This is a genomic window from Enterobacter cloacae complex sp. 382A5, assembly GCF_050031095.1.
Taxonomy (GTDB): Bacteria; Pseudomonadota; Gammaproteobacteria; order Enterobacterales; family Enterobacteriaceae; genus Enterobacter; species Enterobacter cloacae.
On the sequence record NZ_JBLGVK010000001.1, the window covers coordinates 2294379 to 2525064 of the forward strand.

The window sequence follows — 230686 nt, forward strand, 5'->3', positions numbered from 1 at the left end:
CCGCAGTAAAACCGCTTTGTTAAAACATGCCCGGCTTCGGCCGGGTATTTTATACCGCATTAGTTACAACATACTATGGACTCGTTTATGTAAAACAGGCTGTAGCACCGTGCGGTTTATTGCTTATCAGGTGATAAAATGCAATCTGTTATTAACAAGCTTGCAACCGTGACAGGGATCACGTTTAATAACGCGGCTCTTTCCTTTCCTGAAGCTGACTATGATTGTTCGTCCCAAACAGCACTGGCTACAACTGATTTTCGTCTGGCACGGTTCGGTACTTCCTAAAATCTATACCCGGTTGTTACTTAACTTCCTGCTATCCATCGCCGTTATTCTGATGCTGCCGTGGTATACCTCGCTGGGCATCAAATTTACCGTTGCGCCGTTCAGCATCCTGGGTGTGGCCATCGCTATCTTTCTGGGGTTCAGAAACAACGCCTGTTATTCACGCTACGTTGAGGCTCGCCAGCTGTGGGGGCAACTGATGATAGCGGCACGCTCGTTATTTCGCGAGGTTAAAAACACCTTGCCGGATGATAAACATCTGGGTGAGTTCGTCCGCCTGCAGATCGCCTTTGCCCATTGTCTGCGCATGACCCTGCGTCGTGAAAAGGGGGAAGGGCAACTGGCGCGCTATCTGGCGGCGGAGGATTTACGCAACGTCATGGCCGCCAATTCCCCGGCGAACCGTATTCTGCTTATCATGGGTGAATGGCTGGCCGTCAGACGCCGTAACGGAGACCTCTCCGATATTCTGTTCCACAGCCTGAACAACCGTCTCAACGATATGTCGATTGTCCTGTCAGGCTGCGAGCGCATCGCCACCACGCCCGTGCCATTTGCTTATACGCTTATCCTGCACCGTACGGTCTATCTGTTCTGCATCATGCTGCCGTTCGCGCTGGTCGTTGACCTGCACTACATGACGCCGTTTGTCTCTGCGCTGATTTCGTATACCTTTATTTCGCTGGATACGCTGGCAGAAGAGCTGGAAGATCCGTTTGGTACCGAAGACAACGACCTGCCGCTGGACGCCATCTGCAACATGATGGAACGCGATCTGCTGCAGATGAACGATGAAGAGAACATTCCGGAAAGGCTGATGCCGGATAAGTATTATCAGCTGACCTGACGGGCGTTCCACTCGTCCCGGGTGATTTCCCACAGCTCAGAATCGAGCATACCGCTGACGTACGCTTTCTTTTCCGTTCTGATAAGCCGCATGCCGCTACTGTCTGAAATACGACGGGAGCGGCTATTGGCGGCTGCCTTCGGCGCGCGCAATACGGGTTTGTTCAGCGTGTTAAACCAGTAATCCGTTGCCGCAATGCTGGCTTCGCGCATATATCCCTTTCCCTGAAACTCCGGCGCCAGCCAAAACCCGCGGTTGTTATCTTCCACATCGTACAAACAGATAACCCCCATCAGTTCGTCCGGCGCTTCACGACGGCGGATGCTCCAGAACCAGGCAATCCCTTTCGCCATATCCGGCAGCGCCACGTTGTTGACATAGTTTTCCGCGCCGTTATCCGGGTAGGGCCAGGGCACGGAAGAGACCAGATAGCGGACGATCTCCCAGCGCGGATAGCGCTTTTGTATCTGAACGGCATCTTCGGCAACCAGCGGTTTTAGCAGCAAGCGTTCTGTCGTGAGCGTCGGTATCGTCATCCGCAGATCTCCATATTTAAGCGTTATGATTTTGTTTGCGTTCTGGTATTTTCATCTCTATCACATTCAGTTGAGGCGTGCTGAGTTTATACCCTACCAAAAATAGGCATCATTTCTTCAATGGCGAAATTTTAATGCGCTTGTGGTCTCTTTTCACCGGACGTGTTTTCCAGGATCTCCTGCAGCATGGCAAAGAGATCGAGGAGGCCATTGCTCGTCGTGATACCCGTGTTTTGAATCATTCCACCCCCGAGCTGGAAGGGTATTTTTCTCGCCCCCTCAGCGAGTTGCCGCGTCAAAATCCTTACCCGGTAGCGGCGCTGTTACCTCTTTTTTTAGTGGCGTTTGCGTTAAACCTTCTGCCTTTTCTCAGCGTGTTGCAGGGTTTGTCACCTTTACATCATGCACTGTGTTTTTTCGTACCATCATTAATAATGACAGGCGCGCTCATTGTTATCAGCGTGCTTCTGGCCCGAGGGATGACGTCAGGATTGTTGGGGGTTATGACGGTGTTCATCATTCTGCTGGTCGTGACACTCGCTCAGGGGCTGCATCTGCTGTTTTCTCATGACGGAAGCCTTTGGCCACTGGTCATCGCATCCTCCGCGCTGATACTTTGTCGGAGGGTGATGAACAGCAGCGGCTTTGTGCTGTTTACCCTCTATTGTCGCACTCAGCGTCTTGCCAGAGTGGCTCGTGAAATCCGGTTAAAAAGTCGTTAAAGAGGTAATATGACATTACGAAAAGCGCATCCGCAGGAAGCCGAAATACTCTGGAATATTCGCAATCAGGCGATTCGTCACGGCTGTAAAACCAGTTACGACGCGGACGTCATTGCGCGCTGGACGCCCGATCCGATGCCCGAGCACTACCGGCAAATGGTCATTGAATACCCTTTTTATGTGGTGGAAGATGAAAAGGGCGACATTGCGGCAACCGGCTATCTTGATCTGGAGACCCACTGTCTGGAGGCGATATTCACCTTGCCTGCAGCATCCGGTAAAGGCATGGCGACCCGGATTGTCGAGGCGCTCAAACAGGAGGCCCATAGCCGGGGGATAACCCGCCTGACGCTTGATGCAACGCCTAACGCCCGGTCGTTTTACCAGAAGCTCGGGTTTGTCACGCTGAGCGAAAAGTATCATCACTCGCGCATGGCGGGCGCTGATTTACGCTGTTTTGAAATGGCGATCAACTTGTAATGTGAGGAACGCATGGCTGTCACGGTAAGACCTTTACGCGCAGACGATTACTCCCACTGGCGACCGCTGTGGGACGGGTATACCCATTTTTATGACTGTTTTCTCGATGAATCGGTTACCGCAGCGACATGGGAAAGGGCGCTCTCAGCGCATTCACCGATGTTCTGCCGCGTAGTAGAGAAAGACGAAAAGGTTATCGGTTTCGCGATGTGCATTCTCCACGAAGGCACATGGTCAACGGCCCCGGTTTGCTACCTGGAAGATCTGTTTGTCGATGCCACCGAACGCGGTGCGGGGGCCGGGAAGGCGCTCATTGATGCCCTGATAGCCGAAGGCAAGCGCGAAGGGTGGTCGAAACTGTATTGGGTGACCCGGGAGAACAACCCGGCGCGTAAACTCTATGACAAATACGGCAAAGCTGACGATTACGTACGCTACCGCCTCTCGCTGTAAGCCTGAATCACCTGTGTTTGTATCACACTGTATCTGCGTACCGGATACATACACAGGATTGCAATAAACCCCCTTTCGCACATATCCGCTATACAAACGCGTGTTGTTATATCCCCGTCAACTGTTCTTAACCGGAGATACCAACATGTTCAGCAAAGTCGCGTATTCAACCCTGGCGTTAACCGTTTCTCTTGGCACCGTCATGTCCTGTCAGGCCGAAGTCACCGGCAAAGATGTTGCCGCAGCCTTCGATCACCCTCAGCAAATTAACGCTGGCGATCTGAATATCGGCTATGTCGATATCGGACCAAAAGAGGGACAGCCGGTGATTCTGTTACATGGCTGGCCCTACGATATTCACAGCTATGCCGAAGTCGCACCCGCGCTGGCGGCAAAAGGCTACCGGGTCATTGTGCCTTCGCTGCGCGGCTACGGCACCACGCGCTTCCTGTCAGCAAGCACGCCGCGTAACGGCCAGCCTTCGGCCATGGCGAAAGATATCGTTAACCTGATGGATGCCCTCAACATTAAGCAGGCAGTTTTTGCGGGATACGACTGGGGCGCCCGTACGGCGGACATTGTCGCGGCGCTGTGGCCTGAACGCGTCAAATCCCTTGTTTCGGTAAGTGGCTATCTCATCAGCAGCCAGCAGATTGGTAAACAGCCGCTGCCGCCAAAAGCAGAGCAGCAGTGGTGGTATCAGTTCTATTTCGCAACAGAACGCGGTGCCGAAGGCTATGCCAAAAATACCCATGACTTCGCCCGTCTGATCTGGTCTCAGGCCTCACCAGACTGGAAGTTTTCCGATGCAACCTTTAACGCCAGCGCAAAATCCCTGGATAACCCCGATCACGTCGCGGTTACACTCAGCAACTATCGCTGGCGTTTAGGCCTCGAAAAAGGCGAGCGTAAATACGACAGCTACGAGCAAAAGCTGGCGACATTGCCAAATATCACCGTTCCGACAATCACCATCGAAGGCGGCAACAACGGGGCGCCACATCCTGCGCCGCAAGCCTATGCCGGTAAATTCACCGGTAAATATGAACACCGCACCTTTGGGGCCACCGTGGGGCACAACCCGCCGCAGGAGGATCCGCAGGATTTCGTCAAGGCGGTTATCGACGCGGATAAGCTGTGATATGTGCTATTTTCAATACGTTACCCCTCAGTCAGGAGATCCCGGTGGAGCATATTGATCATATCCTTGTCGTCGATGACGACAGGGATATTCGTGAATTGATTGTCGACTATCTCGTCAAGTCGGGCTATCGCGCGTCTGGCGCGGCAAACGGCAAAGAGATGCGGGCCGTGCTAGATAAACAGCATGTCGATCTGGTGGTGCTGGACGTGATGATGCCAGGCGATGACGGATTAACGCTCTGCCGGGGACTGCGCAGCGGTAAACATAAAGATCTGCCGATCCTGATGCTGACCGCGCGCAACGAAGAGACAGACCGGATCCTGGGGCTGGAAATGGGGGCCGATGACTATGTCGTGAAGCCCTTTGTTGCACGCGAACTGCTGGCACGTATCAAAGCCATTTTGCGCCGTTTTCGTACCATGCCACCCAATCTGCAGGTGACCGAGGCCGGGCGCCTGGTGATGTTCGGCGACTGGCAACTGGACACCGTTGCTCGTCACCTGATCGACAGCGAGGGGATGATTGTGGCACTCAGCGGGGCGGAATACCGTCTTCTGCGCGTGTTCCTTGACCATCCTCAGCGTGTGCTGAGCCGCGATCAGTTGCTTAACCTGACCCAGGGGCGAGATGCTGAACTCTTTGAGCGCTCGATTGATCTTCTGGTCAGTCGGGTTCGTCAGCGACTGAATGAAGATGCCCGCACGCCGGCCTACATCAAGACCGTTCGCAGCGAAGGGTACGTTTTTACCATGCCGGTGATCATCAAAGAGGCCAATGAATGAGGCTCTGGCCACGCTCGTTACTGACGCGACTGCTGATCATCGTGATGCTGGGGCTCCTGCTGGCCAACGCGCTCAGCCTCACGCTGGTCATGCTTGAGCGGATGCGCAGCGCCCGCACGGTGATGCTCGGCAACCTGGAATATGACGTTTCCACCAGTGTGGCCATCCTCGACCGGCTTCCCGCGGGGGAGCGTCCAGCCTGGCTGGAACGACTGGCGCGGGGGAACTATCGCTACATTCTGGGCACCGGTGAACCGGGGCCCGCACCGCATGACAAACGCTCGCAGGATGCCATCCGCACCCTGACAGAGGCGCTGTCGGCAACCTGGCCACTGACGTTTACTGCCGTGCCGGGGCCGGTTTCCCATATTCAGGCCCACCTTACGCTGAGCGATGGTTCGCCGCTAACCATTGACCTTATCCCCCGAATGCCTCCGGTCGCCAGCTGGCTGCCTGTAGTGCTTGTGTTGCAGCTGCTGCTTCTGGCGTTCTGCTCATGGATTGCCGTGCGTCAGGTTATTCGACCCTTTTCTCAGTTTACCCGGGCGGTGGATTCCCTCGACCCGTCAGCAAGCTCGCCAATGACCGAGACAGGGCCAGTCGAGGTGCAACGGGCCGCACACGCCTTTAATGCCATGCAGGCGCGTATCCAGTCTTACCTGCGCGAGCGTGCGCAGATCCTGGCCTCCGTATCGCACGACCTTCAGACTCCGATAACGCGCATGAAGTTGCGCGTCGAAATGGCGGACCAGCCGGAGCTACGGGACAAGTTGCTCAACGACCTGGACAATATGACGCGCCTGGTGCGGGAAGGAATAGCGTATGCCCGGTCATCAGAATCGCTGGAAGAGACCTCGCTCAAGCTGGAGTTGAATGCCTGGATAAACAGCATCGCCAGTGATTACCAGGACATCGGGAAAAACGTGCAGCTTCAGGCAACCGATGCCCGTCTGCCTGTGGTCACGCGTCCGCAGGCGCTACGCCGGGTGATGACCAATCTGCTGGATAATGCGCTGAAATTTGGCGATTACGCCGTCATTACGATTTATTCAGATGCCCATCATGTCACGATCGCCATTCGCGATGGCGGACCGGGGATACCGGACGCCGAACTGGAGGCGGTATTGCAGCCGTTTTATCGGGTGGAAACCTCACGAAACCGCGATACCGGGGGCACCGGATTAGGGCTGGCGATCGCCGCCCAGCTGACTGCGCAGTTAGGCGGGAAATTGCATCTGGCGAACCACGTCGAGGGCGGGTTGGACGTTTCGATTACGCTGCCGCGCGGGTAATTGTACGGTTTTGTATCGGACAGCCCTCATGATACGCGCACAGACAATTCGCGCTGATTTGCACACATCCTGAACATATCGACACGGTGAAATAACCTCACTGCAGCTTCGCAGGGCATCTGTAATGTGAGGTCACTATGTTTCTGATAATCGCTTTTCTGGGCGGGATGATAAGTCTGCTCAGCCCATGCACACTCCCGGTTATTCCACTGCTGTTTGCCGGGTTCCAGGGGCAACGACGGCATATTCTGGCGTTGCTCGCGGGGATGATTGTAATGTTCACCCTCGTGGCACTGGTGGCTACCGCCGCCAGCAGCTGGATCGCCCAGGCGACGATAGCAGGGCGCTGGGTCGCACTGGTTGTACTGGCAATAGCCGCGCTGGCACTCATTTTCCCGACATTCGCCCAGCGTATTGCCGGACCGGCCGTCAGCGCCGGTAATCTCCTCAACACACGCAGCGGGCAGACGCGCGGCATGATCTCTGCCTTTCTGGCCGGGCTGGCCGTCGGGTTGCTCTGGTCACCGTGCGCCGGGCCGATTCTGGGCGCCATCTTCAGCCTGAATATTGCCGGTCATTCCGCCATTGCCACGGGGGCACTGCTGGCCGCTTACGGCAGCGGATGCGCGCTGATGTTGGGGCTGCTGGTTGTCGGTGGTCGCGCGCTGATGGCACCCCTGCGCGCCAGATCGGCATTGATGGAAAGGTTACGCAAGGGGGCGGGCGTGGTGATGTTAGCGACCGTTGCGTTTAACGCCACCGGGATGACATCCGTTCTGAAAGGTGCAAATGGCGTCGCAGACCGCCTGGAAAATTCCCTCCTGAGTCTGGCGAAACCGACGGCGACCCCGGTGAAGCTCCAGCCGGTGGTGATGACCGAGCCCAGCAGCCAGTTGCCCTCCTTAAGCGGCGGAACGGGATGGATAAACGGTGACCCTGTCACGTCTGACTCTCTGCGGGGGAAGGTGGTATTGATTGATTTCTGGACGTGGGACTGCATCAACTGCCAGCATACGCTCCCGCACGTTCGCGACTGGGCCCAAAAGTACCAGGCGCAGGGTCTGGTGGTGATAGGTGTGCATACGCCGGAATACCCGTGGGAAAAACCGCTCGCCTCGGTGCAAAAAGCGGTGACGAAATGGCAGCTCCCGTATCGGGTGGTCACGGATAATAACTATAAGATCTGGAACGCCTTCGGGAATCAGTACTGGCCCGCACACTACTATTTCGATGCCAAAGGACAGCTGCGCTACACCTCCTTTGGCGAAGGCAATTATGACCAGCAGGAAAAAGTCATTCAGCAGTTGCTAAAAGAGGCCCGCTCCTGAGCCGACTTATGGCTGACGTTGCGCAACGATAAACAAGCGTGGAAATGCCAGCAGTATCTGCCCGTTTTCCTGAAGCGGATACTGCTCTTCCAGCAGTTCATGGTAGCGTTGCAGGAACTGCTTCTGCTCGCTTTCATTCAACTCCTGTAACCACGGACGCAGCCCCGTGGCGCTGACCCAGTCAATAATCGCCTGATGCGATCCCATTTTATGGAAATAGGTTGTGCGCCAGATATCCACGTCGCAGCCTGCCTCCGTCAGAATATCGTAATACGCATGGACACCGGGCAGAGGTTCACGGCCTCGATCCGGATAACCTTGTTCAACAGCCACTTCGCGCATCGAGACGTGTGTCGGTTCAAGCCAGTTATCCGGCATCTGGATCGCCAGCACGCCGTTTAGCTTCAGCAGCGAAACCAGATGCGGCAGGAGATCGTAATGGTCAGGGATCCACTGTAGCGAGGCATTCGCATAAATCAGGCTCAGCGGCTGGCCTGGCTTGTACTGCCGGATATCGGCCTCAACAAAGTGGCAATCGGGCAACGCCTGGCGCGCCTCTTCGAGCATCGCCGGTGAGTTATCGACACCGGTGATGTGGGCGGAAGGCCAGCGATGCTTCAACAGCGCGGTGCTGTTTCCCGGTCCGCAGCCTAAGTCAACGATGGTGGACACCTCATCCAGTGGAATTCTGGCGAGCAGTTCAGCAGCAGGGCGCGTGCGTTCGGCACCGTATTGCAGATAAAGCGAAGGGTTCCAGTCGGCCATTTTTGCCTCTCCGTGTTGAATTCATCAGCAAGAATAGCACAGGCAGAGACCCGCACTGGGGCAGGTCTCGACCGACGCAGTGACTACAGAATGCCTTTCAGCGCGATATGGTAAAGCAGCATAATCGTTTTGCCGTCGACAATCCTGCCGGTATCAATACCGCGCAAGGCCTCATCCAGCGGCATTTCCAGCACGTCGATATCTTCTCCCTCTGACTTGATGCCGCCGCCCGCGCTGGCCCGATCCTGCGGGTGATACTCTGCGATATAAAAATAGAGTTTTTCCGTGACGGAGCCTGGACTCATGTAGGCTTCAAACACCTTCTCAACAAGGGAGACACGATATCCGGTCTCTTCTTCCGCTTCCGCTTTGATGCGGCTTTCGGGATCCATGTTATCCAGCAGCCCGGCGGCGGCTTCGATAAGGTCGTCCTCATGACCATTGATAAAGACCGGAAAGCGGAACTGCCGCGTCAGGATCACCGTTCTTTTATCGCGGTTATAGAGCAGTATCGTTGCCCCGTTCCCCCGGTCATACACTTCGCGGCTTTGCCGCTGCCATTCACCGTCGCGTCGCTGCAGCTCGAAGGTATATTTTTTAAGGATGTACCAGTTATCCGACAGCGTTTCATTTTCAATGATGCGTACATCTGCACGTTTCGATTGCACGTTTGCTGCTCCTTACGTAGAGTGATCGTCATAAACAGCATTATCATGCACATTCAAGACAAAACGTGCAACATCAGGAATCCACTATGCTCACCAGTCAGCGAAAACAATTAATCCTCGAGAAGCTTGCCGCTGAAGGCCAGGTCCAGTCTAAAGCGCTCAGTGCACATTTCGCGGTGTCAGAAGACACCATTCGTCGTGATTTGCGTGAGCTGGCGGCAGAAGGGCGTTTACAGCGTGTCCATGGCGGTGCGCTGCCGGCCTCGTCGGCCACTGTGCCGTTTGCCGAGCGTAAATCGGTGAAGATGGACGCGAAAAAAAATGTGGCCCGCAAAGGCGCAAAGCTCATTTCCCCTGGGCAGGTGGTGATTGTCGACGGCGGCACAACTACGTCGGAACTGATCGCGTATTTACCGGCGGATTTACGCATTACCGTGGTCACACACAGCCCGAGCATCGCCCTTGGGCTCGTCGAGCATCCTTCGATTGATGTCATTTTGATCGGCGGGCGTCTGTACAAACACTCCATCGTGACGGTAGGTGCAGCAGCCATTGAGGGCATCGACAATATTCATGCGGATCTGTTCTTCATGGGGGTTACCGGCATCCATCCTGAAGCGGGGCTTACTACCGGCGACTTCGAAGAGGCGTGCATCAAACGTGCATTTTCCGGCAGGGCCGCCGAGACGGTGGTCCTGGCGTCGCCAGAAAAAATTAACACCGCATCATCGTTTGTGATTGGCGAGCTATCGCTAGTCAATACGATTGTCGTGGAAGACGATACCGATCGCGCCTGGATTAACGCGGTCAGGGAGAAGGGCGTCTCCGTGGTGACGACCTCAGATCCGGTTTAATCCCGCGAACTTCAGGCAGGTTCGTGCAATTCGTCAGGCTTGTGGAAGGCTTTGTAAGTTGCATACGAGTATGACTGAACTATGCTCAACATGCAGAGACTCGCCATTCTCTGGGGCAATTGAAAAATAACAATAAGTTGCGTTTCAGGGGGTGGAAATGAATAAGGTCCTGCTCGCATTATTATCCTGCGTGCTTTCGGTCATCTCATTTACTGGCGTCGCCGCCGAGCCACGCCAGGAGCCTACTGAGCAGGAGAGGGCCCGAACCGTTTATATTTTTCATCAACCGATTGTGATGTTGCAGGCCAAATTTGGTCTCACGACGCCTGAAGAACGCGTGTTACGTATTCGTCATACCCTGCGCAATTTCACGCAGCAGGACGTACGTGAACCGCTGAAAATTGTTCCCGTCACCCGTTACAACCAGCAGGGAAGGCTGATTGTCATGAACAATAAGCCCGTATTATTGCTTACGCAGGCGGATCTGGATGAGGGGGACGATTTGACTCTCGACCAGGCCGTTCAGCGCGTGCTGGCGCGGATGGAGGCGCAACGTACGGCGCTTCGCGATCAATATGACACCGGCTGGCTGGCGCTCTCCGCCGGGAAAACGGTCGTCGGGCTGCTGGTTCTGTCTCTTTTCTGGTACGGGGCGTGGCGGTCGTGGCGCTGGGTTCGCAATGTCTGCCGTCGCCGCATTCTTGAAAACCGCAGCGTTATCCCGCAGAGCTGGCGTAAGTTTGTCGGCGCAATCGAGGCTCGTTTGTATGCTTTGCTGATGATTTTACTGGGCATTCTCGGATTGTATCTCTGGCTGAGTTGGGCGTTCAGCTTGTTCCCCTGGACACGCGTCTGGGGTGCATCGTTAGGCGACTGGACCATGCGCGTGCTGCGGGACATTGCGCTGTCGATTGTCTCGGCCATGCCGGGAATTATGATTGTCCTGATCATCTTTGTGATTACCGCCTTTATTCTGAAGCTCCTGAAGGTATTGTTAAATCAGGTGGAAGCAGGGCGCCTGCAGCTGCCGGGCATTCACCCTGAAACCGTGGGAGCTACGCGTAAACTGATTTCTGTCGTGGTGTGGTTATTTGCCCTCTCTGCTGCCTATCCGTTTTTACCGGGAGCGAATTCGCTGGCGTTTAAAGGCATTAGCGTCTTCTTTGGCCTGATGCTTACCCTGGGTTCGGCAGGCGTGATGAACCATGCGATGAGCGGACTGGTACTGATCTACTCACGAGCGTTGAGGAAAGGAGACGTTATACGGGTGGCGGATAACGAAGGGCTGGTCACGGAGATAGGCATGCTGGCGACCAAGATCATCACCCGCGAGAACTATGTTGTGACCGTACCCAATGCGGTGGTGGTGAGCGGAAAAATCACCAATCTGAGCGTACAGAATCCTGACGGCGGCGTGAACCTGACGATTGGCGTGACGATTGGCTATGACACGCCGTGGCGACAGGTTCATGCCATGCTGGAGATGGCGGCGAGACGGTCGAAATGTGTTGACCCTTCGCAGCAGCCCCTGGTACGTCAGCTGGGGCTGATGGACTGGTACATTGCCTATGAGCTGCAGGTAAAATTGCAGCCCGGACAGTCACTTGCCGAAGCCCGCAATGAGCTCCACAGTAACATTCAGGACGTCTTCAACGAGTTCAACGTGCAGATTATGTCGCCAAACTTCGTGATGCAGCCGGAAGGTGCGGTCGTCGTCGCGGAAGAAAACTGGTTCGCAGCACCGGCAGAGAAACCCGCACAAAAGCCATCATGAATCAGTCCGGTGCATGACAGACCGCCTCGATATTATGGCCGTCAGGCGCAATGACAAAGGCGGCATAGTAGTTTTTGCTGTAGGGCCGCAAGCCTGGGACACCGTTATCACGCGCGCCCGCTTGCAGGGCAGCCCGGTAAAAATCATCTACCTGCTGGCGTGTTTCTGCCACAAACGCCAGGTGCAGAGGGGCCGGTTTGTCGCACGTCTGGAACAGGCAAAGTGAAACATTGCCGGAGCTCATTTCAACCCCATATTCGGGTGTGCATTCATCAACGATCTTAATACCAAGCGGCTGCAGCGCCTTGATGAAAAAGGTTTTGCTTCTTTCGTAATCACTGACGCCGAATTTCACATGATCGAACATCTTCCTTCCTCAATAAGATGCAGAAATAAAGAGTATAGATCTAAATGGCGGACCGTTTCCGACCAACAAATGTCCAACGCAGGTAGTCATAAAGCCAGTTGAAGAGCATCGTGTATGGCAGAAAAAACAGTACCAGACCGATCTCGACAAAAAATGCCTCAGTGACTGTTAAATTCAGCATTACCATCGCGACAGGGATTAATGTGATGATAAGTCCTGTTTCAAAGCAGACAGCATGGATTGCACGCACGAGAAATGTTCGTTGAAACGCATATTTTTTCTGCAAGGTGTCAAAGAATTTATTAAACACAAAATTCCATGCCGTGGCGGCAAGTGCAGATATCACAGACAACGAACCCGACTGAAGCACCGACACGTTCATCAGCCACGCAAGTGACAGCGCAATGATGACATTGGCCGTCACTTCGAAAAGAACAGCATGCAAAACGCGTTCTTTAAAACTTTTATCCAGTTCAATTTCCATTTACTTAGTACGGCTTTTTAAAAAAAATGAAGTATATCAGACGTGCTTCAACTTTCTTTAAACGTGAAGGGTAGAATGGCTGTCAGGCCCCGGTTATTCGGGGCCTTGCTCTATGTTCTGAGGAAAAGATGTAAAATCAACCCGATTACCGCACATGCGGCAATTACGTGTGTGACTTTATATTTGGACCGGAATAGTGCGATGGCGGCAGCAAAAGCAATGACCGCCGCTATCCAGTCCATATTGCCGTCAAATCCCTGTGGCCAGAGCACGTGGTAGCCAAAAAAGAGTGCCAGATTCAGGATCACCCCAACCACTGCTGCGGTAATTGCGGTAAGTGGCGCGGTGAAATTAATATTGTTGTGCGTCGTTTCAATAAAAGGACCACCGGCGAGGATAAACAGAAACGATGGCAGAAACGTAAACCAGGTCGCCAGCACGGCCGCAACAGCGCCCGCCAGGAAAAGCTGATCCGGGCCATATGCCATATTCACATAGCCCCCGACAAATCCCACAAATGCCACAACCATGATAAGCGGCCCCGGCGTGGTTTCGCCCAGTGCCAGACCATCAATCATCTGTGTTGGCGTGAGCCACTGATAATGACCAACCGCGCCCTGGTAGATATAAGGCAGTACCGCATAGGCACCCCCAAAGGTCAGCAGCGCCGCCTTGGTAAAGAACCAGCCCATCTGGGTAAACGGGTGCATCCAGCCAAGGCTCAGATAGAGCATCGCCATTGGCGTTGCCCATAAAAAGACACCGGCAATGATAATCAGGGTCAAGCGTGACCATTTGAAAACCGTATGCGGAGCCGCTGGCGTATGGTCATCAATAATGGCAGCACCGTAGGATTTTCGGCTGGCGTCATGGGCGTTACCCTGACCAAAATGGTCGGGGAAAAGGCGCCCACCCACATAGCCCATCATTGCGGCTGACAGGACAATAACGGGAAAAGGGACATTGAGGGCGAAAATGGCGACAAACGCGGCGGCAGCGATTGCCCACTGCGTGCGGTTACGCAGCGCCCGCGAACCGATACGGTGCGCAGCCTGCACAACAATCGCCGTAATTGCCGGTTTTATGCCGTAAAAGAGACCGGCCACGACAGACAAATGGCCATACGCCACGTAAATCCACGACAGGACAATAAGGATAAAAAGGGAAGGGAGCACAAACAGTGTCCCGGCAACCACGCCGCCCCAGGTGCGGTGCATCAGCCAGCCAATATAGGTCGCCAGTTGTTGCGCCTCCGGGCCCGGAAGCACCATGCAGTAATTCAGTGCATGCAAAAAGCGCTGTTCGGATATCCAGCGTCGGTTTTCAACCAGCTCCTGATGCATTATCGAAATCTGCCCGGCCGGCCCGCCAAAGCTGATGAATCCCAGCTTCAGCCAGAATAAAAAGGCCTCACGGAAACTGACATGCGGAGGTGGAACGCCCGGTTCGTCGTAGACCGGAGGCAGATTGCTGTTCATGAGTATCTGAACCTGTTTTTGAATTCTGCTGAGAGAAAGATCCGCTAAGCATATGCCATATTTATGAAAGATGAGTGATGATGGCTGAATCAGCAAATTCGATATATGTTGCATATTGTACGTTTCACAAACTCACCCCTTGTATATCGATATCAGGTTCGATACGGTACAAAAAAATGCTCATCGATAAGGATTATCCATGTATATCGCCGTCCCCCCTGGACAAAAAAGTGTAGCGTGGTCAGAAATGGCGCTTGATCGCGAAGCCCGCAGATTAGTGAATATCGCCAATATAATCTCATCAACACACCTCAAGGATGGCCTGACGCGCCTCAGATTTGTGGAAGAAATCCGCGATCTTATCTCTCAGCAGTTGGCAGCAGCTCGTAGAGTTAAAACGATTGAATCTTATACGCACTCAACAGAGATATTACGTACAGAGACGGCAAACTTACTGGAACAGGACAGATTAATACGCACCAGGGCCGCACAAATTTACGCAAAGATTGAATTTGTGAAGGAGAATAATGAAATTGTCGGATATGTAATCAGCGCTGTTAGTGTAGTGTTATCAGGTTTTGAAATCGTTGGCGGAGTGGCTCTTTTTGGCACTATGACACCTGTAGGGATGCTCGCCGGAGCTACGTTAGTTATGGACGGTCTGAACGGGATTTCCAGGGAAATAAACAATCAGCTTTTAGAAAAGGAAAATTCTAAGGGTGTTTTTGCTGATGGTGCGATCGCGGCGGCTCAGTTTTTAGGATTTCGCGGGAATACAGGGTTAGCTTTATATAATGGTGTCAGTCTGGCCGCGAACATCTATGGTGTGTTTGGGCTAATGAGAAAACCAGATGCATGGCGACTTTTTCACTATGTACCACAAGATTATTACAGAAAAGTCAGTTCAATGAGTCGCCCAATGTTGACGATGAAAATTGTAGGGTATGGACTCAAAGCAAAAATCATTTTTGATCTGTTAGCAACTGAGAAGAACTCTTAGCGGAGTTTCTTTTTAAATTTCCATGCCTTATAGGAAAGAAGCGGTGGCTGGAAAAACCAAATGATGAACAAAGCGATCAACATAGCAACACCTGTGGATATAACATTTTCACTGGACGCTATGGTAAGAACAATGAGGTAAACAGCAGCAAGCAATATGGTCAACAACAATGCTGCGTTAAAACGTCTGGACAAGTCGGATATCACCATATCCAGAGAAAGAGCATCTTTTATTATGTACTTACGCAGCTTCTGCAGGTCCGAGGATGTAAATCCAGAAGCCAGAAGTTTTTCTTCGGTTATCGCCATGTTTTCTCCCTGAGCGGTGATTTCTTCTCGTAAGCAATACTATCAACCATTTAGCCAAGTGGATAGTGATCTGTAGGAAACGCGTAAATGATCTTACAACAGCTATGAATAGGCAGAGGAAATGACGGCCATCCAAAGCTGGATTCTTCAAGATCCTATTTAAATGCGCATAATGTATATTATGTTAAATGCGATAAATCCTTAAATCATATCCTGTGCCTCAGCCTCTGCTCTCACATCATAATCAGTCAATGATGTCGGAAGGCTTTTCAAACTCTGGCGACCAGTACCCTCCACTTCCATGGTACGTTTCTGCCCCCAGGACGAACTGGGTACCGCAAAAGTTGCATGCAAAGTGGTAATCGACGATGTCGCCCCATATCATCTTTTCAGCGCACTCACTGAAGCTGTACTGATTCCAGTCGTCCTTTGTCAGAACTTCTGACAACATCCCTTCGTTGATTGCATTTCTGGCAATACGAATTGCTTTTCGTAACTGATCGGGCGTCCGGATAACGTACTTAACACAGAGTTCACGGCAGTGCTCGCAGCTCATATGGCTGAACCTCTTTCGCATGACGGGCTGATGACGTTTATGTCATTATATTCAAATGATTAAAGCACTATATCGTCGACTAAACCACTGTAACGACCTGGCGGTAAGAATCAGCAAGGCCAATACTGCACAACTGCAACAGTTAAAAGCGGAACTGGCCGAACTGATCGGGACACCCACGGGATGCTATACCATGGGCATTCCAGCTGTTCTCAGTACCCTTGGGGTGATCGTCAGTTTTGGGATACCGCAGCTGTGGTTGGGTTACAAAGTCAGCGCCGCCCTCGGGCTACCTGAAGAAAGCGTATTTATATGGGTGGTTTTGATCGCCCTGCTGTTCTCAGGCATAAATGGCATGACGATGTTTCTGATTGGCAAAGGCCTCATGCGTGCCGTGCAGATGCATCTTACGCTGGCGGTTATAAGCCTTGTGTTAACGACAGTCTATCTGCTGACTGCGCTAAGCGGTGCGAGTGTTCCGGGCGTCAGTCTCATCGCGGCGCTGATAAGCATCTCTATGCTGCTGCTCAGCGGTTACTGCATCCACTCTACTTCTTTCTATAAGATGCTGCTCTTTACCCTGCACAATCGTGCCTGGCGTAAACTTTTGCACCAGACTCGTAAAACGTAAAACCCCGCCATCTCTGGCGGGGTCTGTTTATTGCTTTTTATACCTGCGCAACCAGATAAGCTTATACGCCGCCGGAATGATAAACAGCGACAGCAGCGGCGCGGTGATCATCCCGCCAATCATCGGCGCGGCAATCCGACTCATAACTTCTGACCCCGTGCCGGTTCCCCAGAGTATGGGCAGCAAACCCGCAATGATTACCGCCACCGTCATCGCCTTGGGCCGGACACGCAGAACCGCGCCATGGTACAGCGCGTCATCCAACGCTTGTGCAGTGAACGTCTCCCGCCGCGATAAGGCCGGGTTCGCTTCGATGGCATGGCGCAGATACATCAGCATCACCACGCCAAACTCGGCGGCCACCCCGGCAAGGGCAATAAATCCGGTGCCGGTGGCGACAGACATATGAAAGCCCTGCCAGTACAGGAACCAGATCCCACCGACCAGAGCGAACGGCAGACTCATCAAAATTAATAAGGCTTCATCAACGCGGCGGAATGCCAGATACAGCAGAATGAAAATAATCATTACCGTCATCGGCACCATCAGCTTCAGTTTCTTATTGGCGTGTTCCAGCAGTTCAAACTGACCGGAGAATGACACGCTGGTTCCCGGTCTCAGCTTCACGTTCTGGCTGATGGCCGACTTAAGGTCATTGACCACCGACACCATATCCCTGCCGCGGGCATCAATATAGATCCAGCTGGTTGGTCGGGCATTTTCCGTTTTCAGCATCGTCGGGCCGGAAACGACACGTATGTCCGCCACATCCCCCAGCGTGATTTGCTGCTTCATCGGGGTCAGGATCGGCATCTCTTTCAATGCCTGCGGGCTGTTCCGGTAGTCCTGAGGATAACGGATATTGATCGGGTACCGGGCCACGCCCTCAACCGTTTCCCCTACCGTCTCGCCACCAATGGCGGAGGAGACAAACAGCTGCACATCCCCCACCGTCATACCGTAGCGGGACGCTTTTTCACGATTAATACCCACATCAATGTAACGCCCGCCTTCCAGCCGCTCTGCAAGAGCAGACACCACGCCGGGTACGGTTTTGGCGACCGCTTCAATGCTCTGCGCCGTGGCGTCGATATCCGACAGAACGGTGCCTGACACCTTGATACCAATTGGGCTTTTAATCCCGGTAGAAAGCATGTCGATGCGGTTACGGATCGGCGGCACCCAGAGGTTAGCCAGACCGGGCAGACGGACGGTTTTATCGAGTTCGTCAATAATCTTGTCAATCGTCATCCCGGGTCGCCACTGATCCTCGGGTTTCAGCTGAATGGTGGTTTCCACCATTTCAAGCGGTGCGGGGTCCGTTGCGGTCTCTGCCTTACCGGTCTTGCCAAACACAGACGCCACTTCAGGAACAGTTTTGATGAGCTTGTCTGTGGTCTGCAACAGCGCAGCCGCTTCAGCCGGAGAAACGCCCGGCAGTGTTGATGGCATATACAGCAGATCGCCTTCGTTGATCTTCGGCAGAAACTCACCGCCCATCTGACTCAGCGGCCAGATAACCGTGAAGATCGACAAGGCCGCCACCAGCAGGGTTGTTTTTGGCCAGTGAAGCACCCGCAGCAGCAGCGGATGATAGGCTTTAATCAGCAGCCGGTTCAGCGGGTTACTGCTCTCGGCAGGAATTTTCCCCCGGATCCAGAAGCCCATCAGAATGGGAATGACGATAATGGCCAGCGCGGCTGCGCCTGCCATGGCGTACGTTTTGGTAAAGGCCAGCGGACCAAACAGACGCCCTTCCTGACCTTCGAGGGTAAAAATAGGGATGAACGATAAGGTGATGATCAGCAGGCTAATAAACAGCGCGGGGCCAACTTCAACGGAGGCGTTGGTGATCACCTTCCAGCGGGTCGCGTTATCAATCTGCTCGCCAGGGTGCTGATGATCCCACTCCTCAAGCCGTTTATGTGCGTTTTCAATCATTACGATGGCGGCATCCACCATCGCCCCCACGGCAATGGCGATCCCGCCCAGGGACATAATATTGGCGTTCAGCCCCTGGAAATGCATAACGATAAAAGCAATACACAGGCCTAGCGGCAGAGAGATAATCGCCACCAGCGCAGACCGCACATGCCAGAGAAACAGCGCGCAGACGATGGCCACCACAATAAACTCTTCCAGCAGTTTATAACTCAGGTTATCAATGGCCCGGTCAATCAGCTGGCTGCGATCGTACGTGGTAACAATCTCAACACCTTCCGGCAGGCTGGCCTTCAGCGTCTCCAGTTTATCTTCTACCGCGGTAATCACTTCACGTGCGTTTTTACCCGAACGCAGGATCACCACGCCGCCCGCGACCTCTCCCTGCCCGTTAAGCTCGGCGATCCCGCGCCGCATTTCAGGCCCGGTTTGTACGCGGGCTACATCACGCAGATAAACCGGTACTCCGTTCTCGCCGGTTTTCAGGACGATGTTATTGAAATCATCAATGGTCTGAAGATAGCCGCTGGCCCGGACCATATACTCTGCTTCCGCCATTTCGACCGATGATCCCCCTGCTTCCTGATTAGAGGATCCCAGGGCCTGCTTCACGTCAGCCAGACTGATGCCGTATTGCGCCAGTTTCAGCGGATTGACCTGGATCTGATACTGCTTTACCACCCCGCCGACCGAGGCCACTTCCGCCACGTTCGGGATGGTTTTCAGCTCAAATTTCAGGAACCAGTCCTGCAAGGAACGCAGTTCGGACAGGTCGTGTTTTCCGCTGCGATCCACCAGCGCATATTCAAAGATCCAGCCCACGCCCGTAGCGTCTGGCCCAATTTCCGAACTGACACCAGCAGGCAGCTTCCCCTGAACCTGATTGAGATATTCCAGAACGCGCGAGCGGGCCCAGTAGAGATCGGTCCCGTCTTCAAAAATAACGTACACATAGGAGTCACCAAACTGTGAAAACCCACGCACGGTCTTCGCACCCGGCACCGACAGCATGGTCGTGGTGAGCGGATACGTCACCTGGTTTTCGACAATTTGCGGTGCCTGGCCGGGGTAGCTCGTTTTAATAATCACCTGAACATCAGACAGATCGGGTAAGGCATCCACCGGCGTATTGATAATGGTCCATGTTCCCCAGACGCTAAGAAACAGCGCCCCCATCATCACCAGAAAACGGTTGGCGACAGCGCGCCGGATAATCCATGCAATCATCGTCGTCTCCTCAATGGCCTGAATGACTCTTTTCAGGCTGACGCATACGCTCCAGCGCACCGGTAATATTGGCTTCGGAATCAATCATGAACAGACCGCTAACCACCACCGACTCCCCTTCGTTGAGGCCGGATCCTACGGCGGACTGCTGCTGGGATTCGTGCAGAACGTGGATCTGCTTCGGCACAAACCGCCCTTCCGCATCAACGGTGATGACCCGTTGTTCTTTACCCGTATCGATAACGGCCTGGGAGGGGATCAACAGCATCTCCTGGCTTTGGGTGTTCAGCTTCAGATATGCATTCATGCCCGGCTTAAGCCGTTCGTCTTTGTTGGAAACCTGCAAGCGAACCTGCAGCGTACGGGTGGCAGGATCGACGCTTGGCAAAATGTTCCATTTTTCAACATGAAACGACGTGTCCGGGTACGCCGGGACCGAAATGTCAAACTGCGAGGAGTCTTTCAGCAGATACGCGATGGATTCAGGTATGGCCGCGCTGATCCACACCGGATCCATCCCCTGAATCTGTGCCACAACCTTATCTTTCGAAATATTCATCCCGGTACGCAGGTCAAAGCCGGTGATCACCCCGTCAATGGGGGCTTTGATGGTAAACCGGGTCTGGACCGTGCGGGTCGATCGTAACCTTTGAATATCCGCTTCCGGCATGCCTGCCAGACGAAGCCGTTCAAGCACCCCTTTCAGCTGCGTGGGCGTGCCACCGGTGCCGGACAACAGAAGGAACTCACTCTGCGCTTCCACCCACTCCGGAATGGTGATATCGATGAGCGGCGTGCCTTTCTTCACACGATCGCCTGTCGTCAGGGGATACACTTTCTCCACAAAGCCTTCGGATCGTGCCTGCACAATCACAAACTGATATTCGTTATAGCTGACGTTGGCCGGGATGGTCTGGGCATAATTCAGCGTGCCGCGGGTCACTTTTTGCGTTTTTAATCCCAGGTTCTGAACCTGCGTCGGATCAATACGGATACCGGCACCACTTTTATCGTCATTCTCATCCGCGTATTTCGGTACCAGATCCATATCCATAAACGGCGATTTACCGGGCTTATCGAATTTAACGTCGGGCTTCATCGGGTCATACCAGAAAAGCACCTTTCGTTCCGGCGGGGTATTTTCTGTTTTTTCGGCAGCATAAATATAATGCCACGCCGTCACTGCAATCAGCCCTCCCGCAAGAAGGCTGCCGATTATCATTGCAGCATATTTAACCTTTAACGATGCCATGCCGTGTCTCGCTATTTAATGCTCTTGAGTAAAGAGATATTGCCCTGCTGCACAAAAGAAAATTTCACGCGGTTGCCGACTTTTACAGCCTTAATACTTTCGTCTGCGTCGGTAAAGGTGAAACGCATGGTCATGGCGGGCCAGCCAATTTCCGGGATGGCTTCATGAGCGATCGTTACCTTTTTGTTTGTGAGATCAATGTCCTTTACGATGCCAGTCCCGGAGACAACCTGCTCTGTGGCCCCTTCGCTGGCAGCACTCATCTCTGCATGCTGATGAACCTCGGCCTGCAGGCCGGCAGAAAACATCATGGAGATCGCACCGAATACAACGGCCTTCATTGAATTACGCATATTATTTTCCTGTTGAGTTAATTGCGGTTATTCGACCCAACCGCCGCCCAGTGCGGTGAAGAGATTAATTTCATTAACCTGTCGGGCATAAATAAGGTCGAGAATGTTTTGCTGCGTGGAAAACAGTGCGCGTTCCGCGTCTAATACTTCGATATAACTGACCACACCGCGGGTATATAACCCTCTGGCACGCTGCAGGGTGATGTTTAGCGAATCAAGATACCGCTGTTGCGCAGCAAGTTGCTGGCTGAGGCTGTCCCGCAGCGCGATCGCGTCGGCGACCTGTTTAAAGGCGGACTGAATTTTTTGTTCGTAATTTACAACCGACTGCTGCTGGCGAATTTCGGCCAGCTTCAGGTTGGCTTTATTCCTGCCCGCATTAAAAATGGGAATGTCTATTTTGGGAATAAAATTCCACATGCCGCTGCCGGACGTGAAGAGGCCAGATAATTCCGTGCTGCCCGTTGAAAGCCCGCTGGTCAGGGAGATGGACGGGAAAAAGGCAGCGCGCGCCGCGCCAATATTCGCATCGGTCGCTTTAAGCTGATACTCCGCCTCCATAATATCCGGGCGCTGCAGCAATATTGCCGATGAAAGATGGGGTGGTAGTGTTACCGGCGCAATATCGCTGGCGTTCATTCCGCCGTCGCCAGGTAGCGCGCGATACGTTCCGAGGACCAGCTGCAGGGCATTATTAGCCTGTGCCAGCTCCCCCTCTCTTTTGGCGATTTCTGCCCGGGTGCTTTCGATCTGCCCCCGGGCCTGTTCCAGCGCCAGCACGTTCGTACTGCCCGTCACCAGCTGTTGCTCAACGAAGGCGTAAGACTGCTGATAATTTGACAGCGTATCGCGTGCGATACGCAGCTGTTTGTAGGCCAGCTGCTGGTTGAAATAGCTCTGGGACACATTAGCGACAAGCAAAATATGCACGGCACGACGGGCTTCTTCGCTGGCGAAAAAGTTTTGTCGGTCGGCATCGCTCATGTTCTTTAGCTTGCCAAAAAAGTCGAGTTCGTAGCTAAGCACAAATCCCGCGTCGTACTGCTGTGAGGTGGGTTTGTCACTCTTAAGCCCCCCGCTGTAAGTTATGCCCGAGGAGGCGTTCAGTTGAGGATAACGATCCGCATCCGTCACGTTGAACTGCGCCCGGGCCTCTTCAACCTTCAGCGCGGCCATTTTTATATCGCGGTTGTTCTTCAGGGCCTCTGTAATCAATCCCGCGATTTGCGGATCGACGAAGAAGTTGCGCCAGCCGGTGTCCTGATACATGCCCTCCACGGGCGTCAGGCTGTTACGCGACAGCGAAAACTGCTGGGGTACCGGTGACGTCGGGCGCTGGTATTCAGGGGCCAGCGAGACGCATCCTGTCAGGATAAATACCGTAGTGATGCTTAGTCGTTTTAACAGGAACATAACGGTTCAGATGAATTCCAGAGTATTTTTAGGGCTACTCTACTGAACGCGTCCTGTTTGACGGGTGACAGGATAATGACAATGTTGTCATTTATGGCGTAAGTCATTGTTAACGGTCGCGGGTGCAATAGAATGTGCTGAGCAGCCAGTCGGGGAAGCGTGATGAAAATATTGATTGTTGAAGACGAAATTAAAACCGGTGAGTACCTCAGCAAAGGGCTTACGGAAGCGGGCTTTGTGATGGATCGCGCTGACAACGGCCTGACCGGCTACCATCTCGCCATGACCGCCGATTATGACCTGCTGATTCTGGATATCATGCTTCCTGATGTGAACGGCTGGGATATCATCCGCATGCTCCGCTCTGCCGGAAAGGGAATGCCGGTCCTGTTGCTGTCGGCTCTCGGCACCATTGAACACCGGGTGAAAGGCCTGGAGCTGGGGGCGGATGATTACCTGGTTAAGCCCTTTGCCTTTGCTGAGCTGCTCGCCCGGGTCAGAACGCTGTTACGACGCGGCAATACGGTGATCGCCGAGAGCCAGTTTACGGTGGCAGATCTGAGCATCGACCTCGTATCAAGGAAGGTAAACCGCGCCGGAAACCGCATTCTGCTCACCAGCAAGGAGTTCAGCCTGCTGGAGTTTTTTGTTCGCCATCAGGGTGAAGTGCTGCCCCGCTCGCTGATTGCCGCGCAGGTCTGGGACATGAATTTCGACAGCGACACCAACGCGATTGACGTCGCGGTGAAGCGGTTACGCGCTAAAATCGACAACGATTATGAACCGAAGCTGATCCAGACGGTGCGCGGCGTGGGCTATATGCTGGAGGTTCCGGATGCAGAGTAAGCCCGCCAGACGCCCCTTCTCCCTGGCTCTGCGCCTGACGTTCTTTATCAGCCTCTCCACCATTCTGGCTTTTTTCGCGTTTACCTGGTTTATGCTCCACTCCGTTGAAAAGCACTTTGCCGAGCAGGATATCAGCGATCTGCAACAAATCAGCCGCGCCATGCACCGCATACTGCAGTCACCCGCGGATCCGGATGAAAAGAAAATCAGCAAAATAAAAGAGTCGCTGGCCAGCTATCGCAACGTTGCCGTCCTGCTGCTCGATCCCCGTGGCAATGTGCTCTTAAGCTCACAGGGTGAGGCCATCCGGCCAGCGGTGAATACCGCGGATTTCAGTGCCCATCGCCGCGCGCAGGATGTCTTTCTCTGGACGGTGGAGGATGCAGGCAAGGCGATGCACGCCGGGTCCGACATGAAGATGGAAACATACCGGATTATCGCCTCTTCCGGCACGGCGACATTGCAGGGAAAAGAACAACACTATGTCATGTTGATCGGCCTCTCCATTAATTTTCATCTTCACTACCTTGAGGCGTTGAAAAAGAACCTGATTGCCATCGCGGTGGCGATCAGCCTGCTGATTATTCTGCTCATTCGCATCGCGGTACGTCAGGGACACCTGCCCCTGCGTAACGTCAGCAATGCGATAAAAAATATCACCTCAGAGAATCTGGATGCGAGGCTTGAGCCGTCGCGGGTGCCGGTTGAGCTGGAGCAACTGGTGATCTCGTTTAACCACATGATTGAAAAAATTGAGGATGTCTTTACCCGTCAGGCAAATTTCTCTGCCGATATCGCCCATGAGATCAGAACCCCGATCACCAATCTGGTAACGCAAACGGAAATTGCGTTAAGCCAGAACCGCTCGCCGAAAGAGCTGGAGGATGTGCTGTACTCCAGCCTTGAAGAGTACAACCGGATGACCCGCATGGTCAGCGATATGCTGTTCCTGGCCCAGGCGGATAATAATCAGCTGATCCCTGACCGGGTAACCTTTGATTTGAGCGCGGAGGTGATGAAAGTCTTTGATTTCTTCGAGGCCTGGGCGGAAGAACGCCATATCACGCTGCGTTTTAACGGCACGCCCTGCCTGATAGACGGCGATCCGCAGATGTTCCGGAGAGCCATCAATAACCTGCTCTCCAATGCCCTGCGCTATACGCCGGACGGAGAAACGGTGACCGTGTCGGTAAGCGAAAAAGAAAATGCGTGCGAGCTGATCGTTGCCAACCCCGGCAAGCCGATCCCTGAAGCACATTTGCCCCGGCTGTTCGACCGCTTTTACCGGGTGGATCCGTCCAGACAGCGAAAAGGCGAAGGCAGCGGGATCGGCCTGGCGATTGTGAAATCCATCATCACCGCGCATCACGGCAACGTGCGTGTGGAATCCGATGCCGTGTCGACCCGTTTTATATTATCGGTGCAGCGACTGATGGCACACCGATAGCACCTTCTCTCTGAGCCACCGGTGGCCCGGATCCTGTTCCATCCGCGGGTGCCACATCTGCGATACGGTAATGGTCCGGGTGTTGAACGGCAGTTCAAAGATGTGCACGTTCTCGCTCATCGGTTGATTGAGCAGATACAATGCCGGGACCATCGCAATCAGATCGGACGCCAGCGCCACGGATAAGGCCGTCGGAAAACCGGGCACCACGCTGGCGATTTTGCGTTTCATCCCCCGCGCGGCCAGGGCATCATCAACAAAACCGTGTGATGAGCCATTTGGCGCGGTCACCACATGACCCCAGGCGACATAATCCTCAAGGCTGACTGTTGGCAGCGCCGCCAGTGGATGCCCTTTGCGCACCGCGCCTACAAAGCGGTCCTCAAAGAGCCGCTGCAGACGAATTTCGGGCCCCATGTTGCTCTGCACACCAATTTCCAGGTCAACCAGCCCCTCCCGCAGATAACGCGACGTTTTCTCCGGTTTTGGGGCAAAGCGGATGCAGACATCCGGCGCTGTTTCCGCAACGGCCGCAATCAGCAACGGGCCAAACGCCACCACAAAGCCATCATTGGCTCTGACAGTAAACACCCGTTCAAGATTTTCTGCCCGGAAGGTGTCCGTTGAAGGCTGTAGCACCGCCCTTGCCTCATGCAGCGCATGTCGGGCGCGATCCCGGGTGGCTTCGGCCCACGGAGTCAGCACCATCTGACGCCCGGCCCGCACCAGAATCGGATCGCCGGTGACCTCACGAAGTCTGCTCAGCGTGCGGCTCATGGCTGAGGTGCTCAGGTTAAGACGCCGCGCCGCCCCCGCCACGCTGGCTTCAGCCAGCAGGATGTCGAGTGCGACAAGCAAGTTGAAATCAGGATCGGTCACAAAACCTCCTCATACAGGGCGTTTGATGCAACGTATAAGTGCAAATGCTGCGTCTTCCGCCCTGTATAACCCATTACTATAGTGTCGTCATCAACATTCTTGCCTGGAGATAACACGATGACGCTCTTTTCAAACCAACCCGGCGACGAAGGGTTACCGGGACATGAACGCGCCCGGGTGATGGCTGCAGTGATGACCACCACGTTGATGGGCGTCTTCGATGGCACCATGATCAACATTGCCCTGCCATCAATGGCCAGCGCGATGCAGGTGCCCGCGAATGTCGCAGTCTGGTTCGCCAACGGTTACCTGCTGTCTGCGGCAATGACGTTAGCCATCTTCGCCGCCCTCGCCGCGCGGGTGGGTTACCGCCCGGTGTTTCTGGCAGGACTGGCTACGTTTACCCTGACCTCGCTCGGCTGCGCGCTGGCAACAACGCCGGAAATGCTGATCGGGATGCGTATTTTGCAGGGTATCGGCGGCGCGGCCACGCTGAGTATTGCCCCGGCGATCCTGCGCTCGGTATTCCCGGGACGGCTGCTTGGCCGCATTCTGGGGCTGCACGCCCTGCTTATCGCCGCCAGCACCGCCATTGCACCGGTGCTGGGCGGAACAATACTCGACGTACTGAGCTGGCAATGGCTGTTCGCGATCAACATTATGCCCGGCACCGTTGCCCTGCTGCTGGCCTGGAAAGCGCTGCCGCGGGCGACGGCCTCTGATACGTCCCCGTTTGACGTGCCCGGTGCCCTGTTGTCCGTGATCCTGCTGGGGTCGATGATCATGGCGGCAAACAGCATAGAGAATAGAGCGCACGCCATCAGCACCGTTTGCTGGGCATTTGTCGCTACGGTCAGTCTCATCGCTTTTGTCTGGCATATCCGCCGTGCCCGGAGCCCCATCCTGCCGCCGGTGATATTCAGCAACGGACGGTTTACCCTCGCCGCGCTAACCTCGCTGGCCTCGTTTGTGAGTCAGGGCATTACCTTTATCGCGCTGCCGTTTCTGTTTCAGAGCGTGTACGGCTATAGCCCGGCGATCTCCGCTTTACTGTTCACCCCCTGGCCGATAGGTATCGTACTCATTGCGCCGCACGCGGGCCGTTGGGCAGACACCATCTCCGCCCCGTTGATCTCCACGCTTGGACTGATGATTTTTGTCGTTGGGTTGATTTTGCTGGCGACACTGCCTGCCCGCCCTTCTGCCTGGGATATCTGCCTCAGGAGCCTGGTGTGCGGTATCGGCTTTGGCTGTTTCCAGAGCCCCAATAACCGTGAAATGCTCTCTAACGTTGCCCGGGAGTACGCCAGCTATGCATCCGGGGTATTGTCCATCGTCAGAACGTTCGGCCAGTGTCTCGGTGCCGCCGTGGTGGGAGTTTTGCTGGCTGCGACCGCAAGGGCAGATCATCAAATGCTGGATGACGGTGCCGTTCATATTGCGCTGTGGATCGCGGTGATCGCGTCAACTACGTCAGTATTATTTAGCGTTAGCCGACTGCGTCGCGCGCGACAGGCTACGGCATAAATGCCAGGGCAGCGTCCTGCGACGCTGCCCCCATATTTACTCCAGCGCCAGCAGCGCAAAACTCGCCAGCCAGTGTCCACCGCTGTAGTGGCTGCCGACAACATGCCCGACGCTCGCCGTCAGGTGTTTCGCCACCGCATCACGCAGCGCTTGCTGCGCCGGATGATCCTCCGGCAGCGCACTGGCAATATGCTTCATGCACCAGGCGCGGCTGAGGTTTAATCCGTCCAGATGCGCAATTTTGGGGTCGGTACGGTCGCTCACTTCTGCCGGGTTCATCAGCGCTGAAACAACCCCGATATTCGGCAGAAACGCGTCGAACCAGGCCGGGAAATTCTCCGCGACCTTGCTCATCAGCAGAGCCTCTGTGAGCGCGCCGGACACATACTCATCACCACCCGGTTCATAGTGAGCCGGATACTGGGTATCCGCGAGATAAAACCGCGTCGCCGCCTCCAGAATGGCACTCTCCAGCGCGTTATCTTCCACCGCCCGGGCGTAATCGATCCCCAGCGCGAGGGCAAACGCGGTGTTGTAATGCGTGCCAACCCGGATCGGGTACGTCAGCTTACTGAGGTAATCCACCAGACGGTTGCGAATGTCCTGCGTTAACGGCGCAAGCGTCTGATACCAGCCTGCCGCCTGCGGCAGCGATGACTGTTTCAGCTCCTGGGCCAGTGCCAGTAGCCAGCCGTAGCCATACGGACGCTCGAACGAGGCGCGGAACGGCGCGTTGAAATAAGCCAGCTCCTGCGCCACGTTTTCTGGCGTGAGATGGTCGGCAAACAGCGTGATAATGTCATCCCGGCACGACAGTTCCGGGTAGAGGCGCAGGCAGCGCAGCAGCAGCCAGTAGCCGTGTACCGCCGAGTGCCAGTCAAAACAGCCATAAAAAATGGGATGCAGTTCGCGCGGCGGCAGGACGTCCCCGTCATCATTGAGCAGATGCATAATGTGGTTCGGGTATTCCTGGCGCAGATAGGTCAAAGGCATTCTGGCAAAAGCATCAGCCTGGTGTTGCGTTAATTCCATCACAGCTCCTTAGGTTGCCACGCTTAGCGAAACACGAGGAAATACATTAAGAACACGTTGACCACCAGCAGGGTTAACGCGGTCGGGATCTGGATCTTAATGACCTGATATTTGTCTTTCAGCTCCAGTAACGCGGCGGGAACGATGTTGAAGTTCGCCGCCATCGGCGTCATCAGCGTGCCGCAATAGCCTGCGTACATACCAATCGCCAGCAGCGGTGCCGGATTACCGTGATGCACGTGGATCAGGAACGGTAAGGCGATACCGGCGCTCAGCACCGGGAAGGCCGCAAAGGCGTTACCCATGATCATGGTGAACAGCGCCATGCCGACGCAGTAAATCACCACCAGCATAAAGCGGCTGTCCGGGTTCACAAACAGGCTGACCACCTTCTGCACGGAGTTGCCGGTATTGGCCACCACAAAAACCCCGCCCAGCATGGCCAGCATCTGCGGCAGGATCACCGCCCAGCCAATGGTATCCACCAGGCGGCGAGACTGACGGACGGCATGCAGCGGTGTTCCTTTTGTCAGCCACCAGCCGGTAAGGATGGCCGCCACACAGGCCACGCACAGCGCCGCCAGCGTGAGCTGTTTTTGATCGAGCAGGTAAACCCCGCCAATCGACACCCCTTTCAGGAACAGCGTGCCGATAACCGTCACCACCGGGATCATCAGGGCCGGTAAAAACAGCCAGTTTTTCAGCCGGTTTGACGAGGCAACACGCTCGGGTTCGCTGGCCATTTTGTACTGCCCTTTACCGACCAGCCCAAAGCCTGCCAGCAGGGCAATTACAATCACGGCGCCGCCAATGATCCGGTACGCCAGCGAGCGGCCCAGCTCCTGCACCATCAGGTCACCGAACAGGAAGATCCCACCGAACAGAAACCAGAACAGTGCCGTGGTAAAACGTTTGGGGTTGGCGCGATCGCGCAGGGTCATGACCACCAGCAGCATCACGACAAAGCCAATCAGGTAGTACACGCGGTTAATGGTGAGCAACGTCATCATGGCGCGATCTCCTGCGTTCCCTGCCCGGCTTTCCAGGCCATCACGTCACGGCGGATGCTGGCATCCAGGCGCAACAGACGCGTCATATGAATAATCAATGCCGCAATCGCCGTCGGGATCGCCCAAAGGCCGATATGCAGCGGTTCAATCCCCTGAATACCGTTCTCCTTCAGGAAGGCGTCGATCAACAGCACCGCCCCGAAGGCGATAAAGATATCCTCGCCAAAGAACACCGCGATATTGTCACACGCGGCGGCATGGGCTTTGATTTTGTCGCGAATATGCTGGGGCAGTTCGCCGTACTCGTTCAGCGCCGCCCCTTCGGCCATCGGTGCCAGCAGCGGACGCACCGTCTGGGCATGACCGCCCAGCGACATCAGCCCCAGCGCGGCCGTCCCCTCGCGGGCGACAAAATAGATCATCAGAATACGCGCCGAAGTGGCGCTGGCGATCTTCGCCACCCACGCCTGTGCGCGCTCTTTTAGACCGTAATATTCCAGCAGACCAATAACCGGCAGAATCAGAATGAATGTAGCCAGAGAGCGGCTGTTGACGAACTTCTCGCCGAAGGTTTCCAGCAGCATGCCGAAATCCATCCCAACCAGCAGACCCGTCGTCAGCCCCGCTACCACGACCACCAGTAGCGGGTTGAAGCGCAGGGCAAAACCAATAACCACCACCGGGATCCCGATAAGCGGCAACAGTGTAGAACCGTCCATAAACGTTACCCTATCCAAAGTGAGCGTTGCGCGCCGACGGCTATTTTTTTAATTTGCGGCGAGCGATGTTGTGTTTTCCGTCAGGCTTCGAAAACCTGCGTTAAAAAGCTATATCTGAACCGCAAAAACATGTAAACAATTTATCAATAAAATGTTCTTATTTTATCGATGAGTTTACATTTCCGGGCAACAGCCACACTCCCGTAAGGAACGTTATGACCCTGAAGAAAAGTGCTGCATCAATGAATCACGACGACATTAACGACGGCCGGATCGTCTCCTCCCGCCATCTGGTTTCCGAGCGCTGCGCGGAACTATCGGAGCTGGAGTACGCGCTGATCATGACCAGTAACGCGTTCAATAAATGGATGGTGCGCTGCATGACCGCGGCCGGTGAGCCGGATATGGGGGCCTTTGACGTCTCGCTTTTGCATCATGTGAATCACCGCAATCGCAAGAAGAAGCTGGCCGATATCTGTTTTGTGCTCAACGTGGAAGACACCCACGTGGTGACCTACGCGTTGAAAAAGCTGGTCAAGGCGGGCTACGTCACCAGTGAAAAGGCAGGAAAAGAGCTTTTCTTCTCCACCACGGAGGCGGGAAAAGCACTGTGCATGAAATACCGGGATGTGCGCGAAGCGTGTCTTATCAACATACATGCCGAAAGCGGGATTTCGGGTGCCGCTATCGGTGATACCGCCCAGCTGCTGCGCACCATTTCATCCCTGTATGACACCGCCGCACGGGCGGCGGCATCACTTTGACATCACGGGCGTCTGAAGAGAGTAATACTGCGCCCCGCCAGTTCGTAATCCACGGTCCGGGTGATGACCTCGCCCGTGGCAACTTCCCCCGCCGTGGAGAGTTCCAGCACCCAGCCTCCTTCACCAAACTGCGGGATCTGGAACGACACGGCGCCTTCGAACGGGTTGAACAGCATCAGCACGTCGTGCCAGATCCCCTCCTCCTGGATGAGATCGGGCCGGCTGATGGAGACGCCGATTGTCGAGCCTTCCTCCCATTGCTCAGACTGCTGCGGTCCTCCTCCGGCGTTAAACCAGCGGATCTCAAGACCGTCTCGCCAGCTCTCCCGGCGCAGCAGCGGCTGTTTGGCGCGAAGCGCAATCAGGTGCCGGGTAAACTCACGCAGCGCGACGTCGTTTTCTGACAACCCTTTCCAGTTGATCCACGAGATCTCGCTGTCCTGGCAATAGCCGTTGTTGTTCCCTTTTTGCGTCCGGCCAAACTCATCCCCGGCCAGCAGCATCGGTGTACCGTGGGAGAACAACAGCGTGGTGAGGAAGTTCCGTTTCTGCCGTTCACGGGTGGCAATAATGTCGGGGTTCTCGGTCGGGCCTTCCTCGCCATAGTTATACGCGCGGTTATCGTTATGCCCGTCGTTGTTCTCTTCACCATTATCGGCGTTGTGTTTCTCGTTGTACGACACCAGATCGTTCAGCGTGAAGCCGTCATGCGCGGTAATAAAGTTGACGCTGGCCCACGGGCGACGCCCGCGTAAATCATAGAGATCGCCCGAGCCCAGCAGGCGGGCGGCAAAATCAGTGGGAACGTTATCGCCCCGCCAGTATTCACGAACGGTATCGCGATATTTGTCGTTCCACTCGCCCCAGCCGGGCGGGAATCCGCCCACCTGATAGCCGCCGGGGCCGATATCCCAGGGCTCACCGATGAGCTTGAGTTTTGATAAAACCGGATCCTGGGTCATGGCATCAAAGAAGCCGCCGCGCGGATCGAACCCTTCTGGCTCGCGCCCCAGTATCGTACCCAGATCGAAGCGAAAACCGTCGATATGCATCGATTCCGCCCAGTAGCGCAGCGAATCCATGATCATCTGCAGCACACGCGGGTGTGAGGTGTTCACCGTATTCCCCGTGCCGGTGTCATTGATGTAATAGCGATGCTGATCCGGCAAGGTGCGGTAATAGCTGTAGTTATCGATACCCTTGAACGAGAGCGTCGGGCCAAGCTCGTTGCCCTCTGCCGTGTGGTTATAGACCACATCCAGAATCACCTCGATGCCCGCGTCATGATAGGCGCGGACCATATCGCGAAAACCCTGGATCCCCGCCGGGCCGTAATAACGTGACGCGGGCGCAAAAAAGCCCAGCGTGTTATAGCCCCAGAAATTCTTCAGGCCGCGGTCCAGCAGGTGCTGATCGTCCGGGAACCAGTGAACCGGCAGCAGCTCGACGGCGGTGATACCCAGACTTTTGATGTAATCGACCGAGGCTTTATGCCCCATGCCTTCAAAGGTGCCTCGCAGCTCGGGCGGTATCGCCGGGTTGAGCTGGGTAAAGCCTTTCACATGGCTCTCATAGACCACGGTATGCGGCCAGGGGATCGCTGGCCGCTGATGGTCCTGCCAGTCAAACGCATTCGGATCGATGACCCTGCATTTTGGGGTGAACGGCGCGCTGTCCCGCGTATCAAAGCTCAGATCCAGCGCATCATGACCCAGTTCGTAGCCAAAATGGGCATCATTCCAGTCGATATCGCCCACCAGTTCACGGGCATAGGGATCGATGAGCAGCTTATGCGGGTTAAAGCGATGTCCGTTTTCCGGGTCATAAGGCCCGTAGACGCGATAGCCATACAGCGCGCCGGGCTGGAGGTCGGGCACATAGCCGTGCCAGATCTCGTGGGTATATTCCGGCAGCTCCAGACGGGCGATTTCCGTTTTACCGGAGGGGTCAAACAGACAGAGCTCCACCCGCTCGGCGTGAGCTGAAAAGAGCGCGAAGTTAACCCCTTTCCCGTCATAATTTGCACCCAGCTGCTGGCCATGACCGGCCCGTATGTCAAACGTATTTTCCTTTGCCATTTTCGTTCTCCACGATTATTCGCAGGTAAGCAGAACTAACAAACTTCCTGTTTCAGACGTTAAATCCAGCGTCTCCCGCAGCGCCCGACGTTCACCGGTAAACAGATCCCGGTAGCGTTTCCCGGAAAGCTCTTCGGGGATGACGACCGAAGTGTTGGCCCACAGCGTTTCGTTTGTGGGGGTAGCAAAAACCAGACGCGGTACGGCAACAATCAGCGCCTCCCCGTCCTTTACGCGCGCGTAGACAATCAGGTTGTCCTCGCGCTCACCGCTGACCTTCAGCGGCAGCCAGTCGCCGTACTGGAAGAGCGATAAATAGTGCTGCCGGACGCGTAACAGCGTGGCGGTGACATACTGCTTCACCCTGCCGTTTCGCCACTGCTGTTCGTCGGCAAAGAGCTTTGCGTCGGCGCTGCTCAGGTTTTGCCTCAGCGTGGCGAAATCCGGCTCCAGCCGGTTATCCGGGTCGACCAGGCTAAAATTAAGCGCCTCGCTTCCCTGATAGATATCTGGTACGCCCGGCGCCGTCAGTTTGATCACCGTCTGGCTCAGGCTGTTCATCAGCCCGGCGCGGATAAAGGGTTGCAGGGAGGACGAGAAATCATGCAGAAACAGCGTGTTCTCAGGGGATAGCAAGTGCCGGACGTAATTCAGCACCACGCTCTCATAGCTCTCATTGCTGTCGATCCAGTCGGTACGCTGTTTGGCCTCGCGCAGCGCTTTCTCAATAAACCCGAGGAAACGCGCTTCGAGAGACTTTAGCCCTTCACTATCGTCAGGCGACAACGTTGCAGGCCAGACGCCCGCCAGCGCCTGGTAGATCATCCAGGTATCGGCCGCGTTTGGCGCGGTACCGTCGTTGAGAAAACGCACCCGGGTCTGGTTCATCTGCCGCCAGCGCGCCAGATTTTCACCCCACTGTTCCGGGGCTTCCGTCAGGGTGTAGAGGCGTGCCCGCGCGTCTTCCCCGCGCTTGGTGTCGTGCGTGGAGGTCCCCAGCAGCGCATCGGGCTGACGGGCCAGACGGATGCGCATCTCCTGGTGAAAGCGGGATAACGAGAACGCGCGCGGGGTGGGATCGGCCCCCACTTCGTTCAGGGCGAGTTCGAGGTTATGGCGGAAAAAGAGCGTATCTTCCACCGATTTCGCCATCAGCGGCCCGGTAAGCTGCTGGAAGCGGGTTCTGAACAGCGAGGCTGCATCTCGGCTGCTGGCGTCCAGGTCGCCGGTGAGGATCCTCACCAACAGGCTTAACGCCGGTTCCGGTGCGTCGACGCTGGCGACAACGCGGTTCAACAGCGCGACATCCGGGGCGGTTAACCCGTCGGCGGTGCCGTAGGTGCGGTAGACCGGAAACGCAATCAGCAGTTCGCGCAGCGTGTAGCGTATGTCGTCCTGGGGCACGTCAATGCCGTTGCATCGGGCAAGGTCGGTGGCAATGTTAAGCAGCGTGGTGAATTCACCCTCAAAATTGCGATCGGTCATCAGCCCTTTAGCGTTGCGAAGTTCCGCATGGCGATCGACCGTCACGCCCAGCGTCTCGTCGTGGATTTTTTCCAGCCGTCCGAGGTTATTATCGTCGACCAGCACTTCGGCCAGCGAGGCGATAAACTCATATCCGGTGGTGCCGGATACCGGCCATTCCGCAGGCAGTTGTTCCCCTTTGGCGAGAATTTTTTCCACCGTGATATAACAGTCGGGACCGGTTGCCTGCCGTAACCGCTGCAGGTAACCCAGCGGGTCGGCCAGCCCGTCGATATGGTCAATGCGCAACCCGTCGACAATGCCGGTATGCACGAGCTCGAGGATCAGGCGATGCGTATCCTGAAACACCCCCTCGTCTTCCACTCTGACGCCCACAAGGCCGGTAATTTCAAAAAAGCGCCGCCATGAGAGCTGTTTCGGCGCTTCCCGCCAGGACATCAACCGCCAGCTCTGCGCCTGGTGGATCGCCTCGATGCTTTTCTCCGCAGCCCATGTTCCGGGGTTAAGCGGATAGGCTGTGTCATAGTAGACCAGCGCGGCCTCACCGGTGACACTGTCACGTTTCAGAGCAATTGCCCCCTTCTCCAGCTCGGCCTCAAAGGTGTCGCCAAGGAACGGCAGCGTCAGCGGGCGCGACCAGTCAATATCAAAATAGTGCGCGTAACGGCTTTGCTGACCAAACGCGATAACGTCCCGCCACCAGCGGTTTTCCAGCGAGGTCGACATATGGTTAGGGACGATGTCCAGAATGAGCCCCATTCCCGCCTGCCTGAGTGCCGCCGTCATGCGGTCGAAACCGGCGCGCCCGCCAATGGCAGGATCGATTTCGTTAGGATCGGTAACGTCATAACCGTGGGTTGAACCGGTGGTGGCGGTAAATATCGGTGAGGCATAGAGATGGCTGATCCCGAGGTCTTTAAGGTATGGCACCAGCTCCACCACGCGGTCAAAGGTCATGCCATTGCGGAACTGTATTCGGTATGTGGCACAAGGGATCATGATGCGTCTCCATCTGCAAAACGAACGACAATGCTGTTCGGCGCTAACACCTCAGCGGCCTCCGGCCAGCTAAAGAGCGTTTCGCCTGCCAGCGCAGGAACGTCAACGGGCTTATTACCGATATTCAGCGCCAGCGACAATGTACCCGTCGGGAAAGACCAGCTCACCGCCACCATACCGGGAGCAGTCTTAACGATTTTGCCCTCAACGGTGCCACCAGGGCGAAGTAACGGCACAAGATAGCGATGCCGCAGGACCAGCAGGCTTCGCGTGAAGCGCAGCCAGGATTTACCCTGCGCAGTCGTCACGTTGTGCCAGTCCAGTTTTGAGCGGGCAAAAGTCTGCTCGTCATTCGGATCCGGTACATCGCCATCGTGTCCGCTGTGGCCGGTAAACTCTTTTGCCCGCCCTTCCCGCACGGCTTTCGCCAGATCGCCATGAAAATCCGTAAAGAACAGGAACGGGTTGGTTTCGCCATACTCTTCGCCCATAAACAGCAGCGGGATATGGGGTGACAGCAGCAGCGCGGCGAGCAGAACGCGGGTTTTATCCGCGCCCGCAAGGGTAATAAGCCGTTCGCCCTGGGCGCGGTTGCCGGTTTGATCGTGGTTTTGAATAAAATCGACAAAGAAGGTCGGCGGCTGGGTGTGGCATTCCACCCCGCGTGAGTGTCCGGTCTGCAAAGAGACCTCACCCTGATAGACAAACCCTTCTGCGAGTGCTCTGGCGAATTTTTTTTCCGGTTCGAAGGCAAAATCCTGATAGTAGGCATGCGTTTCGCCGGTGGCAAAGACGTGGGCGGCGTTGTGGAAATCATCATTCCACTCGGCGGTAAACAGCGGCGTGGCTCCCTTCTCATCCCGAGGATGCAGGAAAATCACGTTACGGCTGTCCTCGGTGGTGAGATGGATATGACGATCCGGGAGCGCTTCGCGGATCGTTTCCGCGATCTGCTGAAGAATATGTTTCGACGCCGTATCTTTAATCTGGTCGATGGCATCAAACCGTAAGCCATCCAGACGGTATTCGGTCAGCCAGAACAGGGGCGCGTCAAGAATGTAGTGTCTGACCGGCTCCCGTTCATAGGCGATACCGTTACCCCACGGCGTCATTCTCTGCGCATCAAAAAACGCGGGTGACAGCAAGGGTAAGTAGTTTCCTTCCGGGCCGAAATGGTTGAGTACGATATCCAGCACGACAGAAAGGCCCAGGCCGTGCGCCGCATCGATGAACGCGTGAAAATCCTCCGGCTTGCCATAGGCGGAATGCGGGGCATACAGCAATACGCCGTCATAGCCCCAGCCGCGGCTGCCGCCGAACTGTGAAACCGGCATAACTTCAAGCTGGGTGATGCCGAGTTCAGCCAGATACGGCAGCTTGTCGATAGCCGCCCGGAAGGTGCCCTGCGGTGTAAAGGTGCCAATATGCAGTTCGTAAATCACCGTCTCTTCCCACGGTCGCCCTGCCCAGTCTTGGTTGATGGGCTGATAGCGGCCGGGGTCAATCACCACGGAGGGGCCATTAACGTCCCCTTTCTGCGCCCGCGATGCGGGGTCAGGTACCGCCATGCCATCCTGTAAAACGAACTGATACTCGGTGCCATGCGTCACGCCAGGTACGTCAATCTGGAACCAGCCGTTACCGACCGCCGTCATGGGCAGATCGCGTTCTGCCAGACGTAGCGTAAGTTGTTGTTGTCCCTCAGCCCAGACGCGAAAACGTACAACGTCACCGGAAATAAACTCAGCACCCCACTGCTTTTGAAATGTCCTGAATTCCATTCATTGTCCTCGAATGACCCACATTTTACGCGGAATGAAGTACAAGCTTAGTTCAGGATCGAAAGCACGTTTCAACAGAGCCCCAACGTGCAACCGTCATTTTTCTGTCACTTAAATTCATTACGCTTTCGTCATTTTGACAAGGGTGTTAAGGAAACAATAATGAATTCAATAGCTAAGGCATTACTGGTGGCAGTACCGATGTTGAGCGCAACCGCTACCGCGGCAAATAATGAACTGTGTGAACCAAAAGCCTACGAAATGGCGCTGCGCTACCAGCAGAAGTCGGCTGAAATCATGGCGCTTCAGCTGCAGACGTACCGTTTTGCCACCGGCCGTTTTGACGAGAAAGTGAAAGATCTGAAAACGCCAGAAAATTACGCGGTGGTCATGGATCTGGATGAAACCGTGCTCGACAACACCCCGCTGCTGGTGCGCGACATGGAACAGTGCCATGACTACACCCAATGGGATACCTGGAGCGACTGGGAAAAACAGGGAAAACCCGGCCTGATCCCCGGCGCGAAGGCGTTTCTTGAGCATGTGAATCAAAGCAAGGTGCGTATCTACTATGTCTCTGACCGCATGCAGGAAAATAAAGCAGATACCATCAACACGTTAAAATCCCTTGGTCTGCCGCAGGTCTCGGACGACAGCGTGCTTCTGGATACGGTGAGTAAAGAAGAGCGCCGCCAGAGCATCCTTAAAAAGCAGCAGATCATTATGTTGTTTGGCGACAGCCTGCCGGATTTCGCCGTGCAGTTTAAAAACAAAAAACCGAGTGAGCAGCAGCGCGAGCTGGTTGAGGCAAGCGCAGAGCATTTTGGCAATGACTGGATTGTGCTGCCTAATGCCGCTTATGGCTCATGGTCTAAAGCCACGCCGGACAGCTGGAAGCCGTAACAATCTGCCCGCCGGGCATGGCATTGCCGTTGCCCGGCCAACCCACTGAGCTATCCATCCCATTTATAGGTCCTATCACTTTTGAGCGGGTTCTTAAATTTTGATGCATAAGTAAGATGAGGACTTTCTAAAGGAGATCATCATGCTTACTGTCAAGAAACTTGCCCTCTCTACGCTCATCACCAGTTCACTGCTCTTCTACCCTGCGCTGCACTCCCTGGCAGAGACGCCTCAGCACGTGGTGAAACAACCGGCGGGCGGCTACAGCGTTCAGGTGGGCGACGTGCTGGTTACGTCGTTTACGGACGGCAGCGTCGCGCAGGATCTGCACACGCTATTGCGCCGGACCACAGAGCAAAAAACCGATGCGTTACTGGCGAAAAATTTCCAGGCGAACCCGGTTGAGGTCTCCATTAACGCCTTTCTGATTGCGCTGCCGGGACACAAAATTCTGGTCGATACCGGTTCAGGCCAGCTTTTTGGTCCGGGCAACGGCGGGCGTTTAATCGAGAGCCTGGCAACGCAGGGGATCAAACCGCAGGACATCACGGAAATCTTACTGACGCACGCGCATTCCGATCATTCCGGTGGCCTGATTAAGGACGGTAAGGCGGTATTTACCAACGCCCGCGTGTTCGTGGGGAAACCGGATATCGACTTTTTCTTCAATGAAGAGAATCAGAAAAAAACCGGTTACGATCAGAACTACTTTGACGTGGCACAGAAGACCTTAAAACCGTACCTTGATGCCGGCAAAGTGGTGCCGTTTACCGGTACATCAGCGCTGCTGCCGGGTATTACCGGAACGGTTCACCCCGGCCATACACCGGGCTCGGCCTTCTATACGCTGGAAAGTAAAGGCGAGAAAATTACCTTCGTGGGCGACATTATCCACGTCGCTGCGGTACAGTTCCCGCAGCCTGATGTGACCATCGCCTACGATGAAGATCAGGACGGAGCAGCCCGTGTGCGCAAGCAGGCCTTTGACGACTTTGTCAAAAACAGAGATCTGGTTGCCGCGCCACACCTGCCGTTCCCCGGTATCGGTTATGTCACCAAAGGCGAACGCGCGGGCTATGCCTGGGTTCCGGTTACCTATACCAACCGGGACGCCAGCACAGCTAAATAAACAACGGAAAACAACATGACGCCATTTTCAGACCTGGATATTGACCTGATATTGACGTTGGATGCACTGCTCACCGACCGGAACATCACGCACGCCGCCGCACGTCTGGGGGTCAGCCAGCCCGCGCTGTCAGCCCGTCTTTCGCGCCTGCGTGCCATTTTTGGCGAGCCGTTGTTTATCCCTTCCCCACATGGACGTGGGGTGTTGCCCACACCCCGAGCCGAGGCGCTGAGGCCTCAGGTTGCGGCCGTTCTGCGTGGCATCAGCGCGATGCTTGCCCCCACCGGGTTTAACCCCCGCGAGAGCAATCGCACGTTCGTCATTGCCCTGCATGAAAACCCGGCCCTGATGCTTGGGGCTGAACTGCTGAATCACATCAGACGTGAAGCGCCGGGGATCCGCCTGCGTTTCGCCCTGCCGGAGTGGGTGAACCTGCCCCAGCAGCTGGAAAGCGGAGACGTTGATATTTACATCGGCGTGAGTGCGGGCGCGCACGACGGCTGGGTCAGACGCAAACTGTTTGAAGATGCGTTTGCTACCGCCCAGCGCAAAGGGCATCCTCGCGGTACGGGGCCGCTGGATCTGGCGCAGTATTGCGCCCTCTCTCATCTGGTGGTCTCCTCCCAGGGCGATCCATTTACCGGCTTTGTCGACCAGACGCTGGCCGGGCTGGGATATCAGCGCAACGTGGTGATGTCCACGCAAAGCTATGCCATGGCACCGCCTCTGGTGGCGGGGACTGACCTGATTTGCACCTTACCGGGACGCATGTTGCAGCAGTTCGCCACCACGCTCGATATTTTCCCGCCCCCGCTGCCACTCCAGCCGATCGCCATCAGCATGTTCTGGCATCCTAAAAACAGTCAGGACACGGCGAACGCCTGGCTGCGCGAACAACTGCTGCTGGCCGCCGGGCGTCAACCCTGAGCAACGGTGGTGAGGAATTTTTTTAAGACTTCAGAACGAATGAATCGGTGACAAACCAGCGTCAGCTCGCTCTCCCTGAGCCGATCAATAATGTCGACGTAAACCACATTCCCGACGCTCACCGCCCTTGCTGAGGCGGGCAAGAGCGCAATACCAAATCCCGCCGCGACAAGGCTGATGACGGTGGGCACGTCGGTGGCATTCTGCACCACCTCCGGCTGGAAACCCGCACCGTTACAGGCGTCATTGAAATATTGTTCCAGCCCCATGCCTTGCGGATCGCGCAGCGAGATCCACTTTTCGTCCTTCACGGATGAAAGTGTCAGTGCGGACGACGTGGCCAGGGGGTGTTGGCGAGGCAGCGCCAGCACCGTTTTCTCTGAGGTAAAGGGGCGAGATTGCAGATCGTCAGGTAACGCAGGCAGCGGAGCCCGGATAATCGCCACGTCCAGCTGGTTGGTCTGCACGGCTTCGTAAAGCGTCTGCACGTTCCCGGTCATCAGCGAAATGGCAATTGCGGGCCAGTTCTCGTGCAGCTGGCGCAGCGTTGCAGGCAACTTACCGTCGAACATCGCACTCGATACACATCCCAGATTCAACACCCCCTGTTCGCCACGGGCGGTTTGTCTGGCGTCCAGCACGGCCTGCTCGGTCATCGCAATTGCCAGCCGGGCTTTGACCAGAAACGCGTCTCCGGCAGGCGTCAGGGTTAAGCGACGATGTGCACGGCTAAACAGTGTGACGCCCAGACGCGCCTCCAGCGCTTTAATCTGCTGGCTCAGCGCAGGTTGCGCCATGTTCAGACGCTCCGCGGCGCGGTGCATATGGAGCTCTTCGGCTACCACCAGAAAATTACGCATCAGACGAAATTGCATGACGAAGTCCCGCGAAAATTGATAATAAAATTCTTATCAAGATAGCACCAATGATGCAATTGATGCTATCTGTCGTTCGCCCAACAATGGAGGTCAGCCATTAAGGGAGAAAAACATGCAAAACCCCATCAACGATCTCAGAAGCGCCATCGCGTTGCTGCAACGCCATCCAGGTCACTATATCGAAACCGATCACCCGGTAGATCCCAATGCTGAACTGGCGGGCGTGTACCGCCATATCGGCGCGGGCGGTACCGTAAAACGCCCCACCCGCACGGGCCCGGCCATGATGTTCAATAGCGTGAAGGGCTACCCCGGCTCCCGCATCCTGGTAGGTATGCACGCCAGCCGGGAAAGAGCGGCGCTTCTGCTGGGTTGTGAACCCTCGAAGCTGGCGAAGCACGTTGGTCAGGCGGTGAAAAACCCCGTTGCACCGGTGGTGGTTCCGGCCTCGCAGGCACCGTGCCAGGAACAGGTCTTTTACGCCGACGATCCGGACTTTGACCTGCGTAAGCTGCTTCCGGCCCCGACCAACACGCCGATTGATGCAGGCCCGTTCTTCTGTCTGGGGCTGGTACTGGCAAGCGATCCGGAAGATACCTCGCTGACCGATGTGACCATTCACCGTCTCTGTGTGCAGGAGCGAGATGAACTCTCTATGTTCCTTGCCGCCGGTCGCCATATCGAAGTCTTTCGCAAGAAGGCCGAAGCGGCGGGCAAACCGCTGCCGGTAACCATCAATATGGGACTTGACCCGGCTATCTACATTGGGGCCTGTTTCGAAGCGCCAACCACGCCCTTCGGTTACAACGAGCTTGGCGTCGCCGGGGCATTACGCCAGCAACCGGTGGAACTGGTACAGGGGGTGGCGGTAAAAGAGAAAGCGATCGCGCGGGCGGAAATCATCATCGAGGGCGAACTGCTTCCCGGCGTGCGTGTAAGAGAAGATCAGCACACCAACACCGGCCACGCCATGCCGGAGTTCCCGGGCTACTGCGGCGAGGCGAATCCGTCTCTGCCGGTGATCAAAGTGAAAGCCGTGACGATGCGAAACCACGCGATCCTGCAGACGCTGGTGGGCCCGGGCGAAGAGCACACCACGCTTGCCGGTTTGCCGACCGAGGCCAGCATTCGCAACGCGGTCGAAGAGGCCATTCCCGGCTTTCTGCAAAACGTTTACGCCCACACCGCCGGAGGCGGTAAATTTCTCGGCATTTTACAGGTGAAAAAACGCCAGCCGTCAGACGAAGGACGTCAGGGCCAGGCGGCACTTATCGCCCTGGCCACCTATTCCGAGCTGAAAAACATTATCCTCGTGGATGAAGACGTGGATATCTTCGACAGCGACGACATCCTGTGGGCAATGACCACCCGCATGCAGGGCGATGTGAGCATTACCACGCTTCCGGGGATCCGCGGCCACCAGCTGGATCCGTCGCAGTCGCCGGACTACAGCACCTCGATCCGTGGAAACGGCATTTCCTGCAAGACTATCTTCGACTGCACGGTGCCGTGGGCGCTGAAGGCGCGGTTTGAACGGGCGCCGTTCATGGAGGTTGATCCCACACCGTGGGCGCCGGAGCTGTTCAGCGATAAAAAATAGACCGTCGTCGCCGTTTCTTCGCCCCACCGGGTGAAGAAACGCAAGCTTAAATTGCCGCTTCCCCTGCTTTCTTGTACCCTTTCAGCGTTTACCCCAATCCCCTGAAAATCGAGACACCGGACGCCTATGACTGCACATATTTCCAAAGATCCTTTGCATGGCGTTACGCTGGAGATGATGGTCAACGCCCTGGTGGCGCGATATGGCTGGCGCGAGTTGGGCGATCGAATCAAAATTAACTGTTTCAGAAATGACCCAAGCGTGAAGTCGAGCCTGAAATTCCTGCGCCGTACCCCCTGGGCACGCGCGGAGGTCGAGGCCCTGTATCTTGATTCCCTCAATGATAACGGGACCGCTGAACGCGAGGCGCCCGCCTTTAACCCCTGGGCCAATAGTCGGATAACCAAGAGCTAATACTCAAATGATGCGACATGTAAAACGGACTGGTGCGCTGCTTGGCTGCGCGCTTTTACTTGTTAGTTGCTCCTCAAAACCCCCAAAGTCGCTGGTCACACCGCTCCCGCCCCCAGGCAAACCGACGCAGCAGGCAAACGAGCCGATGCGTGGGATCTGGCTGGCAACTGTCTCCCGTCTCGACTGGCCGCCGGTCGCGTCGGTGAATGGCCGCAGTGCTGACCAGCGTATTGCGATGCAAAAACAGGCGCTGATCGACAAACTCGACAATCTGAAACGCCTGGGAATTAACACGGTGTTTTTCCAGGTAAAACCGGACAGCACGGCGCTCTGGTCGTCCAAAATCCTGCCGTGGTCAGATATGCTTACCGGCAATATTGGCGAGTATCCGGGCTACGATCCGCTGCAGTTTATGCTCGATGAAGCCCACAAGCGTGGGATGAAAGTTCATGCCTGGTTCAACCCCTATCGCGTTTCAACCAATACCAAACCGTCAACCATCGCCGCGCTGAACCGCACCTCATACCAGCAACCGTCCAGCGTCTATGTGCAGCACCCTGAGTGGGTTCGCATCGCAGGCGATCGGTTTGTGCTCGACCCGGGCATCCCGGAGGTGCGTGACTGGATAACCCGGGTGGTGACCGAGGTGGTGGCGAACTACCCGATAGACGGCGTCCAGTTTGATGACTACTTTTATGCCGAATCGCCTCGCTCAACGCTGAATGATGCGCAGACCTACAGACAATACGGCCAGGGGTTTAGCTCCAAAGCCGACTGGCGTCGCCACAATACGCAGCAGCTGATTGTGCAGGTCTCTCGGGCGATCAAACAGACAAAACCGCAGGTTGAATTTGGTGTCAGCCCGGCGGGTGTCTGGCGTAACCGCTCCTTTGACCCGGCAGGATCCGACACCCGTGGCGCGGCGGCGTATGATGAATCCTACGCTGACACCCGTCAGTGGGTGCAACAGGGGCTGCTGGACTACATTGCCCCGCAAATCTACTGGCCTTTCTCCCGCGATGCGGCACGCTATGACGTGCTGACCAAATGGTGGGCCGACGTAGTGAAACCGACCCATACCCGTCTGTACATCGGCATTGCGTTCTATAAAGTGGGCGAGCCGTCGAGAAATGAGCCGGACTGGACGATTCAGGGCGGCGTGCCGGAGCTGAAAAAACAGCTCGATCTCAACGACTCCCTGCCGAACGTGAATGGCACCATCCTGTTCCGCGAAGATTACCTCAACCAGCCGCAGACGCAGCAGGCAGTAAACTACCTGAAAGGACGCTGGGGAAGCTAAGTAACTGTCAGGCAGAAACGCCCTGTTTCTGCCTGTTTTTTTACGGCTTCGGCCCGAACATCGCCTCAAGCTGCTTCGCGTCCGGCATACCGACAACCTGCTGGAGCTCATTCTGATCATTGAGATAATAAATGGCCGGTGTGGCATTCGCCCCCAGACTGTCCATTAACGCCTGGTGTTTTTGCAGTATCGCCACGGTTTCACGCGAGGCGGTGCCTTCCGGTTTAGGCAGTTTTTTCCCGCCGGACAGTTCATACTCCTTCCACGCCGTAACCGGATCTTTTGCATTCAGGATCGCAGATGCGTTACGGCCGCTGTTTGGGTTCAGAAACGCCACCAGCAGCGTATTGAGCTGCACTTTACCCGCCGTCACCCACGGCTGTGCTTCTGACCAGAATGCCTTGCAGTACGGGCAGAACGGGTCGGCGAAGACAAACACTTTGCGTGGCGCGTTATCCGCCCCCTCTTTCAGGGGGTGCGCAGCGTTAAGCTGTTTCCACATTTCGCGTCCCATCGGGGCGTAGATCTCTTTCTGGAAAATACCCTCGCTGAGGTTTTTACCCTTCTCGTCATAGAGATAACCCGAAATAACGTGCTTTCCGTCAGGTGTCAGAAAGAGCGTCACTCCCATGTCCTGATATTGTCCCAGCCAGGCGGGTGCGCCACCGGGTACGTCGATCTTCTTGAGGATCTTAATCTCCTGCTGCTCGCTAAAGGTCTTCACGACATCAGGTATAGCATCCGCAGCCTGCGCCAGCCCTGACGCGGTCAGCAGCGAAAGTAACAGTAATTTTTTCATGTCCCTCTCCGGTTTGTTCGGGGGCCTGAGGCCCCCTTCAGGTTAGCGGTTTTTCAGTGCATCGGTGACCATTTCATCAAACTGTTCGAAAGGCACCCAGCCGGGTAACAGCCCTTCGCCAATCAGCGTGGCCGGTGTCCCCTGAATGCCCAGTTTTTCGGCGATGATCAGGCTGCGTTTTACCGTGACCAGGCTCGTATCATCCGGCGTTGCAACATTCACGCCCGCGCGCTTTTGCGCCTCCTGAATGCTGGCGTCATCGTGATACCCTTTTTTCGCCATCAGGGTTTCGTTGAACTTCATAAACTGCTCAGGATGTGAACGCCAGACGGTTAACGCGTCGCGCGCGGCGGTTAGCGAGCTTTCCGAACGGAACGGCAAAAACTTAAACACCACGGCCACCTGCGGATGTTTCTCAACGATCTTCTCCAGATACGGATCGAATTTTTTGCAGTATGGACAGTTGTAGTCCGTAAACACCACCAGCGTCAGCGTTGGATTTTTGGCACCGATACGCGGCGAATCCGGGTCGTTAAACAAAAAATCGTAGATCAGTTTCTGAGCGCGTTGCTCCTGATCCGGGGTGATCGGGTCCGCCGCCATCACCTGGGCTGACGCGAAAAACAGCAGAAACGTAATAAGGATTTTTTTCATAACAGCGTTAGCCTTTTGCTTTGTTCAGGGTGGTCATCAGGGTGCGTTTGTCCAGCAATGGCGAGAGGATGACGCCCTCCGGCGTTCCTGGGCCATACACCTGGTTAAACGGGATGGCGTAGCGATTGCGTGATTTCAGAAACGCCGCAATCGTCTCCGATGGCTGGCTCCAGTCTCCGCGTAGCGCCACCACATCCGGCTGGCGCAGCGCGGCGATAACCTCCGGCTGATTCAGCACCCGATGCTCATTCACCTTGCAGGTGACACACCAGTCCGCCGAGATATCCACAAACACCCGTTTCCCCTGCGCAAGCGCATCGCTGATTGCCTCTTCACTGAGCGGCTGCCACGGGATCGTCTGTTCGCTATTCTCAGCCGTGGTTACCGGCGTTGCGTTCACTATCCCGCGCAGCTGATATCCCCCGAATACGGCCAGCGCAATCACCACCACCCAGAACAGCGGCGATGATGTCTGACCGCGAAGGGCATAGACCACAATGGCGACCACAATCAGAAGCAGCATGAGGATGTGGCTGAACATCTCGCCCAGGTGCAGACTCAGCAACGTCACCAGCCACAGGCTGGAGGCCAGCATCATCCCCCCCAGAATCACCTTCAGGGTATTCATCCAGCGGCCAGGTTTTGGCAGCAACAAGGCGGTTTTGGGGATCAGCGCCACGAACAGCCACGGCAAGCTCATGCCCACCCCGAGCATCAGGAAGATAAGCCACAGGGAATGCAGCGGTGCGCCCAGCGCAAAGGCCACGGCCGTACCGAGGAACGGCGCAGAACACGGCGTGGCAAGCAGCGTGGCAAACACGCCTTCGCAGAAGCTGCCCGTCAGTCCGGTTCCGCCCGTTGTGGCGAGCCGTCCGGTGGCGGCGGAAGGCAGAAACAGCTCAAACGCACCAAACAGGTTCAGCGCGAAGATAAAGGTCACGGCAACCATCAGCCCAATAAACCACGGGTTCTGGAACTGGATGCCCCAGCCCAGCGACGCGCCGGTGAGTTTCAGAACGGTCACCATCGTGGCCAGCAGCATAAAGGAGGTCAGAATACCCGCACTGGTCGCCAGGAAACGCAGCCGGATTTTCCGCGTGTCCGTACCCGCCTGCAGGACGCTGCTGAGCTTCATGCCCATTACCGGCAATACGCAGGGCATCAGGTTCAGGATCAGCCCGCCCAGCAGAGCAAAGGCCAGCATTTTGAGTGTTCCCGCTGGCGCACTCTGCACCGCGTCTGCGGGGGCTGCGCCTACGGTCAGTTGCGTTTGCTGGGCTTTATCGCCGTTGGTGACGACAAACGACAGCGTTTTCCCCGCAAGCGTCGCGGGTTTATCGCCCCACTCATCGGTGACCGGAACCGCGACCTGAAGCCGGTTCCCGGCGTGCTTAATCACCGGTTCGCCGGGCAGAATGTCACCCTCCAGCGGGTCAAAATAGATCCCGGGATTGACCCATTCGCCTTCCGTCGTGCCCGTCATCATCAGCTTGCCGTCTGATAACCAGGCGCTGAAGTCTGACGACACGCCTGACGCACCGGGTACTGAACGCATCGCGTCTTCGAATGCCGTACGAAAGCCCGCATCCGCTGGCGCGCGGAAATCCAGATGCAGCTTGTAGTCCGTCAACAGACAGACGTTGCTACAGGTTGAGAGCGTAAGCGTGGCGTCGAGCACATCCGCGTCCGTCCCGGCGATCGTGATGGGGATCGTAACGCTATCGTGGTAGCCCTGGGTCGTCAGGCCCGAGATATCAAAGCGGGAAGGAACCGGCCAGTACCAGGTATCCTTAACGCCCTGTGGCCAGCTGATTTTCGGGGCCACGCCGCCCTCGCCCGGCGAACGCCAGTAGGTTTTCCAGCCGGGCTGCAGCTCCACGCTGAGCAGGCCGATGATGCGGTCGTGATCCCGCTCAGCCTGAAAGCGGATGCGGGCGTGATCGTTTTGCGGTGACACCAGCCAGCCCGTATCTGCCGCATGAGCAATACCCATGCAGGACAGCCACAGGAGGACGAGTCCCCTGAAAAGGTTAACCATGTTTTACTCCGTGAATAGTGAAAATTATCGTGTGGTGACGATGCTTTTCATTCACGGAAAACGCAGTTTTTGAGGTGTATTCGGGGAGGCGGTGCCTGGACAGGCTGCTCCCTGGAGAGAAATGTGCGCCGTTGGGTAAATAACTGCAGCAGAGCGAAGAAGATAATAATCGCCGGTAGCGCACCGTCAAAAAACAGCGGCTGGGCGCAAAGCAAAGACTGTGCGCCAAGTTGACACGGCGACGGGCCGGGCTGTTCAGCCTCCTGACCCGGGGCGTCAGCCATCATGAGCGTGTGCACCTGAGGATCCAGCCCCTGTAAAAAATGGTTGAGATAAACCGCACGCTGAACCAGGCAAATTGCCATTGCCAGACACGTGATTATCAGAAGCCATTTACCGAGAAGCTGACGGTTGCGCATAACGTTCCAAAATAACAAGACGCCCCGATCATAAACGATAGTGATGAATCTACAAGTCCCGACAGTGTAAGGTTTTGTCTGCCGGGAACATTACCCCCCTGTCAGCGCGTCATACACATCCCGCAATCGCGTGCGCAGGAACAGCACGGCCTTATGCTTACGCGATAATAATGCCTGCTCGCTAACCCCGGTTTCCCCGGCCAGCAATTTGATGCTGTAGCCTTGTAGCTCCGTCTTCTCAAAGACCTCGCGCTGCGCTGCGGGCAGTTCAGCCAGCGCCTGCCCCAGCTCTTCCCACAGCAGCGTTTTGAGGTACTCCTCTTCCGGGGTATGCGGAACGCCGAACAGGGTTTCAGCGATCTCATCTTCCGGAAAATCGTCATCCTCCTCGCCTGTGAAGCTGAAATAACCGGAGAGCGACACTTCACGCTTTTTCCGCGCCCGGTCGGTCATCTCATTTCGCGCCGCGCGAAACAGCCACGCGGCAACGTTTTCGACCGGCTGTTCCACCTTCATCAGCTGATACGTGATCTCCTGCAAAATATCGTCGGCGTCGTCACGTACCGGCGTTCTTCCGCGAATAAAGGCTCTCAGCCGGGCGCGGCAGGCATTAACCGCCGACATCAGCAAGGATCCGCCCGCCTCCCCGGTTTTCATCTCGCTCACTCTGCGTCCGGCGCTTTTGGCGCGTTGTCTTCACGCTTGTCATCACGGTGGCCGTGCCAGCCACAGTGCCCGCGACCATGGCGACCAAATCCTTCCCGGCGCTGCTGCATGAACGCTTCACGCTGTTCGGGCGTCATGTTCATCCAGCGTTCGTGCATCCGGCGGTGCGCACCAAACATACCCGGACGGAACCCCAGACCACCAAACAGGATCCGGCTCAATATCAAAATGCCAAGCGCCTGCCAGAAGCCAATGGCTTTCACGCCGAGGATCGCCGGGAGTAAGGCGTTCCACAGGGACATCACCAGCAGGCCGAGCACGATAAAAATGACCGCGCCGATGACTAAGCCCTTGCCCATACGGTGGCGACCGAATCCGCGCCCGTGACCTCTGCCGTGCATATCAAACTCTCTCATGGTGTTGACCTCGTTTACAGTAACTGATTATGGCTTGTGATGAGGTAGACGGATGAGGAACAAGAATATTGCTAAAAATTTTTAAAAACATCGTAGTCAATGTGGTTTACGCTTTTCGCGACTGACGAATGGAAACAGCATAAAAATTAAAACCCGTAAGAATGCCGTTCTGTTCGCGCTTTTAAATCAGGTTATTTATTCAGCAGGTTTGATATTGATGCTTTTTAAATGCCCTATTCCTGTTGTTGAGACTATTCCTATAATCATCCAAAAAACCTTCTATTTAACAATAATCTAAAGCGAGGCTTAATTAACTATTTTTAGTTAAAGGTTTGTAATCATTACATCTCTGTCTATTATTCAAAGCGTCATGCCCTGCAGCAGGAAATAGAAACAGACACATTAAAAAGGAGCAATCCGGTAATGATAGGCAGACTGACGAATTATATCCTCTGGTACCACACTGTCTGGGTGTTTATATTTTTATTAGTGGTCGGCGTGGCTGCTGGCGTATTTTTAAATGCCATACTGCATTTTCATGGGGATGACGCATTCCTGACAGGATTAATTTTCTTTTTATTCCCGGCGCTACTGGTATGCCTTCGGCTACATCGGCTATCAGCGAAACATCGCCAAAGATAATGCCCGTCGCACAGGTTGTTAAATCAAAACACTTCGCAAAATTAAGCTGAAACCAACAACTTAGCCGCGTTTATTGCCGGGTGGCGCTACGCTTACCCGGCTTACAATCCACAATAATATCAAGCCTGCACTGGCAAACTAAAACTCGAAATACTCCGCGTGAGCTGCTGGGCCTGCTCTTCCAGCGACGCGGCTGCCGCAGCGGACTGTTGCACCAGCGCGGCGTTCTGTTGGGTCACGCCATCCATCTCCGTCACTGCCTGCCCGACCTGACTAATCCCGCGGCTTTGCTCTTCAGAGGCCACAGAGATCTGCTCCATCAGCGTGTTCACTTTATTGACGGAACTGATAATCGAGTCAATGACCTCCCCTGAGCGCCCCACCAGTTCGGCACCGTTTTTGACGCTGGAAACCGACTGGGCAATCAGGCTTTCGATGTCCTTGGCCGCCACCGCGCTTTTCTGCGCCAGCGTGCGAACTTCGCTGGCTACCACGGCGAAACCACGCCCCTGGGTACCGGCGCGCGCCGCTTCTACCGCCGCGTTGAGCGCCAGAATGTTGGTCTGGAAAGCGATGCTGTTGATCACGCTGGTGATGTCCTCGATGCGCTTCGAGTTTGCGGCGATGGTATTCATCGTTTCAATCACTTCACGCGTGACGGCCTCCCCGGTGTGGGCATTTTTCACCGCGTCCTGCACCAGTTTTCCGGCCTGATAGACGTTATCGGTGTTATTGGCGACGGTCGCGCTCAGTTCTTCCATGCTGGCCGCCGTCTGGGTTAGCGCAGAAGCCTGCTGTTCGGTGCGCGAAGCCAGGTCGATATTCCCGGAGGCAATCTCCTGTGCGGCATGGGTCACGGTATGACTCGCGTCACGCACCTGGGCGATGGTTGCCAGCAGCGCCTGGCGCATCTGCTCCATAGAGCCCATCAGGTGATCAATTTCATTGCCGGAATTCCCCTTCACAGGCACCGGAATATCGAGTTTGCCTGCGGCAATCTGGCTGCAATGTTCACGTGCCAGATTAACCGGTGCCAGAACAAGGCGTTTCATAAGCAGGCTGACGGCGACGATCACCAGCACAAACAGCAGCGCGATAGCAGCGATAATCGCCAGGCCAGAAACAAAGTTACTGCTCGCATCTTCGTTCAGGCTTTTTGCATAGGCCTGATGTACGGCCAGAACCTGGTCGAGGACAATCTCATACTGACGATCGAGGCGCGAGACTTCCGGTATCAGGGCATTGAATTTGGCAATATCGTGCGCGGCGGCAGCATCAATGAGCGGTGCCAGCCCCTGGTTACGGTAATTCTGCCAGGCATCCTGATAAGCGCTTACCAGCGGCGCTTCATCGGTCAGACGGGGAGACGCCATAAAGGCAGCAAAGGCGCGATCGGCTTTGGTCAGTGCCTCTTTTACTGCGGCGAGCTTCGCAGATTCATCCGCTGATGCGCCCGCCTCTACCATCTTCACATACTCCATCACCCGAACGCGTAGCGTGCGGCTATGGTTGATGGGATCAATAATTGACAGCACCACCTGGATCTCTTTGTTCACGTTATCCAGGGAGTTATTACTTTTGATGATGAGGCCAACGCTGGTGAGGGTGCTGGCGATAAAGAAGAAAAGCAGCGAGAAAAAGACAATCAGGGATGATTTTTTTAACGACATGAACCGATACCTCAAAGAAAATTATTCCTTATGGTTATCGGCTAAACCAAAACTTAAATTAATTAAAGTTATTGATGTATCCCGTCGTCCGGCAGGGCTATTCTGCCGCTTTATAGCGCCGCTGCAGGGTGGCATCCAGTTTCCGCTGCACGGGCTCTGGCGTTTCACCGTCGATCAATTTCCCAATCAAATCAAAGCAGTGCCATGCAAGCTGACGGTTATCCTGGCGCACAGTATCCACCGGGATCGTGAGCGAATCGTAAAGATAGTGATCGTCAAAGCTCGCTAACCTGATGTCACTTTGCAACAGATTGTGCTGCCCCATGTAGCGCAGCACCCCTTCCAGCAGGCCGCAGGCGGCGGTGAACAGGGCTTTTGGCGGACGCCCCAGGCGAGCACAGAGTTCGGCGAACATCTCGTAACCGGAACTCGGGTGATAATTTCCGTGAATGATCCACTCCGGGCGCAGCGTAACGTTCGCGTCGCGCAGACCTTGTTTAAACCCTTCAAGGCGGTCGCGCGTGGGGGAAAGCCGTGGCTGCCCACCGAGGAAGTAAAACTCATCGGGGTGCTGGCGGGCAATGTCGGCCACCAGTTTGGCTGTCGGGGTAATGGAATCGGTGATCACCAACGGCAGCGAGCTGTCATTCATGTGGCGGTCAAAGAGCACCACAGGCAGCTGTTCACTCAGTTTCTGGTAATCCGCATCGTTGAGCATGCTGGAGGCAACAATCAGCCCGTCGACCTGACGCGCCACCATGTTGTTGACCACCACGGTCTCCTGCCCCGGATTTTCATCGCTACAGGAGATGAGCAGCTGAACGCCCGCCTCGCGGCACAACGTCTCCAGTTCGTGAGAAAACACGGCAAACCCGTAGTTGGTGATCTCCGGGACCACCAGACCAATGGTGTGGCTGCGGTTATCGCGCAGCGAGCGGGCGTGAATACTGGGCTGGTAGTGATGCTCTTTCGCAATGGCCAGCACGCGCTCACGGGTCTCTTCCGCCACGCGAAGCTCTTTGCTGCGTCCGTTCAGTACCAGGCTGGCGGTGGCTTTTGACACCCCCGCCAGCTCCGCGATGTCTTTAATGGTGACGCGTTTTGTTTTTCTCACAACGACTTAGATCCGGCTGCCAAAACCGCTATTCTACCATGCAGCCGCGCAGCGACCAGTAGCGTAATGTGATGTCGGACGCACCTTCGAATCGCACACGGGCCGGTTGGTCAGGAAAATAGCGACTGCTCATCACCCCTTCGCCGTGGTTGATGAAAATTTCGACGCTGGAGCGGTCGCACAGAACGCGCAGATGGTGAACCTCACCCAGCCAGTAGCGGGTTAACGTCTCACCCGTTTGCAGGCTGGCACGTTCCAGACGCAGGCCATTGCCATCGACCGTGAGGTGCAGCGCACCGGCAAAATCCAGTTTCGCGCAGGCAGCGCTCAGCTCGAACTCAAGGCGCGAGGCATCAAGCTCCGGCGCATCGCAGGCGTTGCCCTGCCAGTGCAGTTCCTCTTCACGCAGCATTTCCAGCTCACGCACCGGAGTCTGCCAGAGCTTGCCGTCGCGGTAGCGCAGCTCTCGCGGACAGGTCATCTGATGGATCCAGCCCTGTGCCCGGGTGGGCTGCAGCATCTCTTCCCCGTCAGGCACGCCCATCCAGCCAATCAGGATCCGCCGGCCATCTTCCGCCAGCGTCGTTTGCGGGGCGTAGAATTCAAAACCGGCATCCAGTTCGTGTAACGCACCGTGCTCAAATGCGCCGCGCTGATAGTCAAACACCCCGCTCATCCAGGCTGCCGGATAGGTGTTGAGATAACGATGCGGCTCACGTGCCAGCCCCTGCGGGCAGCAGATCAGAACGTGCGTCCCGTCGAGGGCAAACAGGTCCGGGCACTCCCACATGTATCCCGCATCCGTGAGTCCGTTGACGCCGTGACCGGCAATTTCTCCGCACGATTCCCACGTGTGCAAATCGGCAGACCTGAACAGCAGAACCTTGCCCCGCTTTTGCACATCCTGCGCGCCCAGCACCATGTACCACTGCCCGTCGTGCTGCCACACTTTCGGGTCGCGCACGTGGCCGGTGTAGCCATCCGGCAGCGCCAGCACCGGCCCCAGTTTTTTAAAGGTCCCGTCCGGTTGTTCCACCGCCAGGCACTGCCAGGCGGTGCGGCTGCCGTCATCGAACTTAACGTTGCCGGTATAGCACAGCGTCAACACTCCGTTGTTGTCCACGGCGCTGCCGGAATAGCAACCGTTGCGGTCGTACTCTTCATCTGGCATCAGCGCCATCGGCTCGTGCTGCCAGTGCAGCAGATCGTCCGAACTCCAGTGCCCCCAGCATTTATATCGGTGATCGCAGTCCAGCGGGTTCCACTGATAAAACAGATGGTAGCGCCCGGCGAACCAGATAAAACCGTTCGGATCGTTCATCAGCCCCGTCACTGGTGCCGGGTGCCACTGCGGGTAGTGGCGGTCGGCACGCGCGCGCGGTTGGCCTTTCATCACGGCCTGCAGCACGGCAGGCCAGCGGTAAGGTAATGTCATTATTCAGAGTCCGTTTTATATTTCAGCAGCAGCGAGACGGTAAACGCTACGCCAAAGGCAATCACCATGCCGATAATATAGTTGAGCAGCGAACTGGCCTGCACGATTGCCATCCCCGGCAGCGCCGTCAGCCCTACCGCCGTCATGTAGACATGCACCGACACCACCCATGCGCCACCCACCGCACCGCCAATCAGCGCGGCCACAAACGGTTTCACGAAACGCAGGTTGATACCAAAGATAGCGGCTTCGGTAATGCCGAGCATGGCCGAGAACGCCGACGGTAAGGTAATGGCTTTGATTTTTGCGTCTTTGGTTTTAAACCACACCGCCAGGCACGCACCACCCTGCGCTACGTTCGCCATGGCCCAGATGGGCAGCAGGAAATTAACGCCAATCGACGGATTCCCCAATAGCCCGGCTTCAATCGCGTGGAAGCTGTGGTGAATGCCGGTAATAACAATCACCGAATAGAGCCCGCCGAACAGCAAACCGGCCAGCCAGCCCGCGTGGGTAATCAGGGTGCTCAGAATAAAGGAGATGCCATCGCCTAACGCGCGTCCCGCCGGGCCGATAATCAACAGCGCGATAAAACCGGAGAGAATGACGGTCAGGAACGGCGTCAGGATCAGGTCTAACGCATCCGGGATGACCTTGCGCAGATTTTTCTCCACAATGCTCATAAACCAGACGGCCAGCAGCACCGGGAACACCGTTCCCTGATAGCCAATCATGGCAATCTCAAGGCCGAAAAAGTTCATGGTGTGGAAGCCGGACGCCACGCCCCAGGCGTTGGTCAGCGCCGGGTGAGTCAGAATACCGCCGAGCGTGGCGCCTAAATAAGGGTTACCGCCAAACTCACGCGCGGCCGTGAAGCCAATCAGAATCGGTAAAATGATAAACGCCGCCGAGCTGCACATATCCAGCATGATGTAGATGGCGTTATCGGCATTCACCCAGCCGTAGGTTTTCACCATCCCTAGCAGGCCCATCAACAAACCGGACGCCACAATGGCAGGAATGATCGGCACAAAAATATTGGAAAGCAGACGGGCAATACGCTGGAACGGATTGAGCTTACGCGCCGCGAGATCTGCCGCTTCTGACTTGCTCGATTCACCGATCCCTGCGGCCTGAATAAAGGCCGCGTAAACCTTATTCACCACGCCAGTGCCAAAAATCACCTGCATCTGGCCCGCGTTACGAAAACAGCCTTTCACCCCCTCGACCTTGCCGATGGCCTGCTGGTCAGCAAGCGCATCGTCGACCAGCACCAGACGAAGGCGCGTTGCGCAGTGCGCGGCACTGGCGATGTTCTCTTTGCCACCGAGCAGCGGAATGAGCGCACGGGAAATATTATCAAAATCCATAGTTACCTCTGCCTGACTTCATTTTTATGATGTTTGATACGCTCCCGCCTGGCGGGAGCGTGAAGGGTTAAAACCAGGTTTCCATCTGGACCCCAAAGTTCCATTCCCCGCCAGCGTTAAAGCCGCTGCTGCCAAAGGCGTCATCGCTGGCGTAGTTATCCAGTTTGCTGCTCCAGTCCATCCAGGTGGCAAACAGGCGCAGTTCAGGACGGCTGAAGAAATCGCCAATTTTGCCCGCCTTTAAGGTCGGTGCGAAGGTCAGCTTGTAGAAACTGCCGTTAACAGCGTTGCGATCTTTGTAGCCTTCCGGGTTCAAATCCATGTACTGATAGCTGCCCTCAAACGCCAGGGCGAAATTCTGCGTAACCTCTTTGATCAGGCGGGTATTGAGCGTAACCCACTCGTAGCTGTCGCCTTTGACGTAGCGGTCTTTACTGCTCTGGGCCAGTACAGCAGGCGCGATATGCCAGCCACCGCCGAGCGGCGTGACACCGTAACTTGCGAAGCGCCAGGTATCGGCTTCTGACAGCAGCGCGCCATCAGAGCCGATGCTTTTAACTTCTGCCCCCAGGCCGTGACCATACAGCAGCGCCGTTTTCGCTGAGCCTTCCCGCAGGCCGTAGAAGCTGTCATTGTGCAGACCCACCAGGGCATGCACGCCGGTGTTCGCCGCATCGGTTTTAATCAGATCGCCATTGCTGTCCTTGCGTTCGTCGTTATCCTTCGCCCGCAGGCCGCTCACCATGAGCTGGAATGGCCCGGCAAAGTGATTCATGCTGAGGATATAGTTCTGAACGTTGTTGTCGATCTGCTCTTCGCTGCCGAAGTTGCGCCCGTAAATCGAGAAGTTGCTGCGCAGCGTATCATTCCACTTCACGTCGTAGACACCGCCGCCGGTACCGGCGAGGAACACGACATCAGAATCCAGCCAGTGAATATCAAAGTTATCGCGGTCAAAGCGTTTACCGGCCCAGAAGGTACTCCCTTTCAGCGCGCCAGTGAAATCAGGCAGATTGCCCAGCTCGGCAAAGGCCTGACGAATGTTAAGATCGCTGGTATCGGCTGACCAGTCGTTATAGGTCTTCTGCCCGTCGGCTAACATGGCCTTAAAGCGCGTGGTCGCCCCACTCTCCAGCGTCTGTTTGTGTTCCACATTTAGCTCAACGTAGGTATCCGCTTCGTTACCCAGACGACCGACCGCGCCCCCGGTTTCCCCGGCAGGTGTCAGATACGGACCGCTTTTGCTGCTGGACGCCGCATCATTCATCAGCAGGCCTGAGCGGGCATATCCGTGAAATTCAAAGCCACTGCTCTGATCGGCTTTCTTTTCCAGCACCGTGGTACGCTGGGCCACCTCCTGGGTGGTGGTCTGCGTTTGCTGCTGGGCGGCAACCAGCTGCTGCGTTTTTTGTTCTGCTGCCGTCGCGCGTTTCTCCGCATTCTGGGCGCGCATTTCCGCATCCTGAAGACGCTGTTCCAGCGCCGCCAGGCGCGATTCAATGCTTGTCATATCGGTCTGGGCAAAAACAGAGGTACTACCGGCCAGCATGCCAATCATCACGGCAAGTCTGCGTTTTTTATACATTTTGTCGCATCCCTAAAAAAAGTGTTTTGATAATGCTAAATTGCTAAACCGGTTTAGGCTGCTGATACTAAACCCGTGAATTTTGGATCGGCAATACTTTTTGCTAAACCGTTTTAGTAAGTGTGATCGAGGCGACAATTCAGGCCGCCGGTCGGCGGCCAGGAAGGAATTACAGGTTGTGACGGTACGGCAGCGCGGTCATTGCCCCTTTGGCCGTCGTGGCCAGTGCACCACAGCGCTGGGCCAGTGCAAGGGTTGTTGCCAGATCCTGGCCTGACGAGGCCAGGCCGAACAGCAACCCTGCGACGAACGCATCGCCTGCGCCGGTGGTGTCAACACACGCTACCGGTGTGGCCGGATAGTGTGTTGTGATGCCCTCATGCCAGGCCATTACCCCCTCTTTACCCAGCGTCACCAGCACCAGGCGGGCCGGACAATGGTGCATCAGCGCCGCCAGACCGGTTTCGATATGGGATTCGCCGGTCAAAAACGTCAGCTCTTCAATGGAAAGCTTCACCACGTCCGCGCGCTGTAGCGCCAGTTCGAGGCAACGGCGGAGCTCGCCCTCATCCTGCCAGAGGTCGGGGCGAATGTTGGGGTCGAAGCTGACAAAACCACCGGCTTTTTTAACTGCATCCATCGCCTGAAAAGTGGCAGAGCGACTCGGCTCCGCGCTGAGCGCAATGGAGCAGACGTGCAGCCACTCTTTGGCCCTGAAAGGCGGCAGATCGGTGAAATCGAGAAACAGATCGGCGCTCGGCCGAACCATAAACGTAAACGAGCGTTCGCCCTGTTCGTCCAGATCAACCACCACCGTTGAGGTGCGGTGAGCCGGATCGAGGCGCATCCACTGCACATCAACCTGCTCATCCGCCAGCGTTTTCTGCATAAAACGGCCAAACGGATCGTCGCCAACCCTGCCAATAAAGGCACTTTTTCCGCCCAGTCGGGCGATGCCGACCGCCACATTTGCCGGTGCTCCGCCGGGACATTGCAGCAATTTGCCGTCCCCCTCTGGCAGTAAATCCACCACTGCATCACCGAGTACCCAGATTTTATCCATGTCATCCTCGCAGCTAAACTATGTTAAACCGTTTTAGCTATTTAAACACAGGCTGACCAAAGGGGAAATAATCAGGAAGGAAAAAGCGTTATCGTACCAGGTGTGGCCAGTGAATATCGCCCACCCCGTTAAGCTGCGGTCGGGCAAACAGAAACCCCTGGAAACGGCGAATACCGGCGGATTCCAGCCAGCACCACTCCTCCAGCTTCTCAATGCCTTCCGCCACCAGCGTGATCTCAAGGTCGGTGCAGCAGCTCACTATCGATCGGACAATCGCCTGTTTTGGACCGCTGAGATGAATATTGCTGACTATTTCCCGATCGATCTTGATTTTATCCGGCTGGAAGCGGGTAAGCAGTGAAAGCCCCGCATACCCGGAGCCGAAATCATCGATCGCCAGGCCAATACCTTCACCCCGAAGCTGTTTGATCGCGCTGTTGAACTTGTTAAAGCCGGAAATCATCTCGTTTTCAGTTACTTCTATGACCACCTGCTCCGGCTGAAGCCCGTGTTGTCTGATTTGCTCCACCAGAAACTCGACCGCCCCGGGCACCTTGACCAGCGACATGGGAAGCAAATTCACCGCAATTTTATGGCTGCCGATACCCAGTTTCTCCGCAAGCGCAAAGGCATACGCTTTGGTTTGCAGATCCACTTCGTAGAGCTTGTCCTGATCGAGCGTTTTGAAGAAATGTTCCGGGCTCCCGCCATCGTTGCCACGAATAAGCGCTTCAAGTGAACTGATTTTCCCTTCCGAGGGCTCGACTATCGGCTGCAGCGCAAACTGACAGATTTGACCGGCTATCAACCCCATGGCCTCACCGAAGGGCGCTTTTTCACATGCGAGCGTCCATTTTCCCGCATCCACCGGGTTCCTCGTCTGGCCGGTATGTTTCCCGGTGATAAAGGTCTGAATGAATTTGAACACCCGATCATCGGATATGAGATAGCTTTCCAGTTGGCTGTAATGCAAAACCGACTCAAGCACCTCTTTTGGGGACTGGACCTGCAGGTCAAACAGCAGCATGCCGACATTGTCAAACCGTCTGCGGGGGCCGTAATCCCGCATCAGTTCGACGACGCCACTGTGGCGCTCATCATCGCGAATTTTGTGGAACAACTTCACGACGCTCTCTTCCGCGCCCTCAAGAATTTGCATGACGTCACAGCCGTTCGAGAGCAGGACACCCGTGATGTTCAGTTTGGCATTGCGGCTTCGTGCTCGTTCTACCAGCGCGCTTAATTCTGCGGACCGGCAGGATAAATGTAACTGGCTTCGATAAATCAGCGTGGTGAGCACAGGAATGGGTTCCAGAATAAGGGAGGCGCCGGGGAAGTTACTGTTTAACATACTTCACCAGCGCTACCTAATAAATTAACGGCTTAAGGGATCACCCTTTTTCCTCCGTCCCGATGCGGTTGTCGATCCGCATCTTCATGTAGTCGTAAAACGGATTTGAGGTCACCCGCATCAGGGCATCTTTACCCACGCTCAGTACGGAGGTCTCTCCCCACAACGCAATGGTGCCCAGGCTGATGCCATAGCGGTTTTTCACGGCAGGATGCCGGCCATACAGATCGTCATCAGGCGGGAAAGGTACGGCGACATGCGAAAGCGAATAGACCTCCGGCGGATACTGCTGCGCCAGCGGCTCCACGGTCTCTTCTGTGCTGTCTGCGGGGATGTGCTTCGCGACCGTGGCGAAACGCTCCGCACTGGCGTTGGTAATAATTGTGACACTGTAACGTCTTTGCGCAGACGGCAACAGCTCAGAGAGGGCCGTCCACGACGACGGCCGGAATAACGGGCGGAAACTCGCCGCCTGGTTGATATCAAACACCACCAGTTCACTGCCGTTGGCCGGGAGCTGGTCAAATAACCCCGTGACAACCGCACGGGTACTGACGGTGGAATCCATCACCGACTGAAAGGCCAGTACCGGCGGCAACCGATCCAGCGTGTGGTTTTGTGCAGCGCGGCCAATCTGCTCCTGCAGCGCCTTCGTCAACAGCCACGACTGACGCGCCGCGTTTACCGGGAAAGAATTGTATTTGTAAGGGTTATACTCCGGCGCGATATTCAGCCACGCCGCTTTCGCAAACGCCGGTAACAGTGCCGGTAAGCCTGCGAATCCGGCAAAGCGGGCAAACGCCGTGACGCCGATCATCGGTGACAACAACACCAGTTGCTGAGGTTTTCGCAGCGAAGGCGACTCCAGCGCGTCCAGGGTGTATTTCATCGCCAGCGCCCCGCCGTTGGAATAGCCCACCAGATGCAAAGGAACGTTATCCCCCGCCAGACGGGAGGCTTCGCGCACGGCAAGACGCGTCGCCGCCAGCCACATCTCCCAGTCAACATTTGTCAGCGCCCCTGGTGCCGTCCCGTGTCCGGGCAGACGCGGCACCACGGCCACAAATCCGCGCTGCTGATAATCAACGGCAAGGTGCTTAACGCTATAGGGCGAATCGGTGAGTCCGTGCAGTAAAACTACCGCACCACGCGGTTTACCGGCAGGCATCAGCACAAACGAGCGATTTGCATCCGGAGTAAATTTTCCGGGCCACACCAGGCTCTGACGGTAGTAGCGGTTTAAGGCGGTACGCTCCTCCCCCTTCGTTTTTGCCGTGACCGCGTTATCCAGGTCGGTGAAGATGGCCTTTTCCCGGTCGAGATAGTCAGCAAAGTTCGCCTTATCCAGCTCGCTTACGCTCATTTCATCCGCACGCCAGGTATGCCAGAGATGTAACGCTGGTCCCTGCTGCGAGAGATACACCCGCACTGCCAGCAGCACAACCACGATAATCCCTATGACCATCGCTACTTTCTTTGCGAGAGCCATCAGGCGCACGCTGACACGCCAGGGCAGATTCGCCATGCCGGGTTCCTTCTCTTAGTCACTGTGTTTGTATCTTATCAAAAATGTGAAGGGGCTGAGGTATTCACTGTATTTATTGCTAATGATTTTTTGTCGCGCTTATCAGCGCTTGTGTAAGGTATGCCCATACGACATCCATTATTTCTTCATTCACCTGCTTCATAAATTAAATAAATGCCAATATTAAATACATCAACCTTGATTATCTTGGTTAACAATAAATAACACTAAACCGCATGCTAAAAGATGATATTTACGTATATTTATAATCTCTTTTTTGAAAATGGAGTTTTAACAATGGCTATACCGGCTTATTTATGGATACGAGATGATGGCAATACTGAAATAAAAGGAAGCGTAGATGTTCAGGATCGAGAAGGCAGCATTGAAATCACCGGTTTCACACACAGTCTGAGATTACCTACCGATGCACTTACCGGAAAAGTAATGGGCACTCGCCAACATGCCCCTTTGTTATTTCAGAAAGAAATTGACTCGTCCTCCCCTTACCTCATGAAGGCAGTAGCGACCGGACAAACACTTAAGACTGCGGAATTTAAGTGGTACAAGATAAACGATGCGGGGCAGGAAGTTGAATATTACAATATGACACTTGAAAACGTGAAAGTAGTCTCGGTTTCACCGCTAATGCACGACATAAAAGATCCCACCAAAGAAAAGCATGATCATCTGGAACTGGTTGAGTTACGGTACGATAAAATTACGTGGAAGTTTTGTGATGGAAATTTACAGTTTGCTGATAGTTGGGCGGAGCGTTAATTATGCGCTATCCAACGATACCCGTTCATCCAACACCGCCTGCGTATCCAACCTCCTTGCTGGTTCCCCCTGGCGCATCCATTGTTAACAATATGATGATAGCAAGATTCCATAAAGGCCCATCAGCACTGACTTACATCTGGTTCTATGGAATGGTAAGGCTACATGGACCGTGGGACTATAAATCACTATCAGGACGCCAGTATGCCGATTATGGTAATTTCAATTACGGTGCCGTCGGTACTGCGGCAGGCATTTCTGAACAAATATTATTAAGAGGGGCTGGATGGGCGCAAAGTCGATCGGGTAACGGGGATCCGCAGAAATTTGGCACCTGGTATGAATCAGCACCCTATGGAGATGATCCTGCGGATCAGGTCTGGATAAGAGCAGGTATTGATTATGCTAAAAGAACGGGGTTTTAAAAAACGGTACGCATTAAGCGTTATTCTTATCGTGATGATTTGGATTATATATATGATCCCCCGATGGATATTTCCTGTGGAATATAGCATATATAAGAAAACAGCTTTAAATGACTCTGCAAATATTTATATTGTGCAAAGTGATGCTGGAGCGACTACAGCATTCGGTTACCATTATTACCTGATTGATAATAAAACGTCAGACAATGACTTTATATCTCATCTGGATGATTATACTCCCTTCCTGAAAACACGAGACGCAAACGCCTTACGTTAAGTCGATAATGGGCAGATTTATCTCAACATTACAGGCGATATATATTATTTTTCAAGTCCCGCGCAGTATCGTATTCAATCTAACCTATACCGCATAGGTATAAATCTCGTTGCCAGGCCATAGGGCAACCTGGCAAATCATTATCTCTGTTTCTCCACATCACAAACTTTCCTCACGGGCGACGGACGATTCAGGATCGCAAATGCGCGCCCCTTCAAAGTTCTTGCTTACCGTCATACACACTGCACCAAAAGTGAACTACGCTGCACAAATGTTGATCATTGGTTAATCAAATATTGCATGAAATTTACAGCACAGCGGCTTTTCGCCGTCATGTGAACATGGCACGCGTCATGCATTGTTAACCAGGTAACAGAATTCCGGCCATTGACAGCCGGTTAACAGCGAGGCGGTAATGACCACCAAACCTGAAATGCTGAACCGTATCGAAGCCACCTTCAGCCAGCTGACGCCCAGCGAAAAGCGTGTGGCAAGCTGGATGCTGGCGCACGCCGCGCTGATACCGTTTGAGACGGCAGAGAGCGTGGCGCTGACTACCGGCACCAGCGGGATCACCGTCGGGCGCTTCCTGCGCAAGCTGGGGTATCGCAACCTGGACGATGCGAAAAAAAGCCTGCGCGATCCTTATCAGCCCTGGGGAATGAACGAACGCCTGGACTCCTGGCAACAGCAGCGCCCGCTCTCGGATCGCCTCCAGCACTCCCTTTCGCTGGAGGTGGACGCAATCACCCATGTTTATCAGCTGGCACAAACCGATGTCTTTAAGCAAATCGTCCATCAGCTCACCCATGCTGAGGCGGTGTTTGTGTTGGGTATTCAGTCAACACGCGGGATTGCCAACGCCTTCTTCAGCCACCTGGAATACCTGCGCCCGCGCGTGAGCTACTCCGAGGGGTTATCCGGCAGTTGGGTTGAATCGCTCAACTCCGGTTTTGACCACCCTTATGTGGTGCTGACCGATACCCGCGCCTATTCCGCCATTGCCCGGCAGTACTGTCGTGTCGCAAGTGAGAAAAGTATTCCGATGGCCCTGATCACCGATATCTGGTGTCCGTGGGCGCGGGATTACCCTATTGATTTATTGCAGGTTAAAACCGATACCGGCCACTTCTGGGATTCGCTGGCCCCTGTGAGCTGTCTTTTCAACCTGCTGCTGTCAGGCGTGGTCCAGGCGCTGGGTGATGCGCTTGCAGACCGTCTGACGATAAACCGTGAATTACAACAAGAGTTTGGACAATTCGAACGCTAAAGGAGCGGAGCTATGCCCGAAGAGAGTGAACTGATCGATGTCGCCAGAATGTTTCCTGAGTTGCATATCGATCTGAAATACGCCACCGCCGACAACCTGACTGGCCGTCCCATTTATCAGGAGGCGCTGTGTTTGCTGCATACCGATGCCGCCACCGCGCTGGCGAAATCGATTGGCATCGCCACGCTCGCCGGACTGAAACTGGTGGTCTACGACGCCTATCGCCCACAGCAGGCCCAGGCGCAGCTGTGGGATGCGTGCCCGAACCCGGAATATGTGGTGGATGTGGCCATTGGCTCCAATCACAGCCGCGGCACGGCCATCGACGTCACCCTGATGGATGAACATAACAACGTGCTGGATATGGGGGCCGGGTTTGATGAGATGGATGACCGTTCTCATCCGTATCATCCCTCCGTGCCGCCGCACGCCCAGCGCAACCGCCTGCTGCTTAACGCCATCATGTTTGGCGGCGGCTTTGTGGGGATCGGCAGCGAATGGTGGCACTTCGAGTTGCCAAACGCCGCCAGTTATCCCCTTCTTGACGATCGTTTCGCCTGTTTTCCGTTGACGCACACCCCTCTTTAAACCTGGAGCACTGCCATGAAAACAACGCTTCTCACGACGCTTATCGCCGCCACGCTGGCCCTGAGCATGCCTGCTGCGCAGGCCGCCGTTCCGAAAGACATGCTGGTGATAGGTAAAGCCGCCGACCCGCAAACCCTCGATCCGGCAATCACCATTGATAACAACGACTGGACCGTCACCTATCCGTCCTATCAGCGTCTGGTGAAGTACAAGCCTGGCACCACGGAGGTCGAAGGCGATCTGTCCACGGGCTGGAAGGCATCTGAGGATCAGAAAGAGTGGACCTTCACCCTGACGGACAACGCGAAATTCTCTGACGGCACGCCGGTCACCGCTGAAGCGGTAAAACTGTCGTTTGAGCGCCTGCTGAAGCTCAGCCAGGGGCCGTCTGAAGCGTTCCCGAAAGATCTCAAAATTGATGCCGTTGATGACCACACGGTGAAGTTCACCCTCAGCCAGCCGTTTGCTCCCTTCCTCTATACCCTGGCGAATGACGGTGCATCGATTATTAACCCGGCCGTACTGAAGGCCAATGCCGCCGATGACGCGCGAGCTTATCTGGCGCAGAACACCGCCGGTTCCGGGCCATTTATGCTGAAGAGCTGGCAAAAAGGTCAGCAGCTGGTGCTGGTGCCTAACCCGCACTGGGCGGGAGATAAGCCCCACTTTAAGCGCGTCTCGGTGAAAATTATCGGTGAAAGCGCGTCGCGTCGCCTGCAGCTTTCCCGTGGCGATCTGGATATTGCCGACTCCCTGCCTGTCGATCAGCTTTCTGCGCTCAAGCAGGAGGGCAAAGTCGCCGTGGCGGAGTATCCTTCCCTGCGCGTGACCTATCTCTATCTCAACAACAGCAAAGCGCCGCTGAATCAGGTGGATTTGCGCCGCGCCGTCTCCTGGGCAACCGATTATCAGGGAATGGTGAAAGGCATTCTCAGCGGTAACGGCAAGCAGATGCGCGGCCCGATCCCGGATGGCATGTGGGGCTTTGACGCCACCGCCATGCAGTACAGCTTTGACGAGGCCAAAGCGAAAGCGGCACTGGAGAAAGTCAAAGATAAACCGGCCAGCCTGACATTCCTCTACTCGGACAACGACCCGAACTGGGAGCCTATCGCCCTCTCCACTCAGGCCAGCCTGGGCAAGCTCGGTATCAACGTCAAGCTGGAAAAACTGGCTAACGCCACCATGCGCGACCGCGTGGGTAAAGGCGATTATGACATTGCCATTGGCAACTGGAGCCCGGACTTTGCCGACCCGTACATGTTCATGAACTACTGGTTTGAGTCGGACAAAAAAGGTCTGCCGGGCAACCGCTCGTTCTATGAGAACAAAGAGGTTGATTCCCTGCTGCAGGCGGCGCTGAAAACCACGGACCAGGCGGAGCGCACCCGCGATTACCAGCAAGCGCAGAAGATTGTAATTGACGAAGCGGCCTACGTTTATCTGTTCCAGAAGAACTACCAGCTGGCAATGAACAAAGAGGTCAAAGGCTTCACCTTTAATCCAATGCTCGAGCAGGTGTTCAACATCGCCACCATGAGCAAGTAACGGTTTCGCCGGGGGAAAGTGTATGACGTTCTGGAGCATTGTGCGCCAGCGCTGCTGGGGGTTAATCCTGGTAGTAGCCGGTGTCTGTATCATCACCTTTATCATTTCACACCTGATCCCCGGCGATCCGGCCCGCCTGCTGGCCGGTGACCGTGCCAGCGACGATATTGTGCAGAACATTCGCCAGCAACTGGGACTGGATCAGCCGCTCTATATCCAGTTTGGCCGCTATGTGGACGCCCTGGTGCACGGCGATTTAGGGACCTCTATCCGTACCGGGCGGCCGGTGGCGGAAGATTTAAAAGCCTTCTTCCCTGCCACGCTGGAGCTGGCGTTCTGTTCCCTGCTGCTGGCGCTGGTGATCGGCGTTCCGCTGGGGATTTTATCGGCGGTCTACCGTAACCGCTGGCTGGATCATCTGGTACGGCTGATGGCGATGACCGGGATCTCCACCCCGGCCTTCTGGCTGGGTCTGGGCGTCATCGTCTTGTTCTACGGCCATCTTCAGATTCTGCCCGGCGGCGGCAGGCTGGACGACTGGCTCGACCCGCCAGCCCACGTGACGGGCTTTTATCTGCTGGATGCCCTGCTGGAGGGTAACGGCGAGGTCTTTTTCAACGCCCTGCAACACCTGATTTTACCGTCACTGACGCTGGCGTTTGTTCATCTTGGCATCGTGGCGCGTCAGGTACGTTCCGCCATGCTGGAGCAGCTCAGCGAAGATTACATTCGCACCGCCCGCGCCAGCGGCTTGCCGGGCTGGTATATCGTCCTGCGGTATGCCCTGCCGAATGCGATGATCCCGTCCATTACCGTACTCGGGCTGGCGCTGGGCGATCTGCTTTATGGTGCGGTACTGACCGAAACCGTCTTTGCCTGGCCAGGCATGGGCGCCTGGGTGGTGACCTCCATTCAGGCACTGGATTTCCCTGCCGTCATGGGCTTCGCCGTGGTGGTTTCACTGGCCTATGTGGTCGTCAATCTGGTGGTTGATCTGCTCTATCTGTGGATTGACCCTCGTATCGGGCGCGGAGGTGCCGAATGATGTTGACTGAGGAAACGCCCGTCCCCGTAAACACAACGAAACCGGGCATCGACTGGGCAAGGCTGTTCTGGATGCTGCGTCAAAGCCCGCTCACGCTGATCGGCGGGGTGATTATGCTGGTGATGCTGTTGCTGATGGTAACTTCACCGTGGATCGTCCCCCATGATCCGAACGCGCTGGATCTCACTGCCCGGTTGCAGGCCCCGTCTGCGCAGCACTGGTTTGGTACCGATGAAGTCGGACGCGATCTGTTCAGCCGCGTGCTGGTCGGTAGCCAGCAATCCATTACCGCCGGGCTGGCGGTGGTGGTGATTGCCGGGAGTATCGGCTCGCTGCTGGGCTGTTTGTCCGGCGTGCTGGGCGGGCGCGGCGATGCCATCATTATGCGGGTGATGGACATTATGCTCTCCATTCCCTCCCTGGTACTGACCATGGCGCTGGCGGCGGCGCTTGGGCCGAGTCTGTTTAACGCCATGCTGGCGATTGCGATTGTGCGTATCCCGTTTTACGTTCGCCTGGCGCGCGGGCAAACCCTGGTGGTGCGCCAGTTTACCTATGTGCAGGCCGCCCGCACGTTTGGCGCATCGCGCTGGCATTTGATCAGCTGGCATATCCTGCGTAACGCCCTGCCACCGCTGATCGTGCAGGCCTCGCTGGATATTGGCAGCGCCATTCTGATGGCCGCCACGCTGGGCTTTATCGGCCTCGGGGCGCAGCAGCCCACCGCCGAATGGGGAGCGATGGTGGCCGTGGGCCGCAACTATGTACTCGACCAGTGGTGGTACTGCGCCTTTCCTGGTGCGGCAATTCTGGTCACTGCCGTCGGGTTTAATCTGTTTGGTGACGGCATTCGCGACCTGCTGGATCCGAAATCGGGAGGAAAACAGGCATGAGCGAAGCAGTATTAACCATTGAAGATTTACACCTGAGCTTCCCGATATTTCGCGGCGAAGTTCACGCCCTGAACCACGTATCGCTGGAGATCAAACGCGGCGAGATTGTTGGCGTAGTGGGCGAATCCGGCTCCGGAAAATCGGTAACGGCGATGCTGACCATGCGTCTGCTGCCGGAGGGCAGTTACCGGATCCATCGCGGGCAGGTAAAACTGTTGGGTGAAGATGTCCTGAATGCATCCGAGAAACAGCTCCGCCAGTGGCGCGGTGCCAAAGTGGCGATGATTTTTCAGGAGCCGATGACAGCGCTGAACCCAACGCGACGAATTGGCAAACAAATGGTGGAGGTGATCCGCCAGCATCAGCCCCTTTCACGGCGTGATGCCGGGAAAAAAGCGATCACCCTGCTGGAAGAGATGCAGATCCCGGATGCGGCGGAGGTCATGGAACGTTATCCGTTCGAGCTGTCCGGCGGCATGCGCCAGCGGGTGATGATTGCGCTGGCCTTCTCCTGCGAGCCTGAACTGATTATTGCCGATGAGCCGACCACCGCACTGGACGTCACCGTCCAGCTACAGGTACTGCGATTGCTGAAGCATAAAGCGCGGGCCAGCGGAACCTCGGTACTGTTTATCAGTCACGATATGGCGGTGGTTTCACAACTCTGCGACCGGATGTATGTCATGTACGCCGGGAGCGTGATTGAAAGCGGCACCACGCAAACGCTGATCCACCATCCCGTTCATCCCTATTCCATCGGCCTGTTGCAGTGTGCGCCTGAAAACGGCGAGCCGCGCGAGATGCTGCCTGCCATCCCCGGTACAGTGCCCAATCTTAGCCAGCTTCCGCGCGGGTGTGCTTTTCGGGAGCGCTGTTTTGCTGCGGGCGTAAAATGCACTGAAACGCCGCGCTTACTGCCTCAGGGGGCCGAAGGCCAGCGGGCAGCCTGCTGGTATCCGCAACAGGAGAAAACCCATGTCTGACGTACTGCTGGAACTGGATCGCGTGCACGTTAACTTTCCCGCACGCAAAAACTGGCTGGGGCGGGTCACGGAACAGGTGCATGCTCTTAACGGGCTGGATCTTCAGATCCATCGCGGCGAAACGCTGGGGATTGTTGGCGAATCCGGCTGTGGTAAAAGCACGCTGGCGCAGCTTTTAATGGGGATGCTCAAACCCAGTGCCGGCCTGTGTGCACGGACAAACCACGCGGGCGGTATGCAGATGGTGTTCCAGGATCCGCTCTCGTCGCTTGACCCGCGCCTGCCGGTCTGGCGCATTATCACCGAACCGGTGTGGGTGCAAAAACGCAGCAGCGAACGGGAACGACGTCAGCTTGCTGAAAACCTGGCGCAGCAGGTCGGTATTCGCCCGGAATATCTCGACCGCCTGCCGCACGCCTTTTCCGGCGGGCAGCGCCAGCGTATTGCTATCGCCCGCGCCCTTTCCTCTAACCCGGACATCATCGTGCTGGATGAGCCCACCAGCGCGCTGGATATTTCCGTACAGGCGCAGATCCTCAATTTACTGGTGAAGCTGCAGCAGGAACGCAACCTGACCTATGTGCTGATATCCCATAACGTCTCGGTTGTCAGGCACATGAGCGATCGCGTGGCGGTGATGTATCTGGGGCAAATTGTCGAGCTGGGCACGGCGGCACAGGTGCTGGTTACGCCGCGTCATCCCTACACCCGGCTGCTGCTCGATTCCGTTCCCAGAACCGGTGAGCCGCTGGATGAAAACCTGGCGCTGCGTAAAACGGATCTCCCGGGTAACCGCCATCTGCCCGAGGGGTGCTATTTCCGCGACCGTTGTCCGCAGGCCACGCAGGGGTGTGAACGCCCGCAGCCGCTACAGCCTTCACACGAGGGCCGTAGCGTGCGCTGCTGGCGTAATGTGGATTAAATTTGCGCCATCCCACCATCAACAAACAGCTCGGTGGCGTTAATAAAGCTGGCCGCGTCAGAGGCCAGAAACGCCACCACTTTCCCCACCTCGCCCGGCGCACCTAAACGTCCTAACGGAACCTGTGCAGCCAGCGCATCGTACAACCCCTGACGATGTTCTTCTGGCACCAGTTCGCCGAGTCCCGGGGTTTTGACGGGGCCAGGACTGACCACGTTGATACGGATCCCACGGCCCTGCAGATCCAGCGCCCAGGAGCGGGCAAAGTTGCGCACGGCGGCTTTGCTGGCGCTGTAGACGCTAAAGTTTGCCGTTCCCTTTATCGACACCGTTGAACCGGTCAGAATAATGGACGACCCGGCAGATAACAGCGGCAGCGCTTTTTGTACTGTAAACAGCACTCCGCGCACGTTTGTGCCGAAAATACGGTCAAACTGCTCCTCGGTGATTGCTCCCAGCGGCAGCATATCTCCGCCACCCGCATTGGCGAACAAAATATCGAGACGCCCTTCTTCTTTTGCTATCTGCGCATAGACTCGATCCAGATCGGCGAGTTGTGAGACGTCGGCACGAATACCCACCGCACGGGAATCAATTTGTGCGACGGCGGCATCCAGCTCGGCCTGTCGACGACCGGTGATATAGACTTTGGCGCCCTGAGCCGCCAGCTCCTGCGCCGTGGCAAGACCAATACCGGTGCTGCCGCCAGTGACCAGTGCGATTTTTTCGAAGAGCGTTGTGTTCATGTCATTTACCTTTTGTTGGGTTTGCGTTGCGCGTTTTTGCTTGCGCTGGAGACACATTAGCCCTTGCCGGATTAGTGAAAAACCAGCAAAAATGAAAATGACTATTCACAAACAGAAATAATCGAGAGAAAAAGATGGACCAGCTCATGGCGATGCGCGCCTTCACGCGGGTTGTGGAAACCGGTAGCTTTACCCGAGCGGCTGATTCGCTAAACATGCCCATCGCCACACTGAGCAAGCTTGTGAAAGCGCTTGAGGCGCATCTTGAAATACGGCTGCTGCACCGTACCACCCGCCGGGTGGTCACGACGCCGGAAGGCGCGGAGTATTATGAAAAAGCGCTCAGGGTGCTCATTGATATCGAAGATATCGATACCTCGTTTCGCGTCTCTCACGCCACACCGAAAGGACATCTGCGGGTGGATATTGGCGGTTCGACCGCCCGCGACGTACTCATCCCCCTGCTCCCGGATTTCATGCAGCGCTACCCGGATATTCGCATCGATCTTGGCGTGGCGGATCGTCCTGTTGATTTGATCAGCGGCAACGTGGATTGTGTGATCAGAGGCGGTCCGCTGAACGATTCCACCCTTATCGCACGTCATCTGGGCGACGCCGACATGGTGACCTGCGCAACGCCGGGCTATCTGAAAAAGCACGGCGTTCCGGCTTATCCGCAAGAGTTGCGCAACGGACATAAACTTATAGGCTATCTCTCCCCGGTCACCGGGCGACCCTTTCCGTTTCGCTTCAGGAAAGGCGGCGAGGTGCAGGAGATCGGCATTTCGCACTATCTCGGCGTTAATGAAAGCAATGCGCACCTGGCAGCGGCGGTGGCAGGATTGGGCATCATTCAGACGTTTACATATTCAGCAAAGACATATCTTCAGGCGGGTACGTTACAAGAAATTTTAAGCGACTGGCACCCGGCGGCGTATCCGTTTCACGTGGTTTACCCGCAAAACCGGCATCTGACGCATCGCCTTAAGGCGTTTATTGCATGGCTGGCAGCGGTTTTTCCTGCTGCGCTGAAGGGATAGCCGGGCCTTCGCCCGGCTCAGGCTTAGTTAAGTTTATAGTCCAGCGTGATTTCCGCTTTCAGTACCTGCGACACCGGGCATCCTGCTTTCGCTTTCTGGATGATGCCGTCGAATTTCTGCGGGTCGATACCCGGTACGGTGACCTTGCTGTTTAGCGCAATTTTGCTGATTGCGAAGCCGCCATCGGTTTTATCCAGCGAGACATCCGCTGTTGTATCGATGGAATCTGCGGTATAGCCCGCTTCACCAATCATCAGCGACAGCGCCATTGAAAAACAGGCGGCGTGAGCTGCGCCAATCAACTCTTCCGGGTTAGTGCCTTTAGCGCCTTCGAAGCGGGTGTTAAAGCCGTAAGGTTGTTGATTCAGGACGCCACTTTCCGTTGAGACCGTCCCTTTGCCATTTTTGATATCACCAGACCAGTGTGCCGAACCGTGCTTATGAATCGTCATTCTTGCTCTCCTTTTGGCTTACAAAGGGATAAGTATAGACGATGGTTCCGGCACACCCTGGAACACAGACAATTCTGTAACCTATTCCCGCTGCACGTCGCCTGACAGATGGTGCGCTATCTCATCAAGAAACACGCGCAACGCTGCGGGCTGATACTCCCGGGACTGATAAATACCGTGAATGGCTAACGCTTTGGGCGTCAGGCTGCTCAGCACCGGGACCAGCATGCCCTGTTCAATCGCGGCATGTGCTTCCTGCTCCGGCAACATGGCAATGCCGCAATGCTTCACCGCCGCCTCCATCAACAATGACGAGATGCTGGCGCTGAGGTTGCCGCTCACGGCGACGCTGACGTTTTCCCCTTCCGGCGTCAGGAAGTGCCACGCCTGACCGGCGAAAAAGCTGTAGTGCAGACAGTTGTGCTGCGCTAACTCCTCCACCTGCTCTGGCGTGCCGTGGGTTGCAAGATACTGCGGCGACGCGCACAGCACGGAGCGACACTCCCCGAGCCTGCGGGCGATCATCCCCGGCTCTGGGTTATCCGTAATGCGGATCGCCACATCAATGCGTTCCCCTACCAGACTCACCGGGTGGTTGTTCACGTCCAGCTCAATGCGCAGCTGCGGGTAGCGCGAAAGCAAGCCGGGCAGCACCGGGGCAATCAGATGCATGGCGGTAAAATGGGCGCAGGCCACCCGTAGCGTGCCTGAAGGGAGATCTTTCTCCGACTGGCCCTCAATTTCCTGCGACAGCTGGGACAGCGTTCGCGTTTTTAGCAGCACCTTCTCTCCGGCCGCCGTCAGCGTCAGCTTGCGCGTCGAGCGGTTTACCAGCCGCGTACCGGCCCACTTCTCCATTTGCTCAAGATAGCGGCTCACCATCGGACGGGAGATCCCCAACGCCCGGGCTGCTGCACTCAGGCTTCCCAGCTCGCATATCCGGTTATAGACCTGAGCGGCAATAACGCGATCCATATCACACCCCATTTGCTCGATTTATGAAACAAAGCATGTCTTGTTTCAGGAATTCTGGCAAATGCGAATATCCGTACAATAAAGACTTTCCTGAACAACAGAGACATCAGAATGAAATTCACTCACCTTGCACTGCTTTCCACGCTTATCACGCCCGCGGTGTTTGCTGCGCCATTAACCATTGATACCTATAACCCGCAGGACAAAGGGATGTTTGCGGTCTCCTCCACGCTGGTCTCTGGTCCAAAAGAGGCCGTGCTGTTTGACGCCCAGTTCAGCGTCAAAGATGGCGAAGCGCTGGTCGACAAAATTCGCAAAAGCGGGAAAACCCTGAACAAAATCGTCATTACCTCTGGCGATCCGGATTTCTATTTTGGACTGCAACCGCTGGTGAAAGCCTTCCCGAATGCCAAAGTGGTGGCCACACAGCAGGTGGTTGACCATATCAAGGCCACCAAAGACGCCAAGCTTGCCTTCTGGGGACCGCAGATGAAAGACGGTGCACCAACCGAACTTATCGTTCCGCAGGTGCTGGCATCCACTACCTTCATGGTGGACGGCGAGAAGATTGATATCGAGCAGCCAGAAAGCTACGCCGCCTATGTCTGGATCCCTTCGGCTAAAACTATCCTCGGTGGTACCGGTGTCGCCTGGGGTATCCACGTCTGGACGGCAGACACCCAGACGCCAGCCAGCCGCAAGCAGTGGCAACAGACGCTGGAAAGCATGGCGGCACATAAGCCTGAACGCGTGATCCCAGGTCACTATCTGGGAACACCACCGGCAGGTAGCGGTGCTCTCGACTTTACCCGTGATTATCTCCAGCGCTTCGAACAGGCGTTGTCAGAACATAAAACATCGACAGGCGTGATCAACGCCATGAAAAAACAGTATCCGGGTCTGGCTGAAGAGAGCTCACTGGAATTAAGCGCCAAAGTGAATACTGGCGAAATGAAGTGGTAATGTAAAATCTGCTCCTGCTATATTTCAGTTATAGCAGGAGCACCTGCAAAATATCCTCGCGACAACCCCTCAATATATCCCCCCCATTCTAAAAGCGCATAAAAGCATGCACTTATGTCATTTTTATTTCTAAGATGAATCTTAGACACAGCGGCCAAAATATTTGCCATTCTGTTTGTGAATTAAATTTTTTGCGAGCCGTACCATTAAACAGACAACGACACGGAGGCAGCATGTTTACTTATTACCCGGCCAATACTGCAGCAGCACAACCTGAACTCGTTAACGCGATTGCACAGGGTCTTCACGCCGAGCATGGTGCTGTGACTGAAGATGACATTTTGATGGAACTGACCAAGTGGGTGGAATCCACAGACAATGACATCCTCAGTGACATCTACCAGCAGACCATTAACTACGTCGTCAGCGGGCAAAACGCACCTTTGTAAAAACCTGCTAAGCTGGATCTGCAACCTAAGGGGTTACATTTCGTTTGCGTAAGCGAACTGGTCCTTAAAACTATCAACAGGATTGAGGAGTTAACATGAAATCGAACCGTCAGGCACGCCATATACTGGGACTGAACTACAAGCTTTCTAACCAACGTAAAGTGGTGATTGAAGGCGACAGTGAAACACAGGTCACTCACGCCACCGGCAGAAAACGCCACGCGGGCAAGTAAGTTCCCAGGAGAGATCCTCAACACCATCGGCAAAACCGATGGTGTTTTTGTTTATGTGTTGCGGTAATTAATATTTAGCTCCTTTATAATACCGCCTGACCGCACCCCATCGCACAGGCCAGAAAGATGACAAACAGCAGTGTCAGGGACGGATCTTCAAAAAAAGAGTGAGTGACATGGACAACAAACTGAAAAAACATCGTTCCCTATATATCCCTTATGCCGGCCCGGTATTACTCGAATTCCCCCTGCTCAACAAAGGTAGCGCCTTCAGCATGGAAGAGCGCAGCAGCTTCAACCTGCTCGGTTTGCTGCCAGAAGTGGTGGAAACCATTGAAGAACAGGCAGAGCGCGCGTGGATCCAGTATCAGGGTTTCAAAACCGAAATCGACAAACATATTTACCTGCGTAACATTCAGGACACCAACGAAACCCTCTTCTATCGTCTGGTACAAAATCATCTCGAAGAGATGATGCCGGTGATCTACACCCCAACGGTGGGTGCCGCCTGTGAACGCTTCTCAGAGATCTACCGTCGCTCCCGTGGCGTCTTTATCTCTTATCAGAACCGCCACAACATGGACGATATTCTGCAGAACGTGCCGAACCACAATATCAAAGTGATCGTGGTGACCGATGGCGAACGTATTCTGGGTCTCGGTGACCAGGGTATTGGCGGCATGGGGATCCCAATCGGTAAGCTTTCTCTGTATACCGCCTGCGGCGGCATCAGCCCGGCGTATACCCTGCCGGTGGTGCTGGATGTGGGCACCAACAACCAGCAGTTGCTTAACGACCCGCTGTATATGGGCTGGCGTCATCCGCGTATTACCGACGACGAGTATTATCAGTTTGTTGATGATTTCATCCAGGCAGTCAAGCACCGCTGGCCGGACGTGCTGCTGCAGTTTGAAGACTTCGCGCAGAAAAACGCGATGCCGTTGCTGAACCGCTATCGCGATGAGATCTGCTCTTTTAACGATGATATTCAGGGCACCGCCGCGGTCACCGTCGGCACGCTGATTGCCGCCAGTCGCGCGGCAGGCAGCCAACTGAGCTATCAGAAAATTGTCTTCCTGGGCGCAGGCTCTGCGGGTTGTGGTATCGCCGAGCAGATTATCGCCCAGACGCAGCGTGAAGGGCTAAGCGAAGAGCTGGCGCGCTCCCGCGTGTTCATGGTCGACCGTTTCGGCCTGCTGACCGACGGCATGCCAAACCTGCTGCCGTTCCAGACCAAGCTGGTGCAGAAACGTGAGAACCTGAAGAACTGGGACACCGACAACGAAGTGCTCTCTCTGCTGGACGTAGTGCGCAACGTGAAGCCGGATATCCTGATTGGCGTCTCCGGTCAGACGGGGCTGTTCACGGAAGAGATCATTCGTGAGATGCACAAGCACTGCGAACGCCCTATCGTGATGCCGCTCTCCAACCCGACCTCGCGCGTGGAAGCAACGCCGCAGGACATCATTGCCTGGACCGAAGGGAACGCGCTGGTCGCAACCGGCAGCCCGTTCGATCCGGTGGTGTGGAAGGACAAAACCTATCCTATTGCCCAGTGCAACAACTCCTATATTTTCCCGGGCATTGGTCTGGGTGTGATCGCCTCCGGCGCGTCGCGCATTACCGATGAGATGCTGATGTCGGCAAGCGAAACCCTGGCGGGCCACTCGCCGCTGGTGAACGATGGCGAAGGACTGGTGCTGCCAGAGCTGAAAGACATTCACAAGGTGTCGCGTGCTATCGCGTTCGCGGTCGGGAAAATGGCCCAGCAGCAGGGTGTGGCAGTGAAAACCTCTGCCGACGCGCTGCAGCAGGCCATCGACGACAACTTCTGGATGCCGGAATACCGTAGCTACCGTCGTACTTCGATCTAACACTGTGTTCCGACCGTTCCCTCTCCCACCGGGAGAGGGAATTACATTCGCCCCCCCTAGCCAAACCGACTTTCCCCCGCTACACTCCTTTCATCCATTAACCCACTGAATATATAAGGAGGCCAATTATGCTGTACTGTGAAATTTTCAATGTTTCACATGCATTTGGTGATCGCACCAGCTCAAGCGTTATCGGTATCGTGCTGCGATAACTTCTGCTTGAGCGAAGACACCACCCCCTGAAATCCCTTCTCTCGGGCTTACTGAGTTATCGTCAGCGATGTTTGACGAGGCATAAACATGCCTGTAACTCTTGGGTAAGCAACAATGAGCACTTTACTCACTGCACAATCTTTACGTGTTGATACGGCGTTTGGCACGCTCTTCGACTCCCTCTCCTTTACGCTGAAAAAAGGCGACCGCATTGGCCTGCTGGGCGACAACGGCTGCGGCAAAAGTACGCTGCTGAAGGTGCTGGACGGCACAGATTCTCCCGCTGCCGGAAGCGTCGCGCTGGCCGGGCACTGTCTGATGGCGCGCGTTGAGCAACATCTGCCAGAAGCCATTTATCCCCTGACCATGCTGGATGCCGTGCTGGCGCAACTGCCCACGACTGAGCGCGAGAGCCTGCGCTGGAAAGCAGAAACGCTGCTGGCGGGTATGGGCTTTACGCCGCAGGACATGGCCTTAACGTCGGCGACGCTGAGCGTTGGGCAACACACGCGTCTCCTGCTCGCGCGGGCGTTGATCGGCGATCCGGATCTGTTACTACTGGACGAGCCGAGCAACCATCTCGATTTGCCTACCATGTTCTGGCTGGAGCAGTTTTTACAAAACTGGTCCGGCAGCTTTGTACTGGTCTCGCACGACAGGCAGTTGCTGGATGCCGTCACCAACGGTAGCTGGATCCTGCGCGATAAAATGTTGCACTACTTCGCCCTTCCCTGCACCGCCGCACGTGAGGCGCTGAGAGCGAAAGACGAAAGCGATACGCTGCGACATAAAGCGGAGCAAAAGGAGATCGACCGCGTAACTGCCAGCGCCAGACGGCTGGCCACCTGGGGCAAGGTCTACGATAACGAAGATCTGTCGCGCAAAGCCAAACAGATGGAAAAACAGGTCGAGCGGCTAAAGGAGAGCCAGACAGAGCTCACGGCAGGCAGTCCGTGGACGTTAACCCTGCGCGGTGATGCCCTGCGGGCTGACCGACTGCTGGAGATGGAAAACCTCGGCGTACCGCCTGCACCTGGGTTGCCAGACCTGTTTCACGTCGACATTGCGCGGCTTAAAAGCGGCGATCGCGTGGCTATCGTCGGGCGTAACGGCTGCGGCAAATCATCGCTGATGAAGCTTATCTGGCGTCATTATGCGTATGAGCAGGCAAACGCGGGCCTGAAACTTCATCCCCGCGTGTCGCCAGGCTATTACGACCAGACGCTGAATCAGCTTCCGGACGAGGCAACGATCTTCGACGCGCTGGAGCCTTTTGCGCCAGCGCCACAGGATCGCAAGATGGCGCTTATCAGCGCCGGGTTCCCGTGGGCGCGTCACGGTCAACAGGTCAGCACCCTCAGCGGCGGAGAGCGTTCGCGCCTGCTGTTTATCGGCCTGACGCTTGCCCGTTATAGCCTGCTGATGCTGGATGAGCCTACCAACCATCTGGACATGGAAGGTAAAGAGGCGCTGGCCGCTACCCTGCAACAGTTTGAAGGCGGCGTGCTGCTGGTAAGTCATGACCGACAGCTGATTGCCCAAAGCTGTAACCGCTTCTGGCTGATTGAGGACAGTACGCTGAGCGAATGGCATGACGCCGAAGCGGTATTCGAGCGGTTGCGTGAAAGCGCAGGCCTGGCGACCCCGTCGGCTCCGCCAGCGGTTGCGGACGTTAAGGCGTCCGCCTCAGACGATCTGCTTGAAAGACTGATCGCGCTGGAAACGCTGCTGGCGGAAGACCTGGCGCGTAAGCCAAAACATCAGAAACCGCAGCTGCAGGCGCAATGGCGTAAAGAGATTGAGGTGATAGAAGCAAAACTGTAAGTCTGTGCCCGGCGAAGACCTCGCCGGGCCAGTCAATTCCCCCCCTAATTATTAGAGGATCGCTGTATTCTTAATCTGAAATCGCATCAATTGGTGACATTATGTTGCCGCCGCCTTGCATAACTCCTCTAAACTATTAATCCTTAAGTAGTATTCCCCTGCGATACACATACCCATCAAAAACAAGGAGAAACCTATGAAGGCTGCTGTTGTTACACAGGATCATCAGGTCAATGTTACCGAAAAAACCTTACGCCCACTGAAGCACGGCGAAGCCCTGCTCAAAATGGAGTGCTGTGGCGTTTGCCATACTGACCTCCACGTCAAAAATGGCGATTTCGGTGATAAAACCGGTGTGATCCTGGGCCACGAAGGGATTGGGATCGTGAAAGAAGTTGGGCCTGGCGTGACGTCACTGAAAGTCGGCGACCGTGCAAGCGTCGCGTGGTTCTTTGAGGGCTGCGGCCACTGTGAATACTGTAATACCGGCAACGAAACCCTGTGCCGCGATGTGAAAAACGCCGGTTATTCCGTTGATGGCGGCATGGCTGAAGAGTGCATTGTCACCGCGGATTACGCGGTAAAAGTGCCTGACGGGCTGGATTCCGCTGCGGCCAGCAGCATAACCTGTGCCGGCGTCACCACTTACAAAGCGGTGAAAGTCTCCCATATCAAGCCGGGCCAGTGGATTGCGATTTACGGTCTGGGCGGGCTGGGCAACCTCGCGCTGCAGTACGCCAAAAACGTCTTTAACGCCAAAGTCATCGCCCTTGACGTTAACGACGAACAGCTGAAGCTGGCCGCAAGCATGGGGGCAGATTTGACCATCAACTCCCGCAGCGAAGATGCCGCGAAAATCGTGCAGGAAAAAACCGGCGGTGCGCACGCGGCTGTGGTAACGGCGGTCGCGAAAGCAGCATTTAACTCGGCGGTGGACGCGGTGCGTGCCGGTGGTCGCGTGGTGGCCGTTGGCCTGCCGCCGGAAGCCATGAGCCTTGATATCCCCCGTCTGGTGCTGGACGGCATTCAGGTGGTCGGTTCGCTTGTCGGCACCCGTCAGGATCTGCAGGAAGCGTTCCAGTTTGCTGCCGAAGGCAAAGTGGTGCCAAAAGTAACAATGCGCCCGCTGGAAGATATCAATGCCATCTTCAAAGAGATGGAACAGGGCCAGATCCGCGGCCGTATGGTGATTGATTTACGCTCGTAACGGTCCGTACCCGCTAACCGCTCCGTCTGTGGAGCGGTTTTTTATGACCACATTCCGGCACTCAGGCCAGCGCACGAGTATCAGACTGAGCCCGCCGGGCGCGCAGATAGCCATACACCAGCAGCGCGCTCATCGCCAGGAAGGATAATATCGCCGCCGGTAGCGTGACATAGCTCCAGCTAAAACCGAGCGTAATCATCATTCCGCCAAAATAAGCACCAATCGCACTGCCCAGGTTAAACGCCATCTGTCCGCCTGCGGCACCAAGCATTTCCCCTCCTTTCGCATTTTGCAGCAGCAGAATTTGCAGTGGTGCTGAAAGTGCGAACAGCCCGGCACAGCAGATGAACCCCATCACCAGCGACGCGGTTTTCTGTTCGCCAAAGGCGAAAAGCAATAACAGTGAGGCGACAATCACCATATCGGTGGTGGCAGCAATACGCAGCGGGCTGAAACGACCCGATAGTTTCCCGCTCAGCAGGTTACCCAGCACCATGCCGAGGCCCATCAACATCATGATGATCGTCATCAGCCCCTCGGAGAAGCCAGAGACATTGACCATAAACGGCTTCACAAAACTGAACCACGCAAAAACGCCAGCGTTGCCAAACATGGTGGCGGAGAAGATCAGCCACGGTTCCGGTTTTTTCAGGAAGTGAAACTGCTCGGTGAGTTTTATTTCTGATGCGTCATGAAGGTTTGGTACCCACACCAGCACCGAGAGGATCACCAGCGCGTCAAACAGGGCTATCAGGAAAAAGGTATAACGCCAGTTGAATGTATGCCCCAGCCAGGTTCCAAACGGAACCCCCACCAGATTCGCCACGGTCATCCCGGCGATCATCCCCGCCACGGCCACCGTCACCTTACCCGGTGGCGCTATTTTCGAGAGGATAATCGCCCCCACACCGAAAATTGCGCCGTGCGGGAACCCCGAGATTAAGCGCCCTGCAGCCAGCCAAAAATAGGATGTGGAAAAGGTAAACATCGCGTTGCCCACCGCACACAGGGCAACCAGAAACAGCAGCGTGGTTTTTAACGAGAACTTACTGGAAAACAGCGCCACAATCGGCGCGCCAATCACCACGCCAAAGGCGTAAAACGAAATCATATTTCCGGCGGAGGGAATGGAAATGCCGGTATCATGCGCCAGTTCCGTCAGGACACCCATAATGCCAAATTCAGCCATACCCAGGCCAAACGTGCTAAGGGCTAACGAGAAAATTGTCTTTTTCATACCACAACCACGAGTGAAAATTCGCAGCGGGCATTATTGAATAATCTTGTATGGTGAGCCAGTTCAAATCGGCAGGCTGACACGTTAATCCATTAATTCAGGTGGATTACACTTCTTAATGCGGCCTCGCTTCTTCCCCGCGACCGGACAACCTGAGGATGACAATCATGGCAAGTAATAAGAAAACCAGCGTCGCTGTTGATGTCGTTAAAAATGCCCCTCTGAAAACAAAAGAGTATGAAAAAGAGCTTCGTCGCCTTCACGTTGAACTGGTCAAACTCCAGCAATGGGTTGTCGCCAAAGGATTGAAAGTCTGCATCGTGTTTGAGGGACGCGACGGGGCCGGTAAAGGCGGGACCATAAAAGCGATAACCGAACGCGTCAGCCCGCGCGTATTCCGGGTTGTCGCGCTGCCTGCGCCTACAGAGAAAGAGAAAACGCAGCTCTATTTCCAGCGTTATGTTCCGCACCTGCCCGCTGCCGGTGAAATCGTTATTTTTGACCGCAGCTGGTACAACCGCGCAGGCGTTGAACGGGTGATGGGGTTCTGCACGCCGGAACAGGTTGAAAAGTTTCTTGATGGCGCACCGGTGATGGAAAAAGCGATGGTCGATGCCGGGATCATTTTGCTGAAATACTGGCTTGAAGTGACGCCGAAAGAGCAGGAACGCAGGCTACGCGATCGCATCAACGATGGCCGCAAGATCTGGAAATTATCGCCTATGGATATTAAATCGTTCAATTTATGGGATGAATACACCGTAGCGCGGGATGCCATGTTTGCCTCCACGGACACCGCCTGGGCACCGTGGTTTGTGGCGCGCTCGGAAGATAAAAAACGCGTGCGGTTGAATATTATCTCCCATCTGCTTTCGCAGATCCCGTATAAAGAACTTCACGTTGAAAAAGTGGATTTACCGAAGCGAAAAATTGGCAAAGTCAAACCGACAAAATATCCTTTCCGATATATTGCGGAGAAATTCTGATAAGCTGGAAGACGGCTCGCATAATGAAGATCACCAGGGGAAACGGTATTGTTTTTTGTTGGCTGCGGTTGATAATGGCCGCACCAACAAAGGAGGCTAAAAAATGAAACCAAACCGAACAGAAAACGGTAGTGGCAGACCACCCCGGACAGAGAGAATACCGCGCCAGACCTTGACTCCAGAGGAACGCAAACGCCAGCACCATCAGGATCAGGAATTCATAAAAGCCATGAATGAATTTACTGCTAAAGCGGGATTATTATCAGATGACCCTTATTTTGGAGGGCTTTAATGTGCTTTCAGTTCGATGTTTATCGTAACCCCTCAGACAAAACGCGCGAATATCAGCCTTATTTTATGATAATACAACATGACTATTATGATGATTTATCAACAAGACTGATTGTTCCTTTAAGCTATCATAATAACTTACATGGGCATTACAACGCCGCCACACCATTAATAAACATTGAATTTGAGAGATATTTTCTCAACACCGCTGGTATAACACACGTGGAGAAAAAGAAATTAAATAATAAAAATTTTGTATGTAATCTTCGCAGCGCAAGAAGTACCGTCATTGCGGCGATAGATGCGTTAGTGACGAACACATAACGTAGGCCCACGCAAGCGAAGCGCCGCCGGGCAAAGCCGACGGCGCAGGACGTTTTACTTCATCCCTTCCGTACTCTCCTGTTTCGCTTCCTGTCGCTCCACTTCCCGGTACCAGCGTGGGTGGTGTTTCTGCGCCCAGCGGCGGCTCACCTTCCCTTCAATCATGCCTTTAATCGACCCTTTAACCCAGAACGCCATATACATATGGATCAAAATGGCATGGATCAGAATGATGGCTGAGGTTGCGTGGATCAGCAGCGCGTAGCGGATGACCTGCATCGGGAAGTACTGCGCAAAATAAGGACGCCAGATGATCACACCGGTCACCAGCAGGACGAAAATCATGCTCATGATGCTCCAGAACATCATCTTCTGTCCGGCATTGTATTTACCGACCTTCGCGACTTTATGTTCGTTCCCCTTCAGGACCTCAATAATGCCCTTCAGCCAGGGAATATCCTGCTTGTCCGGGATATTGTGGTGGACGAAACGCACAAACATAAACATCAGCACCACAAAAATCAGTACGCCAAAAAACGGGTGCAGAATACGCCCCATCTGCGGCGTACCGAACGTTTCCGTCAGCCATTGCAGCGTCGGGAAGAAGAACGAAATTCCGGATACGGCCACCAGGAAGAAGCAGATCACCACCGTCCAGTGACAGGCGCGATCGACAAACTTTGTGCGCACTATCATTTTCGACTTACTCATGATGTTCCTCCTCGTCGTCATCCACCTCTTTATTCGGCCCGATACCGATGTAGTGATAAATCAGCCCGGCAAAGGTGGCGATAAAGCCCGCCGCCGAGAGCGGTTTTAGCGCCCCTTTCCACAGGTTGATGGAGGTATCGATCGCCGGATCTTTCGGCAGATTGTGGTACAGCTCCGGCTGGTCATTGTGATGCAGAACGTACATCACGTGCGTACCGCCCACCCCCTGCGGGTTGTAGATGCCCGCCTTGTCGTAGCCGCGCGCTTTTAGTTTGTCCACGCGCTGCTGCGCCACCTCCAGCATCTCTTTCCTGGTGCCGAAGTGAATGGCCCCGGTTGGACAGGTCTTGACGCAGGCAGGCTCCTGCCCGACGCTGACGCGGTCTACGCACAGGGTGCATTTGTATACCCGGTTATCCTCTTTATTGAGGCGCGGGATGTTAAACGGACACCCCGCAATGCAGTACCCGCAGCCGATACAGTTATCCTGCTGGAAGTCGACGATCCCGTTCGCATACTGGATGATGGCGCCTGCAGACGGGCAGGCCTTGAGGCAGCCCGGATCTTCACAGTGCATACAGCCGTCTTTTCGAATCAGCCACTCCAGCTTGCCGTTCTGGTCAGTTTCGCTAAAACGCATCACCGTCCAGGATTTGGCACTCAGATCGGCCGGGTTGTCGTAAACGCCAACGCAGTGCCCTACCTCATCGCGGATATCATTCCACTCTGAACAAGCCACCTGGCAGGCTTTGCAGCCCACGCAGGAAGAGACATCGATAAGCTTGGCGACTTCGGCCTTATAATCCCGCGCGCGCGGCGCGGGCGTTATCGGGTTGGTCGCGGAGCGTTTAATAATGTCTTGTGTTTCCATCGCCATTTACTCGCTCCTTACGCTTTCTCGATGTTGACCAGAAACGCCTTGTACTCCGGCGTTTGCGAGTTGGAATCACCGACGTTAGGCGTCAGGGTGTTGGCGAGATAGCCTTTCTGCGCCACACCTTCAAAGCCCCAGTGCAGCGGGATACCCACAGTTTCTACCTGCTGACCATTCACGTTCAACGTCTGCAGACGACGAGTGACCACTGCAACCGCACGGATAAAGCCACGTTTGCTGCTCACCGTCACGCGATCGCCATTGGCAATCCCTTTCGCTTTCGCCAGCGTTTCGCTTATCTCCACAAACTGTTCCGGCTGCGCGATGGCGTTAAGCCGCGCATGCTTGGTCCAGGTGTGGAAATGCTCCGTCAGGCGATAGGTGGTTCCCACATACGGGAATTTGTCCTTTTTGCCTAAACGCAACACGTCGTCAGCGTAGATACGCACGACCGGACTGGAGATAACATTTGGGTGTAGCGGGTTCGTGCCGAGCGGCGTTTCCATTGGCTCGTAGTGTTCCGGGAAAGGCCCCTCTGCCAGCTTGTCGAGGGCAAACAGGCGTCCCAGCCCCTCCGGCTGCATAATAAACGGCCCGGTCTCACTGCCCGGTGGCGCGGTGTTGAAGTCAGGAATATCATTCCCCGCCCATTTCGCGCCGTTCCACGCGATCAGCATCCGTTTCGGATCCCACGGTTTACCGTTGATATCCGCCGACGCGCGGTTGTACAGCACCCGACGGTTTAGCGGCCATGCCCAGGCCCAGCCAAGCGTATTGCCCAACCCGGACGGGTCTGCGTTATCGCGATTGGCCATCTGGTTGCCCTGCTCGGTCCAGCTGCCGGTGTAGATCCAGCAAGACGACGCGGTGGAACCATCATCGCGCAGGAGCGCAAAGCTGTTCAGCAGCTGGCCTTTCTTCGCCACCAGATTGCCGTTGGCGTCATAGAGATCGGCCAGCGCCACGCCGTTGTTCTCTTTGGCCACCTCTTCGGATTCAGGATGATCCGGTTGCTTATAGTTCCAGCTCATCTTCAGCAACGGTTCAGCGCCTTTGCCACCTTCGGTGCGGTACATCTCACGCAGGCGATGGTAAATCCCGGCCAGAATTTCACCGTCATTACGCGCTTCACCCGGCGCATCCTGCCCCTTCCAGTGCCACTGTAACCAGCGACCGGAGTTGGCGATCGACCCGTCTTCCTCGGCAAAACAGGTAGACGGCAAGCGGAAGACCTCGGTCTGAATTGATGCGGGATCCACATCGTTCATCTCGCCGTGGTTCTGCCAGAAGTTAGACGTTTCCGTCACCAGCGGATCGATAACGACCATGTACTTCAGCTTGCTCAGGCTGCGAACCACTTTGTTTTTGTCCGGGAAGGACGCTACCGGGTTAAAGCCCTGGCAGATATAGCCCGTGACGTTGCCCTTATCCATCATGTTGAAATACTTGATGACGTCGTAGGCCTGGTCCCATTTCGGCAGCCACTCAAAGCCCCAGTCGTTCTCTTTCTGCGCCGCATCGCCATAAAACGATTTCATCAGGCTGACGTAGAACTTCGGATAGTTGCTCCAGTAGTTAACTTGCTCCGCACGCGTCGCTTTTGGCGTATTGGCCGTGAGATAGGTTTGCAGATCGGCCTGTTTTTCCGACGGCAGCGTCAGGTAACCCGGCAGGCTGGTCGAGAGTAAACCCAGATCGGTTAAGCCCTGGATGTTGGAGTGACCGCGCAAGGCATTTACCCCGCCTCCCGCCATCCCCATATTGCCGAGCAGCAGCTGAATCATCGCCATGGTACGGATGTTCTGCGCACCAACGGTGTGCTGCGTCCAGCCCAGCGCGTACAGGAACGTGGTGGTTCTGTCGGCGGCACTGGTAGAGGCCAGCACCTCACACACTTTCAGGAAGTCGGCTTTTGGCGTACCGCAGATGTTTTCTACTACGTCCGGCGTATAGCGGGAAACGTGCTGTTTCAGCAAGTTCCACACGCAGCGTGGATGACTCAGGGTTTCATCGCGTCTGGCATAGCCGTTTTCATCGAACTGGTAGTTCCAGGACGATTTATCGTACTGACGTTTGTCCGCGTCATAGCCGCTGAACAGCCCCTCATCGAAGGCAAAATCATCCCGCACCAGCAGGCTGGCGTTGGTGTAGTGTTTTACGTACTCCGCGTTGATTTTATTGTTTTCAATCAGATAGAGCAGCACGCCCGACAGGAACGTAATGTCCGTACCGGAGCGGATCGGTGCATAAATATCGGCCACCGATGCCGTACGCGTAAAGCGCGGATCGACGACGATAAGCGTCGCATCGTTATTGTTTTTCGCTTCCATCGCCCAGCGGAACCCCACCGGATGGGCCTCAGCGGCGTTGCCACCCATCACCATCACGACGTTGGCGTTTTTGATATCAACCCAGTGGTTGGTCATCGCACCGCGACCAAATGTTGGAGCAAGACTTGCTACCGTTGGTCCGTGTCAGACGCGCGCCTGGTTATCAACCGCCAGCATCCCGAGGGAGCGAACAAATTTTTGCGTTAGCATGCCGGTTTCATTGCTGGCCGCCGAGGCGCACAGCATGCCGGTAGAGAGCCAACGGTTCACCGTCACGCCCTGCGCGTTCTTCTCAATGAAGTTGGCGTCGCGGTCAGCTTTCATCAGTCTGGCAATCCGGGAGAAGGCTTCATCCCAGGAAATACGCTGCCATTTGTCGGAACCCGGCGCGCGGTATTCCGGGTAGCGCAGACGGCTATCGCTGTGAACGTAGTCCAGCAGTCCCGCCCCTTTCGGGCAGAGTGCCCCACGGCTCACCGGATGGTCCGGATCCCCTTCAATATGATAAATGGCCTCTCTGGCGTTCTTCGCGCCATCGCCCAGGCTATACATTAAAAGCCCACAACCCACGGAGCAGTATGTGCAGGTGTTACGGATCTCTTTGGCACGCAGCAGTTTATAGTTGCGCGCCTGAGCCAGCGCCATTTTGGGAGCGAATCCCAGCATCGCGGCTGTTGTGCCGGCCATACCGCCCGCGCAGATTTTAAAAAATTGTCTGCGGCTGACGTCCATTGTTGTCCTCATTTACGGATAAGAGCCTATCCCAGTAGGCGTAATTGTTGAAGCCAGTTTGGTGTCGGACAGCGCGCAGAAACCGGAGCGTACACGTAGTACGTGAGGATTTCGAGCACTGCCCGGCACCAAAATGGCGAATAAAATAGCCTAATGGGATAGGCGCTAAGACTTCGCGCCGCAAACTAACATTAAAGCCCCTGTTTTTTTTGCGTCAAATCAAGGTCGCCGGTGTTCGCCCCCTTAATAGTCAGCCATCTCGCATTTAAATACCTCTTTTTGATTAACGGCTTAAGAGAATAATTCGCGACCGGGGCGCGATCGGTGCTATAAGTTTTGCCTTTGGTTTTGAGAGTAATGGCAAGGGTATGGACAGAAAAAGAGCAACGCTGACTGGGCTGGCAGCAATCTTGTTATGGAGCACCATGGTGGGGCTCATTCGCAGCGTGAGTGAAGGGCTTGGGCCTGTGGGGGGCGCCGCCATGATCTATACCGTCAGCGGCTTACTCTGTCTGGTGACGGTAGGATTTCCTCAAATCCGGCGCTTCACTCCCGGCTATTTTATTGCCGGCAGCCTCCTGTTTGTGAGCTACGAAATTTGTCTGGCGCTGTCGTTAGGGTATGCGGCTACGCGTTCACAGGCGATTGAAGTCGGCATGGTGAATTATCTCTGGCCAAGTCTGACCATTGTGTTTGCCATTTTGTTTAACGGACAGAAATCGTCCCTGTGGGTGATCCCCGGATTAGCCCTCTCTTTACTCGGTGTGTGCTGGGTATTGGGCGGCGAACAAGGGTTGCAGGTGAATGAGATTATCCGCAATGTTGTCTCCAGCCCCCTCAGCTATGCCCTTGCATTTGCCGGCGCGTTTATCTGGGCGGCGTACTGCACGGTAACCAGCAAATATGCCAAAGGACAAAACGGGATCACGCTCTTTGTGTTGCTTACCGCGCTGAGTTTGTGGGTGAAATATGCCCTAAGCGATCAACCGGAAATGGTGTTCAGCGTTCCGGTGGTGGTGAAATTACTCATGTGCGGCGTCGCACTGGGGCTGGGCTATGCGTCGTGGAATATTGGGATCCTTCACGGTAACGTCACGGTGCTGGCAGCCGTGTCCTATTTTACCCCGGTCTTATCCGCTGCGCTGGCGGCGCTGTTGTTGAGCGCCCCACTGTCCTTCTCATTCTGGCAAGGCGCCATCATGGTCTGTATGGGCTCTCTGCTGTGCTGGTACGCCACACGAAAATAATCTTTTCCTGATGCCGGGTTAATTACAACCCGGCCACATAATTAACATAAATTTAAAATGTGATCGCCCATTCACTCTTTAGCAAAATAATAGAAAGCGGTTTAGTTTCTGTTTATATTAACTCTCGTTCGTAAAGATATGGCGCGCAAATTGACATAAACTGACACCGGAACGTAATAACTGCATAGCAAACAGTCACGTCAGAAAAAGCATAAAATAATTCGCTGCAAAACATTCACTTCACACATCGAAATCAACGTGCGATTAATCTTATAAGCCACTGATTTTAATGCATATCAACTTCATCAACGATTGCAAAAGCACGGAAAAGACGATAATTAACACCATGAAATAAAAATGGTAATAATTATATTCCCCGCAACGAAAATGGCGGTAAAACGCGCACAAAATGCATAATTTTCAGGCAATTTATTCGTTAAAGCTGAAATTTACCCGATCACGATCACACTAATTGAAATTATCTTTAATATTTTGAAACTTATTATTGAAAGCAGGCTACAAGATTTTTAAAAATAGCTTGCCATTGACGAACAGCCTCGTTTGGAAATCGTTCGAAGTGGTTCAGGAAATACCCAAGAAAATTATAAGGAATATTTAAGATGAAACTTAAATTAGTTGCAGTGGCGGTCACTTCCATGTTGGCAGCAGGCGTTGTAAACGCGGCTGAAGTTTTTAACAAAGACGGTAACAAGCTGGATCTGTACGGTAAAGTCACAGGTCTGCACTATTTTTCTGATGATACTGACAACGACGGCGACAAAACCTACGTTCGTCTGGGCTTCAAAGGCGAAACTCAGATCAATGACCAGATGACCGGTTATGGCCAGTGGGAATATGAGTTCAAGGGCAACCGCTCTGAATCTCAGGGTGCTGACGGTAACAAAACGCGTCTGGCGTTCGCAGGTCTGAAATTCAACGAATTCGGTTCCTTCGACTACGGCCGTAACTACGGCGTGGCGTACGACATCGGCGCATGGACTGACGTTCTGCCAGAATTCGGTGGCGATACCTGGACCCAGACTGATGGCTTTATGACTGGCCGTACAACTGGCGTAGCGACTTACCGTAACACCGACTTCTTCGGTCTGGTTGACGGTCTGAACGTTGCCGCTCAGTACCAGGGTAAAAACGACCGTAACGACATCACCGAATCTAACGGTGACGGCTGGGGTCTCTCTTCTACCTATGAATTCGACGGCTTCGCAGCGGGTGCAACCTACGCGAAATCTGACCGTACTGACCGTCAGGTTCGTGCAGCAAGCGACCTGAACGCAGGTGGCGAGAACGCAGAAGTGTGGGCAGCCGGTCTGAAGTACGATGCGAACAACACCTACCTGGCAACCACCTACTCTGAAACCCGTAACATGACAGCTTTCGGTGACGGTCACGTTGCAAACAAAGCACAGAACTTCGAAGTTGTGGCTCAGTACCAGTTCGACTTCGGTCTGCGTCCGTCCATCGCTTACCTGAAATCCAAAGGTAAAGACATCGGTTCTTACGGCGACCAGGATCTGGTGGAATACGTTGATGTTGGCGCGAGCTACTACTTCAACAAAAACATGTCCACCTATGTTGATTACAAAATCAACCTGCTGGACGACAATGCGTTCACCAAAGACGCTAAAATCGCTACCGACAATATCGTTGCTGTAGGTCTGACCTACCAGTTCTAAGATTTGTCACACCAGAAAGCCAGCCCCTGCGGCTGGCTTTTTTTTGCCCCTCTGCCCGCTCCCCTAATCGTCATCCCCTGGTTCCGGTATACTGCTCTGTCGTCACTGTCCTAACGTCACAGCCTGAACAGGGAGCCTTCGATGATTACCACCCACGTTTTTATCGCCGTCAGTCTTGATGGCTACATTGCCCGCCAGGATGGCGATATCGGCTGGCTACTCCAGCGCGATGATCCAACGGAAGATCATGGTTATGATGCGTTCATTGCCGACAAAGACTGGATTGTGATGGGCCGGGGAAGCTATGAGAAAGTGCTGACCCTTGACCAATGGCACTATAACCGACCCGTGCTGGTGCTCTCCAGTCAGCTGGCTGACACCGAGGTGCCCGAGCCGCTGAAAGGTAAAGTGCAGTTCTCCCGCTGTACCCCAAAAGAAGCGCTTGCTGAGCTGGCAGCGCAGAACGCACACCGCGTCTATATTGATGGCGGACAGGTGATCCAGTCGTTTCTGCGCGAAGGACTGGTGGCCGATATGGTTATCACCACCGTTCCTGTCCTGATCGGCTCAGGCAAGCCGCTGTTCGGCTCGCTGCCCCGGGATATCGATTTAATGCTTTTATCCACCCGCAGCTTCCCGTCGGGTCTGGTGCAATCGCACTATCGGCTGACGCGATAACGACACCGCGCCGCTGAAGAAGAAGTGAAAAGCCCGAAGGTGCAGCGCCCTCGGGCTTGCATTTACTGTTGCGGCGCGTTCGCCAGGCTAAACCAAATCCCAATCGCCAGCAGCAATAACATCCCACCGGCGCTGCCTAACGCCACGCTGTGCGACGTGATAAACGCCGTTTTTGCCGCCTCAATGACGGTTTCACCGAGCGCCGGACTGAGATCCTGCGCGACCTTCATCGCTTCGCCAATGGATGACGAGGCTTTATCAGCCAGCGTTGAAGGTAAGCCCTGCGGTAGTTCAATCGACGCCGAGAAGCTGCGGGTCAGCAACAGACCAAATATCGCGATCCCCAGCCCTGCGCCCAGTTCGTAGGACATGGTTTCAATCGCCCCGGCAGCGGCGGCTTTCTCTTTCGGCGCCGCCGCCATGATTGCCGAGGTGGAGGCCAGCAGCGCACTCGCCGCACTGAAGCCAAGCAGCACCATCAGGCACCACGCCTGCCACTGCTGCGTGCTGAAGTCGAGCATCGACAGGCCAATAAAGCTGACGGCGCTCAGCCCCATTCCGCCTGCCGCTACCATGCGCAGCCCCAGACGACCAACCAGTATCCCGGCAATCGGGCCGCTGAACCCGCTGGCGACCATGAGCGGCAGCATGAACATGCCCGCTTCAAACGGGGTAAAGCCATGCACAAACTGCAGCTCCTGAGCCATCAGTAATTCATACCCCACCAGGGCGATCATGGCGGTCATCGCCATCACCACCCCGCTTAAAATGATGCGATGGCAAAACAGGCGCATGTCGATCATCGGCACGCGGGCGCGAAGCTGAATACGCACGAAGATAAACAGCAATACCGCGCCGGTGAGCAGTGTACAGGCCACCAGCCATGGAGAAAGCCCGCCTTTCAGCGCGGTTTTGGCGCTATAGACCAGCAGCAAAATTGCCACAATCAGCATGACGGCATGGCTAATATTCAGCGGCTGCTCTGGGCGCCCTTGCTGACGCGGAACATAGACCGCGGCCAGCGACACCACCACCAGCACAATCGGCACGTTGATCAAAAAGACCGATCCCCAGTAAAAATGCTCCAGCAGCATACCGCCAATCAGCGGACCAAACGCCGCCCCGCCGGACCCGACCGCGGCCCAGACGCCAAGCGCGATGTTGCGATCTCGCGCGTTAATAAACAAGGTGCGTATACCCGCAAGGGTTGCCGGTATGATCATTGCCGCGCCAATTGCCAGCGAGGCGCGCGCGGCAATCAGCCAGCCCGCAGAGGGGGCAAAGGCCGCCGCCAGCGATGACAGGCCAAACAGCGTGCTGCCAAGCATCAGCAGCCGTTTAAAACCGATGCGGTCGCCGAGCGCGCCCATTGGCAACACCATACCCGCCATCACCAGCGAGTAGATATCGATGATCCACAATAATTCGTTACCGCTGGCGCCCAGAGTCATGCTCAATGTCGGCGCCGCCACGTGCAGCACCGTCGCGTCAATCGCCACCGGGATATACACCAGCACGATAATCACTAACGCTAACCACTGACGAAACATAAATTTCCTTTTATATAAAAATGGACACATGTCCAGGATGCGATCCTACGGAATGTTGAACACTTGTCCAGCTCTTTGTTACACTCGTTTCATTGCTATTTAAGAGTGAGAGAAAATGGGTTATCTGACCAGGGATGAAAGACGGGAAGAGATCTTACAGGCCGCCATGCGCGTGGCGCTGGCCGAGGGATTTTCCGCCATGACGGTGCGCCGCATCGCGTCCGAAGCCGGAGTCGCAACCGGGCAAGTGCATCACCATTTCACCTCCGGCGGTGAGTTAAAATCGCTGGCCTTCATCCGGCTGATCCGCGAACTGCTGGATGCGGATGTGGTCGGGGAACACGCCAGCTGGCGGGCACGTTTACATGCCATGCTCGGCAGCGATGACGGCAGGTTTGAACCCTACATTCGCCTCTGGCGAGAAGCGCAAATCCTCGCAACCCGCGACGCAGAGATCAAGGGCGCGTATGTGCTGACAATGGAGATGTGGCATCAGGAAACGGTTGCCCTTATTGAAGCTGGCAGGGATGCAGGCGTATTCCGTTCCGGTGACCCGGCAGCAAGTATTGCCTGGCGTTTAATTGGCCTGGTGTGTGGCCTTGACGGCATATATCTATTAAACATGCCTGAAATGGATGACGCTGCGTTTAATAATCATCTTGATAAATTAATTTCTCTGGAGTTGTTTTAATACTCCCTTCTGAGTAATTAAATCCCACCGTTACAATTAGTAACACATTAGGCGAACCCCTATTTCATTTCCAAACTCTGGGGTTCGCTTTTTTATCTATCCTTTCAGATGTATCTCAATACTTCCAATAACCACAATACCAGACCTTCACATATCTAGCTGTTTTTACTTATTTTTTATCTTCATTTGGGTAAGCAAGAGGGCGATATGTCACAACAAAGTGAGAAAAGTCATCACCATCTTTTAAGTAACTGGAAACCGGAAAATCCGCAATTCTGGGAGAATAAAGGCAAACATATCGCGCGAAGAAACCTATGGATTTCTGTGGCTTGCCTGCTATTGGCCTTTTGCGTCTGGATGTTATTTAGTGCCATTGCGGTTAACCTCAATAAAGTCGGATTTAATTTCACTACCGATCAGCTTTTTATGCTAACGGCATTACCTTCTCTCTCCGGCGCAATATTGCGTGTCCCCTACTCTTTTATGGTGCCGATATTTGGCGGACGTAACTGGACAGTATTGAGCACCGTGATCCTGATTATCCCCTGCGTCTGGCTGGGGATTGCCATTCAGAACACCGCGACGCCTTACTGGGTCTTTATCGTCATTGCCCTGCTCTGCGGATTTGCGGGCGCTAACTTTGCCTCCAGCATGGGGAATATCAGCTTTTTCTTCCCGAAATCCAGACAGGGTAGCGCACTGGGAATCAACGGCGGGCTGGGAAACCTGGGCGTCAGCGTAATGCAGTTGATTGCGCCACTGGTCATTTTTCTGCCGATGTTCACCTTTCTGGGGGTAAACGGTGTGCCTCTGGAGGACGGATCCACCATGTGGCTGGCGAATGCCGCCTGGATCTGGGCCCCGCTTCTGCTGCTGGCCACCATTGCGGCGTTTATTGGCATGAACGATATCGCCAGCTCAAAAGCCTCTATCGCCAGCCAGCTTCCGGTACTTAAGCGGTTTCATCTCTGGCTGCTGAGCCTGCTCTATCTGGCGACCTTCGGCTCGTTTATCGGTTTCTCGGCAGGCTTTGCCATGCTGTCGAAAACCCAGTTTCCGGACGTTAACATTCTTCACCTTGCCTTCTTTGGCCCCCTGATTGGTGCGCTGGCGCGTTCAGCGGGCGGGATGATCTCCGACAGGCTGGGCGGCGTGCGCGTCACGCTCATCAACTTTGTCTTTATGGCCATCTTTAGCGCCCTGATCTTCCTGACCCTGCCCGGCTCGGGCTCCGGCAGCTTTGTCGCGTTTTATCTGGTCTTTATGGGGCTGTTCCTCACCGCCGGGCTGGGCAGCGGCTCAACCTTCCAGATGATTGCGATTATCTTTCGCCAAATCACCATCGACCGGGTGAGAAAGCAAGGTGGCACGGATGAACAGGCGCAGCATGAAGCCGTGACGGACACCGCTGCCGCGCTGGGCTTTATCTCTGCCATTGGCGCAGTAGGCGGATTTTTTATCCCTAAAGCCTTCGGCACCTCGCTGGCAATGACCGGATCGCCGGTCGGCGCCATGAAAGTCTTCCTCGTGTTTTACATCGTCTGCGTGCTCGTCACCTGGCTGGTGTACGGCCGTAAATCCTCACAAAAATAATAACTACATCTTCGCCGGAGCGTGATGCAGCACCCTTCGGCCATGCTATCGAAGCAGGAGAAATGTCATGAGCAAACTGCTGGACCGCTTTCGTTACTTCAAAACAAAAGGCGACAGTTTCGCCGATGGGCACGGGCAGGTGTATCACACCAACCGGGACTGGGAAGACAGCTACCGCCAGCGCTGGCAGTTCGACAAGATTGTGCGCTCTACCCACGGCGTGAACTGTACCGGCTCCTGCAGCTGGAAGATTTATGTCAAAAACGGACTGGTGACCTGGGAAACCCAGCAGACCGATTACCCCCGCACTCGCCCGGACCTGCCTAACCATGAGCCACGCGGTTGCCCACGCGGCGCAAGCTACTCCTGGTACCTCTACAGCGCCAACCGCCTCAAATATCCACTGGTGCGCCGCAGGCTGATTGAACTCTGGCGCGAGGCGCTGGCGCAGCACAGCGACCCGGTACTCGCCTGGGATGCCATTCAAAACGATCCGCAAAAAGCGCAGAGCTACCGACAGGCACGCGGTAAAGGCGGGTTTATCCGCTCGAACTGGAAAGAGTTGAACCAGCTGATTGCCGCCGCCAACGTCTGGACCATCAAAAATTATGGCCCGGACCGCGTGGCCGGTTTCTCGCCTATTCCGGCGATGTCGATGGTCTCTTACGCTGCCGGTACGCGCTATCTCTCTCTGCTCGGCGGTACCTGCCTGAGTTTCTATGACTGGTATTGCGACCTGCCTCCCGCCTCGCCCATGACCTGGGGCGAGCAGACCGACGTGCCGGAGTCCGCCGACTGGTACAACTCCAGCTATATCATCGCCTGGGGCTCTAACGTTCCCCAGACGCGCACCCCCGACGCCCATTTCTTTACCGAGGTTCGTTATAAAGGGACCAAAACCGTTGCCATCACGCCGGACTTCTCAGAAGTTGCCAAACTGAGCGACCAGTGGCTCGCCCCCAAACAGGGGACCGACAGCGCGCTGGCGATGGCCATGGGACATGTGATCCTCAAAGAGTTCCACCTCGATAACCCAAGCGACTACTTCCTCAACTACTGCCGCCGCTACACTGACATGCCGATGCTGGTTCTGCTGGATGAGCAGGCCGATGGTCGTCTGGTGCCGGGACGCATGCTGCGGGCGTCCGACCTTGTGGACGGGCTGGGCGAAGCCAACAATCCGGAGTGGAAAACCGTCGCCTTTGATATTGCCGGTAATCTGGTGGTTCCTAACGGTTCCATTGGCTTCCGCTGGGGCGAAAAAGGCAAATGGAACCTGGAATCGCTGGCTGCGGGTCAGGAAACGGAGTTGACCCTTTCCCTGCTGATCACCCACGACAGCGTGGCGGATGTCGCCTTCCCCTACTTTGGTGGCAATGAGAATCCGCATTTTCGCAGCGTGAAACAGGAGCCAGTGTTGACCCGCCGCGTGCCGAGTAAAACCCTGACGCTTGCCGACGGCAGCCAGAAACATGTGGTCAGCGTATACGATCTGGTGCTCGCCAACTACGGTCTCGATCGTGGTCTGGAAGACAGTAACGCGGCTGAAAATTATGGTGAGATCAAAGCGTATACACCGGCCTGGGGCGAACAGATCACCGGTGTCCCCGCGTATCTGATTGAAAAAATTGCCCGTGAGTTTGCCGACACGGCGCACAAAACGCATGGACGCTCGATGATCATTCTCGGTGCCGGGGTAAACCACTGGTACCACATGGACATGAACTACCGGGGCATGATCAATATGCTGGTCTTCTGCGGCTGCGTAGGCCAAAGCGGCGGTGGCTGGTCGCACTACGTGGGCCAGGAGAAGCTGCGTCCGCAAACCGGCTGGCTGCCGCTGGCCTTCGCGCTGGACTGGAACCGCCCGCCGCGCCAGATGAACAGCACCTCGTTCTTTTACAACCACGCCAGCCAGTGGCGCTATGAGAAGCTGACGGCGCAGGAGCTGCTTTCTCCGCTGGCGGATGCATCCCGATTCACCGGTCACCTGATCGACTTCAACGTCCGCGCCGAGCGTATGGGCTGGCTGCCGTCGGCGCCGCAGCTCAACCTCAACCCACTGCACATCAAAGCCCGCGCTGAGGCAGCAGGCCTGTCGCCGCAGGAGTACACCGTTCAGGCGTTGAAATCGGGTGATATCCGCTTCGCCTGCGAGCAGCCCGACAGCGGTAAAAACCACCCGCGCAATCTGTTTGTCTGGCGCTCGAACCTGCTTGGCTCCTCCGGCAAAGGCCACGAGTACATGCTCAAGTATTTGCTCGGCACCGAAAGCGGGATCCAGGGAGAAGATTTAGGCTCGACCGATGACGTGAAGCCTGAAGAGGTCGACTGGCAGACTAACGCCATTGAGGGCAAACTCGACCTGCTGGTAACGCTCGATTTCCGTATGTCCAGCACCTGCCTGTTCTCTGACATCGTCCTGCCCACCGCCACCTGGTATGAAAAGGACGACATGAACACCTCCGACATGCATCCGTTTATTCATCCGCTGTCTGCCGCCGTCGACCCGGCGTGGGAATCGCGCAGCGACTGGGAGATTTACAAAGGCATCGCCAAAGTTTTCTCTGACGTGTGCGTCGGCCATCTCGGTACGGAAACGGACGTCGTGTTGCAGCCTCTGCAGCACGACTCCCCGGCGGAACTGTCCCAGCCGTTTGATATTCAGGACTGGCGCAAAGGCGAATGCGATTTGATCCCCGGCAAAACCGCGCCGAACATTGCGGTCGTCGAGCGTAACTACCCGGAAACCTGGGAGCGCTTTACCTCCCTCGGCCCCTTGCTGGACAAGCTCGGCAACGGCGGGAAAGGGATCTCGTGGAACACGCAAAACGAGGTCGAGTTCCTCGGCAAGCTGAACTACGTCAAGCTCGACGGTCCGGCGAAAGGCCGTCCGCGTATCGAGACGGCCATTGATGCCGCCGAAGTGATCCTCGCGCTGGCACCGGAAACCAACGGTCAGGTGGCAGTGAAGGCGTGGGAGGCGCTGGGCGAACTGACCGGACGCGACCACACCCACCTGGCGCTGAATAAAGAAGATGAAAAAATCCGCTTCCGCGATATTCAGGCGCAGCCGCGTAAAATCATCTCCAGCCCAACCTGGTCCGGTCTGGAAAGCGAGCATGTCTCCTACAACGCGGGTTATACCAACGTTCACGAGCTGATCCCGTGGCGCACCCTCTCCGGCCGTCAGCAGCTGTATCAGGATCACCCGTGGATGCGCGCCTTCGGCGAAAGTCTGGTGGCTTACCGTCCGCCGATTGATACCCGCAGCGTCAGCCATATGCGCGAGATCCCGCCGAACGGCTTCCCGGAAAAAGCGCTCAACTTCCTGACGCCGCACCAGAAATGGGGCATCCACTCTACCTACAGTGAAAACCTGCTGATGCAGACCCTGTCGCGCGGCGGGCCGATTGTCTGGATCAGTGAAACCGACGCGCGTGAGCTGGGCATTGAGGACAACGACTGGATTGAAGCCTTCAACGCCAACGGCGCCCTCACCGCCCGCGCGGTGGTGAGCCAGCGCGTGCCGCCGGGTATGACCATGATGTACCACGCCCAGGAGCGCATTCTTAACATTCCCGGTTCAGAGGTGACGGGACGCCGGGGCGGTATTCATAACTCAGTGACCCGCGTCTGCCCGAAACCGACGCACATGATTGGCGGTTACGCCCAGTTGGCATACAGCTTCAACTATTACGGCACCGTTGGCTCCAACCGCGACGAATTCATCATGATCCGCAAAATGAAAAACATTAACTGGCTGGATGGCGAAGGTCGGGATCAGGTACAGGAGACGAAAAAATGAAAATACGTTCACAGGTTGGCATGGTACTGAATCTCGATAAATGCATTGGCTGCCACACCTGCTCGGTCACCTGCAAAAACGTCTGGACCGGGCGTGAAGGGATGGAATATGCGTGGTTCAACAACGTCGAGACCAAACCGGGGATCGGCTACCCGAAAAACTGGGAAGACCAGGAGGAGTGGCAAGGCGGCTGGATCCGCGGTATTCACGGTAAGCTGACGCCGCGCCTCGGCGGCAAAATGGGGGTACTGTCGAAAATATTTTCTAACCCCGCCCTGCCGCAGATTGACGATTACTATGAGCCTTTCACCTTCGATTATCAGGATCTGCACCGCGCGCCGGAGGGGGATCACCTCCCTACCGCCCGTCCGCGCTCGCTGATTGACGGCAAGCGGATGGACAAAATCGTCTGGGGGCCCAACTGGGAGGAGCTGCTGGGCGGCGAATTCGAAAAACGCGCCCGCGACCGTAACTTCCAGAAGATCCAGAAAGAGATGTACGGCCAGTTTGAAAACACCTTCATGATGTACCTGCCGCGCCTGTGCGAGCACTGCCTGAACCCAAGCTGCGTCGCCACCTGCCCGAGCGGCGCCATTTACAAGCGCGAAGAGGACGGCATTGTGCTGATTGATCAGGACAAATGCCGCGGCTGGCGTCTGTGCATCAGCGGTTGTCCGTACAAAAAGATCTACTTCAACTGGAAGAGCGGCAAGTCAGAAAAATGCATCTTCTGCTACCCGCGCATTGAATCCGGCCAGCCGACCGTCTGCTCGGAAACCTGCGTCGGGCGCATCCGCTATCTCGGCGTGCTGCTGTATGACGCGGACCGTATTGAGGAAGCCGCCAGCACCGAGCATGAAACCGATCTCTACGAGCGCCAGTGCGACGTGTTCCTCAACCCGAACGACCCGGCGGTGATTGAAGAAGCGCTGAAACAGGGCATTCCGCAGAACGTGATTGATGCGGCCCAGCGCTCCCCGGTCTACAAAATGGCGATGGACTGGAAGCTGGCCCTGCCGCTGCACCCCGAATACCGCACCCTGCCGATGGTCTGGTATGTGCCGCCGCTGTCACCGATCCAGTCCTACGCTGACGCAGGCGGTCTGCCGCAGAGCGACGGCGTCCTGCCTGCCGTAGAGAGCCTGCGCATTCCCGTGCAGTATCTGGCCAATATGCTCAGCGCGGGGGATACCGGCCCGGTGCTGCGCGCGCTTAAACGCATGATGGCGATGCGACACTACAAGCGCTCCCAGACGGTAGAAGGCGTCACGGACACCCGTGCGATTGAGGAGGTAGGCCTTACCGTAGAACAGGTTGAAGAGATGTACCGCTATCTGGCCATCGCCAACTATGAGGATCGTTTCGTGATCCCCACCAGCCACCGTGAAATGGCGCGCGATGCCTTCCCGGAACGTAACGGCTGCGGCTTCACCTTTGGTGACGGCTGCCACGGCTCTGACACCAAATTTAACCTCTTCAACAGCAGCCGGATTGATGCCATCAACATCACCGAGGTGCGCGAACATGGGGAGGGAGAGTAATGCAGATCCTCAAAATCATCGCGCTGCTGATTGAGTATCCCGATGAGACCCTGTGGGAAAATCGCGAGGAAGCGCTTTCGCTCATTGAGCAGGACGCACCCATGCTGCTGTCGTTTGCCCGTCAGCACCTGAGCGCCCCGCTGCTGGATAAACAGGCCGAGTGGTGCGAGGTATTTGAGCGTGGCCGCGCGACGTCGCTGCTGCTGTTCGAGCATGTTCACGCTGAATCCCGCGATCGCGGTCAGGCAATGGTCGACCTGATGGGCCAGTATGAGAAAGCCGGGCTACAGCTCGACTGCCGCGAACTGCCGGACTATCTGCCGCTCTATCTGGAGTACCTCAGTATCGTTACGGACGACGAGGCGCGCGAAGGATTGCAGAACGTCGCGCCTATCCTGGCGCTGATTGGCGGGCGTCTGAAGCAGCGCGGCGTGGCCCATTATCAGCTGTTCGATGCCCTGCTGGTGTTGGCCGGAACGCGGCTTTCCAGCGACAGCGTGGCGAAACAGGTGGCCACGGAGAAACGCGATGATACCCGCCAGGCGCTGGATGCCGTCTGGGAAGAGGAACAGGTCAAGTTTATCGAAGACAACGCCACATCGTGCGACAGCTCGCCGATGCAGCACTATCAACGACGCTTTAGCCAGGACGTCGCGCCGCAGTATGTGGACGTCAGCGCCGGAGGCCCAAAATGACACATTACCTGAACGTCTTTTTCTATGACATTTACCCCTACATCTGCGCCACCGTGTTTTTCCTCGGCAGCTGGTTGCGCTACGACTACGGGCAATACACCTGGCGCGCCTCGTCGAGCCAGATGCTCAGCAAACGCGGTATGAACTGGGCCTCTAACCTGTTTCACATTGGGATCCTGGGGATTTTCTTCGGACACCTGTTCGGCATGCTAACCCCGCACTGGATGTATGCCTGGTTTTTACCCGTCGCGGTTAAGCAGCAGTTAGCCATGATTGCAGGGGGGATTTGCGGCGTGCTGACGCTGATTGGCGGTTCCATGCTGCTGATTCGCCGCCTGTTCAACCAGCGGGTGCGCGCCACTTCCACCACGCCGGATATCATCATCATGAGTATCCTGCTGATACAGTGCATTCTGGGGCTATCGACCATTCCTTTCTCCGCCCAGTATCCTGACGGAAGCGAGATGATGAAGCTGGTCGGCTGGGCACAGGGAATTGTGACGTTTAAGGGCGGCTCATCGGAAATGTTGAGTGGCGTTGCCCCCATCTTCCGCGTTCATCTGGTGCTGGGGATGACAATCTTCCTTATCTTCCCGTTCACCCGTCTGGTACACGTGTGGAGCGCACCGTTTGAGTATTTTACCCGTCGGTATCAGGTGGTGAGGTCGCGCCGTTGATTTTGTCGGGTGGCGGCTTCGCCTTACCCGACCTACGTTCAAGCACCTGTCGGCCCGGTAAGGCGTAGCCGCCACCGGGCTTTAATGTCAACTTACTGCCCCTCCGGTTACCAGAGAGAGAATAAATAGCAGCAACAGCACAGCGACGATCAATCCGAATGCAAGTAGCACAGCATGGAACGTTAGCGTTAGCCCTGAGAAAAGAAGTGCCCCGGAGATCCCCCAACGGCTCTCCTTGCACATCCCTCCGATGAACGAAAGCCCCAGAGCCACAACAGCGAGAATAATTCCGGCATTGAGAGAATGAGTGCAATTCCTCCCAGCAACATACCCAATGAACTGAATTTATTTCGCAAAACGATTTCCATATCAACATGCCTTCGAATGATGCCGCCGCGTGGGCTGTAGGCCCGGTAAGGCGTAGCCGCCACCGGGCGATGAAGGCTGAAGCATGCCGCTTTGCAGAAGAAAATTCCACCACGAAATGTCGTCTCATAATGGCCCAAAAGTATCGTTATTGGTTCTTCAGGTGACTCATACTGTGAGCAACTGTGCGGAATAATGGCTCCCGAACACAACACAGAAGGAGTTCGCGTGATGAAACCATTTTTTCGTACAGCATTGCTGATCGGCATGATGAGCACTTTTTCCACTTATGCTAGCGCGCAGGAAACGACCGGCACGAATAGCAAAACCATTCGTGCAATGACAGGCGCAACGGCGACTTCGTCTTTATCCGCCTCACAAACGGCGTTAATCGTGGTGGATATCCAAAACGAATATTACGCAGGTAAAGATTTTCGTGGTCAGATGGTGATCCCTGATGGCGATAAGGTACTGAAGAACAGTCAAAAGCTGGTTAGCTATGCCCATCAAAAGGGGATGCAGGTGTACTTCGTGCGCCATATAGCGCCAAAGGATAGCCCGCTGTTTGCCGAAGGGTCTGTTTATGCCAAGTTCTATCAAGACCTACAGCCTTCTGCACGCGATGCCATTATCACCAAAGCGACCCCGAGCTCTTTTGTTGGCACCGATCTGGATGCGCAATTAAAGAAAAAAGGGATCAAAAAGGTGATAGTCATTGGCCTGATGACGCACATGTGCATTTCCTCTACCGCACGTGACGCTGTTCCGCTGGGCTATAACGTGATTATCCCTGAAGATGCGACAGCAACACGCGATCTGGATGATGGTCAGGGTGGCGTGGTGGACCACAAAGCGCTGCAACGTGCGGCATTAGCCGGTGTTGCCGATGTGTTTGCCGAGATTATGACGACCAAAGACGTTATGGCGCTGCCAGTCACAGAATAAGACCGGACTTGATCCCCGTCGCCAGCCCGGTCTCTATACTGGCTGGCGCACGGAGGCTTAATAACACCTCGCCTTCTCGCCATCGGCGCGAGTTTCGCGGCCGATAGCGAGGAGGCTATTTTCCGTGAGTTTCAAAACCAGCCATCACCGCCGTCAACTCTGCCAGGGAAAAACCGTGCTTCGGATCCTCAACACCCAGCCCGAAGCGCTCCTGCATCAGCTGATACAACGCCGCAGCATCGGGAAGGTGGATCTGCTCCTCCACATGGCCCTTTTGCCAGTGGGTAAAGTTGAAGTTGGTCAGCGTCAGTTTGCCGCCGTCAGGCAGATGGCGACACATCAGCAGATGATGGCGGAAATGGGACTGCGGCCAGTGCGCCGACCAGAAATTCCCCATGACGTAATCGCTGAAATATTGTGTCGTCAGGTCAAAGTGATACATCGACTGCCAGTGCTCATGGTGACGGAATTGTAGTACCCAGTCATTCCCCTCGCTCAGCAGACGATACAGCCCGTGCGGCGTCTCCTGCTCTTCGTTGGCAAGCAGACGAATCGGTGCCGTCAGCGTCTGGCCGCCAAATCCAACGTCGGCAATCCAGCGCTCGCCGTTAAGTTCGATGAGCAACAGGCGATGCGTGCGCGGCGGCATTTGCGGTGGATTCGCTAATACCACACGTCCCAGCACGCTGCGCACCGTAAACCCGACTTCGCGCAACACGCGCTCAAACAAGCCATTTTGTTCAAAGCAATACCCCCCGCGACGCGCCTTAACCAGTTTGTCGACAAGGCTTTGATCGTCGAGCTGTATTTCGCGCGGTAGTACGACATCGATATTCTCAAACGGGATCGCACAGTTGTGATGTAAATGCAGCGCGCGCAAGGTGTCGATATCAACAGTAGCCGGTTGTTTCCAGCCGATGCGGGCGAAATAGGCAGTCAGAAATGGGGACATGCATCAGTTTCCTTTAACAGTGATGTTCTGTTTATAAACTAATTTTACGTGTCCACTTTGATTTCCGTGCTTTTTCGCCATACTCATCGTTATTAATGAGGAGACCCTATGAGCCACTTTCGTCCTGTTGAATTACGTCATGCCAGCCGTCTTTTAAACCATGGCCCCACCGTGCTTATCACCAGTCGGGATGAAACCCTGGACAGGCGTAACGTTATGGCTGCTGCGTGGTCGATGCCGGTTGAGTTTGAACCACCGCGTATCGCCATTGTGGTGGATAAAAGCACCTGGTCGCGTGAACTGATTGAACGCAGCGGGCAATTTGGCATCGTCATTCCCGGCGTGTCCGCCGCCAACTGGACCTACGCAGTAGGTAGCGTTAGCGGGCGCGACGAAGACAAGTTCAACTGCTACGGCATCCCGGTGGTGAACGGTCCGGCACTCGGTCTGCCCGTCATTGAAGAGAAATGTCTGGCGTGGATGGAGTGCCGGTTATTACCCGTTACATCCGCGGCAGAAAAGTACGATACGCTGTTCGGGGAAGTGGTTTCAGCCGCCGCCGATGAACGCGCGTTTGTAGCTGGACGCTGGCAGTTTGACGGGGATAAGCTGAATACCCTGCACCATCTGGGAGCCGGGACGTTTGTGGCGAGTGGGAAAATGGTGAAGGCGCTGGATTGATATTTTTAATTGTATCCCACTGAGTTATATAAAACTTCTATGGCATTTTATGTTTACCATAACGATGTAAAACAGAGGATATTTCCGGACTGTTGCATTAGCAATCTCTCATTAAGGAAATATCAATGTCATGGAATAAAGATGGTGCAATCTCGTATGCCAAATCTCATGCCCAACCTCGGAGCACAGGTTATTGCGCTCACTACGTCACAAAAGCAATCAGAGTGGGAGGAAGATTAAAAATCCCCAATACGCGTCTTGCAAAAGATATGGGGCTGACATTAGTCAACGCTGGCTTCCGCCTGGTATATGATCAACCGCATGCAGGTGACGTAGCCGTTATTCAAAATATTGTGGGTCACGATAGTGGCCACGTTTGTATATACGATGGGCAACAGTGGATTAGCGATTTTGTACAACGTACCATGTACCCAGGACAGGCATACCGCAACATACAGCCACATTATGAATTATTCAGGCATGACTAATGAAAAGACGCTTCTTTTTACTTTTCGCCCTGTCACCGTTCGGAGTCGCTGATAGCAGTGATGCACCGGCAGTGGCAGCTCTTACATTTAATCAATGGTATATCGCGCAGTTGAATCAGGACAAACCGCCAGTCCTCAATCCAGACATCATGAATGATTACGTTACCTCTGAGACCGTTGCAGCAATTAAAGCAATGTACTCAGGCGACAGTAACGAAAAAGATATGCCTGACGCGGATATGTTCATCAAATCTCAGGACTGGAATGAGGACTGGGATCAGATAACAGTCTTGCATTCAGATTTTGATGCCGTATGCACAAATGTCTATCTCGCATTTGGTAAAACGCAAGATCATGTTGTCGCAGATTGTCTCGTCCAGGAAAAAGGAAAATGGAAAGTTCGATCGGCTACACTGATTAAGTAAAACGATGAAAGAAAAGAAGGGCTTTTTGTATAACTCAGTGGCAGGCTCAAAAACACATGGTAGCCCAACGACTACCATGTGTAATTAATTAACTCTTCGCACGCCGGGCAATAATCTCATCCGCCACATTGCGCGGTGCTTCCGCAAAATGGTGGAACTCCATCGTGTAGGTCGCGCGCCCTTGCGACATCGAGCGCAGCGTGGTGGCGTATCCAAACATCTCTGCCAGCGGCACGTCAGCGCGGATAATCTGGCTGCCGTACTGCTCTTCCATGCCCTGCACCATGCCACGACGGGATGAGAGATCGCCCATGATATTACCGGCGTACTCGTCCGGCGTTTCCACCTCGACATGCATCACCGGCTCAAGGATCACCGGATCCGCTCTGCGAGCGCCCTCTTTAAACCCGAGGATCGCCGCCATGCGGAACGCCATTTCCGAGGAGTCGACGTCGTGATACGACCCAAAGGTCAGGGTCGCTTTTACATCGACAACCGGATACCCCGCCAGCACGCCGCTGTTCATGGCTTCGCGCAGCCCTTTTTCCACAGAGGGAATATACTCACGCGGCACCACGCCACCCTTCGTGGCATCTTCAAACTTGAAGCCACTACCAGGCTCTAACGGCTCAAGGCTCAGGACCACATGCCCGTACTGCCCTTTACCGCCGGACTGCCGGACAAATTTGCCTTCGATATCTTTCACCGCTTTGCGCAGCGTCTCGCGGTAGGTCACCTGCGGACGGCCGATGTTCGCCTCGACGCCAAACTCACGCTTCATGCGATCGACAATAATCTCAAGATGTAGCTCACCCATACCGGAGATAATCGTCTGGCCGGACTCTTCATCGGTATGCAGACGGAACGACGGATCTTCCGCCGCCAGGCGTTGCAGGGCAATGCCCATCTTCTCCTGATCGCCCTTGGTTTTTGGCTCGATGGCAAGGGAGATCACCGGGTCCGGGAACTCCATTCGCTCAAGCGTGATGACCGCATTCGGATCGGTGAGCGTGTCCCCGGTGGTCACATCCTTCAGACCCACACAGGCCGCAATATCACCGGCGCGCAGCTCATCCACCTCGTGACGATCGTTGGCATGCATCAGCACGATGCGTCCGATACGCTCTTTCTTGCCCTTCACCGGGTTATACACCGCGTCGCCTTTTCTCAACACGCCAGAGTAAACGCGAATAAAGGTCAACTGCCCGACGTACGGATCGCTCATCAGTTTGAACGCCAGCGCAGAAAACGGTTCTTCATCACTTGGATGGCGCTCCGCATGCTGCCCTTTTTCGTCCACACCGTCGATGGCCGGTACATCCAGCGGGGATGGCATCAACTCAATCACCGCATCGAGCATGCGCTGTACCCCTTTGTTTTTAAAGGCACTGCCGCACAGCATCGGCTGGATTTCACCGGAGATGGTCCGAATACGCAGCCCTTTGATGATCTCAGCCTCATCAAGGTCGCCCGTCTCCAGATATTTATCCATCAGCGCGTCGCTGGCTTCTGCTGCCGCAGAGACCATTTTTTCCCGCCACTCCTGCGCGGTGCTCAGCAATTCGTCCGGTACCGGCGCATAGTTAAACACCATGCCCTGTGTGGCATCATCCCACACAATGGTACGCATCTTGATGAGATCCACCACGCCGGTGAAATGCTCTTCCGCGCCCACAGGGATCACAATAGGCACCGGATTCGCCTTCAGGCGTTCCTGCATCATCCGTACGACGCGGAAGAAATCGGCACCCGGACGGTCCATTTTGTTGACGAACGCCAGGCGCGGCACATGATACTTATTCGCCTGACGCCAGACGGTCTCTGACTGTGGCTGCACGCCACCCACGGAGTCGTACACCATGACGGCACCGTCCAGCACGCGCATGGAACGTTCCACCTCAATGGTGAAATCCACGTGCCCCGGGGTGTCGATGATATTGATCCGGTGCGGTTCAAACCCTCTGTCCATACCCGGCCAGAAGCAGCTGACGGCCGCGGAGGTAATGGTGATCCCGCGCTCTTGCTCCTGCGCCATCCAGTCGGTTGTTGCCGCGCCATCGTGTACTTCACCCAGCTTGTGGCTCATCCCGGTGTAAAACAGGATGCGTTCGGTGGTTGTCGTTTTACCGGCATCGATATGCGCGGAAATACCGATGTTGCGATAACGTTCGAGAGGGATGGGTCGGGGCATAATATTTCCTTAAGTCTGTAAGACTGAGTTGTGACGACCGGGATGGTCGCCTGTGTGTTCGTTTGCTATAATAGTCCTATTGTACGAGTATTATCGAACTATTTTTTCACGGTTGACCTATTGTTGATATAGCTCAATCTGAACGTTGACGCAGGAAAACGATGATCCCAAACCACCCCGAACCTGAACAAATACTGCTGGAAAATGTGCTGTTTGCTCTCGGCAACCCGCTCCGGCTATCGATTATCCGCAGGCTGGCCGATGGCAGTGAACTGAGCTGCAACGCGCTGCGCCCGGAAGACGTGGTGAAGTCCACTATGACCCATCACTGGCGCGTGTTGCGCGACAGCGGGGTCATCTGGCAGCGCCCGCAGGGGCGAGAGAATATGATTTCACTGCGAAGAGACGATCTGGATGCCCGTTTTCCTGGGCTGATGGCGATATTGCTGCGGGCTGAATAGCCCTGCGGTTACGTTAATATTCGTGGCAACGCTACGCTTTTTCCTGACGATAGACCGGGATCTGCCGTCGGGTCCTGGTCAGCGTATCAAAGACCTCGGTCCCGGAGGTGGTTATTCTCATCCCCGTTTTGCGCAACCGTTGCACATCGGCCGCGATGCGCTGAATGCCGAACCAGAAAAGCCCGTCGAGTGCGGTTACCGCGAGCCCGTTTTCCAGCGCTAACTTTAATCGCTCACGGGGCGCTTTCACCTGCTGGGCGATTTGCCGGTACGGCACTTCGCTCCCCCCTTCGCTATCACTGCGCTGGATACGCGTTTTCAGGTGGTAGTTAAATTCATCGGGGATCCCGTCCAGATTCATTTTCAGGCTATAAACACAGCCGAAGCGCTTGCCGTTAAAAAGCACATTTTTTTGGCTGAGTTGAAGCTCTTTTCTGAGGCCGTCAATTAACTGCGGGGCGCGGGTGAGGAGTAACCGGAAAGGAAGCTCGAAGCTGGTGACGTAATCCACATTCAGCAGCGCCAGACGCAGGCGTTCTTCTGCACCGGCCTGTTGCACCCGACACTCTTCCAGTACCTCCGCCCACTGGCGCGTCAGACGCTCTGGTTCGGCGGCTTCGGTAAAGAGAAATTTTTCAATCTGGTAATCAACTCTTCCGGTCATCGTGCGGTTTCCCGTCGCTGTGAATGCGGTAATTCTATCCAGCGCAGTGATATTTATAAAGAACTGAACCGCAACGGCGTGCTGAAAATGTCGTTGCGATTCAGTCTTCTGACATCCAGGATCAGTGCGCCATTAACCAGCCCATCAAAAGCGTGGCGAAAATCACCGTCGACGCACCGCCAATGCGGGTCGCAATCTGGGCAAACGGCATCAGCGACATGCGGTTAGACGCGGAAAGAATTGCCACATCTCCTGTCCCGCCCAGCCCGCTATGACAGCAGGTGACAATCGCCGCTTCCACCGGGTACATATTCAGACGCGACGCAATAAAATAGCCGCTCAGCGCCATTGCGATGACGATCGAACCGCACACCACCACGTATCCCACCGAAAAGACCGACACCACGCTCTCGAGCGGCACGTACAGCATGCCGAGACCAATCATCAACGGCCAGACCAGCGCAGCGGAGACAAATTTATAGCAGCTGTGCGCGCCCTGCTCCATGGAGGCCGGGATCACCTTGAAGTATTTGCACAGCACGGCGATGAGGATCATCAATACCGGGCCGGGAATATGCACCAGCTTCTCAAACAGTCCGCCAACGATGAAAAACGCACACACCATCAGCAACCCGCCCCCCATCAGATGGAAATCCGTCTGCTGTACGCTCTGCGCGCTGGCAAACAGGCTTGTGTCATCTTTGCTGCGGGTTAACATGCCATTGCCTGAAAGCGATGGACGTTTTGCCCCGAGGCGCGCCAGCGTACCCGCACAAATAATGGCAAAAATATTCCCCACTACGGCGGCGGGTGCCAGTTGCGCCACGTAGACGTCAGGTGTCTGACCCAGTATCGCCGAATAGGCCAGCGACAACGGTAAAATCCCCTCGCCAATCCCTCCGCCGATAATCGGTACGATGATGAAGAAGAAGGTGTGATACGGCGTATAGCCAAACAGCGAACCAACGAGTAAGCCGGTCAGCACGGCCATCAGGGTACCCACCACCAGCGGAACGAACATGCGGATCATCCCCTGAATCAACAGCACGCGGTTCATCCCCAAAATGCTTCCCACCACCAGACAGGCGATGACGAAATAGAGCAAATTGGCCTCTTTCATCAACAGGTGAACCGTATCCAGGGTGTGTTTCTCGAATACGCCAAAATAGACCAGCACCGAGGGCAGCATCAGGCACAATATTGCCGGGCCACCAATATCTTTCAGCAGCGGGATTTGTCGGCCAATTTTGGCAAAGGCGAAACCGAGCGTCATGATCACCGCGAGTCCACCGATCATGTTTTTCGGCAGCAGCTCCGCCCACGCGGAGGTGGCCACAATGGCCGCGATCCCGACAAACAGCATCAACGGGACCGCGCCAACTTCAGCATTGCTCAACCCAAAAGCAAAACGTGAAGCGACTGGAGACGTGGTTACAGAATTATCTTTCATATAATCACCGGATTAGTAGGTTCGGATATCAATAAACAGGAATAAATCGTAATTGGCCTGTACTTAATAAAGCTTTAATATTTAATCGTATTCAAATTGCCATTTATATAAATGGTTCACCGAGAAATTAGCATGGCGATTTCGCCGGAAATGTGAACAGCACGAGAATTTGTTTTTAAATAACTTAATTCATCTTTTCGTAACTAAAGTTTTTAATCGCTGCGTCGGTGTTTTGAAATTAATTAAACCAGAAAGACTGTGACCGTTATCACTACGCCTATGATCCTTAACCGCTAGATTAGCGCAAAACCAAAGACATAAATAAACCTGCGCCTGCAACTGAACCTTATCCGATTATTGAAATTCAGGAGTCATTCATGTCTCGCAAAGAAGTACTGTATACCCCTTATAGCGGCGCTGTATTACTGGAAAACCCGTTATTAAATAAAGGACTCGCATTTATTAAAGAAGAACGCGATAACTTTAATCTGCACGGTTTGTTGCCACACAACGTTGAAACCATCGAGGAACAAACCGAACGCGCTTGGGTACAATTCTGTCATTTTAAAAGCGATATTTCCCGCCACGTTTATCTGCGTAATATCCAGGATACGAATGAGACGCTGTTTTACAACCTGCTGCGTTCGCACCTGAAAGAGACGTTACCCATTATCTATACCCCCACGGTAGGAGAAGCGTGCGAACACTTCTCGACTATTTATCGCCGCGCGCGTGGGCTGTTTATTTCCTGGCCCAATCGTCACCGTATTGATGAAATGCTGCAAAGCTTCTCACGCAATGATATTCGCGTCATCGTCGTGACCGACGGAGAGCGTATTCTGGGGCTTGGCGATCAGGGAATTGGTGGGATGGGAATACCCATTGGAAAACTCTCGTTATATACCGCCTGTGGTGGGATCCACCCGGCGTCTACCCTGCCGATTATGCTCGATGTCGGTACCAATAATCAGCAGCATCTGGACGATCCCATGTATATGGGCTGGCGTCACCCACGCATCAGCGACGATCAGTACGCCGAGTTTATGGACATGTTTATCAGTACCGTGAAGCAGCGCTGGCCCAATGTATTGCTGCAGTTTGAGGATTTCGCGCAGAAAAACGCCACCAGACTGCTGCAGCGCTACCGCGACCAGCTGTGCTGTTTCAACGACGATATCCAGGGTACCGCCGCCGTGACCGCGGGCACGCTGATTGCTGCCGCCCATGCTGCCGGGACCCGTGTTCGCGATCAGCGCGTGGTCTTCCTGGGGAGCGGATCCGCCGGTTGCGGCATCGCCGAAAAAATCGTGGCGCTGATGATGGATGACGGGCTAACCGAAGCCGAAGCCCGCAGTCGGGTCTTTATGGTCGATCGCTTTGGCCTGCTGACTGACGATATGACCAACCTCCTCGACTTCCAGAAAAACCTGCTCACGGCGCGCGAGGCGATCCGCGACTGGCAGGTTGAGTCGAACAATATTTCGCTGATGGACGTGGTTAAAAACGCGCATCCGACGGTAATGATTGGGGTCTCAGGCCAGCCGGGCCTCTTCAGCGAAGAGATTGTGAAAGAGATGCATCGCCACTGCCCGCGTCCGGTGATTATGCCGCTTTCTAACCCCACATCCCGCGCGGAGGCGCAACCGCAGGACCTCATTGCCTGGACACAGGGCGCCGCGCTCGTCGCCACCGGCAGCCCGTTTGCGCCGGTGTTCTGGCAGGGCGAGCAGTACGATATTGCCCAGTGTAATAACGCCTATGTATTCCCCGGGCTGGGGCTGGGTATTCTGGCCTGCCATGCTCGCCGGGTCACCGAGGAGATGCTGATGGCGGCAAGCCGCAGCCTGGCCGCGCAGTCGCCGCTGGTGACAACCGAAAAAGGTGGATTATTGCCGCCGGTGGATCATATAGAAACGGTGTCACGCCATATCGCGTTTGCCGTCGCCAGAGCGGCCATTGAGCAAGGTGTTGCGCCAGCCATGGAGGATGAGATATTGCTGGCGCGGATTGAAGATACCTGGTGGCAAGCAGATTATGCACCGTACCGCAGGGCTGCGCTGTAGCCGTCAGCCTGCCCTCACGTTACGGTGAGGGCATACTTTAGTGCTGAATGCCTGACTGTTCAGGCATGTCGCCTGTAGATACAGTACTGTTGGAAGTGACCACGCTTTTTTTGCGCGCATATCTGTCCGGCTGGCCTTCAGGACGGGTTTTGAAGCGTCGGTGCAACCACATATATTGCTCCGGCGCCATCAGCACCGCGCGCTCAATCGCCCTGTTCATTTGCGTGGCTACCGACGCTTTATCACCGCCCTGCAGCGTTTCGCCGATATCTTCAAGAATAATCAGTTCGTAACCGCTGCCGTCTGCCTTTCTGCGTGGAACGAACGGGATCACCGCCGGTCTGGCACTCTTCACCAGCATATAACTTCCGGCGGTTGTCGCGGCATCAGGAACCGCAAAGAACGGTACAAAGACGCTGTTGGTTTTACCGTAGTCATGATCCGGGGCGTACCAGAGAATGTCATTCTGCTTCAGGGCGCGGATCATGCCCTTCAGGTCGTAGCGATCCAGCATGGTTTTATTTGAGCGCAGACGGCCGCGCGTCTGCAGCCAGTCCAGCAGCGCATTATTGTTAGGGCGATAAACACCGACACCCGGGTTGAGCATGCCAAAGATCCTCGCCCCCAGCTCAAGCGTGAGAAAATGCATACCGATGAGCACCACGCCGTTTCCACGGGCCCGCGCCTCTTCCATATGTTCATATCCGCTGACGCTGAAACATTTACGCACCCGCCAGTCAGGCCAGAACCAGGCGATCCCGGTTTCGATGACGCCCATGCCAACCGATTCAAAATTACGCTGCAGTAGCTTTTCGCGCTCATCCTTCTTCATGTCGGGAAAACAGAGCTCAAGGTTGCGGCGAGCGATGTCCACACGACGGGGAAGCAAACGCATGGCCAGACGACCAAGCCCGTGTCCGATTCTTAATAAAAGGGAATACGGGAGCTGCACAATGCACCAGAGCGCTGCAATGCCTGTCCAGCTGAGCCAGTAACGAGGATGAAAAAAGGCGAGTGAGAACTGAGGTAATTTTGTCATGAGAAAATTATCCTGTACTGAAGTTAACGCAACTGCTGTGCTTACCAGATGATTTCGTGAAAGTTTTAGAGAGGGAAAGTGTAACGGAAACGTCACAGGATCGTATTATCGATTTTTGCGAAATGTCGGGAGAAACTTAAATGCCGGGTCAACGAGGCCGCTGCCCGGCAAATAAAATTACATCGAATAGCCGGGCTTTTTAATCAACGAATCCAGCTTCGGGCCAATTTCGCTGTCCCAGACCTGCGCTTTCCAGTCTTCAGGATTAACCTGGTTTAACGCCACCGACACTGAACTGTCTTTACTGTTGAAATGACGAATTATCACCTCGGCAATATCAGCCGCCAGCGCGTTTTTTTGTTCGTCGTTTAAATCCCGGGGAAAACATTTGATATCTACATGTGGCATGTGCAGGCTTCCTGTTATGAATCAGGTTTACACGTTATCAGATAATGCCGTTTGCCTTTAACACCTTGTGCAGTTCAGGAAGCTGACACACGGCGTCTGCAATGGCCGTTATCTTTGGCGTATTCTCGGCAAACCACGCATGCCGTGGCCCCCAGGTACGTGCGACCGCAATATAGACGTCGAGTAACGTAAGCTGTTCCCCCAGCGCAAACGGGGCCGCTTTGAGCTGGCTATCGAACCATAAATAGAGGGATTTACGGTATTCGATACAATTTTTCTTCAACTGTTCCGGTGCGTCAGGTACCCAGCGTTCGGGATAATCGGCATAGGTAAAGGTGGGATAGACGTTCGCGACAAACCAGATAAGCAAGCGCTGAAACTGCTGACGTTCTGCCTGTCCGACGGGCGGCGCCAGATCGGGACACCTGTCGAGCACCATCAGGGCGATGGCGGCTGTTTCGGTCATGATCGCGCCATTTTCCAGCGCCAGTGTCGGCACCTGGCACAATGGATTGAGTCTTTGCAGCAATTCGCGCTGCGGACCGGGCGCATCAAACCCGTCCACATTAATAAACTCATAAGGGATGTCTGCCAGAGTCAGCATCACTTCGCTGATTGCCGAGCCCCAGCCGGGTGCACCATAAAGTTTGATCATGTTGCCCTCTCAGGAGTGAAAATCCTAAGTGTAGAGCACAATTAATACGTGATCCCAGGCGGGTTAACCTCCGAGTGTGTCACCGCTTCGCCCTGCTCTCCCCAGCGCGCCAGCACCTTCTGATACTCCCCGCGCGTGATCGCGCCGTCCAGCGCGGCCTGCAGGGCGTAGACCAGTTGATTGCCTTTTTTGGTGGTCGTGGCGACATACGCTTTTTTCGGGCCCAGCCCGACAACGCGCGTTTTACCGGTCAGCGCGGCTTTATACGCCGCGACCGACTGTGGCCCAAAGAACACATCCGCCCGCCCGGACTGAATATAAAGATTGCCCGAGGCATCATCCGTCAGGTACACCGGCAGCGCGGGCTCACGCCCGGCCTTTTTATTCTCCTCGTTCCAGCCTAACAGGATGCGCTCCTGATTGGTGCCGGATCCGACAATAACCTTTTTACCCGCAAGATCTTCAGGACCGTTAATCGACCGCACCGGACTGGTGGATTTCACCGTAAACGCCAGCGAATCGACGCGATAGGTTGCAAAATCAAACTTCTCTTTGCGCTGTTCGGTCACCGCAATGTTCACCAGCGCCACGTCATAGCGCCCGGAAGTGATCCCCAGCGGCCAGTCTTCCCAGGCGGTGGGAACGAGCTTCAGTTTTAGCCCCAGGCTGCCTGCCAACAGCCGGGCGATATCCGGATCGCTGCCGATACGCGTACGGTTGTCGCTGGCAAGCAGGGCCAGCGGCGGTGAGTTAAGCGCAGAAATGGCCACCGTGAGGGTTCCCGGCTCGACAAATTTGTAATGAGCGGGGATCTTCGCCACCGCCTGCTGATCCACCGTCACCGGCAGCGGCTGCTCGTTGGCTTTTAAATCAATACTGGCATGGCTGGCGGCGGTAAAGGCCAGCCCTGCCAGAAGTCCATATTTCATGGGTACTCCTTACAGGACTCGTGAAAGGAACTGACGCGTTCGCGCGTGCGATGGCCGGTTCAGCACCTCATCGGTGCTGCCCTGCTCCACAATTTTACCGTCGACCATAAACACCACCTGATCCGCTACTTCTCTGGCGAAACCGATCTCATGGGTGACCACCACCAGCGTGGTGCCGGAACGGGCGAGTTTCTTGATGACATCCAGCACTTCGCCAACCAGCTCCGGGTCTAGCGCCGAGGTGGGTTCATCAAACAGCATGACTCGCGGACGCAGCGCCAGCGCGCGGGCAATGGCGATGCGCTGCTGCTGTCCGCCGGAGAGATGGCGCGACCAGGCATCCGCTTTATCACGCAGCCCCACCACATCCAGCAGGCTATACGCCTGCTCAACGGCCTCTTTTTTGCTCAGTTTTTTATGGGCGACAGGCGCTTCAATCAGGTTTTCCAGCACCGTGAGATGCGGGAAGAGATTAAAGTTCTGGAACACATAACCCACATTGACGCGCTGTTTGAGGATCTCTTTCTCTTTTAACTCGTAGAGTTTGTCACCCCGACGGCGATAGCCGATGTAATCCCCGTCAATCTGAATAAACCCTTCGTCGACGCGCTCAAGGTGGTTGATGGTACGCAGCAGGGTCGATTTACCGGAGCCGGACGGTCCGAGGATCACCGTGACGGATCCCGGTGGGATCTCAAGCGACACGTTATCGAGCGCTTTATGGCGACCAAAGAATTTACTGATGCCGGTAATGGAAATATGTCCTTCATGAGAGGCTTGCATGGACGGGCTCCTGTGCGGGCGTGGTGGTGACGGAACGGGAACGGGTACGGCTGAGGGTACGGTTCTGATTCACCGCCGAGCGACGTTCGCTGCGGGCCAGTCCCCGCTCAACACCATACTGGATAGCGGACAACACGGTGGTAATCACCAGGTACCAGGCAGCCCCCACCATCAGCAGCGGGATCACCTCCTGCGTGCGGTTGTAAATCATCTGGATGGTGTAGAACAGCTCCGGCATGGCCAGCACGTAAACCATCGCCGTCCCCTTCGCGAGACTGATGATTTCGTTAAACCCGGACGGCAGTATGGTGCGCAGTGCCTGCGGCAGAATGATCCGCACCGTACGACGCCAGGCCGGTAGCCCCAGCGCAGCGGCCGCTTCATACTGACCATGATCCACGCCGAGGAAGCCCCCGCGAATGATCTCCGCGGTATAGGCGCTCTGCACCAGCGTTAGCCCGACAACGGCGGTAGAGAATTGCCCCAGCACATTGATGGTTTCAAAGCTGCCCCAGGTCATGCCGGTGAACGGCACCCCGAGCGAGAGCGTGTCGTAGAGATAGGAAAAGTTATAAAGGATGATCAGCACTACAATCAGGGGCAGCGAGCGAAACAGCCAGATATAGCCCCAGGCCAGGCTGCTCAGCAGCCAGGATGACGAGAGTCTCGCCAGCGCCAGCATACCGCCCAAAATCACGCTCAGCGCGGTGCCAATCAGCGTCAGCAGTAATGTCTGGCCGACGCCTTCAAGGATCACCGGGTCTAAGAACCAGCGGGCAAACACAGACCACTCCCAGCGCGGGTTAAAGGCGACGGACTGGACAACGACCGCCAGGACAAACAGCGCCACCACGGCACCGACGGCCCGTAGCGGATAACGCGCCGGGACCACTTTTATGGTTTCAACGTTGCTCATCATCGTACCTCATGCGGTTTTACTTAACGCTTCACGAACCAGCGTTTTGGTGAAACGCAACCGACCATCAAACGGGGGCTGGCTGTACTCTTCCGGATCGCGGTTAAGATCGAACTGCGGCTGGTAACCCTGGCTAAGATAGAGCCGTACCGCTTCCGGCTGGCGAAATCCGGTGGTCAGGTAGATCTGGCTGTAGCCTGCCAGCACCGCCCGGCGCTCCAGCTCCTGCACCACGCGCCCCGCAAGCCCCTGCTGACGCAGGCTTTTGTCCGTCCAGATGCGTTTGATTTCTGCGGTGCGTTCGTCGAAGGGTTTGTACGCCCCGGTGGCAATAATCTTCCCGTCACGCTCCAGGACGATAAACAGCCCCTGCGGCGCCAGATACCACTCGGTGAGCTCGACCTCAGCATCTTTCGAAAAATAGTCACCGTAGCGGGCAGCGTATTCACCGAACAGCCCATTGATGATGGGCTGAAGATCGGCATCTTCCGGCGAAACGTCACGAAATTGTTCGCTCATAACGCCTCCTTAATCACCCAGACCAGCCGGGTTGACTTCCGACTGCGGGATGCGTTCCACCCCTTCTCCCCAGCGGTTCAGCACTTTGTCGTAATCGCCGTTTTTGATCACGCCATTAAGCGCGGTCTGCACCGGTTCCACCAGGCCGCTGCCTTTTTTCAGCGTCACCGCGATATGCGCCGCCTTCGGCCAGCCGCCGTCAACGCTTCCCACCAGTTTGGTTTTACCGGTCAGCGCCGCTTTCCACGCGCCAATCACGTTTGGGCCAAAATACGCATCCGCACGCCCGGACTGGAGCGCCAGCGTTTGTGCCGCATCATCTTTGGTGTAGACCGGGGTAAACGGTTTCAGTCCCTTCTTAAGGTTTTCGGCGTTCCATGCCAGCAGGATGGCCTCCTGGTTAGTGCCTGAGCCGACAATAATCCGCAGCCCGGCAATGTCCTCCGCCTTCTGCAGGGATGTGATTGGACTGGTTGATTTCACATAGAAACCGAGCGAATCCTTACGGTAGGTGGCGAAATCAAACTTCTCCTTACGCGCTTTAGTCACGGTGATGTTGCTGATCGCCGCATCGTATTTCCCGGAGGCCACCCCCAGCGGCCAGTCCTCCCAGGAGGTTGGCACCACGTTCAGCTCCAGCCCCAGGCTGTCCGCCACCAGACGGGCCACGTCAACTTCGCTTCCCAGAAGCGTTTTGTTGTCATCCGAGAAAACCGTCAGCGGCGGTTGATTGAGGCCCGCCACCGCGACGGTAAATTTCCCCGGCACGGCAAAGCGATAATCTTTCGGCAACTGCGCGATGGCATCGTCGTTTTTGGCGGTATTGATCGGCGTTTTGTTGGCCTCAATACTCACGCCGGTGCCGTTAATGTTCACATTCTCTGCCCAGACGGCAGGGGTAAAGGCCAGCGCGAGCGCCAGAATAAGCGATGGTTTATGCATAGCGGGTTCTCTTTTATTGTTGTGTGAACTGATTTTTGGGTTCGTCCAGGCCCAGGCTGTCGCGCAGCGTGGTCCCGGGGTAGTCAGTGCGAAACAGGCCGCGGGCCTGTAGCACCGGCACCACCTGGTCAACAAAGCGCGGGAAGGTATCGGGTGTCCCGCCCTGGATGATGAAGCCGTCGGCTGCATAGCCGTCGAACCACGCCTGCAGGCCGTCCGCCACCTGCTCCGGCGTGCCGGAAAAACGGGGGCGTGGTGAGGCCACTTCCAGCGCGACCTGACGCAGCGTCAGCTGACGTTCGCGGGCATTACGCTTTATCTCATCCGTGGTGCTGCGGAAGCTGTTTTTCCCCAGATCGCCAAGGTCCGGGAACGGCTCGTCGAGCGGATACTGACTGAAATCGTGATGTTCGAAATAGCGTCCGAGATAATTGAGGGCATCCTTAACCGACACCAGCGCCGCGGTGGTCTGGTACTGGTTTTCCACATCTTCGGCATCTTTTCCGACAATCACGCTCACGCCCTGGAAGATGTGCAAATCAGAGGCACGACGACCGTTGTTTTCCAGCTGCTGCTTCACATCGCGGTAGAACGCTTGTGCTTCTTCGAGAGTTTCATGGTGGGTGAAGATCGCATCGGCATGCTTCGCAGCCAGCTTTTTACCGTCGTCCGATGCGCCCGCCTGGAACACAATCGGACGTCCCTGCGGCGTGCGACCAATATTGAGCGGCCCGGCGACCTGGAAGAAATCACCCCGGTGATCCAGGGTATGCAGTTTGGCGGGGTCAAAAAACTGACCACTCTCTTTGTTGCGCACAAAGGCACCGCCTTCCCACGAGTCCCACAGCCCTTTCACCACATCGAGATACTCATCCGCAATGCGGTAGCGCAGCGCGTGCTCGGGGTGTTTTTCACGCGAGAAGTTCCTGGCCGACCCTTCCAGCGGCGAGGTGACGACGTTCCAGCCCGCACGGCCGTTGCTGAGATGATCCAGGCTGGCAAACTGGCGCGCCACGGTAAAAGGTTCGCTGTAGGAGGTGGATAACGTGCCCACCAGCCCCAGACGCGAGGTAATGCTCGCCAGCGCGGAGAGCACCGTTAACGGCTCAAAGCGATTTAAAAAATGCGGGATCGACTTCTCATTAATGTAGAGGCCATCCGCTACGAATAAAAAGTCGAGCTTGCCCTCCTCTGCTTTTAACGCCGTCGCTTTGACGAAATCAAAATTAATACTGGCATCGGCCACCGCCGCAGGATGGCGCCAGGCGGACATATTCCCGGAAGCACCGTGCAAAATGGTCCCCAGCCGCAATTGTCGGGTTGCAGACATATTCACCTCTTCTGAATTAAACGTGTTGCAGGGCTTTTTCCGCAAGCTGTGCAAAATAACGGGCAGCCGGCTCAATTAATGCTTCGTCCGGATTAAAGGCCGGGTGATGTAAACCATACGGGCTATTGCTGCCAATGCTGACAAACGCGCCGGGGATCTGCTGCAGATAGACTGCAAAATCCTCTCCGCCCATATGCAACTCGGCATGCTGCGTTTCATACCCCGCTTCCCGGGCGACCGACGTGGCAAACGCCGCCCAATGCTCGTCATTGACCAGCGCAGTCGGTCCGGCATACCAGGTGATATCAATCCGGGCACTGAAGGCGCTGGCGAATCCGGCAGCGATTTCACCGACGCGCGCTTTGACGTTCTGCTGAACTTCCGTGCGATGCGTGCGCAGCGTCCCTTCCAGCTCAACGCTTTCCGGCAGGACGTTCCAGGTATTGCCGCCCGCAATGCGCGTTACGCTCAGCACAACGGAGTCCAGCGTATTCACGTTGCGACTGGCGACGCTCTGCAACGCGGTAACAAGCTGGCTTGCCAGCACAATCGCGTCGTTGCCTTCATGAGGCCGTGCGGCATGAGCACCTTTGCCGGTAATGCGGATCACAAACCGATCGACGTTGGCATAGAACGGCCCGCCGCGGGTGGCAAACTCACCCACCGGCAACCCCGGCTCGTTGTGCATACCGAAGATGGCGCTGACGTCACGTAACGCCCCGGCCCGCACCATGCTCTTCGCACCGCCAAAATTCTCTTCGGCAGGCTGGAACAGGATCCGCACGCGACCGTTGAGCAACGCTTCACGTTCTTTTAGTTTTAATGCCGCACCGAGGATCACGCTGGTGTGGATGTCGTGACCGCAGGCGTGCATGACTCCCGCACGCTGCGAGCTAAACGCCACCCCGCTGCGCTCTTCGATCGGTAAGGCATCAATGTCCGCCCGCAGGGCAATCAGTTTGTTGCCGGTGCCGATCTCCGCCACCAGCCCGGTAGGCAAGTCATAAGGTAGCGGCGTAATACCGGCATGGGTCAGCCACTGGTGCAAACGGGCGGTTGTTTCCACCTCCTGGCCCGACAGCTCCGGGTGCTGGTGTAGCTCACGACGCCAGGCAATCAGTTGTTCGCCAAAACGCATACGTTGACCTCCCTGTTAAGTCGCGCCTGCGCCAGCAGACGCAGGGACTGCACGCGCGCGGCGCCGTCCGCAACCGGTGTGTCGATAATGAATTCGTCAATCCCCCACTGGTGATGCAGAGCGTCCAGTTGTGCCAGTACCGACTCAGCGGTCCCGGCCACCAGCGACTGCGCGCGACGCGCTATACGCAGCGGCTCGCTGCCTGCCTGACGCGCAAACGCATAGGCTTGCTCTTCGCTGGCCACCGTAACGCGCTGGCCGTTTGCCAGCTCCACGCCCCAGACTTCAACCTTTTGTGCCAGCGAGTGTGCCTGGGCCTGAGAGTCCGCCACAATGACCTGAACCGCCACAATCACCTCCCGGGCGCTGTGTTCCCGCCAGGTGGTGATGACCTCGCGCAGCAGGTCGGGATCGCCATTCAGGTGAGCGGCAAAGACAAAATTCCAGTTGAGCTTTGCGGCCAGCAGAGCACTTTCGACACTCGCCCCCAGCAGGAATCCTTGCGCCGGAACCGGCGGCAGCGGCGTGGCGCGAACCGCCTCCTCCGCCGACTGATTTTCAGGACGGATCCAGCTATCGAGCTGCGCCAGCTGTTCGGCAAAACTGCCCTTTTCCTGCTGATTCAGACCGAGTTGCAACGCGCGAGTAGAGAGCGGCAGACCGCCAGGCGCTTTTCCAACGCCCAGATCCACGCGTCCGGGAGCCAGGGCAGCCAGGAGATTGAAATTTTCTGCAACTTTATACGGGCTGTAGTGTTGCAGCATGACACCGCCCGATCCCACCCGGATACGCGTAGTCTGCCCGAGGATCCAGGCAATCAATAACTCCGGCGAGGGGCTGGCCAGCTGCGGGGTGTTGTGGTGTTCGGCAATCCAGAAACGGTGATAACCGAGAGTTTCCGCCTGTTGCGCCAGCGCCAGGGTTCGCGCCAGCGCATCGGCGGCTGTTTCATTTTCAGCGATGGGGCTTTTATCCAGAATGCTGATTCGCCAGGACATGTTGCGTTCTCGTTTGACTTAACATGTCGTTATTAATAAAGGCGTATTTCACCGCTGAGAAACAATTAATTTACATTTGGTTTGCCGGAAATCAGATATATAAAACCCTGTTAAGAATAAGACTTTAGTGAGGAAATCAGCGTTTCCGCCTGAGCGCGGCGGGTAATACGGATAAAGCGTATGTGTGCGTAGTCCGGGTTTTGCATATCGACCTGATAACGCCTGCGGTTGTTGCGCCAGGTTTTAATCGTCCAGATGATAATGGACTCTCTGCTGAGGAAGGCGCGCCGGAAACTCTCTTTATTGCCCGTTCCCGGCCAGAGTTCGTGTTGATGCCAGGCCCGTTTGCTCGCCCGGATAACGGCCTGATACAGCGTACGGACAAATCCATAGTCCACCCAGACGACCAGATCCACATTGCGCCATTTAACGGGGCGCGTGCGGTTATAGTTGCCATCGAGCACCCAGTTTTGAGAAGCGCTTAATGCATGCTCCAGTTTTTCCAGAAAAGCATCATCTGCTGTGCCCTGCCAGTTCGGGCGCCAGTAAAGCCTGTCCATTTCAATATAAGGAATAGCCAGCTCATCAGCGATCCGTCTTGCCAGCGTGGTTTTTCCACTTCCGCTGGTGCCGATTACATTAATTTTCACCGTTAGCCTCGTTCTGGCAGAATAAAAACCAAACCGATCATAGCGTTTACCTTCCGCTAGTTCCACTGAGCAACTGATAAGCGCCACTGATGTTTAAATCATCAATCCGCGAATCTTTTGTCTAAAAACTCACCACGATTCAGCGCGTTGTGATCCCCGTCTGCTCTGACCACACGATTTCCTTCGACGTGCATCACTTTCGGCACGGTTATATTTTGCGTCGCTTATCAATTGCAGGTAGGATGCCTCGCCATGTTTCGCCTTATCCATACGCAGAATGACTGGGAAGGCGACATGTGTTTGCGCAGAAGCAATCGTTTGTATGCTCTCTGCCAGGCAGGACTATCACGATAATGGTTCAGACAGGCAAACAGGTAACTCAATGAAAACAAGCAATAAAAGCGCAGCCGATCATCATGCTGCTAAACGTCGCTGGTTAAACTCCCATGAAGAGGGCTACCACAAAGCGATGGGCAACCGTCAGGTTCAAATGATCGCCATCGGCGGCGCTATCGGTACAGGTCTGTTTTTAGGTGCTGGTGCACGTCTGCAGATGGCTGGCCCGGCTCTCGCCCTCGTCTATCTGGTGTGCGGGATCTTCTCCTTCTTCATTCTTCGCGCGCTGGGCGAACTGGTACTGCATCGCCCTTCCAGCGGCAGCTTTGTCTCTTACGCCCGCGAATTTCTCGGTGAAAAAGCCGCCTACGTCGCTGGCTGGATGTACTTCGTTAACTGGGCGATGACCGGTATCGTCGATATCACTGCCGTTGCGCTGTATATGCACTACTGGGGCGCGTTTGGCGATATCCCGCAGTGGGTCTTTGCGCTTGGCGCCCTGGCGATTGTCGGCACCATGAACATGATCGGCGTGAAGTGGTTCGCCGAGATGGAGTTCTGGTTTGCACTGGTAAAAGTGCTGGCGATTGTGATTTTCCTGGTCGTGGGTACCGTCTTCCTTGGCAGCGGTAAGCCGCTGGACGGCAATGCAACCGGCTTCCATCTGATAACCGATAACGGCGGCTTCTTCCCGCACGGTCTGCTGCCGGCGCTGGTTCTGGTGCAGGGCGTGGTGTTCGCCTTTGCCTCTATCGAGCTGGTGGGTACGGCGGCGGGCGAATGTAAAGACCCGCAGACCATGGTGCCAAAAGCCATTAACAGCGTGATCTGGCGTATCGGTCTGTTCTATGTGGGTTCTGTGGTGCTGCTGGTTCTGCTGCTGCCATGGAACGCCTACCAGGCGGGTCAGAGCCCGTTTGTGACCTTCTTCTCTAAACTCGGCGTGCCATACGTGGGCAGTATCATGAACATCGTGGTGCTGACCGCGGCGCTCTCCAGCCTGAACTCTGGCCTCTATTCTACCGGCCGTATTCTGCGCTCCATGTCGATGGGCGGCTCTGCGCCGAAGTTTATGTCGAAGATGAGCAAGCAGCAGGTGCCATATGCCGGTATCCTGGCGACGCTGGTGGTCTACGTGTTTGGCGTGTTCCTGAACTACCTGGTGCCGTCCCGCGTGTTCGAGATCGTGCTGAACGTGGCTGCGCTGGGGATTATCGCCTCCTGGGCCTTTATCGTGGTCTGCCAGATGCGTCTGCGCAAAGCCATTAAAGAGGGCAAAGCGGCTGACGTGAGCTTCAAGATGCCGGGTGCTCCGGTGACCTCATGGCTCACCCTGCTGTTCCTGTTCAGCGTGCTGGTACTGATGGCGTTCGACTACCCGAACGGCACCTATACCATCGCCACCATTCCGCTGCTGGCCGTTCTGCTGATTGCCGGCTGGTTTGGCGTGCGTAAGCGCGTGCATGAAATCCACAGCACCGCGCCGGTTCATCATGACGATGAAAAACACGACGGCCCGCTGGTGGAAGAGACCTCGCGTTAATAAAAAAAGCCGGGTGGCGGCTTCGCCTTACCCGGCCTACATTTCAGGATTTTGTAGGCCCGGTAAGCGCAGCGCCACCGGGCAAAGTCCGCATTAGAGCGCGATACGTACCACATCATCAGGCTGGGTCGCTTCCTGCTGACGGGTGGATTTCTGTTTCACCGTCACGTACAGCGTTTTGCCATCGGCAGAGAGCGCCAGACTGTTTGGATAGACCGGCGTGTCGAAGGTTTTCGTCACTTTGTAGGTTTTGGTGTCAATCACGCTCACCTTTCCGGCTTCACGATGCGTCACGTACGCTTCGTTGCGCGTCGGGTTAAAGAGCACCGCCAGCGACTCTGGCGTCGCGATCTTCTCAATCACGCTGCCATCTTTCAGGCTCACCACCAGCACTTCCGGCTGTTTTGAATCGGTCAGGAAGGCACGCTGCCCGGCCGTATCCAGACTCAGGTTCAGATAGAAGTGCTCTTTACCATCATCCTGCACCTTTTTGCGGCTGATGATTTTGTTGCTGGCGGTATCAATTGTCACCAGTTCGCCGTCGGCGTTAGTGGTATAGAGGCGTTTCGCCTGCGCATCCAGCGCGAGGCCGGTGCCGTAAGTACCGGTATTGGCGATGGTATCCTTCAGCTTCAGCGTTGTGCCATCCACCACCCAGATCACGCTCTCTTTACCGACCCCGGTGATGTACACGGTGTGGGTGGCATCATCCGCCACCAGCTGACGTGGCTGCAGCGGTTTGACCGTGTCACTGCGTTTGCGGTCGTCCAGAACCAGGCGCCCTTTCACCTCGCCCGTTTTGGCATCAATGGCGGTTACGGCGCCGTTGATGGTGTTACCCAACCACAGCGTCTGGGAGGCCGAATCCAGGGTCGCGCCAAACGGTTTAAGATCGTTATGAATAACCTGCGTCACGTCCAGTGTGACCGGATCGAGGCGATACACAATTCCGCCTTTATCCATTTTACGGCTTTGTGATGTCGCAACCCACAGCGCATTCTCCTGCTGGCTCACGGCCATTTCATACGCGCCTTTGCCTACCGCTTTGCGCAACATCTCTTCGCCAGCATGCACCTGGAAGGTACCGGCAAGCAGTAAAGCGCTACACAACAGAGAACGACGCAGACGCGGCGAGCACAGATGACGTAAAGACATAACAATTCCTTTTTCACAAGAGGGGGTGTACTGCTGACATCACTTCCGGTCGGCAACGTCATGGCATTGCCGTTTTGTTAATGAGAATAGTAATCATTAATCAGCAAAATGTGGAGTTTTTCTTTTCCGTTTCGCCTTTCCTTAACGCAATGTGCGGTTATAGTTTTCAAAGCATTTACAAAAGTTTTAACATATATGCACATGTTCCATTTGGTACGTTTCTTATCCTTAACCGGTTTATTTCATGAAAATCATTTCTGCCCATAGGGCTACGCTTCCACTGCTGCTGGCTCCTGTTATCTTTTCGCCCCTCACCGCAATGGGCGCGGATGAACAGACCCTGATCGTCAGCGCCACCCCACAAACGGTATCGGAGCTTGATACCCCGGCGGCGGTCAGCGTCGTGAACGGCGATGATATGCGTCACGCCGCGCCACGCATTAACCTCTCGGAATCGCTTGGTAGCGTCCCGGGCCTGCAAATTCAGAACCGCCAGAACTACGCCCAGGATCTGCAGCTGTCGATGCGTGGCTTTGGTGCCCGCTCCACCTTCGGGGTGCGCGGTATTCGAATGTACGTGGATGGGATCCCGGCGACCATGCCAGACGGCCAGGGCCAGACTTCTAACATCGACCTCTCCAGCGTTGAGAGCGTGGAAGTGCTGCGCGGCCCCTTCTCTGCCCTGTATGGCAACGCCTCCGGTGGCGTGATCAACATCAACACCCAGACCGGTCAACAGCCGCCGACCATTGAGGCCAGCAGCTTTTACGGCAGTTACGGTACCTGGCGCTACGGGATGAAAGCCACCGGCGCGATGGGCGACGGCACACACGCGGGCGATGTGGATTACACCGTATCCACCACCCGCTTCACCACCAAAGGCTACCGCGATCACAGCGGTGCGCGGAAGAATCTCGCCAATGCCAAACTGGGCGTGCGGATTGACGATGCCAGCAAGCTGACGCTGATCTTTAACAGCGTGGACATGAAAGCCAACGATCCGGGTGGACTGAATTACCAGGAGTGGCAGGATAACCCGCGCCAGTCTCCGCGTGGCGATCAGTACAACACGCGCAAAACCATCAAGCAGACCCAGGCCGGGCTGCGCTATGACCGCCAGCTCAGCGCGCAGGACGATCTCAGCGTCATGATGTACGCCGGCGAGCGTGAAATGACCCAGTACCAGTCGATCCCTTATCAGCCACAGCTGCGCCCCTCCCACTCTGGCGGTGTGATTGATATGCAACGTCACTATCAGGGCATCGATACACGTTGGACGCACCGCGGCGAACTGCTGGTGCCGGTGACCTTTACCACCGGCCTGAACTACGAAAACATGAGCGAAGATCGTCGCGGGTATGAGAATTTCGTGATGAACAACGGCGTACCGGAGTACGGCGTAAAAGGCGACAAGCGCCGCAACGAACGTAACCTGATGTGGAACGTCGATCCTTACCTGCAAACCCGCTGGCAGTTAACCCAGAAACTCTCTGTGGATGCCGGGGTGCGTTACAGCTCCGTCTGGTTTGATTCCAACGATCATTACGTTACGCCAGGCAACGGTGACGACAGCGGCGACGCGAGCTATCACAAGTGGCTCCCGGCCGGGGCGGTGAAGTATGCCGTGACGGACGCGTGGAACCTTTACGCTGCGGCAGGTCGTGGATTTGAAACCCCCACCATCAATGAACTCTCCTACCGCGCGGATAACCAGGGTGGGCTGAACATTGGCCTGAAACCGTCCACCAACAATACCTATGAAGTGGGTAGCAAAACCCGCATCGGCAATGGCCTGCTGACCGCGGCCCTGTTCCGCACCGACACCGACGATGAAATTGTGGTGGATGCCAGCTCTGGCGGACGTACCAGCTACAAAAACGCCGGTAAAACCCGTCGTCAGGGGGTGGAAGTTTCCCTCGATCAGCAGTTTGCTGAAAACTGGAAGCTGAAAATGGCATGGACATATCTGGACGCCACCTACCGCACCAACGTCTGCGGTGATGACAACTGTAACGGCAACCGGATGCCGGGTATTGCCCGCAATATGGGCTTTGCCTCGTTTGGCTGGCAGCCTGAGGAAGGCTGGTATGCGGGTACCGACGTGCGTTACATGAGCGATATCATGGCCGACGACGAAAACACGGCAAAGGCTCCGTCTTACACGGTGGTCGGTCTGAATACCGGGTATAAGTTCAACTACGGCAACTGGGGCCTGGATCTCTTTGGTCGCGTTGATAACCTGTTCGACAAAACGTATGCCGGCTCGGTGATTGTCAACGAATCCAACGGACGTTATTACGAACCGGCTCCGGGTCGTAACTACGGCGTTGGCCTGTCGGTTGCTTATCGTTTCGAGTAGGACTAAAACAGGCATTTTATTGCCTGTTTTTCTCTTTCGTAATCTTAAATATCGTTCCTGATGGCGTAGAGCCATCAGGACTTATTCATGGAGCGAATGTTTTACGACGGAAATATAGATTGGCTACTAAATAATTCCTCAGCTAAAATATTGACGCTGTAAAAGTGAATTAGCTTCATCAATCAGTTTATCCACCGCTTTCTGGCTGGCTTCAACATCCCCTCTTTCCAGTGCCGCAAGTAACTCCTCGTTGTGATACGCCGACGCTTTGATGTCGTTGAGCTCCTGATGCAGATAGTTAATACAGGGCCCGATGCGTATCCACAGCTGCTCAATTAATGCGCTGAGCGTTGGCATCTCCGCATACTGATAAAGGGTGAACCGAAACACGCGATTCGCGTGCAGCTCCTGCTGAACATTGCCGTTGCGCATCGCCTCATGAAAGGCATCCGACATTTTGCGCAACGTCTCAAGCTTAGCTGGCGTCATATGCTGACAGGCGGCCGCTACCGCCATTGGTTCCAGTTGTTTCCTGATAGCGGTGATCTCGTTATAGCGTTCCAGCGTGACCTCCGGCACCAGAAACGCCTGCGCCGGTGTGGCCTGCAGCGCCCCTGAGGAGACCAGACGCAAAAGTGCCTCACGAACCGGTGTGATACTGGTTCCTAATTTATCGGCAATCTCTTTGGTAATCAGTCGAGCGCCAGGTTTCAACGAGCCTGTAATTAATGCCCCTTTCAAACTGATTTCAACTTGCATGGTAAGACTGATTCTTTGCGCTTTCTCTAAATGATCCAAATCAAGCATGTTCAATTCCTGTAGCTAAAACTTAATGCTATTTATTAACGTCAGTTTAAATAAACGACGTTGGTCCGATATATCCTGTATCGTCATGCCTGGTGGTGGGAAATGCGTATAAACATCAAAAAGTACAAACACGGTTTTTTATCGCTCTTTGGCTCATCCGCAAGGAGGGCACGAAAGCTGTGTAGGTTTAATTAAAGACAATATATCGTATCTTCACAAATAAATATGGCGGGTTACCCCGCCATAATCTTGTTTATTTATTGTCTGCCGCGACGCGAATCACGACTTTGCCAAAGTTTTTGCCTTCCAGAAGGCCAATCAGCGCATCCGGTGCGTTTTCCAGCCCGTCGGTCACCTGTTCACGATAGTGGATTTTACCCTCCTGCACCCAGCGCCCCATCTCTTCCTGGAACTCTTTGATGCGGTGTCCGTAATCCTGGCCGATGATAAAACCCTGCATACGAATGCGTTTTTTCAGGATGGTGCCCATTAACAGCGGCAAACGATCCGGCCCCTCAGGCAGACCGGTGGCATTGTAGCCGCTCACCAGACCACATACCGGCACCCGCGCGGAGGTATTGAGCAGCGGGAGCACGGCGTCAAAGACCTTACCGCCAACGTTTTCATAATAGATATCAATACCGTTCGGGCAGGCGTTCTGAAGCTGCGTGGCAAAATCATCGGCATGATGATCCAGACACTGGTCAAAGCCCAGCACCTCCACGGCATGGCGGCATTTCTCTGCGCCTCCGGCCACACCGATGACCCGGCAGCCTTTGATTTTACCGATTTGCCCAACCGTCGCACCTACGGGCCCCGTTGCCGCGGCAACCACCAGGGTCTCACCCGCTTTGGGTTGCCCGATATCCAGCAGCCCCATGTAAGCGGTAAAGCCCGGCATCCCAAGAACGCCCAGCGCCCAGGAAGGATGGGAGGGATTTTCGCCCAGTTTGACCAGACCACTGCCGTCAGAAAGGTCGTACTCCTGCCAGCCGCTGTATCCCAGCACCCATTCCCCTGCTTTAAAATCCGGATGACTGGACTGCTCAACGCGGCTGACCGTTCCGCCGACCATCACCGCACCAATTTCAACCGGCGGTGAATAGGATGGCGCATCGCTCATGCGGCCGCGCATGTACGGGTCAAGCGAAAGCCAGATCGTACGCAGCAGAACTTGTCCTGCCGCCGGTACCGGAACCGGCTGCTCTTCGAGACGAAAGTTATCCGCGACCGGCGCGCCGTGTGGACGCGAAGCCAGTACCCAGCGACGGTTTTGCGAAACAGATTGATTCATCAGAGACTCCTTATGGTACAGATGTCCATTGATCCTGGCTCATGATCCGCCTGAGCGCCTTAACATTACGAGCCAGACTGGTTAAGACGAACCACCAGATAGACGCAGGGTTCATTGGTTTCGTTAATGAACCGACAGTCATTGGGCGGCCCGAGCTCCAGACAATCCCCGGCCTGCATTTCGTGGCGGGTGTCGCCTTCCTGAAAGACCAGCTCCCCGGACTGCAGCCAGATCAGCTGGCGGGCCAGCGCATAGGACGATGCGGGCATCGGCACATCGCTCCCGGCGGGCAGTTCAACCTGGACAAGATCGATGGGCAGATCGGTGCGCGGTGAAACGTGGCGGCGCAGATAATGGGTTTGCGGATCGCGCCAGACGGGCTGGTTAGCAAGGCGCAGCAGTTTACCCTCCTGCATCTCCGCTCTTGCTATCAGCGTTGACATGCTGATACCGAACGCGCCGGATAAGCGCGCAAGCAGCGTTGCCGTCGGGCTGCTGTCGCCGCGCTCAATTTTGTGGATCATGGCGCGCGAGACGCCTGCCCGATCGGCGAGTTCGCTCAGCGACCATCCGCGTGATTCGCGTTCAAGGCGAATTCTTGCGCTAATCCGTTGATTCATCGTGTCTGTTATGGTGTTCATGACGTCATACTATAGTGTATGAACGGTATTTCAATGAGGTTTTAATAACAAAAAAATCGGGCTTATACCGTAGCCATCTGTCCGGGTTGTTGTGTAATATCGTAGCAATAACGTAATAACATAGTAAACAACACATTCAGGGGTTCCATCATGATCGTTCGTCATGCCTGCAAAGAAGACTGCGCCGCTATTGGTGAAATTTACAACCACGCGGTGCTGCACACCGCCGCGATCTGGAACGATACCATGGTCGATACTGATAACCGTATCGCATGGTTTGAGGCCCGCACCCTCGCAGGTTATCCGGTGCTGGTAAGCGAAGAGAATGGCATCATCACTGGCTATGCCTCCTTCGGCGACTGGCGCGCCTTTGACGGTTTTCGTCATACGGTAGAGCACTCGGTTTACGTCCACCCGGGTCACCAGGGCAAAGGCATTGGCCGTATGCTGATGAAGGCGTTGATTATTGAAGCACGTGACATCGGCAAACACGTGATGGTGGCGGGGATTGAAGCGCAGAACCACGCCTCCATCCATCTTCATCAGACGCTTGGCTTTGTTACAACGGGTCAGATGCCGCAGGTGGGCACCAAATTTGGCCGCTGGCTGGACTTAACCTTTATGCAGCTGCAGCTTGATGAGCGCAGCGATCCGGATGCGATTAAATGAACCAATCACTGACGCTGGCTTTTCTGGTGGCGGCGGGCATTGGCCTGGTGGTGCAAAATACCCTGATGGTGCGCATCACCCAGTCCTCCTCCACCATACTCATTGCGATGCTGCTGAACTCGCTGGTCGGCATTGTGTTGTTTGTCAGCATTCTGCTGTTTAAACAAGGGGTTGCGGGGTTTAGCGAGCTGGCATCCACAGTGCGCTGGTGGACGTTGATCCCCGGGTTGCTGGGTTCATTTTTTGTTTTTGCCAGCATCAGCGGTTACCAGAATGTTGGCGCGGCGACAACCATCGCCGTGCTGGTGGCAAGCCAGCTCATCGGCGGGCTGATAATGGACGTGCTAAAAAGCCATGGCATCCCGCTGCGGGCGCTGATCGGCCCGGTGTGCGGTGCAGTAATGCTGGTGGTGGGCGCGTGGCTGGTGGCCCGACGCCAGTTTTGAACATTACAGAATAACGCCGCCTTTGGTGAGCTGCTCCTGGCGCGCCTCCATCTCTTCTTTATGTTGCTTACCGTGGTGCGAAATCGCGGTACGCAGGCGCTGCTGCTGGGTATAGCGTTCTTCGCGGCTCAGCTCAGCATCATCGCTCAGTTCAATCAGCAGTTCGTTCATATGCGCAATGACGCTTTCGTCAATCGCGGCATCCACACGGGCGATAATTTCGTTTAAATGTGACATTGTCACTCCTTTTTCGTTGCCGGGTGGCGGCTACGCCTTACCCGGCCTACCTGGCGTACCGTAGGCCCGGTAAGCGCAGCGCCACCGGGCACACAATCAGTTCAGCTTCGCTTTTGAGAAATCACTGCCCATCAGGCTCACGCTGTAACCCGTGACATTGCTGCGGGTTGCATAGAACGTTTTGCCGTTTGCCAGCGCAATCCACGGCGCCTGCTGATAGAAAATCTCCTGCGCCTGGCTATACAGCTTCGCACGATCGTCCGGGTTGCTGGTCAGTTTGGCTTTCTGCACCAGGGCATCATAATCCTTATTACACCAGCGCGCAGCGTTGGAGCCGGTTTTGATGCTATTGCAGCCCAGCAGGACATCGGCAAAGTTATCCGGGTCGCCGTTATCCGACATCCAGCCGAACAGCGCGGAGTCGTGCTCGCCTTTACGCATTCCGGAAAGATACTCTCCCCACTCGTAAGAGACGATTTTGGCCTTCACGCCCACTTTCGCCCAGTCGCTCTGGATCATCTCGGCAATACGGCGGGAGTTCGGGTTGTACGGACGCTGTACCGGCATTGACCACAGCGTGACCTCCGCGCCCTTCTCCAGTCCGGCCTGTTTCAGCAGGGCTTTCGCTTTTTCCGGGTCGTAGCTGTAATCCTTCAGATTTTTATTAAAGCCCATCATATTTGGCGGAATTGGAGATTTCGCGACCGTACCGGAGCCCATAAAGACGGCGTTAACGATGGCCTTTTTGTCGGTGGCGTAGTTCAGCGCCTGGCGCACAAGCACGTTATCAAACGGTTTTTTCTCGGTATTGAACGCCAGATACCCCACGTTCAGCGCATCGACGGAGTGCAGCGTCAGGTCTTTGTTGTTCTTAATGACGTCAAACTGCACCGGAGATGGCGCAGGAATGATCTGGCACTCATTGGTTTGCAGTTTCGCCAGACGAGTCTCCACGTTTGGCGTGATGGAGAAGATCAGGTGTTTGGTCGGGACCGGGCCTTCCCAGTAGTTCGGGTTAGCCACATAGCGGATCAGAGAATCCACTTTGTACTGCTGGAGTACATAGGGGCCGGTTCCGATTGGCCAGGTGTCGACGTTCTCAGGCGTGCCTTTTTTCAGCATTGCATCCGCATATTCGGCAGACAAAATGGAGGCAAAATCCATGCCCCAGTCGGCCAGGAAAGCGGCGTTCGGTTCACTGAGGGTGAACTGAACATGATAATCATCGACCTTTTTAACGTCCTGGATCAGCTTATCGAGGCCGACGTCGTTAAAGTATTCGTAATTGCCCTGCGACACATTGTGATACGGATGTTTAGGGTCTTTCTGACGCATGACCGAGAAAATAACGTCATCGGCATTAAAGTCGCGCGTCGGTTTGAAGTATTTGTTGCTGTTGAACTTCACTCCTTTACGCAGCGTAAAGGTATAGGTCTTGCCGTCGGGTGAAATCGTCCAGGATTCCGCCAGAGACGGAACCGGGGTGTTTTTCACCGGGTCGAAATTGATCAGGCGGTTATAGAGTACCTGAGAGCTGGCGACGAATGACGGGCCTGAGCTGGCAATTTGCGGGTTGAACGACTCGGGGGACGCTTCAGAACAGTAAATAAGGGTGTCGTTGTTTGCCGCCCATGCGGCACCGGCTGGTAAAATAGCGCTCAGCGCAAGGGCGAGCAGTGTTTTCCCTGTAGACATGGTTATAACCCTGACAGTTTTATTATATAGGACAGTAATAACAGCACAGCCGCTATAACCTGGCAAATAACGAAACACTATCAGGTTATTCTAAAGCCGCGTTTTTCGCTGGTTTTACAGCCAGTGCCGAAAAAGGTGATTTGTCTTAAGTTCCATTATCCGTCAAGCACAACCGTCACGATCTATGCCGCAAGAAATCGGCGCTTTTAGCGTCTCTTCCTCCGTTTGTTTGCTTTCCGGTTTCGTTAAAGTAACGGTGTGAAGAAGTATATGGGATCAAATCGTGGCAAAAACTCTTTTACGCAGCGGTAATCTGGATGATTTTCAGGCCGTTGGCGGCGGCGGACAAGCCGTTTTTGAATCAGCGTTGCAAATACGTGAAGCACTCCGGTTGCGCAAACAGCAGGCCATTGTCGACTGTCTGGCCATTCCGCAGGTCAACGACGGCGGTGACCGCGTGGACTGGTACTCCCCGGTGGAAGGTAGCGTCACCAGCTGGAAAACGGCCAATGAAGATGTCCGTTTTCGCGCCCTGCGCTATCTGGAAAACACCCTTGCCAGCGTCGAATCGCTGAGTAAGAAATGCCTCCAGTCGCCTAAAACCGCACAACAGCTCTTCGGCTCCTTGCTGTCGAAAGCCTTCCAGTTCCCGGGCGAAAACTTCCTCTATCTGGTTGACGGTAAACCGGTTATTGCGTTCTGGGGGTTTGTAAACCTGAATGAAAATGCACGCGATGATGTACTCGACTGCCTGCGCGAATCGTTGATCCCTGAGCCTGCGCCGGTGGTGATAGAGGAGCCTGAACCAGAGCCAGAACCGACCCCGGCCGTCACCTTTGAACACGCAGACGAACCGCTGATCGCGCCGGCCACCGTTGTGCGCATTACGCCGGAAGATCTGTATGAGCCTGAGCCTGCACCAGTCGTTGCGCCGCCTGTTGAAGAGCCTGCTCCTGCGCCCGTTGTGAAAAAGCGTCGCGTGCCCTTATGGTCGCTGCCGGTTGCCGCTGTGATCGTTGCCGCCATTGCCGCCCCGCTGCTGTGGCCAAAACAGGCCCCTTCGGCAGAGCCCGCGCCAGCAGCCGCCCCGGCACCGCAACCCGTGGCGATTGCCCCAAAACCGATTAAAGCGGTTGAACCACTGGCGATGAACCTGCCGCTGCATCAGGCTGAGGTGGTAGAGAGTAAAGCGAAGGAACCCGATCCCGCTCCGGTGTCTGCCCCGGTGGTGATTGCCGCGATCCCGAAAGATGCCATGGTCATGGAGGCCGGTCAGGTCAAAGCGGGCTCGACGCGTTTCCTGAACGGCACCTGGCGCGCCATTCTTGACGTAAAAGATCCGGTGACCGGCAAACCGCCGTCACTGCGCTATCAGATCCAGAACAACAAAGGCTTCGCCCGTGTTGTGCATGGCGATAACGTTGTATGCCGCGTAGAGGTTTTCTCCGGCCTGCACAGCAATGGCGAGCTGATGATTAAGAGTCGCGGCAATGCACGCTGCACAGACGGTTCCCGCTACCCGATGCCGGAAGTCTCCTGTAAAGCAGGCACCAGCGATGTCGCCGAATGCAATGCCCGTTATGATGCAAAAACCGTCGTTCCACTGACGTTTAAGAAAGCAGGTGCCTGATCCTATGCTGGTAAATCTTTGCGACTATAAACAGAGCGTTACGCTTATTGCCAACAGCGGTGTACAGTTCCTCGATTTCGGTCTGACCCCGCAGGACACCGCCAGCAACGGGCGTTTCGTGCGTAAAACCGCGAACGGCCCGCTTTTGCGCCTTGATTTCGACCTGGTTAACGGGCGTTACACCCTGCCCGGCACGGACGGCGGCCAACCTGAGGTGGTCAAGCCTGAGACAACCATCGCGCTGCATCAGTCCCTGGCCGTGCTGGATGGCGTCTGGCTCCCCGTTCCGTTCCTGCGCTTCAACCCGCCGCGAACCTTTGTTGACGGCCCGGACAACTGGGCGCGCGTTCAGGTCCGCAAGCTGGAGACGCCGGACACCGCAGGCAACACCCATCGCGTCACCCTCGCCCTCGACAGCCAGATTGCGGAGCATGCCACCTCCGCGCTGTCGCCGGTGGAAAACGACATCCTCAACGGGACCCGCTTCGCGCTGGCCTGGCGCGATGCCGAAGTAGAAAATTTCCTCGACCAGACGTGGATAGACGGCTGGCTGCGCGAAGCGTTCACGCAGTACGCCTCGGACGTTGAACACCGTTCAGAACGCGATCTGCAGCAGGCCATGCGCAGCTTTGAGTATCAGGCACACTGGCTGAATGTGCTGACCATGCTTGGTGAACAGCTCACTGTGCCGGAAGTCAAATTTGTCACCCATACGCTCAGCACGCCTGCCATTCCGGTCGATTTGATCCTCGACGTGGGCAACACCCATACCTGCGGCGTGATTATTGAAGATCACGGCGACGCCAACGACGGTCTGCGCCAGACGGCCGAGTTGCAGGTGCGCTCTTTAAGCGAGCCGCAGTTCCTCAATGAGCCCCTGTTTACCAGCCGCCTGGAGTTCTCGGAAGCACGCTTTGGCAAACAGCACTTCTCGGTTGAAAGCGGTCGCGAGGATGCCTTCGTCTGGCCTTCTATTGTCCGGGTTGGCGATGAGGCGCGTAAGCTGGCCATGCAGCGTCTGGGGACTGAAGGTAACAGCGGTATCTCCAGCCCGCGTCGCTACCTGTGGGATGAGACGCCGGTGGTGCAGGACTGGCGTTTCAGCCAGATGAACAGCAAAACCCAACGCGAGCCGCTGGCAACCGCGTTCCCGCTGATGAACCTGATGAATGATGACGGCGAACCGCTGTTTACGCTGCCCCAGGACGAGCGTCTGCCGGTTTTCTCCCCGCAGTACAGCCGCAGCACCCTGATGACCCATATGCTTTGCGAGCTGCTGGCACAGGCGCTGGGCCAGATCAACAGCGTCGCCACGCGCTTGCGTCTGGGCTTCCCGGCGTCTCCGCGCCAGCTGCGCACGCTGATCCTCACACTGCCCTCGGCGATGCCGAAGCAGGAGCGCGAGATCTTCCGTCGCCGCATGTTTGAAGCGATTGCCATCGTCTGGAAAGCGATGGGATGGCATCCGCAGGATGAAGACTTTGCCACCCGCAAGCAGCAGGATAAAAGCGTGGTGCCGGTGCCTGAGATCCAGATGGAGTGGGATGAAGCGAGCTGCGGGCAACTGGTCTGGCTTTACAACGAAGCGATCTCCCGTTTTGGTGGTCAGACGGAAGCCTTCTTCGCCTCCCTCGCCCGCCCGGATCGTGAACCCGAGCCTGGTGTCCAGCCGGGTCGCGCGCTGCGCGTTGCTTCTATCGATATTGGCGGCGGCACCACAGATATGGCGATCACCCACTATCAGCTGGATGACGGCTCCGGGAATAACGTCAAAATCACGCCACAGCTTCTCTTCCGCGAAGGGTTTAAAGTGGCCGGCGACGACACGCTGCTGGACGTTATCCAGCGCTATGTGTTGCCAGCCCTGCAAACGCAGTTGCAGAAGTCCGGCATTGCGGACGCGTCTCTGCTGATGGCGTCGTTGTTCGGTGACTCCGGGCGTATTGATACCCAGGCGGTATTGCGCCAGCAGACCGCACTTCAGCTCTTTATGCCGATCGGTCATGCGATCCTTGCCGCGTGGGAATCCAGCGACATTGACGATCCGCTGGCCGGTTTGCATGCCACCTTTGGCGATCTGCTGCCGCAGAAGCCGACCCGCAACGTGATGAACTACCTGCAGCAGGCTGTCGACCACGCTCTGCCTGCTGGCTCTGAAGCCTTCGACCTGTTTGCCGTGCCGCTGCATGTGAATTTCCGTGAAATGCAGGATGCGATGCTGGCAGGTCAGTTCACGCTGGCCTCTCCGCTCCATGCGGTGTGCGAAGCGATCTCTCATTACAGCTGTGATATTTTGCTGATCACCGGTCGCCCGGGGTGCCTGCCGGGCGTGCAGGCGCTGATCCGCCATCTCCAGCCCGTGCCGGTCAATCGCATCGTATGGCTGGATAAATACCAGGTTCATGAGTGGTATCCGTTCAGCCAGCAGGGTCGCATCGGCAACCCGAAATCGACCGCCGCCGTGGGGGCCATGCTCTGCAGCCTGGCGCTCGATTTGCGTCTGCCGCGCTTTAACTTTAAGGCGGCCGATATTGGCGCCTACTCCACCGTGCGCTATCTGGGCGTGCTGGATAACACCGTTAACACGCTGCGTGAGGAGAACGTCTGGTATCAGGATATCGACCTGGATAAACCTGGCGCAAAACTCGACGCCCGCCTGCATTTCCCGCTGCGTGGTAACGTCACGCTTGGCTTCCGCCAGCTGGCGAACGCACGCTGGCCGGCGACGCCGCTGTATACCCTGAGTATCAACTCGGCGGAACTGGCCAAAGCGATTGCTGGCGACGGCGTGCTGAACGTGCGGCTTAAGCTCTGCGGAGGCAGCAAGCACGAAGGCCCGGAATCTTTCGAGCTGAGCGACGCCTGGCTGCAGGATGGAACCCCTGTCCCACCTGACGCCTTAACCTTCAAACTGAATACCCTGGCCGATCGCCGTCATAGCGGTAGCCACTACTGGATCGACAGCGGGAGTGTATACCTGAAATGAGTGCAACGATGACCACCACGCAGGCCTTAATCGGGTGGATTAACGAGACGCGCCTGCATGCCCCGGTGCTGGATAACGATGCCGACGCCCTGCTGGCCCGTATCAATGCGGCGCAGGCGCGGGAGCAGGCCATTGAACAGGCCCTGACCCGGCGGAGCAGCATTGGTCTGTATGGCCACTCCCAAAGCGCCAAAGCGCATCTGTTGCTGTCCCTGTGCGGCAACGGTAACGGGCGGCTGAACGTCACCCCCGGGCAACGCACGTTCGACTACTTCTCACATATCAACCCGGGACATGCCCTGACCAACATGGCGCTGCGCTTCACCACTGAAAGCACAGCGGTGGACGATGAGGCTTTCCCGCTACGTCTGAGCCTGGTCACCGAGGCCGAGCTGGTGCAGCTGTTTATTGCCCGCACCACCTTACACCCGCAGATCCGCGCCGTGGATAAGGCCGTTATCGAGACGCGCCTTGAGAAGTGGCGCGGCCTGCGTCAGCCGCAGGGTGTACCGGGCATAACGGCGCAGGAAGTGGGCGCGATTGCCCGCTTCTGGCAGAGCACGGTACCTGCCGCCAGACAGCAAATTGATGATGTGCTGTGGCATCAGTTTGCGCAACTGGTGCCATCGCTTGACCTCACCACCCGGGCCAGCGTCTGGTCTCTCTTGTGGGGTGAGCAACAGGAACTGACCCAGCAGTGGTTAAAGCTCGCCCATGTTCTGCACCAGACCAGCCACGCCAGCGAACTTGCCGCCCCGCTCAGCCTGCTGGTGGATAACTTTGGTCTGCCGGGGGAAGGCTTCCTGACCCATGGCACCTTTACCCTACCGGACGCTCAGGAGACGCTGCTGCATCCCCTGAACAACGGCGAGATGCTTAATGCCATTAGCCTGCCCGTCGATGTACTGGCATTCCTGACGCGTGAACTGGTACTGCCTGTCGAGAGCAGCGCGCTGGATAACGTCGATATTATTGATATCCCGGTCTTTGCAGACAACAGCGCCGATCCGCTAAGCCAGGCCAAATGTCAGTGGCTGCTGGAACACTATCGCCAGCAGCTGCAGCCAGATGTGCTGGTGATCTGCAATGCGACCGCGCAGCACGACCAGACGGCAAAAAAAGCAAAGGTACTGATGAACTGGGTCAAAGAGACGCAGCCTGCGGAGGAATCAGCCCTGCCGGGTCTGGTGTGGGCGATTACGCCTCACGACGCGCGTTTTACCACCCGGCAGAATCTCGATGAAGCAGTCCAGCATCTGCTGGGTAAACCGGGCCTGCGCTGGGGCACGCTGCAGGCGCTGGACAGCCACAGCATGCAGCGCGTCATCGAGTGGCTGTCTCAGGCCACGTTACCTGCCCAGCGACAGAAACGTCTTAACACGCTGAAAACGGCGCTGCGCCAGGAGCTGTCGGCTTTGATGCACAGTTATCTGGCACCGCTGGTTGAGGAGCCTGCAGCAAGACGAACTCAGGCCGAGAACATGGTTCGCACCCTGCAAAGCAGCGCCGCCCGCCACGGTGAATTGCTCGAAGGGCTTCTGCCTCCCCTCAAAGCCTTCGAAACGCTTCTGGCCGTCCAGCAACCGCGCGAGGAGCAGGTCAACGGTCTGTTTACGGATACCATCGATCTGTTTGCCGATAATGCGCAGGAAAGTGCCGGCACGTTCCAGACAAAAGATAAAGCGCGCCTGGCGCATAAAGTGTGGATGAACCATTTGCGCCAGTGGAGTCGCAATGATGCAGCGGCCACACGCCTGGGTCTTGAGCCTGCGGTGTTACAGCAAATTGCCGAGGTTCTGGTAGTCGCCAGCTACCGTCTTAACCTGCCTCAGCAGCTTCAGCGTATTGTCGAAACCGACAAGAGCAGCGCCGCACAGCTACATGCGGTGATAGGTAATTTCGTTGGCTGGCTGGGTTACGACCAGACGCCTGTTGCCGAACGTCCGGCAAGCCGCATCCGTAAGGGGCTGGCAATCTTTGTTACGCCCGTGGTTAGCAGCGCCGCGCCGCGCCTGACGCGCCTGGGGGAACAGCCTGTCCATGCGGCCACCGCATACGTTTACGACTGGCTGGTTGCCCTCTATAGCCGGGCAATAGAGAACATTGATTATCAGCACCCGCATGATGTTCAGCCTGACGCACGTCGGGCACTTCGGGCTTTAATCATGTAGCAGCCTTTGTTGCCGGGTGGCGCTGCGCTTACCCGGCCAACATTCCGCAACGATAATCACGCCGCCATACACTCCGCTAACGTCTGCGCCAGTGCCGACGGGTTTTCCCACGACATGGAGTGCCCCGCAGCAGGGATGATTTTGACCTCAACGCCCTTCTGCTTCAGACGCTCCACATCGTCATCCGGCAAAGAGAGCTCGCCGAAAATCAACGTCACCGGGCAAGGCAGAGACAGAAATTGCGTTTCCCAGTCTGGTTCAACGCCCGCCACCAGGCTCGACGCGCCGCGCCAGACAGCATAAGGGGCATTACTTTGGAGGCACCCGGCCCACGCCGTTTCTTCTGCTCGGAGCATGGCCTGATATCCCTGCTCCAGAAACTGCTGTTCCGTTTGTGCGGCAATCGAGCGGCTGAACATCCCACCCCCGGCATGAAAATTGGGTTCCGACACTATCAGCCCTTTAACACGCGGTACCAGCAACCCCGCCGCTTCAATGGCGATGCTTCCGCCCATGCTGTGACCGTACAGCCAGAAGGCATCGAGCTTCAGATGATCCATCAGTTCAGCCACAACACGGGCCTGATCGGTAGTTTTGTAGCTGTAGTGCTCAGGCTTATCGCTGTAACCGCTGCCGGGTAAATCGATGAGAATCGTTCTGCCCCCGCCAAACTGAGGGTCACGAACGACGCGGGGATATTCATAGGAAGAGGCGCAGCCCAATCCATGGATGAAGACGACGAGATCGCCGGTGCCGGGCAAATCATGCCAGCGGACGGTGCAACCTGCATGTTGCGAGTAAAAACTGTTCATAAGCACTCCTTTTACGATGCACTGTGTATTTATACAGTTACCGTGACGGGAATGCCATGTTCATCGTTTAAAAATGGAAGCGTGCTTCAGAAAAGCGAGACCAGCAGCGCAACGGGGAAGCTCATCGGCCAGGTCGACCCTACCAGAAACGCGCTGAGCAGGCGGATGCGTTTACGATCTTTAGACAGGAACCAGGTGATTAATGCGCAGATAGAAGCCATGATTGCGTAAAAAACCAACATCTTTTGATACAACGTCATTCTGTATTCCAGAGCCGAAAAAATAACCGCACGCAATATGCGTCATATGTTGACACAGATCAAGTTTTTTCGTTACACAATAACCACTTAAATATTAAGGCTAATAACAAATGAGTATATTGCGTTACAACTATGCCCTGACAAGGATCCGTCTTCGAAAACCATGCATGACAAGATCAAGATTGCAGTTGACTCTTTAATCCCTCTGGCTTCGATGCCCATGGTTATCTCCAGGCAACAAAAAACCCCGCTTGAGCGAGGTTTGGCATCTTTTCAATGGTGAATTAAAAAGGAAGCATTGCGCGGATTTCAGTGTGCCAATTATGAAAGGCAGGTAGGTCATCTAATAACCAGAAGCCTAAACCAAGTACTGCAGCACTTATCATTATTTGAGCAATAACGTTAAACCAGTATTCAATAGGTTTAGTGTCTTTGTGTATATATTCCTTTCGCATCGTTCCCTTGAAGGTTTTAGTGTAGACACCTCGTCGCAAAAAGATAATCGACTGAACAAGCATTAAGGGGCAGGTCAGAAAAATTGCACATACCGTGAACCAATATTGAAATCCCATTACCTGTCATTCCAGTTGCCGTTTTGGGCCATTATTACACATGTTTATCCAATTCCAGTCAGGATGGCATAATCATCAACCAGGCAGCTCTGCTGAGCACTAATTTTAACTTCAGTGGCCCACAAGCAAGCGGCTGCAATATATTTTCAATATATTACAGCCTCTTAACTGCATATTAGTGTTTTATCATCACATGCCGGACAACGGTATAATCCTCAAGCCCGTACACCGACATATCTTTTCCGTAACCGGATAACTTCATGCCGCCGTGTGGCATTTCGCTTACCAGCATAAAATGGGTATTCACCCAGGTGCAGCCGTATTGCAGACGCGCACTCAGCCGGTGAGCGCGCCCCACATCCCGGGTCCAGACGGACGAGGCCAGGCCATATTGTGAATCGTTAGCCCAAGCCAGCACCTGTTCTTCGTCGTCAAATTCAGTGATGCTCACCACCGGGCCAAAGACTTCACGTTGCACAATGGCATCTTCCTGTTTTGCACCGGCCAGCAGGGTTGCCTGGAAGTAGTAACCCGCCCCCTCTTTTTTACTGCCGCCCGTCACCACGCGGATATGGCTGAGCGCTTTGGCCTCCTCCACAGCCTGGCAGACGCGCGACAGATGCGCTTGCGAGCTCAGCGGCCCCAGCTCGGTAGAGGCCTCTTCCGGCGCCCCCATCTTCAGGCTGGCCACCGCTGCGCCCAGTTTTTCCACCAGCGCAGCATAAATGCCCTTCTGGGCATAAATCCGGCAGGCCGCAGTGCAGTCCTGCCCGGCATTGTAGAAACCAAACGTCCGCACGCCCTCGACGACCGCATCCAGATCGGCGTCATCAAAGACGATAACCGGTGCCTTGCCGCCCAGCTCCATGTGGGTACGTTTTATGGATGAGGCGGTATGGCCAATGATGTGCTCCCCGGTTGCAATTGAGCCGGTGAGTGACACCATGCGCACTTTCTCATGCCCGGTCAGCGGATCGCCTACCGTTTTTCCGCGCCCGAACAGCACGTTCAGCACGCCAGCCGGGAAAATATCCTTCGCCAGTTCGGCCAGTTTTAAGGCGGTCAGCGGCGTAATCTCAGAAGGCTTGATGACCACGCTGTTCCCGGCGGCCAGCGCAGGTGCCAGCTTCCACGCCGCCATCATCAGCGGGTAGTTCCAGGGGGCGATGGAGGCGACAACCCCGACCGGATCGCGGCGGATCATCGAAGTATGCCCGTCCAGATACTCACCCGCCGCCAGTCCGTTCAGGCAGCGGGCCGCGCCAGCAAAGAACCGAAACACATCGACCACCGCGGGGATCTCATCACCCAGCGCGCAGTGCAGCGGCTTACCGCAGTTCAGGGATTCGAGTCTGGCAAACTCGTCGGCATGCGCTTCAATAACGTCAGCCAGTTTCAGCAGGCATTCGGCACGCGCTTTGGGCGTGGTTTGCCCCCACTGTGCGAATGCCCGATCGGCTGCCTGCACGGCCGCGTCGACCTGCGCGGCAGACGCTTCAGCAATCTCCAGCAGAACCTCTCCGGTGGCAGGGTTATAGACCGGCTGTTTTTCCCCCTCGCCGCTCACCAGTTCACCATTAATCAGCAGTCGTTTTTGCATAGCATTGTCCCGTTGAAATCAATGTTATTTCCCGCTCCCGGCGCTGTGCTCGCCGTCGCGGGTTAGCCACCAGGCTCCCAGAATGGGGAAGGTTGTCACCAGCATCACCAGCAGTGCGACCACGTTGGTGACCGGCACGTCACGCGGACGTCCGAGCTGGTTAAGCAACCACAGCGGTAACGTGCGCTCGTGTCCCGCGGTAAAGGTTGTGACGATAATTTCGTCAAACGACAGAGCAAACGCCAGCATGCCCCCGGCCAGCAGCGCTGACCCAAGATTGGGCAGGACCACGTAACGGAAGGTTTGCCAGCCATCGGCCCCTAAATCCATCGACGCTTCAACCAGGCTCCAGGAGGTGCGTCGGAACCGGGCAATCACATTGTTAAACACCACCACCACGCAGAACGTGGCGTGTCCGACAACGATGGTAAAAAAACCAGGTTCCAGAGTGATGGTTTTGAAAGCGGTCAGCAGCGCCAGACCGGTGATGATGCCCGGCAGCGCTATCGGTAACAGCAGCAACAGCGAAATGGCGTTTTTGCCAAAAAACGCGCTACGCCACAGCGCCGCTGCAGCAAGCGTGCCAAGTACCAGGGCAATAGCCGTCGCTAACGTCGCGATTTTAAGTGACAACGTCACGGAATCGATGATGTCGCCACGCCCCGCCGCCACGCTAAACCACTTCAACGTCAGCCCCTGCGGCGGGAAGCTGAAGGCCGCGTCCTCAGTATTAAAAGCGTAGATGGCAATAATCAGCAGGGGGAAGTGGAGAAAGATCACCCCGCCCCAGGCGGCCACTTTCAGGAACAACGGTGCGCGTTCAGAGTGCATCGAATGCTCCCAGACGTTTCACGAACGCCAAATAAAGCGAGATAAGCACAATCGGCACCAGGGTAAAGGCGGCAGCCATGGGCATATTGCCGATGGCCCCCTGCTGGGCATAGACCATATTGCCAATGAAATAGCCAGGCGGCCCTACCAGCTGTGGCACGATAAAATCACCGAGCGTCAGAGAGAAGGTAAATATCGAGCCCGCCGCGATACCCGGGATCGCCAGCGGCAGAACAACATAACGAAAGGTCTGACGCGGACGCGCGCCGAGATCGGCAGAGGCCTGCAACAACGAGGCAGGCAGCCGTTCCAGCGCCGCCTGCACGGGCAGGATCATAAACGGCAGCCAGATGTAGACAAAGACCAGAAACCGCCCCAGCCCGGAGGTCGATAACGTGTTCCCGCCAATCGCCGGGAGCGTCAGAACAGAGACCAGGATCGGCTCCAGCCCCAGATGGCTGAGAAACCACTGCGCTACGCCATCTTTCGCCAGCAGTAGCGTCCACGCGTACGCTTTGACGATATAGCTCGCCCACATCGGTAGCATAACGGCAATATAGAAGAACGCTTTCCATTTGCCGCTGCTGTAACGCGCCATATACCAGGCCATCGGGAAGGCCAGAATGGCGCTGGCGAGGGTGACCGCAATCGCCATCACCAGCGTACGGATAATAATGTCGTAGTTTGCCGGGTTAAAAAGTGCCTGAATGTTCGCCAGCGTCAGGTCCGGCGTAACCGACATGGTGAAGTCATCAAAGGTATAAAAGCCCTGCCACAGCAGCGTAAGGAGCGATCCCAGATAGACGATGCCAAACCACATTAGCGGTGCCAGCAGAAGCAGGAATATCCCCAGCGACGGTTTGCGCCAGAAGTGCGCGGTCATGCGGCTTAGGGTACCGCGCGGTGCGGGAGGATGTAAGACGCTCATCGCCATTTCACCCTTCCTCATGCAGGCGGATCATGGCGTCGCGCGACCATGACGCCAGCACCGCCTGCCCCGGCTCAACACCGGTGTGCAGTGTGTTCGCGCTGAGATTGGCCTGGCTCACCAGCAGTTTTGCCCCCCCGGCAAGTTTCAGCTCCAGGCGCGTTGCCGCCCCCTGATACTGGACAGCCTGAACCACGCCTTCAACCTGAACCTCACCGCTCTCATTGAGTCGGATATGTTCCGGTCGAAGCGAATAAGCACCCTCCATGCCGCACACTTTCTGCGCCAGTGCCGCATCGAAAACGTTCGAGGTGCCGACAAAACTGGCCACGAACGGCGTACGCGGCCGCATGTATAGCTCACGCGGGGTATCCACCTGCTCAATGCGTCCGTTGTTGAAAACGGCGACCCGGTCGGACATTGACAGGGCTTCCCCCTGATCGTGGGTCACAAAAATAAAGGTGATCCCGAGTGCCTGTTGTAGTTTTTTCAGCTCGACCTGCATCTGTTCACGCAGTTTCAGATCGAGCGCCCCCAGCGGTTCATCCAGCAACAGCACGCGGGGTTCATTGACCAGCGCACGCGCAATGGCAACGCGCTGACGCTGGCCGCCGGAAAGCTGCGACGGCTTGCGCGCAATGGCAAAGCTCAGCCCGACCTTTTCCAGCGCCTCCTGCGCCAGTGCATGGCGTTTTTTCTTGTCGATGCCTTTGACCATCAGCCCGTAAGCGACGTTATCGAGAATCGACATATGCGGAAACAGCGCGTAGTCCTGGAACACCGTATTGACGTCTCGCTCCCACGGAGGAAGCTCACTCGCTTCTTTACCGAAGATTGTGATCGCCCCGCCGGAGAGTTGTTCAAAACCGGCGATCAGCCGAAGGCAGGTGGTTTTGCCGGAGCCCGACGGCCCCAGCATGGAGAAAAACTCCCCGTCACGAATGGCAATGCTCACCCCATCCACCGCCCGTACGTCGCCGTACAGACGGGAAACGTCATTAAACTCTACCGCGTACGTCATGTTCTGCTCCCGGATGATTAACGGCCACCCATGATGGCGATGTAATCCTGCGTCCAGCGGCTGTAAGGCACATATTTGCCGCCTTCGGCGATCGGGGTTTTCCAGAACTTGATTTTGTCAAAAGCGTCGTAACCGTTGGTTTCACAGCCTTTCTCACCCAGCAGCGTACTGGCCTTACACCCTTGCGCCACCACCGGCAGAGAGCCAAACCACGCCGCCAGATCGCCCTGCACTTTTGGCGTCAGCGACCAGTTCATCCATTTGTAAGCACACATCGGGTGTTTTGCCTGCGCGTGAAGCATAGTGGTGTCTGCCCAGCCCGTGACGCCCTCTTTCGGGAAGACGGTCGCGATCGGCTGGTTTTCGGCTTTCAGGGCATTCGCCTGGTATGGCCAGGCGCTGGACGCCACCACGCCTTCATTCTTAAAGTCACTCATCTGTACGGTGGTGTCATGCCAGTAGCGGTGGATCAGGGCGTGCTGATCGCGTAGCACTTTCAGAACCGCAGCGTACTGTTCTTCCGTCAGCTGGTAGGGGTCGTTAATACCCAACTGGGGTTGAGTGGCCTTCACAAACAGCGCCGCATCGGCAATGTAAATCGGACCATCATAGGCCTGCACGCGTCCCTGGTTGGTTTTACCGTCCGGTAAGTCCTGTTTTACAAACACCACGCTCCAGCTGTCCGGCGGTGTCGGGAAGGTTTTGGTGTTGTACATCAGCAGGTTTGGCCCCCACTGATACGGCGTGCCGTAGACGTTGCCGCCCACGTTAAACCATTCACCTTTAACGAGGCGCGGGTCGAGGGTTTTCCAGTTGGGGATGAGTTCCGGGTTAATCGGCTGAACGCGTTTGCCCATAATCAGACGGAGCGACGCATCTCCTGACGCGGTGACCAGGTCATACCCGCCTTTCGCCATCAGGCTCACCATCTCGTCCGACGTGGCGGCGGTTTTAACGTTTACCGCACAGCCGGTCTCTTTTTCAAACTGGGTTACCCAGTCATAGTTTTTATCCGTTTGTCCCCGCTCGATGTAACCCGGCCAGGCAATAATATCCAGCCGACCCTCTCCGTCGCCAATCGCTTTCGGTGGCTCGGCGGCTTGCGCGGTCATTATGGCCATACCAAGCGCACACAGGCTGCTGCGGGCAAATTTTTTGCTCATAAACATTACTCCAGTCGCAATGAAAATTTAGCGGCAGCCGTGCCGTAAAAATATCTCCCTCATTAAACGTAGACCGCGCAAATGCCCCGCACCGTGCGGCTTAAGGAAATTTCATCAAGGTGTGACCGAGGGCGCATTCCCCGTTAACTGGATTATAGACAAGGGGTTAGGCGTGAGAGGTGGTATGCAGATTTCGTATGATGCGACGCGGCAAAATGGTCGCCGCGGCGGCAAAAAGATAAGCAATGATTATTTAGCGAGAGGCCGGAATCGTTATTTCAACATGCTGCTGATTAATTTCCCTAACTGAATAACGGCCTGCTCTTCCCGCTCTCCCCATGCCCAGGAGGTATTAAAACGGAAAAAAGGTGTCCAGACATCTGAGGTGGAAAACATCTTGCCTGGGGCAATACTGATGTGATGGCGTAACGCCTGTTCGCTTAACAGTCCTGCATCCAGCTGTGCCGGAAGCTCCAGCCACAAAAAGTAGCCGCTATCGTTATGATGGATTTTGATGCCCGGCGGCATATGGCGCAAAAGTGACTGCCACGCCTGCTGTTTACGCTCGGCCAGCGTACGTCGCAGGCGGCGAAGATGGGCGTCGTAGCGTTTGGTCGCCAGGTAATCCACCAGCGCCAGCTGCATCGGGGAACTGGTAGAGAGCGTGCTCATCAGCTGAAGCTGCTGAATGCGTCGCGCATGTTTACCCGCCGCTACCCAGCCGATACGAAAACCGGCCACCAGACATTTCGAAAACGAGGAGCAGTGCAGCGTCATGTCCTGACGATCCCATGCTTTCGCCGGGAGCGGCTTTTCACGGCCGAAATAGAGCTCGCTGTAGACATCATCTTCAATCAGCGTGACGTTGTGCTTCGTCAGCAGCGCCACAAGCTGCGCTTTTTTCTCCGGGCTGAGCGTAAAGCCAAGCGGATTTTGACTGTTGGTCATTATCCAGCAGGCCTTGACCGGGTAGTCATTCAGCGCCTGTTCAAGGGCATTGAGATCGATTCCCTCGCGCACGTCTGTCGCAATCGACAGGGCCTTCAACTTCAGGCGTTCCAGCGCCTGCAGCGCGCCGTAGAAACAGGGGTTTTCGACAATCACCCAGTCCCCCGGCTCGGTCACCGCCTGGAGACTCAAGTTCAGCGCTTCGAGCGCGCCTGCGGTGATCACGATCTCCTCCGGTGAGATGTTCATCCCCTGCTGTGCATAGCGGCGGGCAATGGCGTGGCGCAAATCGACATTACCCGGCGGCAGGTTTTCAATCACGCTCATCGCCGTCGCGGTTTTGCTGACGTTCGCCAGCGAGCGGTTGAGTTGCTGAAGCGGGAAAAGACGCGGGTCGGGAAAGGCGGAAGCGAAAGGAACAACCGACGGGTCACGGCTGGCCTGCAGAACGTCGAAGATATAGGTGTTGATGTCCACCGCTTCGTCGCGCATGACCTGTGCAGGTGGCGCTGGCTGTTGTGCGGTCGGGCGCGAGGCAACGTAATAGCCCGACTGCGGTCTGGCGACAATGCGCCCCTGACTTTCCAGCATCTGATACGCGTGGCCCACGGTCATAAAACTCATGCCGCTGCTCGCCACCTGCTCTCGCAGAGAAGGCAGCTTATCGCCCGGCAACCATACGCCAAGCTCAATCTGCGAGATAATTTGTTGCGCCAGACGCTGGTATTTTTTCATCAGATTCTCCTTATTGCCGACAGTGTATATCAGCAGGAGAAAAAGAGAAGATTTTGCTAACTGTTATGGTTTAAGAAATGAATTACTTACGGTACTCGGTCACATGATTGTGTGCGAGACGCGCCGCGGCCAGATGGTCGAGTGTAATCATTGGCGATTTGCAAAAGATGCATTTTGCGCCGAAGGGATTTTTCTCAGACACATCAAAGGCTGAAGTACGGTACTGCGAGCCATGACAGCATGGGCAGCGAAAATGGATATAAGAAGTCATAGGATTCTCCTGTAAACGTAAAAACGTAAATTACTCATGAGCCGATCAGGCGATAATGGTTTGAAACAAAACTAATCGGAATGTAGATAAAGACCCAAGAGAGGCTGCGGAGAGGCACAACGTGATGAGAACTGCTTTATAAAACTACGTCAGATATTTATTTGGACTCAAAACCAGAAGACCATTAACGCACGGTGCCGACGACAAAGCAAGCGGTTTAATGCATAAAATTCATTAAAAAAATATTTTTATGCCCTATAAGGAAGTATATCAGATGGAAAAAGCGGGAGTTTTTTTGCCAACTGTTATGGTTAAATTTCGCGTTTCTGCGTCTGATAGTCTGATCTGCGCCTCTGTACCATAACAGCACACCGTTTGACATTGAGGCTGTGCATGTTTGGTTTAGATGCTTTTCACCTTGCACGGATACAGTTTGCCTTTACCGTATCCTTCCACATTATTTTCCCGGCAATCACTATCGGCCTGGCAAGCTATCTTGCTGTGCTTGAAGGGCTGTGGCTGAAAACAAAAAATCCGATCTGGCGCTCGCTGTACCACTTCTGGTCCAGGATTTTTGCCGTTAACTTTGGCATGGGCGTGGTCTCCGGGCTGGTGATGGCGTATCAGTTTGGCACTAACTGGAGTGGATTTTCGCAGTTTGCGGGCAGCATTACCGGCCCACTTCTGACCTATGAAGTGCTGACCGCCTTTTTCCTTGAGGCCGGATTCCTCGGCGTGATGCTGTTCGGCTGGAATAAAGTCGGGCCTGGGCTGCACTTCTTCGCCACCTGTATGGTGGCGCTGGGGACAATTATCTCCACCTTCTGGATCCTCTCCTCCAATAGCTGGATGCAGACCCCACAGGGCTATGAGATCGTCAACGGGCAGGTCGTCCCGGTAGACTGGTTTGCCGTGGTCTTTAACCCCTCCTTCCCATATCGTCTGCTGCATATGTCGATAGCCGCCTTCCTCAGTAGCGCCCTGTTTGTTGGCGCATCGGCGGCATGGCATCTGCTGCGCGGAAACAATACGCCTGCCATCCGCGCTATGTTTTCTATGGCGCTGTGGATGACCCTGATTGTGGCCCCCATCCAGGCAATGGTCGGTGATATGCATGGGCTGAATACCTTAAAGCATCAGCCTGCCAAAATCGCCGCCATTGAGGGGCACTGGGAAAACCCACCGGGGGAACCTACCCCGCTACTGCTGTTTGGCTGGCCGGATATGGAACTGGAGCGCACCCGCTTTGGCCTTAAGATCCCCGCTCTTGGCAGCCTTATCCTGACGCACAGTCTGGATAAACAGGTTCCGGCGCTCAAGGAGTTCCCGAAGGAAGATCGTCCAAATTCCACCATTGTCTTCTGGTCGTTCCGCATTATGGCGGGCTTAGGCATGCTGATGCTGCTGCTCGGCGTGGTGGCGCTCTGGTTGCGCTATAAAAAGCGTGTTTACACCTCGCGCCCCTTCCTGTGGTTTGCCCTGCTGATGGGGCCTTCAGGGTTGATCGCCATACTGGCCGGATGGGTGACCACCGAAGTAGGACGCCAGCCGTGGGTCGTCTATGGGCTTCAACGTACCCGGGATGCGGTATCCGCCCATGGCGATCTGCATATGAGCGTCAGTTTGCTGGCTTTCTTCGTCGTTTACACTTCGGTCTTCGGCGTCGGTTACAGCTATATGGTGCGTCTGATTAAAAAAGGACCTCAGCCTCACGAATCGTTCGCCACCGAGGCCGATGGACGTCCGGCACGCCCGCTTTCCGCAGTTACCACTGGCAATAAGGAGCAGCCATAATGGGTATCGATCTTTCCATTATCTGGTTTGTCATCATCGTCTTCGCGACGCTGATGTATATCGTGATGGACGGTTTTGATCTGGGGATCGGCATTCTGTTCCCGATGACGCAAAACCCGGACGATCGCGATGTGATGGTCAACAGCGTCGCCCCGGTCTGGGACGGGAATGAAACCTGGCTGGTGCTGGGTGGCGCTGCCCTCTTCGGTGCCTTTCCGCTGGCCTACGCGGTGATTATCGATGCCCTCACCATTCCGCTGACATTAATGCTGATCGGTCTTATTTTTCGTGGCGTGGCGTTTGAGTTTCGTTTTAAAGCAACGCCAGCGCACCGTCCGTTCTGGGATAAAGCCTTTATTGGCGGTTCACTTCTGGCGACGTTTACCCAGGGCGTGACGGTGGGTGCCGTCATAAACGGGTTTGCCGTCACCGGGCGTGCCTATACCGGCGGTCCCTTTGACTGGTTTACCGCGTTTAACCTGTTCTGTGGCGCGGGTCTGGTGGTGGCCTATGCGCTGCTGGGCGCCACCTGGCTGGTGATGAAAAGTGAAAATGCCCTGCAACAGCGGATGCGCGAAGTTTCTAAAACGCTCTTAATTGTGCTGCTGGCCGTTATCGCGGCGATCAGTCTCTGGACCCCGCTGGCGCACCCGGCCATCGCCGCGCGCTGGTTTACGCTGCCGAACCTGTTTTACCTGTTGCCGGTTCCGGCTCTGGTCGTCCTGCTGAGTCTGTATCTGTGGCGCTGCCTGAATAATCGGCAAAGCCATAACCGGCCATTTATCCTGACGCTGGGGCTTATTTTTCTCGGCTTTAGCGGGCTTGGGATCAGCATCTGGCCGCATATTATTCCACCGTCGATCACCCTGTGGCAGGCGGCCGCGCCGACACAAAGTCAGGGCTTTATGCTGGTAGGTGCGTTGTTGATCATTCCCGTGATTCTGGTCTACACCTTCTGGAGTTACTACGTATTTCGCGGAAAAGTACAGCATGGGGAGGGTTATCACTGATGCAACAGCCTGTCTGGAAACGATTGCTGTGGCTGGCCATTATCTGGGGCGGCAGCGTACTGGCGCTGGCGGCTGTCAGTATGTTCTTCCGCATGCTGATGACGGCCGCCGGGTTTAAATCTCACTGATCTTGTCCCGGGCAACCGCTGCGTTGCCCGGTCTTCTTCCCGCACTTTCAGATAAACCCCATTAACGCACGCCAGCGTATCGTTACACTGGTAAATGATTCACAGTATTTATAGTTCGAGAAGAAAAATGAAAAAACTCATTGCGTTAAGTGTTATCAGTCTTGTCCTCTCCGGCTGCGTTAATCCGGGTAAAGCGTCTGTTCAGCCGGAGCAGCTTAAGAACCACCGCTTTGTGCTGGAAAATGTGGACGGGAAAGCCGTGAAGGCCACGACAACGCAACCTGAGATCAGTTTTAGCGCGTTGCCCGATATCAGCCTGGTTAATAACATCAGCATTTCCGGCGTGATGTGTAACCGCTTCAACGGACAGGGAAAATTGTCCGAAGGGGAACTTAAGGTTAAAGGGCTGGCCATGACGCGCAAACTCTGTACCGAACCACAGTTGAACGAGCTGGATCAGGCCATCGGCGACATGCTGCGCAAAGGGGCGCAGGTCGACCTGACTGAAGACCAGTTAACGCTGGCGACAGCCGACAAAACGCTGATGTTTAAACGCGCTGAATAATCAGTAGCTACCGCAGGATCCAACGGCAAGCGACTGTTCACTGCAGCGTTTGCCGTTTGGCAAGGCGCACATCCCGATCGCAGAGCCATCGAGCTGGCGGGCAACCGACAGTGAGCCACCAATCATCGCGCAGTTGGCTTGTCCAGAACTGGACATCGCGGCTTTCATTCCCGGCGTCACGTGTGCCGCCGTGGCCTGCTGAACAGGTTCGTTACTACAGGCCGACAGCAATAACGCGGCACACCCTACCCAAAACGCTGAACGCATGCTCTCTCTCCCCCATGAATAATGCGAAACCTATGCATAATAGGCATCACATCCCGTGCCGTCGAGAGCGGAAGTGCGTATTTATGCGCTGCTGAAACAATTTCTCGCAATTTTTTCACCTAAAGTTTGATCTACTCATTGATGGTGAGAATACCGAGGACACAAATGCGAAAATCGCAAAATCCGGCCTTTGCTAAAATAAGGGAATAATATTCAGGGTCTGACCAGGTTTACGGACCCCTCTTTTTTTTGCGCAATGTAAGGGTGTCGTCCTATGCAAACTATTGACGGTAATGGTGCAGTCGCGTCAGTCGCGTTTCGCACCAGCGAAGTTATCGCCATCTACCCGATTACGCCAAGTTCTACAATGGCCGAACAGGCAGATGCCTGGGCAGGAAACGGGTTAAAAAATGTCTGGGGCGATGTCCCGAGAGTCGTCGAAATGCAGTCCGAAGCGGGTGCGATTGCCGCGGTGCATGGTGCGCTACAGACGGGGGCGCTCTCCACGTCGTTTACCTCCTCGCAGGGATTGCTGCTGATGATCCCGACGCTGTACAAACTGGCCGGTCAACTTACCCCGTTTGTCCTGCACGTCGCGGCACGAACCGTTGCTACCCACGCGCTCTCCATTTTTGGCGATCACTCCGACGTGATGGCCGTGCGTCAGACCGGCTGCGCCATGCTGTGCGCCAGCAGCGTTCAGGAGGCCCAGGATTTCGCGTTAATTTCCCATATCGCGACGCTGAAAAGCCGCGTGCCGTTTATTCACTTCTTTGATGGTTTCCGCACCTCTCACGAAATCAACAAAATCGTGCCGCTGGCAGACGACACCCTTCTCTCGCTTCTGCCGCAGGCGGACATTGATGCCCATCGCGCCCGCGCACTCAACCCGGAACATCCGGTGATCCGCGGGACATCGGCCAACCCGGATACTTACTTCCAGTCCCGCGAGGCAACGAACCCGTGGTACAACGCGGTGTACAACCATGTGGAACAGGCGATGAACGATTTCGCTGCCGCCACCGGACGGGAATATAAACCGTTTGAATATTATGGCCATCCTCAGGCGGAACGCGTGATTGTGCTGATGGGTTCAGCCATTGGCACCTGTGAAGAAGTCGTGGATGAACTGCTGACGCGCGGCGAGAAAGTTGGGGTGCTGAAAGTTCGCCTCTTCCGCCCGTTCTCAGCGAAACATCTGCTCTCTGCGCTGCCGGAGAGCGCACGAAGCGTGGCCGTGCTCGATCGTACCAAAGAGCCTGGCGCACACGCAGAACCGCTGTATCTGGACGTCATGACCGCACTGGCGGAAGCCTTCAGTAACGGCGAGCGCGAAACGCTGCCGCGTGTCATTGGCGGGCGTTATGGTTTGTCGTCCAAAGAGTTCGGTCCGGATTGCGTGCTGGCGGTGTTTAATGAGCTGAGTGAAACGAAGCCGAAGCCTCGCTTTACGGTCGGTATTTATGACGATGTCACTAATCTTTCACTGGCCTTGCCGGAAAACACCCTGCCCTCCGGCGCGAAACTTGAGGCGCTGTTCTACGGTCTGGGCAGCGACGGCAGCGTTTCGGCAACCAAGAACAACATCAAGATCATCGGTAATTCCACACCGTGGTATGCACAGGGTTATTTCGTCTATGACTCCAAGAAAGCCGGCGGGCTGACCGTGTCCCATCTGCGCGTCAGCGAACACCCTATCCGCTCCGCGTATCTCATTTCGCAGGCTGATTTTGTCGGCTGTCACCAGCTGCAGTTTATCGATAAATACCAGATGGCCGAACGTCTCAAACCTGGCGGTATTTTCCTGCTCAACACGCCGTACAGTGCGGATGAGGTCTGGGCGCGCCTGCCGCAGGAAGTGCAGGCGGTGCTTAATCAGAAAAAAGCGCGGCTTTTTGTCATTAACGCGGCGAAGATCGCTCGTGAATGTGGTCTTGCCGCGCGCATCAACACCGTCATGCAGATGGCGTTCTTCCACCTGACAAACATTCTGCCGGGCGACAGCGCCTTAATGGAACTGCAGGGCGCGATCGCCAAAAGTTACAGCAGTAAAGGCCAGGAATTGGTTGAACGCAACTGGCAGGCACTGGCGCTGGCGCGCGAGTCGCTGTCTGAAGTACCGCTCCAGCCGGTGAATGCCAGCAGCCCGAACCGTCCTCCGGTGGTTTCTGATGCGGCTCCAGATTTTGTTAAAACCGTAACGGCGGCCATGCTGGCGGGGCTGGGCGATGCCCTTCCCGTCTCCGCCCTGCCGCCGGATGGCACCTGGCCGATGGGCACCACCCGCTGGGAAAAACGCAACATCGCCGAAGAGATCCCAATCTGGAAGGAAGAGCTGTGTACCCAGTGCAATCACTGTGTGGCAGCGTGCCCGCACTCTGCCATCCGGGCCAAAGTCGTTTCTCCGGACGCGATGGAATCGGCCCCATCCAGCCTGCATTCACTGGATGTGAAATCCCGCGATATGCGCGGACAGAAATACGTTCTGCAGGTTGCACCAGAAGATTGCACCGGCTGTAACCTCTGCGTCGAGGTCTGCCCGGCCAAAGACCGACAGAACCCGGATCTCAAAGCCATCAATATGATGTCGCGGCTGGAACACGTGGAAGAAGAGAAAGTGAATTATGACTTCTTCCTGAACCTGCCGGAAATCGATCGGAGCAAGCTGGAACGTATTGATATCCGTACCTCACAGCTGATCACGCCGCTGTTCGAATACTCTGGCGCCTGCTCCGGCTGCGGGGAAACACCGTACATCAAACTGCTGACGCAGCTGTACGGTGACCGGATGCTGATCGCCAACGCGACCGGCTGTTCGTCTATTTATGGCGGTAACCTGCCGTCCACCCCATACACCACCGACGCCAACGGCCGCGGCCCGGCATGGGCGAACTCGCTGTTTGAGGATAACGCCGAATTTGGTCTTGGCTTCCGCTTAACGGTGGATCAGCACCGCGCACGCGTGATGCGCCTGCTGGATCAGTTTGCCGATAACATCCCTGCCGACCTGCACGCTGCGCTGCACGCTGAAGCCACGCCTGAGGTTCGTCGTGAACAGGTTACGGCGCTTCGTAATGCCCTTCAGGGCGTTGACGGCGCAGAACAACTGGTGACCGACGCTGACGCCCTGGTTGAAAAATCGATCTGGCTGATTGGCGGCGATGGCTGGGCGTATGACATTGGCTTTGGCGGGCTGGATCATGTGTTGAGCCTGACCGAGAACGTGAACATCCTGGTGCTGGATACCCAGTGTTATTCCAATACCGGCGGACAGGCGTCAAAAGCCACGCCGTTAGGAGCGGTAACAAAATTTGGTGAGCACGGGAAACGCAAGGCGCGTAAAGATCTCGGCGTCAGCATGATGATGTATGGACACGTGTACGTTGCGCAAATCTCGCTCGGCGCGCAGCTTAACCAGACGGTGAAAGCGATTCAGGAGGCGGAAGCGTATCCGGGCCCATCGCTTATCATCGCCTACAGCCCTTGCGAAGAGCATGGTTACGATCTGGCGCTCAGCCACGACCAGATGCGTCAGTTGACCGCCACGGGCTTCTGGCCGCTGTACCGCTTTGATCCTCGCCGGGCAGAGGAAGGCAAGCTGCCGCTGGCGCTCGATTCACGTCCTCCGTCAGATGCCCTGGCTGAGACACTGCTGCAGGAGCAACGCTTCCGTCGCCTCAATGCGCAACAGCCAGAGGTGGCTGAGCAGTTGTGGAAAGATGCCGCCGCCGATCTGCAAAAACGGTACGACTTCCTGGCGCAAATGGCCGGGAAAGCGGAAAAATCCACCAGCGAATAATCCCCATGCCCGGCTTGTCCGGGCATTTTTATGCCATAAAAAAAGCCCGGTGTATTCACACCGGGCCAGACCAAATAATCCCTGAGCATCACGTTAAATGAATAAATGATATTCATGGGAATTATGGATAATAATCTTAAAGGCATATAACGGGGCAGACATTACCTGATTTACCGCATGATTAATAATTTTAATTTATTATGTTTTTCACTAAAACATTCACCAAATAAATTAACATTTCCGCAGAACAATTCCCTTTAGATTTTACTCACTTCGTAACAATTATAATTTATTACTCTTTCAGCGGAGTGATTTAGCATGTGACAACTCTCCGCAAAGGAAAGTTCAACAGGTAATTAAAGAAAAACAACCGCAAAGGAATACCATAATGCAAAGAAAAGTACTGGCCCTGATGATTCCGGCCCTGTTAATGGCTGGCGCTGCGCATGCAGCAGAGATTTATAATAAGGATGGCAATAAATTAGATCTGTACGGAAAAGTAGATGGTTTGCACTACTTCTCTGATGACACGTCTAAAGACGGCGATCAGACCTATATGCGTTTGGGTTTCAAGGGCGAAACCCAGATCAACGATATGATGACCGGCTACGCACAATGGGAATACAACATTCAGGCAAATAACACCGAGGGGTCTGACAACCAGTCCTGGACACGTCTGGCCTTCGCCGGTGTGAAAGTGGGTGACTACGGTTCCTTTGACTACGGCCGTAACTATGGTGTCCTGTATGACGTGGAAGGCTGGACCGATATGCTGCCAGAGTTCGGCGGCGACTCTTACACCTATGCCGATAACTTTATGACTGGTCGTGCCAATGGCGTAGCAACCTACCGCAACACCGATTTCTATGGCCTGGTGCCGGGTCTGAACTTTGCTCTGCAGTATCAGGGTAATAACGAAGATGCCAGCAATAACCAGGAAGGGACCAATAATGGTCGCGACACGCGTCATGAGAACGGTGACGGCTTCGGTATTTCTACCACCTATGATTTCGGTATGGGAATTTCAGCGGGGGCGGCCTATACCTCTTCTGACCGTACCAACGATCAGGTGAGAAATACCACCGCGGGCGGGGATAAAGCGGATGCCTGGACCGCGGGTCTGAAATATGACGCCAACAATATCTATCTGGCGGCCATGTATTCTGAAACCCGCAATATGACCCCTTACGGCGACAACGAAAGCGCCGTGGCGAATAAAACCCAGAACTTTGAAGTTACCGCACAATACCAGTTCGATTTTGGTCTGCGTCCGGCAATTTCCTACCTGCAGTCGAAAGGTAAAGACCTGGGCAACGGTCAGGGCGATCAGGACCTGGTTAAATATGCCGACGTAGGCGCAACCTATTACTTCAACAAAAACATGTCCACCTATGTGGATTATAAAATCAACCTGCTGGATGAAGATGACAGCTTCTACAAAAACAACGGTATCGGTACCGATGATGTCGTTGCATTAGGCCTGGTTTACCAGTTCTGATGATCAGAGCCCGCAGCATCATGCGGGCTCACCTTTTTTGATGTTAGTCGCACAACAGCACGCTATCGCGAGATTGTTGAGGATAAGTTGAGAGATTGCGGGTTAGACTGCGCAGATATCCCCCTCATCATTAAGGATAACTGTGTTGTTTGGTCGTGTTTCCCTTGCCCTACTGGCTCTTTTAGCGTGTTTGTGGATGGCGTTAATTTTCGATTTCCGCGATATTGTTGGGCACCTCGGCACGCTCTTAAATCATCTCGACAGGCATTAACAGTGAGCCTTTGAAAACAAAAAGCCACCAGCAGTGCCGGTGGCCGTGATACCCTTCGTGAATGCTATTTTTTCACGGGCTGAGGCTTTTTATCCCCTGATTCAGGCGCCTCACGTGGGTCGTCTTTTTCAACACTAAGCATAATGTCTCCTCTTTAAGATACCCACTTCCCACTATAGCCAGCGTTAGCACAATGTGGCCAGGCGGCTAGGACGCTTGTGTTGGCGCGCGTTTGCGAAAAGAGATATAGCCAAAGACCCCACTTTCGCCATCCGCAGGATGGTTAACCCCATCCATCACCGTCACTTCCGGGAAATCGAACGGAGAGACATTTTCAAAACAGGCGACATTTACACCGTATTCATTGGGATTAGAACGCCGCTGATGGAAGGTATAAATCCCGCAGACCGAGCAGAAGAAATGCCGGGCTGTACCGGTGTTAAAGCGGTACTCCGTAAGTTTATCCTCGCCTTTGGTGACGGTTATACCGGTTAACGGTGCAGAGACCACAACCGCCCCTCTCATCCGACAAAAAGAACAGCTACAGCGACGGGCGGTATTTAACCCATCGGTTAACGCAACGGTAAATGCCACTGCACCACAATGGCATTGGGCATGACGGATTTCTGCCATCGTTTACACCCCTTTTCTTACCAGCTCAGCGGCCTTGACGAACACCTCATCCTCTACGCCGTCACCCTTTTGCCTGCCGAGTCTTAGCAGTTCATCAACAATGCTGTTACGATCGATCGGTTTCTGTGCAGAAACAAGCCCGATAACGGCAGCACCAATCGCCAGCCCAACTAACCCGGTTTGTTCATCTTTGTTCTTCATGTTCATGCTCCTGATACCACAAACAAGCGTAGCAGGATTTTAAAAACGCGGTGTCAGACCGTATTTCGGCGATTTGATATTTGCGGCCCAAATCTTGATATCGTTTTGCAGGAGAAGGGTGAAATCTGAATTCAGATGCGTCACCAGGGCATTGACGCTGTTTGCATCGACCACTGAAAAATGTTCAATTCTGTTCGACCCAACCTGAACACAGTAATAGCTGGCGGGCAGCACTTTACCATTCACATTAAGCGGCAGCGGATTTTTTCCGCATTGCCCTTCGGTGATGTATGAAACCACCAGATTAGCGGATTTTTTCCCGGGCTGAGATACGCTCACCATTACCGGAAAACCTTCCGACGTCTGCGTCATGTCATAAAGAACGGCATTTTTTATATACCAGGTATTATATTCCCGCTCCTGAAACGTCGACCAGCCAGGCGCTGAATAAAACATCAGCGCTGCCAGCGTAATACATTTTATTTTCATGAGATGCTGTCGTCCGTGTTGTTGCACGTATTATTCAGAACGGACAAAAAACAGCAACCCACCAGGATTTGGCCTACTACTATTGGCAGTAATGATGCTCAATAGCGAACAACAAAACCAAAATGATACAGCGCCAACGTGGCCAAGATGCTCACGACCACAGACATCAAAAACCAGGTTTTGAACGGCTGCTTTTGCGTTTTATGGCGAAAGATCTGTTGACCCATAATGGCGCCGGGCCACCCGCCCACAACGCCGAAGACCAGTAAGGTTACTTCAGGTATCCTGCGCATTCCTTTCCGTGCTGCCATTTTATCGGCGCCGTAAATAACCATAGTCAGGACGTTAATGAGCAGGAACCATATGGCTACGGGCCAGGCGGAAAAGAGACTGCCGATAGCAGTACAGAGTAGCAGGAAAAAACAAAATTTATTCAATGTGTTAGGTCCAATCACAGGATATGTAAGCGTATTCAGAGAAGGCATTATACGGTATCTTGCGCATGAATCAGGTTTGGGTGACATTACGGGATACCCCGCTTTTGCAAGCGGGGTAAAAGCGTGAATGTGACTTAATTGTTTGACGCACCGAATTGCATTTTGTGAAGCTGTGCGTACACCCCATTGTGAGTCACCAATTCCGCATGGCTTCCGCGTTCAACGATAACGCCATCTTCAACAACAATGATTTCGTCAGCTTTTTCGACAGTCGACAGACGATGCGCAATCACCAGTGACGTACGGTTCTTTTGCAGTTCCTCGAGTGCAGACTGTATAGCGCGTTCCGATTCCGTATCCAGGGCTGACGTTGCTTCATCAAGGATGAGTATTGGACTGTCCCGCAACAGTGCGCGTGCAATAGCGATACGTTGCCGTTGCCCACCAGAAAGCAGTACCCCGTTTTCACCGATGATGGTATCAAGACCGTTATCCATCTTGTTGATAAAGTCCATCGCATTTGCCATACGCGCGGCATTCTCGATCTGGTCACGGGTGTACTGCTCCGTACGACCGTAGGCGATGTTGTTGGCAACCGTGTCGTTGAACAGGTGGACATTTTGAGAAACCAGCGCCACCTGGTTACGAAGCGACTGAAGGGTATATTCTCGCAGGTCGTGGCCGTCCAGCAGAATTTCACCTTCATCAATATCATAAAATCGCGTCATCAGGCTGGCGATGGTTGATTTACCCGAGCCGGAACGTCCGACAAGGGCTACGGTCTTACCGGCAGGTATGTTCAGGCTGATATTGCGTAGCGCTGGGGCCTCACGTCCCGGATAGGTAAACGTCACATTGCGAAACGCCACGTCCGCTTTTGCGCGTTCAAGTACGCGCTGACCTTCATCTTTTTCCTGTTCGGAATCAAGAATAGTGAACAGCGTCTGGCAAGCGGCCATCCCGCGCTGGAACTGTGCGTTCACATTGGTCAGGGATTTAAGAGGCCGCATCAATGCAATCATCGATGTGAAAACGACGCTAATCGTTCCCGCCGTCAGGGTCGCCATAACACTCGGGAAGCTGGCAGCATAAAGAACAAACGCAAGTGCCAGGGAAGCAATAAGCTGAATAACAGGATCGGAGATTGACGATGCGGACATCATTTTCATTCCCTGCAAACGCATCTTATTGCTGACCTTATCAAAGCGTTTTGTTTCAACGTCCTGACCGCCGAATATTAATACTTCTTTATGGCCTTTAAGCATCTGCTCAGCACTCGCCGTGACCTGCCCCATCGTATTCTGCATGCTTTTACTGATAGTGCGAAAGCGTTTGGACACCATACGAATAGTCACGGATATAACAGGTGCCAGTACAATCAGGATGATTGAGAGCTGCCAGCTATAGTAGAACATCATGGCGAACAAGCCGATGATTGACGCGCCCTCACGGATGACCGTTATCAGCGTACCTGATGACGAAGATGCGACTTGTTCGGAATCATAGGTAATACGCGACAGCAACGTCCCGGTTGACTGTTTGTCAAAAAACGACACAGGCATGCCCATCAGATGGCGGAACAATTTCCGGCGCACATCCATCACCACTTTGCCCGAGACCCAGGAGACACAATAGCTGGAGATAAAACTGGTAATACCGCGTAGCGTCATCAATCCGATAACCACAACCGGCATCCATAACATGACAGAGCGGTCCATTTTGCCCACGCCATCATCCATTAACGGCTTTAGCAAAGACAGCATAAAAGGATCGCAGGCGGCATTTATCATTAATGCTAATGCCGCAACCAATAGTCCTTTCTTAAAAGGCGATATTATAGGCCAAAGACGGCGAAACGTAAGCCAGGTGGAAAGGTCTTTGTCAGTTTGCATACGGGAGCCTTAATAATGAGAGCCGTTGAGCATAACGTACAGTTTTAAAGGAACCACTGCACAACGGTATTAAGGGTATGTTGTGTTACTTCAACGAATATCTAACCACTCGCGAAAAATATTTTTTTGCTCTGTCCTGTTCATTATGCTTATTTTATTTTTAACTTCATTTCACCCTGTTATCCAACCATCTATTAACATATCCCACCCCAGAAAGAAATGAATAAAACAGAAGCAGATAAATCTTAATGTTTACTGATTGCAGTTTCTTTTACCGCATATAAGTTTTCGCTTTGAGCATGTTGATCATTTGTTATATTTACGACTAAAAATAGCCACACTGTATATACGTGCTCCAGTTAAAAGACTGACAATCAGTAGCATTTTCAACCTGACGCACGTGAAACACTTCTCCTGCCGTATCTTTTATGCATGCTTCCTTCATTGACGTAAAAAGATGAAGATACAAGACACAACCCGCCAGGAAGCACCCAACTAAAAGACATACTTTTAAAACAGCCATCACCGTTTCCCTCCTGCTTTGTACGGGGAAAACAGCTTAATAGCCTGAAGATGAATAGACTCTCAACACAGTGCAGTTTAAGTGGCTATTCGTGCAGGTCACGTTAAAGCTACGTATCAGCATGCAGGACCCCATCGTGAGGTCCCGGGTGGTTCTCTACTACTTATGAAATCGCTACGCTATGCAGCCTTAAGATGATAAGCAGAAATCAATAACGCCTGGTCGTGGTGACCGGTGCTCTGTCTGTCCAGTCGGGACGTTCACCAGCCATGATCGCCCGTTGCTGAGACGGTGTTACAGATTGCGTTATATCAGGCATTGGCTTATAAACCGGTTTTTCCGCAGGAGTGATAACCACATCAGAACTACACCCTGAGCACAATAAAATCATAAAACCAAAAGAACTTAACTTAAACACTTTCAACCCTTCCAGTGGGATATCATCTTAAGGGAATCGTTCGCCAGTGATTGTCTAATCCGGGCCGCCAGCACGTCAGTAAAGTCGCATGCGAGCTTCACATTCCCATACGCTGAAACGCAAGATAATAAGCAGCGATACAAGTTAAATCAATACTGATGCGAATGAAGAGCAACGGAAATAGTCATAAAGGATTACATCTATAAAAAAGAGGGGTTTCAAATAGAAGCACAAGATTAAACGCCACATATACGGGTACGCTGTGGCCGTTTATTGCTCTTTTTTGCTTAAAATGGAAATTCCCTTTCGTTGACGAAGCGTTGCAATTCACTGTTGTTAAATAATGCTGTATTAAAACGATTGTAACTATAAAGTTAATTAGAGGTTAATATGAAGGGTGGTATTTTTGCATTTTTGGCATTAGGTGTCGCGTTAGCAATAACAGGGTGCTCAAGTGATTATGTTATATCGACAAAAGATGGACATGTGATGACCACACATGGAAAACCAGAGCGAGATAAAGACACCGGTTTAATTTCATACAAAGATGCAGATGGCAGCATTCATCAGATCCATCAATCGGATGTGAAAGAGATTGTAGAAAAGTAACCACCTGATCTGTCCTTCCGTTTTACTGGCTCCGCCATTTTATTGAGCGGAGCTTGCCTGCCCTTACCCACCGTATGTTATCTGTTTTAACGACCACGTCTCGCTGATGGCGAACAGAAAGCCGATTACGTTTTACCGCAAGCCGGCACAAGATCCTTCATCGCTGTAAAACGTGCTGGTATTCGCCGCCGGAATCCGTACCATACGCGACATACTTTTGCCCGCTGGCATTGACTGCCGGCGTTAACCCATCTTTCATAGCCAGACAGTTGCGGCATAGAATGCGTGGAAAATGAATGGCGAACAGGTGCTGATGCTTAACGATTAGCCGGCACGCTGAAAACTTTTGCCCCTGCTGGCTCCGAAGGTAGCAATAAATGCAAGACAATCAATCAAATACAAAGAAAGAACAGTACAACCTGAACAAGCTGCAGAAGCGGCTGCGCCGTAATGTGGGCGAAGCCATTGCAGACTTCAATATGATTGAAGAAGGCGACCGCATCATGGTTTGCCTGTCAGGGGGTAAAGACAGCTACACCATGCTGGAGATCCTGCGTAATCTTCAGCAGAGCGCGCCGGTGAAATTCTCCCTGGTGGCCGTAAACCTTGACCAGAAACAGCCGGGTTTCCCTGAGCATATCCTGCCGGAATATCTCGATAAGCTGGGTGTTGAGTACAAAATCGTCGAAGAAAATACCTACGGTATCGTAAAAGAGAAGATCCCGGAGGGTAAAACCACCTGCTCTCTCTGCTCTCGTCTGCGTCGTGGCATTCTGTACCGGACCGCGACGGAGCTGGGCGCCACCAAAATTGCGCTGGGTCATCACCGCGACGATATCCTGCAAACGCTGTTCCTGAACATGTTCTACGGCGGGAAGATGAAAGGCATGCCGCCTAAGCTGATGAGCGATGACGGCAAACACATTGTCATCCGCCCTCTCGCCTATTGCCGCGAGAAGGACATTGAACGCTTCTCCCAGGCGAAAGCTTTCCCGATTATCCCATGTAACCTGTGTGGATCTCAGCCGAACCTGCAGCGCCAGGTCATTGGTGACATGCTGCGTGACTGGGATAAACGTTATCCAGGGCGCATCGAAACCATGTTCAGCGCAATGCAGAACGTGGTGCCTTCTCACCTTGCGGATGTTGAGCTGTTTGACTTCAAAGGCATCAACCATGATTCAGAGGTGGTGAATGGCGGCGATCTGGCGTTTGACCGGGAAGAGATCCCCATGCAGCCAGCGGGCTGGCAGCCGGAAGAGGATGATAATCAGTTTGACGAGCTGCGCCTGAACGTACTTGAAGTGAAATAATCCTGTCGCGTCTCAGAGTCCGTCTGAGACGCGTTTTTTCTGCCGCTTATTTCAGCAATCTGACCCGGCAGGTTTTGCCTTTAATTTTCCCGTTTTGCAGCTGCTTCCATGCCTTATGCGCAACCGCCTGGCGGATTGCCACATATACGTGTGCCGGATGAACGGTAATCTTGCCGATATCGGCGCCATCCAGTCCCATGTCCCCTGTCAGCGCGCCTAATACGTCGCCTGGACGCATCTTGGCTTTTTTACCGCCATCAATGCACAGCGTCGCCATTTCGGCTTCGAGTGGCACAACGCGAACGTTCCCCGGAGTGTTCACCCAGTTAAGCTTTATCTGCAGCATTTCAGACAAGATATTGGCACGCTGCGCCTCTTCCGGCGCGCAGAAGCTAATGGCCAGCCCGCTGTTTCCGGCACGTGCGGTGCGCCCAATGCGGTGAACGTGTACTTCTGGATCCCAGGCCAGTTCGTAGTTAACAACCAGCTCCAGCGATTTAATGTCCAGCCCGCGTGCGGCGACATCGGTTGCAACCAGCACACGGGCGCTGCCGTTCGCGAAGCGAACCAGCGTCTGGTCACGATCGCGCTGTTCCAGATCGCCATGCAATGACAGCGCGCTTTGCCCGGCGGCATTCAGGGCATCACACACCGCCTGGCAATCTTTTTTGGTATTACAAAACACCACGCAGGAGGCAGGCTGGTGCTGGCTCAGCAATTTCTGCAGAAGCGGGATTTTGCCCTGCTGCGAGGTTTCAAAGAACTGCTGCTCGATGGCAGGCAGCGCATCCACGCTGTCGATTTCAATCGTCAGCGGATTTTTTTGTACACGACCGCTGATCGCAGCGATAGCGTCAGGCCAGGTCGCAGAGAATAACAATGTCTGACGATCTTCCGGCGCGAAGCGGATCACTTCGTCGATCGCGTCGCTGAAGCCCATGTCCAGCATACGGTCCGCTTCATCCATCACCAGCGTTTGCAGGGCATCCAGTGAAACGGTGCCTTTTTGCAGATGATCCAGCAGACGGCCAGGTGTCGCGACAATAATATGAGGCGCATGCTGGAGCGAATCACGCTGCGCCCCGAACGGCTGTCCGCCGCAGAGGGTTAAGATCTTGGTGTTGGGCAGGAAGCGCGCCAGACGACGCAACTCACCCGCGACCTGGTCAGCCAGTTCGCGGGTCGGGCACAGAACCAGAGACTGGGTCTGGAACAGAGTGGCATCAATATGCTGTAACAGTCCAAGACCGAACGCTGCCGTTTTCCCACTGCCGGTTTTTGCCTGTACGCGAACATCGCGCCCCTCAAGAATGGCGGGTAATGCGGCCGCCTGAACAGGCGTCATCGTGAGGTATCCCAACTCGTTGAGGTTATCGAGTTGGGCGGCAGGCAGAACATTCAGGGTAGAAAAAGCGGTCACAATAGTCTCTCGTGGTCATCTTTGCGGTCAGATGGCGCGTATCCTCGCAGATCTCGGGGTTCGATGCGACAATTTAATCGGTTCTTCATCGGGCGGCGGGTCGGGCATAGGCTGCGGACGCGGAATGGGATCGGGCATGGGCGTTGGGTCGGTCGGGACCGGATCGGACTGCCGTGAATGCAGTCGTTGCAGCGCGAGTAGATGGTTCATCTTTCCCTCCAGTTTTTTGGATTGACCCTTTTAGGGTAGACCCTGAGAAACGGGAGGCAAAAAAAAGCCGACTATTAAAGTCGGCGTCGTACGAATCAATTGTGCTATGCAGTAATTCAAAAAAGGAAGTAAGACAATATGGAGCGCAACGCCCATCGCTTGACGTTGCATTCACCTGCGGGAGTAATAATGCACCTTACACGGTTTCTGTTTATTGACTTTGCTCAATTAAAAGAGCGTTTTGATCCGCGCAAAAGGTGGAAAAAGCGTAAATTTACAACCATTTACTACGATGCAACCACCATGCAACACCGCCAATCAAAGCAGCTAACATGACGCAAAACGCGGTAAAGCCGTAGCGATAAGCACCGCCGGGAATGCCGCCCAGGTTTACGCCAAACAGACCGGTCAGAAAGGTACTGGGTAAAAAGACCATTGCCATCAGCGACATCGTGTAGGTTCTTCTGGCCAGCGACTCCTGCATCACCTGTGCTATCTCATCGGCCATTACTGCGGTTCTGGCAATACAGGAATCAATTTCATCCAGCCCGCGCCCCAGCCTGTCAGCAATGTCCTGCATTCTACGGCGCTGGTCATCATTCATCCAGCTGAGACGCTCGCTGGCCAGACGGGCATATACATCACGTTGTGGCGTCATGTAGCGACGCATCACAATCAGTTGCTTGCGCAGTAACGCCAGGAAACCGCGTGGCGGTATCTGCTGATCGAGCAGGTTATCTTCCAGATCGATAATTTTATCGTGCAACTCTTCGATAAACTCGCTCGCGTGATCGGTAAGCGCATCGCAGACATCCACCAGCCAGCTTCCGCAGTCGGTCGGCCCGGTGCCCTCTTTTAGATCGTTTACCACGTCATCCAGCGCCAGCACTTTACGCTGCCGAGTGGAAACAATAAGCCCATCATCCATATAGACGCGCATCGCCACCAGCTGATCGGGACGTTCATCCGTGCTGCCGTTAATACAGCGAAGCGTGATCAACGTACCGTCACCCATCCGGCTCACTCGTGGCCGCAGGCTTTCCCCTGCCAGCGCATCACGCACGTTGTTTGGCAATAAAGGGGTGGATGCCAGCCATTCAGCGCTATCCGGATGGGTATAGTTCAGGTGTAACCAGCAGGGATGCGCGTGATCGATCACGTCGTTGTCTTCCAGCGGCCGGGCACCGCCTTTACCGTCAAACACCCACGCAAACACTGCGTCAGGAACGTTCAGTTCAGACCCTTTTATGCTCTCCACAACGCCTCCGCTTTTAGCTTTTCGTTGTCAGTCTAGCTTTCGGCAGAGGTTACGCAACCACTATGTTCCGCATGGCGCTGAAATCGCTCGGGAATTGTACGGATAACGGCGGTGTCCCTTCAGGCGGAATGTCCTTGTCGCTGCGGGAACGCCAGCGGAACAACCGGTGTAGATAACGAACTATCAGCCGCGTATCCCCCGTCGAGCCGGAAATTGCGTGTCCGTGACTGCAGTTCGATAACCTGATTGCGCAGCACGTCAGAGGATCCGTTAAGTTCCTCCGCCATCGCCACATTGCTTTGCGTAACCCTTTCCAGCTCTGATAATGCCAGCGTGATCTGTGAAATTCCCTTCTCCTGCTCGGATGTGGAACTGGAAATTTCATCCATCAGACGGCTGACATTGCCGGATCCGGCCACAATCTCACGCATGTTTTTTTCCGCTTCTGACACTACCGTCACGCCCTGTGTAACGTTATTGCTGGTGACTTTAATCAGCGTTTTGATGTTCTTCGCCGCTTCCGCGCTGCGGTGTGCCAGATTTCGCACCTCCTCAGCGACCACAGAGAAGCCTTTTCCGTGGTCTCCCGCCCTTGCCGCCTCAACGGCCGCGTTAAGCGCAAGGATATTGGTCTGGAAGGCAATGCCGTCGATCATCGAGATGATTTCCGTCATTTGCTGTGCGCATTCGGTGATCGATTGCATATTGTGAGCAACCTGCCCCATCAGCTCGCCCCCCTTACGTGCCTGAAGCGTTGCCTGATTGGCCTGTTCACTGGCGAGTCGGGTGTTATCAGCATTGTTTTTGGTGCTCGCAGCCATCTGCTCCATGCTGGCTGCGGTTTGCACCAGCGAAGCCGATTGCTGCTCCGTTTTCACTGATAGCTGCGCGCTGCGTGCGGAGAGTTGATCCGATAAGGTCATGGCGGTTTGTGACGACGCCCTGATTTCCCGGACCAGCGTTGCAATATTGCCCGAAAGGCTGTTAATCCCGGGAATTAAACGCCCTGCGCAGTTGTTGCCAAACTCGGGGATTGTCACGCCAAGATTCCCTGCCGTGACATCTTCAATACTTTTTTTCACAGTATTGATCGGTGTCACAAGATATTGGGTCATGTAAATCCAGAGTAAAAAAAGAGCAATCACATTTATTACATTGAGCGTTATTAAGAGCGACGATGCGCCGGTAAATAGAAAGACGACAGCTGCGTTTAGCAAAAAAAGAGACAAAAGGAAATAGACAATGAAGGTTCTGACACTAATATTTTTTAGCATGATTATTCCCACAACTTAATATTTTGGTCGGCATTAAGGTTTATAGCATCCGTACTGGCGTTTGTCCTCACGAATAGCGGTGCTTTGTCGTTTCGCAGTTAGCAACCTGCAATTTAACTTAAGTGAGATAAAAAAAGCGTATTGTGGGAAATATTGTGCCATGGATACTGTGATACTGGTCTGACACGAACTTAAGCGATACCATCACCTGCGGCTAAATGGGTTAATCACCACCCTATTTTAGAGACTTTGTTGCAATTAACTGTCCTTGTTTAGCTGTGCTTAACAAGTTAGAACTGAGAATATATTTTATATTGCTTACAGTTTTGCGTTTTAATAGTGCGGGCCGTTTTACGTACCCTATAACTAATATTGTTTGAACTCGCCTGCACGCAGCCAGATAAAGATCTGTCCCGGTTGGCGAAATCAGTAACCCCTTTGGCGTGGGATTGCATAATGCTCATTGTATCGTGGGACCCAGTGTTAATAGCCATCTCTTATCTTGTGGCCTTTATCGCCTCGTTTGTGTCCCTGGAGAATGCCGGGAAAATCCCGCTTTCCAGCGGAAAGGCCGCTCTGTTCTGGCGTTTTGCCGGAGGGCTTACGCTGGGCGTCGGGATCTGGTCGATGCATTTCATTGGTATGTTAGCAATGAAAATGCCCATGATCATGAGCTACAACCTCTGGTTAACCCTCGCCTCAATGGGCGTCGCGGTGGTGGCGTCTATGCTGGCAATGAATATTGCCGTGACGGGCGCTCGCCTTTCGCCCTTCAGACTGCTTCTCTCTACCTTAATTCTGAGCGCAGGCGTGGTGTCAATGCACTATATCGGTATGGCCGCACTGATGCTGGACAGCCCCATCATCTGGGATCACCCCATCATCGGTTTATCCATATTAATTGCCGTAATGGCCTCCGGTGCCGCGCTCTGGTTGGCCTTTCACCTGCGGCATCAGCGAAAAGGGATCTTTATCAATCGCATTCTCGCCGCTTTAGTTCTGGGCGCTGCCATCTGTGCCATGCACTACACTGGCATGCGGGCCGCTCAGTTCAGTGATATGGCTCATACCCTACCCGGCGGTATCAGCGAACTGGGATTATCGATAGGGGTGTCGGTCACCACGCTGTGCCTGCTCGGCATGATGTTGATTATCTCACTCATTGATTCCCACTGGCGTACCAACCGGCTCACGGACAACCTTCAGGCGCTCAATCGACAGCTTGAACTACAGGCACGGTTTGACGCCCTTACCGGCCTTGCTAATCGCCACCAGATGGATCTGCGCATGCAGGATTGCCTGCGCAGCGCGTTGCTTAGCAATAAACAGTTTGCCGTGATCTTCCTCGACGTTGATCACTTTAAACAGGTTAATGACACCTGGGGACATAACGTCGGGGATGAGTTGTTAATCACCATTGCGCAGCGCATCACGGCGAGGCTTACCCGTGAGATGACCCTGGCAAGATTGGGGGGCGATGCTTTTATTCTGCTGGTTCCAGAATGTGATGACGACAAACTCCAGTCCCTCCTCTCAACGCTGCTCGACGATGTGCGCCGCCCGCTTTACGTATGCGGGCATACGCTGAGTACAACGCTCAGCGCAGGCGTCAGTCGTTATCCGCAGGATGGCGAAACGCTGCATGAGTTAAAGCTAAAAGCAGATGCGGCAATGCAGTACGTTAAAAAGCAAGGCCAAAACGACTGGGTGGTCTACCGGACAGAGATGTCGACGGCGATCCCGGCTAACCCCGGTTTTTTGCAGGAACTCACGCAGGCGCTTGAGCGCGATCAGTTTGAGCTGTGGTATCAACCCACCTGGCACGCTGAAGAGAGAACTATCCACGGCTTTGAGGCGCTTCTTCGCTGGCGACATCCCGAACAAGGCGTGCTGCTGCCGAATCTGTTTTTACCTTCGCTTGAACAGACGGGATTAATTATTCCCGTGGGTAACTGGGCGATTGAGGCCGCATGCCGTCAGCTGCATTTCTGGACTGAACAAGGTTTTGCCCACTGGACGTTGTCTTTTAACTTATCCCCTGTTCAGTTTGAACAGCCGGATATCTTTCAGACCATATCGTCTCTGTTGCAGAAATATAATCTTTCTCCTTCCCGGCTCATCCTTGAGGTCACGGAGAGCACTGCCCTTAAAAATCTCGACCGCAGTATCGAATTACTGAGTGCATTCAACCAGGCCGGGATCACCGTCTCTATTGATGATTTTGGCACCGGTTATTCTAATCTGCTTATGCTCAGCGTGCTTCCGGCAAAAGAGCTCAAAATCGACAAAAGCTTTGTGACGTCAATGCTGGAAAATGAGAAAAGCCGCAAGCTGGTGGAGACCATTATTAATATTGCCCGGACCATGGAGATGTATGTTGTTGCCGAAGGGATCGAAACAGAAGAGCAACGAGCGGTGTTAACAGAGCTCGGGTGTGATTATTTGCAGGGTTTTTTGTTCGCCAGACCTTTGCCTGCCGAACAGATCCCGTGGCTACTGCTGCAGATTAATTCACAGAAACAGATTATACCAATTGGTAAAATTCATTCGGAATCCGCTTTTGTTTCACAAAAAAATCATGCTACACAGGGTTAACTGGAGTATGGTTCAGAGGAGTCCACGCGAGTCGATTCCGTCGTGATCGTCAGGCATATTGTGCCGATGTACAGGAATTCCTTATGTCGCAAAATTATTTTGATGCGCTGAATGTCATTAAAACCCCCGTGTGGCTGATCTCCCCCGTTTCTGGCCATATTATTTTTGCGAATACGGCCGCGGTCCAGGTGATGGGGGATAAAACGGTGGATGATCTGCGAAAAGGCGCTTTCTCAGCCAATGCGCAAGACGTGCTGTCGATGTATATCCCTGAGTTGAAAACGGACCAGGAGATTGTCGAGATCTGGACAGTCTGGCGCGACGGGCATGAAACCGCGTTGAGCTGTCGTCTTTCGCTGGCCCACCATGCGCCGTACGGCGACATTATCGTTTTTGAAGGGATTTCACATCCGGCACCGACCGGGCTTAAAGCGAGCCGCTCCGCTACTTACCAGCGAAAAAAGCAAGGATTCTATGCTCGCTTTTTTCTGACTAACAGCGCCCCGATGTTGCTGATCGACCCTGCTCGCGACGGCCAAATTGTTGATGCCAATCTCGCCGCGCTTAATTTTTATGGCTACTCGCACGAGGAGATGTGCAGCAAGCATACCTGGGAGATCAACACTCTGGGGCGCGATGTGATCCCAGTGATGAGCGAAATCGCCGCTCTGCCGGGTGGGCATAAGCCACTCAACTTTGTGCACCGCCTTGCCGATGGTTCAACCCGCCATGTTCAGACCTATGCCGGACCAATTGAGATCTACGGGGATAAACTGATGTTGTGCATTATCCATGACATCACCGAGCAAAAAAGGCTGGAGCTTGAGCTGGAACATGCCGCGTTACAGGATGCCATGACGGGCCTGCTCAACCGGCGACAGTTCTATATTATCGCTGAGCAAATGAATCTCACGCACCTTTCTCTCCAGCAGCAATTCAGTTTACTGCTGGTGGATACCGATCACTTTAAGAATATCAACGACGTTTTTGGTCATCTGAAGGGGGATGAAGTGCTCATCGCACTTTCACGTACCCTGGAGGCCTGTAGCCGGAAAGAGGATTTCGTGTTCCGCTGGGGAGGCGAGGAGTTTGTCATTCTGCTGCCACGCACCTCTCTCGATACTGCATTACAAATCGCCGAAACGATCCGGGCAGCGGTTGCCCGCATCTCGATCCCCGGCCTGCCGCGATTTACGGTCAGCATTGGCGTGGCGCGGCACAACCAGGATGAGAGTATCGACGATCTCTTTAAACGGGTAGATGACGCGCTTTATCGCGCCAAGAATGATGGCCGAAATAAAGTCCTGGCGGCATGAAACTGGTGTATTGGATAAAGCCCCGCTACAATGCCCATCTTGATGAAAAAGACTATGGGTGGGTATCGTCTGCAATGGGAAGAACAGAAATAATCCTCACCATAATTATTTTAATGCTTATTATTTTCGGATTCTGGTTTATCTTCAGCGGCGAGATCTGGTTAGTGGCGGAATATATTGAAAACAGCATTTACCCCACTTTCGACGCGCTGTAACGCACGTTTAATCCGTTGTTTCACCTACCGAAATTATCAGGTATCGGCCAACTCAACAGGCGCGTAAGATATGCGCCGTTATCCTCCATTATGTTGGTAACGAATTGCTAAATCACTTGTTTATTTTGCCCGTGCTCTGACGGGCTTTTTTATTTCCGACATTTGCGCTACACCAGGCTATATCTAAAATGTCGTTATCCATAAAAGTGAGAAAATGATGAGCAAGAAAATCCTGATGCTGGTGGGCGATTACGCCGAAGATTACGAAACCATGGTCCCATTTCAGGCCTTACAGATGATTGGCCATCAGGTTGACGCCGTCTGCCCGGATAAAGCGAAGGGTGACTATGTCATGACCGCTATCCATGATTTCGACGGTGCTCAGACCTATAGCGAAAAACCGGGTCACCGTTTTATCCTCAATGCCGATTTTTCCGCCGTTAACGAGCAGGACTATGACGCCCTGCTGATCCCTGGCGGCAGAGCGCCTGAATACCTGCGGTTAAATGATGACGTACTGAAGCTGGTGCAAGCATTTGATGCCGCGCACAAACCGATTGCGGCCGTGTGCCATGGCCCACAGTTGCTGGCCGCCGCCGGGATCTTAAAAGGACGAACCTGTAGCGCCTACCCGGCCTGTGCGCCTGAAGTGCGACTCAGCGGCGGCGAGTATGCCGATATCGGTATCGATCAGGCTCACGTTGATGGTAACCTGGTCACCGCGCCGGCCTGGCCTGCGCATCCGCAGTGGCTGGCGAAATTTGCGAAGTTGTTGGAATAGGCCTGCAAGGCAACCTGCTCTTTACATACGCTCTTCAAGCCAGACGATCGACTGCAACAAAAAAGCGTTCTTCCGTCAAAAGAGCACGTTCTTTAATGCTCTGAAACTCGCGCCGGATAAACCAGCCCGCTTCCGGCGCCATACTCAGATAAAACACCTCACGAAAGCCCGGAGCTTCAACACGCATTCTTACACAACCCGTTTCTCCAGCACGGAAGAGCTGTTCTGGCACGATACTGACATTACGCTCGCCATTCTGCAGAAGGATAGTCGCTATCTCATAGCGGCAAATTCCGCTGCTCAGGCTATAACCTAATGTGCTCAGATCGTGAAGATACTGACGTGATAACGTGACTTCAATGCTGGTGCCCGCAAACCACTCAATGATTTGCTGCGCCAGCCCCTCTAACCGCTCGCAGAATTCAACGATTTCAGCCTCAACTGAGGTGTTACCTGACGTTATGTTCTTGCTACTCTGTTGCACTTTTTTAAAGAAACGTTCTCTGGCTGACACGTTGTTGCCTCTGTTCATTTTCACACGGTTAAACCAGGATCTGCGCCCCCTGCGCTGACCGGCCATTTTTATCTTCCCGGATGCTCCCTCGCCTTCTTAAACGAGGGAACCGTTTATAGCTATTCCGCCGTTTTTTGTTTCATCAGGGCATAACGAGCAATCAACTGCTGCAGATGCTGTTCTGTCTGGCTCTGCTGCGCAGCAGGCCACGGCTGGTTTTCAGGAAGATCTGCCAGCTGTCGCAGTTGTTCCTCTGCAGGCACGGCACTGTTAAATGCCTGCATCATGGTAAATACCGCTGATTTCAGCTCGCTGACCGTCATGTACTTACCCCGCTGTTCATCAAGTGCGTTAAGCCGGTTCGCCAGTTGTTGCAATTGGGTCATTCCCTGATACCAGCCAGTCAGATATGGCTGCGGAAGTGCAGCAACGTTAACCTGCTGCTGCCACTGTTGCGCCAGCGGTTTCGCCTCTTGCGGCCAAAGGATCAGCGCCTGCTGCACCAGGCTATCACCGTAGCGCCATGCCCAGTCAGGTTTCAGTTCCCTAAGCTGTGCGAGCCGATTTTGCGTCTTGCTAAGCCCTGCCACGGGTGATGGTGACGCTTGTCGCAGCGCCTGCAACTGCGCTTTGGATAGTTCGTCAGGTAAAGGCGCCAGAGTGGCATAGAGCTGCGTTTGAGCCGGGTCTGGTGTATGCATCGTCTGCCATCCCCATGCCACCGAGCTGGCAATCACCAGCATGGTGGCCATTCCGGCGACATATGGCTTCCAGGGCTTCACCGGAGGCGGCGCGGTCATCACCTGCCTGTCCGGCAGCGGCTCCGGCTGCGCGACATAGACCCACCTGACGTGTTCTGCCGGGGTCGTAAAGCTGGCCGGGAGAACAGCACCGCCCGCCTCCTGCCCGCCGTCGCTGTTTTCCAGCCGTACCGCCGCGTTATGGACCAGGGTACGCAGGGCATCGAGCTGGCTGGCATGCCTCAGTTCAAGACGCTGCAATATGTCGCCCAGTGCGTTCAGGTGCTCTTCTGTCTGGTACAACTGGCTGAGGTCGGTACAGGTCAGCGTGAAGGTGCGCATCGTCTGTTGTAAACGTCTGCTGAGCGCGCTGAGAATTTCCATACGCACATGCACAGGCTGCGGCCAGATATTGCCCCACTGGCGGGAGAGGAGCGCGTCCAGTATTGCCAGTCCTTCGTTCATGCCGTACAGACCGGCCAGATGCGTTCGGACGAGCGTATACCAGGCCGCGGTCTGCAGTTCCACCCCGTTGTGATCAAACAGCGACAGACAGAGCTTTTCCGCCTGCAGCCAGTTGATGTCCGGTCGCGCCGGGTGGGTCAGTTTGTTCATTTCGTCACGCAGGGCGGCGTAATCCGCAAGCGTACGCGGGTCGCCGCCGGTTTTGAGGTGGCGTTCGAATTGTGTCGTCATGATGGTTTCAGCCTGAATAAAAATCAGAGTGCGGTGCGGGTATCAAGGTACTGCTGCTGTTTCAGGTGTCGGATTAATACCCTGCCCTCCGGCATAAACTCGGTGCCATACCGTACAAGTCCGATACCTCGCAGTTCTGCATCAATAGCGTAGCGCAGCTCACCAGGCACTTGCTGTTCGAGTAAGGTGACATTGAGTGACTGCAAACGGGGTTCATACCTGAGCAGGACACCGGACAGCGTATCGATCAGCTCGTGGGCTGTGCCAGGCATGCCTTGCAGAATTTTGCTCATATCGGGCAAACCATAATCTGGTAAATGGCTTACGGTTCCTGCACGGGCGTTCAAAATACGCTGGATGTTATCCAGTACGGATAAAATGACCAGGTCTTCTTCGTTTACAACTTCAAGGGGAAGAGCCCCTGTAAAGTTGCCAGTAAGAATTTCGTATAAAGATGGTGATTTTCTGTCTGGCATTTTACCTCAATAACCTGCTTCAGAGTCTTTAAAAAGAGGAAGCCCTTGAGATTTCCTCCATGCTTTCACTACCTTTGTTATTTCCTCAGAGTTGCCGTCTTTGTCATCAATAATGTGATATATCAAGTCTGCACCATCGGGATGGTTGGTAATTTTTTCAAAATGCTCCAGTAGTTCCGTGCCCTCCCGGTCAAAGTCCAGCTTCACCCGTTAGCGTCCGTGCTCATCCAGATGGACGTAAATGTCATTCTTCTCATCCACCGCTTTACGATCCCTGAGCTGCCAGACCCCACCGTCAGTGCTGGCTTACGAGCAGACCTAACACTAATAGAGGGCACTAATAAATTTTATGTAGAGAATTTTGGATAATCGAGGTGAATGATGTTGTATATATTTTAGCTAATGGCGGTACTCCAAAAATTGGATGGTATCAACCGAGAAATTATTTCGCTCGAGATATTGTCTTTTCTCTTCCTCTCTTAAGCTTTTCCAAAACGGCTCCCAATATACATCCCACCAGAATGCCATATCTCCTTGCAGGCTACCATAATTACCAAAATTCTTATCAGGAAATACACTTTCTGGTCCTGGAGGTTCTAACCCTTTCTCACAAAGGCATTTGACAAATTCATTATCATTCGTGATAATCCTTACTATATTCTGCCCAAATTCTTTAAATTTATAACAAATAAGAACTTTATTATGATCTACAACCTTTTCTTTTTCCTCATCTATTTTAACTTTTCCATGAAAAAATAACTCAATTAAACATTCAATAGCTGATAGATCTTCAGGCTTTATCATAAACCGTGCTGAGTAAGCATGTATATTATTTTTTTCCAAAGATAAAAATGACGGATATGTAGCCGCCCCCCTTGGCAAAGCGCTGAATTGTGCCATAGGAAAATCATCCTGAAATTCATTTTTTTTTCTAAACAAATTAAATACGTTAATTTTCATCAATGTAATCCGCCACCCAATCTGCTCCAAAGTAACCTGCAGTTCCGAATATAATCCCACCAACGAGCCCTGTCAGCACCGCCCCTGGCCCTGTCTCAATACCAACCGCCGCACCTGCCGCTGTACCTATTTTTGCTCCAGCAACAGCCATCCCCCATCCTCAAGCTTGTCTGATGACCTCAGCAGTTATCGGTTTAACGCTACCGTTTTAAGCGACTTTTCAGACGCCTGCTCTAGATCATAGGCTGTAAAGACAATCCCTGTTACCTGTACCACACGAGCACCACGTGTAAAATACTTTGTGTATTTTAATGTTTCTGGAGTAAAAATCGCAGCAGCTGGTATTTTTTCACCGTGCAACAATACTTCCTTATCTATGTCTCTAACATAATTTTATATTTTGTCAATGCGTTTCCCAAGGTGTGGGTTTTGTTTCTTGTAGTCGTCAAGACTCTTAAGTATCTCTTCTGTAGAAATTAATTTCGCACCTGACTTAACGGCTTTATCAATATCAACAATAATTGTTTTACCTTCAAACCTTGGAGATCCTTCCGGAAATGCAGAACTAGTAGAAATATAAGCTGATGCATTCTTGCCCATCACATGCTCTGCTACAGAATAGGAAGCTGAAAAATTCTTTGGAATTAAACCATATCGCTCTGGATTAGTTTCAGAAAGCATCTTTGCCTCTGATAAATCCATTTTTGAAAGGTAAGGATCAGAATTTGAAGCATATATTTTCCTAACCAAGAAACCATCTTTACCTGGCTCATCAACAACGGTAAAAAAAATGCTCGAGCGGGCATTAACAACCCAGTTATATCATATGTTGAAAGTGGGGTTTCATTGGTTAAAGCTGATTGTTCAGTCATTTACCACTTCTCCAGAGCATGAACACCTAACCAAACAGTTAGTTTGGATGGTTCCTTTGTAAAAACACGTTTACATAAACCTTGAGCATCGGTGACACCTTTAAATGTTTCATTATATTCATTACGGATAAAGTACGGAACGTTGGCTAAAGGCTTGCCATTATCATCCAGGACGCGGAATTGCTCATCATATAAACCATCTTTTATCAGATCATCAATAAATGGCATTGGCTTTGTTGTGACTTGTAAATTATTAGAGGCCGCCGCCAAAGTCCGCTTCACCTTGCGCAAATACATCGCAGTCGTACCGTACTCAACCTTCCCCGCGTCAAGCCGCAGATAGCTCCCGCCGCCAATCAGCGTGATGCGTTTCTTTCCGGCAAACGAAATGTCACTCGCTGAACTCATCGTCAGCTTCTTCTCTGCAAACAGCCTCATATTGCCGTTCTGCGCCTGCGCCTCCACGGGGCCTTCCCCGGATTTCAGGCTCAGTTGTCCGGTGCGGGCAAACAGGCCGAGCCTGTCTCCGGCCAGCGCAGTCATGTTACCCATGACGCCGGTGCTGATATCGCCTCCGGCGTTGATGGCAACGTTTTTTGTGGCCGTCATCTGCATGTGCTCACCGCTGGTCAGCGCCATCCCTTCCGGGGCGGACATCAGCAGCGCCTCATTGAGCGGTTTCAGCCGCTGCGCAAACATCTGTATCTGGCTGTCAACATCCGCTTTCAGCGCCTGTGCCTGCTCCGCCGCGATTTCCAGCTGCTGCAGCTGCTGATTCAGCCGGTCGATTTCCTTCAGCGCCGCATCCCTGTCCAGCGCCTCACCCTGCGCTTTCGCCTGCGCATCCGCACTGACAAACAGCCCTTTCCCGGCTCTCAGGGTTCCCCACTCATCGGTGCGCAGTTCGGTGCCCTGACCGCGGGCTTTTCCCTGAGCGTCCACCAGGTGCCCGCTGTTAAGCTGCGTTTTACCATATTCCGTCGCGAGCTTAATGTGCTCCTCTCCCCGTTTGTCCTCCATCCGCAGCTTGTTGTTCGCCGGGGTGCGCAGCACGTTGCGCGTGTGGTTGTCGCGGGTCACGGGGTCCGGGTGTTCCGAGTCGTGCAGCGCATACGCGATGTACGGCAGGTCAATATCACCGTTGCCGTACGCTATCGCCACTTCGGTGCCGTCGGTGAGCGGCGTGTGCCAGCCCAGCGTGTCTCCGGCATACGGCTTCGCCATCCGCAGCCACAGGTAGCCGTAACCCGGCTCCGTGCCTTCCCGGTCAAAGTCCAGCCTGACCCGGTAGCGTCCGTGCTCATCCAGATGGGCGTAAATGTCATTCTTCTCCCGGCTCTCAATACGGGCCGGGAGCGTGCCGTGGATTTCCGGGCGCGGGATGTCCGCCGGGCGGAAACAGTAACGCTCGGTGTAGGGCATGCCCCAGACCGACACGTGCAGACGGGAGTCACGGGCGCCCCGGAAGGTCACGAGCGTGAGGACAACACCTTCTTTCAGGGCGGTAATGACATCGCCCTGCGGCTCCAGCACCTGCCCGGGCGCAAGATGTGAGGCGTTGCTGAACAGGTGAATGCGGGCCGACCTGTTCAGCTCCCGCTCGTGGTGAAGCCGGGCGTAGAACGCGCCGGATTCGGTTTCCGGCTCCGGGCTGGCGTCATCACCCGCGTCACGGTAAGGCGCTGCGTAGCGGTAGTGCTCCCCGGTAGTGACCGCATCGTTACGCACGCTCACCGCCGCATCCATCGGCGTGGTGGCTGTCCGGTAGTTGTAGTCCCGCGCGGCGACGCTGCCGGTGGCAACGTTGTGCCAGGTCCGCACATCCCAGACGGATTCTGCCGCGCCGTCGAAAAGTCCCGACGGCTCGCGGTAAGGCAGGCGCACATCAAACCGGTAGTTCAGCTGGCTGTCGGCAAATATGTACACATCCAGCTCACGGGTGTCGTCCATCTCCGTGCGCCAGTAAATCCCCACTTCAGACAGAATGCGCCGGATAAACTCAAGGTCCGTTTCCCGCCACTGGGTGATAAGTTCACGTGGTGGGTAGGATTAAAGCTCAGTCATCAGAGGTAGCAGCCCAAGATCCAGAAGCCTTATTTCAATGTCATTAGCTTTGCCAATGTGATCTTTGTTGTTTCCATCGAATATTTCTTCGGTTGAAACAACAATAGTTCCCTTTTGCTTCTCACTATCGAAAATCGGTACTATTTTTGCGGCTTCCGGGATTAATCTTGGTAATATTATTGCAGGTATGTAAATCATCCACCCCACGCAAATTCGATCAGGGAAAACATTGCGTTCATTATTCCAATAGCCATTCGTATTTATGGGCGCATATATTTGACCCTTATCACAAACTAGAGATGTTAATAAAGCAACAACTTTTTCTATACTTATGTCTGTTTCATTGCAGGTAATGCTAACATCCAAATTTGTTTTTTTGATATTGTCAATATGTTTTTTTATATAGTTAATTGAGCATATTTTGCTGTCAACTTCTCCATCCCAGACACCTTCTATAATCAGTGGATGATTTTTTTTACTTGACTGCGCCATCTTTCAATGACATGCGGCTCGGCTTTTTTATGATTAAACACTATATGATCAAGTGCTTGCTTCCTTGAATATCCTTTTTCATACCACTTCTTCTTTGTTCCTAACAACACATCAATCAACTCGGAAATATAAAAAAGCTCATCAAGACATAATTCAACGCTAGGAGTCTGAGTATCTTCATAGTAAGCATTGGCTGATATTCTTATCATGGCACCCACCTTGTGATTATATCCTTAAAGTCTTTAAACATTTTTGAAAAATACCGATAACTCACTGGTTGCATAAATATCCACACAACTTTTAAAGGTTGATTAACTGTCGCAACAGCCTGATGTCTACCAGCTTGACTCAAGCCACTTCTGTAGCCTTTCCACCAACCTTTAGGATCACCAAAAGCATCAAAAAACTGATCATATCTCGCTTTGGCTTCCCAGAACTGACACAACTTGTCTTTCCAGCCATCAAACGATACGCCACAATACTTAAATTCCTGTATCTGTTTAGTTTCTGGATTATAGAACGTGCCACATATTCTCGTCTGGTAATTAATCGTCACCTCACTCCAGCGCGAACAACGCCTCACCATCGGCATCACTTTCCCTTCAGGTGGGCAGTTCTCACACGTTTTCTCCAGACCACGCACGTCGTCCATCTCCGTGCGCCAGTAAATCCCCACCTCTGACAGGATGCGCTGAATGAACTGCAAATCCGTTTCCCGCCACTGGGTGATAATTTCACGCGGCGGATAGGTGCGCTCCAGCCGGAATTCAAAATCAGGTCCTTCCAGCCCGTGGCTGCGCAGGACCTGCTCCACCACCTCCGGCACGGACCGGTTCTGAAATACGGCGCACTGCCGGGTGTATCCCAGCAGCGCCAGCCGGGAACTGAGCATCTTCATCCATGAGCATATTGAGTGTCACGCTGCCACCTGGCATCACTGGCAGTTCTTTTGACGCCAGCACCTCGTCCTTTAGGACCGTATCGGCCTTGCGCAGAAGTGTCTGGTAATTGGCAGCATCAACCACTTTACGACCCCTGAGCTGCCAGACCCACACCATCGTCGCCAGCGGCATTAATAGTAATGCAGGCGAAAATAAAGGGATAAAAAATTGTGGAGGCAGTAATAAATGAATTACCGCCTCTTAATAGAACTGACAATATGTTCTGCCAGTTTTTCCAGCTCATCCTTGCCCATTGGCGGGTTACCTCTCGCCTGTCGACTGTCACGCATAACATAAAATAGCAAATCAGGCTCGTCTGGGATTGCACCTCTGACAAACGCCACATAGCCATAATCAATTTCTTTACTTAGTCGCGTAAATTTCGCAAATGCAGCAACCGCTTTCCGGTTATCTATGTCAGGATAGCTAAATCCTTTTCCGTATAATTTTATATCGCGAAACGAGTGTCCATACCGCATATTCCAGAAATAAGTCACATAATCTTTGGCACTCATATTGGGGTCTGGACGTCTTTCTCCGGGACCTGGATTGGCTCCCAGATCCTGAAAAAATATGGTCACATCCGGGTGGTTTTTAAGCCGGTATGTCACTCCCATGTTACGAGGTTCATGCCCGGAATCACCGGCAATAAAACCGTAAGGTAAGCAGAACCCCTGTTCTGAAGGGACTTCATAGAGCCTTCGTGATCTGAAACGATTAAGGAGAGAAAGAACCTCAGATTCGCTTTTTTCTACCTGCCTTTTAGCTGTTTGAGATTTGTCCTCTGTGCTTTTCTCATTCTTTCTCCAGAAATGATACAGGCGATCATCTCTATTTATATATATTGTATAACCCCTGAAATCATAATCAACGAAAGCATCAGGGTAATCTTTTAAAATGTATTCATGTTTTCTGTGAAATTCTGCTGTAGTGGTCATGGGTTCGCCCAATATCCTCAGGTCCAGTTCTTCCTTCTGAAGGGCAATTTTTTTATTAAATTCTATGCTATCAATTCTTCTCATTCGATATGCAGAAAAATCTATTGCGCTGGGATTCTTACTTGATATACCAAGTCTGTAGTTGTTGTAATAGAATGATGAGAATTGTGCCTGAACAGTATCGTTTGAAGCTGTGTTATATTCATCACTAAATGTTATGCCATTACCTGCATATCGGCGCGTTATAAAATAACCATTACCTTCCGGACGGTACTTCGGTTCAAGAAACCCCTTAATTGGATATAACGCGACTTCCAGACTGTCCGGCAACTGTATTTTATAATAGCTGACACACTCATTTTTCCACGATAAACTCTGGGCTTTATGTGGAAAACAAAGCCCAACTCCCACTAGTGCTAGTACTATTTTTTTCATTTTCCTGCTACACCATTCTGAGATTGTTTTTATTATCTAAAAGTTCGACTTCATCGTTATTTTGCTGAGTGCGGCTCGCAATTAAACGCATATTGTATTGTATTAAATTATTTTCATTTTCCGTCCAGTGAACAGGAAGAGCATGAAAAAAACCTTTAACTTTTTTTATATTGTGATTCTTTTTATTATAATTTCGCCAGAAAAGATCAGAAAATGGCATATTCTCACTCCCTGCAGGAGTGTTGACTGCCACTACTGGCCAAATTGATGCTCTTGTATTTACAACATCATTTTCTGATTCCGATTCACTGTTTTCAAGATAATTTTCATCACCAGCCTTTGAATTAAATTTATTATCTCTGGGAATAAAATCAAATACGTTCTCATAAGTTTTTAAATTTTTTTTCGCCAGCGCCTGAATCTTTTCCCAGTTCACCTTCAGCGAAGGTTTATCCAGCACCTCTGCACACTCTCCCGCTGCGCTTCCCAGCCATTTACGCCATGCCTTTTGTCGCAACTCGCGGGCAAAATTACGGTATGGGACTGCTGTTCCACTGCCATCCAGGTCGGTATAACCATGTTCAGTATCCGATATCAGTACCGCCAGCTCAGAGTCCCTGTCACCCAACAGACTCCTGTCATTAATATTCGCGCTACCCACCAGCACATAGCGATCATCCACAATCATAAGTTTACTGTGTACATAAATCTGCTCCGTCACCGCCATTCCGTTTAGTTCCGCATGGTCACGCAAGTTTAATAGCGTCACATATTCATCGCAGGCTTCCAGGGGGATATTTTGATATTCATCACCGCACTTTTCTTCCAGTTCTGTGATTTTCCTGCTCCACTCCCTGCGGGGTACCTCCTGCGTTTCAAGCTGTTGCTTCACCCACAGGCTGCGGCGGATACGGTTCAGCAGACTGTGAGAGCCAAATACAAGTGACTGACGGGTCAGATGAATTTGCGCCACGATAGCCGGGTCATCAAGCCGCCCTTCCGGGTGCACCGGCAGTACGATACAGACATGAAACGGCTGTGTCATATGACTAAAAATCGCACGCTTAATTCTGTCCCCCAGCCATTCCGCTACCGGGTTTTGTGGCGCCTCATCATTCGGTAAGAGCCGGGTTGCCCAGCTAGCAAACTTCGGATTCAAATTATTAGCAACCGGGCTCAGTTCACGATCAGGTGTTATGGACGATTTCTCGAATGCCGACACAAAAAACTGATTCTCTATATAAATATAATGCTCCGCCTTACTGATAAGCAGATGCAGGCTGCGTAAAATATCATCCTGTTTCAGTCGCGCTTTCGGCGCAATTTCCGGCATATTTTTATGTTCATCCAGTCGCATATTCAGTGAAGCACTGCGCAATACCTGTACCTGACAGCTTCCCTTTTTTACGGATGGTATTGCAGGGATTTCAAGTTCAGGTACACGGGTCTGTAGCGGATTGTCAGGCCAGCGGTGTGAATAACTGTTCCAGCGCAGTACAAAGTTTCTGATCAGATCATCCACCGCGGGCCCCTCAATTTGTACCTGGTAATCCTGCCAGGGCATCCGGGGCTGTATTGTCGGATCCAGATAAACGCTGTCCTTCGAACGCCCTTGAGACTGCCAGAGTTCATGTTTTAATACTGTATCAATAATGTGCTGAACGCTGTCCGTCTGTCGTTTTTCCGCTCGCTTAAGCTCACCCTGCTGCTGCTCCCGCGAATATTTCCCAACTGGAATAACATATTCATTCATCGGGTCATAACCTGGACGATGAACAATGGGTGGAATACAGGAGTTGTACATATTCATGCCCTGTCGTCCGTCTGCGTTTGCCTGCAGACCATAATGGTCATCATAGCGTCCATAGGCCAGGTCAATTCCGCCGACAAATGCCAGTTTTTCATCGACAATCACGCATTTCTGATGATGCGAAAACATCACTCCGGATTTAGAGCCCGCACGCTGAACATAAAAAGCCTGCCGTCCGAGATGGGTATTCATCGCAGCAAATACCCGTTCCGTTGCCGCGGCATACGTCTCAACCTGCGCCGGGTTCTCCCACGGCATAATATAAACCTGTAAACCCGAAGTTGTCTGTACAGACTCCAGCAGTGCATCAACCAGCCGTATCCCCTCCGCCAGTTGTGCGTCCCAGTTCACCTGCCAGCCAGTAATATAAATGCACTTTTTTGCCTGCTTAAAAGCTGCCAGAAGCGCAGAAAAATACTCCTTTCCACCAAGGAAAGCCTGCACGACATTACCCTCTGTATACTCAGCAAAATTCTCTGACTGCCTTTCCGGGCCACTGGTGTAGTGTACCCAATGATTATGAGTAGCCGTTGCGATATAGCTTTCTTCACATTTGTCCTCAAAATAGACACTGCACCGGTTCATACCGTCGTCAAGTTTAAGCGACCCCATTTTATTTACTCTCCCTGAGTGATTCGAGCATTACTCCGCTCACCTGCTGCTCGGTCTTTATACACTGTTTCAGTTTTTCGCCCGGAAGTATATTTCCGGAAATACGGTTAAAGATACGATGGAATCCCATCGTATCCTGCGCACAAAAATCTTTTACATCCTCATTAGTGGCAGCAGGAATCACATTGAAATAGAGACGGTGGGCCCGATGACCGACAACCAGCCATAGCTGGTTTGCATATTGTTTCGCCAGTTCAGTTAGTTGATATTGCTGGTCTTCTGACTGTAATATTTGCCCCTCCGAATCAGATTGTCCATTCATCAGTACCTCATCCGTTGTAACGGCCTGCATATAAGAATCTGCCAGAACAATCTGCCATTTACAGCCAGGCTGAACTACCCCATTGATTCCTGGAGCGTCTGAAATACGGAGCACAGGTTTCAGCTTTATCTTGTCCTGTTCTTGTGGCTTGTTCTGTTCCTGCGAATCTCCCGCTGGCGGGTTTGCAAGCCGGGAGGTAAACAGGTCGACCAGGGGCATTAAAGGCAAATTTAATGGCAATGAAGCTGGTCCGGTTTTCATCGTCCTTTTGACCCGCCGCAGGTACGTCGCCGTTGTGCCATATTCAATCTTCCCCGCCTCCAGCCGCAGGTAGCTCCCGCCGCCAATCAGCGTGATGCGTTTCTTTCCGGCAAACGAGATGTCACTCGCTGAACTCAGCGTCAGCTTCTTCTCTGCAAACAGCCTCATATTGCCATTCTGCGCCTGCGCCTCCACGGGGCCTTCCCCGGATTTCAGGCTCAGTTGTCCGGTGCGGGCAAACAGGCCGAGCCTGTCTCCGGCCAGCGCAGTCATGTTACCCATGACGCCGGTGCTGATATCGCCTCCGGCGTTGATGGCAACGTTTTTTGTGGCCGTCATCTGCAGGTGCTCACCGCTGGTCAGCGCCATCCCTTCCGGGGCGGACATCAGCAGCGCCTCATTGAGCGGTTTCAGCCGCTGCGCAAACATCTGTATCTGGCTGTCAACATCCGCTTTCAGCGCCTGCGCCTGCTCCGCCGCGATTTCCAGCTGCTGCAACTGCTGGTTAAGCCGGTCGATTTCCTTCAGGGCCGCATCCCTGTCCAGCGCATCGCCCTGCGCCTCAGGCTGCGCATCCGCACTGACAAACAGCCCCTTTCCGGCGCGGATAACGCCGTGCTCATCGGTGCGCAGTTCCGTACCGGTGCCGCGCGGTTTGTCCTGCGCATCCACCAGATGCCCGGTATTCAACTGCGTTGCGCCATATGGCGTGGTCAGCGCGATATGCTCCTCACCGCGGCGGTCCTCCATCCGCAGCTCATTATCAGCGGCGGTGCGCAGAATGTTCTGGCTGCGGTTGTCGCGATTAACGATGTCGGGATGTTCAGAATCGTGCAGGGCGTGGGAGATATACGGCAGGTCGATATCGCCGTTGCTGTACGCAATCGCCACTTCCGTCCCGTCGGTAAGCGGCGTGTGCCAGCCATATGTATCGCCAGAGTACGGCTTCGCCATCCGCAGCCACAGATACGCGTAGCCCGGTTCGCTCTCTTCCCGGTCAAAGTCCAGCCTGACCCGGTAGCGTCCGTGCTCATCCAGATGGGCGTAGATGTCATTCTTCTCCCGGCTCTCAATCCGGGCCGGGAGCGTACCGTGGATTTCCGGGCGCGGGATGTCCGCCGGGCGGAAACAGTAACGTTCGGTGTAGGGCATGCCCCACACCGACACGTGCAGGCGCGAGTCACGCGAGGCGCGGTACGTTGTCAGCGTGATAATCACGCCCTCCTTCAGTGCGGTAATCACATCCCCCTGCGGCTCCAGCACCTGACCGGGCGCAAGATGTGAGGCGTTGCTGAACAGGTGAATACGGGCCGACCTGTTGAGCTCCCGCTCGTGATGAAGCCGGGCATAGAATGCACCGGATTCGGTTTCCGGTTCGGGGTCAGTGTCATCACCCGCGTCACGGTAAGGCGCTGCGTAGCGGTAATGCTCCCCGGTGGTGACCGCGTCACTGCGCACGCTGACCGTCGCATCCATCGGCGTGGTGGCGGTCCGGTAGTTGTAGTTCCGCGTGGCGACGGTGCCGGTGGCAACGTTGTGCCAGGTCCGCACATCCCAGACGGATTCTGCCGCGCCGTCGAAAAGTCCCGACGGCTCGCGGTACGGCAGGCGCACGTCAAACCGGTAATTCAGCTGGCTGTCGGCAAAAATGTACGTATCCAGTTCACGGGTGTCATCCATCTCCGTGCGCCAGTAAATCCCCACCTCTGACAGGATGCGCTGAATGAACTGCAAATCCGTTTCCCGCCACTGGGTGATAATTTCACGCGGCGGGTAGCTGCGCTCCAGCCGGAATTCAAAATCAGGTCCCTCCAGCCCGTGTCTGCGCAGAACCTGCTCCACCACCTCCGGCACGGACTGGTTCTGAAATACGGCGCACTGCCGGGTGTATCCCAGCAGCGCCAGGCGGGAACTGAGCGTGAGCCAGTAGCGGGACTGGTCTTTTGATGTGGACAGCCATTCCAGACGGGTCACCCTGCCGTGCACATTTTTACCGCTGCGCATCCGCAACGAGGCATATTTCATCAGCACCTGTTCCGGGGGGATGTTCGCCTGCCCGGAGGTGAACTCGATGTCCCATCTGAATGGTTCGCTCAGGGCTTCCCTGCCGCGAAAACGCAGGACATCCGCCGTCACGGTACTGTCATTAATATCCAGAAAGTAACGCGTCTGTCCGTCAAAAAGCGCCAGCCAGTTATCCATCACATCACTCCTTTACCGGTACGAGGCTGAGCCAGCCATCACCCAGTTCAATCGTACGGGGTTTGTCCGGGTCGAGGTCGTCACGGGTCAGCACCAGGCGCCAGCGGTTATCCTCCATGTCGGGACGGTTGAACAGCCCCACTACAGCCACAAATTGTGCCTCCTCGTCCATCGGCATGTTAAGTGTCATGCTGCCCCCGGGCATCACCAGCAGTTCTTTTGACGCCAGCTCGTCCTCTTTCAGAACCGTATCGGCCTTACGCAGCAGCGTCTGATAGTCTGCTGCATCAATATTCTTACGGTCTTTAAGCTGCCAGACCCGCACCATCGTCGCCAGCGGCGTCTGTGCGCCATCGGCGTTTATGGCCTTGCGCGGGGTAAAATCCAGATGCAGCGTTTTAATTTTCTTGTAGAAGATGGATTTCGTGATGCTGACCGTACCGTCCGTGACGGTCTGTGTCAGACCGCAGCCTGTGAGCAGACCACAGGCAATAAGCGTCAGCGCCCACCAGCGGGTTACTGTTGCCATTCAAAAGTTCCTTTATTGAGAATGTGAATACGTATTTAGTCGAAGCGGTAATGCCCGTCTTCAGCGGGAGGGAACGCAGAACACCGGAGCCCTTCATAGCAGCCCAGACTGACGGTCAGGGTTTCCCGGTTATCGCTGAGTCTGCCGTCCTTCAGTCCGAGCAGGCCGGTGCGCCCGAGCTGAATACGCCTGCCTTTGCCAAGGCGCGGCTCAGGCAACAACCACACGGGTACAGTAAGGCGCAGTCGGGCATTGCTGCGGTAACCAAGATAGACGCGCATCAGGACCAGCAAATCGGTATGGAGGATGCCACCGGGTAACCAGCCTTCGGCTTCGCCGGGATCTTCCGTGACCAGTGTCACCAGCACTCTGCTACAGGCTTCCCTGCCCGTTTTACCCAGCGTGGCCCGCTGTGAAAGACGGACGCGGTGTCCGCTACCCAGCCCACTGCGGTTATCGATATGGACCTTAACCGGATCGGGTTCGGTGATAAATGTCCGGGTATTCGGTGCCAGCAGGCTCACCAGAGCCCGGATGCCTTCAGCATTGCGGGTGGGCAATCGCATGGTCCCCAGCAGGGCCAGGAAACGGGAAACCGGCGTGGCCACCCGATCAGCCGTGCCCGGTATACCGAGTCCCACCAGACCCAGCAGACACTGCGAGGTGGCATCGCGACCACCCGCCTCGAAGGTGGCCGGATACGCGTATTTTCGCCAGATCCGGTAATATTGCGTGGTGATGCGGTGGCTGAAGATATCCAGAAACGAGGTGACCGCCTCATAGCCTTCACGGCGCTGCGCAATGTCATTCAGATAGGACGTCGGCAGAGGGGAGTCCACGCCATACATCCCCAGAAAAGTCGTGCGGACCGTTGGGGGCAATGTCGGGTGGTCTTCGTCGGTCTCAACCGCTTTCAGGGTGCTGACCGGGAATCCCATTCCCGGCCAGGGTCTGAAACGTACCGGGTCGTTGCCCGGGTGGCTGGTGCTACCCAGTTTCGGCGCGTCCGGATTTTCCTGCTCCAGCAGCTGGCAGAAACGATAAAAATTGACCCGCCAGATGTCTTTATCAAGGGCTAACGTCAGCCCGGTACGTGCTGGCTGTGATTCTCGCGCCATCTCAGTCGTTTCCCTGTCGGTTGCAGTACCAGCGTGAGCTGGTTAAAGAGGTGAATATCGGCATAGAGCGCAAAGAACCGGTGCAGCATCTCGCCGAAGAGATTCACATCGCCCTCGCCTGCAAAATTGTCCATATTCATCGTGATATTAATAGTCATTCTAGGTTGGAACTTGGCACCTCCTATTAGAAGGAGCTCATAGTACTAATTAGTCTGTATCATATTCTTCACCGTTCCAGCGAAGTATATATTTGGGTCCGCATAATATGTCTTTCATTCCATTGTGAAGTTCCTTTGAAACATCTAGAGAGGTACACATGTATGAACCATCGATAGACTTACCATCATGCATTTTTATCTGGAATGTTAATATTGGAGAGTTGTCCAGACTAGACATGCAATCTGACTGGTCACATGTACTAGGTGGCGTTGTACTTGAAAAAGTATATTCAATGGTATCTTCGTGTCCATCACCGTTCAGGTCAACATCTACAGAACCCGTCTGTCCATCCAAAAAACCTGTGCTTTTTAGCCTATTGGCATTGACTAAGACATCCTTGCTATGGGCGCAACATGCCGATGTTGATATAACTAATAAGCATAATGCTGTTGTAAATTTTTTTAATTGTGTTGCCATGTTATCCTGCCTCAGGAATACCTAATTTGTAATTTACTCTAATATTTTCTGCTATTTCATTTTTAGTGATCTTTCCGTCGCTATTTCTATCATGATATAGATTCTTACTATAATAGTCCCCGTCACTTCTTTGATAAACAATATCATTTGACCCGAGCAGTATCGTTTTAGGTCTGAATATCGAGTAATATACATCCTCAAGAGTCCACTGTTCTGTTGGAACCCCGACATTGTTCGCCTGCATTTTGAAGTATTTCTTAACATACTCCATTTGTTCTACGTGGTCCATTGCTCGAAGTTGACGAGTTGAAGTTCCAAGATCTTTGGCCGTATCATCCATAAACTGAATTAGACCCGTTGCAGATGAGCCTGGGTTTTTGATGTCTGTTCTAAATGTTTTTCCCGTTTCCAGTGCGATACAAGCCATAATGTAGTTTGGATCAATACTTAACTCATTGGAAACCTCCAATAACTTGGACCTAAATGCATCTGCTTTAATTACTCCAAATTTTTCTGTGAATTTTTTCATCCATATAATTTTCTCTCTTTTAATAAATGAACCCAAAAATACTATTGGGTGCATATGCCAGAGCTCAGGCCCCAGATTTTCAGTCGTCACATCCTGCATCCAGGCCATTTTATCGAGAAAATCTTCGCTATATTTCTTCCATTCAGGTGCTTCTTTCTTCAGCGTATTCAGGAACGGTTGCCAGATAGCATCGACCTTTTTGAAGTACCAGTCGCTGGGATGTTTTACTATTGTTTTCTGAATAACGTTACGATAGTCGGGATTATGAAGTGCTTTCCAGTATTCCATTGGAGAATAGCGATCGCTTCCACTATCAATTTTATCCAGCAGTCGCTGATAATTATGTTTAACTAGGGCATGACTGGTTCGTCTATCATCGGTCGCGGCCTGGTAGAGGGAGTCGATCAGGTTACGGAAGAATCCAGTGGGCTGGTTTTTTCCATCCAGATAATCAAAGCTGGTAGGCTCTGCGGTTTCAGTTTTGAATCCTAGCTTTGCCAGATCATACTGTGACAGAAGCTGTGGTTCAGCCTGTCCTTTTAGTGCATAAGCATTTTCTGGTCGCAGTTGCCAGTATTCCTGTTTGGTCGTCTTATCAGTTTCAATTTGCACCTGACTCAGTGGCAGGATCCCGGTCACGGTGGTCACTCTTGTATCCTTTGTGAACGTTCCGGTTGCAACCTCTTTTTTGTACAACGCAAGACCCGGAACATACTTCAGCCAGAGTGGATTCTTTTCTCCAACCAGTTCAGGGTTGGTCAGGAACGTTTCCAGGTTATCATCCATACTTGTGCATTCGATATGTACCTGGTACCGGGCCTCATAGCCACCGTCCTTAGGTGCCTGATAGTACCCCATATGACCAACAGGATCACCAGCTCTGATGGCATAGGGCGGCGGGCACACAACCTGGTCAAATTTCATCGCTTCTTTTGCCGGGGGCATCAGTTTCTGCCACCAGGAAGGCTGGACCACACCGCTTGTACCTGGCGAAATATTGTTATTATCCACCAGTATCCAGTATTGCTGACCCGACTTAAGCGAGGTTCCTTTCTTTTTCTTCGAAGTCTCTTCAGGGAAATTTATAAGAGTAACAAGACCGTATTCACGCTTATTGAACGCGATGGTATGGAGGCTCCCGTCCGTCTTATCCCACTCGACAACAGATCCCTGAGGCATCGTGCCATTTTCATAGCTGTCGCTGACATCTTTGTTCTTTGTACTGGCTGACATCACCCATTCAGGATCGTAGGCAGACAGCGAATCCTGAAGCGTCCATTTTGTTTCAGCCGTATTGACCCTATAGGCTGAATACGGGGACAGGTGCATATACAGAGTATAGAAATGCAGCCCGCTGGTCTCTTTTTCACCCGGTTGAATATAGTGTTTTACTAGGACGAATGAGCCGGAGAAACTCAGCGGACCGGATTCCCATGCAAGCGTCAGATAATCCTTGCAGACTCGATAAGCAACCACTTCCCCGTCAGCCATGCATCGCACCGCCTGCTCGCCTTTAAAAGGAACCGGAAAATCCACCGCTTCCAGAGGCGATTTGCCACTCAGTGCACACCAAGGGGTTGTGGCTTCGGTGATATGGATCCCGCCATGCCACATCCCGCTGCGACCAATCGTATATTGACCGGTTGATTCGCCACCCAAGTGGGAGAGGATCTCTTCCTGATTTTTGAACTCACTTCCCCGCTTGTCGGAGGGGACAGGCCAGACAATTTTTGGTAATACAGACACGGTTCACACTCCCTCTCAGTCACTAAACGATTTACAGACGACCTGACTTACTTTCATGGTCTCAGCCTGATTGAAAACCGGCGATAAACCTTCCGCTGTTAACGAATCAGGTTCATATCTAGCTGAACCAGGATTCTCGTCCTCTTCACAAGCTATGTCTGCATCAATATGTGTATTCAAACTCTTAGGCATAAGCTGACTCCATTTTATAGTTTAGGACTAACGTCAGCCTGGTACGTGCTGGCTGTGATTCTCGCGCCATCTCAGTCGTTTTCCTGTCGGTTGCAGCACCAGCGTGAGCTGGTTAAAGAGGTGAATGTCGGCATAGAGCGCGAAGAACCGGTGCAGCATCTCCCCAAAGAGATTCACATCGCCCTCGCCTGCAAAATTATCCATATTAAGCGTGACCTCAATGTCCACGCCCCGGAGCATAAAGCCCTTCTCAAAACGGCGGATCAGGGTGTGCTTCACGGCGACGATTGCTTCAAGCCGGCGGCGGTTCATTTCATCGTCGGTCCAGTCATAGAGCGCCAGCGTGCCCCGCAGAACCTCGGGATTGTCCATCATGCTGAGGAAGTTTGACCCGAGGTGACTCATCACCCGCCAGTGAAAACGGTCGTTTGCCGGGGGGTAAAGCGGCATCGTCGGTGCTGTAAGGTTGAGGACCCTGACGGGCACCTTGCCGGATTTGACCACCCTGTCCAGCAGGGTACTTTCCAGTGCCTTACGCGGAAGCTGACCGTTGGTCCCGGTGATTCGCATCGAGAGGGACTCCGGTTTTTCGGACAACTGCTCCAGTTCGAACGAGCGGCCACCGAGAATTAACCAGGTGTCATACAGGCCAGAGGGACCGTGTTTCACGCGGGTATGGTAATAACGTTCAGGGGCATCGTGGCGCATCATGCCGCCCCGGTGGCGGAAGCTGGTGAACGGCACATAAGGATGTTTGCCATTCTTCACCGCGCCGTGAATATTATCGACGCTGTAAATCTCGGTGTGACCATCCTGAAGACGCAATGGCCTGAGCAGGTATTCGTTCTCCAGCGGGTTAAGCGTCAGCGGGTCGGCTTCCAGGGTAAAGAGATTGATAACCGGCGCACAGTGCAGCCGGAAGTTTTCCGTCTCAAAAGGCAGATCGGATGACCAGGCTTCACTGAGTACAATGTCGATTTCAAACCAGGTGCTGGCCGCAGTGAGCCCGATGGTGTCGAGGCCGCGCAGCTCAACAAACATAAACTTTGGACGGAAGCTGAAATACTCCAGCAGCAGCTGGTAACCACTGAAGGCTGTATCGGCTTTCTTCCACAGGCCGTCACTGTCGTCAAAGCCCATGGGTTTGCACCAGCCATCAAACTGATGACGTTCGGTATGCGTCCCGGCATGGCGGGCATACATGGCGTGTACACGACGGGTCATTGCCAGATGCAGCGCTGAACTCACCGGACTCTCTGCGTTAAGGAAGATGGCGACTTTATCGATCCCGGCTTTACTCCAGTCCACTTTCTCCGGGCATTCGAAGCGCAGACGGATAGCAGAGCGGCCATCGGTTTCCGTGTGAAGGCGTACATCTGCAAGGTGCAGCGGTTGTAGCGGCACATCGCGGGTCGTCCGGTACTGACAGGCGGTTTTATGCGGCCCGACAGGACGTGACAGAACGGAAAAGCCTTCAGCTAGTATTTCGGCCTGACGCAGGCCACGCCAGTCAGGCGAGAACTCAACGATGGCCAGCGACGGGACAGTCCGCATATAGTGCGGCCACAGCAGACTCACCAGTCCTTCAGTCAGTTCCGGCAGATCATCATCCAGCTTTTCACGCAGACGGCCCATCAGGAAGGCAAAGCCTTCAAACAGACGTTCCACATACGGGTCCCGGGCGCCGGGTTTATCCAGATTAAGCATTGCCGCCCGATCCGGGTGGGCGCGGGCAAATTCTTTTCCGGCCTCACGCAGATAGCGCATTTCGGCTTCAAAATAGCGCAGGGTTAAATCATCCATGCACGGTATTCCTGATAGTTAACAGACAAAATTCAGCCACACAGCACCATGGCACGGGCAGGATCGATGGCAATCAATCCCGCCAGCAGGGCATCCATCTCAGGCATCAGCCGGATTTTATCGGACTCGCTACGGCCGGCTTTCATGCGCAACAGTTTCAGACGGCGGGCCTGAACTTCGAACATCAGGCCCGGCTCCCAGTCACCCAGCGACAACTGCGGCGCACCGGATGTCAGTTCAGCCAGCAGATGAAGCGCCATGTCGTTACGCCCGTATTGTTCGGCCACACGGGCCATCAGCAGGCGTATCAGCCAGCGGCTTCGCGGAGAGTCCAGTCCGGGGCGGGTCTGGAGCCAGATCAGAGCCGCTTCGGGCCCCTCACTGTCGCCCTTCTCCATCGCCTCTGCCTCCAGTGACAGCACCTCATCCCCGTTTACCGCAGCGGACACGACCGGCTCACTGCCGAATGACAGCCCTTCCTCATTGACCTTTTCCGCAATCCATCCCGTGGTCACCTCATCGGCAAACGGGGTACCGTCATTCCAGGCCAGGCTTTCAAGCCCGGGCAGACGTCTGAGGAGGAACCGAAGATCCAGCAGGACTGACTCCGCCAGGTTCTCCCAGGGCTGTCCCGCATGGCTGAGTCCCTGCCAGAGGTACCACTGGAGATCGAGCCAGAAATGATTCACCCCTTCGCAGTACATCTGGCTGGCCTGCTCCACCAGCTCAGCCCAGCTTTTTTGCAGGTACAGGCGCTTTAGCTGCGCCCGGTACTCTGGTTTAGGCGGAATCAGCCGGGTACGACCACTGCTGTCCAGCGGTGGAATTTGATCGACGGTATCCCAGCGAACGGTTTTCATCAGCCGGTGAGAGGCCAGCCACCCCTGGGGTTGTTCTCCGAGCCAGCGGGAGAGTATCTTTGCCTGATCCAGCAAATCGCGCCCCGACTTCACGTCCGTCAGCAGTGGCGACGGAGAAAAGACAGCGTCATGCCCGGTATCCTGAGTGCTGCTGTTCTGGGGGATTAGCGCTGTCACCCCGCCAGAACGCGCCAGACGGTTTTCCAGCGCGCTACAGAGGCCGGCGAATGCGGGTTTTTCATTTTCAGGCCAGTCTGAGACCACCTTACTCAGCAGGCTGACCGCTCCGGCCGTCAGGCCGGCATCTTCCCGCTCCACTTCCGGCCAGCGCGAGAGCGTATCAAGTACTTTTGTACTGTTGAGCCACTCCAGCGCGGCTTTCCGGGCATTCGGGCGCAGCGGATGGCAGCGTCTGCCGTAGCGGGACAGCATCGCGACCAGCAGCAGTATCCCTTCCGCCAGACCTTTCTCACCGTCACGGCTCAGCCGGGCCTGGGTATACCAGGTGACGACACGGATATCTTTGGCGCTTTCACACAGTATTTTTTCCGCCAGGGTGCAGAGCAGATCCGGATCGGTGCCCGAGAGTTTGTTGATTTCTTCGCGCATCAGCTGGAAATCGTCGTCACTGGCCGGATCGTCACCCGTTTCCGCCCCGGGGCGGACCGGTTTTAACCAGTTATCCCAGAGGGACAGGGTGCAGGAGGCGCTTTCAGTAAGGCGCAGCTGCGCCTCGTGGTTTGTGGTGCATGCCGATAACAGGGCTTCCGGTGAACTCATGTTTTTCCTTGTCTTGTCTTTATTCGACATCTTCAGCGCTGGCCGCAACCGTAAAGATGGTTTCAGGCAGCGTAAATCCCTGGAGCTTCAGCAGGGCAAGCGGACCGTCACCCAGCTCACTGCGCATAACAAACTTCAGCGGGTTACCGTCCGGGGTGATCCAGACCAGCTGCGTGCGGCTTGCATCAAGAGGTGTAATTAATGCCTTATCCAGCAGCCGGATGAATCCCCAGTTCCCCTGATGGCTGGTGTAGAGCTGCATCCCGCTGTTCACGCTGCGCCAGCGAAGGCTGACACCCGGGTAATACGTGTTTCCCGGCCAGGTAAAGCTCTGCCAGCTTTCCATCTGGTTAAAGAAGTCCAGGTTCTGCTCATCAAGCGTCAGCTGCATACGGGCCACATCACGGGAAGGACGCGCTATTAATTCAAAGTGAACGCCCGCATCGCCCTGGGCAAAAACGATATCCGACAGTTCGGCCAGCTGGTTAATTGCCCGCAGGAAATCCGGGTTCACTTCCATTCCCTGGCTTGCAGAAGGATCCACCACCCAGCGGTTCCCCTCCTGGTGGAGAATGCCGCCAAGGCTGGTTTTCAGGAACGTGGCGATGCGACCTGAATCGCCGCGCAGGAACTGAGCCAGCAGCGGTAAGGAAGCATCACTGCCGGTAGCTTTAAACGGATAGCGGCCGGCAAACGCTTTATTCCACTGATCAACAATGGTCGTCTGCCAGCGGGTATTGAGGCTTTCTGCTGCCGGGGTCAGCACCTGCCGCCAGGCCAGATCCAGCGGCTGAACAAACAGTGACTGGCCGAACCCGCTCCACTCCTGGCCCAGACTCGCCGCCACCAGACTGCTGTAGTCACGTGTGTCGGTCAGGTCAATAGCCTTGCCCTGGAACACGGTCTGAGCCAGCATTTGAGACATCGCCTGTGGATCCGGCGCACTGGTGACCTGCTGGAGTTTCAGGCGTACCTGGGTAACACGGGCAAGCCAGGACTGAAAACTGAGGTTACCGTTACGTCCGGTCCCCTCTTTTCCCTCCATGAATCCCGTCAGCGGACCAAACACATCGTCCAGCGGACCGCGCGGCCCCTGCGCCTGTTCAATAAACTGCTTCACGTTCTTTTTCCGGCCAACCAGCTTTTTTGCCGAATCCACTATCGAATCCGCCAGCGCATCCCCCTTCTCGCCGGTTTTTCCCTGCCATGCCAGGGTGTTCATCAGCGCCACCAGTGGCGACTGGCGTACGTCACCGATCAGATTAAGCTGGGCGATCGCGTCAGAGAGCGAGGCCGCTTCGTGCCACTGGATGCTGTTGACCATATTCAGCCAGGCATTCCCGAAATCGGTAAAGTAACGTTCGGTCAGTCTGGACTTCAGCGCTTCCGGCGAAACATCGCTTCCGGGCTGATGAGTTTTATCCGTCAGCACCCAGTCGATTTCATCGCGGCGGGTTTTAACCACCTCATCAATTGCATCCTGCACCTGTTCTTCCCAGGCCTGGCGGGTAAACATGCCCGGCACCACTTCTTCTGTACTGAAGACGGTGGAGGCATCCGTGTCGCCGGTCATATCGGCAAGCGTTAAATCAGGCCAGTTGCTGGCAACGCGCTTCAGCATGTCCTGATACAGCCCGGATTCAGCATTACGCTGGCCAATCTGTTTGAGGAGGATCTGACGTACCGTGCCGATTAATTCAGCATCGGGCTTAATTTTCCATTCAGGGTGTGCAGGGAGATTCTGGGCATAAAAGCCCAGCAGTTTGGGTGCCATTTCCTGCCACGCACCATCCGGCGCATTCCGGCGTTTCGGCCAGGCTGCCAGCACGCTTTTTGCCAGCCAGTCTGCGTCCGCTTTGTCCGGTCGGACCATCATCAGATAACTTTTGAGCACATCGTAGGTACGCGGTGTGCCCTGTGCTCGGGCATCACTGGCCGGAGGAAGTTGCACAAAGGCATTCAGTTGCTGCCTGAGATGGTCTGTGGTGGCATCCCTCATCAGCTGCGCATTGTTCTTCTCATACAGCGGCCAGAGCGCCGTCAGCATGTCGCTATCCTGGTTAAGACCAAAACGGGTGTACCACGGCGCGCCGGTCGCCTCACGATGTTGCAGACGGGCAATGGATTGCTGTAATACGAGCTGGTTGTGCAGGCGTTCAGCCAGGGGTAATGCCGTATCCGCTGCCTGCCTGGCCGTCTCCTGCGCCTGATAAATCTGGGTACGGTTGACGATGAGAGACAACAGTGTACCGGCCCCCCATAAGACCATCAGGGAAAGCAGGATTAACCGCAGCATCTTCAGCCAGCCGAAGCCCAGTTTCCTGGCGCTGGCAGCTTCACAGTCATCAATAACAGCTTTCCATGTCGGTGTGTCGAGGTGCGTGTTCGGCACTGTTCCGGCAACGGCCAGTTCAGGGCTGAACATAACGCCGCGTAAACGCCAGGCCGCAGATCCCTGCATTAGCCCGCTGAGTAAAACGGTCAGACTGGCTTTCAGTTCCTGTCGCAGAAGGGAAGACAACCGGAGCAGACCGAAATCAGCCGGATTATTCAGTATCTGTGCCATACCGGCTTTTTGCAGGCGCTGAGACAACGTAGTAAATGCCTCACCCGCCTCTTTTACGGTGCCTTCCGGTCCGAATATCACCCCAGTCGCAGCCGTTTCTGCGTCCTGCTGAGCACCCGTGGCTTTGTCAGTCAGCCACAGCCAGACCGGGGCCTGCCAGCCCAGCAGGTGATCAGCTTTCTGGCGACAACGCAAAAAGGCATCCCGTTCGGTATCCGTCGGGAGGGCTGAGGTACTCATCACCTGAACGATGCCATCAACCGGCTGGCCGGGACGCAGACGTTTCAGTTTTGAAAGGAAGATTTCATCCGGGAGTGACTGGGCGTCGCCGCCATAAATCAGCACGTTACCGTCACCTTCCTGCCAGAGGTCATGACACAGGCCCGGTGCTGCTTTCTGGACATCGTCCGGGTTGCCCGTCACCAGCAGGAGTCGCACCTTACGCTGCCAGCGGCGTCCATATCGAAAGTGCAGGTGTTCGGACACCACGTCTTCGCTGAAGACGGGTTCATCGCCCTCTTCTTCACTGGCAATGGTGTTTGTCACCGGAGCGACAATCTGAGCCTTCTTCTGCCCCCAGTGGAAATACAACCCGGATTTACCGGCGAAGTCGAAAGCCTTCTCTGTCAGCCAGCCGAGTAACAACATCGCGGCAACCAGTATGGTGCAGAATGTGAGTATGCGCTGGCCGTCATACGGCCCGAATCCGGTGGCCGAAGCCACGTTTTCCGGAAAAGCATAAAACAGAAATGCCACAATGACCGTCAGAAAAAACGCGACAGTCACAACGGAGCCGATGAGTGTTTTGACTTTTACCTTAGACATTCTTAGGCGATTCCTTGCGAACTTCTTCTTTGGTGATGACGGCGACCCAGATGTCGTCTTTGGCAGCGGCGGGTTGTGCGGCGATAACCTGCACCCCTCGTTGTTCAAAGGCTGCATCGGCAAGCGTGATGGCAAGCCATGGAGACGCATGGCCGGTGTAGCCAAGCACCGGATCGATACTGAAATTGTCTTCTGAAAGACTAAATTCCACGCCACTTTCCTCGCAGGCATTATTCCAGCCGCTTCCTGCGGTCAGAGCTGGACCTGTAATCCAGCTCCCCCGGAGCGCGTCGGAACCGATTCTGGCCCAGAGTAATGCACGTTTAAGTGTTTTGGTCAGCGTGGCTTCAGTTCCTCTTTCCGGGCGATGAAGGCGGAGCGCATCCGGCCAGGCGTGGGCTTTGCGGTTGCTCAATACCACCATTGAGATGGCATCAGCATCTTCTTCCCGGGGAGACGCCGGTAACGACAGCGTGATGGCAACCAGAATGCCCGGATTGTCCCATCGCTTGTCCAGCCAGGCATCGAATGCGCTCAGCCCTTTTCCGGACATCAGGCGAAAAATCCTGCCGGTCTTGACTGAGAGAACGGCTTTAAGCTGCTCTTCAATCAAGGGGTACAGGTCGTTATCACAATCCAGCATCAGCCAGCATGGTAGCTCCGGCGGAAGCGGCTGAACGATCCCTTCTACACGCGTGGTCAGTTTAGTCACCGCTGCTGTCAGGGCCTTTGTTAAATCAGCCTGGTATTCTGTTAATGCTGCGTATCTGACCGGTTTGTCACATCCTCTTGGGCGGGAGAAATCGATAGCGGGTGCTGCAACTTTCATTGCCTCCAGCAGGTCATCGGCTTTGTTTCCGGCCGGAGTCTGGATGTGCGTACCAAGGATCCAGGCGCAGCGCTGACCGCGCAGAATTTCACTGTCAATGAGTGCTTCACGTTCGACATTCCGGGACTCGGCCCCCACCTGTTCGGCTTTATAGGCAAACCGGCGCAGACCGAAAAGCAGCCCCCAGGTGCAAAACGGGAGACCCAGAGCGGTGAACCAGAAGACAAAGCCGGTTCTTTCTGACGTCCAGCACCATAGCGTGAGCGCTATGCCCCCCAGCATGATAAATGCCAGGAACAGCAGCCAGCGGCGGGTGCCAGGACGCGCGATCTTTGGGGCTTTTTCGGGGATGGCATCCAGCCAGACGGGCATATTCAAGCAACCTTTGCAGCGGCAAATGAACTGATCAACGTGCAACCACAGGCGCATTTGTGACCGTGAAATGCAACCGGGATACCATGATCAAGATAATCAGGATTGCCTTCTATGATAGTTGTAGGGCCATGTCCCGGAACCGGGCAGGACACTTTGTCGCCTTTGCGGGCAACGCCGATGCCGCCGAATTTCATCGTTTCGGAAGCGGTCAGTACAGAACCGCCGTGGGATGTTTTATCGCCTTTTCTGATTATCTGAAGCATTTTATTCCTCTCCAGGGATAGGTATCCCCATGTTAATTGATGCTACTTTGTTAGCTTTTAGTGTGAAATCCAGATACATATCACCTAGCGTGTAACTGATTTTTTCAGGTGTAATTTGTGCCTGATTCGCAGGATAGGCTTTAAACACTTTATCAGCAGGGTCGCCAACTTTTATTCCACGTAAGGTAGAATACGCTGGCGTTTCTACGTTAATTGCCGAGATTATATAATCATCATCAATTGTATATTGTCTCTTATCATAATTAGCATTTGAGGAAACCAAACATAAATATGCATTGTGTATTTATATAACCCTCCGACAGTATTAGGGAAGCCTCCTATATAAGAAGAACCTGTTTCGTCTTCATCTATACCAGAAAGTTTATTGCTATAGAAAGAACCAATCCCAACCCATCTCTTATTTTTTATAACGATAAAGTCAATAATATTAATTCGAGTGTTATTATGAAGTGTGATGGTTGGATTGAACTCTTTTAGTTCTGGTTGGGAAATCCAGCCGAAAACATCTTTTCCCGAAGTTGTCACATACTGCACCAAAATGAAATCTGCATATTTTTTGAGTGCATACACATTGTCACCTTTAATGATAAAGGTGTTTTCTTTTGGGCAGAGTCTGTCAGGCGCATTATAGAGCATAACCTTTGTCTTAGCCGCTGTTGAGAATGCATTGTTTGGTATCTTGATCCCTCCGCTAAAAGCCTGTGTCGCAGCTAAATCGGAAACTACTTCACAATGATTTTTTATAGGGTGATTGTTTTTTATGTCGCGGTGTTTTAGTTGTGATTTGTCAAGCCATCCGGTGACTGACCATGACTCATTTTTTGCATAAGAAGCAGAAACATAGCCGTTGTATTCTGTATGCCCGGTTATAATGTCTCCTGGCACCAAGAAAAGATCATTTATCTTGCAAGCCTTATTCGGGGAACTGAAGAAATAAAGCCGCTTTGTGGAAGCCACTTCAAAAGAATTGTTATCCGGATTAATGTAAGTTTGCGATGCTTCAGATTTTCTTCCATACTTTTCACAATCGTCGTTCGCAAATGCAATACTTGAGTATAAAAAATTGAGATTATGAAGATAAACTTCAGAATTAGGGGGGCCTTCATTGAAAGTCCTTTTATCGCTTTGAAGTATGGGCTCTGCCTTTAGCCAGTATGTATCATCCGTATATATATGCTGAATCAACAATAACTGCTATGGTTTTGTTGGGTAGTTTTCAAACGAAATAGACTGCACAATACTCGATGAGTCAAGGCAGAAGCTTAGCTTCATATCAAAGTACTGATAAAATCTGCAACCGTCTTCAGTATCTTTATGACTACCCATTCCATATTTTGAAGTTACCATATTCCAGCTGTCGCCGACTTTTATGCCTCGTGTGGTTTTGTATTTATCATCAATAAATGTGATGGCTGATACATACGTATCATCAAAACCTAATCTTTTCTCTATTATCTCATTGGCCTGAGATATTGTCACAATTTCGTTTTTAATTGTTAAAGTCCAAGATTCGAACCCATTATTAAATCCGTGATTGTCGGGATCAGGGAGTTTTACACCAGACTCTTTAGCCCACTTATTTAATTCAGGTGTGGCCTTTCCTAAAAGAAAGGTTTCTTTGCCATTTCCTATCCATGCAAAATCACCGTAAGTTAACTCATTATTCTGTTCATCACTAGGGGCACTTTCTTCATTCTTTGCCCATCCATCAACGACAGCACCATTTTTATTAACAAAGTTTACGAAACTATATTCTTTGTTTTCTCTATACTTAAGTACTTTATCATTATTGATTATGAATGTGCTCGTCTTACAATCGCTTTTGGGTAAAGAATAAAAATAAACTCGTCCCTTTGAAGTCGCTTCTTTGGGAACAGGTTTTTGAGAGGGATTGTAAGAATAATAATTTTTGCTGGATGTGCAGGTAGTTGCAGCGATTGAACTGCCAGCAAATAACAACAATGATAAACACAAACTTAAATTGAGATGCTTCATTAATTGGTCCCTTTATAAACTGGAACATCAAAAATTAGTTCATTGTCGAAATCATGTAGTTATCTAAGACTCATGCGGGCGTATTAGCTTCTCTCTATGAAAATCAGCATGTTATTCAATTGGGTGAAATTTATCTATTTCATTCCCTTGGTTTGTGTAAATTTCTTGAGTCCCTTTTTTTACCAAGATGCTAAAAGGAGTGAGTTGCACGTTTTTACATTCTTCAAGTGATTTTTTGGTTATAGCGAATTTGTAGTATTTATTGTCAGTGTCATCTCCACTGATGTTGATACATTTTTCAGGTGCTGTAGTCAGTGCGTTTTTCTTAATGACATCTGGAATAATATTAAAAACAGTTTGTTCGTCACTTGATGGACCACTGGTATATCCGGTATTTTTTAAATCTGATAGTTTGAGCCATCCATCGACCGAATCGCCATTTTTCTTGAAATATGATGCAAACAAATATCCATTAAGAGTGGTGTATCCTGAAACAACATCACCATTAACTAAAAATAAATTACTAATCTTACATTGTTCATTTGGTGCGCTGTTGAAGTAAAGTCTTGTTTTCGATACAACCTTAAATACATTCATGGAATGATCTACATATGCTTGCTCCTTCTCGGATGTTTTGGACAGCTCCGAACAAAAGTCGTTAGCATAGGAATGGCAACAAAAACAATATAATAAGATGGATAGCATGATCTTAATCATTTCAAACCTCTGCCTTTCATATAACTACCTTTCATTATAGAAATCAACTTTGAAGCATAATTAGGGTCTGTGGCATAGCCTTTATCTTGAAGGCCATGAGCCCATTTTTCAGGATCATAGCTTTCAAATAGTGAGGCGTATCTCTTGTTTTCAGTTAAGAATCTAGTTCTGTCGGCAATACTTTCTTCAAAAGAGTTATATGCTGCAAATTTATCCTTAATTTTAATATTACTTCCATTGATATGTTCAGTGGTCCATATCTCAACAAATTCCTGTCCACTTTTAGCCTTTATTCCAAAGAGATTGAAACTATATGTCTTATTGTTTAAATCAACTGGAACCTTACGACCATACCCCGATTCATCAATGGCCTGAGCAGTTGTTATTGCCGCAGGAATACCTGATTTTTCTTGTTCTTTAAGAGCAGTCTCATAAACAGCATCAGTAAACTGTTGCTTGGTCAGCTTGCTCCAATCTATATCATTTCGTGGTTTTAGAGCCCCAAGGAACATTATTGGATGCATATGCCATAACGAGGGGCCTAGCTTCTCCGTGGTGACATCCTGCATCCATGCCATTTTATCAAGAAAATCTTCGCTGTATTTTTTCCATTCAGGAGCATCTTTCTTCAGTGCATTCAGGAATGGTTGCCAGATAGCATCGCCTTTTTTGAAATACCAGTCGCTGGGATGTTTTACGATTGTTTTCTGAATGACGTCACGATAGTCAGGATTATGAAGTGCTCTCCAGTATTCCATCGGAGAGTAACGGTCGTTTCCATTATCAATTTTATCAAGAAGGCGCTGATAATTATGCTTCACGAGAGCATGACTGGTTCGTGTATCACCGGTTGCGGCCTCGTAGAGTGAGTTGATAAGACTGCGGAAGAATCCAACAGGCTGGTTTTTTCCATCCAGGTAATCAAAACTGGCAGGCTCTGCGGTTTCCGTTCTGAAACCCAGCTTTGCCAGATCATACTGTGACAAGAGTTGAGGCTCCGCCTGGCCTTTGGGCACGTAGGCATTTTCTGGTCGCAGCAGCCAGTATTCCTGTTTTGTTGATTTATCCGTTTCAGTTGCAACCTTACTCAACGGTAGAATGCCTGTCCGCGTTGTCGACGTCGTCCCCTTTGCGAAGGTGCCTTTTGCGACATCTTTTGTGTACAGAGCAAGTCCAGGAGAGTACTTCAACCAGAGTGGGTTAGTCTCCCCCACTTTTTCCGGGTTGGTCAGGAATTTTTCCAGATTGTCATCCATGCTGGTACATTCAATATGCACCTGATATCTCGCCTCATAACCCCCATCCTTTGGTGCCTGATAGTAGCCCATATGCCCAATCGGGTCACCGGCCTTAATAGCAAACGGTGAACTGAGACTAACCGTTTTATCAAATACCATGACCTCTTTTGCAGGGGGAACCAAATGATCCCACCAGGCAGGGCCGCTTCCTGGCGCCGGTTTAATGTTGTTATTGTCGACCAGCATCCAGACTCGTTGACCCGATTTCAGCTTTCCGCTGTCAGCATTTAGTGTAGCCAGCCCATAAGTTCGTCCGCCATGGGTAGCGGTGAGGGATGTATCTGAGGCATCCCAGGTAACAGGGGTCCCTTTGTTGACATTGCCTGCACTCGCTGGTTTCTTGTCGCTGCGGCTCAAATCCATAATCAGCCAGTCGGCTTCAGAATAACCAGAGAGCGTATCCTGAGTTATCCAGTGGATGTTTTTTTCACTTTCATAGGCAGAATACGGCGCCAGATGCATATACAGGGTGTAGAAATGCAGCCCGCTGGATTCCTCTTTACCCGGTTGAATATAGTGTTTCACCAGGACGAATGAGCCGGAGAAACTCAGCGGACCGGATTCCCATGCAATCGTCATATAATCCTTGCAGACACGATAAGCAACCACTTCCCCGTCAGCCATGCACCGCACCGCCTGCTCACCTTTAAAGAGAACCGGGAAATCCATCGCTTCAAGAGGAGCTTTACCACTGAGAGCACACCACGGAGTTGTGGTATGTGTGATATGAATACCGCCATGCCACATCCCGCTACGGCCAATCGCGTACTGTCCGGTTGACTCCCCCGCTAAATGGGAGAGAATGTCTTCCTGGTTACTAAATTCCTTTCCACGGTTATTAGAGAGGATCGGCCAGACAATTTTTATAGGCTGTTTTTTCCCGTCAATATTACTATCAGAAGCAGTATCGTCAGTGTAACGATAAAGAATATATGCGGGTTTTATATTTCTATATTGCTGTCCGGGATAAAATCCTCTAAGTTGTATGAAGTCTGAAACCCAGTTCGTCCCATTAAATAAAGCAATGTGTCCATGAGGATGCCCGTCAATAGGTTGGATGACAACAACATCACCTGCTTGTTGTCCGGGTATAACTGCTGTGTCTGTAGGGCCAGAACCTGCATAAGAATAAACAGGTTTAAAACCTACGGCCTCAAAAGATGGGCCGTAATCACATGCTGACGCGGAGCCGCCGATCCTTGGTGGCGGAATTTTAATTTTGACACCTCCAGCCTCTACAGCCCTTCTTACATATGCAGCGCAATTCCCACGACTTTCAGGTTCAGCATGACTATTGATGTAACTAACTGATGCACTATTATTCCACATGGATTCAGCCTTTTTATTCCGTTACGCTGATGATTTTCCAGCTAGTGTTGATTTTTTTAAGGGAAACTCTAAGTGTGTTTTTAGATTCAGAATCATCCCCCAGAACAACCCCAACGACAGACTTGCTTCCATTATCCGTAATAGTATTGGTCTTAATGTTCAACTTCCATGAGGGGTATATATCTTGAGACTTCGTAAAATAATTAACGTCAGACTCAATCCAAACACCGTACCAGTCACAAACGTAATTCCCTTTATATTGTTTACACTCGTGTTTCTGTGAGCATTTTTTTTCTAGTTCTGATGCAGATATCGAATCGTCAGAATCATAATTACACATTGTAGAATCGGCAATGCTATCCATTAGTTGGTCAGAAACGTATTTTTTGATTAAAGCATCATTATTCTTTGAATAATCCTTAAGATATTCTGAGTAAAAGTCATGTACAATATCTTCTGGGTTTGTTGGTTCAGCAGCAAAAGCTATACGAGAGCAAGTAAAGAGGAATGCATAAATAAAAACATAAAATAAATTGTTGATTGATAATTTCATTTTCAATTCTCAGTCGTTAAAATTTGCACTTTCCAAAATTTATTTCATATATAACAATAATAGCCACAGCTTTTTATTTTAAAGTATTCAGAGCAGGGTTTTGATTGAAGTTTGTTTCTCTCCGTTAGTTCTCGTTGCAATGGCCAGTTTTTCTGAATATGAACTTCACCGAATTCATTAGCCATTTATCATTTTTGAGAACAAGGCTGATATCATATTTTGACTCACTATCAGCATGACCAAGGCTTAACCTGGCGACAACTCTACCACTGCCCACAGAAGATATTTCAACCGCGATTTCATCCACCCAGTCAGGACATATATCCTGAGCGTTGACGAAATAATCAGCACCAGTGTCATTGTCACTATTAAGTTGCTGAAGATGTTGCGTCGTATAGGTATCAATTGCGTTCTGGCTTTTTTCTGCACCACTCTTCACATCAGAATCATTCCATGCAGTGAGATAATCAGAGTAAAATGCTTTAACAACGAATTCTGGGCTTTTCGCATCGTGCGTTAATTTGTTATCTTCTCCAAAGCAGAAGTTTGAAAACATAGCAAAAACAAAAATGAAGAACAGCAATAAATTTTTGAAATTTAATGTCATAGTACATGTTTTTATGTTTACTATTTTTTATTTCAGTCATTAAAAGACTTGCTGCTCATTTTGTTTTCCTGAGTGATATCCGTCAGGCTGAAATTGGGTGTTTCGTTGGGTAGATTTGCACCAGTACCCGGTACCAGATAGTCCGCCGTCTTCACAATGAACTCACCGGATGAACCATGCTCAATCCCGTTCTTACTCAGCCTCAGATACGACCCGCCGCCGTTCAGCGTCAGCGTTTCCGGGGTGCTGATAATGATTTCGTCTTCGCTGCTCGTCACAGTCAGCTGCTTTTCAGAAAACAGCGCCATCGTGTTGTGCTGAGCCTGAATTTCAATATCTCCCTGATTCGCAAGCAGTTTAGCTCCTTCTTTATGGACAAACAGACCGAGGGCTTTTTCTGCCGTTACGGAAAGATTGTTCATCGCACCGATATCAAGATGCTGGCCTGCATTGATCATGGTGTTGCGGGTGCTGCTGAGCTGAAGGTGTTCACCTGAGGTCAGTGCCACCCCCTGCGGAGCACTACCCAGCAGGACCGCAGACTGGAGATCTTTGATTTTGTCCGTCACAAGACTGATCTGGATACTGATATCACAGACCAGCGCTCCGGCGGCTTCAGCGGCACTGTTCAGCGCCTGCATCTGGCTGTTGGCCTGGTTAATCTGACTTATCGCAGGGGCCATTTCCAGCACCGGTCCCTGGGCTTTGGCCTGAGCATCCGCCGTCAGGAACAGCCCTTTTGCCGCACGAACCGCGCCAAACTCGTCCGTACGCAATTCAAAACCGGCACCGCGTTTTTCTCGCTGACCGTTGACCAGATGACCCATATTCAGCTGCGTTTTGCCATATTCCGTCGCGAGCTTGATATGCTCTTCCTGGCGCTTATCCTCCATCCGCAACTTATTGTTCGCCGGGGTACGCCACACGTTCCGCGTATGATTATCACTGGTAACATGGTCCGGGTGCTCTGAGTCATGCAGGGCATAAGCGATATAAGGACGATCCGGGTCTCCGCCGTCGAATACGACGGCCACTTCCGTTCCGTCGATAAGCGGGGAGTGGAATCCGTACGTATCACCGGCATAGGGTTTCGCCAGCCGCAGCCACAAATAGGCATAGCCCTGCTCAGCACTGTTGCGGTCGAAGTCCAGCTTCACGCGGTAGCGTCCGTCCGTGTCTAGCCAGGAATAGGTCTCGCCTTTCTGTGTGCTTTCCACCCTGGCAGGGAGTGATCCTGATATCACCGGGCGATTGAGCAATGCCGGACGATAACAGACCGTTTCGCTGTAGGGGATCCCCTCAAACGTCAGCGTAAAGCTGCTTTTGCGTGAACCACGGGTGCGCACGGTGGTGATGACAATGCCTTCCCTGACAGCATCGGGTAACGTGCCGTCCGTTTCCAGTACCTGACCCGGGGCCAGATGAGGGCTGGAAGAATGCCCGCTGACGCGATATTGCGCGTTCAGAATGCGTTCGTGACGCAGACGGGCGAAGTATGCCCCGGTCTCTGTACTTTCAGTATCACCTGCTGAGAGGAAGGGGTCCGCGTAATGGTACGTTTCCCCGGTGGTGATCCCTTCCTTGCTGAAAATACTTTCGGCGCTGTCCTGAGGCGTCAGCGCTTCGCGGTAGTTGTAGTCACGGGTGGCCACACTCCCGCTCACCACATTGTATGCGGTCTGAATATCCCAGATACTCTCCTGGCCGCTGTCACTCATCCCCGCCTGGTTGCGCAATGGCAGCGTGACGCCAAATTCATACTGCTGCTGGCTGTCCTGAAAAATCACCACATCCTGCTCAAGACGGCTGTCCATTTCATAACGCCAGTAAATACCGACTTCAGCCAGCAGGCGCTGAATAAATTCAAGGTCAGTTTCCCGCCACTGGGTGATGAGCTCCCGGGACGGATACTCCCGTGAGAGCCGGAACGCAAAGTCGGGTCCTTCCAGGCCGTGTTTACGCAGTACCTGTTCAACCACCTCCGTGACCGACTGGTTGAGGTAAATCTGACTGCCCTTTGTAAAACCCAAAAGCGCGATGCGGGGAACGATCTTCAGTGCGTAACGGGTCTCGTCATTTGACGTGGAAATCCGGCGAAATGACGCCACCACCCCATAAACCGTCCGGACCGGCAGCGCCGGTGCCCCGTCAAACATCGGGGTCTGAAAAGTAAATGACGCCGGTTTCAGCAGTAACGTGTCGCAGGCAATATCCGCAGAAGAACAGGTGACTGTCACATCATACCGCCATGGCTGGCTGAGGGATTCCATCGCGTTGTAACGCAGAACATCCAGGAAATCGCCGCATCCATGCACTTCAACCCGGTAACGTGACTGGCCCAGCAGCTGTTGTACCGCATCGGTTGCCTGGTTGATCAGGGAACTGTTCATGACGCCTCTCCTTCCGTTTGTTCATCAAACGCCAGCACTATGCCCTCTTCCTCATCCCAGCCCAGCGTCAGGTGCTGCGGCTTCTGCTTTGCTGCCATATGGGTCAGCAGCTGCTGGCTCAGCACCGGCAGAATTTGCTGGTTCAGCAGGCTGTCGATGTTGCGCGCGCCGGTATCCGGCAGCAGGCAGGCGGCCGTCAGCGCGTCATACAGGCTGTCGCTGACGGTGGTGGTCATACCGTAATGCCGGACCAGGCGCTGGCTCACCTGGCCGAGCTTCATGCCGACAATCGTGCGCATCGCCACCTGTGCCAGCGGCCGGTAAATCACCGTCTGGAAGCGGGCCAGCAGCGCGGGCTGGAAGTGGTCACGCAGCACCGGGCGCAGCAGTTCGTGCAGGTCCGGCTCTGTCGCCTCCGGCTGTTTATCCAGCATCTGCATGATAAGGTCGCTGCCGAGGTTGGAGGTCATCAGGATGACGGTGTTGCGGAAGTCAATTTCCCGCCCTTCGCCGTCGCGCATGAATCCCCGGTCAAAGACCTGGTAAAACAGGTTCATCACGTCCCGGTGCGCCTTTTCCACTTCATCGAGCAGGACCACGCTGTACGGACGCTTGCGCACGGCTTCGGTCAGGATGCCGCCCTGGCCGTAGCCGACGTAGCCCGGCGGGGAACCCTTGAGCTGGGAGACGGTGTGCGGCTCCTGGTATTCGGAGAGGTTGATGGTAATCAGGGATTTTTCCCCGCCAAACAGTTCGTCCGCCAGTGCCAGGGCGGTTTCGGTCTTGCCAGTGCCGCTCGGTCCGGTCAGCAGGAACACGCCCTGCGGGCCGTTCTCCGGCGCCAGACCGGTTTTGCTGGCGCGCAGGCGCTGCGCAATGGCATTGAGTGCACTGTCCTGACCGACAACGCGTTTCGCCAGATTGTGCTCAAGGCTCAGCAGTTCCGTCTGCTCGTCCTTCATTAATGAGGAGAGCGGTACCCCGGTCCAGTCGGCAATCACGGTGGCGACGGTACGCGCGTCCACGTCCAGCCCCAGCAGCGGGTTCCCCTGCTGCACGGTGGCAAGCTGGTTCTGCAGGTCAGCGATTTCCGCCTGGCGGGAGAAATCGCTGCGGCAGGCCAGCAGGGCTTCCGTCAGTTTCAGCTCCTGGCCGTACTGCGCTTCCAGGTCATCGAGTTGCAGAATGATGCGGAGCTCGTCCTGTTCGATGGCCGCCAGACGTTCGCCGTGGGCGGTGTTACCTGTCGCGATATCCTGCAGCAGCGCCTGTTTTTCCATATCCAGTGCCGTGAGCCGGGCCTTCAGGCGGGTCAGCGCTTCCGGCACGGTATCGAGGCTCATGCGGATACGGGCGGAGGCGGTATCGAGTAAATCCACCGCCTTGTCCGGCAGCTGACGGCCGGTGAGGTAGCGACGGGACAGGCTGACCGCCACCTTCACCGCTTCATCCGTAATGTGCACGCCGTGATGTTCCGCATAGCGGGATTTCAGACCGCGCAGCATCAGGCAGGCGGTGTCGTCGTCCGGCTCGTCCACCTTCACCATCTGGAAGCGACGCTCCAGCGCGGCGTCACGCTCAAAGTACTGCTTGTACTCACTCCAGGTGGTGGCGGCGATGGTTCTGAGTTCGCCTCTTGCCAGCGCCGGTTTCAGCAGGTTGGCCGCATCCGCGCCACCCGCCTGGTTACCCGCGCCGATAATGGTGTGCGCCTCATCAATGAACAGCAGCACCGGCAGCGAAGACTGCTGCACGGCGTCGATGATATTTTTCAGGCGCTGCTCGAACTCCCCCTTCACGCCCGCGCCTGCCTGCAGCAGGCCGAGGTCGAGGGTGCGTACCGAGACCGGCTTCAGCGCGTCCGGGACGTTGCCTTCGGCAATGCGCAGTGCCAGCCCCTCCACGAGGGCCGTTTTACCCACGCCGGGCTCGCCCACCAGAATCGGGTTGTTCTTGCGACGACGGGAGAGGATATCCACCATCTGGCGGATTTCGTTGTCGCGGCCGAACACCGGGTCGATTTTGCCCTCGCGGGCGCGGGCGGTGACGTCGAGGGTGAATTTGTCCAGCGCGTTCTGCAGGGCCGGATTCAGTTCCCCCTCTTTCACTCCGGCATCAACCGGGCGGCCGACAAACGTCATCTCGCCATCCTGCGCCAGCCCTTCTTCCTGCTGCACCTCCGGACGCTCGTCCGACTGTGCATCCAGCAACCCGCGCAGACGTTCCAGCTGGCTCTGCGCCAGGGTCAGCAGCGGCCACAGGCCGTTGCAGCGCACCAGGTTCGGCTTATCAACGAGCGCCATCAGCAGGTGAATGCTGCGGATGTGCCCTTCACCCGCCAGCGAGGCATGCAGCCAGGCGTCCTGCATCAGGGTCTGAATGCTGCCGGAGAGCTGCGGACGGCTGCGTACCGAACGGGGCAGCGTGTCGAGAAATGCCAGCAAATCCTGCCAGATGGCGTCCATATCCCATTCGTAGCGCCGTGCCAGCACCGTCAGGTCGCCCTCGCCCTGCTCCAGCAGCTTCAGCAGCCAGTGCTCGGGCAGGATTTCCGCATGGGCGCGGGTCTGGCACAGGGAGGCCGTGCCTTCCATGGCACGGGCGCAGTAGGGGTTAAGACGGCGTAACAGGATGGCTGGATTTTCCATGAGGTTCTCTCTTTATCAGTTCCGGACACGCTACCGCCCGTCGCTGTTCCCTGTCATTCAGGAACCCGAAGCGCATCAGGTCAGGCAGGCAGATTGTGTTGTTCTTTGCTGAACGCCCGCGGTTACAGGCGTTCAGCAAAAACGGCGGACAGGCAACCCTGTCCGCACGGGGCTTACGCGGTGGTACGTTCGTTCCAGGAATCGGAATGAATGATGTTGCCGTCCTTGTAGGTCCAGGTGATTTTTTCGTAGCGCAGTTCAATCTGCTCGAGGTGGTTGTGCTTCTCGAACGCCGGGTCCTTGATGTCGTGCATCTTCGGATTCACTTTCACCAGCTTCACGTTCTCAAGCTTCGTGTTGAAGTACTCCACTTCCTGCCCGGCGTCGTTGATTTTGTACCACTTGAATTCCGCAGATTTCAGGGTCTGGCCGGTGGTCACTGCCTTGTACAGGTACGGGCTGGATGAGTCGATCTCCTTGGTGAACAGGAACGGCGTGTGGATACGGGTGCCGGTCAGCTTGCCGGTATTGTTGTCGGTCGGGATGTACAGGTTATGCTCCTGCGCCACCACCTCGATGCTGCCTTCACGGTCCTTCACGTCCACGGAACCTTTGATGTCCGCGCCGCCGTCGTCCTTCAGCCACAGATAAACAGGAATTGCCATGTTAATTACTCCATTTCATTTTTTGAGACGCCATCATCCTGCGATGGCGCGGGTGTGTTGCCCGGCAGCTGACAGGCATTCGCCTGCGGCACCAGACTGATTTCGACACGGCGGTTCAGCGCCCGGCCTTCCGCCGTGTCGTTGGTGGCGACAGGACGGCTCTCGCCGTAGCCCTGCACCGCAAAACAGCTCTCCGGCACGTCGCCGGTATCGCGCATCCAGTTGCGCACGGACTCCGCACGCTTAAGCGACAGCACCTGGTTGGACGGGACATCGCCCGTGCTGTCGGTATGACCCGCCACCACAATCAGCCAGCCGGGCTTTGCCTTAATTCCCACCAGCGAGTTCACCAGCAGCTTCGTCGAGCCGGGTTTCAGGGCCCATTTGCCGGTGTCGAACAGCGACATGCTGTCGAGGCGGATGATTTTCGGTACTGGCTTCATGGCAGGTGCCGGAGGGGGCACATACGAGTCAATCGCCCTCTGTAACGCCAGCCACAGACGCTGACCGGGGTAATAGCCCAGCGCATACCTGAGCGGTTCCCCCTGCCGCTGCCAGCGCTCCAGCAGAAGAGCGTCCTGTTTCAGCGCGGCAAGTGACTGCGCCTTCGGCTCATAATGGTTCATGGGGATGGCATACCAGCGCTGCAGATCCATTCCCACCTGGCGGATCAGCGCCGCGTTATTCACGGCAGAAAAACCAAGGGCAGCAAGAACGCAGGCCAGGATCCATACAATGAGGCGGCGGGTGCGCTTCCCGCCCTGAACAGGTGCGCAGTAAGGCGTGAGCAGCGGTAGTACCGCATCAGGAAAACGACCAGAGACCTCCGCCATTCCGTCTGCCTGCGGCAGGAACAGGTGTGTCAGGCGACAAAGCCAGAGTGCCCATAAAGACGCATTGCTGGCTGAAGCCCCACCGCTTCTCAGAGCCACGACAAACGGGTGAACCGGCGGAAATAACCGATCCTCTTTCGCCAGTTCATCCATAAGAATGGTGCGCATAAAGGCAAAGCCTTCCCGCAGTACGGGCATCAGCGCCAGACGATTTGCCTGTTGCCAGTCGTCCGCCGCCTGTGGCGTCTCATCAGCAGGGTAAACCACCGGTTTGTCGCCACGGACAATAACCCACGGGGTTTCAGGGCCGGAAAACTCACCGCTCAGGATCACCGGCGGCGTGAATCCGGCGATCAGGCTCAGCTGTTTCATCTGCTGGCGCAACGCTTTCAGGGTCGCGCGCAGCACCGCTTCATCCTGGTGCCCCTCGGGACGGGAGGCATACATAACGGCTATCTGCCCGGTCTGGCGCGGCTGCCGCTCCTGGATATCGCGCACGATATCCGTGAGCCTGCTGACGTCATTCACCCGCAGCCACCAGCCCTGCGCTGTTTTACGCAGCGTATGCTCCCCGAACAGGGCATCCAGGCTGTCCCCGCAGACAAGAACAACCGGACCCGCATCAGCAAGTACGGGCAGATCAAAACCAGACCCGCCATTGCCCGGAGCCTGGCTGAAACGGCTTTTTCGCCGGATCTGCCAGACGGCCAGCGCAACAATGCACAGCGTCATCACGCTTTTAAACAGCGTGCCTGCCGGAATGAAACCCCACAGAAGCCATAAAAGCGCCGCGGCACCCGCCAGTACGTGGAATATCAGAGAAACCATGACCGATTTACGCATTAACGGGGCAACTCCGGTAACTGCGCGGACAGCAGCGCCTGGAGCCAGAGGTGTCCGCCCCACCATACGGCACCGGTGATCACCGCCGCCGCCACGATCCAGAACCAGACAGAGCGCAGCAGGCTGTAACGGTGTTTTCCGGTCCTGCGTACCACCAGAGAAAGGCCGGCATCCAGAGGCGGTACCCGCTCAGCAAGCGCTTTCATTGCCTCTTCACGCTGGCTCTGGCTGACAGAGCCCATGCTGTACAGCCCCTGGAACCCCAGCGCGATCACCCGGTGATAGCAGGTCAGAACGGCCATATCCGGCGCAGGCTGGCGTAACACCGCCGCAATACGATCCCAGAGGGCTTCACCTGCGTGCAGCGACCCGAAATAGCGCGCCTGTAGCGGCGCTTTTCGCCAGGCCACCTGGCCCGCATCAGCATCTGCCCCGTCAGGCAGTTTTCTGCTCATGACCACTTCGTCAAGCAGCGCACACTGCGCATAAGAGATATGATCGATACTGGCTTCATCGAATCCTGCACGATCCAGCGCCTCGCGCACGCTTTCCACATGTTTGCAGCAGGTGTCGTACAGCACATTCCCGTCAGGCGTTGTTGCCCCCTGCTTAAGCAGGGTAACGGTGAGCCAGGTCTCCGCCATCAGGGCATCGATATCGGTTTCTTTTCTCATGATCGCAGTACCGCAAACAGTTCAAGTTCAAGCTGTCCCAGCAGGGCAGGCACGTAGAACATACAAATTCCCTGCTCCAGCATATCCCGTGCCGCAGCACTTTCCATGTCCAGCGCGAAGTACTGGTTCTCCATCCGTACCGGTAACGCAGCAGGAACGCGATTCACGGCGATAAGCGGGATCCCCTGCAGCGCAACGGTGGAAATAGCATTCACATCATCCGGGGAACCCGCCTTGCATAATGCCGGGAATTTCTCTGCCACCTGCCAGGCGGGAACGTCAGACCTGACAGAGAGATAGAGATCGGCCTCCTCACGCAGACGAATATCATGCAGCGAGGCTTTCCACGTCTGCTCGTCCGGGCGAAGCATGTCCAGCGCGATAACACGGGACGGCAGGCTGGCTTCCAGTAAGCCGGTAATCAGCTCAAACAACGGAGGAAACGTGTTTTCCGGTCTGGCATGGTCATAGCCGGGAATGGCGTCCAGATCGCTGTCGAGAGAAAACGTCAGCATGCTGCCCGCGAGCCGCGCGAGCTCCACCCACACCTGCTCAGGATGACGGGCCGGAAAACGTTCAAACTCCGTCAGCACCCGCGCATGGGAGTTCAGCGCATTGAGCAGCCAGAAAAGAGACACATCTGCCACCGCGAAATCGGCCAGACGCTCGTTGCTCTCGCGGCGCATGGACATCAGACGCTGGCGGCGTGAGCGAAGCTGGCGGTTCAGTAACACCAGTCTTTCCCGCATCGCCGGGCTGGCAGAAAACAGGGCCATGGGCGGAATAAATGCCGGATCCTGACGCCATCCCTGTCCGTCACGGATCAGACGCACAACCGGGCAACACTGCCACGATGCGTTATCCTCATGTTCAAAACGGATAGCCAGGTTAAAGCGGGCAACCGCAACGGACTCGTCCTCACTGCCAAACGCATCCTGGACATTCACCCACTCTTCACGGTAACGAAGCGGTCTGTCGGCCACAGCCGACTCCTGCTGCACGTTATTCAGCCCGGACTGCATGAGCGGCAGGGCAATCACCACCGTGACCACATCTGATAGCTGTGAGGCTCCCAGTTCGCGCGGCTCGGGCGGCAAATCGCTGACCGCCGCGTCCACCAGCGTGCCATCAGGCAGCCAGAGCCGCAGGTGCGTAATCTGAAGAAGACCCGATCCCAGCAGTCGTTCATCAAACTCAGCGCGCTCCACACCCCATGCAAACGGTGAGGCAAGCGCCGCAACGCCTGTGCTGCGAAAAGTTTCCCATTCTGACTGTTGCTGGAACTGCTGAGGGGACAACAGCGCCCCCTCGTTCCACAGCGGACGATAAATTTTCATCCCTGCGCCCGCCTTACGCTTTCGCTTTCGGCATCTGGCTCACCAGCGACAGGTTCACGTCCATGCCTTCCACCTGGAAGTGCGGCACCGCAAACAGCTTCACGCGGAAGAAGCCCGGGTTGTCCTCAATATCTTCCACCACCACCTTCGCGTCGCGCAGCGGGTGTGAGGCCTGCAGTTCGTCGCCCGGATCGGTCATTTCGGTCACAAGACTGCGTACCCATGTATTGAGTTCCAGCTCCAGCAGACGGCGATCTTTCGTCGTACCGATATTTTCGCGCTGAATCAGCTTCAGGTAATGCGCAATGCGCGACAGCAGGAAGATATACGGCAGACGGGCGTTGATGCGGCTGTTGGCGGTGGCGTCGGCGGTGTCGTACAGCGCCGGTTTCTGCGCCGAGTTCGCCGAGAAGAAGCAGGCGTAATCACGGTTCTTGTAGTACGACAGCGGTATAAAGCCCAGGTTAGCGAATTCAAACTCGCGGGTTTCCGGGATCATCACCTCTGACGGGATCTTCACCTGGTTGCCGGTACCCAGATCGTACAGGTGGATCGGCAGGTCTTTCACGGCCCCACCTGCCTGCGGGCCACGAATTTGCACGCACCAGCCGTTATTGATGAAGCTCTTCACCATGTTGGAGGCGAAGGAGAAAGATGCGCTTGTCCACAGGTATTTTTCGTGGTCCGGACCTTTCACCTGCTCAACGTAGTTGAAACTGCGCACCGGCACCGTGTCCGGACCGTAAGGCAGACGCCCCAGCACGCGCGGCATCACCAGGCCGATATAACGGGCATCGTCGGTGTCGCGGAACGATTTCCATTTGATGTATTCGGCACGGTCGAAGTAGTTACCGATGTCCTTAATCGCGGCCACCTCTTCCATCGATTCCTTGAGGAAGAATTTCGGCCCGACGGCACCGATAAACGGCATATGCGCGGCGGCAGAGACTTTCGAGATATTGCGCAACAGCGCCACGTCCTGCGGACTTGCGTCAAATTCGTACGCTGAAATAACCGAGCCAATCGGCTCGCCGCCCGGGGTGTCGTATTCAGCGGTATAGGTGTGCCAGTACAGGCCGCTCTGGATAAGTTCCGGCGCATCTTCGAAGTCCTGGCGCAGATCCTCTTTTGACACATCCAGAATTTCCGTTTTCACGTTCTGGCGGTAGTCGGTGTTGTCCACCAGTTGCTTCAGGCCACGCCACAGGGATTCCACCTTCTGGAATTCTGCATGATGCATCACCGCATCCAGCTGGCGGCTGATTTGGAAATCCAGCTCCGCGATATGGTGGTCAATCAGGGTTTTATCGAGTTTTTCCACTGGCTGGCCGGATTTGCGGATGCAGTCCATAAATACCTGCATTGCCGCTGTCAGGCGCTCACCTGCCGGAGCATCAGACAGTGCGGCATCGTCCAGAAACGCATTGATATCGCCCAGGCTTGTGGCCGGGGTCAGGTTGATTTTGTCGAACAAGGAGGCGTAGACGCTCTCTTTTTCCAGCACAGTGGTCTGCCCCTGCGCGGAGCCATTTTCAGTATTAACAGACATCAGCATTCTCTCGTTTAATCCATTAAAAGACGCGCCCGTTTTTATTTCGGGGCCAGGGCACTCATTTCGTTACGTAATTCCTGAGACAGCGCCGGGTCCTTAAGAATTTTCTCGAGCTCTTTTCTGAAAGTGGCGTTATCCAGCAGATTGGACTTGAGGTCACGTAATAAATTACGCATCGCCAGCATGGCACGAAGCTGAGGAATTTGTCGGGCCACCTGTTCGGGTTCAAAATCTTTCATATCTGAAAAGCGCAGCGTCACATTCTCTTCCGTACGCTCACCCGCCAGCGTATTCGGAACCGTCATATTGACCTCCGGGTTTAATTCCGAAAGTACACTGTTGAGGTTATTTTTGTTGACGTTAATTTTCTTTCTTTCAGATAATGGTCGGCTCTCTTTACCGTTACTGAAATCACCGACAGTGAGTAATTTAAGGGGTAACTCAACTTTCTTCTGTGCCCCTCCGGTATGCAATGCAAGTTTTAAATTAATGCGTGCCTTAGGCACTTCGTTCTGGAACGTATCAGCCATAGCAGTCCCTTTCCTTAAGGAATGTTTGTTGAAGTTAACGACGTTTCTGAATAAATCGATATTAGAACAAAACGCTACAATAGATCAACTACCTGGAATCAAAGGCCAAATTAAGACATTCCTTAAGAATTTTACTCTATAGTAATAAAATATGGTTTTGCAGCATGCCTTTTCATAAAGAAATATCAGCCACAACTCCGAAAATAGTCAGCATTAGTGGCTATTTCTGTGAAAAAATGAAGATCCATATCCAAACAAAGCAACGTTATTGATTTAAATCAATACAAGAGAAAATATCTACAGCGCCACCTAATAATATGACCCGCATCAATGTTTACACGCTTCCGCAAGACGCGAAACCCATTAAAAAGTCCAATAATGGACAGTTTTTTTAACGAAATGCAATATATTCAAAATATGAATATTTCTCTTAATTAAAAAAACAGAGCAACACCCAGCGCTGTAAAACACAGTATCAATGCAGCGCCGTCTTCAAGATCTAAAATGAACAGAAAAGCGCTGGCACGTGATATCGGGCCAGCGCAGTATCAGGAGGGGAAATAAATTAGCGGACTCGCGTTTTCAGTGCTTCACAATATACATCGTACGGCTGTACGCCACGTCTTCAGGGTTATTGATCGGATATCCCTTCACCCAGGGTTTAATCAGACGTCCGTTGGTGTACTGGTAGATCGGCGCAATTGGCGCTTTTTCCGTGAGGATCTTCTCCGCCCGGTTGTAGTCCGCATTACGGGCTTCCGCGGTGGTTTCAAGCGTCGCCTGATTGATGATCTTATCGTAAGCCGGGTCGTTAAAGCGGGAGATATTGCCGCTATGGGTTGATGTCAGCAGCGACAGGAAGGTCGATGGCTCGTTGTAGTCCCCGACCCAGGACGCGCGGATCACATCAAAATTCCCTGTGTTTCGGCTATCGATATAGGTTTTCCACTCCTGGTTTTGCAGTTTGACGTCTACTCCCAGGTTCTTCTTCCACATCGAAGCCACCGCAATCGCGATTTTCTGATGGTTCTCTGAAGTGTTATACAGCAGGGTCAGCTTCAGTGGACGCTGAGGGCCATACCCCGCCGCCTGCAGCAAGGTTTTGGCCTGCGCGTTTAGCTCCAGCTGCGACATCTGCTCAAACGGTGATGTCTCTGGCGTGAAACCTGCCGTCACATCAGGCGTGAAATGCCAGGCTGGTTTTTCTCCCGTACCTAACACTTTCTCCGCCATAATCCGGCGATCGATGGTCATACTCAGCGCCAGACGCACGCGGGAATCGGCGGTCGGGCCCTTTTGCGTGTTAAATGCATAGTAATACGTTCCCAGCTGCGGTGGCGTGTACACTTGTCCAGGAATATCCTTGAGCAATTTCTGATACAGGTTTTTCGGGAACGACTCGGTGATATCAATATCACCTGCCAGGTAGCGTTTGGTGGCGGAAGACTCCTGGTTGATCGGAATAAACGTCACTTTTTGAAGAACAGTTTTCGCGTTATCCCAGTAGTGGGTATTCGGCACAACGACCAGCTTCTCATTCACCACACGATCTTTCAGCACATAGGCACCATTGCCCACCAGGGAGCCCGGACGCGTCCACTCTTTACCGCTTTCGACGTTCGCTTTCTGAACCGGATAGAACGCGAAGTTTGCCGTCAGGTTGCTGAACCACGGCAGCGGTTTATCGAGCTGAACGCGTAACGTTCTGGCATCCACCGCCGTTACCCCCAGCGTATCGGGCGCGGCTTTGCCATCAATAATCGCCTGAGCGTTGTTAATGCCTGCCAGAGCAGCAAACCAGGCAAACGGCGAGGTGGTTTTCGGGTCAACCAGACGCTGCCAGCTGTAGACAAAATCCTGCGCCGTGACCGGCGTGCCGTCAGACCATTTTGCATCATCACGCAGGGTAAATGTCCAGATGCGGTTATCGTTACTCTGCCAGCGCGTCGCCACGCCCGGCGTCAACTCCCCTTTCTCATTCTGATTAACCAGGCCTTCAAACAGATCGCGAATCACCTGAATCTCAGGTAACCCCACGGCCTTGGCCGGGTCAAGCGACGCGGGTTCGTCTTTGATGTGTCTGACCAGTTCCTGTTTTTGCGCCAGCACCGTCCCCTTTGGCACATCAGCAGCGTAAGAAAATGACGATAGCCCGCAAAGGCACAGTGCAGAAAAAAGCAGCGAAACAGGATGCTTCATGAGATCCCCTTTAGAAATCGGTAATACGCGAATGCGTAATTATTTGTTTCGAAACGGCGAAATGCAAATACCTTAAGCCGGAAAGGTGATATCTGGCAATCTTCGTCCTTCGATGAAACTATTTGATTAAACGTGGGTTTTGCACAACACTGCCAGTAAGCACTTCTTTATCAGGATTTCCTATGGCAGTTACCCGACCAAGAACGGAACGTGGCGCTTTCCCGCCAGGCACCGAACATTATGGCCAGTCTTTCTTAGGTGCACCGCTAATCTGGTTTCCCGCACCGGATGCCGATCGTCATAGCGGCCTGATTATTGCGGGAACGCACGGCGATGAGAACTCCTCGATCGTCACCCTCTCCTGCGCGTTACGCACCCTTGCACCGACACTACGCCGGCATCATGTGATCCTGACCGTCAACCCGGATGGCTGTCAGCTTGGGCTGCGGGCGAATGCGAGAGGGATAGACTTAAACCGCAACTTCCCGGCGGCCAACTGGCGCGCCGGTGAAACGGTCTACCGCTGGAACAGCTCGGCTGAAGAGCGTGACGTGGTGTTACTGACGGGAGAAAAACCCGGCTCAGAGCCAGAAACACAGGCGCTTTGCCAGTTAATCCACAAGATCCACCCCGCATGGGTTGTCTCATTTCACGATCCGCTGGCCTGTATTGAAGATCCCCGTCACTCCGCACTGGGGCAGTGGCTTGCCGATGCCTTCGCCCTGCCTCTGGTCAGCAGCGTCGGTTATGAAACCCCGGGGTCATTTGGTAGCTGGTGCGCAGATCTGGACTTGCACTGCATCACCGCTGAATTCCCCCCAATATCTTCCGACGAAGCCAGCGAAAAATACCTGAAAGCGATGGTAGATCTTCTGCGCTGGCAGCCTCAGAGATGAAGCACTCCGCTGGTGAAGGTGAGCGCAGGCGAAACGTCAACCGCCAGCCAGGTCGGGCCATCAAGATCGGCAAACCGGACCTGATTCACCAGCGGTAGCGCCGCATTAATCGCCCGGGAAGTACAGAGCATACATCCCAGCATCAACGCAAACCCCTCCGCCTGTGCCTGCGACGCCAGCGCCAGCGCCTCGGTCAGCCCACCGGTTTTATCGAGTTTGATATTCACCATCTCATAGCAGCCTGCTAAACCGTCGAGACTCTCGCGGGTATGGCAGCTTTCATCGGCGCAGATCGGCAGCGGGTGGATAAAGTTCTTCAACGCCGCATCATCCTGTACCGGAAGCGGTTGCTCCAGCATAGCCACATCCAGATCGGCCAGCAGCTGGCAGCGCGCGGCCAGCCCTTCCGGGTGCCATGACTCGTTGGCGTCGACAATCAGCGTGGCGTCCGGCACCGCCGCGCGAATGGCGACCATGCGTTCACTGATCAAGCGATCGTCGAGTTTCACCTTAAGCAGCGTGGCGCCAGCCTCAAAGAGCGCTTTTGCGCTGGCGGCCATCTGCTCCGGCTCGCCAATCACCACGGTTTGCGCGGTCACCACTTTCTCCGGAAGTGTCACGCCGACCAGCGACGGTAAGGATATCTGCTGCTTCGCTGCCTCAAGACTCCACAGCGCACAGTCAATTGCATTACGGGCCGCCCCGGCAGGTAAACGCTGCTGTAACGCCTCACGCGTCAACCCGGTTTGCAGGTAAGGTACCAGGGTCATAATTTGCGCCATCACCGAGGCAAGGCTTTCTCCGTAGCGAGGATAAGGCGTGCATTCACCAACCCCTTTAACCCCTTCTTCTTCTATTTCGACCACCACCACGCAGGCTTCACTTCGGCTGCCACGGGAGATCACAAACGGGGTATGCAATGGCCAGGCTTCTTCATAGACCTTAACGCTTCTCATCACTGACTCCTTGCAGCCCGGTAAGGCGAAAAAATTGGTTTGCCGTGTTATCCGCTGATGGCATACACTAGCCTCGACGTTAACTATATGTAAACAGGAAGATATCTATGTCACAACTCGTTCATTTCCAGGGCAACCCGGTTGCTGTAGCAGGTTCCATTCCTCAGGCTGGCAGCAAAGCGCAGGCTTTTACTCTGGTGGCTAAAGATCTGTCTGACGTCACACTGAGCCAGTTTGCTGGCAAACGCAAAGTACTGAACATTTTCCCAAGCATTGATACCGGCGTCTGTGCCGCATCCGTGCGTAAATTCAACCAGCTGGCCACTGAAATGGACAACACCGTGGTGTTGTGCGTTTCAGCAGACCTGCCATTCGCGCAGTCCCGTTTCTGCGGTGCTGAAGGTCTGAGCAACGTCATTACCCTTTCAACTCTGCGCAGCCCGGATTTCCTGGAAAAATACGGCGTTGGCATTGCTGAAGGCCCACTGAAAGGCCTGGCGGCGCGTGCCGTGCTGGTAATCGATGAAAACGATAACGTCGTGTTCAGCGAACTGGTCAACGAGATCACCACCGAACCTGACTACACCGCTGCGCTGGAATCACTGAAAGCCTGATTATTTACAGGCATTTTATAAAGCTTAGCAATGTAATGAAATAAAAGGTTTATTTAAGAATAGACCTTGCGTTCCAAACCTCGCCGATGCGGGGTTTTTTATTGCCTCAATAGCTGAATCGTTAAAGCAAAAACGTTATAAAATCACATATATCATGAAATAAAAACGTTCCATTCTCACCATAACGAGATCGCTAACACATAATAAAGGTTTAAAAACCGCAATTTCTCCGCCAGTGAAGCCCGTCACATTTCCCTTCTCGCCTAAACATTAGATTTGCTTACGTGATAAAAAATCGTTTCAGCAAAAGGGATTAAATATGAAGATTAAACTGGCTTTTACGGTCCTTGCGGTACTGATATCTGGACACGCCGCCGCTAAAACCTGGGTGCTGACAAGCGCTGAAAGCGGCGTGGAGAAAGGAAACTGGAAAATTTCCAGCGATGAGCTGAAGTTTAAGGGACAGCCTTTCAGCATCGAGCAAAAAGTCCTGCATGGTGGCAAGCAGGAAGGCAGCAAGGTAATCGTTATCAGCAGCAAAAATGGTCTGACAATTACCCTCAGCCCGACGCGTGGGATGAATCTGCTGCATGTTGAAGGCTTTGGTACCCGAATGGGGTGGGATTCGCCTGTCAAAGAGGTGGTGAATCCGGCCTATATCAATCTGGAAAGTCGAAACGGACTTGGCTGGCTGGAAGGTTTCAACGAAATGATGGTTCGTTGCGGCTATGAATGGACAGGCCACCCGGTCACGGCTGACGGTCAGATTTATACCCTGCACGGCAAGGCGGGAAATACGCCTGCGTCGCAGGTGGAAGTCGATGTTGCTGATGCCGCACCGCATGAAATTCGCATTCGCGGATTAATCAAAGAGAGCACGTTTAAAAAAGCAGATCTGCAGACGATGACCGAACTGCGTTACGTACCGGGCAGCAACCAGTTCAGCCTGCATGATGTTCTGACTAACCATGCTGATTATCCTCATGATTATCAGATTATCTATCACAGCAACTTTGGTACGCCAATCCTCGAAGAAGGTGCCCGCTTCCTTGCGCCGGCCGCCAGCATTGGTCCTTTCAATGACTATGCCAAAGCGGGTCTGGATAACTGGCAAACCTACGCCGGCCCCACTCAGGGCTTTGATGAAATGGTCTTCAATATCAAACCGCTCGCGGATAATAATCATGAAACCCTGGCGGCAGTGGTCAATAAAGCGGGAGACAAAGGTGCGTCAATTCAGTTCGACACGCGGCAGTTGCCTGTCCTGACCTTATGGAAAAATACCGATACGCTCAAACAGGGCTATGTCACGGGTATTGAGCCGGGAACCAGCTACGCCTATCCCGTCACCATTGAACGCGAGCAGAAACGCGTTAAGCAGCTACAACCTGGCGCCAGCACGCAATTCGACCTGACCTATACCCTGCTTCACAGCAAGGAACAGGTGAAAGAGGTTGAACAGAAAATTGCGGGGATTCAGGGCGAAACGAAAGTCGAGGTAGATACCACGCCTCTGGCGAAAGAGTAAGTGCGAAAAAAAGCCTCTTTACAGAGGCTTTTATCGTTATTCGTCACCCTTCTTGTGGTTGAGTCCATATTCACGAAGCTTATTCGCAATCGCGGTATGGGATACCCCCAGGCGTTTTGCCAGCTTACGCGTGCTTGGGTAGCTGCGATAAAGCTGTGTCAGCACGGAACGCTCGAAACGGCTCGTAATATCATCCAGCGAGCCTTCCATCGCCTCTTCGCCCACCGATACCGTTCCGGCATCGTAATCCGGTAACAGGATATCCTGTGGACGCAACTCGTACCCTTCCAGCTGCGTCAGCGCACGATAAACGGCGTTTTTCAGCTGACGAATATTTCCCGGCCAGCCGTAGCGCGTCAGCACCGTACCCAGATCGGCTGACAGTTTCGGACGCGGAACCCCCTGCTCGTCGGCGAAGCGTGCCACAAACAGCTCCGTCAGCGGAATGATATCTTGCGGACAATCGCGCAGCGGCGGAATGTTTAGCGTCAACACGTTCAGTCGATAGTAGAGATCTTCCCGGAACATCCCTTTCTGTACCAGCTCAACGAGGTTTTTCTGGGTGGCACAAATCACGCGCACATCCACGTGAACTTCGTGATCTTCTCCTACGCGACGGAAGGTCCCATCGTTCAGGAAGCGCAGCAGTTTGGCCTGCATGCGCGGCGACATTTCGCCAATTTCGTCCAGCAGCACGGAGCCGCCGTTCGCCTGCTCGAAGAAGCCTTTTTTGCCTTCCGGGGCGTGGCCAAACAGCTCGCTTTCGACCGCATCCTCAGGAATAGAGGCACAGTTCAGCGCCAGATACGGTTTTGCCGCGCGTGGGCTGGCAAGATGCACGGCGTGGGCCAGCAGATCCTTTCCGGTCCCGGTATCGCCGGTAATCAGCAGCGGCGCGGTCAGGCTGGCGAGTTTGCGGGCCTGATCGACCACATGACGCATTTTCGGGCTGACGGCAATGATCTGGCTGAACGCTCCCACATCCTGGCTGGAGAGATTTTGCAGCTGACGGCCCATCCGCACGGTAGAGCGCAGCATGATAACGGCCCCGGTCAAAACGCGAGTGTCGTTCTCTCCTTTCAGGTACACCGGTGTAATCTCCATCAGGAAATTCTGCCCGTTGATCACCACATGCTCGCTATGCGTATTTTGCGGGTTGCTGTCCAGCCAGCGCTGGAAATTAAACCCCGGGATCAGCTGCGCGGCATGGTGATGAGTGAGCTTGTCCTGGCTCTGGGCGAACAGCTGGCAACTCGCATGGTTTACCCGCTCAACTTTGCTTTTCAAATCCAGTGACAGGAAAGGCTCTGGCATGGCTTCAAGCAAGGCGCTCAGTGCGAGGTGCTCACGCTCAGACGGCATCCAGGGAATGGTGCGTACATCCGTAACGCCAGCGATACGGCGGATTTCAGCCATCAGGCTGCTAAAAGTATTAAATTCAATTTCGGCAAAATTGAGGTAAATTCGCCCGACAGGATCAATCTCAATGCCACGTAAATCAATGCTACGTAAAACAAGGAGATCGAGTAACTCGCGGGTCAGACCGAGACGGTCTTCACAGAAGACTTCAAGACGCATGGGAAATTCACCGTTTTAAGCCAATAACCTTAAAATGATATGTCAGAACACGGTGATGCGGAAGATGGCTGTCAAGAAAGATTGACAGCCAGCACGATAAGTAAACAAACCGGTTACTGAACCGGTTTTTTATTGAGCGTCTCTTTGAGCTGCCCAATCAATTCACGACGAAAATCGCCCAGGCGCGGTTTATCTCCGTCGATCCATGGCAGTGGTCGGCAGACTTCCATCGCTTTTATGCCCAGACGTGCGGTTAACAACCCTGCCCCAATTCCCTGCGCGGCACGCGCTGAGAGACGGGCCGCCAGATCCTGCGACATCCAGTCCATGCCGACTTCGCGCACCAGCTCACTGGCACCTGCAAAGGCGATGTTCAGCAACACCAATTTAAAGAGCCGCAGCCGGCTGTAGTAGCCAAGCTCAATACCGTAAAGACTGGCGATACGGTTTATCAGGCGCAGGTTACGCCAGGCGATGAACGCCATATCCACCAGCGCCAGCGGACTGACCGCGATCATCAGCGTTGATTCCGCCGCAGAGCGGCTAATCTCGCGCCGCGCCTGAGCATCCAGCACAGGCTGCACCATATGCGAGTAGAGCGTCACCACCTCCCGGTCATTTTGCGTTTCGTGAATGGCGGCATACCAGCGCTGCAGTGCCGGGTGCGACTGGTCAATCCCCGCCTGCGCCGCCAGCTTTTCGCAGAATGCCCGGCCCTTTCCGGTACCGTGGCTGTGCAGCAGATCGCGTGCTTCATCCCGTTCATGCGCACGCTGCCTCAGACGCCACAGTCGACGCCACTCGGTGACAACCGACCCTACGCCAGCCCCCACGATCAACGCCCCCGCGGCACAACCGCCCAGCGCCACCCAGTCCTGGGTTTGCCAGGCGTTGATACCCCATTGCACGCCTTGTCCCACCACGCTTACGCCGAAGAGCGCCAGCCCGGCCGTAACCATCTTACGCCACAGGCTACGTTTCGGACGTAAAGCCGCCTCAACGACCGCTTCCGCCTGGCCCTCCTCAACGGACGGCTCGTCAGTCAGGGCCGGCGCAAAATGTTCTGCCTGCTCGCCGCTGAACGTCTGCGCCGTTTTAAAGGCCTCCTGCTGCGCCTGCTCAAGCGTCCCGGTAAAGTCAATGCGGGGTTTTAACGGTTCCGTCATCGCAATTTATCTCCAATCAAAAACTCCAGCGCCGCATCCAGACGAATGTGCGGTAACGGCTGATCGACGGTCATGACCTGTGGGCGGAAGGCTTCAAACTGGAAGCCCTGACTCTGCCAGAATGCCTGCCCCGGAAGGCGTGCAGGCACTTCGCCCGGATACACGGTCAGCGGTTCGCCGTCACTGAGGCGATTCCCCCGCAGGGCCGGGATTTTCTCGCCGTTAAGATCAATCAGCCCACTTTGCGTCGCCTGTACGGAAGCCAGCCCAAGACAATCCATGCTGATCCCTTCGAACGCCGCATTTTGCCAGGCGTCCTGCACCAGTTGCTGTAACAGCGACACCATGTTGGCATGCTGATCAACCGTTACGTGATCGGCCTTGGTGGCCGCAAACAGCAGTTTGTCGATCACCGGGGAAAAGAGGCGGCGAAACAGCGTACGCTGTCCGTAGTGAAAACTTTGCATCAGTTGCGTCAGCGCCAGGCGCATATCGTTGAAAGCCTGCGGCCCGCTGTTGAGCGGTTGCAGGCAGTCCACCAGCACAATCTGACGATCGAAACGTAAAAAGTGGTTTTTATAAAAACCTTTCACCACTTTTTCACAGTAGTAGTTGTAGCGCTCGCGCAGCATCCCGGCGTTGGTGTGCTTGTCTGCCTGCGCCAGCTTTGCCTCTCCCACGCCATCCACGTCGGGCCACGGGAAGAACTGCAGCGCAGGCGCACCCGCCAGGTCGCCCGGCAAAACAAACCGTCCTGGCTGGATGAAGTGCAGCCCTTCCTGTTTGCACTGCTGCAGATAATCCGTCCAGGCTTCGGCAATCGCCGCCAGGCGGTTCTCATCTGCTGGTGCCAGCGGATCTAATCCTGCGCATAACTGCCGCCATTTTGCCGACCACTCCGCGCGGTGACCCTGTAACAAACCGGTCATTTGTCGCGACCAGCTGAGATAATCCTGCGCCAGCATGGGTAAATCGAGCAGCCATTCGCCCGGGTAATCCACAATCTCCAGATAGAGCGTGGAGGTATCCTTGAAGTGGCGCATCAATGATTCATTGGAACGAAAACGCAGCGCGAGACGGATTTCACTCACCCCTCTCGTGGGTGTCGGCCACGCGGGTGGGTCACCGTAAAGCTGTGCCAGCCCTTCATCATAGGTAAAGCGAGGGATACCAAAATCGCGCTGGGGAACGCGCTTAACGCCCAGCAGACGCTCTTCCCGCACCGCACTGAGCAGCGGCAGGCGTGCCCCGGCGTGCAGGTTCAGCAGCTGGTTAACCATCGCCGTGATAAACGCCGTTTTGCCACTGCGGCTAAGCCCGGTGACCGCCAGACGCAAATGGCGATCGACGCCGCGGTTCACCAGAGAGTTGAGTTCGTTTTTAAGTCGCTTCATCGCCGTCCTTCGTCGCTGGAAGCCTGGAATGACTTGCTTCAGAATACAGTAAATGGGGGCAGATCGTTGATTATCAATTCATAATTATTGCTATTGCCGTTTTTTCTCCAGTAAGATGAACGACATTGCCGTCCCGGAGTGAGTAAGGTGTATGTCACCCACCATCTATGATATTGCGCGCGTT

202 protein-coding genes and 6 pseudogenes (2 of these 208 only partly in view) are annotated in these 230686 nt (G+C 54.3%); 81 read left to right on the forward strand and 127 right to left on the reverse strand.

Features of this window, described 5'->3' with window-relative positions; genetic code table 11:
• Together ACQG2G_RS10870 and ACQG2G_RS10875 are read left to right on the forward strand one after the other, a co-directional pair.
• A protein-coding gene (locus ACQG2G_RS10870) for a tagaturonate reductase (RefSeq protein ID WP_236276221.1) crosses the window boundary here: on the forward strand, positions 1-23 show its 3' portion. The gene continues 1429 nt to the left of window position 1, outside the view; the window shows 23 of its 1452 coding nt (coding positions 1430-1452); its start codon lies off the left edge, out of view; the stop codon is at positions 21-23.
• 197 nt (positions 24-220) lie between these two features.
• On the forward strand, positions 221-1135 hold the full coding sequence (locus ACQG2G_RS10875; protein WP_023619574.1) for a bestrophin family protein: 915 nt from the start codon (positions 221-223) through the stop codon (positions 1133-1135).
• Here ACQG2G_RS10875 and ACQG2G_RS10880 read toward each other — a convergent pair.
• The gene (locus ACQG2G_RS10880) at positions 1123-1671 is read right to left on the reverse strand and encodes a GNAT family N-acetyltransferase (protein WP_013096602.1); all 549 of its coding nucleotides are present in this window, start codon (positions 1669-1671) and stop codon (positions 1123-1125) included. The genes ACQG2G_RS10875 and ACQG2G_RS10880 overlap by 13 nt on opposite strands.
• 134 nt (positions 1672-1805) lie before the next feature.
• Between ACQG2G_RS10880 and ACQG2G_RS10885 the strand changes: the two genes are divergently transcribed.
• The 7 genes from ACQG2G_RS10885 (at position 1806) to ACQG2G_RS10915 (ending at position 7872) form a co-directional block, all read left to right on the forward strand.
• Positions 1806-2393 carry a hypothetical protein gene (locus tag ACQG2G_RS10885; RefSeq protein WP_061771827.1) on the forward strand — a complete coding sequence of 196 codons (588 nt, stop codon included), beginning with the start codon at positions 1806-1808 and terminating at the stop codon, positions 2391-2393.
• Between the two features lie 9 nt (positions 2394-2402).
• A complete protein-coding gene (locus ACQG2G_RS10890) occupies positions 2403-2873 on the forward strand; it encodes a GNAT family N-acetyltransferase (RefSeq protein ID WP_061771826.1) in 471 nt (156 codons plus the stop codon).
• A 12-nt stretch (positions 2874-2885) separates the two neighbouring features.
• Positions 2886-3326, forward strand: coding sequence for a GNAT family N-acetyltransferase (locus ACQG2G_RS10895; protein WP_061771825.1), 441 nt, complete (start codon positions 2886-2888; stop codon positions 3324-3326).
• Positions 3327-3471: 145 nt separating this feature from the next.
• Positions 3472-4467, forward strand: coding sequence for an alpha/beta fold hydrolase (locus ACQG2G_RS10900; protein WP_248078524.1), 996 nt, complete (start codon positions 3472-3474; stop codon positions 4465-4467).
• A gap of 44 nt (positions 4468-4511) precedes the next feature.
• A complete protein-coding gene (locus ACQG2G_RS10905) occupies positions 4512-5252 on the forward strand; it encodes a response regulator (protein WP_020688639.1) in 741 nt (246 codons plus the stop codon).
• The gene (locus tag ACQG2G_RS10910; protein WP_236276225.1) at positions 5249-6544 is read left to right on the forward strand and encodes a sensor histidine kinase; all 1296 of its coding nucleotides are present in this window, start codon (positions 5249-5251) and stop codon (positions 6542-6544) included. The genes ACQG2G_RS10905 and ACQG2G_RS10910 overlap by 4 nt, the downstream gene beginning before the upstream one ends.
• Positions 6545-6681: 137 nt before the next feature.
• On the forward strand, positions 6682-7872 hold the full coding sequence (locus ACQG2G_RS10915; RefSeq protein WP_061772644.1) for a cytochrome c biogenesis protein/redoxin: 1191 nt from the start codon (positions 6682-6684) through the stop codon (positions 7870-7872).
• Between the two features lie 6 nt (positions 7873-7878).
• On the opposite strand, the gene tam is transcribed toward ACQG2G_RS10915, so the two are convergent.
• Together tam and ACQG2G_RS10925 are read right to left on the reverse strand one after the other, a co-directional pair.
• The gene (gene tam, locus ACQG2G_RS10920; RefSeq protein WP_047024823.1) at positions 7879-8637 is read right to left on the reverse strand and encodes a trans-aconitate 2-methyltransferase; all 759 of its coding nucleotides are present in this window, start codon (positions 8635-8637) and stop codon (positions 7879-7881) included.
• Positions 8638-8720: 83 nt separating this feature from the next.
• Positions 8721-9305: an NUDIX domain-containing protein gene (locus ACQG2G_RS10925; protein ID WP_061772643.1), complete on the reverse strand. Its 585-nt coding sequence runs from the start codon at positions 9303-9305 to the stop codon at positions 8721-8723.
• Positions 9306-9391: 86 nt separating this feature from the next.
• Between ACQG2G_RS10925 and ACQG2G_RS10930 the strand changes: the two genes are divergently transcribed.
• Together ACQG2G_RS10930 and ACQG2G_RS10935 are read left to right on the forward strand one after the other, a co-directional pair.
• Positions 9392-10159: a DeoR/GlpR family DNA-binding transcription regulator gene (locus ACQG2G_RS10930; protein ID WP_061772642.1), complete on the forward strand. Its 768-nt coding sequence runs from the start codon at positions 9392-9394 to the stop codon at positions 10157-10159.
• 157 nt (positions 10160-10316) lie between these two features.
• Positions 10317-11933, forward strand: coding sequence for a mechanosensitive ion channel family protein (locus ACQG2G_RS10935; RefSeq protein WP_061772641.1), 1617 nt, complete (start codon positions 10317-10319; stop codon positions 11931-11933).
• Position 11934: 1 nt separating this feature from the next.
• Here the strand turns inward: ACQG2G_RS10935 and ACQG2G_RS10940 are convergent, their stop codons facing one another.
• The 3 genes from ACQG2G_RS10940 to chrA all read right to left on the reverse strand — a co-directional run bounded on the left by ACQG2G_RS10940 (position 11935) and on the right by chrA (position 14262).
• On the reverse strand, positions 11935-12300 hold the full coding sequence (locus tag ACQG2G_RS10940; RefSeq protein ID WP_061772640.1) for a VOC family protein: 366 nt from the start codon (positions 12298-12300) through the stop codon (positions 11935-11937).
• A gap of 40 nt (positions 12301-12340) precedes the next feature.
• Positions 12341-12784 (reverse strand): PACE efflux transporter, encoded by a 444-nt coding sequence (locus tag ACQG2G_RS10945; protein WP_061772639.1) that lies wholly within the window; start codon positions 12782-12784, stop codon positions 12341-12343.
• 110 nt (positions 12785-12894) lie between these two features.
• Positions 12895-14262, reverse strand: a complete 1368-nt coding sequence (gene chrA, locus ACQG2G_RS10950) for a chromate efflux transporter (RefSeq protein WP_061772638.1) — start codon at positions 14260-14262, stop codon at positions 12895-12897.
• Between the two features lie 199 nt (positions 14263-14461).
• On the opposite strand from chrA, the gene ACQG2G_RS10955 reads away from it, so the two are divergent.
• On the forward strand, positions 14462-15262 hold the full coding sequence (locus ACQG2G_RS10955; protein WP_061772637.1) for a DUF4225 domain-containing protein: 801 nt from the start codon (positions 14462-14464) through the stop codon (positions 15260-15262).
• Here the strand turns inward: ACQG2G_RS10955 and ACQG2G_RS10960 are convergent.
• On the reverse strand, positions 15259-15570 hold the full coding sequence (locus ACQG2G_RS10960) for a hypothetical protein (RefSeq protein WP_046887445.1): 312 nt from the start codon (positions 15568-15570) through the stop codon (positions 15259-15261). The genes ACQG2G_RS10955 and ACQG2G_RS10960 overlap by 4 nt on opposite strands.
• Positions 15571-16181: 611 nt before the next feature.
• Between ACQG2G_RS10960 and ACQG2G_RS10965 the strand changes: the two genes are divergently transcribed.
• Positions 16182-16757, forward strand: coding sequence for a hypothetical protein (locus tag ACQG2G_RS10965; RefSeq protein WP_061772151.1), 576 nt, complete (start codon positions 16182-16184; stop codon positions 16755-16757).
• 27 nt (positions 16758-16784) lie between these two features.
• Here ACQG2G_RS10965 and silA read toward each other — a convergent pair whose 3' ends face one another.
• The 4 genes from silA to ACQG2G_RS10985 are packed head-to-tail and all read right to left on the reverse strand — an operon-like array spanning position 16785 to position 22943.
• A complete protein-coding gene (silA, locus tag ACQG2G_RS10970; protein ID WP_248766891.1) occupies positions 16785-19925 on the reverse strand; it encodes a Cu(+)/Ag(+) efflux RND transporter permease subunit SilA in 3141 nt (1046 codons plus the stop codon).
• 10 nt (positions 19926-19935) lie between these two features.
• Positions 19936-21177: an efflux RND transporter periplasmic adaptor subunit gene (locus tag ACQG2G_RS10975; protein WP_102752211.1), complete on the reverse strand. Its 1242-nt coding sequence runs from the start codon at positions 21175-21177 to the stop codon at positions 19936-19938.
• A gap of 11 nt (positions 21178-21188) precedes the next feature.
• On the reverse strand, positions 21189-21530 hold the full coding sequence (cusF, locus tag ACQG2G_RS10980) for a cation efflux system protein CusF (RefSeq protein WP_020688657.1): 342 nt from the start codon (positions 21528-21530) through the stop codon (positions 21189-21191).
• Between the two features lie 27 nt (positions 21531-21557).
• Positions 21558-22943, reverse strand: a complete 1386-nt coding sequence (locus ACQG2G_RS10985; RefSeq protein WP_248766892.1) for an efflux transporter outer membrane subunit — start codon at positions 22941-22943, stop codon at positions 21558-21560.
• A 162-nt stretch (positions 22944-23105) separates the two neighbouring features.
• Here ACQG2G_RS10985 and ACQG2G_RS10990 point away from each other — a divergent pair, with 162 nt between their 5' ends.
• Positions 23106-23789 (forward strand): copper/silver response regulator transcription factor, encoded by a 684-nt coding sequence (locus ACQG2G_RS10990; protein ID WP_248766893.1) that lies wholly within the window; start codon positions 23106-23108, stop codon positions 23787-23789.
• Positions 23779-25236 (forward strand): Cu(+)/Ag(+) sensor histidine kinase, encoded by a 1458-nt coding sequence (locus ACQG2G_RS10995; protein WP_248766894.1) that lies wholly within the window; start codon positions 23779-23781, stop codon positions 25234-25236. Before ACQG2G_RS10990 ends, ACQG2G_RS10995 begins: the two co-directional genes overlap by 11 nt.
• Here ACQG2G_RS10995 and ACQG2G_RS11000 read toward each other — a convergent pair.
• On the reverse strand, positions 25204-26115 hold the full coding sequence (locus tag ACQG2G_RS11000) for a LysR family transcriptional regulator (RefSeq protein ID WP_248766895.1): 912 nt from the start codon (positions 26113-26115) through the stop codon (positions 25204-25206). The two genes, ACQG2G_RS10995 and ACQG2G_RS11000, sit on opposite strands and share 33 nt — an antisense overlap.
• Before the next feature lie 117 nt (positions 26116-26232).
• Here ACQG2G_RS11000 and ACQG2G_RS11005 point away from each other — a divergent pair, with 117 nt between their 5' ends.
• On the forward strand, positions 26233-27642 hold the full coding sequence (locus tag ACQG2G_RS11005) for an MFS transporter (protein WP_248766896.1): 1410 nt from the start codon (positions 26233-26235) through the stop codon (positions 27640-27642).
• A 36-nt stretch (positions 27643-27678) separates the two neighbouring features.
• Here ACQG2G_RS11005 and ACQG2G_RS11010 read toward each other — a convergent pair whose 3' ends face one another.
• Genes ACQG2G_RS11010 through ACQG2G_RS11020 form a run of 3 tightly spaced genes read right to left on the reverse strand, consistent with a single transcriptional unit; the run spans position 27679 to position 30403 of the window.
• Positions 27679-28674 carry a DUF2891 domain-containing protein gene (locus ACQG2G_RS11010; protein ID WP_248766897.1) on the reverse strand — a complete coding sequence of 332 codons (996 nt, stop codon included), beginning with the start codon at positions 28672-28674 and terminating at the stop codon, positions 27679-27681.
• A gap of 23 nt (positions 28675-28697) precedes the next feature.
• Positions 28698-29684: a DUF979 domain-containing protein gene (locus ACQG2G_RS11015; RefSeq protein ID WP_058684692.1), complete on the reverse strand. Its 987-nt coding sequence runs from the start codon at positions 29682-29684 to the stop codon at positions 28698-28700.
• Complete coding sequence (locus ACQG2G_RS11020) at positions 29681-30403, reverse strand: DUF969 domain-containing protein (RefSeq protein ID WP_013096573.1); 723 nt, start codon at positions 30401-30403, stop codon at positions 29681-29683. Before ACQG2G_RS11020 ends, ACQG2G_RS11015 begins: the two co-directional genes overlap by 4 nt.
• A gap of 215 nt (positions 30404-30618) precedes the next feature.
• Between ACQG2G_RS11020 and ACQG2G_RS11025 the strand changes: the two genes are divergently transcribed.
• Positions 30619-31167, forward strand: coding sequence for a winged helix DNA-binding protein (locus ACQG2G_RS11025; protein WP_013096572.1), 549 nt, complete (start codon positions 30619-30621; stop codon positions 31165-31167).
• A 2-nt stretch (positions 31168-31169) separates the two neighbouring features.
• On the opposite strand, the gene glgX is transcribed toward ACQG2G_RS11025, so the two are convergent.
• Genes glgX through treZ form a run of 3 tightly spaced genes read right to left on the reverse strand, consistent with a single transcriptional unit; the run spans position 31170 to position 37510 of the window.
• A complete protein-coding gene (gene glgX / locus ACQG2G_RS11030; protein ID WP_029883305.1) occupies positions 31170-33245 on the reverse strand; it encodes a glycogen debranching protein GlgX in 2076 nt (691 codons plus the stop codon).
• Between the two features lie 15 nt (positions 33246-33260).
• Entirely contained in the window at positions 33261-35729 is a 2469-nt protein-coding gene (gene treY, locus ACQG2G_RS11035; RefSeq protein WP_248078529.1) for a malto-oligosyltrehalose synthase, read from the reverse strand.
• Positions 35726-37510, reverse strand: a complete 1785-nt coding sequence (treZ, locus tag ACQG2G_RS11040; RefSeq protein WP_248766898.1) for a malto-oligosyltrehalose trehalohydrolase — start codon at positions 37508-37510, stop codon at positions 35726-35728. The genes treY and treZ overlap by 4 nt, the downstream gene beginning before the upstream one ends.
• 162 nt (positions 37511-37672) lie before the next feature.
• Between treZ and ACQG2G_RS11045 the strand changes: the two genes are divergently transcribed.
• The 3 genes from ACQG2G_RS11045 to ACQG2G_RS11055 all read left to right on the forward strand — a co-directional run bounded on the left by ACQG2G_RS11045 (position 37673) and on the right by ACQG2G_RS11055 (position 40469).
• Entirely contained in the window at positions 37673-38413 is a 741-nt protein-coding gene (locus ACQG2G_RS11045) for a 5'-nucleotidase, lipoprotein e(P4) family (protein ID WP_038980747.1), read from the forward strand.
• A 142-nt stretch (positions 38414-38555) separates the two neighbouring features.
• Positions 38556-39542 carry an MBL fold metallo-hydrolase gene (locus ACQG2G_RS11050; protein WP_029883308.1) on the forward strand — a complete coding sequence of 329 codons (987 nt, stop codon included), beginning with the start codon at positions 38556-38558 and terminating at the stop codon, positions 39540-39542.
• A gap of 15 nt (positions 39543-39557) precedes the next feature.
• Positions 39558-40469 carry a LysR family transcriptional regulator gene (locus ACQG2G_RS11055; RefSeq protein ID WP_013096566.1) on the forward strand — a complete coding sequence of 304 codons (912 nt, stop codon included), beginning with the start codon at positions 39558-39560 and terminating at the stop codon, positions 40467-40469.
• Here ACQG2G_RS11055 and ACQG2G_RS11060 read toward each other — a convergent pair.
• Positions 40460-41344, reverse strand: coding sequence for a LysR substrate-binding domain-containing protein (locus ACQG2G_RS11060; RefSeq protein ID WP_248766899.1), 885 nt, complete (start codon positions 41342-41344; stop codon positions 40460-40462). The genes ACQG2G_RS11055 and ACQG2G_RS11060 overlap by 10 nt on opposite strands.
• A gap of 115 nt (positions 41345-41459) precedes the next feature.
• Here ACQG2G_RS11060 and ACQG2G_RS11065 point away from each other — a divergent pair, with 115 nt between their 5' ends.
• The 3 genes from ACQG2G_RS11065 to ACQG2G_RS11075 all read left to right on the forward strand — a co-directional run bounded on the left by ACQG2G_RS11065 (position 41460) and on the right by ACQG2G_RS11075 (position 44661).
• A complete protein-coding gene (locus ACQG2G_RS11065; protein WP_095907843.1) occupies positions 41460-42947 on the forward strand; it encodes a UbiD family decarboxylase in 1488 nt (495 codons plus the stop codon).
• A 126-nt stretch (positions 42948-43073) separates the two neighbouring features.
• On the forward strand, positions 43074-43361 hold the full coding sequence (locus ACQG2G_RS11070) for a VF530 family DNA-binding protein (RefSeq protein ID WP_023619621.1): 288 nt from the start codon (positions 43074-43076) through the stop codon (positions 43359-43361).
• Positions 43362-43368: 7 nt separating this feature from the next.
• A complete protein-coding gene (locus ACQG2G_RS11075; protein ID WP_038981766.1) occupies positions 43369-44661 on the forward strand; it encodes a glycoside hydrolase family 10 protein in 1293 nt (430 codons plus the stop codon).
• Positions 44662-44701: 40 nt separating this feature from the next.
• Here the strand turns inward: ACQG2G_RS11075 and dsbG are convergent, their stop codons facing one another.
• The 14 genes from dsbG to ACQG2G_RS11145 all read right to left on the reverse strand — a co-directional run bounded on the left by dsbG (position 44702) and on the right by ACQG2G_RS11145 (position 61408).
• Positions 44702-45460: a thiol:disulfide interchange protein DsbG gene (gene dsbG, locus ACQG2G_RS11080; RefSeq protein WP_020688674.1), complete on the reverse strand. Its 759-nt coding sequence runs from the start codon at positions 45458-45460 to the stop codon at positions 44702-44704.
• A gap of 42 nt (positions 45461-45502) precedes the next feature.
• Positions 45503-46114: a DsbA family protein gene (locus tag ACQG2G_RS11085; RefSeq protein ID WP_023619625.1), complete on the reverse strand. Its 612-nt coding sequence runs from the start codon at positions 46112-46114 to the stop codon at positions 45503-45505.
• A gap of 7 nt (positions 46115-46121) precedes the next feature.
• The gene (locus tag ACQG2G_RS11090; RefSeq protein ID WP_248766900.1) at positions 46122-48152 is read right to left on the reverse strand and encodes a protein-disulfide reductase DsbD family protein; all 2031 of its coding nucleotides are present in this window, start codon (positions 48150-48152) and stop codon (positions 46122-46124) included.
• A 47-nt stretch (positions 48153-48199) separates the two neighbouring features.
• A complete protein-coding gene (locus ACQG2G_RS11095) occupies positions 48200-48571 on the reverse strand; it encodes a hypothetical protein (RefSeq protein WP_236276249.1) in 372 nt (123 codons plus the stop codon).
• 90 nt (positions 48572-48661) lie between these two features.
• On the reverse strand, positions 48662-49228 hold the full coding sequence (locus tag ACQG2G_RS11100; RefSeq protein ID WP_048972091.1) for an RNA polymerase sigma factor: 567 nt from the start codon (positions 49226-49228) through the stop codon (positions 48662-48664).
• 5 nt (positions 49229-49233) lie between these two features.
• Entirely contained in the window at positions 49234-49653 is a 420-nt protein-coding gene (locus ACQG2G_RS11105) for a hypothetical protein (RefSeq protein WP_013096556.1), read from the reverse strand.
• A 761-nt stretch (positions 49654-50414) separates the two neighbouring features.
• The gene (locus ACQG2G_RS11110; RefSeq protein ID WP_023619630.1) at positions 50415-51965 is read right to left on the reverse strand and encodes a methyl-accepting chemotaxis protein; all 1551 of its coding nucleotides are present in this window, start codon (positions 51963-51965) and stop codon (positions 50415-50417) included.
• Positions 51966-52062: 97 nt separating this feature from the next.
• Positions 52063-53079, reverse strand: a complete 1017-nt coding sequence (locus ACQG2G_RS11115; RefSeq protein WP_020688679.1) for a LacI family DNA-binding transcriptional regulator — start codon at positions 53077-53079, stop codon at positions 52063-52065.
• 28 nt (positions 53080-53107) lie between these two features.
• Positions 53108-54514: a sucrose-6-phosphate hydrolase gene (locus tag ACQG2G_RS11120; protein WP_248766901.1), complete on the reverse strand. Its 1407-nt coding sequence runs from the start codon at positions 54512-54514 to the stop codon at positions 53108-53110.
• Positions 54514-55884, reverse strand: coding sequence for a sucrose-specific PTS transporter subunit IIBC (locus ACQG2G_RS11125; protein WP_029883319.1), 1371 nt, complete (start codon positions 55882-55884; stop codon positions 54514-54516). Before ACQG2G_RS11125 ends, ACQG2G_RS11120 begins: the two co-directional genes overlap by 1 nt.
• A 67-nt stretch (positions 55885-55951) precedes the next feature.
• Positions 55952-57469, reverse strand: a complete 1518-nt coding sequence (locus ACQG2G_RS11130) for a carbohydrate porin (protein ID WP_013096550.1) — start codon at positions 57467-57469, stop codon at positions 55952-55954.
• 169 nt (positions 57470-57638) lie between these two features.
• Positions 57639-58532: an aminoimidazole riboside kinase gene (locus ACQG2G_RS11135; protein WP_094084647.1), complete on the reverse strand. Its 894-nt coding sequence runs from the start codon at positions 58530-58532 to the stop codon at positions 57639-57641.
• An 88-nt stretch (positions 58533-58620) separates the two neighbouring features.
• Positions 58621-59832 carry a diguanylate phosphodiesterase gene (locus ACQG2G_RS11140; protein WP_038420913.1) on the reverse strand — a complete coding sequence of 404 codons (1212 nt, stop codon included), beginning with the start codon at positions 59830-59832 and terminating at the stop codon, positions 58621-58623.
• Between the two features lie 91 nt (positions 59833-59923).
• Positions 59924-61408 (reverse strand): alpha/beta hydrolase, encoded by a 1485-nt coding sequence (locus ACQG2G_RS11145; RefSeq protein ID WP_094084648.1) that lies wholly within the window; start codon positions 61406-61408, stop codon positions 59924-59926.
• A gap of 297 nt (positions 61409-61705) precedes the next feature.
• Here ACQG2G_RS11145 and ACQG2G_RS11150 point away from each other — a divergent pair, with 297 nt between their 5' ends.
• The 9 genes from ACQG2G_RS11150 (at position 61706) to ACQG2G_RS11190 (ending at position 70139) form a co-directional block, all read left to right on the forward strand.
• Positions 61706-62188 carry an Hcp family type VI secretion system effector gene (locus ACQG2G_RS11150; protein ID WP_094084649.1) on the forward strand — a complete coding sequence of 161 codons (483 nt, stop codon included), beginning with the start codon at positions 61706-61708 and terminating at the stop codon, positions 62186-62188.
• 2 nt (positions 62189-62190) lie between these two features.
• The gene (locus ACQG2G_RS11155) at positions 62191-62613 is read left to right on the forward strand and encodes a polymorphic toxin type 44 domain-containing protein (RefSeq protein WP_072200382.1); all 423 of its coding nucleotides are present in this window, start codon (positions 62191-62193) and stop codon (positions 62611-62613) included.
• Between the two features lie 692 nt (positions 62614-63305).
• Positions 63306-64160 carry a MurR/RpiR family transcriptional regulator gene (locus ACQG2G_RS11160; protein WP_013096546.1) on the forward strand — a complete coding sequence of 285 codons (855 nt, stop codon included), beginning with the start codon at positions 63306-63308 and terminating at the stop codon, positions 64158-64160.
• Between the two features lie 12 nt (positions 64161-64172).
• Complete coding sequence (ddpX, locus tag ACQG2G_RS11165; protein WP_013096545.1) at positions 64173-64748, forward strand: D-alanyl-D-alanine dipeptidase; 576 nt, start codon at positions 64173-64175, stop codon at positions 64746-64748.
• A 15-nt stretch (positions 64749-64763) separates the two neighbouring features.
• Complete coding sequence (locus tag ACQG2G_RS11170) at positions 64764-66296, forward strand: ABC transporter substrate-binding protein (RefSeq protein ID WP_023619646.1); 1533 nt, start codon at positions 64764-64766, stop codon at positions 66294-66296.
• Positions 66297-66318: 22 nt separating this feature from the next.
• Positions 66319-67341: an ABC transporter permease gene (locus ACQG2G_RS11175; RefSeq protein ID WP_094084651.1), complete on the forward strand. Its 1023-nt coding sequence runs from the start codon at positions 66319-66321 to the stop codon at positions 67339-67341.
• Positions 67338-68234, forward strand: a complete 897-nt coding sequence (ddpC, locus tag ACQG2G_RS11180) for a D,D-dipeptide ABC transporter permease (RefSeq protein WP_013096542.1) — start codon at positions 67338-67340, stop codon at positions 68232-68234. The genes ACQG2G_RS11175 and ddpC overlap by 4 nt, the downstream gene beginning before the upstream one ends.
• On the forward strand, positions 68231-69217 hold the full coding sequence (locus ACQG2G_RS11185) for an ABC transporter ATP-binding protein (RefSeq protein ID WP_020688688.1): 987 nt from the start codon (positions 68231-68233) through the stop codon (positions 69215-69217). The genes ddpC and ACQG2G_RS11185 overlap by 4 nt, the downstream gene beginning before the upstream one ends.
• Positions 69210-70139: an ABC transporter ATP-binding protein gene (locus ACQG2G_RS11190; RefSeq protein WP_020688689.1), complete on the forward strand. Its 930-nt coding sequence runs from the start codon at positions 69210-69212 to the stop codon at positions 70137-70139. The genes ACQG2G_RS11185 and ACQG2G_RS11190 overlap by 8 nt, the downstream gene beginning before the upstream one ends.
• Here the strand turns inward: ACQG2G_RS11190 and ACQG2G_RS11195 are convergent.
• Positions 70136-70885: an SDR family NAD(P)-dependent oxidoreductase gene (locus tag ACQG2G_RS11195; protein WP_029883329.1), complete on the reverse strand. Its 750-nt coding sequence runs from the start codon at positions 70883-70885 to the stop codon at positions 70136-70138. The two genes, ACQG2G_RS11190 and ACQG2G_RS11195, sit on opposite strands and share 4 nt — an antisense overlap.
• 134 nt (positions 70886-71019) lie before the next feature.
• On the opposite strand from ACQG2G_RS11195, the gene ACQG2G_RS11200 reads away from it, so the two are divergent.
• The gene (locus tag ACQG2G_RS11200; RefSeq protein WP_094084653.1) at positions 71020-71925 is read left to right on the forward strand and encodes a LysR family transcriptional regulator; all 906 of its coding nucleotides are present in this window, start codon (positions 71020-71022) and stop codon (positions 71923-71925) included.
• Positions 71926-71948: 23 nt separating this feature from the next.
• Here ACQG2G_RS11200 and ACQG2G_RS11205 read toward each other — a convergent pair whose 3' ends face one another.
• Together ACQG2G_RS11205 and ACQG2G_RS11210 are read right to left on the reverse strand one after the other, a co-directional pair.
• Positions 71949-72377, reverse strand: coding sequence for an OsmC family protein (locus tag ACQG2G_RS11205; protein ID WP_020690322.1), 429 nt, complete (start codon positions 72375-72377; stop codon positions 71949-71951).
• Between the two features lie 81 nt (positions 72378-72458).
• Entirely contained in the window at positions 72459-73352 is an 894-nt protein-coding gene (locus ACQG2G_RS11210) for a LysR family transcriptional regulator (protein WP_205732683.1), read from the reverse strand.
• Positions 73353-73463: 111 nt separating this feature from the next.
• On the opposite strand from ACQG2G_RS11210, the gene ACQG2G_RS11215 reads away from it, so the two are divergent.
• From ACQG2G_RS11215 to adhP, 6 genes are all read left to right on the forward strand, one after another.
• Complete coding sequence (locus ACQG2G_RS11215) at positions 73464-74315, forward strand: Vmh family MBL fold metallo-hydrolase (protein WP_061771995.1); 852 nt, start codon at positions 73464-73466, stop codon at positions 74313-74315.
• A 233-nt stretch (positions 74316-74548) separates the two neighbouring features.
• The gene (bdm, locus tag ACQG2G_RS11220; protein WP_013096534.1) at positions 74549-74764 is read left to right on the forward strand and encodes a biofilm-dependent modulation protein; all 216 of its coding nucleotides are present in this window, start codon (positions 74549-74551) and stop codon (positions 74762-74764) included.
• Positions 74765-74859: 95 nt separating this feature from the next.
• Positions 74860-74997 (forward strand): stationary-phase-induced ribosome-associated protein, encoded by a 138-nt coding sequence (gene sra, locus ACQG2G_RS11225; protein ID WP_013096533.1) that lies wholly within the window; start codon positions 74860-74862, stop codon positions 74995-74997.
• Between the two features lie 176 nt (positions 74998-75173).
• Positions 75174-76871: an NAD-dependent malic enzyme gene (locus ACQG2G_RS11230; protein ID WP_013096532.1), complete on the forward strand. Its 1698-nt coding sequence runs from the start codon at positions 75174-75176 to the stop codon at positions 76869-76871.
• Positions 76872-77198: 327 nt separating this feature from the next.
• Positions 77199-78908, forward strand: a complete 1710-nt coding sequence (locus tag ACQG2G_RS11235; RefSeq protein ID WP_248766903.1) for an ABC-F family ATP-binding cassette domain-containing protein — start codon at positions 77199-77201, stop codon at positions 78906-78908.
• A 196-nt stretch (positions 78909-79104) separates the two neighbouring features.
• Entirely contained in the window at positions 79105-80115 is a 1011-nt protein-coding gene (gene adhP / locus ACQG2G_RS11240; protein WP_013096530.1) for an alcohol dehydrogenase AdhP, read from the forward strand.
• Between the two features lie 61 nt (positions 80116-80176).
• Here adhP and araJ read toward each other — a convergent pair whose 3' ends face one another.
• Positions 80177-81352 carry an MFS transporter AraJ gene (gene araJ, locus ACQG2G_RS11245; RefSeq protein ID WP_248078552.1) on the reverse strand — a complete coding sequence of 392 codons (1176 nt, stop codon included), beginning with the start codon at positions 81350-81352 and terminating at the stop codon, positions 80177-80179.
• Positions 81353-81519: 167 nt separating this feature from the next.
• Here araJ and ppk2 point away from each other — a divergent pair, with 167 nt between their 5' ends.
• The 3 genes from ppk2 (at position 81520) to ACQG2G_RS11260 (ending at position 82953) form a co-directional block, all read left to right on the forward strand.
• The gene (gene ppk2, locus ACQG2G_RS11250) at positions 81520-82338 is read left to right on the forward strand and encodes a polyphosphate kinase 2 (protein ID WP_013096528.1); all 819 of its coding nucleotides are present in this window, start codon (positions 81520-81522) and stop codon (positions 82336-82338) included.
• Positions 82339-82441: 103 nt separating this feature from the next.
• Complete coding sequence (locus ACQG2G_RS11255) at positions 82442-82630, forward strand: type II toxin-antitoxin system CcdA family antitoxin (RefSeq protein WP_248078555.1); 189 nt, start codon at positions 82442-82444, stop codon at positions 82628-82630.
• Positions 82630-82953, forward strand: coding sequence for a CcdB family protein (locus tag ACQG2G_RS11260; protein ID WP_071830020.1), 324 nt, complete (start codon positions 82630-82632; stop codon positions 82951-82953). The genes ACQG2G_RS11255 and ACQG2G_RS11260 overlap by 1 nt, the downstream gene beginning before the upstream one ends.
• A 54-nt stretch (positions 82954-83007) precedes the next feature.
• Here ACQG2G_RS11260 and fdnI read toward each other — a convergent pair whose 3' ends face one another.
• Genes fdnI through fdnG form a run of 3 tightly spaced genes read right to left on the reverse strand, consistent with a single transcriptional unit; the run spans position 83008 to position 87600 of the window.
• Positions 83008-83664 (reverse strand): formate dehydrogenase-N subunit gamma, encoded by a 657-nt coding sequence (gene fdnI, locus ACQG2G_RS11265; protein WP_013096526.1) that lies wholly within the window; start codon positions 83662-83664, stop codon positions 83008-83010.
• Positions 83657-84541, reverse strand: a complete 885-nt coding sequence (gene fdxH / locus ACQG2G_RS11270; protein ID WP_045294169.1) for a formate dehydrogenase subunit beta — start codon at positions 84539-84541, stop codon at positions 83657-83659. The genes fdnI and fdxH overlap by 8 nt, the downstream gene beginning before the upstream one ends.
• A gap of 11 nt (positions 84542-84552) precedes the next feature.
• Positions 84553-87600: a formate dehydrogenase-N subunit alpha gene (gene fdnG / locus ACQG2G_RS11275; protein WP_248066487.1), complete on the reverse strand. Its 3048-nt coding sequence runs from the start codon at positions 87598-87600 to the stop codon at positions 84553-84555.
• A gap of 368 nt (positions 87601-87968) precedes the next feature.
• Here fdnG and yddG point away from each other — a divergent pair, with 368 nt between their 5' ends.
• The 3 genes from yddG to ACQG2G_RS11290 all read left to right on the forward strand — a co-directional run bounded on the left by yddG (position 87969) and on the right by ACQG2G_RS11290 (position 91219).
• Positions 87969-88847, forward strand: coding sequence for an aromatic amino acid DMT transporter YddG (yddG, locus tag ACQG2G_RS11280; protein ID WP_061771839.1), 879 nt, complete (start codon positions 87969-87971; stop codon positions 88845-88847).
• A gap of 620 nt (positions 88848-89467) precedes the next feature.
• Positions 89468-90541 carry a porin OmpC gene (ompC, locus tag ACQG2G_RS11285; protein ID WP_061771838.1) on the forward strand — a complete coding sequence of 358 codons (1074 nt, stop codon included), beginning with the start codon at positions 89468-89470 and terminating at the stop codon, positions 90539-90541.
• 141 nt (positions 90542-90682) lie between these two features.
• The gene (locus tag ACQG2G_RS11290) at positions 90683-91219 is read left to right on the forward strand and encodes a dihydrofolate reductase family protein (protein ID WP_061771837.1); all 537 of its coding nucleotides are present in this window, start codon (positions 90683-90685) and stop codon (positions 91217-91219) included.
• A gap of 62 nt (positions 91220-91281) precedes the next feature.
• Here the strand turns inward: ACQG2G_RS11290 and ACQG2G_RS11295 are convergent, their stop codons facing one another.
• Positions 91282-92769 carry an MFS transporter gene (locus ACQG2G_RS11295; RefSeq protein ID WP_047024879.1) on the reverse strand — a complete coding sequence of 496 codons (1488 nt, stop codon included), beginning with the start codon at positions 92767-92769 and terminating at the stop codon, positions 91282-91284.
• Positions 92770-92884: 115 nt separating this feature from the next.
• On the opposite strand from ACQG2G_RS11295, the gene ACQG2G_RS11300 reads away from it, so the two are divergent.
• From ACQG2G_RS11300 to ACQG2G_RS11330, 7 genes are all read left to right on the forward strand, one after another.
• Positions 92885-93460, forward strand: coding sequence for a TetR family transcriptional regulator (locus ACQG2G_RS11300; RefSeq protein WP_040022636.1), 576 nt, complete (start codon positions 92885-92887; stop codon positions 93458-93460).
• Positions 93461-93667: 207 nt separating this feature from the next.
• A complete protein-coding gene (locus ACQG2G_RS11305; protein WP_029883341.1) occupies positions 93668-95053 on the forward strand; it encodes a NarK family nitrate/nitrite MFS transporter in 1386 nt (461 codons plus the stop codon).
• A gap of 67 nt (positions 95054-95120) precedes the next feature.
• Positions 95121-98861, forward strand: a complete 3741-nt coding sequence (locus ACQG2G_RS11310; RefSeq protein ID WP_062856989.1) for a nitrate reductase subunit alpha — start codon at positions 95121-95123, stop codon at positions 98859-98861.
• Positions 98858-100402 carry a nitrate reductase subunit beta gene (gene narH / locus ACQG2G_RS11315; protein WP_061771430.1) on the forward strand — a complete coding sequence of 515 codons (1545 nt, stop codon included), beginning with the start codon at positions 98858-98860 and terminating at the stop codon, positions 100400-100402. The genes ACQG2G_RS11310 and narH overlap by 4 nt, the downstream gene beginning before the upstream one ends.
• Positions 100402-101097: a nitrate reductase molybdenum cofactor assembly chaperone gene (gene narW, locus ACQG2G_RS11320; RefSeq protein WP_013096513.1), complete on the forward strand. Its 696-nt coding sequence runs from the start codon at positions 100402-100404 to the stop codon at positions 101095-101097. Before narH ends, narW begins: the two co-directional genes overlap by 1 nt.
• A complete protein-coding gene (gene narI, locus ACQG2G_RS11325) occupies positions 101094-101774 on the forward strand; it encodes a respiratory nitrate reductase subunit gamma (protein WP_014883923.1) in 681 nt (226 codons plus the stop codon). The genes narW and narI overlap by 4 nt, the downstream gene beginning before the upstream one ends.
• A 597-nt stretch (positions 101775-102371) precedes the next feature.
• Positions 102372-103085, forward strand: a complete 714-nt coding sequence (locus ACQG2G_RS11330; protein WP_061771429.1) for an isochorismatase family protein — start codon at positions 102372-102374, stop codon at positions 103083-103085.
• Between the two features lie 115 nt (positions 103086-103200).
• Here ACQG2G_RS11330 and nhoA read toward each other — a convergent pair whose 3' ends face one another.
• The gene (nhoA, locus tag ACQG2G_RS11335; protein ID WP_248766520.1) at positions 103201-104037 is read right to left on the reverse strand and encodes an N-hydroxyarylamine O-acetyltransferase; all 837 of its coding nucleotides are present in this window, start codon (positions 104035-104037) and stop codon (positions 103201-103203) included.
• A gap of 108 nt (positions 104038-104145) precedes the next feature.
• Here nhoA and ACQG2G_RS11340 point away from each other — a divergent pair, with 108 nt between their 5' ends.
• From ACQG2G_RS11340 to ACQG2G_RS11350, 3 genes are all read left to right on the forward strand, one after another.
• The gene (locus ACQG2G_RS11340) at positions 104146-104718 is read left to right on the forward strand and encodes a flavin reductase family protein (protein ID WP_058684719.1); all 573 of its coding nucleotides are present in this window, start codon (positions 104146-104148) and stop codon (positions 104716-104718) included.
• A 125-nt stretch (positions 104719-104843) separates the two neighbouring features.
• Positions 104844-105206 (forward strand): hypothetical protein, encoded by a 363-nt coding sequence (locus tag ACQG2G_RS11345; RefSeq protein WP_061771428.1) that lies wholly within the window; start codon positions 104844-104846, stop codon positions 105204-105206.
• Positions 105206-105631 (forward strand): DUF3828 domain-containing protein, encoded by a 426-nt coding sequence (locus ACQG2G_RS11350; RefSeq protein WP_061771427.1) that lies wholly within the window; start codon positions 105206-105208, stop codon positions 105629-105631. The genes ACQG2G_RS11345 and ACQG2G_RS11350 overlap by 1 nt, the downstream gene beginning before the upstream one ends.
• Before the next feature lie 88 nt (positions 105632-105719).
• On the opposite strand, the gene fusA is transcribed toward ACQG2G_RS11350, so the two are convergent.
• The gene (gene fusA, locus ACQG2G_RS11355) at positions 105720-107822 is read right to left on the reverse strand and encodes an elongation factor G (RefSeq protein WP_061771426.1); all 2103 of its coding nucleotides are present in this window, start codon (positions 107820-107822) and stop codon (positions 105720-105722) included.
• A 161-nt stretch (positions 107823-107983) separates the two neighbouring features.
• On the opposite strand from fusA, the gene ACQG2G_RS11360 reads away from it, so the two are divergent.
• Complete coding sequence (locus ACQG2G_RS11360) at positions 107984-108283, forward strand: ArsR/SmtB family transcription factor (protein ID WP_020684783.1); 300 nt, start codon at positions 107984-107986, stop codon at positions 108281-108283.
• Positions 108284-108314: 31 nt separating this feature from the next.
• Here the strand turns inward: ACQG2G_RS11360 and ACQG2G_RS11365 are convergent, their stop codons facing one another.
• Positions 108315-108947: a DNA-binding protein gene (locus tag ACQG2G_RS11365; protein WP_061771425.1), complete on the reverse strand. Its 633-nt coding sequence runs from the start codon at positions 108945-108947 to the stop codon at positions 108315-108317.
• A gap of 121 nt (positions 108948-109068) precedes the next feature.
• Positions 109069-110397 carry a 2-hydroxycarboxylate transporter family protein gene (locus ACQG2G_RS11370; RefSeq protein ID WP_048972818.1) on the reverse strand — a complete coding sequence of 443 codons (1329 nt, stop codon included), beginning with the start codon at positions 110395-110397 and terminating at the stop codon, positions 109069-109071.
• A gap of 377 nt (positions 110398-110774) precedes the next feature.
• Here ACQG2G_RS11370 and ACQG2G_RS11375 point away from each other — a divergent pair, with 377 nt between their 5' ends.
• Positions 110775-112460, forward strand: a complete 1686-nt coding sequence (locus tag ACQG2G_RS11375) for an NAD-dependent malic enzyme (RefSeq protein ID WP_061771424.1) — start codon at positions 110775-110777, stop codon at positions 112458-112460.
• A gap of 37 nt (positions 112461-112497) precedes the next feature.
• On the opposite strand, the gene ACQG2G_RS11380 is transcribed toward ACQG2G_RS11375, so the two are convergent.
• The 11 genes and pseudogenes from ACQG2G_RS11380 to ACQG2G_RS11430 all read right to left on the reverse strand — a co-directional run bounded on the left by ACQG2G_RS11380 (position 112498) and on the right by ACQG2G_RS11430 (position 122767).
• Positions 112498-113499, reverse strand: a complete 1002-nt coding sequence (locus ACQG2G_RS11380; RefSeq protein WP_061771423.1) for a Kdo(2)-lipid IV(A) acyltransferase — start codon at positions 113497-113499, stop codon at positions 112498-112500.
• 177 nt (positions 113500-113676) lie between these two features.
• Positions 113677-113907: a tautomerase PptA gene (pptA, locus tag ACQG2G_RS11385; RefSeq protein WP_013096502.1), complete on the reverse strand. Its 231-nt coding sequence runs from the start codon at positions 113905-113907 to the stop codon at positions 113677-113679.
• Positions 113908-113944: 37 nt separating this feature from the next.
• Complete coding sequence (locus ACQG2G_RS11390; RefSeq protein ID WP_013096501.1) at positions 113945-114562, reverse strand: glutathione S-transferase family protein; 618 nt, start codon at positions 114560-114562, stop codon at positions 113945-113947.
• Positions 114563-114603: 41 nt separating this feature from the next.
• A complete protein-coding gene (locus ACQG2G_RS11395; protein ID WP_048972823.1) occupies positions 114604-115491 on the reverse strand; it encodes an ABC transporter substrate-binding protein in 888 nt (295 codons plus the stop codon).
• Between the two features lie 9 nt (positions 115492-115500).
• Entirely contained in the window at positions 115501-116274 is a 774-nt protein-coding gene (locus tag ACQG2G_RS11400; protein WP_061771422.1) for an amino acid ABC transporter ATP-binding protein, read from the reverse strand.
• A complete protein-coding gene (locus tag ACQG2G_RS11405; RefSeq protein ID WP_038981855.1) occupies positions 116258-117190 on the reverse strand; it encodes an amino acid ABC transporter permease in 933 nt (310 codons plus the stop codon). The genes ACQG2G_RS11400 and ACQG2G_RS11405 overlap by 17 nt, the downstream gene beginning before the upstream one ends.
• 9 nt (positions 117191-117199) lie before the next feature.
• Positions 117200-117709 (reverse strand): GNAT family N-acetyltransferase, encoded by a 510-nt coding sequence (locus ACQG2G_RS11410; RefSeq protein WP_013096497.1) that lies wholly within the window; start codon positions 117707-117709, stop codon positions 117200-117202.
• A 9-nt stretch (positions 117710-117718) separates the two neighbouring features.
• A pseudogene (locus tag ACQG2G_RS11415) lies at positions 117719-119981 on the reverse strand (NtaA/DmoA family FMN-dependent monooxygenase).
• A 16-nt stretch (positions 119982-119997) separates the two neighbouring features.
• Positions 119998-121119, reverse strand: coding sequence for an amidohydrolase (locus ACQG2G_RS11420; protein WP_038981844.1), 1122 nt, complete (start codon positions 121117-121119; stop codon positions 119998-120000).
• A complete protein-coding gene (locus ACQG2G_RS11425; protein ID WP_061771419.1) occupies positions 121098-122117 on the reverse strand; it encodes an LLM class flavin-dependent oxidoreductase in 1020 nt (339 codons plus the stop codon). The genes ACQG2G_RS11420 and ACQG2G_RS11425 overlap by 22 nt, the downstream gene beginning before the upstream one ends.
• A 110-nt stretch (positions 122118-122227) precedes the next feature.
• Positions 122228-122767 carry an AAA family ATPase gene (locus ACQG2G_RS11430; RefSeq protein ID WP_040022663.1) on the reverse strand — a complete coding sequence of 180 codons (540 nt, stop codon included), beginning with the start codon at positions 122765-122767 and terminating at the stop codon, positions 122228-122230.
• Between the two features lie 382 nt (positions 122768-123149).
• Here ACQG2G_RS11430 and ansP point away from each other — a divergent pair, with 382 nt between their 5' ends.
• Positions 123150-124646: an L-asparagine permease gene (gene ansP, locus ACQG2G_RS11435; RefSeq protein WP_020684770.1), complete on the forward strand. Its 1497-nt coding sequence runs from the start codon at positions 123150-123152 to the stop codon at positions 124644-124646.
• A 93-nt stretch (positions 124647-124739) separates the two neighbouring features.
• Here the strand turns inward: ansP and ACQG2G_RS11440 are convergent, their stop codons facing one another.
• The gene (locus ACQG2G_RS11440) at positions 124740-125801 is read right to left on the reverse strand and encodes a YncE family protein (RefSeq protein ID WP_020689165.1); all 1062 of its coding nucleotides are present in this window, start codon (positions 125799-125801) and stop codon (positions 124740-124742) included.
• A gap of 244 nt (positions 125802-126045) precedes the next feature.
• Between ACQG2G_RS11440 and pqqU the strand changes: the two genes are divergently transcribed.
• Positions 126046-128160, forward strand: a complete 2115-nt coding sequence (pqqU, locus tag ACQG2G_RS11445; protein WP_061772141.1) for a TonB-dependent receptor PqqU — start codon at positions 126046-126048, stop codon at positions 128158-128160.
• Between the two features lie 138 nt (positions 128161-128298).
• On the opposite strand, the gene ACQG2G_RS11450 is transcribed toward pqqU, so the two are convergent.
• The 3 genes from ACQG2G_RS11450 to ACQG2G_RS11460 form a co-directional block, all read right to left on the reverse strand.
• Positions 128299-128967, reverse strand: coding sequence for a GntR family transcriptional regulator (locus ACQG2G_RS11450; protein ID WP_348595847.1), 669 nt, complete (start codon positions 128965-128967; stop codon positions 128299-128301).
• A 253-nt stretch (positions 128968-129220) separates the two neighbouring features.
• Positions 129221-130261, reverse strand: coding sequence for an NADP-dependent oxidoreductase (locus tag ACQG2G_RS11455; RefSeq protein WP_058651299.1), 1041 nt, complete (start codon positions 130259-130261; stop codon positions 129221-129223).
• A gap of 65 nt (positions 130262-130326) precedes the next feature.
• Positions 130327-130902 (reverse strand): helix-turn-helix domain-containing protein, encoded by a 576-nt coding sequence (locus ACQG2G_RS11460; RefSeq protein WP_013096486.1) that lies wholly within the window; start codon positions 130900-130902, stop codon positions 130327-130329.
• A 150-nt stretch (positions 130903-131052) separates the two neighbouring features.
• On the opposite strand from ACQG2G_RS11460, the gene ACQG2G_RS11465 reads away from it, so the two are divergent.
• Both ACQG2G_RS11465 and ACQG2G_RS11470 read left to right on the forward strand, forming a co-directional pair.
• Positions 131053-131571: a GNAT family N-acetyltransferase gene (locus ACQG2G_RS11465; RefSeq protein ID WP_061772978.1), complete on the forward strand. Its 519-nt coding sequence runs from the start codon at positions 131053-131055 to the stop codon at positions 131569-131571.
• Positions 131568-132017: a DMT family transporter gene (locus ACQG2G_RS11470; protein ID WP_023621252.1), complete on the forward strand. Its 450-nt coding sequence runs from the start codon at positions 131568-131570 to the stop codon at positions 132015-132017. Before ACQG2G_RS11465 ends, ACQG2G_RS11470 begins: the two co-directional genes overlap by 4 nt.
• Positions 132018-132020: 3 nt before the next feature.
• Here ACQG2G_RS11470 and ACQG2G_RS11475 read toward each other — a convergent pair whose 3' ends face one another.
• Both ACQG2G_RS11475 and ACQG2G_RS11480 read right to left on the reverse strand, forming a co-directional pair.
• Entirely contained in the window at positions 132021-132254 is a 234-nt protein-coding gene (locus ACQG2G_RS11475) for a YdcY family protein (protein WP_061772977.1), read from the reverse strand.
• 96 nt (positions 132255-132350) lie between these two features.
• A complete protein-coding gene (locus ACQG2G_RS11480; protein ID WP_248078559.1) occupies positions 132351-133949 on the reverse strand; it encodes an ABC transporter substrate-binding protein in 1599 nt (532 codons plus the stop codon).
• Positions 133950-134232: 283 nt separating this feature from the next.
• Between ACQG2G_RS11480 and ACQG2G_RS11485 the strand changes: the two genes are divergently transcribed.
• The 3 genes from ACQG2G_RS11485 to ACQG2G_RS11495 are packed head-to-tail and all read left to right on the forward strand — an operon-like array spanning position 134233 to position 140736.
• The gene (locus ACQG2G_RS11485; RefSeq protein WP_061772209.1) at positions 134233-135579 is read left to right on the forward strand and encodes an SrfA family protein; all 1347 of its coding nucleotides are present in this window, start codon (positions 134233-134235) and stop codon (positions 135577-135579) included.
• A 4-nt stretch (positions 135580-135583) separates the two neighbouring features.
• Positions 135584-138565, forward strand: a complete 2982-nt coding sequence (locus tag ACQG2G_RS11490) for a virulence factor SrfB (RefSeq protein WP_029882937.1) — start codon at positions 135584-135586, stop codon at positions 138563-138565.
• Positions 138562-140736 carry a virulence factor SrfC family protein gene (locus tag ACQG2G_RS11495; protein WP_061771783.1) on the forward strand — a complete coding sequence of 725 codons (2175 nt, stop codon included), beginning with the start codon at positions 138562-138564 and terminating at the stop codon, positions 140734-140736. The genes ACQG2G_RS11490 and ACQG2G_RS11495 overlap by 4 nt, the downstream gene beginning before the upstream one ends.
• A 56-nt stretch (positions 140737-140792) precedes the next feature.
• On the opposite strand, the gene ACQG2G_RS11500 is transcribed toward ACQG2G_RS11495, so the two are convergent.
• The 9 genes from ACQG2G_RS11500 to ACQG2G_RS11540 all read right to left on the reverse strand — a co-directional run bounded on the left by ACQG2G_RS11500 (position 140793) and on the right by ACQG2G_RS11540 (position 149877).
• Positions 140793-141548, reverse strand: a complete 756-nt coding sequence (locus tag ACQG2G_RS11500) for an alpha/beta fold hydrolase (RefSeq protein ID WP_061771782.1) — start codon at positions 141546-141548, stop codon at positions 140793-140795.
• 86 nt (positions 141549-141634) lie between these two features.
• Positions 141635-141808: a GhoT/OrtT family toxin gene (locus ACQG2G_RS11505; protein WP_013096478.1), complete on the reverse strand. Its 174-nt coding sequence runs from the start codon at positions 141806-141808 to the stop codon at positions 141635-141637.
• 747 nt (positions 141809-142555) lie between these two features.
• Positions 142556-143980 (reverse strand): aminobutyraldehyde dehydrogenase, encoded by a 1425-nt coding sequence (gene patD, locus ACQG2G_RS11510; RefSeq protein ID WP_061771780.1) that lies wholly within the window; start codon positions 143978-143980, stop codon positions 142556-142558.
• Between the two features lie 24 nt (positions 143981-144004).
• Positions 144005-144811: an ABC transporter permease gene (locus tag ACQG2G_RS11515; RefSeq protein WP_061771779.1), complete on the reverse strand. Its 807-nt coding sequence runs from the start codon at positions 144809-144811 to the stop codon at positions 144005-144007.
• Positions 144801-145745: an ABC transporter permease gene (locus tag ACQG2G_RS11520; RefSeq protein WP_061771778.1), complete on the reverse strand. Its 945-nt coding sequence runs from the start codon at positions 145743-145745 to the stop codon at positions 144801-144803. The genes ACQG2G_RS11515 and ACQG2G_RS11520 overlap by 11 nt, the downstream gene beginning before the upstream one ends.
• Position 145746: 1 nt before the next feature.
• A complete protein-coding gene (locus tag ACQG2G_RS11525) occupies positions 145747-146760 on the reverse strand; it encodes an ABC transporter ATP-binding protein (RefSeq protein WP_061771777.1) in 1014 nt (337 codons plus the stop codon).
• 17 nt (positions 146761-146777) lie between these two features.
• Positions 146778-147923, reverse strand: a complete 1146-nt coding sequence (gene ydcS / locus ACQG2G_RS11530) for a putative ABC transporter substrate-binding protein YdcS (RefSeq protein ID WP_014832084.1) — start codon at positions 147921-147923, stop codon at positions 146778-146780.
• A 273-nt stretch (positions 147924-148196) separates the two neighbouring features.
• Entirely contained in the window at positions 148197-149606 is a 1410-nt protein-coding gene (locus ACQG2G_RS11535; RefSeq protein ID WP_248078562.1) for a PLP-dependent aminotransferase family protein, read from the reverse strand.
• An 82-nt stretch (positions 149607-149688) separates the two neighbouring features.
• Positions 149689-149877: a hypothetical protein gene (locus ACQG2G_RS11540; RefSeq protein ID WP_020689184.1), complete on the reverse strand. Its 189-nt coding sequence runs from the start codon at positions 149875-149877 to the stop codon at positions 149689-149691.
• A gap of 393 nt (positions 149878-150270) precedes the next feature.
• Between ACQG2G_RS11540 and ACQG2G_RS11545 the strand changes: the two genes are divergently transcribed.
• From ACQG2G_RS11545 to hslJ, 4 genes are all read left to right on the forward strand, one after another.
• Entirely contained in the window at positions 150271-151671 is a 1401-nt protein-coding gene (locus ACQG2G_RS11545) for a cytochrome ubiquinol oxidase subunit I (RefSeq protein ID WP_061771775.1), read from the forward strand.
• Complete coding sequence (gene cydB / locus ACQG2G_RS11550; protein ID WP_020689186.1) at positions 151671-152681, forward strand: cytochrome d ubiquinol oxidase subunit II; 1011 nt, start codon at positions 151671-151673, stop codon at positions 152679-152681. The genes ACQG2G_RS11545 and cydB overlap by 1 nt, the downstream gene beginning before the upstream one ends.
• Positions 152681-152809: a DUF2474 domain-containing protein gene (locus tag ACQG2G_RS11555; RefSeq protein WP_013096467.1), complete on the forward strand. Its 129-nt coding sequence runs from the start codon at positions 152681-152683 to the stop codon at positions 152807-152809. The genes cydB and ACQG2G_RS11555 overlap by 1 nt, the downstream gene beginning before the upstream one ends.
• Positions 152810-152936: 127 nt before the next feature.
• A complete protein-coding gene (gene hslJ / locus ACQG2G_RS11560; RefSeq protein WP_013096466.1) occupies positions 152937-153374 on the forward strand; it encodes a heat shock protein HslJ in 438 nt (145 codons plus the stop codon).
• On the opposite strand, the gene ACQG2G_RS11565 is transcribed toward hslJ, so the two are convergent.
• Entirely contained in the window at positions 153375-153641 is a 267-nt protein-coding gene (locus ACQG2G_RS11565) for a putative hemolysin (protein WP_013096465.1), read from the reverse strand. It abuts the gene before it with no gap.
• A gap of 274 nt (positions 153642-153915) precedes the next feature.
• Between ACQG2G_RS11565 and nifJ the strand changes: the two genes are divergently transcribed.
• Positions 153916-157440, forward strand: a complete 3525-nt coding sequence (nifJ, locus tag ACQG2G_RS11570) for a pyruvate:ferredoxin (flavodoxin) oxidoreductase (protein WP_061771774.1) — start codon at positions 153916-153918, stop codon at positions 157438-157440.
• A 388-nt stretch (positions 157441-157828) separates the two neighbouring features.
• The gene (ompC, locus tag ACQG2G_RS11575; RefSeq protein WP_013096462.1) at positions 157829-158938 is read left to right on the forward strand and encodes a porin OmpC; all 1110 of its coding nucleotides are present in this window, start codon (positions 157829-157831) and stop codon (positions 158936-158938) included.
• A gap of 335 nt (positions 158939-159273) precedes the next feature.
• Here the strand turns inward: ompC (ACQG2G_RS11575) and ACQG2G_RS11580 are convergent, their stop codons facing one another.
• From ACQG2G_RS11580 to msbA, 6 genes are all read right to left on the reverse strand, one after another.
• On the reverse strand, positions 159274-159351 hold the full coding sequence (locus tag ACQG2G_RS11580; RefSeq protein ID WP_223232805.1) for a hypothetical protein: 78 nt from the start codon (positions 159349-159351) through the stop codon (positions 159274-159276).
• 65 nt (positions 159352-159416) lie between these two features.
• Entirely contained in the window at positions 159417-159842 is a 426-nt protein-coding gene (locus tag ACQG2G_RS11585) for a GFA family protein (RefSeq protein ID WP_248078565.1), read from the reverse strand.
• Between the two features lie 3 nt (positions 159843-159845).
• Positions 159846-160043 (reverse strand): hypothetical protein, encoded by a 198-nt coding sequence (locus ACQG2G_RS11590; protein WP_013096459.1) that lies wholly within the window; start codon positions 160041-160043, stop codon positions 159846-159848.
• A gap of 39 nt (positions 160044-160082) precedes the next feature.
• Positions 160083-160532: a hypothetical protein gene (locus ACQG2G_RS11595; RefSeq protein WP_061772662.1), complete on the reverse strand. Its 450-nt coding sequence runs from the start codon at positions 160530-160532 to the stop codon at positions 160083-160085.
• A 98-nt stretch (positions 160533-160630) separates the two neighbouring features.
• On the reverse strand, positions 160631-161017 hold the full coding sequence (locus tag ACQG2G_RS11600; RefSeq protein WP_048972250.1) for a DUF1294 domain-containing protein: 387 nt from the start codon (positions 161015-161017) through the stop codon (positions 160631-160633).
• An 86-nt stretch (positions 161018-161103) separates the two neighbouring features.
• A complete protein-coding gene (msbA, locus tag ACQG2G_RS11605) occupies positions 161104-162861 on the reverse strand; it encodes a lipid A ABC transporter ATP-binding protein/permease MsbA (protein ID WP_061772661.1) in 1758 nt (585 codons plus the stop codon).
• Between the two features lie 1331 nt (positions 162862-164192).
• Here msbA and ACQG2G_RS11610 point away from each other — a divergent pair.
• The 3 genes and pseudogenes from ACQG2G_RS11610 (at position 164193) to ttcA (ending at position 165724) form a co-directional block, all read left to right on the forward strand.
• Entirely contained in the window at positions 164193-164411 is a 219-nt protein-coding gene (locus ACQG2G_RS11610) for a YgdI/YgdR family lipoprotein (protein ID WP_248088408.1), read from the forward strand.
• A 93-nt stretch (positions 164412-164504) separates the two neighbouring features.
• A pseudogene (locus ACQG2G_RS11615) lies at positions 164505-164739 on the forward strand (site-specific integrase); the annotation flags it as partial.
• A 49-nt stretch (positions 164740-164788) separates the two neighbouring features.
• Entirely contained in the window at positions 164789-165724 is a 936-nt protein-coding gene (gene ttcA, locus ACQG2G_RS11620; protein WP_013096454.1) for a tRNA 2-thiocytidine(32) synthetase TtcA, read from the forward strand.
• Between the two features lie 46 nt (positions 165725-165770).
• Here ttcA and dbpA read toward each other — a convergent pair whose 3' ends face one another.
• From dbpA to ACQG2G_RS11640, 4 genes are all read right to left on the reverse strand, one after another.
• Positions 165771-167144 (reverse strand): ATP-dependent RNA helicase DbpA, encoded by a 1374-nt coding sequence (dbpA, locus tag ACQG2G_RS11625; protein WP_045903055.1) that lies wholly within the window; start codon positions 167142-167144, stop codon positions 165771-165773.
• 27 nt (positions 167145-167171) lie between these two features.
• Positions 167172-167336 carry a hypothetical protein gene (locus tag ACQG2G_RS11630; protein ID WP_283841960.1) on the reverse strand — a complete coding sequence of 55 codons (165 nt, stop codon included), beginning with the start codon at positions 167334-167336 and terminating at the stop codon, positions 167172-167174.
• A gap of 292 nt (positions 167337-167628) precedes the next feature.
• The gene (gene zntB / locus ACQG2G_RS11635; RefSeq protein ID WP_029882921.1) at positions 167629-168612 is read right to left on the reverse strand and encodes a zinc transporter ZntB; all 984 of its coding nucleotides are present in this window, start codon (positions 168610-168612) and stop codon (positions 167629-167631) included.
• A gap of 119 nt (positions 168613-168731) precedes the next feature.
• The gene (locus ACQG2G_RS11640) at positions 168732-169886 is read right to left on the reverse strand and encodes a methyl-accepting chemotaxis protein (RefSeq protein WP_426769225.1); all 1155 of its coding nucleotides are present in this window, start codon (positions 169884-169886) and stop codon (positions 168732-168734) included.
• Positions 169887-170342: 456 nt separating this feature from the next.
• Here ACQG2G_RS11640 and ACQG2G_RS11645 point away from each other — a divergent pair, with 456 nt between their 5' ends.
• The 4 genes from ACQG2G_RS11645 to ACQG2G_RS11660 all read left to right on the forward strand — a co-directional run bounded on the left by ACQG2G_RS11645 (position 170343) and on the right by ACQG2G_RS11660 (position 174793).
• Positions 170343-172481 (forward strand): putative bifunctional diguanylate cyclase/phosphodiesterase, encoded by a 2139-nt coding sequence (locus tag ACQG2G_RS11645; protein ID WP_348595848.1) that lies wholly within the window; start codon positions 170343-170345, stop codon positions 172479-172481.
• A gap of 83 nt (positions 172482-172564) precedes the next feature.
• Entirely contained in the window at positions 172565-173797 is a 1233-nt protein-coding gene (locus ACQG2G_RS11650) for a sensor domain-containing diguanylate cyclase (protein WP_061772658.1), read from the forward strand.
• Entirely contained in the window at positions 173794-174012 is a 219-nt protein-coding gene (locus ACQG2G_RS11655; protein WP_047023104.1) for an Ecr family regulatory small membrane protein, read from the forward strand. Before ACQG2G_RS11650 ends, ACQG2G_RS11655 begins: the two co-directional genes overlap by 4 nt.
• A gap of 217 nt (positions 174013-174229) precedes the next feature.
• Entirely contained in the window at positions 174230-174793 is a 564-nt protein-coding gene (locus ACQG2G_RS11660) for a DJ-1/PfpI family protein (RefSeq protein WP_023621314.1), read from the forward strand.
• 34 nt (positions 174794-174827) lie between these two features.
• Here ACQG2G_RS11660 and ACQG2G_RS11665 read toward each other — a convergent pair whose 3' ends face one another.
• From ACQG2G_RS11665 to ACQG2G_RS11865, 41 genes and pseudogenes are all read right to left on the reverse strand, one after another.
• On the reverse strand, positions 174828-175307 hold the full coding sequence (locus ACQG2G_RS11665; protein ID WP_061773094.1) for a hypothetical protein: 480 nt from the start codon (positions 175305-175307) through the stop codon (positions 174828-174830).
• Between the two features lie 119 nt (positions 175308-175426).
• Positions 175427-176743 carry a VasL domain-containing protein gene (locus ACQG2G_RS11670; RefSeq protein ID WP_061772657.1) on the reverse strand — a complete coding sequence of 439 codons (1317 nt, stop codon included), beginning with the start codon at positions 176741-176743 and terminating at the stop codon, positions 175427-175429.
• Between the two features lie 23 nt (positions 176744-176766).
• Positions 176767-177219, reverse strand: a complete 453-nt coding sequence (gene tssE, locus ACQG2G_RS11675) for a type VI secretion system baseplate subunit TssE (RefSeq protein ID WP_061772656.1) — start codon at positions 177217-177219, stop codon at positions 176767-176769.
• A 6-nt stretch (positions 177220-177225) separates the two neighbouring features.
• Positions 177226-177426 (reverse strand): bacteriocin immunity protein, encoded by a 201-nt coding sequence (locus tag ACQG2G_RS11680; protein ID WP_080453117.1) that lies wholly within the window; start codon positions 177424-177426, stop codon positions 177226-177228.
• 192 nt (positions 177427-177618) lie between these two features.
• On the reverse strand, positions 177619-178179 hold the full coding sequence (locus ACQG2G_RS11685; protein WP_061772655.1) for a hypothetical protein: 561 nt from the start codon (positions 178177-178179) through the stop codon (positions 177619-177621).
• Positions 178169-178330, reverse strand: coding sequence for a hypothetical protein (locus tag ACQG2G_RS11690; protein WP_248078568.1), 162 nt, complete (start codon positions 178328-178330; stop codon positions 178169-178171). The genes ACQG2G_RS11685 and ACQG2G_RS11690 overlap by 11 nt, the downstream gene beginning before the upstream one ends.
• A 242-nt stretch (positions 178331-178572) precedes the next feature.
• Positions 178573-178860 carry a hypothetical protein gene (locus ACQG2G_RS11695; protein WP_248078571.1) on the reverse strand — a complete coding sequence of 96 codons (288 nt, stop codon included), beginning with the start codon at positions 178858-178860 and terminating at the stop codon, positions 178573-178575.
• Positions 178861-179051: 191 nt separating this feature from the next.
• A pseudogene (locus ACQG2G_RS11700) lies at positions 179052-181100 on the reverse strand (type VI secretion system Vgr family protein); the annotation flags it as partial.
• Positions 181101-181607 (reverse strand): Imm52 family immunity protein, encoded by a 507-nt coding sequence (locus tag ACQG2G_RS11705; RefSeq protein WP_248078574.1) that lies wholly within the window; start codon positions 181605-181607, stop codon positions 181101-181103. It lies immediately after the preceding pseudogene.
• Positions 181574-181816 (reverse strand): hypothetical protein, encoded by a 243-nt coding sequence (locus tag ACQG2G_RS11710; protein WP_061772345.1) that lies wholly within the window; start codon positions 181814-181816, stop codon positions 181574-181576. Before ACQG2G_RS11710 ends, ACQG2G_RS11705 begins: the two co-directional genes overlap by 34 nt.
• The gene (locus ACQG2G_RS11715; RefSeq protein ID WP_340674265.1) at positions 181813-182259 is read right to left on the reverse strand and encodes a Tox-REase-5 domain-containing protein; all 447 of its coding nucleotides are present in this window, start codon (positions 182257-182259) and stop codon (positions 181813-181815) included. The genes ACQG2G_RS11710 and ACQG2G_RS11715 overlap by 4 nt, the downstream gene beginning before the upstream one ends.
• Positions 182236-182496: pseudogene (locus ACQG2G_RS11720) on the reverse strand (contractile injection system protein, VgrG/Pvc8 family); the annotation flags it as partial. The gene ACQG2G_RS11715 and the pseudogene ACQG2G_RS11720, both read right to left, overlap by 24 nt.
• A pseudogene (locus ACQG2G_RS11725) lies at positions 182483-182677 on the reverse strand (type VI secretion lipoprotein TssJ); the annotation flags it as partial. The pseudogenes ACQG2G_RS11725 and ACQG2G_RS11720, both read right to left, overlap by 14 nt.
• Before the next feature lie 62 nt (positions 182678-182739).
• Complete coding sequence (locus tag ACQG2G_RS11730) at positions 182740-183921, reverse strand: T6SS immunity protein Tli4 family protein (RefSeq protein WP_061772967.1); 1182 nt, start codon at positions 183919-183921, stop codon at positions 182740-182742.
• Between the two features lie 7 nt (positions 183922-183928).
• Complete coding sequence (locus ACQG2G_RS11735) at positions 183929-186343, reverse strand: phospholipase D-like domain-containing protein (RefSeq protein ID WP_080453144.1); 2415 nt, start codon at positions 186341-186343, stop codon at positions 183929-183931.
• 1 nt (position 186344) lies between these two features.
• Complete coding sequence (locus ACQG2G_RS11740) at positions 186345-189128, reverse strand: type VI secretion system Vgr family protein (protein ID WP_248766529.1); 2784 nt, start codon at positions 189126-189128, stop codon at positions 186345-186347.
• 4 nt (positions 189129-189132) lie between these two features.
• Positions 189133-189657, reverse strand: a complete 525-nt coding sequence (gene tssJ / locus ACQG2G_RS11745; protein WP_061772949.1) for a type VI secretion system lipoprotein TssJ — start codon at positions 189655-189657, stop codon at positions 189133-189135.
• A 35-nt stretch (positions 189658-189692) separates the two neighbouring features.
• Positions 189693-190775 carry a type VI secretion system baseplate subunit TssG gene (gene tssG, locus ACQG2G_RS11750; protein ID WP_061772948.1) on the reverse strand — a complete coding sequence of 361 codons (1083 nt, stop codon included), beginning with the start codon at positions 190773-190775 and terminating at the stop codon, positions 189693-189695.
• Positions 190739-190927: pseudogene (locus ACQG2G_RS11755) on the reverse strand (type VI secretion system baseplate subunit TssF); the annotation flags it as partial. The gene tssG and the pseudogene ACQG2G_RS11755, both read right to left, overlap by 37 nt.
• A 55-nt stretch (positions 190928-190982) precedes the next feature.
• Complete coding sequence (locus ACQG2G_RS11760; protein ID WP_248105074.1) at positions 190983-191411, reverse strand: hypothetical protein; 429 nt, start codon at positions 191409-191411, stop codon at positions 190983-190985.
• Between the two features lies 1 nt (position 191412).
• Entirely contained in the window at positions 191413-193686 is a 2274-nt protein-coding gene (locus ACQG2G_RS11765) for a M23 family metallopeptidase (protein ID WP_248078817.1), read from the reverse strand.
• 225 nt (positions 193687-193911) lie between these two features.
• A complete protein-coding gene (gene tssF, locus ACQG2G_RS11770) occupies positions 193912-195681 on the reverse strand; it encodes a type VI secretion system baseplate subunit TssF (protein ID WP_248078820.1) in 1770 nt (589 codons plus the stop codon).
• A gap of 32 nt (positions 195682-195713) precedes the next feature.
• Positions 195714-197321 (reverse strand): type VI secretion system protein TssA, encoded by a 1608-nt coding sequence (gene tssA, locus ACQG2G_RS11775; RefSeq protein ID WP_061771869.1) that lies wholly within the window; start codon positions 197319-197321, stop codon positions 195714-195716.
• Between the two features lie 19 nt (positions 197322-197340).
• On the reverse strand, positions 197341-200712 hold the full coding sequence (locus ACQG2G_RS11780; protein WP_061771868.1) for an ImcF-related family protein: 3372 nt from the start codon (positions 200710-200712) through the stop codon (positions 197341-197343).
• Positions 200705-201913, reverse strand: a complete 1209-nt coding sequence (locus ACQG2G_RS11785; protein WP_248078823.1) for a hypothetical protein — start codon at positions 201911-201913, stop codon at positions 200705-200707. Before ACQG2G_RS11785 ends, ACQG2G_RS11780 begins: the two co-directional genes overlap by 8 nt.
• A 2-nt stretch (positions 201914-201915) precedes the next feature.
• Entirely contained in the window at positions 201916-202179 is a 264-nt protein-coding gene (locus tag ACQG2G_RS11790) for a PAAR domain-containing protein (RefSeq protein ID WP_061772558.1), read from the reverse strand.
• Between the two features lie 222 nt (positions 202180-202401).
• Positions 202402-203385: a hypothetical protein gene (locus ACQG2G_RS11795; RefSeq protein ID WP_248078826.1), complete on the reverse strand. Its 984-nt coding sequence runs from the start codon at positions 203383-203385 to the stop codon at positions 202402-202404.
• Positions 203386-203394: 9 nt separating this feature from the next.
• Entirely contained in the window at positions 203395-204195 is an 801-nt protein-coding gene (locus tag ACQG2G_RS11800; RefSeq protein ID WP_061772555.1) for a hypothetical protein, read from the reverse strand.
• A gap of 111 nt (positions 204196-204306) precedes the next feature.
• On the reverse strand, positions 204307-204792 hold the full coding sequence (locus ACQG2G_RS11805) for a hypothetical protein (protein WP_369118586.1): 486 nt from the start codon (positions 204790-204792) through the stop codon (positions 204307-204309).
• A 116-nt stretch (positions 204793-204908) separates the two neighbouring features.
• Positions 204909-207539, reverse strand: a complete 2631-nt coding sequence (locus tag ACQG2G_RS11810; RefSeq protein ID WP_248078829.1) for a glycoside hydrolase family 73 protein — start codon at positions 207537-207539, stop codon at positions 204909-204911.
• Positions 207540-207552: 13 nt separating this feature from the next.
• The gene (locus ACQG2G_RS11815) at positions 207553-208092 is read right to left on the reverse strand and encodes a DUF3828 domain-containing protein (protein ID WP_061772553.1); all 540 of its coding nucleotides are present in this window, start codon (positions 208090-208092) and stop codon (positions 207553-207555) included.
• Between the two features lie 124 nt (positions 208093-208216).
• Complete coding sequence (locus ACQG2G_RS11820) at positions 208217-208699, reverse strand: DUF3828 domain-containing protein (RefSeq protein WP_061772552.1); 483 nt, start codon at positions 208697-208699, stop codon at positions 208217-208219.
• A gap of 32 nt (positions 208700-208731) precedes the next feature.
• Positions 208732-211089 (reverse strand): type VI secretion system Vgr family protein, encoded by a 2358-nt coding sequence (locus ACQG2G_RS11825; RefSeq protein ID WP_061772551.1) that lies wholly within the window; start codon positions 211087-211089, stop codon positions 208732-208734.
• A complete protein-coding gene (gene tssH / locus ACQG2G_RS11830) occupies positions 211086-213737 on the reverse strand; it encodes a type VI secretion system ATPase TssH (protein WP_061772550.1) in 2652 nt (883 codons plus the stop codon). Before tssH ends, ACQG2G_RS11825 begins: the two co-directional genes overlap by 4 nt.
• A 173-nt stretch (positions 213738-213910) precedes the next feature.
• A complete protein-coding gene (gene hcp / locus ACQG2G_RS11835; protein WP_029883904.1) occupies positions 213911-214402 on the reverse strand; it encodes a type VI secretion system effector Hcp in 492 nt (163 codons plus the stop codon).
• 5 nt (positions 214403-214407) lie between these two features.
• Positions 214408-216078 carry an OmpA family protein gene (locus tag ACQG2G_RS11840; protein ID WP_348595849.1) on the reverse strand — a complete coding sequence of 557 codons (1671 nt, stop codon included), beginning with the start codon at positions 216076-216078 and terminating at the stop codon, positions 214408-214410.
• Entirely contained in the window at positions 216078-216752 is a 675-nt protein-coding gene (gene tssL, locus ACQG2G_RS11845; RefSeq protein ID WP_061771954.1) for a type VI secretion system protein TssL, short form, read from the reverse strand. The genes ACQG2G_RS11840 and tssL overlap by 1 nt, the downstream gene beginning before the upstream one ends.
• Positions 216749-218089 carry a type VI secretion system baseplate subunit TssK gene (gene tssK / locus ACQG2G_RS11850; RefSeq protein WP_029883901.1) on the reverse strand — a complete coding sequence of 447 codons (1341 nt, stop codon included), beginning with the start codon at positions 218087-218089 and terminating at the stop codon, positions 216749-216751. Before tssK ends, tssL begins: the two co-directional genes overlap by 4 nt.
• 13 nt (positions 218090-218102) lie before the next feature.
• A complete protein-coding gene (gene tssC / locus ACQG2G_RS11855; protein ID WP_045903418.1) occupies positions 218103-219638 on the reverse strand; it encodes a type VI secretion system contractile sheath large subunit in 1536 nt (511 codons plus the stop codon).
• Between the two features lie 41 nt (positions 219639-219679).
• Positions 219680-220171 carry a type VI secretion system contractile sheath small subunit gene (gene tssB / locus ACQG2G_RS11860; protein ID WP_061771953.1) on the reverse strand — a complete coding sequence of 164 codons (492 nt, stop codon included), beginning with the start codon at positions 220169-220171 and terminating at the stop codon, positions 219680-219682.
• Between the two features lie 582 nt (positions 220172-220753).
• Positions 220754-222370, reverse strand: a complete 1617-nt coding sequence (locus ACQG2G_RS11865) for a peptide ABC transporter substrate-binding protein (protein ID WP_348595850.1) — start codon at positions 222368-222370, stop codon at positions 220754-220756.
• Between the two features lie 182 nt (positions 222371-222552).
• Between ACQG2G_RS11865 and mpaA the strand changes: the two genes are divergently transcribed.
• Entirely contained in the window at positions 222553-223266 is a 714-nt protein-coding gene (mpaA, locus tag ACQG2G_RS11870) for a murein tripeptide amidase MpaA (protein ID WP_013096425.1), read from the forward strand.
• Here the strand turns inward: mpaA and ycjG are convergent.
• A complete protein-coding gene (gene ycjG / locus ACQG2G_RS11875) occupies positions 223257-224222 on the reverse strand; it encodes an L-Ala-D/L-Glu epimerase (RefSeq protein WP_061771951.1) in 966 nt (321 codons plus the stop codon). The two genes, mpaA and ycjG, sit on opposite strands and share 10 nt — an antisense overlap.
• Before the next feature lie 107 nt (positions 224223-224329).
• On the opposite strand from ycjG, the gene tpx reads away from it, so the two are divergent.
• Together tpx and ACQG2G_RS11885 are read left to right on the forward strand one after the other, a co-directional pair.
• Positions 224330-224836: a thiol peroxidase gene (gene tpx, locus ACQG2G_RS11880; protein WP_013096423.1), complete on the forward strand. Its 507-nt coding sequence runs from the start codon at positions 224330-224332 to the stop codon at positions 224834-224836.
• A 319-nt stretch (positions 224837-225155) separates the two neighbouring features.
• On the forward strand, positions 225156-226364 hold the full coding sequence (locus ACQG2G_RS11885; RefSeq protein WP_061771950.1) for an aldose 1-epimerase family protein: 1209 nt from the start codon (positions 225156-225158) through the stop codon (positions 226362-226364).
• A 36-nt stretch (positions 226365-226400) separates the two neighbouring features.
• Here ACQG2G_RS11885 and tyrR read toward each other — a convergent pair whose 3' ends face one another.
• From tyrR to ACQG2G_RS11900, 3 genes are all read right to left on the reverse strand, one after another.
• Entirely contained in the window at positions 226401-227942 is a 1542-nt protein-coding gene (gene tyrR / locus ACQG2G_RS11890) for a transcriptional regulator TyrR (RefSeq protein ID WP_013096421.1), read from the reverse strand.
• Positions 227943-228055: 113 nt separating this feature from the next.
• On the reverse strand, positions 228056-229108 hold the full coding sequence (locus tag ACQG2G_RS11895; protein ID WP_020689208.1) for a YcjF family protein: 1053 nt from the start codon (positions 229106-229108) through the stop codon (positions 228056-228058).
• Positions 229105-230502 (reverse strand): YcjX family protein, encoded by a 1398-nt coding sequence (locus ACQG2G_RS11900; RefSeq protein WP_061771949.1) that lies wholly within the window; start codon positions 230500-230502, stop codon positions 229105-229107. Before ACQG2G_RS11900 ends, ACQG2G_RS11895 begins: the two co-directional genes overlap by 4 nt.
• Positions 230503-230653: 151 nt before the next feature.
• On the opposite strand from ACQG2G_RS11900, the gene ACQG2G_RS11905 reads away from it, so the two are divergent.
• Positions 230654-230686: the beginning of a LacI family DNA-binding transcriptional regulator gene (locus ACQG2G_RS11905; RefSeq protein ID WP_013096418.1), read on the forward strand. It continues 978 nt past the right edge of the window; the window shows 33 of its 1011 coding nt (coding positions 1-33); its start codon is at positions 230654-230656; the stop codon falls past the right edge of the window.

Excerpts from the sequence above, each read along its gene's own strand:
- bdm (WP_013096534.1), top strand. The coding sequence starts at position 74,549 with ATGTTTACTTATTACCCGGCCAATACTGCAGCAGCACAACCTGAACTC.
- ppk2 (WP_013096528.1), top strand. The coding sequence starts at position 81,520 with ATGGCAAGTAATAAGAAAACCAGCGTCGCTGTTGATGTCGTTAAAAAT.
- ACQG2G_RS10910 (WP_236276225.1), top strand. The coding sequence starts at position 5,249 with ATGAGGCTCTGGCCACGCTCGTTACTGACGCGACTGCTGATCATCGTG.
- ACQG2G_RS10975 (WP_102752211.1), bottom strand. The coding sequence starts at position 21,177 with ATGGCATCGTTAAAGGTTAAATATGCTGCAATGATAATCGGCAGCCTT.
- ACQG2G_RS11420 (WP_038981844.1), bottom strand. The coding sequence starts at position 121,119 with ATGCGTTTTGGCGAACAACTGATTGCCTGGCGTCGTGAGCTACACCAG.
- dsbG (WP_020688674.1), bottom strand. The coding sequence starts at position 45,460 with ATGAAAAAATTACTGTTACTTTCGCTGCTGACCGCGTCAGGGCTGGCG.
- ACQG2G_RS11655 (WP_047023104.1), top strand. The coding sequence starts at position 173,794 with ATGAAACTGGTGTATTGGATAAAGCCCCGCTACAATGCCCATCTTGAT.
- treY (WP_248078529.1), bottom strand. The coding sequence starts at position 35,729 with ATGATCCCTTGTGCCACATACCGAATACAGTTCCGCAATGGCATGACC.
- ACQG2G_RS11500 (WP_061771782.1), bottom strand. The coding sequence starts at position 141,548 with ATGAACAGTTTTTACTCGCAACATGCAGGTTGCACCGTCCGCTGGCAT.
- ACQG2G_RS11290 (WP_061771837.1), top strand. The coding sequence starts at position 90,683 with ATGATTACCACCCACGTTTTTATCGCCGTCAGTCTTGATGGCTACATT.
- ACQG2G_RS11505 (WP_013096478.1), bottom strand. The coding sequence starts at position 141,808 with ATGACGTTGTATCAAAAGATGTTGGTTTTTTACGCAATCATGGCTTCT.
- ACQG2G_RS11525 (WP_061771777.1), bottom strand. The coding sequence starts at position 146,760 with ATGACGTACGCGGTAGAGTTTAATGACGTTTCCCGTCTGTACGGCGAC.
- narI (WP_014883923.1), top strand. The coding sequence starts at position 101,094 with ATGACACATTACCTGAACGTCTTTTTCTATGACATTTACCCCTACATC.
- yddG (WP_061771839.1), top strand. The coding sequence starts at position 87,969 with ATGGACAGAAAAAGAGCAACGCTGACTGGGCTGGCAGCAATCTTGTTA.
- hslJ (WP_013096466.1), top strand. The coding sequence starts at position 152,937 with ATGAAAAAACTCATTGCGTTAAGTGTTATCAGTCTTGTCCTCTCCGGC.
- ACQG2G_RS11885 (WP_061771950.1), top strand. The coding sequence starts at position 225,156 with ATGAAGATTAAACTGGCTTTTACGGTCCTTGCGGTACTGATATCTGGA.
- sra (WP_013096533.1), top strand. The coding sequence starts at position 74,860 with ATGAAATCGAACCGTCAGGCACGCCATATACTGGGACTGAACTACAAG.
- tssC (WP_045903418.1), bottom strand. The coding sequence starts at position 219,638 with ATGTCTGTTAATACTGAAAATGGCTCCGCGCAGGGGCAGACCACTGTG.
- ACQG2G_RS11050 (WP_029883308.1), top strand. The coding sequence starts at position 38,556 with ATGCTTACTGTCAAGAAACTTGCCCTCTCTACGCTCATCACCAGTTCA.
- ycjG (WP_061771951.1), bottom strand. The coding sequence starts at position 224,222 with ATGAGAAGCGTTAAGGTCTATGAAGAAGCCTGGCCATTGCATACCCCG.
- ACQG2G_RS10915 (WP_061772644.1), top strand. The coding sequence starts at position 6,682 with ATGTTTCTGATAATCGCTTTTCTGGGCGGGATGATAAGTCTGCTCAGC.
- ACQG2G_RS11730 (WP_061772967.1), bottom strand. The coding sequence starts at position 183,921 with ATGAAAAAAATAGTACTAGCACTAGTGGGAGTTGGGCTTTGTTTTCCA.
- ACQG2G_RS11255 (WP_248078555.1), top strand. The coding sequence starts at position 82,442 with ATGAAACCAAACCGAACAGAAAACGGTAGTGGCAGACCACCCCGGACA.
- ACQG2G_RS11670 (WP_061772657.1), bottom strand. The coding sequence starts at position 176,743 with ATGACGACACAATTCGAACGCCACCTCAAAACCGGCGGCGACCCGCGT.
- ACQG2G_RS11135 (WP_094084647.1), bottom strand. The coding sequence starts at position 58,532 with ATGGATAAAATCTGGGTACTCGGTGATGCAGTGGTGGATTTACTGCCA.
- glgX (WP_029883305.1), bottom strand. The coding sequence starts at position 33,245 with ATGGCAAAGGAAAATACGTTTGACATACGGGCCGGTCATGGCCAGCAG.
- pqqU (WP_061772141.1), top strand. The coding sequence starts at position 126,046 with ATGAAAATCATTTCTGCCCATAGGGCTACGCTTCCACTGCTGCTGGCT.
- ACQG2G_RS11070 (WP_023619621.1), top strand. The coding sequence starts at position 43,074 with ATGACTGCACATATTTCCAAAGATCCTTTGCATGGCGTTACGCTGGAG.
- ACQG2G_RS11715 (WP_340674265.1), bottom strand. The coding sequence starts at position 182,259 with ATGGACGACGTGCGTGGTCTGGAGAAAACGTGTGAGAACTGCCCACCT.
- tpx (WP_013096423.1), top strand. The coding sequence starts at position 224,330 with ATGTCACAACTCGTTCATTTCCAGGGCAACCCGGTTGCTGTAGCAGGT.
- ACQG2G_RS11565 (WP_013096465.1), bottom strand. The coding sequence starts at position 153,641 with ATGCGTTCAGCGTTTTGGGTAGGGTGTGCCGCGTTATTGCTGTCGGCC.
- tssE (WP_061772656.1), bottom strand. The coding sequence starts at position 177,219 with ATGCCAGACAGAAAATCACCATCTTTATACGAAATTCTTACTGGCAAC.
- ACQG2G_RS10885 (WP_061771827.1), top strand. The coding sequence starts at position 1,806 with ATGCGCTTGTGGTCTCTTTTCACCGGACGTGTTTTCCAGGATCTCCTG.
- ACQG2G_RS11480 (WP_248078559.1), bottom strand. The coding sequence starts at position 133,949 with ATGTCTACAGGGAAAACACTGCTCGCCCTTGCGCTGAGCGCTATTTTA.
- ACQG2G_RS11495 (WP_061771783.1), top strand. The coding sequence starts at position 138,562 with ATGAGTGCAACGATGACCACCACGCAGGCCTTAATCGGGTGGATTAAC.
- ACQG2G_RS11810 (WP_248078829.1), bottom strand. The coding sequence starts at position 207,539 with ATGTGGAATAATAGTGCATCAGTTAGTTACATCAATAGTCATGCTGAA.
- fdxH (WP_045294169.1), bottom strand. The coding sequence starts at position 84,541 with ATGGCGATGGAAACACAAGACATTATTAAACGCTCCGCGACCAACCCG.
- ACQG2G_RS11065 (WP_095907843.1), top strand. The coding sequence starts at position 41,460 with ATGCAAAACCCCATCAACGATCTCAGAAGCGCCATCGCGTTGCTGCAA.
- narW (WP_013096513.1), top strand. The coding sequence starts at position 100,402 with ATGCAGATCCTCAAAATCATCGCGCTGCTGATTGAGTATCCCGATGAG.
- ompC (WP_013096462.1), top strand. The coding sequence starts at position 157,829 with ATGCAAAGAAAAGTACTGGCCCTGATGATTCCGGCCCTGTTAATGGCT.
- ACQG2G_RS11300 (WP_040022636.1), top strand. The coding sequence starts at position 92,885 with ATGGGTTATCTGACCAGGGATGAAAGACGGGAAGAGATCTTACAGGCC.
- ACQG2G_RS11235 (WP_248766903.1), top strand. The coding sequence starts at position 77,199 with ATGAGCACTTTACTCACTGCACAATCTTTACGTGTTGATACGGCGTTT.
- ACQG2G_RS11600 (WP_048972250.1), bottom strand. The coding sequence starts at position 161,017 with ATGCCTTCTCTGAATACGCTTACATATCCTGTGATTGGACCTAACACA.
- ACQG2G_RS11130 (WP_013096550.1), bottom strand. The coding sequence starts at position 57,469 with ATGTATAAAAAACGCAGACTTGCCGTGATGATTGGCATGCTGGCCGGT.
- ACQG2G_RS11580 (WP_223232805.1), bottom strand. The coding sequence starts at position 159,351 with ATGCTTAGTGTTGAAAAAGACGACCCACGTGAGGCGCCTGAATCAGGG.
- ACQG2G_RS11395 (WP_048972823.1), bottom strand. The coding sequence starts at position 115,491 with ATGAAATATGGACTTCTGGCAGGGCTGGCCTTTACCGCCGCCAGCCAT.
- ACQG2G_RS11305 (WP_029883341.1), top strand. The coding sequence starts at position 93,668 with ATGTCACAACAAAGTGAGAAAAGTCATCACCATCTTTTAAGTAACTGG.
- narH (WP_061771430.1), top strand. The coding sequence starts at position 98,858 with ATGAAAATACGTTCACAGGTTGGCATGGTACTGAATCTCGATAAATGC.
- ddpC (WP_013096542.1), top strand. The coding sequence starts at position 67,338 with ATGATGTTGACTGAGGAAACGCCCGTCCCCGTAAACACAACGAAACCG.
- ACQG2G_RS10875 (WP_023619574.1), top strand. The coding sequence starts at position 221 with ATGATTGTTCGTCCCAAACAGCACTGGCTACAACTGATTTTCGTCTGG.
- tam (WP_047024823.1), bottom strand. The coding sequence starts at position 8,637 with ATGGCCGACTGGAACCCTTCGCTTTATCTGCAATACGGTGCCGAACGC.
- ACQG2G_RS11150 (WP_094084649.1), top strand. The coding sequence starts at position 61,706 with ATGGCTATACCGGCTTATTTATGGATACGAGATGATGGCAATACTGAA.
- ACQG2G_RS11390 (WP_013096501.1), bottom strand. The coding sequence starts at position 114,562 with ATGATCAAACTTTATGGTGCACCCGGCTGGGGCTCGGCAATCAGCGAA.
- ACQG2G_RS11695 (WP_248078571.1), bottom strand. The coding sequence starts at position 178,860 with ATGCTTTCTGAAACTAATCCAGAGCGATATGGTTTAATTCCAAAGAAT.
- ttcA (WP_013096454.1), top strand. The coding sequence starts at position 164,789 with ATGCAAGACAATCAATCAAATACAAAGAAAGAACAGTACAACCTGAAC.
- ACQG2G_RS10935 (WP_061772641.1), top strand. The coding sequence starts at position 10,317 with ATGAATAAGGTCCTGCTCGCATTATTATCCTGCGTGCTTTCGGTCATC.
- ACQG2G_RS11455 (WP_058651299.1), bottom strand. The coding sequence starts at position 130,261 with ATGAATCAATCTGTTTCGCAAAACCGTCGCTGGGTACTGGCTTCGCGT.
- ACQG2G_RS11100 (WP_048972091.1), bottom strand. The coding sequence starts at position 49,228 with ATGAAAACCGGGGAGGCGGGCGGATCCTTGCTGATGTCGGCGGTTAAT.
- ACQG2G_RS11340 (WP_058684719.1), top strand. The coding sequence starts at position 104,146 with ATGAGCCACTTTCGTCCTGTTGAATTACGTCATGCCAGCCGTCTTTTA.
- ACQG2G_RS11095 (WP_236276249.1), bottom strand. The coding sequence starts at position 48,571 with ATGCGCAACCGTCAGCTTCTCGGTAAATGGCTTCTGATAATCACGTGT.
- ACQG2G_RS10945 (WP_061772639.1), bottom strand. The coding sequence starts at position 12,784 with ATGGAAATTGAACTGGATAAAAGTTTTAAAGAACGCGTTTTGCATGCT.
- adhP (WP_013096530.1), top strand. The coding sequence starts at position 79,105 with ATGAAGGCTGCTGTTGTTACACAGGATCATCAGGTCAATGTTACCGAA.
- nifJ (WP_061771774.1), top strand. The coding sequence starts at position 153,916 with ATGCAAACTATTGACGGTAATGGTGCAGTCGCGTCAGTCGCGTTTCGC.
- ACQG2G_RS11215 (WP_061771995.1), top strand. The coding sequence starts at position 73,464 with ATGAAATTCACTCACCTTGCACTGCTTTCCACGCTTATCACGCCCGCG.
- ACQG2G_RS11085 (WP_023619625.1), bottom strand. The coding sequence starts at position 46,114 with ATGAAAAAAATCCTTATTACGTTTCTGCTGTTTTTCGCGTCAGCCCAG.
- ACQG2G_RS11365 (WP_061771425.1), bottom strand. The coding sequence starts at position 108,947 with ATGACCGGAAGAGTTGATTACCAGATTGAAAAATTTCTCTTTACCGAA.
- ACQG2G_RS11555 (WP_013096467.1), top strand. The coding sequence starts at position 152,681 with ATGCAACAGCCTGTCTGGAAACGATTGCTGTGGCTGGCCATTATCTGG.
- msbA (WP_061772661.1), bottom strand. The coding sequence starts at position 162,861 with ATGCAAACTGACAAAGACCTTTCCACCTGGCTTACGTTTCGCCGTCTT.
- ACQG2G_RS10960 (WP_046887445.1), bottom strand. The coding sequence starts at position 15,570 with ATGGCGATAACCGAAGAAAAACTTCTGGCTTCTGGATTTACATCCTCG.
- ACQG2G_RS11535 (WP_248078562.1), bottom strand. The coding sequence starts at position 149,606 with ATGAAAAAATACCAGCGTCTGGCGCAACAAATTATCTCGCAGATTGAG.
- ACQG2G_RS11105 (WP_013096556.1), bottom strand. The coding sequence starts at position 49,653 with ATGAGAGAGTTTGATATGCACGGCAGAGGTCACGGGCGCGGATTCGGT.
- tssL (WP_061771954.1), bottom strand. The coding sequence starts at position 216,752 with ATGAGAAAAGAAACCGATATCGATGCCCTGATGGCGGAGACCTGGCTC.
- ACQG2G_RS11470 (WP_023621252.1), top strand. The coding sequence starts at position 131,568 with ATGAACCAATCACTGACGCTGGCTTTTCTGGTGGCGGCGGGCATTGGC.
- ACQG2G_RS11735 (WP_080453144.1), bottom strand. The coding sequence starts at position 186,343 with ATGGGGTCGCTTAAACTTGACGACGGTATGAACCGGTGCAGTGTCTAT.
- ACQG2G_RS11610 (WP_248088408.1), top strand. The coding sequence starts at position 164,193 with ATGAAGGGTGGTATTTTTGCATTTTTGGCATTAGGTGTCGCGTTAGCA.
- ACQG2G_RS11110 (WP_023619630.1), bottom strand. The coding sequence starts at position 51,965 with ATGTCGTTAAAAAAATCATCCCTGATTGTCTTTTTCTCGCTGCTTTTC.
- ACQG2G_RS10940 (WP_061772640.1), bottom strand. The coding sequence starts at position 12,300 with ATGTTCGATCATGTGAAATTCGGCGTCAGTGATTACGAAAGAAGCAAA.
- treZ (WP_248766898.1), bottom strand. The coding sequence starts at position 37,510 with ATGGAATTCAGGACATTTCAAAAGCAGTGGGGTGCTGAGTTTATTTCC.
- ACQG2G_RS11345 (WP_061771428.1), top strand. The coding sequence starts at position 104,844 with ATGTCATGGAATAAAGATGGTGCAATCTCGTATGCCAAATCTCATGCC.
- ACQG2G_RS11195 (WP_029883329.1), bottom strand. The coding sequence starts at position 70,885 with ATGAACACAACGCTCTTCGAAAAAATCGCACTGGTCACTGGCGGCAGC.
- nhoA (WP_248766520.1), bottom strand. The coding sequence starts at position 104,037 with ATGTCCCCATTTCTGACTGCCTATTTCGCCCGCATCGGCTGGAAACAA.
- ACQG2G_RS11490 (WP_029882937.1), top strand. The coding sequence starts at position 135,584 with ATGCTGGTAAATCTTTGCGACTATAAACAGAGCGTTACGCTTATTGCC.
- ACQG2G_RS11780 (WP_061771868.1), bottom strand. The coding sequence starts at position 200,712 with ATGTCTAAGGTAAAAGTCAAAACACTCATCGGCTCCGTTGTGACTGTC.
- ACQG2G_RS11055 (WP_013096566.1), top strand. The coding sequence starts at position 39,558 with ATGACGCCATTTTCAGACCTGGATATTGACCTGATATTGACGTTGGAT.
- ACQG2G_RS10900 (WP_248078524.1), top strand. The coding sequence starts at position 3,472 with ATGTTCAGCAAAGTCGCGTATTCAACCCTGGCGTTAACCGTTTCTCTT.
- ACQG2G_RS11360 (WP_020684783.1), top strand. The coding sequence starts at position 107,984 with ATGATCCCAAACCACCCCGAACCTGAACAAATACTGCTGGAAAATGTG.
- ACQG2G_RS11075 (WP_038981766.1), top strand. The coding sequence starts at position 43,369 with ATGATGCGACATGTAAAACGGACTGGTGCGCTGCTTGGCTGCGCGCTT.
- ACQG2G_RS11540 (WP_020689184.1), bottom strand. The coding sequence starts at position 149,877 with ATGACTTCTTATATCCATTTTCGCTGCCCATGCTGTCATGGCTCGCAG.
- ACQG2G_RS11170 (WP_023619646.1), top strand. The coding sequence starts at position 64,764 with ATGAAAACAACGCTTCTCACGACGCTTATCGCCGCCACGCTGGCCCTG.
- fdnI (WP_013096526.1), bottom strand. The coding sequence starts at position 83,664 with ATGAGTAAGTCGAAAATGATAGTGCGCACAAAGTTTGTCGATCGCGCC.
- ACQG2G_RS11520 (WP_061771778.1), bottom strand. The coding sequence starts at position 145,745 with ATGGCGATGAGCGTCTTACATCCTCCCGCACCGCGCGGTACCCTAAGC.
- ACQG2G_RS11200 (WP_094084653.1), top strand. The coding sequence starts at position 71,020 with ATGGACCAGCTCATGGCGATGCGCGCCTTCACGCGGGTTGTGGAAACC.
- ACQG2G_RS11190 (WP_020688689.1), top strand. The coding sequence starts at position 69,210 with ATGTCTGACGTACTGCTGGAACTGGATCGCGTGCACGTTAACTTTCCC.
- hcp (WP_029883904.1), bottom strand. The coding sequence starts at position 214,402 with ATGGCAATTCCTGTTTATCTGTGGCTGAAGGACGACGGCGGCGCGGAC.
- ACQG2G_RS11595 (WP_061772662.1), bottom strand. The coding sequence starts at position 160,532 with ATGAAAATAAAATGTATTACGCTGGCAGCGCTGATGTTTTATTCAGCG.
- ACQG2G_RS11145 (WP_094084648.1), bottom strand. The coding sequence starts at position 61,408 with ATGGCGAATCTGCCCTGGCGTGTCAGCGTGCGCCTGATGGCTCTCGCA.
- ACQG2G_RS11020 (WP_013096573.1), bottom strand. The coding sequence starts at position 30,403 with ATGGACGGTTCTACACTGTTGCCGCTTATCGGGATCCCGGTGGTGGTT.
- ACQG2G_RS11465 (WP_061772978.1), top strand. The coding sequence starts at position 131,053 with ATGATCGTTCGTCATGCCTGCAAAGAAGACTGCGCCGCTATTGGTGAA.
- ACQG2G_RS11090 (WP_248766900.1), bottom strand. The coding sequence starts at position 48,152 with ATGGTTAACCTTTTCAGGGGACTCGTCCTCCTGTGGCTGTCCTGCATG.
- ACQG2G_RS11640 (WP_426769225.1), bottom strand. The coding sequence starts at position 169,886 with ATGCTAAAAAATATTAGTGTCAGAACCTTCATTGTCTATTTCCTTTTG.
- ACQG2G_RS11025 (WP_013096572.1), top strand. The coding sequence starts at position 30,619 with ATGACCCTGAAGAAAAGTGCTGCATCAATGAATCACGACGACATTAAC.
- tssH (WP_061772550.1), bottom strand. The coding sequence starts at position 213,737 with ATGGAAAATCCAGCCATCCTGTTACGCCGTCTTAACCCCTACTGCGCC.
- ACQG2G_RS11045 (WP_038980747.1), top strand. The coding sequence starts at position 37,673 with ATGAATTCAATAGCTAAGGCATTACTGGTGGCAGTACCGATGTTGAGC.
- ACQG2G_RS11785 (WP_248078823.1), bottom strand. The coding sequence starts at position 201,913 with ATGCCCGTCTGGCTGGATGCCATCCCCGAAAAAGCCCCAAAGATCGCG.
- ACQG2G_RS11760 (WP_248105074.1), bottom strand. The coding sequence starts at position 191,411 with ATGGCAACACAATTAAAAAAATTTACAACAGCATTATGCTTATTAGTT.
- ACQG2G_RS10880 (WP_013096602.1), bottom strand. The coding sequence starts at position 1,671 with ATGACGATACCGACGCTCACGACAGAACGCTTGCTGCTAAAACCGCTG.
- ACQG2G_RS11685 (WP_061772655.1), bottom strand. The coding sequence starts at position 178,179 with ATGAAAATTAACGTATTTAATTTGTTTAGAAAAAAAAATGAATTTCAG.
- ACQG2G_RS11895 (WP_020689208.1), bottom strand. The coding sequence starts at position 229,108 with ATGACGGAACCGTTAAAACCCCGCATTGACTTTACCGGGACGCTTGAG.
- ACQG2G_RS11185 (WP_020688688.1), top strand. The coding sequence starts at position 68,231 with ATGAGCGAAGCAGTATTAACCATTGAAGATTTACACCTGAGCTTCCCG.
- tssB (WP_061771953.1), bottom strand. The coding sequence starts at position 220,171 with ATGGCTGATACGTTCCAGAACGAAGTGCCTAAGGCACGCATTAATTTA.
- fusA (WP_061771426.1), bottom strand. The coding sequence starts at position 107,822 with ATGCCCCGACCCATCCCTCTCGAACGTTATCGCAACATCGGTATTTCC.
- mpaA (WP_013096425.1), top strand. The coding sequence starts at position 222,553 with ATGGCAGTTACCCGACCAAGAACGGAACGTGGCGCTTTCCCGCCAGGC.
- ACQG2G_RS11450 (WP_348595847.1), bottom strand. The coding sequence starts at position 128,967 with ATGCTTGATTTGGATCATTTAGAGAAAGCGCAAAGAATCAGTCTTACC.
- ACQG2G_RS10895 (WP_061771825.1), top strand. The coding sequence starts at position 2,886 with ATGGCTGTCACGGTAAGACCTTTACGCGCAGACGATTACTCCCACTGG.
- ACQG2G_RS10995 (WP_248766894.1), top strand. The coding sequence starts at position 23,779 with ATGCAGAGTAAGCCCGCCAGACGCCCCTTCTCCCTGGCTCTGCGCCTG.
- ACQG2G_RS11660 (WP_023621314.1), top strand. The coding sequence starts at position 174,230 with ATGAGCAAGAAAATCCTGATGCTGGTGGGCGATTACGCCGAAGATTAC.
- tyrR (WP_013096421.1), bottom strand. The coding sequence starts at position 227,942 with ATGCGTCTTGAAGTCTTCTGTGAAGACCGTCTCGGTCTGACCCGCGAG.
- cydB (WP_020689186.1), top strand. The coding sequence starts at position 151,671 with ATGGGTATCGATCTTTCCATTATCTGGTTTGTCATCATCGTCTTCGCG.
- ACQG2G_RS11705 (WP_248078574.1), bottom strand. The coding sequence starts at position 181,607 with ATGGCGCAGTCAAGTAAAAAAAATCATCCACTGATTATAGAAGGTGTC.
- ACQG2G_RS11175 (WP_094084651.1), top strand. The coding sequence starts at position 66,319 with ATGACGTTCTGGAGCATTGTGCGCCAGCGCTGCTGGGGGTTAATCCTG.
- ACQG2G_RS11690 (WP_248078568.1), bottom strand. The coding sequence starts at position 178,330 with ATGGCTGTTGCTGGAGCAAAAATAGGTACAGCGGCAGGTGCGGCGGTT.
- ACQG2G_RS11005 (WP_248766896.1), top strand. The coding sequence starts at position 26,233 with ATGACGCTCTTTTCAAACCAACCCGGCGACGAAGGGTTACCGGGACAT.
- ACQG2G_RS11410 (WP_013096497.1), bottom strand. The coding sequence starts at position 117,709 with ATGAGCGAACAATTTCGTGACGTTTCGCCGGAAGATGCCGATCTTCAG.
- ACQG2G_RS11155 (WP_072200382.1), top strand. The coding sequence starts at position 62,191 with ATGCGCTATCCAACGATACCCGTTCATCCAACACCGCCTGCGTATCCA.
- ACQG2G_RS11800 (WP_061772555.1), bottom strand. The coding sequence starts at position 204,195 with ATGAAGCATCTCAATTTAAGTTTGTGTTTATCATTGTTGTTATTTGCT.
- ACQG2G_RS11440 (WP_020689165.1), bottom strand. The coding sequence starts at position 125,801 with ATGTCTTTACGTCATCTGTGCTCGCCGCGTCTGCGTCGTTCTCTGTTG.
- ACQG2G_RS11370 (WP_048972818.1), bottom strand. The coding sequence starts at position 110,397 with ATGAAAGATAATTCTGTAACCACGTCTCCAGTCGCTTCACGTTTTGCT.
- ACQG2G_RS11865 (WP_348595850.1), bottom strand. The coding sequence starts at position 222,370 with ATGAAGCATCCTGTTTCGCTGCTTTTTTCTGCACTGTGCCTTTGCGGG.
- ACQG2G_RS11295 (WP_047024879.1), bottom strand. The coding sequence starts at position 92,769 with ATGTTTCGTCAGTGGTTAGCGTTAGTGATTATCGTGCTGGTGTATATC.
- ACQG2G_RS11380 (WP_061771423.1), bottom strand. The coding sequence starts at position 113,499 with ATGACAAAATTACCTCAGTTCTCACTCGCCTTTTTTCATCCTCGTTAC.
- ACQG2G_RS11160 (WP_013096546.1), top strand. The coding sequence starts at position 63,306 with ATGACCACCAAACCTGAAATGCTGAACCGTATCGAAGCCACCTTCAGC.
- patD (WP_061771780.1), bottom strand. The coding sequence starts at position 143,980 with ATGCAAAAACGACTGCTGATTAATGGTGAACTGGTGAGCGGCGAGGGG.
- ACQG2G_RS11210 (WP_205732683.1), bottom strand. The coding sequence starts at position 73,352 with ATGGATCGCGTTATTGCCGCTCAGGTCTATAACCGGATATGCGAGCTG.
- ACQG2G_RS10985 (WP_248766892.1), bottom strand. The coding sequence starts at position 22,943 with ATGTTCCTGTTAAAACGACTAAGCATCACTACGGTATTTATCCTGACA.
- ACQG2G_RS11375 (WP_061771424.1), top strand. The coding sequence starts at position 110,775 with ATGTCTCGCAAAGAAGTACTGTATACCCCTTATAGCGGCGCTGTATTA.
- ACQG2G_RS10990 (WP_248766893.1), top strand. The coding sequence starts at position 23,106 with ATGAAAATATTGATTGTTGAAGACGAAATTAAAACCGGTGAGTACCTC.
- ACQG2G_RS11230 (WP_013096532.1), top strand. The coding sequence starts at position 75,174 with ATGGACAACAAACTGAAAAAACATCGTTCCCTATATATCCCTTATGCC.
- ACQG2G_RS10955 (WP_061772637.1), top strand. The coding sequence starts at position 14,462 with ATGTATATCGCCGTCCCCCCTGGACAAAAAAGTGTAGCGTGGTCAGAA.
- ACQG2G_RS11590 (WP_013096459.1), bottom strand. The coding sequence starts at position 160,043 with ATGAAGAACAAAGATGAACAAACCGGGTTAGTTGGGCTGGCGATTGGT.
- tssF (WP_248078820.1), bottom strand. The coding sequence starts at position 195,681 with ATGGATGATTTAACCCTGCGCTATTTTGAAGCCGAAATGCGCTATCTG.
- ACQG2G_RS10890 (WP_061771826.1), top strand. The coding sequence starts at position 2,403 with ATGACATTACGAAAAGCGCATCCGCAGGAAGCCGAAATACTCTGGAAT.
- tssA (WP_061771869.1), bottom strand. The coding sequence starts at position 197,321 with ATGAGTTCACCGGAAGCCCTGTTATCGGCATGCACCACAAACCACGAG.
- araJ (WP_248078552.1), bottom strand. The coding sequence starts at position 81,352 with ATGAAAAAGACAATTTTCTCGTTAGCCCTTAGCACGTTTGGCCTGGGT.
- ACQG2G_RS10965 (WP_061772151.1), top strand. The coding sequence starts at position 16,182 with ATGATTAAAGCACTATATCGTCGACTAAACCACTGTAACGACCTGGCG.
- ACQG2G_RS11475 (WP_061772977.1), bottom strand. The coding sequence starts at position 132,254 with ATGTCACATTTAAACGAAATTATCGCCCGTGTGGATGCCGCGATTGAC.
- tssG (WP_061772948.1), bottom strand. The coding sequence starts at position 190,775 with ATGGCGCGAGAATCACAGCCAGCACGTACCGGGCTGACGTTAGCCCTT.
- ACQG2G_RS11400 (WP_061771422.1), bottom strand. The coding sequence starts at position 116,274 with ATGCAAGCCTCTCATGAAGGACATATTTCCATTACCGGCATCAGTAAA.
- ACQG2G_RS11015 (WP_058684692.1), bottom strand. The coding sequence starts at position 29,684 with ATGATGACGTTGCTCACCATTAACCGCGTGTACTACCTGATTGGCTTT.
- ACQG2G_RS11650 (WP_061772658.1), top strand. The coding sequence starts at position 172,565 with ATGTCGCAAAATTATTTTGATGCGCTGAATGTCATTAAAACCCCCGTG.
- chrA (WP_061772638.1), bottom strand. The coding sequence starts at position 14,262 with ATGAACAGCAATCTGCCTCCGGTCTACGACGAACCGGGCGTTCCACCT.
- ACQG2G_RS11205 (WP_020690322.1), bottom strand. The coding sequence starts at position 72,377 with ATGACGATTCATAAGCACGGTTCGGCACACTGGTCTGGTGATATCAAA.
- ACQG2G_RS11710 (WP_061772345.1), bottom strand. The coding sequence starts at position 181,816 with ATGATAAGAATATCAGCCAATGCTTACTATGAAGATACTCAGACTCCT.
- ACQG2G_RS11645 (WP_348595848.1), top strand. The coding sequence starts at position 170,343 with ATGCTCATTGTATCGTGGGACCCAGTGTTAATAGCCATCTCTTATCTT.
- ACQG2G_RS11010 (WP_248766897.1), bottom strand. The coding sequence starts at position 28,674 with ATGGAATTAACGCAACACCAGGCTGATGCTTTTGCCAGAATGCCTTTG.
- ACQG2G_RS10930 (WP_061772642.1), top strand. The coding sequence starts at position 9,392 with ATGCTCACCAGTCAGCGAAAACAATTAATCCTCGAGAAGCTTGCCGCT.
- ACQG2G_RS11900 (WP_061771949.1), bottom strand. The coding sequence starts at position 230,502 with ATGAAGCGACTTAAAAACGAACTCAACTCTCTGGTGAACCGCGGCGTC.
- pptA (WP_013096502.1), bottom strand. The coding sequence starts at position 113,907 with ATGCCACATGTAGATATCAAATGTTTTCCCCGGGATTTAAACGACGAA.
- ACQG2G_RS11460 (WP_013096486.1), bottom strand. The coding sequence starts at position 130,902 with ATGAACACCATAACAGACACGATGAATCAACGGATTAGCGCAAGAATT.
- ansP (WP_020684770.1), top strand. The coding sequence starts at position 123,150 with ATGAAAACAAGCAATAAAAGCGCAGCCGATCATCATGCTGCTAAACGT.
- ACQG2G_RS11805 (WP_369118586.1), bottom strand. The coding sequence starts at position 204,792 with ATGAATGTATTTAAGGTTGTATCGAAAACAAGACTTTACTTCAACAGC.
- ompC (WP_061771838.1), top strand. The coding sequence starts at position 89,468 with ATGAAACTTAAATTAGTTGCAGTGGCGGTCACTTCCATGTTGGCAGCA.
- ACQG2G_RS11330 (WP_061771429.1), top strand. The coding sequence starts at position 102,372 with ATGAAACCATTTTTTCGTACAGCATTGCTGATCGGCATGATGAGCACT.
- ACQG2G_RS11820 (WP_061772552.1), bottom strand. The coding sequence starts at position 208,699 with ATGACATTAAATTTCAAAAATTTATTGCTGTTCTTCATTTTTGTTTTT.
- ydcS (WP_014832084.1), bottom strand. The coding sequence starts at position 147,923 with ATGAGCAAAAAATTTGCCCGCAGCAGCCTGTGTGCGCTTGGTATGGCC.
- ACQG2G_RS11740 (WP_248766529.1), bottom strand. The coding sequence starts at position 189,128 with ATGGATAACTGGCTGGCGCTTTTTGACGGACAGACGCGTTACTTTCTG.
- ACQG2G_RS11425 (WP_061771419.1), bottom strand. The coding sequence starts at position 122,117 with ATGTCCTGGCGAATCAGCATTCTGGATAAAAGCCCCATCGCTGAAAAT.
- ACQG2G_RS11060 (WP_248766899.1), bottom strand. The coding sequence starts at position 41,344 with ATGCAATTTCGTCTGATGCGTAATTTTCTGGTGGTAGCCGAAGAGCTC.
- tssJ (WP_061772949.1), bottom strand. The coding sequence starts at position 189,657 with ATGGCAACAGTAACCCGCTGGTGGGCGCTGACGCTTATTGCCTGTGGT.
- ACQG2G_RS11840 (WP_348595849.1), bottom strand. The coding sequence starts at position 216,078 with ATGCGTAAATCGGTCATGGTTTCTCTGATATTCCACGTACTGGCGGGT.
- ACQG2G_RS11310 (WP_062856989.1), top strand. The coding sequence starts at position 95,121 with ATGAGCAAACTGCTGGACCGCTTTCGTTACTTCAAAACAAAAGGCGAC.
- ACQG2G_RS11825 (WP_061772551.1), bottom strand. The coding sequence starts at position 211,089 with ATGAACAGTTCCCTGATCAACCAGGCAACCGATGCGGTACAACAGCTG.
- ACQG2G_RS11515 (WP_061771779.1), bottom strand. The coding sequence starts at position 144,811 with ATGCACTCTGAACGCGCACCGTTGTTCCTGAAAGTGGCCGCCTGGGGC.
- ACQG2G_RS11815 (WP_061772553.1), bottom strand. The coding sequence starts at position 208,092 with ATGAAATTATCAATCAACAATTTATTTTATGTTTTTATTTATGCATTC.
- ACQG2G_RS11585 (WP_248078565.1), bottom strand. The coding sequence starts at position 159,842 with ATGGCAGAAATCCGTCATGCCCAATGCCATTGTGGTGCAGTGGCATTT.
- ACQG2G_RS11790 (WP_061772558.1), bottom strand. The coding sequence starts at position 202,179 with ATGCTTCAGATAATCAGAAAAGGCGATAAAACATCCCACGGCGGTTCT.
- ACQG2G_RS11405 (WP_038981855.1), bottom strand. The coding sequence starts at position 117,190 with ATGAGCAACGTTGAAACCATAAAAGTGGTCCCGGCGCGTTATCCGCTA.
- ACQG2G_RS11260 (WP_071830020.1), top strand. The coding sequence starts at position 82,630 with ATGTGCTTTCAGTTCGATGTTTATCGTAACCCCTCAGACAAAACGCGC.
- tssK (WP_029883901.1), bottom strand. The coding sequence starts at position 218,089 with ATGAAAATTTATCGTCCGCTGTGGAACGAGGGGGCGCTGTTGTCCCCT.
- silA (WP_248766891.1), bottom strand. The coding sequence starts at position 19,925 with ATGATTGCATGGATTATCCGGCGCGCTGTCGCCAACCGTTTTCTGGTG.
- ACQG2G_RS11545 (WP_061771775.1), top strand. The coding sequence starts at position 150,271 with ATGTTTGGTTTAGATGCTTTTCACCTTGCACGGATACAGTTTGCCTTT.
- ddpX (WP_013096545.1), top strand. The coding sequence starts at position 64,173 with ATGCCCGAAGAGAGTGAACTGATCGATGTCGCCAGAATGTTTCCTGAG.
- ACQG2G_RS11120 (WP_248766901.1), bottom strand. The coding sequence starts at position 54,514 with ATGACATTACCTTACCGCTGGCCTGCCGTGCTGCAGGCCGTGATGAAA.
- ACQG2G_RS11125 (WP_029883319.1), bottom strand. The coding sequence starts at position 55,884 with ATGGATTTTGATAATATTTCCCGTGCGCTCATTCCGCTGCTCGGTGGC.
- ACQG2G_RS11350 (WP_061771427.1), top strand. The coding sequence starts at position 105,206 with ATGAAAAGACGCTTCTTTTTACTTTTCGCCCTGTCACCGTTCGGAGTC.
- cusF (WP_020688657.1), bottom strand. The coding sequence starts at position 21,530 with ATGCGTAATTCAATGAAGGCCGTTGTATTCGGTGCGATCTCCATGATG.